At 46.0% G+C, this 193294-nt stretch carries 170 protein-coding genes, 2 tRNA genes and 1 pseudogene (1 of these 173 running past the window's edge); 116 read left to right on the forward strand and 57 right to left on the reverse strand.

Annotation, left to right across the window (positions count from 1 at the left end):
- The 4 genes from AC55NX_RS03625 to hldE all read left to right on the forward strand — a co-directional run.
- Nucleotides 1-536, forward strand: partial view of a CYTH and CHAD domain-containing protein gene (locus AC55NX_RS03625; RefSeq protein WP_496994496.1) — the 3' portion only. The gene continues 985 nt to the left of window position 1, outside the view; the window shows 536 of its 1521 coding nt (coding positions 986-1521); its start codon lies off the left edge, out of view; it ends in the stop codon at nucleotides 534-536.
- A gap of 340 nt (nucleotides 537-876) precedes the next feature.
- Nucleotides 877-2133, forward strand: a complete 1257-nt coding sequence (locus AC55NX_RS03630; RefSeq protein WP_496994497.1) for a methyl-accepting chemotaxis protein — start codon at nucleotides 877-879, stop codon at nucleotides 2131-2133.
- Between the two features lie 160 nt (nucleotides 2134-2293).
- Complete coding sequence (glnE, locus tag AC55NX_RS03635; protein WP_496994498.1) at nucleotides 2294-5140, forward strand: bifunctional [glutamate--ammonia ligase]-adenylyl-L-tyrosine phosphorylase/[glutamate--ammonia-ligase] adenylyltransferase; 2847 nt, start codon at nucleotides 2294-2296, stop codon at nucleotides 5138-5140.
- Between the two features lie 77 nt (nucleotides 5141-5217).
- Complete coding sequence (hldE, locus tag AC55NX_RS03640) at nucleotides 5218-6648, forward strand: bifunctional D-glycero-beta-D-manno-heptose-7-phosphate kinase/D-glycero-beta-D-manno-heptose 1-phosphate adenylyltransferase HldE (protein ID WP_496994499.1); 1431 nt, start codon at nucleotides 5218-5220, stop codon at nucleotides 6646-6648.
- Between the two features lie 82 nt (nucleotides 6649-6730).
- Here the strand turns inward: hldE and tolC are convergent, their stop codons facing one another.
- Complete coding sequence (gene tolC, locus AC55NX_RS03645; protein ID WP_496994500.1) at nucleotides 6731-8038, reverse strand: outer membrane channel protein TolC; 1308 nt, start codon at nucleotides 8036-8038, stop codon at nucleotides 6731-6733.
- A gap of 233 nt (nucleotides 8039-8271) precedes the next feature.
- On the opposite strand from tolC, the gene nudF reads away from it, so the two are divergent.
- The 6 genes from nudF to parC all read left to right on the forward strand — a co-directional run bounded on the left by nudF (nucleotide 8272) and on the right by parC (nucleotide 15230).
- Nucleotides 8272-8901 carry an ADP-ribose diphosphatase gene (gene nudF, locus AC55NX_RS03650; RefSeq protein WP_496994501.1) on the forward strand — a complete coding sequence of 210 codons (630 nt, stop codon included), beginning with the start codon at nucleotides 8272-8274 and terminating at the stop codon, nucleotides 8899-8901.
- Nucleotides 8889-9347 carry a DUF1249 family protein gene (locus tag AC55NX_RS03655; protein ID WP_059119891.1) on the forward strand — a complete coding sequence of 153 codons (459 nt, stop codon included), beginning with the start codon at nucleotides 8889-8891 and terminating at the stop codon, nucleotides 9345-9347. Before nudF ends, AC55NX_RS03655 begins: the two co-directional genes overlap by 13 nt.
- A 12-nt stretch (nucleotides 9348-9359) precedes the next feature.
- Nucleotides 9360-10181, forward strand: a complete 822-nt coding sequence (cpdA, locus tag AC55NX_RS03660; protein WP_496994502.1) for a 3',5'-cyclic-AMP phosphodiesterase — start codon at nucleotides 9360-9362, stop codon at nucleotides 10179-10181.
- A 41-nt stretch (nucleotides 10182-10222) separates the two neighbouring features.
- Nucleotides 10223-10807: an esterase YqiA gene (gene yqiA, locus AC55NX_RS03665; RefSeq protein WP_496994503.1), complete on the forward strand. Its 585-nt coding sequence runs from the start codon at nucleotides 10223-10225 to the stop codon at nucleotides 10805-10807.
- 245 nt (nucleotides 10808-11052) lie between these two features.
- A complete protein-coding gene (gene parE / locus AC55NX_RS03670; RefSeq protein WP_059119894.1) occupies nucleotides 11053-12933 on the forward strand; it encodes a DNA topoisomerase IV subunit B in 1881 nt (626 codons plus the stop codon).
- A 2-nt stretch (nucleotides 12934-12935) separates the two neighbouring features.
- Nucleotides 12936-15230 carry a DNA topoisomerase IV subunit A gene (gene parC, locus AC55NX_RS03675; RefSeq protein WP_496994504.1) on the forward strand — a complete coding sequence of 765 codons (2295 nt, stop codon included), beginning with the start codon at nucleotides 12936-12938 and terminating at the stop codon, nucleotides 15228-15230.
- Nucleotides 15231-15316: 86 nt separating this feature from the next.
- Here the strand turns inward: parC and AC55NX_RS03680 are convergent, their stop codons facing one another.
- The 15 genes from AC55NX_RS03680 to nadC form a co-directional block, all read right to left on the reverse strand.
- On the reverse strand, nucleotides 15317-15799 hold the full coding sequence (locus AC55NX_RS03680) for a DoxX family protein (protein ID WP_496994505.1): 483 nt from the start codon (nucleotides 15797-15799) through the stop codon (nucleotides 15317-15319).
- Nucleotides 15800-15809: 10 nt separating this feature from the next.
- A complete protein-coding gene (locus tag AC55NX_RS03685; protein WP_496994506.1) occupies nucleotides 15810-16559 on the reverse strand; it encodes an HvfC/BufC family peptide modification chaperone in 750 nt (249 codons plus the stop codon).
- Nucleotides 16543-17463 (reverse strand): MNIO family bufferin maturase, encoded by a 921-nt coding sequence (bufB, locus tag AC55NX_RS03690; protein WP_496994507.1) that lies wholly within the window; start codon nucleotides 17461-17463, stop codon nucleotides 16543-16545. The genes AC55NX_RS03685 and bufB overlap by 17 nt, the downstream gene beginning before the upstream one ends.
- Before the next feature lie 15 nt (nucleotides 17464-17478).
- Nucleotides 17479-17754, reverse strand: a complete 276-nt coding sequence (locus AC55NX_RS03695; RefSeq protein ID WP_496994508.1) for a BufA1 family periplasmic bufferin-type metallophore — start codon at nucleotides 17752-17754, stop codon at nucleotides 17479-17481.
- Between the two features lie 88 nt (nucleotides 17755-17842).
- The gene (locus tag AC55NX_RS03700; protein ID WP_496994509.1) at nucleotides 17843-18034 is read right to left on the reverse strand and encodes a zf-HC2 domain-containing protein; all 192 of its coding nucleotides are present in this window, start codon (nucleotides 18032-18034) and stop codon (nucleotides 17843-17845) included.
- Nucleotides 18031-18657 (reverse strand): RNA polymerase factor sigma-70, encoded by a 627-nt coding sequence (locus tag AC55NX_RS03705; RefSeq protein WP_496994510.1) that lies wholly within the window; start codon nucleotides 18655-18657, stop codon nucleotides 18031-18033. Before AC55NX_RS03705 ends, AC55NX_RS03700 begins: the two co-directional genes overlap by 4 nt.
- A 243-nt stretch (nucleotides 18658-18900) precedes the next feature.
- Nucleotides 18901-19104: a DNA gyrase inhibitor YacG gene (gene yacG, locus AC55NX_RS03710; protein ID WP_496994511.1), complete on the reverse strand. Its 204-nt coding sequence runs from the start codon at nucleotides 19102-19104 to the stop codon at nucleotides 18901-18903.
- Nucleotides 19105-19127: 23 nt separating this feature from the next.
- Nucleotides 19128-19868: a cell division protein ZapD gene (gene zapD, locus AC55NX_RS03715; RefSeq protein ID WP_496994512.1), complete on the reverse strand. Its 741-nt coding sequence runs from the start codon at nucleotides 19866-19868 to the stop codon at nucleotides 19128-19130.
- Nucleotides 19869-19900: 32 nt separating this feature from the next.
- Complete coding sequence (gene coaE, locus AC55NX_RS03720; protein ID WP_496994513.1) at nucleotides 19901-20509, reverse strand: dephospho-CoA kinase; 609 nt, start codon at nucleotides 20507-20509, stop codon at nucleotides 19901-19903.
- 1 nt (nucleotide 20510) lies between these two features.
- Nucleotides 20511-21401, reverse strand: a complete 891-nt coding sequence (locus AC55NX_RS03725) for a prepilin peptidase (protein ID WP_496994514.1) — start codon at nucleotides 21399-21401, stop codon at nucleotides 20511-20513.
- Nucleotides 21402-21505: 104 nt separating this feature from the next.
- A complete protein-coding gene (locus AC55NX_RS03730; RefSeq protein ID WP_496994515.1) occupies nucleotides 21506-22729 on the reverse strand; it encodes a type II secretion system F family protein in 1224 nt (407 codons plus the stop codon).
- A complete protein-coding gene (locus AC55NX_RS03735) occupies nucleotides 22710-24515 on the reverse strand; it encodes a GspE/PulE family protein (RefSeq protein WP_496994516.1) in 1806 nt (601 codons plus the stop codon). Before AC55NX_RS03735 ends, AC55NX_RS03730 begins: the two co-directional genes overlap by 20 nt.
- Before the next feature lie 53 nt (nucleotides 24516-24568).
- Nucleotides 24569-25009, reverse strand: coding sequence for a pilin (locus tag AC55NX_RS03740; RefSeq protein ID WP_496994517.1), 441 nt, complete (start codon nucleotides 25007-25009; stop codon nucleotides 24569-24571).
- A gap of 197 nt (nucleotides 25010-25206) precedes the next feature.
- Nucleotides 25207-25797: a hypothetical protein gene (locus tag AC55NX_RS03745; RefSeq protein ID WP_496994518.1), complete on the reverse strand. Its 591-nt coding sequence runs from the start codon at nucleotides 25795-25797 to the stop codon at nucleotides 25207-25209.
- A 168-nt stretch (nucleotides 25798-25965) separates the two neighbouring features.
- A complete protein-coding gene (nadC, locus tag AC55NX_RS03750) occupies nucleotides 25966-26856 on the reverse strand; it encodes a carboxylating nicotinate-nucleotide diphosphorylase (protein ID WP_496994519.1) in 891 nt (296 codons plus the stop codon).
- 146 nt (nucleotides 26857-27002) lie between these two features.
- Here nadC and ampD point away from each other — a divergent pair, with 146 nt between their 5' ends.
- Nucleotides 27003-27557: a 1,6-anhydro-N-acetylmuramyl-L-alanine amidase AmpD gene (gene ampD / locus AC55NX_RS03755; RefSeq protein ID WP_496994520.1), complete on the forward strand. Its 555-nt coding sequence runs from the start codon at nucleotides 27003-27005 to the stop codon at nucleotides 27555-27557.
- A 31-nt stretch (nucleotides 27558-27588) separates the two neighbouring features.
- On the opposite strand, the gene fldB is transcribed toward ampD, so the two are convergent.
- Complete coding sequence (gene fldB, locus AC55NX_RS03760; protein ID WP_496994521.1) at nucleotides 27589-28107, reverse strand: flavodoxin FldB; 519 nt, start codon at nucleotides 28105-28107, stop codon at nucleotides 27589-27591.
- 183 nt (nucleotides 28108-28290) lie between these two features.
- Between fldB and xerD the strand changes: the two genes are divergently transcribed.
- From xerD to lpdA, 7 genes are all read left to right on the forward strand, one after another.
- A complete protein-coding gene (xerD, locus tag AC55NX_RS03765; protein WP_496994522.1) occupies nucleotides 28291-29199 on the forward strand; it encodes a site-specific tyrosine recombinase XerD in 909 nt (302 codons plus the stop codon).
- Between the two features lie 14 nt (nucleotides 29200-29213).
- Entirely contained in the window at nucleotides 29214-29948 is a 735-nt protein-coding gene (dsbC, locus tag AC55NX_RS03770; protein ID WP_496994645.1) for a bifunctional protein-disulfide isomerase/oxidoreductase DsbC, read from the forward strand.
- A 208-nt stretch (nucleotides 29949-30156) separates the two neighbouring features.
- Nucleotides 30157-31896, forward strand: a complete 1740-nt coding sequence (gene recJ, locus AC55NX_RS03775) for a single-stranded-DNA-specific exonuclease RecJ (protein ID WP_496994523.1) — start codon at nucleotides 30157-30159, stop codon at nucleotides 31894-31896.
- Between the two features lie 329 nt (nucleotides 31897-32225).
- The gene (gene pdhR / locus AC55NX_RS03780; protein ID WP_496994524.1) at nucleotides 32226-32996 is read left to right on the forward strand and encodes a pyruvate dehydrogenase complex transcriptional repressor PdhR; all 771 of its coding nucleotides are present in this window, start codon (nucleotides 32226-32228) and stop codon (nucleotides 32994-32996) included.
- A 66-nt stretch (nucleotides 32997-33062) separates the two neighbouring features.
- A complete protein-coding gene (gene aceE / locus AC55NX_RS03785) occupies nucleotides 33063-35723 on the forward strand; it encodes a pyruvate dehydrogenase (acetyl-transferring), homodimeric type (RefSeq protein ID WP_496994525.1) in 2661 nt (886 codons plus the stop codon).
- Between the two features lie 16 nt (nucleotides 35724-35739).
- Nucleotides 35740-37614, forward strand: a complete 1875-nt coding sequence (gene aceF / locus AC55NX_RS03790; protein WP_496994526.1) for a pyruvate dehydrogenase complex dihydrolipoyllysine-residue acetyltransferase — start codon at nucleotides 35740-35742, stop codon at nucleotides 37612-37614.
- Nucleotides 37615-37858: 244 nt separating this feature from the next.
- On the forward strand, nucleotides 37859-39283 hold the full coding sequence (gene lpdA, locus AC55NX_RS03795) for a dihydrolipoyl dehydrogenase (protein ID WP_496994527.1): 1425 nt from the start codon (nucleotides 37859-37861) through the stop codon (nucleotides 39281-39283).
- A gap of 134 nt (nucleotides 39284-39417) precedes the next feature.
- Here lpdA and AC55NX_RS03800 read toward each other — a convergent pair whose 3' ends face one another.
- Nucleotides 39418-40038 carry a LuxR/HapR/OpaR family quorum-sensing transcriptional regulator gene (locus tag AC55NX_RS03800; RefSeq protein ID WP_496994528.1) on the reverse strand — a complete coding sequence of 207 codons (621 nt, stop codon included), beginning with the start codon at nucleotides 40036-40038 and terminating at the stop codon, nucleotides 39418-39420.
- A 421-nt stretch (nucleotides 40039-40459) separates the two neighbouring features.
- Here AC55NX_RS03800 and hpt point away from each other — a divergent pair, with 421 nt between their 5' ends.
- Nucleotides 40460-40993 carry a hypoxanthine phosphoribosyltransferase gene (gene hpt / locus AC55NX_RS03805; protein ID WP_496994529.1) on the forward strand — a complete coding sequence of 178 codons (534 nt, stop codon included), beginning with the start codon at nucleotides 40460-40462 and terminating at the stop codon, nucleotides 40991-40993.
- Between the two features lie 131 nt (nucleotides 40994-41124).
- Here the strand turns inward: hpt and can are convergent, their stop codons facing one another.
- A complete protein-coding gene (gene can, locus AC55NX_RS03810; RefSeq protein ID WP_496994646.1) occupies nucleotides 41125-41793 on the reverse strand; it encodes a carbonate dehydratase in 669 nt (222 codons plus the stop codon).
- A gap of 420 nt (nucleotides 41794-42213) precedes the next feature.
- On the opposite strand from can, the gene AC55NX_RS03815 reads away from it, so the two are divergent.
- From AC55NX_RS03815 to AC55NX_RS03895, 17 genes are all read left to right on the forward strand, one after another.
- A complete protein-coding gene (locus tag AC55NX_RS03815; RefSeq protein WP_496994530.1) occupies nucleotides 42214-43191 on the forward strand; it encodes an ABC transporter ATP-binding protein in 978 nt (325 codons plus the stop codon).
- A 13-nt stretch (nucleotides 43192-43204) separates the two neighbouring features.
- Nucleotides 43205-43975: an ABC transporter permease gene (locus AC55NX_RS03820; protein WP_059119921.1), complete on the forward strand. Its 771-nt coding sequence runs from the start codon at nucleotides 43205-43207 to the stop codon at nucleotides 43973-43975.
- Between the two features lie 541 nt (nucleotides 43976-44516).
- On the forward strand, nucleotides 44517-45518 hold the full coding sequence (gene yiaK, locus AC55NX_RS03825; RefSeq protein ID WP_496994531.1) for a 3-dehydro-L-gulonate 2-dehydrogenase: 1002 nt from the start codon (nucleotides 44517-44519) through the stop codon (nucleotides 45516-45518).
- 86 nt (nucleotides 45519-45604) lie between these two features.
- Nucleotides 45605-46123 (forward strand): TRAP transporter small permease, encoded by a 519-nt coding sequence (locus AC55NX_RS03830; protein WP_496994532.1) that lies wholly within the window; start codon nucleotides 45605-45607, stop codon nucleotides 46121-46123.
- Entirely contained in the window at nucleotides 46120-47400 is a 1281-nt protein-coding gene (locus AC55NX_RS03835) for a TRAP transporter large permease subunit (protein WP_496994533.1), read from the forward strand. Before AC55NX_RS03830 ends, AC55NX_RS03835 begins: the two co-directional genes overlap by 4 nt.
- Nucleotides 47401-47412: 12 nt before the next feature.
- On the forward strand, nucleotides 47413-48387 hold the full coding sequence (locus tag AC55NX_RS03840; RefSeq protein ID WP_496994534.1) for a TRAP transporter substrate-binding protein: 975 nt from the start codon (nucleotides 47413-47415) through the stop codon (nucleotides 48385-48387).
- 94 nt (nucleotides 48388-48481) lie between these two features.
- Nucleotides 48482-49180: an L-ribulose-5-phosphate 4-epimerase gene (locus AC55NX_RS03845; RefSeq protein WP_496994535.1), complete on the forward strand. Its 699-nt coding sequence runs from the start codon at nucleotides 48482-48484 to the stop codon at nucleotides 49178-49180.
- 46 nt (nucleotides 49181-49226) lie between these two features.
- Nucleotides 49227-50714 (forward strand): FGGY-family carbohydrate kinase, encoded by a 1488-nt coding sequence (locus AC55NX_RS03850; protein ID WP_496994647.1) that lies wholly within the window; start codon nucleotides 49227-49229, stop codon nucleotides 50712-50714.
- Nucleotides 50711-51361 carry a 3-keto-L-gulonate-6-phosphate decarboxylase UlaD gene (locus tag AC55NX_RS03855; protein ID WP_496994536.1) on the forward strand — a complete coding sequence of 217 codons (651 nt, stop codon included), beginning with the start codon at nucleotides 50711-50713 and terminating at the stop codon, nucleotides 51359-51361. Before AC55NX_RS03850 ends, AC55NX_RS03855 begins: the two co-directional genes overlap by 4 nt.
- A gap of 9 nt (nucleotides 51362-51370) precedes the next feature.
- Nucleotides 51371-52135, forward strand: coding sequence for an IclR family transcriptional regulator (locus AC55NX_RS03860; protein ID WP_496994537.1), 765 nt, complete (start codon nucleotides 51371-51373; stop codon nucleotides 52133-52135).
- Between the two features lie 18 nt (nucleotides 52136-52153).
- Nucleotides 52154-53023, forward strand: a complete 870-nt coding sequence (locus tag AC55NX_RS03865) for an L-ribulose-5-phosphate 3-epimerase (RefSeq protein WP_496994538.1) — start codon at nucleotides 52154-52156, stop codon at nucleotides 53021-53023.
- A 323-nt stretch (nucleotides 53024-53346) separates the two neighbouring features.
- Nucleotides 53347-54885, forward strand: a complete 1539-nt coding sequence (locus tag AC55NX_RS03870) for a sugar ABC transporter ATP-binding protein (RefSeq protein WP_496994539.1) — start codon at nucleotides 53347-53349, stop codon at nucleotides 54883-54885.
- Nucleotides 54872-55909: an ABC transporter permease gene (locus tag AC55NX_RS03875; RefSeq protein WP_059119931.1), complete on the forward strand. Its 1038-nt coding sequence runs from the start codon at nucleotides 54872-54874 to the stop codon at nucleotides 55907-55909. The genes AC55NX_RS03870 and AC55NX_RS03875 overlap by 14 nt, the downstream gene beginning before the upstream one ends.
- The gene (locus AC55NX_RS03880) at nucleotides 55909-57021 is read left to right on the forward strand and encodes a substrate-binding domain-containing protein (protein WP_059119932.1); all 1113 of its coding nucleotides are present in this window, start codon (nucleotides 55909-55911) and stop codon (nucleotides 57019-57021) included. Before AC55NX_RS03875 ends, AC55NX_RS03880 begins: the two co-directional genes overlap by 1 nt.
- Nucleotides 57022-57032: 11 nt before the next feature.
- Nucleotides 57033-57917 (forward strand): SMP-30/gluconolactonase/LRE family protein, encoded by an 885-nt coding sequence (locus AC55NX_RS03885; protein ID WP_496994540.1) that lies wholly within the window; start codon nucleotides 57033-57035, stop codon nucleotides 57915-57917.
- Between the two features lie 9 nt (nucleotides 57918-57926).
- A complete protein-coding gene (locus tag AC55NX_RS03890; protein WP_496994541.1) occupies nucleotides 57927-58415 on the forward strand; it encodes a NanQ anomerase/TabA/YiaL family protein in 489 nt (162 codons plus the stop codon).
- 137 nt (nucleotides 58416-58552) lie between these two features.
- Nucleotides 58553-59305 (forward strand): IclR family transcriptional regulator, encoded by a 753-nt coding sequence (locus AC55NX_RS03895; protein ID WP_496994542.1) that lies wholly within the window; start codon nucleotides 58553-58555, stop codon nucleotides 59303-59305.
- Between the two features lie 80 nt (nucleotides 59306-59385).
- Here AC55NX_RS03895 and panC read toward each other — a convergent pair whose 3' ends face one another.
- From panC to sfsA, 7 genes are all read right to left on the reverse strand, one after another.
- The gene (gene panC / locus AC55NX_RS03900) at nucleotides 59386-60297 is read right to left on the reverse strand and encodes a pantoate--beta-alanine ligase (protein ID WP_496994543.1); all 912 of its coding nucleotides are present in this window, start codon (nucleotides 60295-60297) and stop codon (nucleotides 59386-59388) included.
- Between the two features lie 56 nt (nucleotides 60298-60353).
- On the reverse strand, nucleotides 60354-61148 hold the full coding sequence (gene panB / locus AC55NX_RS03905; protein WP_496994544.1) for a 3-methyl-2-oxobutanoate hydroxymethyltransferase: 795 nt from the start codon (nucleotides 61146-61148) through the stop codon (nucleotides 60354-60356).
- A gap of 12 nt (nucleotides 61149-61160) precedes the next feature.
- Nucleotides 61161-61661: a 2-amino-4-hydroxy-6-hydroxymethyldihydropteridine diphosphokinase gene (gene folK / locus AC55NX_RS03910; protein ID WP_496994545.1), complete on the reverse strand. Its 501-nt coding sequence runs from the start codon at nucleotides 61659-61661 to the stop codon at nucleotides 61161-61163.
- Nucleotides 61658-63025, reverse strand: coding sequence for a polynucleotide adenylyltransferase PcnB (gene pcnB, locus AC55NX_RS03915; protein ID WP_496994648.1), 1368 nt, complete (start codon nucleotides 63023-63025; stop codon nucleotides 61658-61660). The genes folK and pcnB overlap by 4 nt, the downstream gene beginning before the upstream one ends.
- Nucleotides 63026-63124: 99 nt before the next feature.
- The gene (gluQRS, locus tag AC55NX_RS03920; RefSeq protein ID WP_496994546.1) at nucleotides 63125-63997 is read right to left on the reverse strand and encodes a tRNA glutamyl-Q(34) synthetase GluQRS; all 873 of its coding nucleotides are present in this window, start codon (nucleotides 63995-63997) and stop codon (nucleotides 63125-63127) included.
- 138 nt (nucleotides 63998-64135) lie between these two features.
- The gene (gene dksA, locus AC55NX_RS03925) at nucleotides 64136-64582 is read right to left on the reverse strand and encodes an RNA polymerase-binding protein DksA (protein ID WP_059119941.1); all 447 of its coding nucleotides are present in this window, start codon (nucleotides 64580-64582) and stop codon (nucleotides 64136-64138) included.
- Nucleotides 64583-64706: 124 nt separating this feature from the next.
- A complete protein-coding gene (gene sfsA, locus AC55NX_RS03930; RefSeq protein WP_496994547.1) occupies nucleotides 64707-65450 on the reverse strand; it encodes a DNA/RNA nuclease SfsA in 744 nt (247 codons plus the stop codon).
- A 55-nt stretch (nucleotides 65451-65505) separates the two neighbouring features.
- Between sfsA and hrpB the strand changes: the two genes are divergently transcribed.
- The 6 genes from hrpB (at nucleotide 65506) to AC55NX_RS03960 (ending at nucleotide 76058) form a co-directional block, all read left to right on the forward strand.
- Nucleotides 65506-67989 carry an ATP-dependent helicase HrpB gene (gene hrpB, locus AC55NX_RS03935; RefSeq protein ID WP_496994548.1) on the forward strand — a complete coding sequence of 828 codons (2484 nt, stop codon included), beginning with the start codon at nucleotides 65506-65508 and terminating at the stop codon, nucleotides 67987-67989.
- A 356-nt stretch (nucleotides 67990-68345) separates the two neighbouring features.
- Nucleotides 68346-70700: a penicillin-binding protein 1B gene (mrcB, locus tag AC55NX_RS03940; protein ID WP_496994549.1), complete on the forward strand. Its 2355-nt coding sequence runs from the start codon at nucleotides 68346-68348 to the stop codon at nucleotides 70698-70700.
- A 344-nt stretch (nucleotides 70701-71044) separates the two neighbouring features.
- The gene (gene acnB / locus AC55NX_RS03945; protein WP_496994550.1) at nucleotides 71045-73642 is read left to right on the forward strand and encodes a bifunctional aconitate hydratase 2/2-methylisocitrate dehydratase; all 2598 of its coding nucleotides are present in this window, start codon (nucleotides 71045-71047) and stop codon (nucleotides 73640-73642) included.
- Nucleotides 73643-73773: 131 nt separating this feature from the next.
- On the forward strand, nucleotides 73774-74220 hold the full coding sequence (locus AC55NX_RS03950) for a YacL family protein (RefSeq protein ID WP_496994551.1): 447 nt from the start codon (nucleotides 73774-73776) through the stop codon (nucleotides 74218-74220).
- Between the two features lie 242 nt (nucleotides 74221-74462).
- Complete coding sequence (gene glnK, locus AC55NX_RS03955; protein ID WP_038178152.1) at nucleotides 74463-74801, forward strand: P-II family nitrogen regulator; 339 nt, start codon at nucleotides 74463-74465, stop codon at nucleotides 74799-74801.
- A 27-nt stretch (nucleotides 74802-74828) separates the two neighbouring features.
- Complete coding sequence (locus AC55NX_RS03960; RefSeq protein ID WP_496994552.1) at nucleotides 74829-76058, forward strand: ammonium transporter; 1230 nt, start codon at nucleotides 74829-74831, stop codon at nucleotides 76056-76058.
- 114 nt (nucleotides 76059-76172) lie between these two features.
- On the opposite strand, the gene rsmC is transcribed toward AC55NX_RS03960, so the two are convergent.
- From rsmC to hemL, 3 genes are all read right to left on the reverse strand, one after another.
- Entirely contained in the window at nucleotides 76173-77213 is a 1041-nt protein-coding gene (gene rsmC, locus AC55NX_RS03965; protein ID WP_496994553.1) for a 16S rRNA (guanine(1207)-N(2))-methyltransferase RsmC, read from the reverse strand.
- Between the two features lie 72 nt (nucleotides 77214-77285).
- Nucleotides 77286-78359 (reverse strand): AI-2E family transporter, encoded by a 1074-nt coding sequence (locus AC55NX_RS03970; protein WP_496994554.1) that lies wholly within the window; start codon nucleotides 78357-78359, stop codon nucleotides 77286-77288.
- Between the two features lie 213 nt (nucleotides 78360-78572).
- Nucleotides 78573-79862, reverse strand: coding sequence for a glutamate-1-semialdehyde 2,1-aminomutase (hemL, locus tag AC55NX_RS03975; RefSeq protein WP_496994555.1), 1290 nt, complete (start codon nucleotides 79860-79862; stop codon nucleotides 78573-78575).
- A gap of 397 nt (nucleotides 79863-80259) precedes the next feature.
- On the opposite strand from hemL, the gene erpA reads away from it, so the two are divergent.
- A complete protein-coding gene (gene erpA / locus AC55NX_RS03980; RefSeq protein ID WP_038178274.1) occupies nucleotides 80260-80601 on the forward strand; it encodes an iron-sulfur cluster insertion protein ErpA in 342 nt (113 codons plus the stop codon).
- A 149-nt stretch (nucleotides 80602-80750) separates the two neighbouring features.
- Here the strand turns inward: erpA and shyC are convergent, their stop codons facing one another.
- Complete coding sequence (gene shyC / locus AC55NX_RS03985) at nucleotides 80751-82043, reverse strand: peptidoglycan DD-endopeptidase ShyC (protein WP_496994556.1); 1293 nt, start codon at nucleotides 82041-82043, stop codon at nucleotides 80751-80753.
- Between the two features lie 129 nt (nucleotides 82044-82172).
- Here shyC and tyrS point away from each other — a divergent pair, with 129 nt between their 5' ends.
- Nucleotides 82173-83360: a tyrosine--tRNA ligase gene (gene tyrS, locus AC55NX_RS03990; RefSeq protein WP_496994557.1), complete on the forward strand. Its 1188-nt coding sequence runs from the start codon at nucleotides 82173-82175 to the stop codon at nucleotides 83358-83360.
- A 38-nt stretch (nucleotides 83361-83398) separates the two neighbouring features.
- On the opposite strand, the gene dacB is transcribed toward tyrS, so the two are convergent.
- Together dacB and AC55NX_RS04000 are read right to left on the reverse strand one after the other, a co-directional pair.
- A complete protein-coding gene (gene dacB / locus AC55NX_RS03995; RefSeq protein ID WP_496994649.1) occupies nucleotides 83399-84832 on the reverse strand; it encodes a serine-type D-Ala-D-Ala carboxypeptidase in 1434 nt (477 codons plus the stop codon).
- 108 nt (nucleotides 84833-84940) lie between these two features.
- Nucleotides 84941-85957, reverse strand: a complete 1017-nt coding sequence (locus AC55NX_RS04000) for a porin (protein ID WP_496994558.1) — start codon at nucleotides 85955-85957, stop codon at nucleotides 84941-84943.
- A gap of 576 nt (nucleotides 85958-86533) precedes the next feature.
- On the opposite strand from AC55NX_RS04000, the gene greA reads away from it, so the two are divergent.
- On the forward strand, nucleotides 86534-87007 hold the full coding sequence (gene greA / locus AC55NX_RS04005) for a transcription elongation factor GreA (protein ID WP_496994559.1): 474 nt from the start codon (nucleotides 86534-86536) through the stop codon (nucleotides 87005-87007).
- Nucleotides 87008-87072: 65 nt separating this feature from the next.
- Here the strand turns inward: greA and yhbY are convergent, their stop codons facing one another.
- On the reverse strand, nucleotides 87073-87369 hold the full coding sequence (gene yhbY, locus AC55NX_RS04010; protein WP_021020609.1) for a ribosome assembly RNA-binding protein YhbY: 297 nt from the start codon (nucleotides 87367-87369) through the stop codon (nucleotides 87073-87075).
- A gap of 122 nt (nucleotides 87370-87491) precedes the next feature.
- Between yhbY and rlmE the strand changes: the two genes are divergently transcribed.
- From rlmE to AC55NX_RS04090, 16 genes are all read left to right on the forward strand, one after another.
- On the forward strand, nucleotides 87492-88121 hold the full coding sequence (gene rlmE / locus AC55NX_RS04015) for a 23S rRNA (uridine(2552)-2'-O)-methyltransferase RlmE (protein ID WP_496994560.1): 630 nt from the start codon (nucleotides 87492-87494) through the stop codon (nucleotides 88119-88121).
- Between the two features lie 98 nt (nucleotides 88122-88219).
- On the forward strand, nucleotides 88220-90181 hold the full coding sequence (gene ftsH, locus AC55NX_RS04020; RefSeq protein ID WP_496994561.1) for an ATP-dependent zinc metalloprotease FtsH: 1962 nt from the start codon (nucleotides 88220-88222) through the stop codon (nucleotides 90179-90181).
- Nucleotides 90182-90242: 61 nt separating this feature from the next.
- Nucleotides 90243-91079: a dihydropteroate synthase gene (folP, locus tag AC55NX_RS04025; protein ID WP_496994562.1), complete on the forward strand. Its 837-nt coding sequence runs from the start codon at nucleotides 90243-90245 to the stop codon at nucleotides 91077-91079.
- Nucleotides 91080-91095: 16 nt separating this feature from the next.
- Nucleotides 91096-92436, forward strand: coding sequence for a phosphoglucosamine mutase (glmM, locus tag AC55NX_RS04030; protein WP_496994563.1), 1341 nt, complete (start codon nucleotides 91096-91098; stop codon nucleotides 92434-92436).
- Nucleotides 92437-92693: 257 nt separating this feature from the next.
- Nucleotides 92694-93035, forward strand: a complete 342-nt coding sequence (gene secG / locus AC55NX_RS04035) for a preprotein translocase subunit SecG (RefSeq protein ID WP_496994564.1) — start codon at nucleotides 92694-92696, stop codon at nucleotides 93033-93035.
- A gap of 10 nt (nucleotides 93036-93045) precedes the next feature.
- Nucleotides 93046-93129 (forward strand) — tRNA-Leu (locus AC55NX_RS04040).
- Nucleotides 93130-93187: 58 nt separating this feature from the next.
- Nucleotides 93188-93264 (forward strand) — tRNA-Met (locus tag AC55NX_RS04045).
- Between the two features lie 238 nt (nucleotides 93265-93502).
- Nucleotides 93503-93958, forward strand: coding sequence for a ribosome maturation factor RimP (gene rimP / locus AC55NX_RS04050; RefSeq protein ID WP_496994565.1), 456 nt, complete (start codon nucleotides 93503-93505; stop codon nucleotides 93956-93958).
- Nucleotides 93959-93979: 21 nt separating this feature from the next.
- Nucleotides 93980-95467: a transcription termination factor NusA gene (nusA, locus tag AC55NX_RS04055; protein ID WP_496994566.1), complete on the forward strand. Its 1488-nt coding sequence runs from the start codon at nucleotides 93980-93982 to the stop codon at nucleotides 95465-95467.
- Between the two features lie 24 nt (nucleotides 95468-95491).
- On the forward strand, nucleotides 95492-98194 hold the full coding sequence (gene infB, locus AC55NX_RS04060; protein WP_496994567.1) for a translation initiation factor IF-2: 2703 nt from the start codon (nucleotides 95492-95494) through the stop codon (nucleotides 98192-98194).
- Between the two features lie 123 nt (nucleotides 98195-98317).
- Nucleotides 98318-98713 carry a 30S ribosome-binding factor RbfA gene (rbfA, locus tag AC55NX_RS04065; protein WP_059119962.1) on the forward strand — a complete coding sequence of 132 codons (396 nt, stop codon included), beginning with the start codon at nucleotides 98318-98320 and terminating at the stop codon, nucleotides 98711-98713.
- Entirely contained in the window at nucleotides 98713-99651 is a 939-nt protein-coding gene (gene truB / locus AC55NX_RS04070; RefSeq protein WP_496994568.1) for a tRNA pseudouridine(55) synthase TruB, read from the forward strand. The genes rbfA and truB overlap by 1 nt, the downstream gene beginning before the upstream one ends.
- 132 nt (nucleotides 99652-99783) lie before the next feature.
- Nucleotides 99784-100053: a 30S ribosomal protein S15 gene (gene rpsO, locus AC55NX_RS04075; RefSeq protein WP_038178125.1), complete on the forward strand. Its 270-nt coding sequence runs from the start codon at nucleotides 99784-99786 to the stop codon at nucleotides 100051-100053.
- 278 nt (nucleotides 100054-100331) lie between these two features.
- Entirely contained in the window at nucleotides 100332-102467 is a 2136-nt protein-coding gene (gene pnp, locus AC55NX_RS04080; RefSeq protein WP_496994569.1) for a polyribonucleotide nucleotidyltransferase, read from the forward strand.
- Between the two features lie 115 nt (nucleotides 102468-102582).
- The gene (gene nlpI, locus AC55NX_RS04085; protein ID WP_496994570.1) at nucleotides 102583-103491 is read left to right on the forward strand and encodes a lipoprotein NlpI; all 909 of its coding nucleotides are present in this window, start codon (nucleotides 102583-102585) and stop codon (nucleotides 103489-103491) included.
- A 117-nt stretch (nucleotides 103492-103608) separates the two neighbouring features.
- Nucleotides 103609-104934: an MATE family efflux transporter gene (locus AC55NX_RS04090; protein WP_496994571.1), complete on the forward strand. Its 1326-nt coding sequence runs from the start codon at nucleotides 103609-103611 to the stop codon at nucleotides 104932-104934.
- Between the two features lie 44 nt (nucleotides 104935-104978).
- On the opposite strand, the gene AC55NX_RS04095 is transcribed toward AC55NX_RS04090, so the two are convergent.
- The 3 genes from AC55NX_RS04095 to AC55NX_RS04105 form a co-directional block, all read right to left on the reverse strand.
- On the reverse strand, nucleotides 104979-105866 hold the full coding sequence (locus tag AC55NX_RS04095) for a U32 family peptidase (protein ID WP_496994572.1): 888 nt from the start codon (nucleotides 105864-105866) through the stop codon (nucleotides 104979-104981).
- Nucleotides 105867-105881: 15 nt separating this feature from the next.
- Nucleotides 105882-106895: a ubiquinone anaerobic biosynthesis protein UbiU gene (gene ubiU, locus AC55NX_RS04100; RefSeq protein WP_496994573.1), complete on the reverse strand. Its 1014-nt coding sequence runs from the start codon at nucleotides 106893-106895 to the stop codon at nucleotides 105882-105884.
- Between the two features lie 103 nt (nucleotides 106896-106998).
- Nucleotides 106999-109038, reverse strand: a complete 2040-nt coding sequence (locus tag AC55NX_RS04105) for a sensor domain-containing protein (RefSeq protein WP_496994574.1) — start codon at nucleotides 109036-109038, stop codon at nucleotides 106999-107001.
- Nucleotides 109039-109231: 193 nt separating this feature from the next.
- On the opposite strand from AC55NX_RS04105, the gene ubiT reads away from it, so the two are divergent.
- From ubiT to prfC, 29 genes are all read left to right on the forward strand, one after another.
- Complete coding sequence (ubiT, locus tag AC55NX_RS04110) at nucleotides 109232-109762, forward strand: ubiquinone anaerobic biosynthesis accessory factor UbiT (protein ID WP_496994575.1); 531 nt, start codon at nucleotides 109232-109234, stop codon at nucleotides 109760-109762.
- Nucleotides 109746-110246, forward strand: coding sequence for a GNAT family N-acetyltransferase (locus tag AC55NX_RS04115; RefSeq protein WP_496994576.1), 501 nt, complete (start codon nucleotides 109746-109748; stop codon nucleotides 110244-110246). The genes ubiT and AC55NX_RS04115 overlap by 17 nt, the downstream gene beginning before the upstream one ends.
- 80 nt (nucleotides 110247-110326) lie before the next feature.
- The gene (locus AC55NX_RS04120; protein ID WP_496994577.1) at nucleotides 110327-110731 is read left to right on the forward strand and encodes a DNA polymerase III subunit psi; all 405 of its coding nucleotides are present in this window, start codon (nucleotides 110327-110329) and stop codon (nucleotides 110729-110731) included.
- The gene (rimI, locus tag AC55NX_RS04125; protein ID WP_496994578.1) at nucleotides 110728-111171 is read left to right on the forward strand and encodes a ribosomal protein S18-alanine N-acetyltransferase; all 444 of its coding nucleotides are present in this window, start codon (nucleotides 110728-110730) and stop codon (nucleotides 111169-111171) included. The genes AC55NX_RS04120 and rimI overlap by 4 nt, the downstream gene beginning before the upstream one ends.
- 638 nt (nucleotides 111172-111809) lie before the next feature.
- Nucleotides 111810-113213, forward strand: coding sequence for an undecaprenyl-phosphate glucose phosphotransferase (locus AC55NX_RS04130; protein WP_496994579.1), 1404 nt, complete (start codon nucleotides 111810-111812; stop codon nucleotides 113211-113213).
- A gap of 78 nt (nucleotides 113214-113291) precedes the next feature.
- The gene (locus AC55NX_RS04135; protein WP_496994650.1) at nucleotides 113292-113831 is read left to right on the forward strand and encodes a polysaccharide biosynthesis/export family protein; all 540 of its coding nucleotides are present in this window, start codon (nucleotides 113292-113294) and stop codon (nucleotides 113829-113831) included.
- Nucleotides 113832-113868: 37 nt separating this feature from the next.
- Nucleotides 113869-116061: a GumC family protein gene (locus AC55NX_RS04140; protein ID WP_496994580.1), complete on the forward strand. Its 2193-nt coding sequence runs from the start codon at nucleotides 113869-113871 to the stop codon at nucleotides 116059-116061.
- Nucleotides 116042-116791: a hypothetical protein gene (locus AC55NX_RS04145; protein ID WP_496994581.1), complete on the forward strand. Its 750-nt coding sequence runs from the start codon at nucleotides 116042-116044 to the stop codon at nucleotides 116789-116791. The genes AC55NX_RS04140 and AC55NX_RS04145 overlap by 20 nt, the downstream gene beginning before the upstream one ends.
- Before the next feature lie 14 nt (nucleotides 116792-116805).
- Nucleotides 116806-117204: a VanZ family protein gene (locus tag AC55NX_RS04150; RefSeq protein WP_496994582.1), complete on the forward strand. Its 399-nt coding sequence runs from the start codon at nucleotides 116806-116808 to the stop codon at nucleotides 117202-117204.
- A gap of 233 nt (nucleotides 117205-117437) precedes the next feature.
- Nucleotides 117438-118487, forward strand: a complete 1050-nt coding sequence (locus tag AC55NX_RS04155; RefSeq protein WP_496994583.1) for an O-antigen ligase family protein — start codon at nucleotides 117438-117440, stop codon at nucleotides 118485-118487.
- Complete coding sequence (locus AC55NX_RS04160; protein ID WP_496994584.1) at nucleotides 118484-119815, forward strand: flippase; 1332 nt, start codon at nucleotides 118484-118486, stop codon at nucleotides 119813-119815. The genes AC55NX_RS04155 and AC55NX_RS04160 overlap by 4 nt, the downstream gene beginning before the upstream one ends.
- Nucleotides 119805-120794: a glycosyltransferase family 2 protein gene (locus AC55NX_RS04165; RefSeq protein WP_496994585.1), complete on the forward strand. Its 990-nt coding sequence runs from the start codon at nucleotides 119805-119807 to the stop codon at nucleotides 120792-120794. Before AC55NX_RS04160 ends, AC55NX_RS04165 begins: the two co-directional genes overlap by 11 nt.
- Nucleotides 120791-121948, forward strand: coding sequence for a glycosyltransferase (locus AC55NX_RS04170; protein WP_496994586.1), 1158 nt, complete (start codon nucleotides 120791-120793; stop codon nucleotides 121946-121948). The genes AC55NX_RS04165 and AC55NX_RS04170 overlap by 4 nt, the downstream gene beginning before the upstream one ends.
- Before the next feature lie 134 nt (nucleotides 121949-122082).
- Nucleotides 122083-122622 (forward strand): serine O-acetyltransferase, encoded by a 540-nt coding sequence (locus AC55NX_RS04175; protein WP_496994587.1) that lies wholly within the window; start codon nucleotides 122083-122085, stop codon nucleotides 122620-122622.
- Between the two features lie 2 nt (nucleotides 122623-122624).
- Nucleotides 122625-123650, forward strand: coding sequence for a glycosyltransferase family 4 protein (locus AC55NX_RS04180; protein WP_496994588.1), 1026 nt, complete (start codon nucleotides 122625-122627; stop codon nucleotides 123648-123650).
- Between the two features lie 33 nt (nucleotides 123651-123683).
- Nucleotides 123684-124436: a heparin lyase I family protein gene (locus AC55NX_RS04185; protein WP_496994589.1), complete on the forward strand. Its 753-nt coding sequence runs from the start codon at nucleotides 123684-123686 to the stop codon at nucleotides 124434-124436.
- Nucleotides 124426-124875, forward strand: coding sequence for a hypothetical protein (locus AC55NX_RS04190; RefSeq protein WP_496994590.1), 450 nt, complete (start codon nucleotides 124426-124428; stop codon nucleotides 124873-124875). The genes AC55NX_RS04185 and AC55NX_RS04190 overlap by 11 nt, the downstream gene beginning before the upstream one ends.
- On the forward strand, nucleotides 124872-125345 hold the full coding sequence (locus tag AC55NX_RS04195) for a glycosyltransferase (RefSeq protein ID WP_496994591.1): 474 nt from the start codon (nucleotides 124872-124874) through the stop codon (nucleotides 125343-125345). The genes AC55NX_RS04190 and AC55NX_RS04195 overlap by 4 nt, the downstream gene beginning before the upstream one ends.
- A 28-nt stretch (nucleotides 125346-125373) precedes the next feature.
- On the forward strand, nucleotides 125374-125817 hold the full coding sequence (locus AC55NX_RS04200; protein ID WP_496994592.1) for an acyltransferase: 444 nt from the start codon (nucleotides 125374-125376) through the stop codon (nucleotides 125815-125817).
- Between the two features lie 17 nt (nucleotides 125818-125834).
- Entirely contained in the window at nucleotides 125835-126650 is an 816-nt protein-coding gene (locus AC55NX_RS04205; protein ID WP_496994593.1) for a polysaccharide deacetylase family protein, read from the forward strand.
- Nucleotides 126651-126936: 286 nt separating this feature from the next.
- Nucleotides 126937-127431 (forward strand): hypothetical protein, encoded by a 495-nt coding sequence (locus AC55NX_RS04210; RefSeq protein ID WP_496994594.1) that lies wholly within the window; start codon nucleotides 126937-126939, stop codon nucleotides 127429-127431.
- Nucleotides 127432-127510: 79 nt separating this feature from the next.
- A complete protein-coding gene (locus AC55NX_RS04215; protein WP_496994595.1) occupies nucleotides 127511-128926 on the forward strand; it encodes an O-antigen ligase family protein in 1416 nt (471 codons plus the stop codon).
- Between the two features lie 264 nt (nucleotides 128927-129190).
- Entirely contained in the window at nucleotides 129191-130153 is a 963-nt protein-coding gene (locus AC55NX_RS04220; RefSeq protein WP_496994596.1) for a porin, read from the forward strand.
- Nucleotides 130154-130287: 134 nt separating this feature from the next.
- Nucleotides 130288-130965 carry a YccT family protein gene (locus AC55NX_RS04225; RefSeq protein WP_496994597.1) on the forward strand — a complete coding sequence of 226 codons (678 nt, stop codon included), beginning with the start codon at nucleotides 130288-130290 and terminating at the stop codon, nucleotides 130963-130965.
- A 19-nt stretch (nucleotides 130966-130984) separates the two neighbouring features.
- On the forward strand, nucleotides 130985-131431 hold the full coding sequence (locus tag AC55NX_RS04230) for a low molecular weight protein-tyrosine-phosphatase (RefSeq protein WP_496994598.1): 447 nt from the start codon (nucleotides 130985-130987) through the stop codon (nucleotides 131429-131431).
- Nucleotides 131432-131828: 397 nt separating this feature from the next.
- Nucleotides 131829-133340, forward strand: coding sequence for a polysaccharide deacetylase family protein (locus AC55NX_RS04235; protein ID WP_496994599.1), 1512 nt, complete (start codon nucleotides 131829-131831; stop codon nucleotides 133338-133340).
- Between the two features lie 231 nt (nucleotides 133341-133571).
- A complete protein-coding gene (locus AC55NX_RS04240) occupies nucleotides 133572-134294 on the forward strand; it encodes a response regulator (RefSeq protein ID WP_496994600.1) in 723 nt (240 codons plus the stop codon).
- A gap of 256 nt (nucleotides 134295-134550) precedes the next feature.
- A complete protein-coding gene (locus tag AC55NX_RS04245) occupies nucleotides 134551-135093 on the forward strand; it encodes a porin family protein (protein WP_496994601.1) in 543 nt (180 codons plus the stop codon).
- 292 nt (nucleotides 135094-135385) lie between these two features.
- Nucleotides 135386-136975 carry a peptide chain release factor 3 gene (prfC, locus tag AC55NX_RS04250; protein WP_496994602.1) on the forward strand — a complete coding sequence of 530 codons (1590 nt, stop codon included), beginning with the start codon at nucleotides 135386-135388 and terminating at the stop codon, nucleotides 136973-136975.
- 76 nt (nucleotides 136976-137051) lie between these two features.
- Here prfC and srmB read toward each other — a convergent pair whose 3' ends face one another.
- Both srmB and AC55NX_RS04260 read right to left on the reverse strand, forming a co-directional pair.
- Nucleotides 137052-138299, reverse strand: coding sequence for an ATP-dependent RNA helicase SrmB (gene srmB / locus AC55NX_RS04255; RefSeq protein ID WP_496994651.1), 1248 nt, complete (start codon nucleotides 138297-138299; stop codon nucleotides 137052-137054).
- Between the two features lie 152 nt (nucleotides 138300-138451).
- Nucleotides 138452-139174, reverse strand: a complete 723-nt coding sequence (locus AC55NX_RS04260) for a tRNA1(Val) (adenine(37)-N6)-methyltransferase (RefSeq protein ID WP_496994603.1) — start codon at nucleotides 139172-139174, stop codon at nucleotides 138452-138454.
- A 354-nt stretch (nucleotides 139175-139528) separates the two neighbouring features.
- Here AC55NX_RS04260 and brnQ point away from each other — a divergent pair, with 354 nt between their 5' ends.
- From brnQ to AC55NX_RS04285, 5 genes are all read left to right on the forward strand, one after another.
- A complete protein-coding gene (gene brnQ / locus AC55NX_RS04265; RefSeq protein ID WP_496994604.1) occupies nucleotides 139529-140845 on the forward strand; it encodes a branched-chain amino acid transport system II carrier protein in 1317 nt (438 codons plus the stop codon).
- A gap of 215 nt (nucleotides 140846-141060) precedes the next feature.
- A protein-coding gene (prfB, locus tag AC55NX_RS04270) for a peptide chain release factor 2 (RefSeq protein WP_496994605.1) occupies nucleotides 141061-142159 on the forward strand; the annotation gives its coding sequence in 2 pieces (ribosomal slippage) (nucleotides 141061-141135 and nucleotides 141137-142159; 1098 coding nt in all).
- Nucleotides 142160-142189: 30 nt separating this feature from the next.
- Nucleotides 142190-143722 carry a lysine--tRNA ligase gene (gene lysS, locus AC55NX_RS04275; protein WP_496994606.1) on the forward strand — a complete coding sequence of 511 codons (1533 nt, stop codon included), beginning with the start codon at nucleotides 142190-142192 and terminating at the stop codon, nucleotides 143720-143722.
- A 356-nt stretch (nucleotides 143723-144078) separates the two neighbouring features.
- Nucleotides 144079-145410, forward strand: a complete 1332-nt coding sequence (vpsR, locus tag AC55NX_RS04280; protein WP_496994607.1) for a cyclic-di-GMP-binding transcriptional regulator VpsR — start codon at nucleotides 144079-144081, stop codon at nucleotides 145408-145410.
- A gap of 569 nt (nucleotides 145411-145979) precedes the next feature.
- Nucleotides 145980-146231: a DUF1127 domain-containing protein gene (locus AC55NX_RS04285; RefSeq protein WP_496994608.1), complete on the forward strand. Its 252-nt coding sequence runs from the start codon at nucleotides 145980-145982 to the stop codon at nucleotides 146229-146231.
- A 101-nt stretch (nucleotides 146232-146332) separates the two neighbouring features.
- On the opposite strand, the gene AC55NX_RS04290 is transcribed toward AC55NX_RS04285, so the two are convergent.
- Together AC55NX_RS04290 and mutH are read right to left on the reverse strand one after the other, a co-directional pair.
- Complete coding sequence (locus tag AC55NX_RS04290; protein ID WP_496994609.1) at nucleotides 146333-147382, reverse strand: NADP(H)-dependent aldo-keto reductase; 1050 nt, start codon at nucleotides 147380-147382, stop codon at nucleotides 146333-146335.
- A 226-nt stretch (nucleotides 147383-147608) separates the two neighbouring features.
- Nucleotides 147609-148274 (reverse strand): DNA mismatch repair endonuclease MutH, encoded by a 666-nt coding sequence (gene mutH / locus AC55NX_RS04295; RefSeq protein WP_496994610.1) that lies wholly within the window; start codon nucleotides 148272-148274, stop codon nucleotides 147609-147611.
- Between the two features lie 628 nt (nucleotides 148275-148902).
- Between mutH and rppH the strand changes: the two genes are divergently transcribed.
- The 4 genes from rppH to lgt are packed head-to-tail and all read left to right on the forward strand — an operon-like array spanning nucleotide 148903 to nucleotide 153336.
- The gene (gene rppH, locus AC55NX_RS04300; RefSeq protein WP_496994611.1) at nucleotides 148903-149421 is read left to right on the forward strand and encodes an RNA pyrophosphohydrolase; all 519 of its coding nucleotides are present in this window, start codon (nucleotides 148903-148905) and stop codon (nucleotides 149419-149421) included.
- A gap of 2 nt (nucleotides 149422-149423) precedes the next feature.
- The gene (gene ptsP, locus AC55NX_RS04305) at nucleotides 149424-151670 is read left to right on the forward strand and encodes a phosphoenolpyruvate--protein phosphotransferase (protein WP_496994612.1); all 2247 of its coding nucleotides are present in this window, start codon (nucleotides 149424-149426) and stop codon (nucleotides 151668-151670) included.
- A gap of 19 nt (nucleotides 151671-151689) precedes the next feature.
- Nucleotides 151690-152484 (forward strand): sulfite exporter TauE/SafE family protein, encoded by a 795-nt coding sequence (locus AC55NX_RS04310; RefSeq protein ID WP_496994613.1) that lies wholly within the window; start codon nucleotides 151690-151692, stop codon nucleotides 152482-152484.
- Between the two features lie 48 nt (nucleotides 152485-152532).
- Nucleotides 152533-153336 carry a prolipoprotein diacylglyceryl transferase gene (gene lgt / locus AC55NX_RS04315; protein ID WP_496994614.1) on the forward strand — a complete coding sequence of 268 codons (804 nt, stop codon included), beginning with the start codon at nucleotides 152533-152535 and terminating at the stop codon, nucleotides 153334-153336.
- Between the two features lie 87 nt (nucleotides 153337-153423).
- Here the strand turns inward: lgt and AC55NX_RS04320 are convergent, their stop codons facing one another.
- The gene (locus AC55NX_RS04320) at nucleotides 153424-154257 is read right to left on the reverse strand and encodes a thymidylate synthase (protein ID WP_496994615.1); all 834 of its coding nucleotides are present in this window, start codon (nucleotides 154255-154257) and stop codon (nucleotides 153424-153426) included.
- Between the two features lie 189 nt (nucleotides 154258-154446).
- Between AC55NX_RS04320 and nhaR the strand changes: the two genes are divergently transcribed.
- Both nhaR and AC55NX_RS04330 read left to right on the forward strand, forming a co-directional pair.
- Nucleotides 154447-155337 carry a transcriptional activator NhaR gene (nhaR, locus tag AC55NX_RS04325; RefSeq protein ID WP_496994616.1) on the forward strand — a complete coding sequence of 297 codons (891 nt, stop codon included), beginning with the start codon at nucleotides 154447-154449 and terminating at the stop codon, nucleotides 155335-155337.
- 193 nt (nucleotides 155338-155530) lie between these two features.
- On the forward strand, nucleotides 155531-155824 hold the full coding sequence (locus tag AC55NX_RS04330) for an ArsR/SmtB family transcription factor (protein WP_496994617.1): 294 nt from the start codon (nucleotides 155531-155533) through the stop codon (nucleotides 155822-155824).
- 83 nt (nucleotides 155825-155907) lie between these two features.
- Here the strand turns inward: AC55NX_RS04330 and rpsT are convergent, their stop codons facing one another.
- The gene (gene rpsT, locus AC55NX_RS04335) at nucleotides 155908-156168 is read right to left on the reverse strand and encodes a 30S ribosomal protein S20 (RefSeq protein ID WP_077333182.1); all 261 of its coding nucleotides are present in this window, start codon (nucleotides 156166-156168) and stop codon (nucleotides 155908-155910) included.
- 493 nt (nucleotides 156169-156661) lie between these two features.
- Here rpsT and murJ point away from each other — a divergent pair, with 493 nt between their 5' ends.
- The 6 genes from murJ to ispH all read left to right on the forward strand — a co-directional run bounded on the left by murJ (nucleotide 156662) and on the right by ispH (nucleotide 164281).
- Complete coding sequence (gene murJ / locus AC55NX_RS04340; RefSeq protein ID WP_370737066.1) at nucleotides 156662-158179, forward strand: murein biosynthesis integral membrane protein MurJ; 1518 nt, start codon at nucleotides 156662-156664, stop codon at nucleotides 158177-158179.
- Nucleotides 158180-158358: 179 nt separating this feature from the next.
- The gene (ribF, locus tag AC55NX_RS04345) at nucleotides 158359-159294 is read left to right on the forward strand and encodes a bifunctional riboflavin kinase/FAD synthetase (protein ID WP_496994618.1); all 936 of its coding nucleotides are present in this window, start codon (nucleotides 158359-158361) and stop codon (nucleotides 159292-159294) included.
- A 61-nt stretch (nucleotides 159295-159355) separates the two neighbouring features.
- Nucleotides 159356-162217 (forward strand): isoleucine--tRNA ligase, encoded by a 2862-nt coding sequence (gene ileS, locus AC55NX_RS04350; protein ID WP_496994619.1) that lies wholly within the window; start codon nucleotides 159356-159358, stop codon nucleotides 162215-162217.
- A 22-nt stretch (nucleotides 162218-162239) separates the two neighbouring features.
- Nucleotides 162240-162740 carry a signal peptidase II gene (gene lspA, locus AC55NX_RS04355; protein WP_077333174.1) on the forward strand — a complete coding sequence of 167 codons (501 nt, stop codon included), beginning with the start codon at nucleotides 162240-162242 and terminating at the stop codon, nucleotides 162738-162740.
- A gap of 90 nt (nucleotides 162741-162830) precedes the next feature.
- Nucleotides 162831-163289 (forward strand): FKBP-type peptidyl-prolyl cis-trans isomerase, encoded by a 459-nt coding sequence (fkpB, locus tag AC55NX_RS04360; protein WP_496994620.1) that lies wholly within the window; start codon nucleotides 162831-162833, stop codon nucleotides 163287-163289.
- A gap of 29 nt (nucleotides 163290-163318) precedes the next feature.
- The gene (ispH, locus tag AC55NX_RS04365; RefSeq protein ID WP_496994621.1) at nucleotides 163319-164281 is read left to right on the forward strand and encodes a 4-hydroxy-3-methylbut-2-enyl diphosphate reductase; all 963 of its coding nucleotides are present in this window, start codon (nucleotides 163319-163321) and stop codon (nucleotides 164279-164281) included.
- An 84-nt stretch (nucleotides 164282-164365) separates the two neighbouring features.
- Here ispH and AC55NX_RS04370 read toward each other — a convergent pair whose 3' ends face one another.
- Nucleotides 164366-165853, reverse strand: a complete 1488-nt coding sequence (locus tag AC55NX_RS04370; RefSeq protein ID WP_496994622.1) for a carbon starvation CstA family protein — start codon at nucleotides 165851-165853, stop codon at nucleotides 164366-164368.
- Nucleotides 165854-166162: 309 nt separating this feature from the next.
- Between AC55NX_RS04370 and AC55NX_RS04375 the strand changes: the two genes are divergently transcribed.
- Complete coding sequence (locus AC55NX_RS04375) at nucleotides 166163-166489, forward strand: DUF2799 domain-containing protein (RefSeq protein WP_496994623.1); 327 nt, start codon at nucleotides 166163-166165, stop codon at nucleotides 166487-166489.
- Nucleotides 166490-166568: 79 nt separating this feature from the next.
- Here AC55NX_RS04375 and murQ read toward each other — a convergent pair whose 3' ends face one another.
- Both murQ and AC55NX_RS04385 read right to left on the reverse strand, forming a co-directional pair.
- A complete protein-coding gene (murQ, locus tag AC55NX_RS04380; protein WP_496994624.1) occupies nucleotides 166569-167489 on the reverse strand; it encodes an N-acetylmuramic acid 6-phosphate etherase in 921 nt (306 codons plus the stop codon).
- A gap of 20 nt (nucleotides 167490-167509) precedes the next feature.
- On the reverse strand, nucleotides 167510-168628 hold the full coding sequence (locus tag AC55NX_RS04385; RefSeq protein ID WP_496994625.1) for an anhydro-N-acetylmuramic acid kinase: 1119 nt from the start codon (nucleotides 168626-168628) through the stop codon (nucleotides 167510-167512).
- A gap of 216 nt (nucleotides 168629-168844) precedes the next feature.
- Between AC55NX_RS04385 and nagZ the strand changes: the two genes are divergently transcribed.
- On the forward strand, nucleotides 168845-169831 hold the full coding sequence (nagZ, locus tag AC55NX_RS04390; protein ID WP_496994652.1) for a beta-N-acetylhexosaminidase: 987 nt from the start codon (nucleotides 168845-168847) through the stop codon (nucleotides 169829-169831).
- A gap of 12 nt (nucleotides 169832-169843) precedes the next feature.
- On the opposite strand, the gene btsR is transcribed toward nagZ, so the two are convergent.
- Nucleotides 169844-170554 carry a two-component system response regulator BtsR gene (btsR, locus tag AC55NX_RS04395; RefSeq protein WP_059120026.1) on the reverse strand — a complete coding sequence of 237 codons (711 nt, stop codon included), beginning with the start codon at nucleotides 170552-170554 and terminating at the stop codon, nucleotides 169844-169846.
- A 23-nt stretch (nucleotides 170555-170577) separates the two neighbouring features.
- Nucleotides 170578-172248 (reverse strand): LytS/YhcK type 5TM receptor domain-containing protein, encoded by a 1671-nt coding sequence (locus tag AC55NX_RS04400; RefSeq protein WP_496994653.1) that lies wholly within the window; start codon nucleotides 172246-172248, stop codon nucleotides 170578-170580.
- 246 nt (nucleotides 172249-172494) lie between these two features.
- On the opposite strand from AC55NX_RS04400, the gene AC55NX_RS04405 reads away from it, so the two are divergent.
- Both AC55NX_RS04405 and tyrA read left to right on the forward strand, forming a co-directional pair.
- Nucleotides 172495-173562, forward strand: a complete 1068-nt coding sequence (locus tag AC55NX_RS04405) for a 3-deoxy-7-phosphoheptulonate synthase (RefSeq protein WP_496994626.1) — start codon at nucleotides 172495-172497, stop codon at nucleotides 173560-173562.
- Nucleotides 173563-173573: 11 nt separating this feature from the next.
- Nucleotides 173574-174701 carry a bifunctional chorismate mutase/prephenate dehydrogenase gene (gene tyrA / locus AC55NX_RS04410; protein WP_496994627.1) on the forward strand — a complete coding sequence of 376 codons (1128 nt, stop codon included), beginning with the start codon at nucleotides 173574-173576 and terminating at the stop codon, nucleotides 174699-174701.
- Between the two features lie 116 nt (nucleotides 174702-174817).
- Here tyrA and AC55NX_RS04415 read toward each other — a convergent pair whose 3' ends face one another.
- Nucleotides 174818-175195 (reverse strand): PilZ domain-containing protein, encoded by a 378-nt coding sequence (locus AC55NX_RS04415; protein WP_496994628.1) that lies wholly within the window; start codon nucleotides 175193-175195, stop codon nucleotides 174818-174820.
- Between the two features lie 117 nt (nucleotides 175196-175312).
- Nucleotides 175313-176980 carry an energy-dependent translational throttle protein EttA gene (ettA, locus tag AC55NX_RS04420; protein WP_496994629.1) on the reverse strand — a complete coding sequence of 556 codons (1668 nt, stop codon included), beginning with the start codon at nucleotides 176978-176980 and terminating at the stop codon, nucleotides 175313-175315.
- Nucleotides 176981-177228: 248 nt separating this feature from the next.
- Here ettA and AC55NX_RS04425 point away from each other — a divergent pair, with 248 nt between their 5' ends.
- Nucleotides 177229-179175 (forward strand): transglycosylase SLT domain-containing protein, encoded by a 1947-nt coding sequence (locus AC55NX_RS04425; protein WP_496994654.1) that lies wholly within the window; start codon nucleotides 177229-177231, stop codon nucleotides 179173-179175.
- Between the two features lie 59 nt (nucleotides 179176-179234).
- Nucleotides 179235-179534 (forward strand): trp operon repressor, encoded by a 300-nt coding sequence (gene trpR / locus AC55NX_RS04430; protein WP_496994630.1) that lies wholly within the window; start codon nucleotides 179235-179237, stop codon nucleotides 179532-179534.
- A gap of 100 nt (nucleotides 179535-179634) precedes the next feature.
- On the opposite strand, the gene AC55NX_RS04435 is transcribed toward trpR, so the two are convergent.
- The 8 genes and pseudogenes from AC55NX_RS04435 to bamD form a co-directional block, all read right to left on the reverse strand.
- Nucleotides 179635-181017 (reverse strand): class II fumarate hydratase, encoded by a 1383-nt coding sequence (locus AC55NX_RS04435; protein ID WP_496994631.1) that lies wholly within the window; start codon nucleotides 181015-181017, stop codon nucleotides 179635-179637.
- 20 nt (nucleotides 181018-181037) lie between these two features.
- Nucleotides 181038-181418 (reverse strand): hypothetical protein, encoded by a 381-nt coding sequence (locus tag AC55NX_RS04440; protein WP_496994632.1) that lies wholly within the window; start codon nucleotides 181416-181418, stop codon nucleotides 181038-181040.
- A 79-nt stretch (nucleotides 181419-181497) separates the two neighbouring features.
- Nucleotides 181498-182043 (reverse strand): inosine/xanthosine triphosphatase, encoded by a 546-nt coding sequence (yjjX, locus tag AC55NX_RS04445; RefSeq protein WP_496994655.1) that lies wholly within the window; start codon nucleotides 182041-182043, stop codon nucleotides 181498-181500.
- The gene (locus AC55NX_RS04450) at nucleotides 182043-184367 is read right to left on the reverse strand and encodes a putative bifunctional diguanylate cyclase/phosphodiesterase (RefSeq protein WP_496994633.1); all 2325 of its coding nucleotides are present in this window, start codon (nucleotides 184365-184367) and stop codon (nucleotides 182043-182045) included. The genes yjjX and AC55NX_RS04450 overlap by 1 nt, the downstream gene beginning before the upstream one ends.
- A pseudogene (locus AC55NX_RS04455) lies at nucleotides 184351-185396 on the reverse strand (polyamine ABC transporter substrate-binding protein). The gene AC55NX_RS04450 and the pseudogene AC55NX_RS04455 overlap by 17 nt, the downstream one beginning before the upstream one ends.
- A 191-nt stretch (nucleotides 185397-185587) precedes the next feature.
- On the reverse strand, nucleotides 185588-186763 hold the full coding sequence (gene pheA, locus AC55NX_RS04460) for a prephenate dehydratase (protein ID WP_496994634.1): 1176 nt from the start codon (nucleotides 186761-186763) through the stop codon (nucleotides 185588-185590).
- Nucleotides 186764-186988: 225 nt separating this feature from the next.
- Entirely contained in the window at nucleotides 186989-187318 is a 330-nt protein-coding gene (gene hpf, locus AC55NX_RS04465) for a ribosome hibernation-promoting factor, HPF/YfiA family (protein ID WP_496994635.1), read from the reverse strand.
- A 372-nt stretch (nucleotides 187319-187690) separates the two neighbouring features.
- The gene (gene bamD, locus AC55NX_RS04470; RefSeq protein ID WP_496994636.1) at nucleotides 187691-188419 is read right to left on the reverse strand and encodes an outer membrane protein assembly factor BamD; all 729 of its coding nucleotides are present in this window, start codon (nucleotides 188417-188419) and stop codon (nucleotides 187691-187693) included.
- 152 nt (nucleotides 188420-188571) lie between these two features.
- On the opposite strand from bamD, the gene rluD reads away from it, so the two are divergent.
- The 3 genes from rluD (at nucleotide 188572) to clpB (ending at nucleotide 192950) form a co-directional block, all read left to right on the forward strand.
- The gene (gene rluD / locus AC55NX_RS04475) at nucleotides 188572-189552 is read left to right on the forward strand and encodes a 23S rRNA pseudouridine(1911/1915/1917) synthase RluD (RefSeq protein ID WP_496994637.1); all 981 of its coding nucleotides are present in this window, start codon (nucleotides 188572-188574) and stop codon (nucleotides 189550-189552) included.
- Nucleotides 189549-190268 (forward strand): peptidoglycan editing factor PgeF, encoded by a 720-nt coding sequence (pgeF, locus tag AC55NX_RS04480; RefSeq protein WP_496994638.1) that lies wholly within the window; start codon nucleotides 189549-189551, stop codon nucleotides 190266-190268. Before rluD ends, pgeF begins: the two co-directional genes overlap by 4 nt.
- A 108-nt stretch (nucleotides 190269-190376) precedes the next feature.
- Nucleotides 190377-192950: an ATP-dependent chaperone ClpB gene (gene clpB, locus AC55NX_RS04485; protein ID WP_496994639.1), complete on the forward strand. Its 2574-nt coding sequence runs from the start codon at nucleotides 190377-190379 to the stop codon at nucleotides 192948-192950.
- Nucleotides 192951-193294: the final 344 nt, after the last annotated feature.

Below are 193294 nucleotides of genomic sequence, written 5' to 3' on the forward strand. Positions count from 1 at the left end.
TACAAGACGCTTTACCGTCAACGCAAGATGTGTTGAAGCTGTGTTATAGCTCCCGTTATGTCGGTTTGATTCTGGACTTGAGTCGTTGGATTTTGACCAAAGGCTGGCAGCCTTTTCTGAACGAGAAATCCCGAGTCATGATGGCGGAGTCGATTGAGCCGTTTTCAGCGGAGCAACTGGAGCGGACATGGAATGAGTTGTTAGCGGCTTTTCCTGCGGATAAGCAGTTTTCTAAACAGGATTATTTGATTCAACAGTATTGTCTGATGAGGAATTTATACACCGGGATTGGATTTGCCAGCCTCTATAATGAAAGTGAACGCCAGTCCTTTCGACTGCCATGGGCTGACTTGTTGCAAGGTATTGATGATCTTTTAACGCTTGAACCATTAGAGCAGCAGGTTGATAAGTTGGAAGGCGATCAGCAAGAGCAATTAAAACGGTGGTTGATTCGGCAGGAAAACTCGATCCTTCATGCCATGGAGCAAACCAGAAACATCAGTATGGCTGTGACGCCTTATTGGAAACATGTATAACTTGAAAAATTGAATCGCTGCGTCGGGATGATGTAGTCGATGTTCCCACTACTTGTCTTTTGTTGTCTTTTGTTGTCTTTTGCATCATTAGCATGAAGAAAAGACTACAGAACAACTCCGATGAGTCGATATACCTGTTGTAGTTTGAGCTCCAAATCCGTCTGTCAGTGTGGATAGTCTAAAAATATAGGGTATCTACGCTGTTCTTGATGACCTTCATAATGTTTGGATATGAATTTTGGTATGCTCCTTCTATTGTTATTGTAATCATAAAAATAAGACATAGTGATTTAGTGGGAATGATTGAATTAGGAAAATTAGGACTTAGTGGAGACGGATCATGACAAAACTGGCTTTTAAGCCTTGGGAACGGGTAATTACGGATATTCGCCTTGTTCCTAAGATGGTGATGCTGATGGTATTCAGTACGATATTGATAGTTGCAAAACAGCTCTGGGATGCCAGTGTGTTTTACTCAGCTCTTTTAGATGCCACAAATAATGTTCAGATTGCACAACATCACTATGAAGCCTATATCACACAAGTTGTTTGGCAGACATTATTGTTAATTATTGTATTCATTGTCCTGTTGCTGTTTGCAGCGAGGGTGATGTTAAGACAGACGCAGTATATAAGCGATGCAATTAAGACCATGGCAAACCGGGATTTATCTGAACCGGTTGAGATGGAATGTAAAGATGAATACGGTGATGTCGCCAGAGAGCTTGAGAAAACTCGCCGTCAATTGCAGGACATGATCAAACTTCAAATCACTAGTTCTCAGGAATTATCCGGTTTGACTGAAGTGATGACAATCAGTATGTCCGAGACAAAAGAATCGGCACAAGAAGAGTTCAATGAAATTGACCAGTTAGCGACCGCAATGAGTGAAATGTCCTCTACAGTCCATACGGTTGCCGACCATGCACAAAGTGCTTCCTCGCTGACTGAGCAGGCTTCTTCCCGAGCCAAAACTGGGCAGGAGTTTGTTCAGGGGACCGTCTTGAAAATGCGCGATCTCTCATCTGATATTTCTGAATCAGCACAAGCGGTCAATCAGGTTGAGGAGCGGGTTGTGGCCATTAGTAGCGTCGTCGGCACAATCCAAAGTATTTCTGAACAGACAAATTTATTGGCACTGAATGCCGCGATTGAAGCTGCCCGTGCCGGTGAAGCGGGTCGAGGGTTTGCTGTGGTTGCTGACGAAGTCCGTAATCTTGCTCAGAGAACCCAACAGGCAACGGTTGAGATTCAGGATATGATTTCTCAACTTCAAAGCAGTGCGAATTCAGCCGTAGGGCTGATGGAAAAGAGTGTTGTTGAAGCAGCAGACGGTGTGGAATTGGTCACGAATGCGGGCAGTGAACTGGATGGTATTGTTGAACAAATTCAGCAAATCAATGATATGAATTTCCAAATCGCCAGTGCTGCCGGCCAACAGAGTAGTGTTGCCGAGGAGATGAATCAGAACCTGACGAATGTCCGTGAGTTGGTCGAAGCTTCCGTCACTGTGGTCAGTGAGTTACTGGAAACATCAGAAATCATGCAGAGTAATGCTGAGGAACTGGATCATAAGATTACTTCATTCAAAGTATGATCCCGTTGTGAAATTGTAAGCGCTCACTTAGGGGCTTGTGAACTTTCGTGGTCTAATCACGTTGGCGCATTCCTTCAAGTGGGCGTTTTTTTTAATCATGTTTCTCAAGTTGCTATGACTCATCACCGTTTTGTGAGGCACCGATAATAAGAGGCTGTAAATGCAATTACCATCCGAACTCCAGACATTATCCGATTTAAATTATCAGCGGTTGACGGAAAAACATCCGATCATCTTATCTTGGTCTGCATCTTTAACTGAACAATTGAAATATGTTTTGGGGTTGAGTGATTTCCTTTATGAAGCGTTAATGCGTGATGCGCAGTTGTGCGAGATATTTCCGTCAATGATTGAGAGTCAATCCCGGGTTGATGATTATCGGCAGCAGTTACAAAAGCAATTGGTTACAGAGCCGGATGAAGCGACGGGAGAGCATATTCTGCGTACGGTGAGAAACCGGGAAATGTTTTATATTGCCTGGCGTGATTTTCTGGCGGACTGGCCACTTGAAGAAAGTTTGCATCATCTCTCAGAATTAGCGGAAGCATTGATTTTTGAAACATATCAATGGCAATACGCCCTTTGCTGCAAGCTGTGGGGAACACCGGTCAACCAAGCGGGTGAGACCCAGCCCATGTTAATTATCGGGATGGGAAAGCTGGGCGGCGGAGAACTGAATTTTTCATCCGATATCGATTTGATTTTTACCTATCCGGACAATGGTGAAACGCAAGGGGTGCGAAAAAGTATTGCGAATGCGCAATTCTTTACGCGACTGGGGCAGAGAATCATTAAGAGCCTTGATCAGCAGACAGCCGACGGTTTTTGCTATCGTGTCGATATGCGACTCAGACCTTTTGGCGATAGCGGCCCGCTGGTGATGAGTTTTGCGGCATTAGAAGACTATTATCAGGAACAGGGAAGAGACTGGGAACGTTATGCGATGGTTAAAGCACGCGTGATGGGGCGCGAAATGTATGCGTGCTATCAGGAGCTGAGACAGATGCTACGTCCTTTCGTGTTTCGTCGTTACATTGATTTCAGTGCGATTCAGTCGCTGCGCCGAATGAAGTCGATGATTCAAAGTGAAGTTCGTCGCCGAGGATTGGTGAATAATATTAAACTCGGTGCGGGCGGCATCCGGGAAATCGAGTTTATTGTCCAATCCTTTCAGCTGATTCGTGGAGGACGCGAACCGAGTTTAAGAAAACGCAGCTTATTAGAAACACTGGATGCGGTTCTGTCGCTAGGGTTGCTCGGTGAGAGTGATGTGACTTCGTTGCAACAGGCATATTTATTTTTAAGGCGTGTGGAAAACCTGCTTCAGGCCTTGGCGGATAAACAGACGCAGACCTTACCCGATGATTCATGTTCCCGACAGCGCCTCGTCACGGCTTTAGGGATGGATTGTTGGGAGACACTTCTTCAGGACATTCAGGCTCATATGGACCGAGTGCATCAAATCTTCAGAGATCTGATCGGCGATGAAGATGATAGCGAAGAGGCACCGATTGAGCCGGTATATCAAGAGCTTTGGGATATGGCGGATAAACCGGAAGTCGTCGCTGATATCCTGCAAAAAGATCTGGCTTTAGCTGCTGAAAGCAAAGTGGCGGATGTGTTGCTGCAATTTAAAACCGAACTGGCTAAAAAAACCTTGGGACCTCGCGGCCGGGAAGTGATAAATCATTTAATGCCGAAAGTGTTCCAGGCCGTTTTCCGTCATCCTGACGCTCAGTTCGGTTTCCCCCGGGTTTTGTATCTGTTGCAACGTATCTCCACCCGAACTACCTATCTGGAGCTGCTCGATGAGCATCCCGCAGCACTGATGCAATTAACCCGCTTATGTACTGCGAGTCCGATGATTTCTGAGCAGTTGGCTCGCTATCCCATTTTGCTCGACGAATTACTTGATCCACACCAGCTTTATCATCCGATTCCGCTTGATCAATACCGTGTGGAGTTGCGAGATTTTCTAGCTCGTATTCCTCAGGATGATATGGAACAGCAAATGGAAGGTTTGCGTCAGTTCAAACAGATCTGTTTGCTGCGTATTGCCGCAGCCGATATTGCCGAAGTGCTGCCGGTGATGAAAGTGAGTGACCACCTCACTTATTTGGCTGAGGCGATTGTGGAAGCTGTTGTTCATCAGGCATGGGAGCAGTTAAAAGAGAAGTATGGGGAGCCGACGCATCTCAATCAGCGTCATGGCAAAGGGTTCGCGGTTATCGGATACGGTAAAGTCGGCGGTTGGGAGCTGGGCTATAACTCCGATCTGGATTTAGTTTTTCTTCATGATTGCCCGGCCAATATTAATACCGACGGTCACAAAGAAATTGATGGCCGGCAATTTTATCTGCGTCTGGCACAACGCATCATTCATATTTTCTCGGTGCGAACGGCTTCCGGTATTTTATATGACGTTGATATGCGCCTCAGACCCTCGGGAGCCTCGGGCTTATTAGTGGCACCGGTCAGTGCTTTTGCCGAATACCAGCATCAGGAAGCGTGGACATGGGAACATCAGGCGCTTGTTCGTGCACGAATGATTTATGGGGATGAACTGCTGGCTGAGGCATTTGTGCAAACGCGTCATCAGGTGTTGAGCCTTGCCAGAGATGAAATCGTCCTGAAAAAAGATGTGGTTGAGATGCGAGAGAAAATGCGTCAGCACCTCTCGGAGAAAAAACCGGGTCGTTTTATGCTGAAACAGGATCGGGGCGGGATCACGGATATTGAATTTTTGGCGCAGTATCTGGTGCTTTGTTATAGCAGTCAGTACCCGGAACTGACGCGGTGGTCGGATAATGTCAGAATTTTCGAGTCATTGATGACGGCCGGTATGATGTCACAGGAACAGATGCAAGCACTGACTGAGGCTTATACCACCATGAGAGACCAAATCCATCATCGTAATTTGCTGAATCTGGATGCGGATGTGAGTCAGGATAAATTCTTGGCAGAACGTGAAGTGGTGACTCAGGCTTGGCAACAGTGGCTGGGATAATATCTCAGAGAGTGGTTATTCAGCCTGTGATTCGGCTGTGATAAACTCTGAACAAATCGAAAAACTGGAGATTTCTAATGAAGCCAATTCTACCTGACTATAATCAAGCAGGTGTTTTAATTGTTGGTGATGTCATGCTTGACCGTTACTGGTATGGGCCAACTGGGCGAATTTCACCGGAAGCCCCGGTTCCTGTTGTGAAAGTCGAACATAATGAGGAACGTCCGGGGGGGGCAGCAAACGTTGCTATGAATATTGCATCGCTTGGTGGGCAGGCACATATTGTCGGATTAACCGGACAAGACGAGCCCGCCGCAGTTTTGGAAGAAAAGCTGACTTCATTAAATGTTCATTGCTACTTTGTAGCCTTACCTTCTTATCCCACGATTACCAAGTTACGTGTCTTAAGTCGTGGACAACAGTTAATCCGTCTTGATTTTGAAGATAAATTCGAGAATACCGATCCCGAGCTGGTATTGTCTCGCATGGAAAGTGCGCTCCCTCATGTTCGCTCCGTCATTCTGTCTGATTATGCCAAAGGGGCACTCGAGCATGTGCAGCAGTTTATTCAGAAAGCCAAACAGTTCGGCGTGCCGGTCTTTATTGATCCGAAAGGGGCTGATTTCGAACGCTATCGTGGCGCGACGTTGTTAACACCGAATATGGCTGAGTTTGAAATGGTGGTCGGCAAGGTTCATTCAGAAGATGAGCTGGTTGCCAAAGGGTTTGCATTAATTGATAAATATGAACTCGATGCATTGCTCGTGACGCGAAGTGAACATGGAATGACCTTGTTGCGTCGTGGTCATGAACCTTTCCACTTACCGACGCTGGCCAAGGAAGTTTATGATGTGACAGGGGCGGGAGATACGGTGATTTCCGTTCTGGCAGCTTCGGTTGCCGCAGGAAAACCATTGGATGAAGCCTGTGCGTTGGCCAATGCGGCCGCTGGGATCGTCGTTGGCAAAGTCGGAACATCAACGGTCTCGACGATTGAACTGGCGGAAGCGATTCACGGCAGTCAGGACACCGACTTCGGGGTTGTGAGTGAGAAAGCATTAATCGAAGCTGTCAAAAAAGCGCAGGCCCGTGGCGATAAAGTGGTCATGACCAATGGTTGTTTCGATATCCTTCATGCCGGACATGTCTCTTATCTCAATCATGCGGCACAACTGGGTGATCGTCTGATTGTGGCTGTGAATACCGATGAGTCGGTGAAGCGCTTGAAAGGCCCCGGTCGTCCGGTCAATCCGACCGATCGTCGCATGGCGGTTCTGGCTGGGTTAGGCGCGGTCGATTGGGTTGTCCCGTTCAGCGAAGATACTCCGCAACGTCTGATTGCGACTGTATTACCAGATCTACTGGTCAAAGGTGGTGATTATCGTCCTGAAGAGATCGCGGGTGGTCAGGAAGTGATTGCTGCTGGTGGGGAAGTCCGGGTGCTTAACTTTGAAGATGGCTGCTCGACGTCTGAAATTATTGAAGCGATCAAAGGTGGTCGTGGCTAATTGCCCTGCCCGTATGAGCTGTCGCATTCAAACAAAAAAAGCCAGCATTGCTGGCTTTTGGGTCAATATGGTGGGTGTTTAATTATTTCAGGCCCGCATTGATAGCGAGAATATCTTGCTCGTTTAATGTCCCGACTGCCTGTTTTAACTGAAGCACATTCAGGATGTAGTCATAACGAGCATCCGACAGATTTCTGTTTGCATCATAGAGGCGACGGGTTGAATCCAATACATCCACGATGGTCCGGGTTCCGACATCAAAACCAGCTTCAGTGGCTTGTAGTGCCGATTTGGCTGATACGACCGCTTGTTGGTAAGCCCGGATCGCTTCTATAGAAGCATTGATGTTGTTATTGTATGCCCGAACATTTTTGATGACGCTACGATAACTTGCTTCAAGATCCTGACTGGCTTGTGTTAAACCATATTCAGCTTGCTTGGTCTCTGAGGTAATTTTACCACCGGTATAAAGTGGTATTGAGAGGTTAACTCCGACACTCACACTATTGATCGGATCGTAGGTGCTATAGTACGAATTTGACGGTTCATATTCATGTTTGATGCCATAACCCGCATCCAGACTTAGATTTGGTAGATGTCCTGAACTGGCTAAAGCAATTTTCTCACGAGCAATATCTTGCGAGATTCTGGCCGTCAAAAGCGATAAATTCTTCTTCTGGGCTTCATTTACCAGCTCATTCATCGTCTTATCCATTCTACTGGCAGAAAAACGATCGGTATCCAATGGGCTGAGATGATCATGTTCCTGACCGGTAATTTCCCGAATGGCTTCGTAGCTGTTGGTCAGGCTATTTTCAGCTAAAACTTCATCAGCAAGAACACTATCATATTGTGCCTGAGCATCGTGAACATCGGTAATCGCAGATAAACCGACTTCAAAACGTTGTTTGGTCTGTTCCAGTTGACGCGCAACAGCATTTTTTTCAGCACGTACAAAAGCAAGGTTGTCTTTGGCTCTAAGCACTTCAAAGTAAGCTTGGGCAACCCGTAAAATGAGATTTTGCTGTGTTTGTGCATATTGGGAATCAATTTGGCGAGCTGATTTTTCGGCGATGCCCAGATTCAGCCAACTGTTTCTGTCATAAAGCGTCTGAGATAACGTTACATCTGCTGACCATCGCTTGCTATCTGCAATATCTTTATTACTACTGATAATGTTGTAACCTGTTGACAGGTTAATCTGTGGTAATAATTCTCCCCGAGTTGACTTTATTGCTTCATAGGCTGAGTCTCGTTGTGCCGCAGCGCTAAGCAACTGGGGGTCATTTTGTTTGGCTTGGTCATAGATTTCCGTAAGGGTATCTGCCCAAACGATTGGGGACAGACTTCCCAGAGTGATACTGACGCATAGTGGGAGCAGTTTTTTCATTCTTCCTATTCCTGCAATATTGTCATGAGAGATTGCGCTCGTTAGTTTAACTTAAATTTCCTAAGAAGTGCTCGGGCAGTTTGTCATTTTTCTGGTTAATTATCCATCTGTATAGTAAACAAATTACTTAATTTAACTATTTTAGTAATTTTTATATAAAAAATTGAGCTGCATCCTTGGTACGTAAACTCTTACATGGTTAAATTTAAAGATTCAAATGGAGAATAGAAAGAATGCGATCATCACAAAAAGAGCCGACACAATTTTCTGCTCAAGATTTGCAGGTTGTCAAAAAAGAGACACTTTTTGACGGCTTCTTCAAAATGGTAAAGTATTATTTCAAATATAGGCAGTTTGAAGGCGGCTGGAGTCGGGTTGTTGAACGGGAAATGTTTGTACGGGGACCTGCTGCTGCAATACTTCCTTACGATCCAGTGCTTGATCAGGTGGTCTTAATTGAGCAAATACGTGTTGGTGCGCTTGAAAACCAGCATCCATGGCAGTTTGAAGTCGTTGCCGGGATTGTCGAAGAAGGGGAATCTTCGGAAGACGTGGTTCGTCGCGAAGCGGTCGAAGAAGCGGGACTCGATGTCGAACGGATTGTGCCGGTCACGTCATACTATCCTTCATCTGGCGGATGCAATGAAATGATTGACGTCTATGTCGGTGAAGTAGATGCCTCTATAGCGCATGGTGTTCATGGGTTGGATGGGGAAGATGAGGATATTCGTGTCCATGTGCTAAGTCGGGAAACGGCTTACGACTGGGTGAAGACGGGTAAGATTGAAAATGGTGCCTCCATTATCGCGCTACAATGGTTGGCGTTAAACTGGGAAGAACTGAAGATACAATGGCAGAAGTAGCAATGAAAAAACCGTATCATGTTGATTTACCGGAACTGATGCGGGTCTATGAAACAAACTATGCAAAACTAAATGCGTTGTTGCCAGCGATGCACAGTGCTGAGGATGTGCGTTGTTACCAAGCCTTGCGTATGAATTATCAACTCGAAGTCATGGAAGTAACCAAATATACGACCTTGGTTAAAATATGTCAGAGTGATGATGTGGCTGTATTTCCGCTACCGACCATGTCTGTCAGGTTATATCATGATGCACGTGTTGCTGAGGTGTGCAGCGCTGAGCAGATACACCGATTAAAGCCTCGTTACGACTACCCTAACGATAGCATGGTACAAAAAGATGAAAAGGCTCAGACCAACCGTTTTTTGGGGGATTGGCTGACCTTTTGTTTAAAGCATGGTATTACTCGTGCACCGATTAATATCCGAGATCGATCATCTTCATAAGGTTAAGTAGATTTGGACGTATCGTTTCACACCGAACATCTTGATAGTATAAAACTGCTTCAGATGACCGATACTCATTTGTTTGCTTCTGATGAGGGCAGCTTGCTCAGCGTCAATACGGCAAATAGTTTTAAAGCGGTCGTGCAAGAAGTCATCGCGAGAGAAGTCGATTATCAGCTTATTCTGGCAACCGGAGATATCTCTCAGGATCATTCTGAAGCTTCCTATCAGTTGTTTGTTGACGGTATTGCGCCTTTGCAGAAGCCTTGTTTATGTCTGCCGGGAAACCATGATGAGCAGATCGCGATGAAAACCATTCTGGCGAATTCTCAAGTCATCCAGCCGAGACATGTGACAGTGGGTGCTCACTGGCAGATGATTCTGCTTGACTCACAGGTCTCCGGAGTTCCCTATGGTTATATCAGCCCGGAGCAGCTGCAACTGATGGACGACATTTTACGTGAGACTCAGGCAAGGCATACGCTTATCTTGCTCCATCATCACCCGTTGTTAGTCGGCAGCCGTTGGTTGGATCAGCATACGTTGAAAAATAGCGATGCGTTCTGGGATATTCTGTTGCAATACCCTCACGTCAAAGGCGTGATATGTGGTCATGTTCATCAGGTAATGGAACGCGATTATCATGGGATTCAGGTGATGTCTACACCCTCGACTTGTGTTCAGTTTAAACCGCACTCCGATGACTTTGCACTGGATTTGGTCTCTCCCGGCTGGCGTGAGCTGGAACTTCATCCTGACGGACAACTGACGACACAAGTTGGTCGTTTGAAGCAAGGTCTTTTCTTACCCGATTTCTCAGCAAACGGATACTGATAACAGATAATCACCCGCGTAGACAGAAGATGAGGCAATCAATGCGTAAACCTTCTTTATTGATCTATATTCACGGTTTTAACAGTTCCCCTTTATCCCATAAAGCGATGATCATGCAGCAATACTGCCGTGATTATCGCCCTGACATGCGGGTGATTGTGCCACAACTTCCCTGCTTCCCCGAAGCTGCTGCCCGGATGCTTTGTGAGTTGATTCGAGAGAAACAGCAAGAATATCGTATTGGTCTGGTGGGTAGCTCGCTCGGTGGCTATTTGTCTATCTGGCTGAACTCACAGTTTCATCTCAGAGCGGTGGTCGTCAATCCAGCGGTTCGCCCTTACGAATTGTTACAAGACTATCTTGGCGAACAAGTGAATCCATACACCGACGAAAAATATACTCTGGCGGCTTGTCATATCGAGGAGCTTAAAGCGCTGGATATTGAGGTGCTGCCTGACCCGGCCCAGTTTTGGCTGTTACAACAAATGGGCGATGAAGTGCTGGATTATCGTCAGGCTGTTGACAAATTTCGCAATTCTCGACAAACCGTAGAACAGGGGGGCGATCATAGTTTTGTTGGCTTTGAACGCTACGCTGCTGCTATTCTTGAGTTTCTGGAACTTTGACATGCATTGAGAAAAGTGTCAGAAACTAAGGCCGAAGCCTGACAGATGCTTGACAGGAAGCCTTCTCTTCCAGACTATACCTCAAACATCAACGGGAAAGGGGAGGATTGAAGTCTCTATCGCTTCCCACGTATGATGTGTGCCATACAAATAAACTTTTTTCAGTGACAACTGTAAATAGTCTCGAAATGTTTACAGATTGAGCGCAGAGTTAGAATCATTGATTGATATAAGCATCCCGAAATATGACTGAACAATATAATGCTGGTGCCATTGAAGTATTGAATGGCTTAGAACCAGTACGTCGCAGACCTGGGATGTATACCGATACCGCACGTCCGAACCATTTAGGTCAGGAGGTCATTGATAATAGTGTTGATGAAGCGTTAGCCGGGTATGCATCGAAGGTCCAAGTTATTCTTCATTCTGACCAATCTCTGGAAGTGATCGACAACGGGCGAGGCATGCCTGTTGATATTCATCCGGAAGAGAAAGTCTCAGGCGTTGAGCTGATCATGTGTAAGCTTCATGCCGGAGGAAAATTTTCCAATAAAAATTATCAGTTCTCCGGTGGTTTGCACGGGGTGGGTATTTCGGTCGTCAATGCCTTGTCCAAACGTGTCGAAGTTACGGTTCGGCGTGATGGACAGGTCTATGAGATTGCATTTGAGCATGGCGATAAAGTCTCTGATCTGACAGTGACCGGTACCTGTGGTCGTAGAAATACAGGTACCAGCGTTCACTTCTGGCCGGATAGCAGCTACTTTGATTCAGGTAATTTTTCGGTTTCCCGACTGATCAATAACCTGCGTGCCAAAGCGGTGTTATGTCCCGGTCTCGAAATCACTTTCGAAGATAAAGTCAATGGTAATGATTACCGTTGGTTCTACGAAGACGGTCTGAAAGATTATCTGGCAGAAGGTGTGAAAGGGTATACGCTTTTGCCCGAGGAACCTTTTACCGGTGAGTTTAAAGCTGAAATTGAAGCTGCGACCTGGGCTGTCATTTGGCAACCCGAAGGTGGTGATATGATCACCGAAAGTTACGTCAACCTGATTCCGACCCCATTAGGCGGGACGCATGTCAACGGATTGCGTCAAGGGTTACTCGATGCCATGCGTGAGTTTTGTGAGTTCCGCAACTTGTTGCCGCGAGGCGTCAAGCTCACGGGTGAAGACGTTTTTGATCGTTGTTCCTATGTGCTGTCTGTCAAAATGCAGGATCCGCAGTTTGCCGGTCAAACTAAGGAGCGCCTGTCATCGCGTCAAACCGCAGCATTTGTTTCCGGCGTTGTCAAAGACGCATTCAGTCTATGGCTGAACGAAAAACCACAACTGGCGGAGCTATTGGCGGAAGTCTGTATTGCGAATGCCCATCGTCGGATGCGAGCCAGCAAAAAAGTCGTCCGCAAAAAAATTGCTTCAGGGCCAGCGCTGCCGGGGAAACTGACAGACTGTACCGTTCAAGATCTGAGCCGCACCGAATTGTTTTTGGTGGAAGGGGATTCCGCCGGAGGGAGCGCCAAGCAGGCCAGAGATCGTGAGTTTCAGGCTGTTATGCCACTGCGGGGGAAAATTCTGAACACATGGGAAGTGTCAGCCGATCAGGTGCTGGCTTCACAGGAAGTTCATGATATTTCGGTGGCTTTGGGGATCGACCCTGATAACGATGATCTGGATAATCTGCGTTACGGTAAAGTTTGTATTCTCGCGGATGCGGATTCGGATGGTCTGCATATTGCAACCCTATTATGTGCGCTATTTACGCGCCACTTTCCTGCATTGGTGCGCGCCGGACATGTCTATGTTGCGATGCCTCCTCTTTACCGAATCGACTGTGGTAAGGAGGTTTATTATGCATTGGATGATCAGGAAAAAGATGGCGTGTTAGAACGCCTGAGTCAGAAAAAAGCCAAAATCAACGTGCAGCGTTTTAAAGGACTGGGGGAGATGAATCCACTTCAGTTACGTGAAACAACTATGGATCCGAATACACGCCGTCTTGTTCAACTCACGATCGACGATATCGAAGCGACTGATGAGATGATGGATATGCTCCTCGGGAAGAAAAGAGCGGACGACAGAAGATCTTGGTTGCAACACAACGGTGACTTGGCAGAGGTATAAAGATGGCAACAGAAATCAGTTTTGATGGAGTAGAACAGCTGCCGTTACGTAAATTTACGGAAGACGCATACCTGAACTACTCGATGTACGTCATTATGGACCGTGCACTGCCTTACATCGGTGACGGTCTGAAACCGGTTCAGCGCCGTATTATTTATGCGATGTCGGAGCTTGGGCTATCTGCTTCGGCCAAATATAAAAAATCGGCACGGACCGTCGGGGACGTGCTGGGTAAATATCATCCCCATGGTGACTCAGCCTGTTATGAAGCAATGGTTCTGATGGCACAACCTTTCTCTTACCGTCATCCGCTGGTGGATGGTCAAGGGAACTGGGGGGCGCCGGATGATCCGAAATCTTTTGCAGCGATGCGTTATACCGAAGCCAAACTGTCTCGTTTTGCGGAAGTTCTATTGGGTGAACTCGGACAAGGGACGGTTGAATGGCAGCCGAACTTTGATGGCACCATGGATGAGCCACAAATGCTGCCGGCTCGTTTACCGCATATCCTGCTCAATGGTGTGACGGGGATTGCTGTGGGAATGGCAACCGACATTCCACCGCATAATGTCCGGGAAATCGCGAATGCTACCATTCATCTCATCGATAAACCTCAAGCTGGTTTAGAGGAGATCATGGGGTATGTTCAGGGACCGGATTATCCGACGGAAGCAGAAATCGTCTCTGCGCGTACCGATATTGAAAAAATATATCGAACCGGTCGTGGCAGTATCAAAATGCGTGCGGTTTGGCATAAAGAAGGTGGTGATATTGTTATCACCGCTCTGCCTCATCAGGTTTCCGGTGCCAAACTGTTAGAGCAGATCGCCAGCCAGATGCGAGCGAAGAAATTGCCGATGGTCGAAGATCTGCGCGATGAGTCTGACCACGAGAATCCGACGCGGATTGTCATCGTGCCGAGTAAGAAAAAAGTCGATTGTGACGTCCTGATGAATCATCTGTTTGTGTCGACTGATTTAGAAAAAAGCTTCCGCGTGAACCTGAATATGATTGGTCTGAACAATCGTCCTCAGGTGAAAGGGTTAGTGGAAATCTTGTCAGAATGGCTTGAATTCCGCCGTAATACGGTCAAGCGTCGCTTGCAGCACCGGTTGGATAAGGTTCTGGCAAGATTACACATTCTTGAAGGCTTGCTGGTTGCCTATCTGAATCTCGATGAAGTCATCGAGATTATCCGCAACGAAGATGAGCCGAAAGAAGTTCTCATGGCTCGTTTCGGAATTTCTGAAATTCAAGCGAATGCGATTTTGGATACGCGTTTGCGTCATTTAGCGAAACTGGAAGAATTCAAAATTCGTGCTGAGCAAGGAGAGCTGGAAAAAGAGCGGGATAAATTAGAGCAACTGCTTGGTTCGGAGCGTCGTTTGAATACGCTGCTGAAAAAAGAGTTGAAAGCCGATGCCGAAAAATATGGTGATGACCGTCGTTCTCCGTTAGTTGAAAGAGCGGAAGCCAAAGCTCTGACGGAAAGAGAATTGGTGCCGAGTGAGCCGATTACGGTGATCTTGTCGGATAAAGGCTGGATTCGCCATGCCAAAGGTCATGACATCGATTGTCAGGGGCTGAATTACAAATCGGGTGACCAGTATCTGGCTCATGCGTGTGGGAAAAGTAATCAGCAGGCGGTCTTCTTCGGCAGTGATGGCCGCAGTTATTCACTTGAAGCGCACACCTTGCCTTCAGCCCGTTCTCAGGGCGAGCCGATTACCGGGCGTCTGAATGTTGCGGAAGGCACGCAAATCCGTCAGGTGGTGATGGGCGATGAAGATCAACTATGGCTGGTGGGCTCGGATGCCGGATATGGTTTTGTCTGTAAAGGCAGTGATTTTCTGTCTAAGAACCGTAGTGGTAAAGCGTTGGTGAACTTACCGAATAACGCACTGATCATGACGCCGCAGCCGCTGAACAGTTTAGAATCCGATGAAATTATGGCGATCACCAATCAGGGCCGCATGTTGTTATTCCCGATTAAAGATCTGCCTCAACTGGGTAAAGGCAAAGGCAACAAGATCATTAATATTCCTTCGGCGAAGGCCAAAGAAAGAGAAGAGTTTGTCTCTCACCTGATGGTGCTGCCGCAAGGCGCTGCGATTACGATCTATGCAGGCAAACGTAAGCTCGGGCTGAAGCCGGATGATCTGGAAAACTTCCGGGGCGAACGAGGCCGCAGAGGTGCATTATTGCCGCGTGGTCTGCAACGGGTGACCCGGATTGATATCGAAGATTTGGCTGCTGAGGAAGGTGCGCAACATCAAGCTGGCAGTGATGATGCTTGACTGAACTGACATGCTTTACTGAAATGCAACAGACTAACTGGGCGATGAAGATCGCCCAGTTTTTTTATGCGTCGATTTTTGATTGATTAGCTTGCCGGGTGATGGCGGTGAAAACGCAGTAGATAATCCAATGAGATTGCCCCGGCGCCTTTGTACATGATCCAGGCACTCAGCGCCAGCCAAGTGGCATGTGTCGGATAAGCATCCGGGTAAACAAAAACCTGAATCACCAGTGTCATGCCAAAAATTCCCAGCGCAGCAAAGCGACTCATCAGACCGGTGAGCAATAAAATAGAAAGCAGATGTTCGGCAATGGTAGCAAGGTAAGCGGCCAACACATAAGAAATGATCGGTAGGTTGTATTCATATTCAAACAGCGCAAATGTGCTGTCCTTGACGGTCGGCCAGCCCAGATGAATTGGGCCGGAAATTATATTCAAAGCAAAGCCTTCGATTTTGGTTTGTCCGGAGAGCCAGAAAATTGCAGCGAGGCCAAAGCGACTCAGCAGTAAAATAATCGACTCAGTCCACGGAGAGGCCGAGACTTTCTTCAGCAGTGGCAGTGACATAAACAGGCTCCTATTGTGGCAAAATCGCTCGGATAATGGGTTTTTGCAATAGCGTTGAAAATAACGCCGGAAAATGGGAAGACGTGATGGACTGACTCGCTTGCGCTAGTGTGACACCTTGCCGTAATTGCTGAAGTAAGTGGTATTCATCCACAGACAGAGGGTAGAAAACCCCATAATGGTCTCTTTTAGTCAGTAGTAGGTACTCACTTTTATCCCAATGAATATCCTGAATTATGACCTCTGAATTTGGCTGGTGGGCCTGATAAATCAAGCCAACAGCATAAGAGGTCTGCCATAACAAACAGGGCTCAGCGAGTTGCCAGACTGATTGTGTTGGGTCGGCGCATTCTGCCAGATGTTGTTGAATGTCAGTCACGGAGAGTACCGGCATATCAGCTGCATGAGTCAATTGCAGTAACTGATATTCCAGTTGGGCTAATTCACTGAAGTAAGGCAGCGATGAAAGCTGTGGTATTGAGCGGGAAAACTCAGCAAATTGCGCCCCATACTCGCTCAATATTGGTGAAGTTGGCGGATAACGTTGAATAAAATGCCCCGCCAGCATGCGGAAAAAATCGTCACCGACAACCTGCTTGCAGACAGGGTAGATCTCTTCCAGTGCTTCGGTCAGTGAGTGATAGACATTGTTGCGGTAAACGGCAAAGCGAGCTTGTTTTTCTGCGGTTGATGTTGCGTCGATTTGTGGCAGTACTTCATCGTTTTGCATCAGGATCGACTGACTAAATTGCTGTTGCATGATCGGCCCCTGACTCTGATTGAAACGTGCGTTGAATACGAGTTCGTATCTGATCAGCCATTGTGGCCTGCTGTTGTAGTACGGCAAGTTCCGGGAGTTGCCCGTCCCATTCAATTAACGTGGGCTTATCTCCCCACTTCTGTAAGGTATATTGATAGAGCTGCCAGACGTCATCAGTGACTTCTCGGTCATGGCTGTCAATTCTTAGTGGTACTGTCTCATTTTGGTCAGTCGCATATCCGGCCAGATGAATTTGTCGTACAGACTGACCGGGAAATTGATCGATATATTGGTAGGGATCCTGCTGATGATTAAAACAGGAGACGGCAACATTATTGACGTCAAGTAGCAACTGGCATCCGGTCCGCTGGATGATCGTGCTGATAAATTCCAGCTCACTCATAGTTGTTGTTTTGAAGCGCAAATAGGTGGATGGATTTTCCAATAGCATGGGGCGCTTCAACTGTTCCTGAATCTGCTCAATGTTCGCACAAACTTGCCCGAGCGTTTTCTCCGTATAAGGGAGTGGGAGTAAGTCATTGAAAAAATGACTGAAATGGCTGGACCAAGCCAAATGCTCTGAAAAAACCAGCGGTTCGATCCATTCAACCAGTTGTGCGACTTTTTTCAGATGTTCCCGGTTCAATGGTGATTCGCCACCGATCGAGAGGCCAACTCCATGAACAGTGATCGGATAATGTGCTCGAATCTTTTCCAGATAGTAGCGGTTGGGGCCTCCGGCAGAAAGATAGTTTTCAGCATGGATTTCAAAAAAACCGACCGACGGTTTTTCTGTCAGAATAGTCTGATAGTAACAGGGTTTTAAGCTCACCCCGCTTCGGGGGGGAAAGCCCGAAGACGTTTGCACGTCTTCGGCGGATGGGGTTGGACGAGTCTCAATCATCGCGAGAAGCTCGGCTTAGAATGCTTTGAGCTGACCATGGCCTGTCGGCGAGGTTTCTGATTTCATCTCCATACAGGTTCCTTTAGGAACAAACTTCCATGCATCTCCCTGATAATCTGTTTTCGATGTACCGGCACAAGACGTTCCGGGGCCGGCTTTACAATCATTTTGCCCGGCAAGTGCGACCCCGTAGCATTTTTCTTTACTGGCTGCATGAGCCGGTAGTGTTGCTGCCGAGAGTGCAACTGCAGTTGTCAGAACGAAAGCCAGAGATGTTTTTGATGTGTTCATAGTGTTTTCCTCACAAGTGTATTGTCTGATTCCCTTATTCGACGGATGAACAAGGGGAGGTATTACACAAAAAATGGAAAAAAATTTATTATTCTTTATCTTTCAATTCTGCATGCATGTAACTTTTTGATAAAAAACGGATATCATCCATTTGCTTACCGAATCGGCGGCAACTGCTACACATACCTGTATGGAGGCGCAGGGCTAATTTCTCTTTGGTTGTGAGTGTTCGCTCCATTCGCTCGGAAAGAAGGCGTGTGGCTTGTTTACAGTTCATCATCGTTCCTCCGACAGATACCAGTTATTTTCTAAACACTCCCTGAGTCTGAGACGAGCACGGTAGAGCGTGACATTGAGATGACTGACCGAGATGTCTTCATTGTGACAAATCTCCGGGGTTGCCAGTTCAAGAAACTCGCGCATCATGAACAATCGACCATAGCGTTCGGGTAAGGCATTCAGGCAGGTATCGAATACGCGCCAAAAATGCTCATTTTCAATACAACTGTCAGGTTGTTGCCATTTCACCGGGCGCTCATGTTTATGCCAGTGACCATGTTGATCAAACAGCTTTTCCATCAAGGCATCGCCTTGAGTACAGTCTCCTTGTTCAAGCTGACTGGCAACAGTGGTGCGCTTTTCTTTTCTCAGTAAATCGATCAACTTGTTTTTGAGAATGGCAAAAATCCAAGTTTTCAGCGCGGCTTGCTGTTCGAACTTATCGATATGTTGATACGCGGCAATCATCGCTTCTTGGACTGCGTCCTCGGCCAGTTGCTCGTCTTGAACCTGCAACTGGGCAAATTTCAACATCTGTTGCCTTAACGGTTGAATAAACTGCTCATCATCAAAGAGATGTTGTGAAAAAGTATTGGGTTGAATATCTGAATCGGCTAATGTCATTCAATATCTCAATAAAAAGGAACTCTGTTAGTTTAGACGAATCTTGAATCAATTCCTTACAGTGCATTTTTATTTTTTATGGATCAGATGGCAGAGCCGCGTTCCGTCATCGCATGCTCTTTCGAATGACTGGATAGCAACTGATGAACGGCTGGATTTGACGTATATCTTATCGGAGAGGAATAGAAAGAGGAAAATTACCGGGGAATATAGACATCCGCCCGATTTGAGCGGATGTGCAGGTTAATCGAGATCGTCTTCTGACCAACCATCCGTATCGGAGATATCGGGAGCACTGGGGATGACATTTTCTTCATTAGCCCAACTGCCAAAGTCGATCATTTGGCATTTTTTACTACAAAATGGGCGGAAGGGACTTTGCTCTCCCCAGACAACAGCGGTGCCACATTGAGGACATTGAACGGTTGTGATTTTTGGATTTGTCATAATTCTCTACATAGTTCAGTTCGTTAGCAACAAACTGCCAGCTCAAACTGAATATCGCAAGCGCTGGCCTGATTGGTTTCAAATTCAATAAATTTTATCGCAAAACGGTTTTTGTGTCCTGAGATCATGGGATAAACCCCATATTCCAGAGGAATCAGCAGGCGGAGAATATTCGCATCTTCGGCATCACTCTGATAAAAGCCTGATTTTGCCGTATACGCACGGTACTGACCTGTTTCCCGGGCGAGTTTGAGCCATAGACTCAGCGCAGATGATAGTGGTTTCAGGGTTTGGAGCCAAGTCAAAGCATCCTGCTGTTTTTGTTCGGTCGATGTATGTAGCCAGTAATGCAGTGCCGGCAAATCAAAACAGCATGAACCTCCGGGAAGATTAAATCGCTGACGGACAGAGATCAGAAAGCGATCTTCTTTGAGTGAGACGCCAAACCGTTCTGCATTCATCAGATTTGAGTGGACTTCATCGACTTCTCTCAGTAACGCCAGTAAGGTATTTTGATCGACCCCGTCAACGTTCAACCAATTTCGGTACATGATGCGTTGCTTTTCGATATCTTTCGCCAGTTCACTGCGTAGTTGGATCTGTTCAAAGATATCAAGCAGGTCAAATAATGCCCGGAAAAAAAGCTGATATTGGTCACTATCATCAAATTGAGATGCACGATGAAGTTGGGCCAGCAGGGCTTCGACTCTCAGATAAATTCGAGTCTTTTCATTCAGAGGATGTTCGAATTGATGAATCGTCATTTCGCTAGCCTTTGTTTATATCCGTATTATTTTCACAAATTTCTGCCGCTCATGGCTAGGTACTTTTGGTGTAATTCTGTGATTTGAGGCAGAAGTTGATGGTTTTCTGCACTATTGTCAATCACATCATCGGCCACGGCAAGGCGTTCAGCTCTTGTCGCCTGAGCAGAAAGTATATTCTGAGCGTGCGAATCACTGATTCCGTCACGGAGCATTGTACGCTGAATCTGCACCGCTTCATCCACATCGACAACTAAAATTCGGTCAGCCATCGACTGGAGTTGATTTTCAACTAAGAGAGGGATGACTAACAATGCATAAGGAGAGGTGGTACGAGTGAGCGCACGCTGCATTTCTTGTCTGATCATCGGATGGAGGAGTTGATTCAGCCACAATTTTTCATTCACATCGGTAAAGATAATCTCTCTTAGACGCGGGCGATTTAATGTGCCGTCATCGTTGAGAATGTCTTGACCGAAATGTGCTGTAATAGCTGCCAGCCCTGTGGTGCCGATGGCGACCACCTCTCTGGCAATGACATCCGCATCAACGATATCAATAGCAAAGTGTTGATGAAAAAGCTCGGCTACCGTTGTTTTCCCGCTCGATATACCTCCGGTCAACCCGACAACGAATGTCATATTACGCTCCTAACACAATTGATGTATACCAGCTCATCATCGGATCGCCCCAGATGAGACTGATCCATCCGGCAATCGCCAGAGAGGGGCCGAATGGAAAGGACGGATTACTTTGCTTACTTGTCAAAACTTGCTTTCTTATCAAAAGTAGTGTGACACCTAAAATGATGCCAATCACGGAGGACAATAAAATCACCATCGGTAATGTTTGCCAGCCGATCCATGCGCCGATGGCGGCAAGATATTTAAAGTCGCCGTATCCCATGCCTTCTTTTTTAGTCAGCAGTTTAAAAATCCAGTAAATAGACCAGAGTGATAAATAGCCGGCAACTGCGCCGATTACCGCATCGGATAGCGGCAGTGGATTGATATGTGTCAGTGAGAGTAATAACCCAAGCCAGATTAGCGGGATGGTTAAATTGTCGGGAAGTAACATCTGGTTGAGATCGATACATGCAGCGGCAATGCTGATATAAGTAAACATGAGCAATGCCAGCGTGTAATAGGTCATGCCACCATGAATTGCGATGATGCCGCTTGCCAGTGCCGTAACAAGCTCTACCAGTGGATATTGTACTGATATCCGTTCTCCGCAGTCTGCACATTTACCACCGAGCAGTAACCAGCTAAACAGTGGGATATTATGCCAAATCCGGATTCGGTGGTGACAGTGCGGACAGAATGATGCCGGGAGACTGAGTGAAATCTGTTCTTTCTTGGTCGGTGCAGGAATATCGTATTCGGGGAAAGCTTCGGCAAATTCTTGTTTCCAGCTTGTGACCATCATCTGTGGTAAACGATAGATGACGACATTAAGAAAACTGCCGATGATGAGACCGAAGAGGCTCGCAAAAACAGGAAATAACCAAGGATAAATCAAAAATGCATCCATTCAACTATGCTCAATGTTATTCGATAATTCACCCCGTTCAACGAGGTCGTTTCAATTTAGATCGGTGACTCAGCGCATCTGAGAGTACAACAGCGGGCATTATACTATCCCATCACCTGCATTAAGTTAAAGACAGGTAAATACATTGCGATGACTAATCCTCCGATCAGGCCGCCAAGCAACACAATCAATAAAGGTTCAATCATTTCTCCGAGCTGTTCAATACACTGATCGATGTCTTGTTCATATTGTTGGACCACTTTGGTCAGCACTTGACCTAATGTGCCGGATTCTTCTCCGATGAAGACCATTTGTGTGACAAATTCAGGAAAATGGTGACTGTTTTGCATTGCCACATATAAGCTGTTTCCGGCAGAAACCTGTGCCAAAACTGTTTCCAGTGCGGTTCGATAGCGCAGCGACCCTGCAATATTTTGTGTGCTTTTCAGGCTATCCAGTAAAGGAATGCCGCAATCATAACAGGTTGCCAGAGTGCGACAACAACGAATCATGATCGCTTTTGTTCGCAGAGGGCCCAGTAGCGGTAGTTTGAGTTGGAGTGCCTCTATAATCATTTGGATAGTCGTGATGCGATGCCAGAGGCACTTCAACAGGCATATCACACCAATCATGAATGCGACGGTCCACTTCCCCCAGAATCTTAGTATGTCCGATACGGTCAGAACCTGGCGAGTCAACCAAGGTAACTCAGCGTGCATATGGGCAAACATCTGAGCGAATTCAGGGATGACTTTTATTAACATCAGTGCGGTGAGCAGTAGCGCGCTCACCAAAACGATGGATGGATACGTTGCCGCTTTGAGCATTTTGGCACGGAGCTGGGCGTGTTTTTCCCGGTAATCGGCAATTTGGGCCAGTGTTTCGGCGATTCTCCCGGTCATTTCTCCTGCATGGAGCATGTCACCATACAGACCCCGAAAAGCGGGGGAACTTTGTTGGAGTGCATCGGTTAACGATGCACCATTCATCAGCGCATTGTGTGCTTGTAATACAATGAGTTTGGAACCAAAACGAGAGCATTGTGTGGCAATCAGAAGGAGCGCTTGAACGATGGGAAGCCCGGCGTTCAGCATAATTGCCAGCTGTCGTACCAGGTCTGTAATATCCTTTACGCGAGCACGATTGAGCCATCGGGTGAGTAGATTGGGCGGATCCGGGCGAATGATGTGAATTGCAGTCAGGTTTTGTTGTAACTGGCGGAGTGCTTCTTCCTGAGAGAATGCCCAGAGATGTCCGGTTTTACGCTGTTGATCGAGATGGATTCCTTGCCAGTAATAGCGATGAAGTTCAGGCGTCGGAGCCGGCATGACGGTCTCCTCTGTCTGTCACAGGTTGAGATGAGCTTGGCTGGCTCTGTTTTGAATCAGATCGGGTTGACAGAGATCGTGCTGCTGAAAATATGTCGGCAGTTTCGACCGGTGGGGCTCCCAGAACTCGGATGACCTCTTCATAAGCGGTCACGCCCTGTCGGACTTTTTCTAGCCCTTCATGCCACAGGCCCGTTGTTGTGTCATTTTCCGGGAGTGACATGTGTTGTTCCCGAGGATGTGACACTTTATCTGAGAAGACTGAGAATTGGGTAGGATAGTACATATCATAAATGCTGAAGCGACCTTGATAGCCACCAATACAGGCGTGACAGCCTTGAGAGGATGGCTGATAGGCCCGTCCGTTATTTAATATCGGCCAGCGTCGGCACAGTTCAGGCGGCAGTTGTACTGCAACCTTGCAGCGTGGGCAAAGTTTGCGGAGTAGCCGCTGGGCAACCACCAGACGAATGGCCGGCAGGATATGATAGGTTTCCAGCCCCATGTAGATGAGTCTGGTCAAAGCTTCATATGCTGAGTTGGTATGCAGGGTTGAGAACACCAGATGCCCTGTCTGTGCTGCCCGAAAGGCAATTTCTGCGGTTTCCGGATCACGGATTTCACCAATCATCAGAATATCAGGATCCTGCCTGAGTAGAGCTCTGAGTATATGGCCGAATGACAGGCCGATTTTTTCGTTGACTTGAATCTGATTGACCCCGGAGAGTGCGATTTCTATCGGGTCTTCTACGGTGGATATATTGCGCGATTCATCGTTGAGCCAAGTGAGTGCGGAATAGAGCGTCACTGTTTTACCACTGCCTGTCGGGCCGGTAATCAGAATCATCCCCTGAGGATGCTGAATGGCCTGTAGAAACATCTCATGTTGCGTGGCTGAAAATCCCAGTTGATCGGGGTGTAGTTCCATTTGATGGCTATTGAGGAGTCGAATAACAATCTTTTCCCCCCACTGGGTTGGTAATGTTGAGATCCTGAGATCGACATCGATAGTCGATAAGGCACCGAGCTTGATTCGTCCGTCTTGCGGTAAACGACGTTCCGCAATGTTCAAATTGGCTAGCACCTTCAGCCGGGATGCGAGTCTGCGGCTGACTTTATTCGATGGTGTATGAGTCGTCACCAACAAGCCATTGATTCTCATGCGGATACGATAAGTGCGTTCATAAGGTTCGAAATGAATGTCTGATGCATGTCTTTGATGGGCTTCCTGAATGAGTTGGAGAATAAATTGCGTGACCGGGGCATCGTTGGGTCGGATATCCGCTGTCTGGTAATCATCATGATCTTCCTGAATCACGTATTCATCCAGTCGGTTCTGAGCGGGAATACTATGGCCAATGTTGTCACTGGATTCGTAGTGTGCGATCGCTTCCTGTAGTTGTTCAGCATCGGCAACAACCACATCAATATTGAGCCCGGTAGCAAACTGAAAATCTTCGCGAAGGTGAGGGATGGTTGGATCTCCGACCGCCAGGGTCAGCCATTCATGCTGGATTGATATTGGCAGTGCTAAGTAAAGCTGCATCAGATCACTGACATCGAGCTGTCGACAGGTTTCTACATAAGCGTAAGTGTGGATGTCGATCTGGCGCATCTTGAGATGTTGGGCAATGAAATCGGCTATCTGCCTTGCCGTCATCATTTGAGAGTCGAGCAGTACTCTCAGCGGCGCAGTTGCATGATGGCCGCACTGACCAGTCATCATGGTGAACTGTTCCTGCGTCAGGTGGTGTTCGGAGTGGAGCAGTCGAAGTAATATACTCATGGTAAGCCTCTGATCGTTCTGATAGTTGTGAGTGTGGTCTTGTCTGCCGGGACTTACATGATGGTGCCTTTCTGACAGCCTTTGATCTGTTCTGCTGCATCCTGAATGCATTGCCATCCCGTGGTTGCGCTTTTTCGCCACTGCACTTTTTTTCCGGGAACGGATGTTGTGGTATTAAATTCGAATGACAACACACCTTGTTCAGCGACCTCGGTGTCTGGGAGCAGTGATAAGGTTCCCAGAGCGCTCATGGTGGCACTTGTGCCAATATCACTCAGACCTGTTGCGGATGGAAATCTGCCGTTTTCCTGAATAAATAAATCGATATTGGTTGTCAGTGCACTGGTGGTACTGACACCGGCGGTGACTTCTGATTTCTGGATATAGTTCTGGTAAGCCGGGACGGCAATGGAAGATAAAATGCCGATAATGGTAACGACAATCATCAATTCAACCAGGGTAAACCCCAGTTGTCGGCTGGCAGTTGAGGACATAAACGATCTCCGTTGTTAGATGAACGGAGCACATCATAATTTGGTGTTGAGTCATTGAAACGGGTACTCTTTCTGAATGCGGGAGAGTTCCGGGAAGCTCATTTCTGACTGACATATGAATCTCAGAAGATTTCGACAGAGGGCGCATTTTTTATTGTGAACATCATGTCCGAACCCGCTGATCTTAGTTTGTGGTCTTAGTCTCTGGACCACTCATATTCACAGGCATCGAAGTGTTTTTTGGTGCAGAAATAGTGTTTGTTTTTTTGAATGAACTGATCTTTTTTCAGAAATGCCAATGCCCAGTGACTGGGCTGAAAGGTTACCGACTGCCGATCGAAAGTGATGGTTAAGGGGTGAGGTGTTGCCATGACCAGACGAAAAGAAAGTTCTCGGTTATTTTCATCGCAGAGGAGCGGCTGTTGTTTGGTCCCTTTGTCACTGTTGACGGTGACAGTATAAGCTTGATCCGGCGTGCATGAATGATTGAAGATCGTGAACAGATCGAAACGGTTGTCCAGCGTGAGCGATGTAAAAATAACGGCTTGCTGAAAAGGATAAACACGGCGAAACAGTAACTGGTGGGTATCCGTGGTTCGCGTGACCTGTACACCACCGATATCGTACCATTCCCAGTCCATGTCTTTATTCTGATAGGTCAGCAGATAATGGGACGCCAGCCAAAGACCGATGGCGATCACCAGCAGAAGCAGCAGGGAAATTTTCGTGCTCGTCGTGCGCAACAAGGATTGAACATTGATCATATCGGTTGTGATTTTATCCGGCATCTTATTTCACAAGGAACGTACAGTTTCGCAAGAAACATACAGACTAAATAGACACGCGCCGTGTGTCAGTGTTCAGAATTTTTTGCCCTTTCTTGAACTCTTGATGAGTGATGAGCCAAGAAAGGCCATACTTTGTGTATCCGAAGTGTGTTTGAGCTCCGTTACGTGCTATCCCTGAAAACGCATTGACAGATCAAGTGCCTGAATATGTTTGGTCAGTGCTCCGACAGAAATATAATCAACGCCGGTCATGGCATATTCACGAATCGTTTCCAGCGTCACATTGCCTGAGGTTTCCAGCGCGGCTCTGCCGGCATTGATGCGAACCGCTTCTCGCATCATGTCGCAATCGAAATTATCCAGCATAATGATATCGGCACCGGCTTCGATTGCTTGTTGCAGCTCTTCGAGTGATTCGGTTTCAACTTCGACGGGTTTGCCGGGGTTGAGCTGTTGCGCTGTTTGAATGGCAGCGGCAATTCCCCCACAGGCGATAATATGATTCTCTTTGATCAGATAGGCATCGAATACACCGATGCGATGGTTGAATCCGCCCCCGCAGGTGACGGCATATTTGAGTGCGTTACGCAGGCCGGGAACGGTTTTACGCGTATCGAGCAGACGGCATTCTGTCCCCTGAAGCATCGCGGCGTATTGCGCGGTTTTGGATGCACAACCGGATAATGTCTGAATAAAGTTCATGGCATTGCGTTCGCCGGTCAGCAAAATCCGGGATGGGCCGCGCAGGGTACACAAGGTTTGGTTTGGCTTGATGAGATCTCCATCTTGCACATGCCATTCGATCGTAACGCTGCCACCGAGTTGTTGAAAGACTTCATCCGCCCAGGCTTGACCACAAAATATACCCGCCTCTCTGGTGATAATTGTGGCTGTATTGTATTGATCTGCCGGAATCAGACTGGCAGTAATATCGGCACTTGGATCGACAGTTCCACCCAGATCTTCATAAAGGGTTTCTCTGACGACTCGAGTGATATCGAGAGGCAGCTGTTGTTTGAGGTAGCTGAGGCGTTCCTGACTATTATGGCTGTTTTTCATCGACGATCTTTCGCTGTTGGTTAGACATTTTAAGTGGTATAGGTGCGGCATAATACGATGACCGGATGTGAAATTCAGCCATTGCGTTCGAATTTTCCGGCGATTGGCGTAAAATTTCGAGACGAAGTAGTGAGAGGATGACAGTGATGATTGATCCGAATGGATGGTACGACAAGGCTCGACGGGTGATTTCTCCGTTTTATGATCAACGGGAAAGCCCTGAGGATATTTCTCTGTTGGTGATCCACAATATCAGTCTGCCGCCGGGGCAATTTGGCGGGCCTTATATCGAGCAGCTTTTTCAGGGTAAATTACAAGCGGCGCAGCATCCTTTTTTTCAAGTCGTTGCGGATTTCCGGGTTTCGGCACATTGTCTGATTCAGCGTGATGGTCATGTGATTCAGTTTGTTTCTTTTCTGGATCGGGCCTGGCACGCCGGGGCGTCGTCGTTTGCCGGACGGCCGCGATGCAACGATTATTCGATTGGTATTGAGTTGGAAGGTACCGAATTTACCGCTTATACCGATGCGCAGTACCAGTCTCTGGCAACTTTGACACAAGCGGTCTTAGCGCGTTATCCGCAGATCACCCATGAACGCATTACCGGGCATCAGTATATTGCACCGCTGCGTAAAGCGGATCCGGGATTAACCTTTGACTGGCGGCGTTATCGATACATGTTGAAAAAATCATGTGAATGATATGCCGAGGTAAGGAGCAATATCATGCGTTCTAAAGCGCATCATGATATTCAGCGAGAATTTGCTCACACCAGTTGGCGATGCGTTCGTCACTCAACTCGTACTGAGAGTCTTCATCCAGTGCGAGGCCGACAAAATAGCGGCCGTCTTCTGTCAGTGCTTTGGAGGCATCGAAGTTGTAGCCCTCGTTAGGCCAATATCCGATAAAATGGACACCACAATGTTTCAGTTCATCGTGCAGCAGCCCCATGGCATCGAGATACCATTCACCATAGCCTTCTTGATCTCCCAACCCGTAGAGCGCGACATATTTCCCGGCCAGATTCGGCTGTTGAATGTGATCCCAAATTGCTTGCCAGTCTTCCTGAATTTCGCCGAAATCCCAAGTGGAGATCCCGAGGATCAACAGGTCATAGTCTTGCATTCGTGTTAAAGGGATATCTTTCACGTTGTGTACATCGACAATATCTTCACCGATCATCACGCGAATTTTTTCAGCTGCCATTTCGGTGTAACAGGTGGTGGAACCGTAGAAAAGACCAATCTTCATAACCATTATTCCAGCAAATCAATGTGTGCCAACGTGCTCAAGGTTGTCGGATTCTAACGCTATCCCCCGACGAGCTCAAGATGCGTGATCCGCGATAAAATTGATCGGTTTTTGGTGATGTTTCTTCTGTCGGCAGCGGATTCTATGGTATTAAGGGCAGGTGAAATGAAAGTGAGGTCGATAGTGTCTGAGATTTTTGCCGCTGATCAACGCTGGGTTGAGCAGTTTTTGGATGCGATGTGGATGGAGCGTGGTTTATCGGAAAACACGTTGGCGTCTTATCGTCATGATTTGGAAAAACTGTTGCGCTGGATGCAGCGTCATGACTGTCGACTTGTGTCCATTCTGACTCCTGAACTACAGGCGTTTCAGGCTTGGCTGGTGGATGAGAATTATAAACAGACATCCCGGGCCAGAATGCTTTCTGCGATTCGTCGTTTATTTCAGTATCTGAATCGTGAAAAGATCAGAACGGATGATCCGAGTGCTTTGCTGGTGACACCAAAGTTACCGAAACGGTTGCCGAAGGATTTGAGTGAAGCTCAGGTTGAAGCCTTACTGGATGCACCAAATCCTGAAGACCCCGTCGAGTTACGTGATAAAGCCATGCTTGAGTTGTTATATGCAACTGGGTTGAGGGTGACGGAACTGGTCACGCTGACGATGGAAAATATCAGTCTGAGGCAGGGGGTGGTCAGAGTATTCGGCAAAGGTGGTAAAGAAAGACTGGTACCGATGGGCGAAAATGCCATTGAGTGGATTCAGACATTTTTGCAGCAAGGAAGAGGGATTTTGTTGGGTGAACATTCATCTGATGTTTTGTTTCCGAGCCGCAGATCGCGTCAGATGACACGTCAGACATTTTGGTACCGAATTAAATATTACGCAGTTCAGGCTGGCATCGACACGGAAATGTTATCGCCTCATGTGCTACGACATGCATTTGCAACTCATTTACTGAACTATGGTGCAGATCTCAGGGTCGTACAGATGTTGTTGGGGCATAGTGACTTGTCGACAACACAAATTTATACTCATGTGGCGACTGAAAGATTAAAACAGCTCCACAACGAACATCATCCAAGGGCTTAAGTAAGGTGACAATGATGCGCGCAATCCGCGAATTAGTTTTATTAGGTTTAGTATTTTTCTCTCTGGCAGCATCGGCTGCCGATTCATTTGATAAACAGGCATTAATGCAGCGATTCCAGTCGTTGGGCTTGAGCGTTAAGGATGTTGTTCCAGCTGATGTTGATGGTCTGGTCGAAATTCAGACCACCAATGGTGTGCTGTTTGCGTCTCCCAAGGGAGATTATTTCATTGCCGGCACCCTGTATAAAATGAAAGGCAACGGTCAGTATGAAGATGTGATTGCGAAACGTCAGGCACCGATCAATGCCAAGCGAATTGAACAACTGAAAGATCAGATGATCGTCTATAAAGCTGATCATGAAAAATATGTGGTAACGGTGTTTACGGATATTACTTGTGGTTATTGCATTCGTCTGCATAGTCAGTTGAAAGCGTACAATGATTTAGGCATTACAATCCGTTATCTGGCGTTCCCGCGTCAGGGGCCAACCGGACAGGTGGCCGAGCAGATGGCGGCGATTTGGTGTGCCGATGATCCGGCTAAAGCGCTCAATGATGCCAAAATTAATCGCGACATTCCCAAGCCTGAAGGCGATACATCGAAGTGTAAGCAGGAAGTGGCCAATCATTATCAGCTTGGCCGGGAACTGGGGATTAGCGGGACTCCGGCAATCTTCCTACCGAACGGTGAAATGATCGGTGGCTACTTACCGCCTGACAAATTGCTTGAGCGTTTAGAAGCGATTTGATCGATCAACACTCTTGCTGATTAGACTGATTTGGCCCGATATTGATCGGGCCATTTATTTCTCAACCTATTTATTTCTCAATTCATTGATATTTATTGAGATAACGATGGTCTGAACAGAGACTTTGTCAGCATGGTATGATGTCTCGGGGATTCATAGGAATCGAGTATCTGAATCATCTTGCAGTGAATAATAATTGAAGTAAAACATGATTGAAGTAAAAAGAAGACCTGTCGCTGATATTTCCTTGCTTCCGGATAGCATTCCTCCGATTTTGAGACGTTTGTACATCGGTCGTGGTGTCAGAGATGTCAGTCAGTTAGAAAAAAGTGCCAAATCACTCCATAGTTATCGGTTGCTTGATGGCATTGAGCATGCCGTTGCTATCCTTTTTGATGCGATTCAGCGTCAGCAGCGCATCATTGTTGTCGGCGATTTTGATGCTGACGGAGCGACCAGTTCTGCATTGTCTGTCTTGGCACTGCGGATGATGGGTAGTCAGCAGGTTGATTATTTGGTGCCGAATCGTTTTGATGATGGTTATGGTTTGAGCCCGGAAGTGGTCGATCAGGCGCTGGCGATGAATGCCGAAGTGATTATGACCGTGGATAATGGGGTTTCTTCGATTGAAGGTGTCCGTTATGCCAAACAGCAGGGATTAACGGTGATTGTCACGGATCATCACCTGCCGGGCAATGTATTACCTGAAGCGGATGCGATGGTGAATCCGAATTTACCCAGTTGTCAGTTCCCTTCGAAATCACTGGCGGGGGTTGGGGTCGCTTTTTATCTTATGATGGCACTTTGTGTGGCTATGCGTCAGCGTCATTGGTTTGCAGAGCATGGCATCGCGGAACCGAAATTAATGGAACTGCTGGATTTGGTTGCGCTGGGAACCGTCGCCGATGTGGTGCCGTTGGATGAGAATAACCGCGTGTTGGTTTATCAGGGGCTGCAGCGTATCCGGGCCGGGCATGTTCGCCCCGGCATTCAGGCATTGATCGAAGTAGCGAAACGGGATGCTCGCCAATTGGTTGCTGCCGATTTCGGCTTTGCTTTAGGGCCGAGAATTAATGCCGCAGGCCGGCTGGATGACATGTCCTTCGGTGTTGAACTGTTGTTATGTGACAACATTCATGCCGCGCGCAGAATGGCCAGTGAACTGGATGCGCTCAACCAGACTCGCAAAGAGATCGAATCAGGCATGAAGCAAGAAGCGATGGCATTCTGTGAGCGGCTGAAATTAGGCGCAGGAAGTGAGTTACCTTTTGGGATCTCTTTGTTTCAACCGGACTGGCATCAAGGGGTGATTGGGATTCTTGCCTCTCGGATTAAGGATTCTTATCATCGGCCGGTCATTGCTTTTGCGGATGCCGGTAATGGTCTACTCAAAGGGTCTTGTCGCTCAATCTCCGGCTTGCATATGCGCGATACGTTGGATTTGATTGACACCCATCATCCCGGTTTGATCCTGAAATTCGGCGGACATGCGATGGCAGCGGGGCTGTCGATCAGAGCCAGTGACTTTGAACATTTCTCTCGTCAGTTTGATCTGGTGGTCCGCGATAGTCTTGATGAAGCGGCACTCAAAGGTGTGCTTTTGTCTGACGGGGAACTGCTGCCTGAGGATTTTTCCATGTATACCGCGGAAACGATCAGGGCCGGAGGACCTTGGGGACAGGCATTTCCTGAGCCACTGTTTGATGGTGAATTTAAAGTGCTGGATCAGAAGCTGGTCGCAGAGAAGCATTTGAAATTAATGCTTGAGCCGATTTATCAGGGACATACCACCCATAAAATGATCGATGCGATTGCGTTTAATGTTGATGTGCGTCGCTGGCCGGATCGGTCAGTAAAAACCGTTCATATTGTTTATAAACTGGATATTAATGAATTTCGCGGCAATCAGTCACTCCAACTGATTGTCGATCATATCGAAGCGCGTTAACGGATTTATTTATTCTGCTGTGAGATGATTTCGGTTGCGGAATCATCTTCATCTCACTTTAATTATGAGCGGATTACCTCGTTGTGAACGGGGTCTGCTTGCCCTGCCAAATTGGTCAGACCTGCTAAATTTATTACCTAATATCACTATATTTATTAGCAGTTATGCATAGATATTGTTGCGAGTATGTTTAATTGTGATGAGTTCTATGATTTGGGTCAAATTTTATCTGGACAGGTAACTTTTGAATATGTTAATTTCTGCACCAGTTGGGAATTGGTATTACCAATTGACTAGATACCAAAATATAACATAGCAGAATAATAAGTATGGCCTATCAAAGGATTCGTCAGCCGAAACTTGCCGATGTGATAGAGCAAGAGTTGGAACGGTTGATTGTGGAAGGAATATTAGCGCCTGGGCAGCAGCTTCCTCCAGAGCGAGAACTAGCCCGACAGTTTGATGTATCCCGTCCATCCGTCCGAGAAGCCATTCAACGGCTTGAAGCGAAACGTTTGTTGACTCGCCGTCAGGGGGGAGGAACATTTGTGACTGCTAATATCGGGACGAGTTTCTCGGATCCTTTACTCGATTTACTCTCTAGCCATTCTGAAACTCAATTAGATTTACTTGAAGCCCGCCATGCTTTGGAAGGGATCTCTGCTTATTTTGCAGCCTTGCGTGGTACAGAAGAAGATTTCGTGCGAATTCAGGCCTGTCTGGAAAAGATTAGCGAAAAACAAGCAGAAAAAAATATCGCGGAAGAATCATCCAGTGTCGTCGAATTTTTAATTGCACTCACTGAAGCAGCACATAATGTGGTTTTGCTACATATCGTTCGTAGTCTGGCGCCGCTGCTTGAGCAAAACGTATTACAGAATTTCAAATTATTACACCGCCGCCCTGAAGTGGTGGAGAAAGTGAGTAAACATAGGGCAAGTATCGTAGATGCTATCGTTTCCGGAGAGCCTGAAAAAGCTCGTGAAATGTCGCATTCTCATCTCGCCTATATTGAAGAAACACTGCTGGACCTAACGCGTGAACAGACTCGACGAGAACGTTCGTTACGCCGGATTCAGCAGGGTAATAAGCCGGACTGATTGATTGAAATCGAATGTCCTTTATTACTGATTTGTTTTGATCAAACCAACAAAAGGAAAGATCGCATGTCTGACATGAAGCATGACGTAGATGCACTGGAAACTCAGGAGTGGTTAGAAGCACTTGAGTCAGTTGTCCGTGAAGAAGGCGTTGAACGTGCTCAGTATCTCCTGGAAGAAGTTCTGGAGAAAGCACGTCTCGATGGCGTTGATATGCCAACAGGCGTTACAACAAACTATATCAATACCATTCCTGCCGACCAGGAGCCTGCCTATCCGGGCGACACGACACTTGAGCGCCGTATCCGGTCAATTATTCGCTGGAACGCAATCATGATCGTTCTTCGTGCTTCGAAGAAAGACTTGGAGTTGGGTGGCCACATGGCTTCATTCCAATCTTCAGCTGCATTTTATGAAACATGCTTTAACCATTTCTTCCGTGCACCAAACGAGAAAGATGGTGGCGATCTGGTTTATTATCAAGGTCATATCTCTCCGGGAATCTACTCTCGTGCTTTTGTTGAAGGTCGTCTGACTGAAGAGCAACTCGATAATTTCCGTCAAGAAGTTGATGGCAAAGGGATTCCTTCTTATCCACACCCTAAATTGATGCCTGAATTCTGGCAATTCCCGACGGTATCGATGGGGCTTGGACCTATCTCTGCTATTTATCAGGCGCGTTTCCTGAAATATCTTGACGGCCGTGGCTTGAAAGATACCTCTGAACAGCGTGTTTATGCCTTCCTTGGTGATGGTGAAATGGACGAGCCGGAATCTCGTGGTGCTATCTCTTTTGCTGCGCGTGAAAAACTGGATAACCTTTGTTTCCTGATCAACTGTAACCTGCAACGTCTGGATGGACCGGTCATGGGTAACGGTAAAATCATTCAGGAACTGGAAGGTCTGTTCCGTGGCGCTGGCTGGAATGTAGTGAAAGTGCTGTGGGGCAACAACTGGGATTCATTGTTGGCAAAAGATACGTCTGGCAAACTGTTGCAGTTGATGAATGAAACCATTGACGGTGATTATCAGACATTCAAGTCAAAAGACGGTGCTTATGTTCGTGAGCATTTCTTCGGTAAATATCCTGAAACAGCAGCATTGGTTGCGGATATGACTGATGATGAAATCTTTGCTCTGAAACGTGGCGGCCACGATACATCGAAGCTATTTGCCGCATTCAAAAATGCTCAGGACACCAAAGATCGTCCAACTGTGATTCTTGCTAAGACCGTCAAAGGTTATGGCATGGGTGATGCTGCAGAAGGTAAAAACATTGCGCACCAAGTGAAGAAGATGGATATGACCCATGTTCTGAAAATGCGTGATCGTTTGGGTCTGCAAGACTTGATTTCAGATGAAGCAGTGAAATCTCTGCCTTATCTGAGACTTGAAGAAGGCTCAAAAGAGTATGAATACCTGCACGCTCGTCGTAAAGCGTTGCACGGTTATACACCACAACGTCTGCCGAAGTTTACACAAGAATTGGTGACGCCTGAATTGGATGAATTCAAGCCGCTGCTGGAAGAACAGAAACGTGATATTTCTTCAACGATGGCGTTTGTCCGTACGTTGAACATCCTCCTGAAAGATAAAAATATCGGTAAGCATATTGTGCCGATTATTGCTGATGAAGCGCGTACTTTCGGGATGGAAGGTCTGTTCCGTCAAATCGGTATCTATAACCCACACGGTCAGACTTATACACCGGAAGACCGCGGTGTCGTTTCTTACTATAAAGAAGATACTTCCGGTCAGGTATTACAAGAAGGGATCAACGAGCTGGGTGCGATGTCCTCTTGGGTTGCTGCTGCAACATCATACAGCACCAACGACTTACCAATGATTCCGTTCTATATCTATTACTCGATGTTCGGTTTCCAACGTATCGGTGACATGGCGTGGATGGCGGGTGACCAACAAGCCCGCGGTTTCTTGCTCGGTGGGACTGCCGGACGGACGACACTCAACGGTGAGGGTCTACAACACGAAGATGGTCACAGCCATATTCAGGCAAGTACTATTCCAAACTGTATTTCTTACGATCCGACATTTGCTTATGAAGTCGCAGTGATTATTCAAGATGGTATTCGTCGTATGTATGGTGAACAAGAGAATGTTTACTACTATCTCACGCTGATGAATGAAAACTATGCGATGCCTGCAATGCCTGAAGGTGCTGAAGAAGGTATTCGCAAAGGGATCTATAAGCTGGAAACTCATGCGGGTAACAAAGGCAAAGTTCAGTTGATGGGCTCTGGTACGATCATGAATGAAGTGCGTAAAGCAGCTGTAATTCTGAGTGAAGAATACAGCATTGCTTCTGATGTTTTCTCCGTGACTTCATTTAATGAGCTGACGCGTGATGGTCAGGCATGTGAACGTGACAACATGCTTCACCCTGAAGCGGAAGAAAAAGTGCCTTATATCAGTACTGTTATGGGATCTGAGCCTGCAATTGCAGCAACAGACTACATGAAAAACTATGCCGAACAGGTTCGTGCCTATATCCCTGCTGAATCTTATAAAGTTCTGGGAACGGATGGTTTTGGTCGTTCTGACAGCCGCGAAAACTTGCGTCGTCACTTTGAAGTGAATGCTGGTTATGTCGTGGTTGCTGCGCTGAATGAACTGGCAAAACGAGGTGATATCGAAAAATCCGTTGTGACTGCAGCGATTAAGAAATTCGATATCGATACAGAAAAAACAAACCCGCTATACGCTTAATTGAGGTAGAAAAGCAATGACAATCGAAATTAATGTACCTGATATTGGTGCGGATGAGGTTGAAGTCACTGAGATTCTGGTAAGCGTTGGTGACAAAGTTGAAGAAGAGCAATCCCTGATCACTGTTGAAGGTGACAAGGCTTCTATGGAAGTCCCTGCATCGCAGGGCGGGGTTGTCAAAGAGATCAAAATTGCCGTTGGCGATAAAGTGTCGACTAACTCTCTGATCATGATCTTTGAAGATCAAGGCGCAGCACCAGCTGCGGAAGCGAAGTCCGAAGATGCAGCACCAGCGGCATCAACAGCGAGCACTGAAGTCAAAGAAGTTCATGTTCCTGATATCGGTGGTGATGAAGTTGAAGTCACTGAAATCATGGTTGCTGTCGGTGATCAAGTTGAAGAAGAGCAATCTTTGCTAACCGTTGAAGGTGATAAAGCTTCCATGGAAGTCCCTGCACCATTTGCCGGTACAGTCAAAGAGATCAAAGTTGCGACGGGTGACAAAGTGTCAACCAATTCTTTGATTATGGTCTTTGAAGTGGCGGGTTCAGGTGCTGCACCTGCTGCGGCTTCTGATGAGCAGGCACCAGCTGCCGCTGCAACAGCCTCAGCGTCTAAAGACGTGCATGTTCCGGACATCGGTGGTGACGAAGTTGAAGTCACCGAAATCATGGTTGCTGTGGGTGACTCGATCACTGAAGAGCAGTCGCTGATTACCGTTGAAGGGGATAAAGCCTCCATGGAAGTTCCGGCACCATTTGCCGGTACGGTCAAAGAAATCAAAATCAAAGTCGGTGATAAAGTGTCAACAGACTCTTTGATCATGGTCTTTGAAGTCGCCGGTGCTGCACCTGCGGCTGCCCCAGCTGCAAAATCAGAGTCTGCGCCCGCACCAAAAGCAGATGCTGGAAAACCAGCCGCTGTTAGCACTGCACCAGCAACGGGTGATTTCCAAGAGAATAACGAATATGCGCATGCTTCTCCGGTTGTTCGCCGTCTGGCACGTGAATTCGGTGTTAATCTGGCAAAAGTAAAAGGTACGGGTCGTAAGAGCCGCATCCTCAAAGAAGATGTACAAAACTTTGTCAAAGAAGCATTGAAACGATTAGAGTCTGGCGCTGCTTCCGGCAAAGGTGACGGCAGTGCGTTAGGTCTGTTGCCATGGCCAAAAGTGGACTTCAGCAAATTTGGTGAAACTGAAGTTAAGCCGTTATCTCGCATTAAGAAGATCTCCGGTGCAAACCTTGCGCGTAACTGGGTGATGATTCCTCATGTGACCCAGTGGGATAATGCCGATATCACTGAGCTGGAAGCATTCCGTAAAGAACAGAATGCGATTGAAGCGAAGAAAGATACCGGTATGAAGATCACGCCACTGGTTTTCATTATGAAAGCTGCGGCCAAAGCACTGGAAGCCTTCCCGTCATTCAACGCTTCTCTGTCTGAAGACGGCGAAAGCTTGATTGTGAAGAAGTATGTCAATATCGGGATCGCAGTTGATACACCAAATGGCTTGGTTGTACCGGTATTCAAAGATGTGAATACCAAAGGTATCTACGAGCTTTCAGAAGAGCTGATGGTGATTTCGAAGAAAGCCCGTGCCGGTAAACTGACTGCTTCAGATATGCAAGGTGGCTGTTTCACGATTTCTAGTCTTGGCGGTATCGGTGGTACAGCCTTTACACCAATCGTGAATGCACCTGAAGTCGCAATTTTAGGTGTGTCTAAGTCAGAAATGAAACCTGTTTGGAATGGCAAGGACTTTGTTCCTCGTCTGCAACTTCCACTGTCTCTCTCTTACGATCACCGTGTGATCGATGGGGCTGAAGGGGCTCGTTTCATTAGTTACCTGAACGGTTGCCTGAGCGATATTCGTCGTCTGGTACTGTAATCTTGTGAAATGATAAGGCGGCTGAATAGCCGCCTTGATCGATAGAATCAAAGGGCAATTTGAACCGGAATGTTATTCTCGGGTTTTAATTGTTGACTGGCTCACAGGCTTTGGGGTTTATCTTTTCATATCATTAACATCTCTGTAAACTGGGTTGGTTTTAGGATTCACTCCTCACATGTTTTAGACGTATGTTTTTGAAGCCCCGTTAGCCTGTAAGGGATAATGACTACAAGAGGTCAAAATGAGCAAAGAAATCAAAACCCAGGTGGTTGTTCTGGGTGCAGGTCCTGCTGGTTACTCCGCTGCTTTCCGTTGTGCCGACTTAGGTCTGGAAACTGTAATTATTGAGCGTTACAACACCCTCGGTGGTGTATGTTTGAATGTCGGCTGTATTCCATCTAAAGCACTGTTGCACGTTGCGAAAGTAATTGAAGAAGCGAAAGCATTATCAGAACACGGCATCGTGTTTGGCGAACCGTCAACAGACATCGACAAGATTCGTCTGTGGAAAGAAAAAGTAATCAATCAGTTGACTGGCGGTCTGAGCGGAATGGCGAAGATGCGTAAGGTTAACGTTGTTAATGGCTTTGGTAAATTTACCGGCCCGAACAGCATCGAAGTTGAAGGTGAAGATGGCAAGACAGTCATTAACTTCGACAATGCAATTATTGCGGCGGGTTCTCGTCCGATTGAATTGCCATTTATTCCGCATGAAGATCCACGTATTTGGGATTCAACCGATGCGCTGGAATTGAAAGAAGTGCCGAAGAAAATGTTGATCATGGGTGGCGGGATTATCGGCCTTGAAATGGGAACGGTTTATCACGCACTCGGTTCACAAATTGATGTTGTTGAAATGTTCGATCAGGTGATTCCTGCGGCAGATAAAGATGTCGTAAAAGTTTTCACCAAACGGATCAAAGACAAGTTCAACCTGATGCTGGAAACCAAAGTTACTGCTGTTGAAGCGAAAGACGATGGTATCTATGTTTCGATGGAAGGCAAAAATGCCCCGGCAGAAGCAGAGCGTTATGATGCAGTACTGGTTGCTATCGGCCGGACGCCAAACGGTAAACTGCTCGATGCTGAGAAAGCGGGTGTGGAAGTTGATGATCGCGGCTTTATCAATGTTGATAAGCAGATGCGTACGAATATTCCTCATCTGTTTGCTATCGGTGATATTGTCGGTCAGCCAATGTTGGCGCACAAAGGTGTTCATGAAGGACACGTTGCTGCTGAGGTGATCGCCGGTAAGAAACATTACTTTGATCCAAAAGTGATCCCATCAATTGCGTATACTGAGCCTGAAGTTGCATGGGTTGGTAAGACCGAGAAAGAAGCCAAAGCTGAAGGCATCAACTATGAAGTTGCAACTTTCCCTTGGGCTGCTTCTGGCCGTGCTATCGCATCTGACTGCTCTGACGGTATGACGAAGATGATCTTCGATAAAGACACGCATCGTGTGATTGGTGGTGCGATTGTTGGTACCAACGGTGGTGAGCTACTGGGCGAAATTGGTCTGGCAATTGAAATGGGTTGTGATGCTGAAGATTTGGCGCTAACCATTCATGCGCACCCAACGCTGCATGAGTCTGTTGGTCTGGCTGCTGAAGTGTTTGAAGGCACCATTACGGATCTGCCGAACGCGAAAGCGAGAAAGAAATAATGGCTTGATAGCTTTCAATAAAAAACCGCTGTTGTGACAGCGGTTTTTTTATCTCTGAAATCCGGTGAAATCTCTCACTGGAAAGAACACGTTTTCCAGCCGAACACAAAGAGAATTGATTTCCGGATAATACGTTAAGCCCGACGGTTGTTATAAATGCACAACATGTCCAGATAGCTGTTCACCAGATCATCGATCTCTTTTTGATCTTGTAAACGATTCACTTGGACAAACAGGGAATAGAAAATCCCGAGGAACAGTGTGACTAAATGTTCAGGATCATAATGCTCGCTGACATCACCACGCTCGATCGCGTTGACAAACATATTTTTCACCAATAGGCGGTTTGTATGGTTAGTCGACACGAATAGCGGCCAGACTTCATCGCGAGTAGATGCACTCCATTCGAACCACACTTTCAGCCAATGACAATCTTCAAAGACCAGTTTTGTCATTTTATGTGTGAGGTGATAGAGGTTATCTTTGATATAACTATCTACATCAATATTGTCTGCGAGGAAGTTTGAGAATTGGTGAACGACATGAGTGAGCACATCATCAACTAAATCCTCTCGGGTTGGGAAATAGTTAAATACTGTTGCAACAGAAACCTGAGCAATTTCAGCGATATCTGCATGTCCACCACGTCCGATACCTCGTTTGGCGAAAACTTCAAGAGCAATTTCCATTAATTGAAGTTTGCGTTTCTGAGGAGATAATCTTGTACGAGGGCGTTTTTCTATTGAAGCGTCCATAGTTTTTTTCCTTGCCAATTACGTTGAATGAAAATGTGTTCTAATGATTATTTTATTATTTTGTGTTCGATATATGAGTGTAATGGTGCATATGTGTCAGGTCAATTCTTTATGTAAAGTTTTTGTGCAGTGTCTCAAGTATCATTAGTGATAGGATTGAATCATACTAGTGATAATTATCGTGAAATTATGTCTTTATTTTATAGATGAATTTTATTCATCCAGAAGTTGAACAGATCGATATGACATTTGTTTGTTGAGCATAGAATGAGTCTAGACCGTTCTGTCAGGTTTGTTTAACTCTGATCTCAGAGGTGGTACCATACGCCCCTTCATTGATAGGCTTATCATTCAAACAATGCCGAATTCAGTGAGATAAAATGCATTAATTTACAAGCCAAACCAAAGCAATGAGATTCTTATGAAGCATACTGTTGAAGTCATGATTTCTGAGCAGGACGTCCAGAAACGTGTACAAGCCCTAGGGAAGGAAATTACCGAATATTATCAGCATAGCGAGGAATTGGTTCTTGTCGGATTACTCCGCGGATCATTCGTTTTTATGGCTGATTTAGCCCGAGCGATTCAACTGACGCATCACGTCGATTTTATGACGGCTTCCAGCTACGGCAACGAAATGGAGAGTTCACGAGATGTGCGTATTCTGAAAGATCTCGATGATGATATTAAAGGAAAAGATGTCTTGCTGGTTGAAGATATTATCGATACGGGCAATACCTTGAATAAAGTGAAAGAGATCTTGTCGCTGCGCGAGCCACGTTCGATCCGTATCTGTACATTGTTGGATAAGCCTTCACGCAGAGAAGTACCGGTTGATGTCGCATGGATTGGTTTTGAAATTCCGGATGAATTTGTTGTGGGCGTCGGCATTGACTATGCGCAGAAATACCGTCACTTGCCTTATATTGGCCGGGTCACGCTACAAGAGTCATAAGATCTTATGGAAGATGGGCTGCATCATTGTTGTTTAAGCGCGCATCTGTGAATAAGATGGTATTTGTAAAAATAAGAGCCCAGAAAAGGGCTTTTATTTTTATCCGAGTAACTGAATCGCAAAAGCTGTGATCAGCGGCAGAGTAGCTTGTAGTCCGGATTGAGAATTTTTTCCATGGCTTGATGGTAGTTATCTTCAACGGTTTGTGGGGAACTGCAGCGAACTCCCAGATATTCTAGTTTCCCATCTTCGATGCCGTAGACCACACCGTGGAGTTCGATTTGTTGACCTCGCTCCCAGGCGCCTTGAAGGATGGTCGAGTTACCCAGATTATACACCTGTTCTGCGACATTGATTTCTGCCAGCTTATCAGCACGGTCTTGATCCGGCATCTTGTCAAGGTAACTCCGATGTTTACAGTAGACATCGTGGATATGAAGCAACCAGTTATTAATGAGTCCGAGTTTCGGTGTGTCGATTGCTGCATTCACGCCACCGCAGTGGTAGTGTCCACAAATAATGACATGCTTCACTTTGAGAACATCAACAGCGTACTGGACGACAGAGAGGCAATTCAGGTCGGTATGAATGACTAAGTTAGCCACATTACGATGAACAAATAATTCTCCGGCATAGAGCCCGGTCAGACGTTCTGCCGGCACGCGGCTATCGGAACAGCCAATCCACAGAAAATCTGGATTCTGACCTTCTGCCAGTTTACTGAAATATTCAGGATTCTCCGCTTTAATCGATTGGGTCCATTTCGCATTGTTTTCGAATAGTGTTTTAATCTGGGGCATCTTACTTTCCTTACCGGCAATGGGATTCATTGCCCATCGCCTAAAGATAATCAATCCGATTGTTCGGTAGGCTTAACTGAGAATCAATATACACAATATAGTGGCGAATATATTACTTTTTTTACTCATCTGATCAGATATGCCGGGATCAGGAAAACTGAGGTGATAAATTCCCCGTTTTTTAAAAGCTCAGACGGGTTATGAGGCGGGTGTGCAAAACTGTGTGTTTTCACTGTAAATGCCCTCATTTAAATCCGGTTTTTTTGAGTTTTAGCTGCAAGTTCGATATTTCATTTTTTTCTGATGTAAGCTTGAAACTGATTGGTTGCACCTCCATATGAAAATTATTCGTCTACTCGCATCTCTATCATCAGTTGCTGCTTCAGCAGACGATGTCAATGACACAGGATCTTATTCAATATGAATGCATTAGAACTAACCGATTTGCGTAAAACGTATGCCGGTGGATTTGAAGCACTGAAAGGCCTCAATCTGACGGTGAGAAAAGGAGATTTTTACGCCTTACTGGGGCCGAATGGTGCCGGTAAGTCAACCACCATCGGGATTATCTCCTCACTCGTCAATAAAACCTCGGGAAAGGTATCCGTCTTTGGTCATGATCTGGATAAAGAAATGGAGCTGGCTAAACTTTCTTTGGGGTTAGTGCCGCAGGAATTTAACTTCAACCAGTTTGAAACGGTTGAGCAAATCGTGATCCAACAGGCGGGATACTACGGTGTGCCACGTGCACAAGCCAAAGAACGGGCGAAGAAATACCTGACACAGCTCGACTTGTGGGGAAAGCGCAAAGAACGAGCCAGAAATCTCTCCGGCGGCATGAAGCGTCGTTTGATGATTGCCCGGGCTTTAATGCATGAACCTCAGTTATTGATCCTTGATGAACCGACCGCCGGTGTCGATATTGAATTGCGCCGTTCGATGTGGGACTTCCTTCAGCAGCTCAACCGCCAAGGGATTACGATTATTCTGACCACACATTATCTGGAAGAAGCGGAAATGTTATGTCGCAATATCGGGATTATTCACGGTGGCGAGTTAATTGAAAATACTTCGATGAAGGCGTTACTCGGTCAGCTTAAGGTGGAGACATTTATTCTGGATCTTGCACCGACGGTGACTGATATTCCGGAGTTGACCGGTGTGCTCAATCAGAAACATGCCGATGGCTCTCTGGAGATTGAAATCGAAAAAACACAGGGGTTGAACCATGTTTTTCGGCAGTTAAGTGAGCATAGCATTCCGGTTCTGTCGATGCGAAATAAGGCCAACCGACTGGAAGAATTGTTTGTCCGTATTGTCAATGAATCTACGACGGATAGGCACACCACCGTAAGCCATAACGCGGTCACAACAGATCATGAGACGTCAACGAATTAAAATGAGAGGAAGCATGTATAAGCTTTATTGGACCGCCTTTTGCAGTTTGCTGGGGAAAGAAGTGGTCCGTTTTTCCCGTATTTGGGTGCAAACCCTCGTACCGCCAGCGATTACCATGACACTCTATTTTATCATTTTCGGTAATTTAATTGGTTCTCGCATCGGGATGATGCATGGTGTCAGCTATATGGCCTACATCGTTCCCGGCCTGATTATGATGTCGGTGATTACTAACTCTTACTCGAATGTCGCCTCTTCTTTCTTTGGTGCCAAAATGCACAAAAACATTGAGGAGTTGTTAGTCGCACCGGTGCCGACTTACGTCATCATTGCTGGTTATGTCATGGGTGGGGTTACCCGGGGATTATGTGTCGGGGTGATGGTCACGTTGGTGTCGCTGTTTTTTGTCGATCTTCAGGTCGAACACTGGGGCATTATTGCCGTGACGGTTTTCCTCACGTCCGTGGTGTTCTCTCTCGGTGGATTTATCAATGCCATCTATGCAAAAAGTTTTGATGACATTTCGATTGTGCCGACGTTTATCCTGACCCCACTGACTTATCTTGGCGGCGTGTTTTACTCATTATCGCTGCTGCCTGAATTCTGGCAGTATGTGTCCAAGGTCAATCCCATTGTGTATATGGTCAATGCATTCCGTTATGGATTTCTGGGGATTTCCGATGTGAGTATTCTGGCATCGTTTTCGGTGTTAGGGATCTTCATCGTGGCGCTGTATACCATGTCCTATATCTTGGTGAAAAAGGGGATAGGGCTGAGAACATAATCACGGCTCGATGGGGGCGAGCTGAATCGAGTCGTTCGTTAATCCAATATGGTCATGCAACAGGGAGCATCGATTCAGGTGCTCCCTGTTTTTTTACATGAAAATTATCTTATCAAGATGAGCTTTACAGAAAAGGCCATGACGTTATCAAGACACTCAGAGTGAGTAGCAAACTCATTCTGACAAAGAACAGAACGGTTTTTATATCGGGCATTTCATTTTTCCTCAGAACATCAATATTGCCATTGTATTTATCTTTCTATTTTATCTGATCTATCCGTTTTGGTTGATTTTTTGTTGTAATTTTTTTTCATTTTATTGTTTTTTATCTGAATTTAATCATATTTAAAGTTTAATTTGCTGTTTTTACATTGATTTTGGTTATTTAGTTTCACTTTCATTCGTTTCGTATAGCGAAACAAAAAACGCCAATTGTTTTAAATTTAAATCATTGGCTCACAAAGTGAGCAATTTGAGATTTTAAAATCCGGAATAAAACGTAGCATCAATTACGTAATATGAAATGAATCGGAGATAAGCAATGCCTCTCGTATCCTTAAATGAACTGCAACATCAATTTGAAAGTGCCTTGCTCAAAAGGGGCATGGCAGCCGACTCAGCAACCAAACTTGCCCAAGGGTTTGTTGAAATGGCGAATGAAGGAACCTACTCGCATGGTATCAACCGATTTCCGGTTTTTATTTCTCAGGTCGATCAAGGGCATATTAAGCTCAATGCCGTGCCTGAGTGCGTCAACAGTCTGGGTGCTCTGGAGCAGTGGGACTGCCATTTCGGCCCCGGTGTTCTCAATGGATTAATTTGTACTGATCGTGCCATTGAACTGGCGAAGCAGTATGGCATCGGCATGGTGGCAATGCGCAATTCAAACCACTGGATGCGCGGCGGAACTTACGTGCTCAAAATGGCTCGTGCTGGCTTGGCAGGCATTGCGTCCACCAACTCAATCGCAGTGATGCCAGCCTGGGGAGGGAAAGATCATCGCGTTGGCAGTAATCCATTAATTATGGCGGTTGCCGGTGATCCGCCGGTATTGGTGGATTGCTCAATGAGTCAGTATTCCTATGGCCAACTGCAAAACTATGTGCTGGCAGATAAAGAACTGCCGGTCGTTGGTGGCTTTGATGATGACGGTCAGTTAACCACCGATCCGCATGTCCTGTGGGAAAACAAACGACTCCTGCCGATGGGATTCTGGAAAGGCTCTTCAATGGCTGTGGTACTGGACATGCTGCTGACGGCGGTAAGCGGTGGTTATTCCGTCCCTGCATTAACAGAAGATATGAAAGCTGAATTCGGGGTCTCACAGTTTTTGATTGCCATCGATACCAGTAAAACGATGGACGGAGAGCGTCTGATCGAAGAGATGAAGCGCATCCGGGAATATGTGCTCGCCTCAGAACCTGCCGAGAGTGGCAAGGTGATGATTGCGGGATCTGAAATTCAGTCTTATATCGACAAGCATCGGCAGCAAGGTGGTATCGAGATTCACGATGAGATTTGGCAACAGATTCTTGCCCTCTAGATTGACAGCATAAGTTGATCTGACAACAAGAGTCGATCTGATAAAAAGAATGATTCAGACAAGTAGGCATCGCCGGAGAGTTGTATATGCGTACGGTATTGAAACGAGTTTTGGACAGTATTGACATCATCATGGCAGCGATATTGGTCGCAATGTTGGTGCTGGTATTTACCAATGTAGTACTCAGGTATGGATTTTCTTCAGGGCTGAGAGCATCGGTTGAATTGTCGCGTCTGGGGTTAGTCTGGGTTGTCATGTTGGGGGCAGTGATTGTCCTCCAGCGTGATGAGCATCTGGCGGTCAAAGAGTTTACCGAGAAACTCATGCCACGCTGGGTCCCATTTCTCAGACGGCTCTGTTGGTTGATTATTTTGATCTCGGTCGGGATGCTGTTTTATGGCGCATTCGGTCAGATGATGGATAACTGGCATGATATTTCACCGTTGACTGGTCTGCCATCGGCACTATTTTATCTTGCCGGAGCGATTTCCGGCGGATTGATGGCCATTTTGGCTGCCGGGCGAATCTTTTTCCCGCAGTGGCTGATGGATACCTCCTCTCATGAGTCCGCTGTGACAGAACAGACTCAGGAGGATAAAGCATGACGCTATTTATCTTCTTAACGGTCTTGATTGTGTCGATCCTTTTAGGTTTGCCCGTCGCCTTTGCTTTATTACTGTCGTCAATTGCACTGATGGTCCACATGGATCTGTTCAGTTCTGACATTCTGGCCCAGTCGTTGGTCAACGGTGTCGATAGCTTTACCCTGCTGGCAATTCCGTTCTTCCTGATTGCCGGTGAGGTGATGTCTGCGGGTGGGTTATCGACGCGAATTGTCCGGCTGGCAACTTGCTATGTCGGTCACCGCAAAGGTGGGTTGGGATACGTTGCGATTATGACATCGGTGCTGCTTGCCGGGCTTTCCGGTTCTGCGGTTGCCGATGCTGCAGCGCTGGTCAGCATTCTTTATCCGATGATGAAAGCCGCCAAATATCCGCAGAGTCCGTCGATGGGGCTGCTGGCCGCCGGTGGCATCATCGCACCAGTCATTCCACCGTCTCTGCCGTTAATTTTGGTTGGGGTTGCCGGTGGTATTTCCATCAAGAACCTATTTCTCGGTGGGATCGTGCCCGGTATCTTGATGGGACTGACACTAATGTTTGTCTGGGCGTTCACGGTACGCAGCGAAGATCTGGACGTGCAGCCTAAAGCCTCAACCGCTGAAAAACGCGCCGCACTGAAAGATGGGGTCTGGGCGTTATTGTTGCCGGTGATCATTATTGGCGGGATTCGCTTTGGGGTGTTCACGCCGACAGAAGCTGCGGTTGTGGCAGCCGTGTATGCCATCTTTGTTGCCTCGGTCATTTACCGGGAAATTAATCTGCGCAGCTTTTATCACATTCTGCTCAATGCCGGACGTTCGACGGCTATGGTGATGTTTCTGGTCGGCTGTGCCATGGTCGCAGCCTGGCTGATTACCGTAGCTCAGTTGCCCCAACAACTGGCACAGATGCTGGCACCGTTGGTTGACAGTCCACGTCTGCTGATGGCGGTTATTATGCTGCTGGTTTTATGTGTCGGCATGGTGATGGATCTGAGCCCGACGATTCTGATTTTGGTACCGCTCCTGATGCCGGTTGTCAAACTGGCAGGGATCGACCCAACCTATTTTGGACTGATGTTCGTGATCAATTGTTCGATCGGTTTGATTACGCCACCGGTTGGCACTGTGCTTAATGTCGTATGTGGCGTAGCAAAAGTGCCCATGTCGGCAGCGGTCAAAGGCATCTTTCCATTTATTCTGGCGTACACCGTGTTACTCACGCTGTTCGTCATCTTCCCGAGCATTATAACAATACCAATGAAACTTATTATCGGATAACGGAGAAACAACATGAAATCAATTCTGAAAGTTGCAGGCTTGGTGACAGCACTGGCGATATTCACCACCCAGTCTTATGCCACCACGTTGAAACTTGCCCATGCTGCACCTGAATCAGATCTGCAGCAGGACATGTCACTATTCTTTAAAAAAGAAGTTGAAGCGCGTTCTCAAGGGAGTATCAAAGTCAATATTTTCCCTCAAGGACAATTGGGTAATGATAAACAGATGATTGATGGCACCCGGGCGGGAATCATTGATATCTCGATGGTCGGATTGAATAACTGGTCTGGCTTACTTCCTGAATCGGCTGCTTTCACCTTACCATTCATTTTCCCGACTCGGGAAGCCGCTTATCAGGCATTGGACGGTGATGTCGGTCAGGATGTACTCAAATCAATGGAAAAATATGGCATTAAAGGATTGGGATATCCGGAAAATGGCTATCGGAATATGACTAATAATCGCGGACCAATCCGTAAACCGTCAGATGTTGCCGGGCTGAGAATGCGGGTCAATAACTCCAAAGCACTCAACGATATGTTCAATGCATTGCATGCGAATCCCCAACAGATCCCTGTTTCTGAACTATATACAGCCTTAGAAACGGGCGTGGTCGATGCTCAGGATCACCCAATTGGTGTCACCCTGTCTTTTAAGTTCTATGAAGTACAGAAGTATTTGAGTATGACTCAGCATGCGTATTCACCACTCGTCTTAACCATGAATTTAAATAGCTTCAAAAAACTCAGTGCTGCTGAACAGAAAATCATCACCGATGTTGCGACAGAAGCCGTCAATATGCAGCGTCAAATGAGTATCAAGAAAGAAGATCAGATGATCGCTGAATTGGAATCTCATGGCATGAAAGTCAACCGGGATGTGGATGGTGCAGCATTTCAGGCGGTGGTAAAACCGGTTTGGAATGAATTTATCAAAGAAAACGGTGATGACATGATCAATCGTATTTTGGCAGTGCAAAAATAACAGTCAGCGATTGATGAAGCCTTCGGTGTGCAGTGGTGCTGTACACCGAAATGAAGAGGAGAGGTATCGACAAGCCTTGTCGATAGGAGCAGTTATGTATTCTGAAATCAAACAACGCGTCTTAGATGCGAATTTGAGTCTGCCGAAATATGGCCTGGTGACATTCACATGGGGTAATGTCTCTGAGATTGATCGGACATCTCGTATCATCGCGATCAAACCATCCGGTGTGGCATACGATGACATGACTATCGACGACATTGTCGTCGTTGATCTGGATGGCAACATTGTCGAAGGGACGCTGAATCCCTCCAGCGATACCAAAACCCATCTCGAACTCTATCGAGCGTTTCCATCCATCGGCGGTATTGTGCATACCCATTCACGCCATGCCACGATCTGGGCACAGGCCGGATCGGATATTCCTGCGCTCGGGACCACCCATGCCGATTATTTTTACGGCAACATTCCCTGCACACGTTCGCTGACACCAGCAGAGATTCAGGGAGACTATGAGCAAAATACCGGCTTGGTGATCATTGAAGAGTTCCAGCGGCGAGAGATAGATCCGGTGGCTGTACCCAGTGCGATCATTGCCGGTCATGCCCCGTTTAGTTGGGGAAAAAATGCCGATGAAGCCGTTCACAATGCCGTCGTTCTGGAAGAAGTCGCAACGATGGCACTCGGCACTCGTGCGCTCAATGCCGGCATTATGTTGCAGCAAGAGCTTTCAGATAAGCATTACTTCCGCAAGCATGGGCAAGGTGCCTACTACGGACAAAAAAGCAAATAAATCAGTCAATTTACTGGTGGCGGAACAGCGTATGGGGCAAAACACAATGAGTTACTTTCTTGGCATTGATTCCGGTGGCACGGTGCTGAAAGCGGGTCTGTTTGACCGCAACGGGCGTCAAATTGCGTTGTATCGTGAAAATACCCAAGTGATTCGCGAAAAACAGGGCTGGATCGAACGGGATTTGACCCTGTATTGGCAAGAAACCTGTCGCGCGATTCAAGGGGTGATCAAACAAAGTGGTATCCGTCCGGAGCAGATTCGTGGTCTGAGTATTTCTGCACAGGGGAAGGGACTCTATTTACTGGGTAAAGACGGCAAAGCACTGCGTCATGGTATTTTATCGTCCGATTCCCGTTCCATCGACATTGTCAGACAGTGGCAACAAGATGGCATTCCTGAGACCATCTACCCGCTGACCCGTCAGACCTTATGGACGGGACATCCTGTCTCCATCCTGCGCTGGGTGAAAGAGCATGAACCCCATCTCTATGATCAGATCGGTGCGGTCTTCATGTCACACGACTATTTGCGTTACCGCCTGACCGGTGATATCCGGGCGGAGGTAACCAATATGTCGGAAAGCAATCTCTATCATGCTGACAAGCAGCAGTACGATCCGGCACTTCTGACGATATTTGGTATTGAAGAAATTTGGAATGCCTTACCTGAGCTGGTTTATCCTGCAGAGTGTTCCGGTATGGTGACTGAAGAAGCTGCTCAGGCAACCGGATTAATGGTCGGTACTCCGGTTTATGGCGGGTTATTCGATGTGGTCTCGACTGCAATCTGTTCCGGAATCGATGCCGGACAACCGATGCTCAATGCCGTGATGGGCACTTGGTCGGTGACCTCCGGGATCACGACGGCTCTTGAAACACATGCCGATGAGCAGTTTGTTTACGGACATTATGCGATGCCCGGTGCTTATATCGTCCATGAAGCCAGTCCGACATCGGCAAGCAACTATGAATGGTTCGCGCCTTATCTGGGAGGCGAACAGATCGATCATCAAGAGAATGAGCGTTTAGTCAGTGCGCTGCATCCATTAGCGAGTGATGTGTTATTTGTTCCTTTTCTCTATGGCTCTAATGCGGGACTGGGGTTGAAAGGATCGTTATATGGATTGCAGGCCTATCACAGCAAGGCACATCTCATCCAAGCGATCTGGCTGGGCATTTTGTTTTGTCATAATGTCCACCTGCAAAAGATGTTACGTCGTTTCCCTGAAACCCGAGTGTTAAGGGTGACCGGGGGCACCACACAATCACCGACCTGGATGCAGATGCTGGCCGATTTAACCGGCCTGATACTCGAAATTCCCGCGGTTGAGGAAACCGGTGCGTTAGGGGCGGCGCTCGTTTCAATGGTTGGCAGCGGCACCTATCCCGATCTCGCCACTGCACTGGCTGCATCCGATATCCCGATAGAGACTGTTCGCCCCAATCCTGATTTATATGCCGGTTATCAAAGCCAGTTTAAACGTTATCTGCGTTATGTCGAAATGCTGAAAAATTTTGAGGAAATGGTATGAACCAGACACAACCTTATTTGCAAATTGCACTGGATTCGACGGACCTGAGCACCGCATTGAATGATGTTCGCCATGTGGCGGATATGGTGGATGTGATTGAAGTCGGGACGGTTCTGGCTTTCTCGGAAGGCATGCATGCGGTTAAGACCATGCGGCAACAGTATCCTCAGCATATTTTGGTGTGTGATATGAAGTTGCTTGATGCGGGAGAAACGTTAGCGAAGATGGCATTTGCCAACGGTGCAAACTGGGTGACTGTCGGCGCAGCTGCACATATTGAAACCATCCGCTCGGCACAGCGGGTTGCGCAGCAATTTGATGGTGAAATCCAGATTGAACTGTTCGGACACTGGACTATTGAGGACGCGAAACTCTGGGTAGAAAGTGGCGTGACACAGGCGATTTATCACCGCTCCCGGGATGCGCAGGCTGCCGGTGTGGGGTGGGGTGAGCATGATTTGCTGCAAATGGAACAATTATCCGAGGTCGGGCTTGAACTCTCGATTACCGGTGGTATTGTTCCGGAAGATATTCATTTGTTTAAGAATATCCGTGCAAAATCGTTCATCGCTGGACGCGCACTGGCAAATCACGATGGCAAAACCATAGCCCGTGAGTTTCGCAAACAGATCAACCATTACTGGTAAGGTTTCTTTATGAGTGAGCAGGTCAAATCACTGGTGAAGTCTATGGCTGTGCTGGAATTTCTTAGCCACCACCCCGATGGGGTCGCGTTGCATGAAATTGCACAGCAGACGGGCATCAATAAAACCTCGGCTTATCGTATGCTCGGTACCTTTGAGGCGTTGGGTTATGTCGCCCAGCATTCAGCTTCAAAGAACTATCGGTTAACCCTGAAGCTACTGCATATCGGTCATTCGGCTCTGAGTTCTGACGTCTTGGCGACGACCCGGCCGAAGTTAAATGAACTGGTGAAAGACCTGAATGAAACGATCAATTTTATTTCCCGTGAGGGGGATAAGATCGTGTTTCGCGACAAGCTGGAACCTCAGCATTCGCCTTTCAGGACCCGTACGTTTGTCGGCATGTATTCCGAAATGTATTGCACCGCTGCGGGAAAAGTTTTTCTGGCGTTTTCAACCCAGGAAGATCAGGAGAATTATTGGCGGCGCAATGTCGGACTGATTCAGAAGCTGACCGACAATACCATTATCGACAAAACCCATTTTCTCAATGAGCTGAAGAAGATCAGAGAACAAGGATATGCAATTGATAATGAAGAAAATGAAGCCGGGATTTCTTGTACCGCCGTGCCGATTTTTGATCGTTCAGGGTCACCGGCTTATGCCGTCAGCCTCTCAACTCTTACACCCCGGTTAAGAAATATCGGACCGGATAACCTCGCGAAGAAGATCAAACAAACGACAGAAAAGATAGAACAAGAACTGTTTAAGCAGTGATTGAAAAGGATACCAGCGATGAACAACCATACTCTCAAATCTCGCATCGGCTTATATGAAAAGGCGATGCCGGCAACGCTGTCCTGGGAAGAGCGTCTCAGAGAAGCGAAATCACTTGGCTTCGATTTTGTCGAAATTTCTGTCGATGAAACCGACGCACGGCAACAACGATTGGACTGGGGAGATGATGATATTGATCAGCTTCGTCAGCTCTGTTTTCAGTACGACATACCATTACAGAGTATGTGTCTGAGTGCGCACCGCAAGTTCCCGTTCGGATCAGAACATCCGCAGGTGCGTGAAAAAGCCCGTGAAATTATGGAAAAAGCCATCAAACTGGCTTATCGATTGGGGATCCGGACGATCCAATTGGCCGGATATGATGTCTATTATGAATCTCAATCGGTAGAGACCCATCAGCGTTTTATTGACGGAATGCGTTGGGCGGCGAAGCTGGCAGAGCAGGCTGGCGTGATGTTGGCGGTCGAAATCATGGATACGCCCTATCTCAATTCGTTGTCCAAGTTTGAAGTCTTGAAGCGGGAAGTCCCGTCCCCTTATTTTATGGCTTATCCCGATGTCGGTAATATTACCGGCTGGAATCACGATGTATGTACCGAACTGAAACTGGCCCGGGATCATCTGGTGCAGATCCATCTCAAAGATACGCTGAAAGTGAAACACGGTTTCCCCGGCAAATTCCGAGACTTGGTGATTGGTGAAGGTGAAGTTGACTTCCCGGCCATTTTTACGGCACTCAAAGAGATTCATTACGGTGCCCCGTTCGTGATCGAAATGTGGGCTCACGATGAGCACTGGCGAGACAATATTATCACCGCTAAACAGCGTTTAACGGAGATGGCGCAAAGCGTCGGGTTTGCGCTATAGGCGGTTTTCTATTCGTCACTCTTCCCGATTGAATCACTGATAGGGCGCGTGTCAACGCGCCCTATTTTCACTCCGCTCAATGATGACATTCGACGGTGACACCCGGCAGCAACCGGATTGATCTCGAATGTGATCTAATTCACTGAAATATCAAAAACAAACGGCATCCCTATCAAATACCGATCTTGCTCACTTTTTAAGCATCGAAAACGCTATATCGTAATTTGGAATTTAAAATAATATAGTTCCACAATATGGAATATTTGGCGTGATTGATCGTGAGCTGATATCCCGCGAAACAGTCATATCATCATGAGGTATCTATGGAAGTGCTCAACAATCCACAAGGAAGCCTGCTCTCGATTGATCGGTTAACCAAGCGATTCTTTAATTTTGTTGCCTTGGAGTCTGCTTCTTTCCATGTTCACCCCGGGCGTTGTGTGGCGCTCCTTGGAGAAAACGGTGCCGGAAAGTCGACTTTGATTAAAACACTGGCCGGTATTCATAAAAAAACCTCCGGTGAGATTCGCTTTAAAGGGGAATTGATTGAAGATGCAGCCCATTTGGCGTCAGCCGATAAAGTACCGATTGCTTTTATTCATCAAGATCTTGGTTTGATCGAATGGATGACGGTTGCAGAGAACATCGGTTTAACACTGGGGTTCCCGAAACGCTGGGGCATGATCAACTGGAAAGCCGCAGAGGAAAAAGCGCAGCAAGTGCTGGATTTAGTCGGGTTAGATGTGAAATCGTCTGAGCGTATTTTTAACTTAAGTGCGGCAGAAAAATCATTACTGGCCATCGCAAGAGCCTTGGTCGCTGATGCGGAGGTTTTGATCTTAGATGAACCGACGGCTTCTCTCGTTGCCAGTGATGTCGGCCGGATGTTTCAGGTTTTGAAACGTCTGAAAGCGCAGGGGGTCGGGATGATCTATGTCTCTCACCGGCTGGATGAAATACATGATATTTGCGATGACGTTGTCGTTTTACGGGATGGCCGCTTAGTGGGCTCCGGACTGGTCAGTGACTACACCATTGATGATCTGGTCACGTTGATCGTCGGTTCGCAAAAAGAGATGAATTATCGTACTCCGCTCCGACCGGAGCAGGATGATATTTTGCAAGTGCGACATCTGCAACTCGGCGATTTGGAACCGTTCAATATGACTTTACGTCATGGGGAGCTGGTTGCTTTGGTTGGTCTGCGCAATGCCGGGCAGGAAGCGATTGGGCAGGCGTTGTTTGGCTGTCTCAATATCAAATCCGGTGAGGTGTGGATTCGGGGGAAAAAGGCCGATATCAGCTCTCCGGCTAAAAGTATTCGTAGTGGATTTGCCATGGTGGCCGCTGATCGAGTCAAAGAGAGTATTTGCGGCACCATGAGTGCACTGGAAAACCTCAACTTAAATCCGACCATTCGCGGTGCGGGTTATCTGACATTCCTGTCAAAGCAGCAAGAGTACCGCAACACGCTTGAAGCAATGAAACAATATGACGTTCGCCCGATGGATCCTGATATTGCGATCAGTTCGATGAGTGGCGGCAATCAGCAAAAAGTGATTCTGGCGCGTTGGTTCAATCTGAATAAACCGATTGTCATTTTGGATAATCCCACGGCTGGCGTTGATATTGGTGCTCGCTCTGAAATCTATCGGATCATGCGCGAGTCCATTCGTCAGGGGTTGTCTGTGATTGTTATTTCCAGTGATTTTGAAGAGGTGGTGAATATTTCGAATCGTGCCTTGGTGTTTAACCGGGGAAAAGTGGTGAAAGAGCTGACGGAGCAGCAAGTGACGGTGGCTAATTTATTGAAGTATGCATCAGGTTCAAAAGTAGGAGAGGGCGAACATGGCGACGTCTAATATTAAATCGACCGCATTAGAGACGGATGTGACCCTCTCTTTGGGGATTGGGAATTTCATCACTCAGATCGCAATGCGTTATGGATTATTGCTATTGACGATATTTTTAATCCTTTTGTTTAGTCTGACGACCGACACCTTCTTTTCCATGCTGACGTTACAGGCGATTTTGAGTGAAAAGAGCGTTGTTGCCATTCTGGCTTTAGCGGCGATGGTGACCATGATCACCGGCAAAATGAACCTGAACGTCGGGTTCGGCGTAACATTCTGGCATGTCTTTGTGATTACGTTACAGCAACGGTATGGATTTTCCTGGGAAGCTGCGGCATTGATTGTCGTGCTGTGTGGATGTCTCTATGGTGCATTTAACGGCATGTTGGTGGCATTGGCCGATATTGATTCTTTTGTAGCAACGTTAGGTACCGGGACCGTGATCTATGCCGTATCACTATGGCACACCGGTGGCCGTCAGATTGTGGGGGTATTGCCGGAGAGTTTCTATCAGTTCAGCGGTTATGAAATGGCAGGTATTCCGATCATCGTTTTTTACCTACTCGCGATTACGCTGTTGCTTTGGCTAGTGACTGAATATACCGCTTTGGGACGCAAACTTTATGCAGTTGGTGCGAATCCGAATACTGCAACCTTAAATGGCATCAATACCACTTCTTGTTACATCGGGGCTTATGTAGTCTCGGATGGGTTGATCGCTTTTGCCAGTGTTTTATTGGCCTCTCATATCGGGATCGGCTCTTCTTCCGTAGGGCAAGACTACATGTTACCGGCTTTGGTCGGGGCATTTCTAGGCTCAACCACCTTTCGTGCCGGGCGGGTTAACGTCTGGGGCACCCTGATCGGTGTTTCTCTGGTCAGTGTCGGGATCTCCGGTCTCCAGCAATGGGGCACTCCATTCTTTGTCGAGCCGCTCTTCAATGGCGCGATTCTGTTAATTTCCATCACTTTGGCTGGCTTTAGCCAAAAACGTAAACAAACCGCAACCAAAAATAATGTGAAGGTGAAATAATGAAAAGACGATTCAAACTACTAGCCATAGTGATCGGTACTGCATTAACTCTACCAGTGCTTGCTGATGAGGCATCTGATTATGTTGAGATGGCAAAACAGGTTGTCCAACAGGCATCAACCGACAGTGCTTCTGCTTTTTCACTGCCGAAAGGACCGGCGGCAGTCAAAGATAAGACCGTTATTTTTATCGCTTCAGATCTGAAAAACAGCGGTGTTTTAGGCGTAATGAAAGGCTATCAGGAAGCAGCTAAAGTTATAGGCTGGCAGGTGCGAGTGCTGGATGGGGCCGGCAGTGTGCCATCACAGTCTTCCGCCTTGAAGCAAGCGATTGCATTGCAGCCGGATGGTATTGTTATTGGCGGATTCACCCCTAATACGATGATTCCGACCTTGCGTCAGGCACACAAGCTGGGGATTCGGATTGTCAGTTGGCATGCGACACCTGAGCCCGGACCGATTCAGCAACTTTATATTGAAGATAACATCACCAGTTCGGCTGATGATGTGGCTAAAGTATCCGCCATGTACGCGATTGCCAAATCCGATGGTCATGCGAATGTCGTGATTCTGACCGATGGTTTGTACAGTATCGCGGTCCGCAAAGCCGATGTGATGAAATCTTATATTGAAAAATGTACCGGATGCTCGGTGCTGAGTTATGAAGATACGCCACTGGCGAATACATCCGCCCGGATTCCGCCACTCACGTTCTCATTAGTTCAGAAATATGGTGATAAATACAACTATACCCTTGCAATCAATGACCTCTATTTTGACTACATGGCTCCGGCGCTTCGTTCGCTGTCCGGTAAGAAAAAAGGTGAAGGCCCGTATAATATCTCTGCCGGAGATGGCAGTGAGTCCGCATTTGAGCGCATTCGTAATGGTGATTTTCAGGTCGCAACGGTCGCCGAACCGTTAAATCTGCATGGATGGCAGTTAATCGATGAACTGAACCGACTGTTCCATGATCAGCCCATCAGCGGTTATGTGACTCCCGCGCACTTAGTCACGGCAGAGAATATTCATCAAGCTGGCGGGGATCGCAATTTATATGATCCGGAAAATGGTTATCGGGATTATTACAAAGCGTCTTGGCAAATCAACTGAGCGAGGTGAATATGTCGTTTGAACAGGCCTTGTTGTCGCCACTGCGTCAAGTCAGTGGCGGGCATATTTGGTGTGAGGGGGCTGCATGGTTGCAGCACTCCGATCAGCTGCTGTTTTCGGATGTAAAGAAGAATGCGCTCTATCTTTATCATCCCGACTCTCACGAGACGGAACTCGTCACGGATTACTCGCATTTTGCCAATGGCAACTACTCACTGGCCAACGGAGATGTAGTGACATGCGAACACGGGCGACGCTGTCTGTCGATCCGACCTAAAGATAATCTGGCACTCGCCAAAATTCTGGTTGATAAGTATGATGGCAAACGGCTCAACTCACCGAATGATGTGGTTGAGCGTCGTTCGGATGGGACGATTTGGTTTACGGACCCGCCATACGGCATCATCAGTGATGTTGAGGGATATAAATCGGAAAGTCAGATGATTGGATGTTATATCTACTGTTATGACCCGGATGATCAGTCATTGACGATTGCATCGACTGATATCCAGCGGCCAAATGGTCTGGTTTTTTCTCCCGATGAGAAAACCTTGTACGTGGCGGACATGTCGATTGTTGATTTTCCGACGCAGGGATTAAAACACTTGAAAGCCTTTGATGTACATGGAAAATTGTTATCTCAAGGACGTTTGGTTTATCAAGTGGAACATGGCATCCCCGATGGGATGACCATGGACCGTTTCGGGACGCTCTATTGCAGTTCGTCTGAAGGGGTTTTAGTGCTGAATCGTGAGATGGTGCTGGTGGGATGTATTCCTGTACCGGAGACGGTTTCCAACTGTACGCTGAATCATGATGAAAGTACGCTCTATATCACGGCATCGACTTCGGTTTATGCTATCGATCTCAACTGTCAGGAATTGGCAGAATTATAAGGAATTACTATGCTCGCTTGTCATTTTCATGCCTCGGATTATCGGGCTTTGTTACCTGCGCTATTTGTTCGGGCGATTGATTATGTTGTTTCACAAGATTTGAATGCGCTTGAATCCGGTCGGCATACTATTCCCGGGATCGAGCAGGACGATGCTTTCTTTATGATCCTCGATTATCAAACGACGGCAGAGAGCCCGGTTGGCCCTGAATTTCATCACAAATATTGTGATGTTCAGTTTATTATTCAGGGAGAAGAGCAGTTTGGCTGGGCTGAGTTGACTGATACCCAACACCAGCAGTTATCGCAGGAGTATCATTATGATTCGCAACGCGATATCTGTTTTTTTGATCCGCAACTCGTAACTCTCTCTTATCAGACCATGTCGCATGATCAATTTTATCTGTTTCCACCGAGAACAGCCCATATGCCGAATCTCTCGGTCACCACGACATCACAGGTTCGTAAAGTGGTGATTAAGCTGAAGTATCCGGCTTGATTCAGAGCTTCGGGTCACCATTTTTATATCGAACGCATGGTTTTGAGAAAATACACTATCTATTGATACGCAACACGGTATTTTATCGTCATTGGAAATTGAAGTGTGGCGGAAGCTGCAAACACTATTGAGTCACTATGCAATCAGTACATAAAACCTTTGAAGTTCTGGAAACTGTTGCTGCCGCCTCGGATGGAATGAGCCTTGATGCTTTGTGCAAGGTGATACAGTATCCGAAAACAACGGTACACAGAATCTGTAAATGCCTGTGTCAGTGTGGTTATCTCCGTCAGGCAGACAGTGGCAAATACTGTCTGACGACCAAGATGATCACCTTAGGTTATTCAGTGATCCATCATGATGCGTTTGTTGCGGAAGCCGCACCCTATATGGCGGAGCTTGCTGAACGTACCGGGTTTACGGTCAATTTACAGCGGCGTGATTTTGATAAAGTTATTCTGTTGAAAAAAGAAGAGCCGAAAAATTCGCTTTTTCACACCAATGCTCATGCCGGATTGGCATCATCACTGTTGCATTCCGCTTGCGGTAAAGTGGTTTTATCCTATTTTCCCCAAGATGAACAGCAGAAATATTGGCAGAGTCACAGTCATGATCTGGCGAGTTTTCGCCATTTCGGTCAGGCTGAAATCCATACGGAGAATGATTTTTACCGGGAACTGGTACAGATCAAACAGCAAGGATTTGCGGTTGACGGGGAAGGGAATGAATCAGGGATTACCTGTATTGCCGTGCCGCTGGAAACCGATCAGGTTGCCAATTATGCGATCAGTGTCTCGGGACTGACGCCTGAAATCCATCGATTTGGTCAGGCGCAATTACTGGAGCGGCTGCGAGAAGTGGTTGAGGCTCTGGGAGGGAAAATACGTTAATCTGCAGCATATCAAGCAAAGTAGTGATACCGAAGACAGCCGTTTGAGCTTGCTGTCTTCGGTCGGGATGACGCGCGAGATTAGTTATCGCTCTCGTTGTTCTCTGTTTCGCTGATATTTTTGCTTGCTTCTTTGCCTTCCCGGGTCAGATCGACAACCTGATTATCAATCAGGCGAACTTTGCCCATAAAGGCTGACATGAGGATAACGGCCTGTTTGCTGGTTTCTGTCACCGGCAGAAGGGTACGGGCATCGCGAATAAAGATTTCGTCCGGCTCCAGATCTGCGGCTCTGAGCTGATCAATGGCATCTTCAACAATGGAATCGAAATCAGTCCGTCCCCCTCGAATGGCACTACTAATCCAGCGCATGGTTCTGGCTAACACCGGCGCACGCTGACGTTCATCCAGCGTCAGCAGATTATTGCGTGAACTCATCGCCAAACCGTCGGCTTCCCGGATCGTCGGGACACCGACTATCTCAATATCAAAGCAGAGATCAATCACCATCTGACGGATCAGTGCCAGTTGTTGGTAATCTTTTTCACCAAAACAGGCAATATCAGGTTGTACGATATGGAATAGTTTGGTCACGATGGTTGAGACACCACGAAAATGACCGGGGCGCGAATGACCTTCCAATATATGAGAAAGCCCGGGCACTTCGACAAATGTCTGCTTATCCAATCCTTCCGGATACATGATATCGGCCGAAGGTGTGAAGACTAGCGCGACACCCTCTTGAGTCAACTTGGCCAAGTCTTCATCCAACGTCCGCGGGTAGTTGGTGAGGTCTTCCGCTTTATCAAATTGCATTGGATTGACGAAAATACTGACAATGACAACATCGGCCAGTGCTTTGGCTTTACGTACCAGCGTTAAATGACCTTCATGCAGATTCCCCATGGTCGGGACAAAACCAATGGTATGGCCATCACGCTTGTACTGTTTAACCTGCGCTTTGAGCGCTGAGATATCAGTGTAAGTCTGCATGAATTGCTCCTTCCGACAAGGGTGCTTTAGGCAATATTTGGCCTAGTAATACTGTATTAGGCAATGGTGTGTTCTTCATCAGGAAAAATACCATGTTCCACATCTTCCATGTATTTGGCGACCGCTTGATGGATATCGCCAGTCTCCGCTAAAAAGTTTTTTGAGAACTTAGGCATGTAGTTGGCCGAAATTCCAAGCATATCGTGCATGACCAGTACCTGACCATCGGTATCAGCACCGGCACCGATACCGATCACCGGAATATCGAGCGCTTGGGTAATCCGGGCTGCCAGCTTGCTGGGGACGCACTCCAGTAACACGATTTGTGCACCGGCATCTTGCAATGCCTGTGCATCATGTAACATCTGTTCGGCTTGCTGTTCTTCTCGTCCTTGTATTTTATAGCCACCGAAAATGTTCACCGATTGTGGTGTCAGGCCTAAATGTGCACAAACTGGGACTGCTCGTTCAGTCAGCATCTTCACCGTTTCCACCAGCCAGTGACCACCTTCAATTTTGACCATGTTTGCACCGGCCTGCATGAGCTTGGCAGCATTTTCACATGCTTGGAGTGGGGTGGCATAGCTCATAAATGGCATATCAGCCATTAAGAGTGAATTAGGGCTGCCGGCTCTGACGCACCGCGTGTGGTAGGCCATTTCTTCAATTGTTACGGGCAGAGTATCTGTCCGGCCTTGCAGAACCATTCCCAGAGAGTCACCGACCAGTAACACTGGCATATTCTGGCTCTCGAAAAGTTGTGCGAAACTGGCATCGTAGGCGGTTACGGACGCAAATTTACGGCCTTCCTGTTTCCAGCGCATCAAATTATTAATCGTAATTTTTTTCATCGGTCATCATCCTTACGAGACGTCGGCAGGCGGGTGCCAAATCGTGAGTCCATTTTGATCAACTTGTTGAAGCAATCGATTCAGCTCAGTTCCATCCGGGAGAATTAACTGAGGTGCGATTTCAGCCAGCGGGTATAGCACGAATTCTCGTTCTTTCATGCCATAGTGAGGAATCACCAGTCGCTCAGAATTGATCACCATATGACCATATAAGAGAATATCGAGATCCAACGTTCTCGGGCCCCAACGTTGCTCTTTTCGCACCCGTCCCTGACTCAGTTCGATCGCTTGTGTATGATCTAATAATTCAAGTGGTTTTAAATGCGTTTTGATCTCAATGACAGCATTGATATAGTCCGGTTGATCCGTCGGCCCCATGGGTGTACTGCTGTATAATTGAGAAGCTTGAATAAATTCCGATTCAGGCAGATGTTGTAATGCCTGAATCGCTTGCCGAGCCTGTTGGTCCGGCTGTGCCATATTACTTCCGATCGCAATATAAACTGTGATCATGACACATCCTGTTTGCTTTTTTTCTGTCCCGTTTGACGTTGGCGCGCTTTCGCTTTTTTGGAATTGACTCGGCCGATGTCATTGACCATCGCTTGACGCATATTCTTTCCGGCATTCTGGAATGTTTCCCACCACAGGGCGAGTTCTTGCGTTTCACCCTCTTCGACGATACCTCTCATCGTTAAGAAGTCGAAACCGGCACGGAATTTATTGATGTCCAGTAAACGGAAAGCCCGTTTGCCATGACGGCGCGGGAAACGCAGCTGTAGCTGCCAGATATCACGGATGGTGGCGGTATGGCGTCTTGGAATGGCGACTGTTTTGACCAATTGATCCAATATTTTGTTACCTGCCTCCATCACGGCATCGTAATAACAGAGGTTTTTGGATTCCATAAATGTTTCGGCCAAATGAATCATCGGATACCAGAGAATCGCAGCAAACATAAATGCCGGATTGATTCTTTTCCCTTCCTCGATTCTCTGGTCGGTCGAATCGAGTGCCAGATCAAGCATCTTTTCCGTCGGGGAGCTGTGATCTTCGGTAAAATAGGCTGAGATCATCGGGAACAGTTGCTGGAACAAGTTGTACTGCCGCATCTGATGGTATGTTTCCAGACCATATCCGGTTTGCAGCATTTTCAGCGACTCTTCATAGAGTCGTGCAGACGGAATGTCCTGTAACAACGGTGCCAGTTCTTCGATAGGCGCAGCCGTCTCTTCTTCGATATCGAAATCAAGTTTGACTGCAAAGCGAACCGCTCTCAACATCCGTACCGGATCTTCACGGTAACGGGTTTGCGGATCGCCAATCAGACGGATCAGCCGATCTTCAATATCTTCAATGCCACCGGCATAATCATGGATCGTGTAATCCGCGATATTGTAGTACATGGCATTGACGGTGAAATCACGCCGTTCGGCATCTTCGTCGATGGTGCCGTAGACGTTGTCTCGGAGCAGCATTCCTGCTTCAGACTGACTCGATTTCTGATGGTCGTTTTCCTGATGATGGCCACGGAATGTGGCGACCTCGACAATTTCACGCCCGAACATTACATGGGCGAGGCGGAAACGTCGGCCGATCAAACGGCAGTTGCGAAAAAGCTTACGAACCTGTTCAGGAGTCGCATTGGTTGTAATGTCGAAATCTTTCGGGGATTCCCCCAGCAAAAGATCACGGACACCGCCACCGACAAGATAGGCGTCATAGCCTGAACTTTGCAGTCGGTACAGCACTTTAAGTGCACTCTCGCTGATTTGTTTGCGAGAAATTTTGTGCTCTTGTCGCGTGAGGATGTTTAGCGTCAAATCCGGATAAACGCGATGAGCTTGTTCTGTAATATCGTTTTTATTCATGAGCATCAGACAAGGATAAGAATCTCTCCTTGTTGTCTTTGTTGACAGAATGTCTTTGTGGGTCAGTTTGCGGCTAATCATAGCCTATTGGACTCAATTTGAGAATCATCGTGTGATTTCAAGCGCCTCTGGGAGTTGATGAATATGCCAGTTTTGGCAGCCCCAAGCAACAATTTCTGACAGTTCTGCAGTCTCAATATCGACTGGTAGCTGAAAGCCGAGAAATTTCATGGCTTGAATCAGGGTTGGCCGCGGGTTTTTCCGATCAATTGCTGGTGCATGATTCTGTTTCGAGAGCTTATGCCCGGCTTGATCAACAGCGAGCGGTAAATGAAGATAACTGACCGGTGGGTGGCCCAGTTGTTGATACAGGCTGATCTGGCGTCCGGTCGGCTCAATCAAATCTGCACCGCGGACAACCTGTGTGATGCCTTGGTCAATATCATCGAGTACTACCGCCAGATTGTACGCAAACAGGCCATCCCGGCGTTTAATTGTGAAATCTTCTTGCGCCAACGCCAGCTGGATCTCAATTTTGCCATGTTTTTCATCGTAAAACTGAGTGATTGGCGTATCCACTCGTAAGCGGACGGCATAGCCGGGCTGTGGGGCAAGGTGTCGATGACGGCAGGCACCGTTGTAGTATCCTCCAGATGCTTTAATTTGTTTACGGGTACAACGACAATAGTACGCCTGACCCTGAGTGAGCCACTGCTCAATTTGCGCTTGATAAGCTTGATGACGACGACTCTGATACCAGACGGTTCGATCCCAGTGAAGACCGTAGGCTTCGAGGGTTTGCAGAATTAGGTCCGCTGCACCGGGCATTTCTCGTGGTGGATCGAGGTCTTCAATTCTGACCAACCATTCTCCATTCATAGCACGTGCCTGAAAATAGCTGCCTAATGCTGCAATCAGGGATCCAAAATGCAACGGACCGGAAGGAGATGGGGCAAAACGCCCGATATAATTACTCATGTTCATCGATTGTATTGAAATGATACAGTGATTGACGCTTACCAAGTTTTGATATGGCCGTATTTTGAACCGGACGGCAATAACAAACAAGGGAGCAGTTGCTCCCTTGTTTGTATTTCATCGGATAATTGAACTTGCTTAACCTTGCATCTGTCTTTCTTTGATTTCTGCCAGCGTCTTACAGTCAATACATAAATCAGCAGTCGGACGAGCTTCAAGACGACGAATACCAATCTCAACACCACAAGATTCACAGAAACCGAAGTCTTCTTCTTCAATCTTGTTCAGTGTTTTTTCGATTTTCTTGATTAAACGACGCTCTCTATCCCTATTACGAAGCTCTAGGCTGAACTCTTCTTCCTGAGATGCGCGATCGACAGGATCCGGGAAATTCGCTGCTTCGTCCTGCATATGATGGACAGTCCGCTCAACTTCTTCTCGGAGTTGGTTACGCCAAGCTTGTAAAATCTTTGTAAAATGAGCGATCTGGCCCGGTGACATATATTCTTCACCTGGTTGTTCCTGATATGGCTCAACACCTGCGATGGCTAGGATGCCTAGCGATTTTTTTTTGGATTCTGTCATACAGCATCTCCTACTAACACCTAGTCAACTGCGAGAGCAGTCTACTTAAGGCGGGTATCTATACCAGAAAGAAAAGGGGGTGGCAAACACTCGTTGTAAACTTGTTATCAATGTGCAGACAATATCAATATTTTATCGATTCATTGATCCATTCTATCTTTGATACAAGTTTCATTTCATATTTGGAGAGTTCTGCTTTGTAACACAGGACTTCCACGCCTTCCTTTTGTGCTTCTTCCAACAAACGTGAATATGTTGCGTCTATATGGAGGGCGGCCGATACTTTTTCAATCCCTGAGTGTAATACAGCAAATAAAAGTATGGCTCGTTTTCCATTTCGAGCAACTTCAATCAGCTCTCGTAGATGTTTTTGTCCCCGAGTCGTGACTGCATCCGGAAAGTATCCCTGACCGGATGGTTTGGCATCTAGGGGAGAATACTCAAGTAAAGTGACACTTTTTACTTCGATATAGCAGTCCGGCCGGGAGGCGGCGCTGAGGAGAATATCGATCCGGCTGTTCTCCTGACCGTATTTCACTTCGGTACGTAAGGTGTCATATCCCTGAAGTTCTTCGATGACTCCGGATTGTATCGCTTCACAGGCCAGCGTATTGGCTCGAATCGTATTGACACAAATCCGGTGTCCGTGTGTTGTTTCCGTCAGTTCCCAGCTGCAAGGATACTTGCGTTTGGGGTTATTCGAGTGCGAAAACCAGACGGTGTCCCCGGGCGTTGCACAGCCGGTCATCGCACCGGTATTGGCACAGTGAATGGTGGTGATCGTGCCGTCGGGCAATTGAATATCGGCCAGAAAACGTTTGTAACGTTTCAGCAGGACCGCGGGACTTAACAGAGGAGCAAACTGCATTTATTCACGTTTTTTCGGTACAATAATTTCTTCATTTAATCATAAGGATGATGTTTTGTCACAGTCGTCAGCGTTATCTCAGTTACCGATCGAAGCCGTTCTGGCTGAATTACTGGCAGCGATTGCCGATTGTCCACAAGTGATTTTGAAAGCACCGCCCGGTGCCGGAAAATCCACCGGTTTGCCGCTTGCTTTGCTTCAGCAGGGAATGATTGCCAGCAAAATCATCATGTTGGAGCCACGCAGACTTGCTGCGCGGAATATTGCCAATTATCTGGCTTCGCAACTGGGAGAGTCGGTCGGAGAAACCATTGGTCTTCGGGTTCGGGGGACAACACAAGTGAGCCGTCAAACACGACTTGAGATCGTGACCGAAGGCGTGATGACCCGGATGCTGCAACACGATCCGGAACTGAAAGGGATTGATTTACTGATATTTGATGAGTTTCATGAGCGAAACTTAGATGCAGACATCTCACTGGCTCTGGCATTAGAAGTTCAAGAGGCATTGCGAGATGATCTTAAACTATTGATCATGTCGGCCACACTGGATGGAGATGCGTTACGGAGCATTTTACCAGCGGCCGGTTATATTGAATCCACAGGGCGCAGCTATCCGGTTGAATTGCATTATAACAATCCAGCGACCGGAGGCCGGCTGATTGAGGTCGCAGCGAAAGAAATCTCGTCTTTGCTTTCGCGTGAGCCCGGCTCCATGCTGGTCTTTTTGCCCGGGGTGGGTGAGATTCAACGCCTTGCCCAACAGCTTGACGGGCAATTGGGTGAGAATGTGTTGGTTTGTCCGCTGTATGGTCAACTATCTATTCAGCAGCAACAGCAGGCAATTGCGCCGACACCGGCGGGAAAACGAAAAGTTGTGCTGGCGACCAATATTGCGGAAACCAGTCTGACGATCGAAGGGATTCGCATGGTGGTCGATTGCGGGCTTGAACGGCTTGCCCAATGGGATCCGAAAACGGGAATTAGCCGACTTGAGTCTGTGCGCATTTCGCGCGCCTCGGCTGAGCAGCGCGCCGGACGAGCCGGTCGACTGGAAGCCGGTATCTGCCTGCGTCTTTATAGCGAGGAAATGCTGTCCCGACAGCCCGCAGCACAACAGCCGGAGATCTTACGGGCTGATCTTACGTCACTTGCGATGGAGCTTGCACAGTGGGGATGTCGCTCACCTGCGGATTTACACTGGTTAGACCGCCCGCCGGAGTCGGCTCTGCAGCAAGCGAATGCGTTATTAACCCGGCTTGGCGCGATGGATGAACAGGGACGACTGACGGAAATGGGAAGTGCGATTGCGCTGCTTGGTGTTGCGCCACGTCACGGGGCAATGCTATGGCGTGGCAAACAACATCGTGCACCGGTTGCAGCTACGTCAGCAATGTTAGTCGCGTTGCTCGAAGAACCACCAAGAGGATACGATAACCCTGATTTGCATTTTCAGCTGAACTTAGTCGAAAGTGCAACCTGGCCACGTCGTCAGGCTTACTTGAAACGAGCGAAACAGCTGTTAGCAAAACTCGATTGTGCTTCTCAACCGCTCGAGGTCTCTCATGAATGGGTTGCACCGTTATTGGCGGCGGGATTTCCCGATCGCATTGCTCTGTCGCGTGGTCAGGCAAGCCGTTACCGATTAGCCAATGGTCAGGGGGCGATGATGCTGCCAGATGAACCATTGGCGGATGAAGCTTTATTAGTGGTGGCTGACATTGTCAAAACGCAGCAGGGCGATAGTCGGATTTTTTCGGCGGTCCGTGCTGACCAAACCATGTTGCAACAGGTTCTGCCGCATTTATTCGAGTGGCGAGAGTGGCTCGATTGGGACGATCACAAAGGACGGTTGACCGCAGAAAAGCGCCTGTACTGCGGGCAACTCATTCTGGCGCGCCAATCGCTGGGGGAACCCGACCCTGCGAGAGCCGCTGAAGCGTTACTCAATGCCGTGGTCCGCCAAGGGTTGTCGATTTTGCCATGGCATTCAAACGCTCAATCGTTGCTGACCCGGGCGCGGTGTGCGAGAGAGTGGTTACCCGAGTTAGGTGTGCCTGCAATGGATGATGAAACTCTGCTTGCTGAAGCGGAGCAATGGTTACTGCCTTATATGGCAGGGATGAAAACATTGAAGGCGTTAGCGCAACTTGATTTAGTGGCAGCGCTTGAGGCGCGTATCGGTTGGGAGGTGAAGCAGCGCCTCGATCATGTGTTGCCCACGCATTATATTGTGCCGACGGGCTCTCGTTATCCAATCCGTTATCAACAGGGACAAGCGCCTGTGCTGGCGGTGAAATTACAGGAAATGTTCGGGGAACAGTCTTCTCCCCGGATTGCTCAGGGGCAAATTGCGTTGGTGCTTGAATTGCTTTCACCGGCACAGAGGCCACTGCAAATTACCCGTGATTTGGCTGCTTTCTGGCAAGGTGCCTACCGTGAAGTGCAGAAAGAGATGAAAGGGCGATATCCGAAGCATCCGTGGCCGGATGATCCTGCCAATCATCAACCCACCAGAAAAGTAAAAAAACATCTGTAGCAGTTTCTTTGTGGGGATTGAGTTGTGGCGATTGAGTGGTTCAGAGAGCTCTGTTGGCTGATATGTTTAAGGTGCCTTCAATTGATGCCCATCGATGTCTGCCGTGCCTCTGGTGCATCGCTTCAATTGCGTGGTCAGTGTCAATGATGTCAGTAAACATGTCGTGGCTGTTAATATTGTGTCAAACCAAGTGGTTCAAATTGACATTAAACCATAGGCTTAGTACACAAGATGAACGATCTCCGGCCATGTTCATGCACCAAGACATCAGGTAACATAGCTGCGAACCGGTGACATCGCAGCGAAAGTTGCCAATCATTCAGAGCAGAGATAGAAACGAAGCGATAATTAATTCAATGAGTAGTCAAAAAAACCAGCAGAAGAGACGACGTTCTGATCGTCGCGCATCCGAGACAAAACAAGCGCAGAACGCGAGTAACAAAACGGCCGCTAAACGCACCGGGTGGTTTAGTAAGTTGTGGCGCATCGGGTGGAAAGTCGGATTAACGCTTGCCATTGTGATTGCGTTCTACGGGGTTTATCTGAATAACCTTGTCAGTCAGAAATTTGAGGGCCAACTTTTTGATCTCCCTACCGTTGTCTATGCCCGAATTTTATCGATGTCTCCCGGTGATGATATCAGCTTGGATGCGTTGCGGCATGAGCTGGATATATTGAATTATCGCAAAGTTGCCCGGCCGCGTTATGCCGGGGAGTATTCGGCATCTTCAACCAAGATTGAATTGATCCGCCGTCCGTTCGAGTTTGCCGATGGCCCGGAACCGGATCGACATGTGATGCTTTATTTTGATGATGATGGTTTGACCCGGATTCAGTCATTAGACAAACATCAGGATATCGGTTTCTTGCGTCTGGAGCCGAAGATGTTGGGGATGCTGGAGAAAAATATTACAGAGCAGCGTTTATTTTTACGTCGGGAGCAATTTCCGGAAGTGATGATTGACGCATTGCTGGCGACGGAAGACCGGAATTTTTATCAGCATGAAGGGGTTTCGCCTTTTGCCATCCTCAGGGCTTTGGTGGCTAACGTGCGTGCAGGACGGACGGTTCAGGGAGGCAGTACGCTGACTCAACAGTTGGCGAAGAATATCTTTCTCTCCAGCCAGAGAACCTTAGTGAGAAAGCTGCAAGAAGCTTATATGGCACTGATCATTGACTACCGTTTCAGTAAAGATCGGATTCTTGAAGCCTATCTGAATGAGGTGTATCTGGGGCAGAATGGTGCCGAAGAAGTACACGGTTTTGGGCTCGCATCCCGTTTGTATTTCGGTCAGCCATTGCAAGAATTGAGAATTGATCAACTGGCTTTATTGGTTGGTATGGTGAAAGGGCCATCTTATTATAATCCGGTTCGTTATCCCGAGCGTGCTACAGAACGGCGTGACCTCGTCCTGAAACTGATGCTGCAACAAGATATTCTGACTGCAAGGCAGTATGCTCAGGCCGTGGAACGTCCGTTAGATATTCAAAAAAATCCACATATTGCCAGACGTCAGCCTGCTTATTTTCAGCAACTGGCGATTGAATTGAAAGATAAGGTAGGCGATCGGTTTAAATCTGACAAAGGATTGAGAGTTTTTACCACGCTGGATCCGGTCTCTCAGTCTGAGCTTGAAGATGCGGTGCAAAAGAAAGTGCCACAGTTAGGTAAAGGCTTGGAGGCTGCTGCAATTGCGGTGGATCGCCAGAGTGGTGAAATCCGGGCCATGGTCGGTGGGGTTCGGATCGGATTCGATGGCTTCAATCGTGTCCTCAATGGCCGGCGACAAATCGGGTCGCTGGTGAAACCAGCGATTTATCTGACGGCATTGAACGAGCCGGGTAAATATAATCTGGCGACGACACTGGATGATCAGCCGATGAGTTTGAAATCGGATCGGGGAGATATCTGGACCCCCCAGAATTATGATCATCAGTTCCGCGGTGAAGTCCCTCTGTATCTTGCTTTGGCAAAATCTATCAATATTCCAACGATTCAGTTGGGGATGTCTCTGGGGATTCCAAAGGTGAGCGATACGCTGGTTCATCTCGGTGTGGATGGACAAGAAATTCGTCCGGTACCTTCGATGTTTTTAGGATCGTTTTCACTCACCCCGATTGAGGTGGCACAAATGTATCAGACTCTCACCAACTCCGGCAGACGCTCCAAGTTATCTGCGTTACGTTCGGTGATCGATCTGGACGGCAATGTTCTGTACCAGTCAATCCCTAAAAGTACGCAGGCCGTCTCACAGCAGGCTGCCTGGTTAACGACTTACGCGATGAAACGGGGTGTGATTGAAGGCACCGGACGGTATCTGCACAATCGTTTTTCCTGGGCAATGCTTGCCGGTAAAACCGGGACTACCAATGATTATCGGGACAGTTGGTTTGTCGGTGTCGATGGCCGCGAAGTAACCACAATCTGGGTTGGCCGGGATGATAATACATCAACCGGGTTAACCGGGGCGAGCGGGGCCTTACATGTGTATGCCAATTATCTGCAAAAACGTGTGCCGAAGGTGTTGCATTTACCGTGGCCGCAGGGCATTACCATGATTGGCTTTGATAAAGACCATCGTGGTGCGCTCAGCCTCGACTGTGATGATAAATTCAAACTTCCGGTATGGGATGCGGACCATACATGGAAACAGCGCTGTGAAGAAAATGATAAGCCTTTACGTTGGCTGAGAAAGATGTTCGAGTGGTAGCGTTTCCATAAGCGGAAAAGTGAAATAGATACAATCATTTCATTTACTGCCCGGCAACGGCTGAAAAGACCATCAATCATCGGTCTTTTCAGCCGTGCTTTTTGAGTGGCGAGGTGTTTTTGAGACTGGCTTGAAACCACGGTGAAAAGTTTCGTCGGAAGTTGCAGTGTGGGTCAAAGAGTATACATTTCCATTTATGAGTAAGTTTGCTATTCTGCATCAACCGTTTGGCCTCCTCGGCTAAGATAATTTGAGTTTGTCTCTGCACGGAGTGCCAAGTTTCCAAGGACGTTCGTTCCTATAGCTATAATAAAGTGAATGAACCGCAATGAGAGGAAAAAGTCGTGCTTGAAGCCTATCGTAAACACGTCGAAGAGCGTGCCGCAGAAGGAGTTGTTCCTAAACCTCTGGATGCTGAACAAGTTTCTGGTCTGGTTGAGTTATTAAAGTCTCCTCCGCAAGGAGAAGAAGCATTCATTCTTGATCTGCTTGAAAATCGTATTCCCCCTGGTGTTGATGAAGCCGCTTATGTCAAAGCTGGTTTTCTTGCTGCTGTTGCAAAAGGAGAAGTGACCTCTCCATTGATTGATCGAGTCAAAGCGGCGGAGCTGCTGGGCACGATGCAAGGCGGATACAACATTGAACCTCTGGTTTCTTTTCTTGATGATGAAGCGCTGGCCCCTACAGCAGCAAAAGCTTTATCTCATACACTGTTGATGTTCGATGCCTTCTATGATGTCGAAGAAAAAGCCAAAGCAGGAAATACCTATGCGCAACAGGTACTTCAATCTTGGGCTGATGCTGATTGGTTCTTGTCTAAATCAAGTATGCCTGACAAGGTAACCCTGACTGTATTTAAAGTGAGCGGAGAAACCAATACCGATGATTTATCACCGGCTCCGGATGCTTGGTCTCGCCCTGATATTCCTGTTCATGCTTTAGCCATGCTCAAAAATGAGCGTGAAGGGATTGAACCGGACGAGATTGGTAAAGTCGGCCCCGTCAAACAAATCGAAGCATTGAAAGAAAAAGGTTACCCGCTGGCTTATGTCGGTGATGTCGTCGGGACTGGTTCCTCACGTAAATCGGCAACCAATTCCGTGTTATGGTTCATGGGTGAAGATATTCCTTATGTGCCGAACAAACGTGCCGGTGGTTATGTTCTCGGTGGTAAAATTGCACCGATTTTCTTTAATACCATGGAAGATGCGGGCGCACTGCCGATCGAGGTAGATGTCTCCAAACTCAATATGGGTGATGTGATTGATATCTATCCTTATGAAGGCAAAGTTTGTGAACATGGTTCCGATAAAGTATTGGCTGAGTTCAAACTGAAAACAGGCGTACTGATCGATGAAGTGCGTGCCGGCGGGCGGATTCCGCTGATTATCGGCCGTGGTTTAACCGATAAAGCGCGTGAATCTCTAGGCCTTGAGCCATCTGATGTTTTCCGTCGCCCAGCGCCGGTAAAAGACAGCGGCAAAGGCTTTACTCTGGCGCAGAAGATGGTTGGTAAAGCCTGCGGTGTTGAGGGCATCCGTCCCGGCACTTACTGTGAGCCCAAAATGGCGACCGTGGGATCGCAAGATACTACCGGCCCGATGACGCGTGATGAACTGAAAGATTTGGCGTGTCTCGGTTTCTCTGCTGACCTGGTGATGCAGTCATTCTGTCATACTTCCGCTTATCCTAAGCCGGTTGATGTGAGCACACACCACACGCTCCCTGATTTTATTATGAATCGCGGCGGTGTTTCTCTTCGTCCGGGTGACGGGATCATCCACTCATGGCTTAACCGCATGTTGTTGCCGGATACAGTCGGAACCGGTGGCGATTCACATACCCGTTTCCCTCTGGGCATCTCTTTCCCTGCAGGGTCCGGTCTGGTGGCATTTGCTGCTGCAACCGGTGTGATGCCATTGGATATGCCTGAATCGGTCTTGGTTCGTTTTAAAGGTAAGATGAAACCGGGAATTACCCTGCGTGATTTGGTGCATGCGATTCCTTACTTTGCGATTCAGGATGGTCTGCTCACGGTTGCAAAATCAGGTAAGGTCAATGAATTCTCAGGCCGGATCCTCGAAATTGAAGGATTGGAGCATTTAACCGTTGAGCAAGCGTTTGAGCTGTCTGATGCTTCGGCTGAACGGAGTGCTGCGGGTTGTACGGTCAAACTGTCTCAAGAATCGATTGAAGGATATCTGCAGTCGAACATTGTGATGCTCAAATGGATGGTCTCCGAAGGTTATGGGGATGTCCGGACAATCGAGCGTCGTGTGCGTGCCATGCAAGAATGGCTGGATAAGCCGGAGCTGATGCGTGCTGATGACAATGCCGATTATGCGCATGTACTGGAAATCGATTTAGATGATATCAATGAGCCGATCTTGTGTGCGCCAAACGATCCGGATGACGCTCGTTTACTGTCGGAAGTACAAGGTACGCCGATTGATGAAGTCTTTATCGGTTCTTGTATGACCAACATCGGTCATTTCCGTGCAGCAGGTAAGCTGCTGGATAATTACATCGGTCAGTTAGAAACACGCTTATGGGTGGCACCGCCAACTAAAATGGATAAAGACCAATTGGTTGAAGAAGGCTATTACGGTATCTTTGGCCGTGTCGGGGTGCGGATTGAAACACCGGGATGTTCTCTGTGTATGGGTAACCAAGCCCGGGTGGCAGATAAATCAACGGTGATGTCTACCTCAACTCGTAACTTCCCGAATCGTCTGGGGGCCGGTGCGAATGTTTTCCTTGCTTCTGCAGAGCTGTCAGCCGTTGGTGCTATTTTGGGACGCATTCCGACCACGCAAGAGTACTTCGAGTATGCAGCGAAAATTGATGCGACTGCCGCGGATACGTATCGTTATCTGAACTTCCATAAGATGAATCAGTATACCGAAAAAGCAGACACCGTGATTTTCCAAGAACCTGCATAGGTTTTGGTTCCGGTTGAATTGAGATAAATCCCTCCGCATGGAGGGATTTTTTATTAGAAATGTACTCCTTTGTGTCGCATTCCGTTGTCAGTTTACGCGAATCGTCTTTAAAGAATCATCCGGATGAAGCGATGCAGATACCTGTATCTGATGTGACTTCCGTATATACTAAGCGTCGGTTTGAATGTGTCTCGATGAATCTTGGTATTATGGAATTTGAATTTAGAAAAAATCTTTTATTAGGTGAGTATTATGCTGCGTTTAATATGGAGCACGCAGTTATTTCCCGTTTTCTTGAAGATGAAATAGGCTCAGATCGCACAATGATTGAGCAGGTTTTACAGTTGCTGCAATCCGCATATCAAGATGATTTCACTGAGCAAGCTTGGTTTGGCAGAGAAATATCACTGAAGATTCTGGAAGGCGAAGTGACGATTTTTGAAAATACCCTGACCCACTCGAATCATCATGATTTTGAAGACGAATTTGAGTTATATGAGAGTGAAAGTATTGCGACTTGCGGTCTCGATGATTTTGAATCGATGTTCATGCAGTGGCAGCAATTCACGCAAAATTAATCTTCTTCAGCCAAACCCAATGGTTTTCTTCTCTCAAAACAAATGATTTTGCCTTGCACAACCGTGGTGAGGTTTTTCAAATGCGCCTTATTTTTGTGAAACAGTTGCACCTTGTTGGTGCGTTTGTGGTTCGCTTTCTCCCCTAATGTTAATTTTATTGATTATAATCAATCAGTTAAAAAGTTGGCACGTACCTTGGATTTAAGAATGGGTAACCGGAGTACAGCTCGAGAGAGGACGCCATGAAATTAATTAATGCAATTATAAAACCTTTTAAATTAGACGATGTCCGTGAGGCCTTATCTGATGTGGGGATCGAAGGAATGACCGTCTCAGAAGTGAAGGGATTTGGTCGTCAGAAAGGCCATACCGAGCTTTATCGTGGCGCCGAGTATCAAGTTGATTTTCTACCGAAAGTTAAACTTGAAATCGCAACACAGGGAGACAATGTAGACCGTGTTGTTGAAGCCATCATTAAAGCAGCACACACAGGAAAAATCGGTGATGGTAAGATTTTTGTCTATGATCTGAGCCAAGCGGTGCGAATTCGTACCGGTGAAACAGATTCAGAAGCACTTTAAAAGATTCTAAGGATTGGAGAGACTATTATGGAATTATCAGTAACTGTAACGGAGTTACGTTACGCGCTGGATACCTTTTACTTCCTCATTTCGGGCGCATTGGTTATGTGGATGGCCGCTGGATTTGCAATGCTGGAATCTGGTCTGGTTCGTTCAAAGAATACCACTGAGATTCTGACGAAAAACTTTGTACTGTACACGATTGCTTGTACGTTATATCTCATCGTTGGCTATCACATCATGTATGTTGATAACACAGAAGGGGGCTGGTTGCCTTCAATTGGTGGATTGATCGGTTCTCAAGCTGCGGATGCAGACCACTCTTTAGAATCAGATTTCTTCTTCCAGGTTGTATTTGTTGCAACAGCGATGTCAGTTGTTTCTGGCGCTGTCGCTGAGCGAATGAAACTGTGGGCATTCTTGATTTTCTCTGTGGTACTGACTGGCTTTATCTATCCTGTTGAAGGTTACTGGACATGGGGTGGTGGTTTCCTTTCTGCTGCTGGTTTCAGTGATTTTGCCGGTTCGGGTATTGTTCATATGGCTGGCGCAGCGGCTGCTTTAGCAGGTGTTTTGTTACTGGGTGCCCGCAAAGGCAAATATGGTAAAAATGGTGAAGTTCATCCGATTCCGGGTTCAAATATGCCGTTGGCAACACTGGGAACCTTCATTTTGTGGTTCGGCTGGTTTGGTTTCAACGGTGGTTCACAGTTGATGATTTCCGATGCTGCCAATGCGTCAGCGGTCGGTAAGATCTTCTTGAATACGAATGCTGCAGCGTCAGCGGGTGCATTAGCAGCGTTATTAGTCTGTAAAACCACTTGGGGTAAAGCGGATTTAACCATGGTACTGAACGGTGCACTGGCTGGCTTAGTTGCGATTACAGCTGATCCTCTTTCTCCGTCACCGATGTACTCGGTTGCGATTGGTGCTGTTGCCGGTGTGATTGTTGTCTTCGCAATTGTAGCGTTGGATAAAGTGAAAATCGATGATCCAGTGGGTGCGATATCTGTTCACGGTGTTTGTGGTCTGTTTGGCTTGATGGTTGTGCCAATCAGCAATGCAGACGCATCATTTAGCTCTCAATTACTGGGTGCGGTTGTTATCTTTGGTTGGGTATTTGGTGCCAGCCTGATTGTTTGGGGCATCCTCAAAGCAACAATGGGAATTCGTGTCACAGAAGAAGAAGAGATGGAAGGAATGGACATGCACGATTGTGGTGTCGGTGCCTATCCTGAATTTGTGACTGCGAAATAAGCCATCCAATAATTAAGTTATCGTATCGATATGATCAAAACCTGCCCTGATTCGGGCAGGTTTTTTTATGGCGCAAATCTGCATGTGAATATTTTGAACCAAGCATTCATCAAATTAATGTGTTGCTTGATAAACGGCAAACTTACTGGTTTTGGCTAGCGTGTCACAACTCCCCAATGCTTGTTCAATCAGTGGGGGATATTTGAGGAAACTGTTGGCGACAATGGTGAGCCGTCCTCGCGGTTTTAAATAATGAGGAGACTGAGCCAGGAATGTTTCACTGGCATGATAATTTGTCCCCAGCCCGGAATGAAACGGTGGGTTACTGATGAGATGATCATAACGTTCGGTCACCTCTGAATAGATATCTGACGGGAAAACATGGCCACTCAGCCCGTTTGCAGCCAGCGTTGCTTTACTGGATTCAATCGCTAATGCACTGACATCACACATCGATATGGTGACTGACGGATATTGTGCTGCAATGACTGTACCGATGACACCTGCACCACATCCGAAGTCCAGAACGTCTCCCTGCATCCCGGAGAGGTTATCTAACAATAACTGACTGCCGAGATCTAATTCGCCATGGCTGAACACACCGGGCAAACTTTTCACGATGATATCTTTTTGCTGATAATTGACGGTGTAAGTTTTAAACCAGTCCTGCATATTGAACTGTTCTGGCGTCTGGCTGCATTCTCCCCAGTAGAAAGAACAGCGGCGTGCAGCATCATATTTGCGGATGATGCCGTAGGGTTCGAATAATTTTTCAATGCTTTTAATGCCAGAGCGGTTTTCACCAACCACTACAATTTCAGTTCCCGGACCGAGTTTGGTCATGAGCATAGCAAGCAGGTACTCTGCTTCCTGTTTTGCTTTGGGCCAGTAGAGCAAGACCATATCAGCGTGGCAGTCATCACTTAATGTTGCGCCAAAATAGCCTGTAACGTCTGGAGCGTCTGCAATTTGCCGATAATAGCCATAGTGTGTGGTAAAGATGGCGACAGACTGACAGGTCTGTCGCAGTTGCAGGGGAAACTGGTCTTCGATTTCACCGGCAACCAGCAGATGTTTTCCCTGAAAATGGGCAAGTTGACGTTCAGCAATTTGGCTTGGTGCTGAATTCTGGGCTGAAAAATATTCGCTCGACATGATTGTGCTCTACATTCGGTATCACAAAAAGAGACGCGATTTTCTCATAATCTGTAGAGAGCTTGAAGTTATTTAACTTTTATCTTGTCGGTTGAGAAATGACTGAAACTCTTCTTCATAAATATTGAACAGCACAATCGTGATCGCAAAGATCAGGGGGCCGTATATCAATCCCATCAGACCGAACAGATGAATACCGCCCAATAATGAGAAAAAGATCATCAGTGTATTCATGCCTGAACTGCCCTGCATCAGGAAAGGGCGCAGTAAGTTATCAATTGAGCCGACAACTACAACACTCCAGACTGCGAGGAAAATCCCCCAAGAAATATCGTTGGTCAGCAATAGATAAGTACTGGCTGGTATCCATATTAATGCTGTACCGACAATCGGAATAAAGGAAGCAAAGCCGATCATCGTACCCCAGAATAGCCCCGGGAAGCCCGCAAGCCACATGCCTATACCACCGGCAACACCCTGTGCCAGTGCTGTCAGAAAGGATCCCATCACCGCTGATTTAGATACTTTTTCGATCTCTTCCAGCAACCGATCCTCCTGACTGCGAGACAGGGGAATCACATGGCGTAAAGTTGTGATGATTTTTTCGTAATCGCGTAGCAGGAAAAACAGCACGAACAGCATCAGGAAAAAGTCCATGATAAATGCTGTGGCATCACCAACGAGTTTGGCACTGACACCGACGAGTTGTGTCCCGGCTTGGCTGGAGATTTTGGCGACTCTTTCAGCAATCTCGGAAGGTTCGATGGTGCTAAAGGGCAGGTAGGTATTTGCAAAGTCCATCGCTTTGACAATCCAAGGATGATTGAAGATTTCCTGAACACCACCATGAGTCACCCACTGATAGAGCGTCTGCGAGAATCGGGCACCTTGTTGGGCGATCGCGCCAAACACCAATAATAATGGCAGCACAATAATAAAAGTGAGAATGACACAGGATAGAAATGAAGCAAAATTTCTGTAGGAACCGAGCTTCTGTTCCAGACGCTGGTGGAGCGGATAAACCAGTAAGGAAATAATAAAAGCCAGTATAATTGAATTGATGTAAGGCTCGATGAGCAAGTAACATGCGATGGCTGCAACGAGTAATGCAGTGACAATCACTCGGTGGCTGGAGATGGTATTCACGTTGTTTCTACCTTCGGTGGCTCATATTCAGATATAGACTCGTATCATGACGGCTATTCAGATCGTGATCAATCATCACGATGTTATAAATGGTAAACCTCAGCCGGAAATTGTACCTGTTCGGAGATTTTACTCATTCTCTGATACAGAGAAGGTGATACAGAAAAGGCGCTCTGGTGAGAGCGCCTTGAACTTCGCCATCGTGCAATAAATTTAGTCGTTTGCCATCATGGCAAAACTGCGTTCCACTGCTTCTAATGTGGCTTCAATTTCCTGAGAGGAGTGTGCCAGCGAAGTAAACCCGGCTTCAAAAGCTGATGGAGCCATATAAACACCGTGATCAAGCATCAGATGGAAGAAGCGTTTAAATTTATCAACGTCACAACGGGCGACATCTTCATAGCAGGTAACTTGCTGTTGATCGGTAAAGAAAAAGCCGAACATCCCACCGACCTGATGAACCAGCAGTGGAATACCATGTTTGTCAGCGAAAAATTTAAAACCATCCGCAAGCTGTTTGGTTTTTGATGCGAGACGTTTTTCGTTACCTTCTTCTTTTAACAGGCTGAGACAGGCATAACCGGCAGCCATCGCGACTGGATTTCCTGAGAGTGTTCCTGCCTGATAAACGGGGCCGGTTGGGGCGATATGTTGCATAATTTCTTTCCGGCCACCAAAAGCACCGACTGGCATTCCACCTCCAATGATCTTGCCTAATGTCGTTAAGTCAGGCTTGATATTATAGTGTGCCTGAGCACCACCTAAGGCAACTCGAAAACCGGTCATCACTTCATCAAAAATCAACAAAGCACCTGCCTCATCACAGAGGGTTCTGAGCCCTTCCAGAAAGCCTTCAACCGGCGGAATACAGTTCATGTTACCGGCAACCGGCTCGACAATAATACAAGCGATTTCGTCTTGATTGGCATCGAACAACGCTTTAACTGAATCGAGATCATTAAAACGAGCCGTCAATGTGTATTTGGCAAAGTCAGCCGGTACACCGGGGGAGCTGGGCTGACCCAGCGTGAGTGCACCAGAGCCGGCTTTGACCAAAAGGCTATCTGCATGACCGTGGTAACATCCTTCGAATTTGATAATTTTATCGCGGCCGGTATATCCGCGGGCCAGACGGATGGCACTCATCGTTGCTTCTGTGCCTGAGTTGACCATGCGTAACTGTTCCATCGATGGCACTAATTGTGAAACCAGTTCAGCAATAGCTATCTCTTGTTCAGTCGGTGCGCCGAAACTCAACCCTTTCTGTACCGCACCAATCACTGACTCCCGAATCACGGCATGATTATGGCCGAGAACCATTGGACCCCATGAACCGACGTAGTCGATATAAGCTCTACCATCAACGTCAAAAACAAACGGACCGTCAGCTCTGTCGATAAAAATCGGCGTGCCACCGACACCATTAAAGGCGCGTACTGGCGAATTTACACCACCGGGAATGGTGTTCTGTGCCTGTTGATATAGATCAGATGATTTGGTCATGGGAAGTATCCTCTTTTGAGTGGTTGGACCAACTTGGCAAGCATTGTACTATTCATTATTTGAAGAGAAATATTTTTTTCGATTTTTTCCTGAAATGCCAATAGATGAACACGGTTTGTTATTGATTGGTGCCTGTTCAGCCGATTTGACTTCCTTACACTGAATGATTCCGATATTTTGAGTGGCATAGACTATCATGTTATGGGGTCGGTTGGGTTGGTCATTGTCGTTTGAGAAAGAAAGTTCTTCTGATGTACGGGGGAATACTTGAACGGCTCAGTCAGGTATTAGATAATCAATACAAATAATGAAGCATATCTCATGCAACAACGTTGACTGAGGTTCTGTTGACTGAAACTATGTTAGCAAGAGATATCGAAGCATGAGAGAGGTCGTTGTGAGTGATTTAAGTATACCGCTGACATTTTCTGATGCGGCAGCGAAGCGCGTCAAAGCGTTAATTGCCGAAGAAGAAAATCAGGAATTAAAACTGCGGGTTTATATTACCGGAGGTGGTTGTAGCGGTTTTCAGTATGGATTTACGTTTGATGAAAATGTAAATGACGGGGATATGACAATCGAAAATTGTGGGGTCACATTAGTGGTTGATCCAATGAGTCTACAATATCTGATTGGTGGCGAGGTTGATTATACCGAAGGACTTGAGGGTTCTCGCTTTTTCGTCAATAACCCCAATGCGACAACCACTTGTGGTTGTGGTGCCTCATTTAGTGTTTGATCTCCTATCCTGATGAACCATGTCGGATCGTCGTATCAGAGCCGACATGGCTGCTATATATTCAAGTTTTGATAATCAGTTTTACAGTGCCATCGCACAGCTTCAGCAATTGTTGTATAACACCTTTGGTTGTTCAACACCTTTGTGCCTTAACGTTTTGCATACATCAGATGACTGAAGCGTTCTAGCTGTTGCAGTCTGATTTTTGCGTTGGCAATAAATGTTTGTTTCGCTTGCCCTTTGAGTGATGCTGATTGAGGGAGTGACACTGTCCTTGGATTTTTGTGTACCCCGTGAACTAAAAATTCGTAGTGCAGGTGTGGCCCCGTGACTCGACCTGTCCCCCCCAAAGCTCCGATTTTTTGCCCTTGTTTCACCCGTTGCCCGGTTTTTACAAAGCGACGTTTCAGGTGAAGGTATTTGGTCATATATGTATTACTGTGTTTGATAAAAACATAATTACCGTTGAAGCGGTTATAACTCGATTTGACGACAACACCATCTCCGGCAGCCCAAATCGGTGTTCCGACCGGTGCAACATAATCGGTGCCGCGATGCGGTTTGACTCTTCCGGTCACCGGATGAAGTCTGCGTGGATTGAAGTTCGATGAGACACGACGAAAATCAAGCGGAGAACGCAAGAATGCTTTCTTCATGGCTCGTCCGGTTTCATCATAATAATCGCCATTGTCATCGTTGATAATGGCTTTAAATGTCGTGCCCTGATTGGTAAACGTTGCAGCAATGATATTACCCTTGCCGACGATTTCTCCTTCGACGACTTCTTCCAGATAGAGCAGGCTGAATGTATCTCCCTTGCGAATATCCAATGCAAAATCGATATCCCAACCAAAAATACCAGCCAGTGCCATAATTTGATTCGGCGTTAAACCGGCATTGATCGCAGCATTCCAGAAGTTCGATGTAATTTGGGCTTCAGCATAATTATATTGATAATGTACTTCCTTTTTATCTAACCTCGCGGTAAAGCCATGCTCTGACTTGGTAATCATAAACGCTTCATAGGTTGAGAGGCTTCGTCGTAGTTGCACGAGCTGATCATTTTCGTCAAAGCCGAAACTGAGTTCGTCCCCGGGACGGAGCCGGGTGAGTTGTTGTTTGATCTCCGGATCACTGGCGGTTAATTCATACAAGAGACGTGACGAAAGCCCGATACGCTGAAATAAAACGGCGGCACTTTCTCCGGACTTTACCTGATATTGTTCCCACCGAAGTGTTGCCGTCGGCGGAATTGTTACACCGGGAGAAAGCGCTTCAGCATTAATGGAGAGTGGATAATGACGACCGATTTCGAACTGTTTTTCTTTTCCTTGGAGTTCTTTGGGATTGGGCAGGAAAAAAATAGCGATCACGATTAAAGCGGAGAAACACCCAATCAGTGTTTGATGTAATCGTGGCAGACGAGCAAAAATAGACAACATATAGACAGCGTTTTACCGATGGTTGATAAAATCCTTAGAACAATAGTTTAACTGGTTTCAAAATGCATCGCTATTCAAGTAATATATCTAACTAATAAATTTCTGCCAAATTTGTGGGAGCGAACGAGAATGGCAACAATTGAAACCGCATTAGCTGAAATAAAGCGCGGTGTTGAAGAGCTGATTCCTGAAGAGGAACTGATAGCAAAGCTGAAAGAAGGCCGTCCGTTAAGAATTAAGTTGGGTGCTGATCCAACCGCACCGGATATTCATTTAGGTCATACTGTCATCCTGAATAAGTTGCGTGCTTTTCAGGAGTTAGGACATGAGGTGACTTTCCTCATTGGTGATTTTACCGGTATGGTCGGTGACCCGACTGGAAAAAACACTACACGTCCGCCATTGACCCGAGAAGATGTGATTCGTAATGCTGAGACTTACAAAGAGCAGGTTTTTAAAATTCTCGATCCTGAAAAAACAAAAATTCAGTTTAATTCCGAGTGGCTTTCTGAATTAGGTGCCGAGGGAATGCTTCGTTTGGCGGCCAATCAGACCGTTGCCCGTATGCTGGAGCGGGATGATTTTAAAAAGCGTTATCATAGTGGTCAGCCGATTGCGATTCATGAATTTATGTATCCGCTACTGCAAGGCTATGATTCCGTGGCGATGGAAACCGACGTTGAGCTTGGTGGCACCGACCAAAAGTTTAATTTGTTGATGGGGCGTGAATTGCAAAAAGCACACGGTCAAAAACAGCAGGTTGTACTGATGATGCCGCTACTCGTCGGTCTGGATGGCGAGAAAAAAATGTCGAAATCAGCGCATAACTATATCGGCATTAACGAAGCACCTGAAGAAATGTTTGGCAAAATCATGTCGATTTCAGATGAGCTGATGTGGAGTTATTACGATTTGCTGTCGTTCCGACCACTTTCTGAAGTTCAGCAGTTCAAGTCAGATGTTGCAGCCGGTAAGAATCCCCGGGATATTAAAATATTACTGGCGAAGGAAATTATTGCGCGTTTTCACGATGAAGCGGCAGCTGATTGTGCTGAACAAGAATTCATTGCGCGTTTCCAAAAAGGAGCCATTCCTGATGAGATGCCTGAATTCACATTTTCATCCGGCATCGCTATCGGTAATATCTTGAAGGATGCCGGTCTGGTGGGATCGACATCGGATGCCATGCGGATGATTCGTCAAGGCGCAGCCAAAGCGGCAGGTGAGAAAATCCAAGATACCAAATGGGTCCCTGACAATGGCACTTATGTGCTCCAGGTTGGCAAGCGGAAGTTTGCCCGCGTGACAATCCAGTAAAATATCGGTGAATAAAGCCTGAGGTTGTGATTCAGGCTTTATTTTATACTGGATAAGTAAGATTGTTTCTGTTGACTCATCTGAATGATATCCCGATATAGTTTATCTTCAAACCGCTCAAGTTGTGACGGAGCCTGAACGGTTTCTTCCTTATCATCCGGAAAGTAGTCCGTGATAAACTGGACAAAGAGAACCTGAGGCTGACCTTTTTTATCCAGCCCGTATCCCGCCATATTATAACTGCCATATAGAGAGCCGCTTTTGGCACTTAAATTACCTTTAACCACCGAAGAGCGCATGCTTTTGCGGTATTTCAGTGTGCCGCTCTGACCTGCAACGGGTAACAATTCGATAAGATTCAATGATGCATCATTCTGCCAGATATAACGTAACACAGCGGCCATCTGATTCGCCGTCATTCGGTTATTACGTGACAATCCGGAACCATCAACCAGTTGGGCGCTTTTGAGATCAATACCGGCTTTAGCATATAAGATCTGTTTGATCGCTTCAGTCCCATTGGCAAAACTGCCAGCCTGAACAAAGAATTGATGGCCCAGTGTTTTGGTTACATTATTGGCGATTAGGTTATCAGACTCTTTCAGCATAGTATCAAGCAACTCAACCAGTGGTTTGGATTCGTGATGAGCCAAGACTTGTTGTAATGGTTTTGGAGGGCGTCCGACGATGACTTCTCCTGTGAGCGTAATTCCCAGTTGATTGAGAGTTCGGTAAACGATACGTGTCGCGTAAAGGCTGGGATTCTGGAGCGCAAATTTTAAAGGGAGCGGCGAACTGCGCTGGACCAGACACCCGGATAAACGATAGTTGTTTTCGACATTGCTACGTAACTCAAGATCACAAAGCTGCTGCTTTTGCTCTTGTAATGAAACGGTTTTCGCCTGAGTCGACACATGGATGGGATATTGCTCCGGAATATAAACACGGGTGTTACCATCCGTTTGCGTATAAATCGAACCGGGAACACAGTTTTCGTCTAATACAATTACACTTGACGGGGCGCTGTAGCATACCCCCAGAATATCCCACGGCCAGCCTACGGCTCTTTCGTATCCGCTGAACAGTGTATTATCGAGCCACAAATCTCCGTCAATTTTCTTGATACCTTGTTGTTTCAGTGCCACAAACATCTGTTTCAAATCATTGGTCGTGAGCTGAGGATCCCCACTAAATTGGAGAATCAAATTATTATCTGCACGACCTAATAAAGTCTTGAAGCGGAATTGATCACCCAGTTCTAATTTAGCAGCCAGCGCGGTAATCAGTTTCATGGTGCTGGCGGGGGGATAGAATGACGGACTGCCGGTATCGATTTCTCGTAGGTGGGTATCCAGTTGCTCAACGATCAGTGCAGTCCGGCTGGTTGATGGTAGCAGATGGGTATAAGGCGTCGCCTGAGCTGCGCATAACTCTGCGGTCAGAATAAAACAGGCGATAGTAAACAGAAGCATCCGAAGCACAAAGCAATCCAATATATAATCATGTCATGTGACTAGTATAACCAGATAAAAAAACGCCCGCTAGCGCGGGCGTTTTAAGGATCTTGAATCTGGTTCAGATTAGAAGTCGTAACGTAGACCTACAACCATTTCATCTTGTTCGTCAGCATCGCTGACAGTATCTACGCTACCAGAAGCGTTTTTATATGTATCACCTTTATCAAGCATGTTAAGGTTATAAGATACATAGCTGCGGAAGTTTGGCTGGAAGTAGTAAGCAACTTCTAACGCAAGACTATTGACGTTAGTATCACTTGTTTCACCATAGTTATATGTGGCAATCAGCTTAGTTTTGTCAATCGTGTATGAAGCTGCAAGTTCATAACCATCATAGTTATCAGCACCAGCTGCACCGTAATCGATGTGGCTGTACAATGCTGACAAGTATAGATCATTCAGTGTATAAGCAACTGTAGCAACGATTTGATTGTCGTCGTCTTGCGCACCGTAACCTAAACCTAGATCAACACCGATATCTGCCAGAGCGTAAGTTACAGAAAGACCATAGCCATCTTGTTCGTTGTCGTCGTAGGTTGTATTTACGCCAGAACCTGTCTCAATACGATCAGCAAAACGGTATTCAGCAAAGACATTCAGATTGTCAAATGAACCAGCATATTTTAAGAGGTTATCAGTACGGTCAAGTGCAGTCAGTTTGTTAACTGCATTGTCACCGTGGTATGACATGATATCAGTAAAATCAGACAGCGGAGTCAATATACCGTCTTGTTTACCGTAAGTGACTAAGCCGTAGGTACCACCCAGACCTGCATAAGTATAACGATCTTTAAAAGTACCATTGTCATTGTCTACGCTATCCGTTGTGCCATCAGCAGATGTAAATTGGCCTTCAAAATAGCCTAAGCCATACAGGTTATCATTGATTTCTTGTTTGCCTAAAAATCCTAGACGAGCACGAGATTCATCTGATGCATCACCATCTTTCAGAGAAAGAATGCCTTCGACACGTCCTTTCATCGTTAGGGATGTGCCGTCTTGGTTGTATAGTTCACCAGCGTTCACGCCAGTTGCCACTGCAGCACCTGCCACTGCAAGAGCGATCAGAGTTTTTTTCATCTTGTTAATCCTAAAATTTACTGTCCATAAACGTTGAAGAACATAATCGATCTGACCTGTTAAGCGAGGTATCGGAGCGACTATCGTCCATCATCTGTGATGCGAATGCGTACGATGCAACATAAATAAAAATCACGAAGCATTGAACTTTTCGCCTTTTTCGTAATCTAGTTGTACATGCAAAGATGAGACGAAGTTAGTAAAATGATATAAATCAACGTGATGAACGATGTTTTATTGAATGTAAATAAATATCAAATCTATGTTTTTAAACGATTTTTTTCTGTTTTTGTAAAGTTCCATTACTTAAAAAATTTGATCTATATTTATTTTTTTTTACGACTTTTTCTTCATATTTAGAATAATGTTCTGTGGCATGGATCAATTTTTCGTCTGTGCGAGTCAGTATTCTAATTTGGCGGTGTCAAAGATTTCTAAATTGGGATCTTGAATTTAGATGATTTCGCTACCAACTTTGTTTACACTGAGACAATCAATTTGAATGAAAAACTACCTAATCCTTGGGATTGGGTAGTTTTGTTTTGTCCAAAGATAACTTTGGTTTCGAGGTATAAAATGGAAAAAGTCCCAATGACGGTTCGTGGTGAGCAACTCCTTCGTGAAGAGCTTGACCGACTCCTGAAATTACGGCCAAAGATTTCACAGGCGATTGCTGAAGCTCGTGAACTGGGAGATCTGAAGGAAAATGCAGAATATCATGCTGCCCGGGAAGAACAGGGAATCTGTGAAGCCCAAATTCGTGACATAGAGTATAAACTGTCTATTGCTCAAGTCATTGATGTCACGAAGCTTGATAATTCCGGTAAAATTATTTTTGGTTCTACGGTGACTCTGGTCGATGTGGAAACCGATGAAGAAAAAAGTTACCAAATTGTTGGTGATGATGAAGCTGATATTAAAGCGGGACGTATTTCAGTAAGTTCTCCGATTGCCCGGGGACTGATTGGCAAGATCGAAGGAGATGAAGTCACCATCGTAACCCCGGGTGGTGAAAAAACTTTCGATATCGATAAAGTTGAGTATAAATAAAAATGGCTATTTATCGATGTTCTTGTTGATATGTAATAATAAAAAAGCCGCTGAAGCGGCTTTTTTTACTTTCTGGGAATTTCAATTCTTCGTTGTTCTGAAGGACGGTATAATACCAGCACCTTGCCGATGGTTTGGATTTTTTCAGCACCGGTTTCTCGAATAATTGCATCAATAATCAGCTGCTTGGTTTCCCGATCTTCCGATACAACTTTGACTTTGATTAATTCGTGATGATCAAGTGCAATTTCGATCTCTGCAAGCACGGCTTCTGTCAGGCCATTTGCGCCCATGAGAACGACGGGTTTCAAATGGTGGGCTAAGCCCTTTAAATGCTGTTTTTGTTTTGTGCTTAGGTTCATGATGCAGCCAATTTAATTTACTATATGAGGGTTGAAAACAGCTATTTTAGCGCCATCTATGGAAGATGACCACATCTTCCGTCCCTTGTTTATCAGGTGAAGTAATTTGTATTGGAACAGAAATGAGTAAAAATAAGCATTCTGCGAGCTCAGGCCGATGGCTGAAAGAGCATTTTGATGATAAATATGTAAATGATGCGAAGAAGAAAGGTTATCGTTCTCGTGCTATCTTCAAACTAGAAGAGATCCAAGGAAAAGATAAGCTACTCAAACCGGGAATGACAGTGGTTGATTTGGGTGCTGCTCCTGGTGGATGGTCTCAGTATGCTGCGAATGTTGTCGGTGATTCGGGTCAGGTTATCGCCTGTGATATTTTGCCGATGGATTCGATTGCCGGTGTTGCTTTTCTCCAAGGTGATTTTCGGGAAGAGTCTATTTTAAATGCGTTACTCGATAGAATTTCTCCGAACCTTGTCGATGTTGTGATGTCTGATATGGCACCCAACATGGCCGGAAATTTATCTGTTGATCAGCCCAGAGCAATGTATTTGGTAGAATTGGCCTTAGACATGTGTCGACAAGTACTTGCTGAGAATGGTAGCTTTATTGTCAAAGTTTTTCAGGGAGAAGGCTTTGAGCAATACGTGAAGGATGTCCGGTCACTGTTTAAAGTGGTTAAAATAAGAAAACCAGACTCATCGAGGGCGCGCTCTCGGGAAGTCTATATTGTAGCAACTGGTTACAAAGGGTAACCATTTACGGGGCTCAGGCGCTGTCGATACGGTAGCGACATACTATAATCTGTAGTACCCTACCTTTAATTACAACTAGTTATCGCGAGGCTTACACCTTGAGTGACATGGCAAAAAATTTAATATTATGGCTGGTTATCGCCGTTGTCTTAATGTCCGTATTTCAGAGCTTTGGCCCTGGAGATAATAGTGGCAGGGCGGTTGACTATACCACTTTTGTGAAAGAAGTGGGGCAGGGTCAAATTCAGGAAGCCCAATTCAAAGATAGTGAGATTACGTTTACCCGCCGAGGCAGTAGTACTCGTTATGTAACGTACATGCCAGTGTACGATCAGAAGCTACTTGATGATCTGATTAATCAGAATGTAAAAGTTCAGGGAACGCCTCCTGAAGAACAAAGCTTACTGGGGACGATTTTCATCTCTTGGTTCCCGATGATTCTCTTGATCGGTGTCTGGATCTTCTTTATGCGACAGATGCAGGGCGGTGGCGGTAAAGGTGCCATGTCGTTCGGTAAGAGCAAAGCCCGCATGATGACAGAAGAGCAGATTAAAACGACGTTCGGTGATGTTGCTGGTTGTGATGAAGCGAAGGAAGATGTTAAAGAGCTGGTTGATTATCTGCGTGACCCGAGCCGTTTTCAGAAGCTTGGCGGAAAAATTCCAACAGGTGTTTTAATGGTTGGTCCTCCGGGGACCGGGAAAACGTTGTTAGCGAAAGCAATTGCCGGTGAGGCGAAAGTCCCGTTTTTTACCATTTCAGGTTCTGATTTTGTTGAAATGTTCGTTGGGGTCGGTGCTTCTCGGGTCAGAGACATGTTTGAGCAGGCCAAAAAGGCTTCTCCTTGTATAATATTCATCGATGAAATTGATGCTGTCGGGCGTCAGCGTGGTGCCGGTGTCGGCGGCGGGCACGATGAACGTGAGCAGACATTGAACCAAATGTTGGTTGAAATGGACGGTTTTGAAGGACATGAAGGCATCATTGTTATCGCTGCGACCAACCGTCCGGATGTTTTAGACCCTGCGTTGTTACGTCCCGGTCGTTTTGACCGTCAGGTTGTGGTTGGACTGCCAGATATCCGTGGTCGTGAACAGATCCTGAAAGTTCACATGCGTAAGGTTCCGACTTCTAACGATGTGGATGCTTCACTGATTGCTCGTGGTACACCAGGTTTTTCTGGTGCAGATTTGGCGAACTTGGTCAATGAAGCTGCACTGTTTGCGGCTCGTGGGAATAAACGTAATGTTTCGATGGTTGAGTTTGAACTGGCGAAAGACAAAATTATGATGGGTGCTGAGCGGCGCTCCATGGTGATGTCAGAAGAAACCAAAGCGTCAACAGCATATCATGAGGCCGGGCACGCGATCGTCGGACGTTTAGTGCCTGAGCATGACCCTGTTTATAAAGTGTCGATTATTCCGCGTGGGCGCGCTTTAGGTGTCACCATGTACTTGCCTGAGCAAGATCGCATCAGTATGTCTCGGCAACATTTGGAGTCAATGATTTCCAGTCTTTATGGTGGACGTCTTGCTGAAGAATTGATTTATGGTGCAGATAAAGTATCAACCGGGGCTTCAAACGATATTGAGCGCGCAACCGATATTGCACGTAAAATGGTGACCCAGTGGGGATTCTCCGAAAAATTAGGTCCATTGCTGTATACCGAAGAAGAAGGTGAAGTTTTTCTGGGAAGAAGCGTCACGAAAACGAAGCACATGTCTGACGATACAGCAAAATTGATCGATGATGAAATTCGTAAAATTATTGATCGAAATTACGAAAGAGCGAGAAAGATCCTGTTGGATAATATGGATATCATGCATTCGATGAAAGATGCATTGATGAAATATGAAACCATCGATGCGGGTCAGATTGATGACTTGATGGATCGGAAGCCTGAGATTAGGGAACCTGCAGGTTGGGTTGAACAGGAGCTCGCGGCTCAAGAAAAAATGAAGTCGACTGAGCAGACTGGTGATTCGACGCCTGATAAGACTCAAAATGAGGAACCGCAGGACAAATCAGATAGTGATGATCAAAATGGACGAACTGAGTAAATCGTCTTGTCTGTGAAAAAAGCCCCGGTATAGTCGGGGCTTTTGCTATTATGGGAGTGTTATGGAGATTCGGACATCCAATAAAACCTTAAGTTTGAGTTGTCCTCAGGTGATGGGGATTTTGAATACCACGCCTGATTCTTTTTCTGATGGCGGACGGTTTACCTCTCCGGAAAAAGCATTAGCTCATGCTGATTCAATGATTCGCGCCGGGGCAACAATCGTTGATGTCGGTGGAGAGTCAACTCGCCCGGGAGCGGCTGAAGTCACTGTAGAAGAAGAATTGAAACGGGTGGTTCCTGTGGTTAGCGCCATTCGACAAAAATATCCGGACATATGGATTTCTGTTGATACAAGTAAAGCTGAAGTGATGCAACAGAGTATTGATGCCGGCGCGGATCTGATTAATGACATTCGTTCACTTCAGGAGCCGGGCGCATTAGAGGTTGTTGAGAAGGCGGATATTCCCGTCTGTTTAATGCACATGCAAGGGCAGCCCGAAACCATGCAGGATCGCCCTGAATATCGTGATGTTCTTCAGGAAGTCTACACGTTTTTAAGTGACAGAATTACCGTATGTGAAAAGGCTGGTATTAGACGAGAAAACATTATCCTTGATCCTGGCTTTGGTTTTGGCAAAACGCTTGAGCATAATTACCATTTATTAGCGAATCTGAAAATTTTTCATCAGTTTGGCTTACCATTGCTAATTGGGTTGTCCAGAAAAACAATGCTGCATAAATTTCTTGGTAAACAACCCGTTGATTGTATGGTTGCGAGTGTCGTCTGCGCTGCGGTTGCTGCCATGCAAGGCGCACAGATCTTCCGAGTTCATGATGTCGATGAAACCGTTGAAGCGATGAAAATAATCAGTATGATTCAAGCGAATCAATCATAAGAAAATAGGAATGTCGATGTCGAATCATAGACGCTATTTTGGTACCGACGGAGTTCGGGGAAAGGTCGGACAGTTCCCTATCACCCCTGACTTCGTGATGAAACTCGGATGGGCTGCCGGTCGAGTTTTATCGAAACAGGGAACCCGTAAAGTGATTATCGGTAAGGATACTCGTATCTCCGGCTATATGTTGGAATCAGCGCTGGAAGCCGGTTTGGCTGCTGCCGGTCTCGAAGCCACGTTAACTGGACCGATGCCGACACCTGCTGTTGCTTACCTGACACAAACTTTTCGCGCTGAAGCAGGGATCGTGATTTCTGCATCTCATAATCCATATGATGATAATGGTATCAAGTTTTTTTCTTCTGAAGGGACAAAATTACCGGATGAGGTGGAGCTCGAAATTGAGCAAGAACTGGATAAAGTGATTGAGTGTGTTCCTTCCGCCGAACTAGGCAAAGCCTCTCGCTTAACCGATGCTGCCGGCCGTTATATCGAGTTTTGCAAAAGCACTTTCCCATCCAGATTAAGTTTGTCTGGGTTAAGAATTGTCGTAGATTGCGCACATGGGGCAACATACCATATCGCACCAAGTGTTTTCAGAGAGCTGGGCGCCGATGTGATTGCTATTGGTGTGAATCCAAACGGTTTAAACATTAACGAACAGGTCGGTGCGACTGATATCAGAGCACTCCAGCAGAAAGTGCTGGAAGAAAAGGCAGATATAGGTTTGGCGTTTGATGGTGACGGAGATCGTATCATCATGGTAGACGCACTGGGACGCAAAGTCGATGGTGATCAAATTGCCTATATTATTGCTCGATATTTGCTACGCAAAGGAGAGCTGAAAGGTGGTGTTGTCGGTACATTGATGACCAACCTTGGCATGGAGGTCGCGTTGAAGCAACTGGGTATACCGTTTGCCCGGGCAGCTGTCGGGGACCGATATGTCATGGAAAAGCTGCTGGAAAAAAACTGGAAAATCGGTGCCGAGAATTCAGGGCATGTGATCTTACTGGATAAGATGACAACCGGCGATGCGATTGTTGCCGCTCTACAGGTTTTGACGGTCGTCGTTGATAGCGAAATGTCATTGAGTGAATTATCCAACGGCATGAAACTTTTCCCACAGGTACTGGAAAATGTTCGTTTCAGCGGGGATTCTAATCCACTCGATGCCGAGGCAGTAAAACAGTGTGTTGAGGCAGTTGAAGCTGAATTAGGGGACAAAGGGCGAGTCCTGTTGAGAAAATCAGGTACTGAACCCTTACTTCGAGTTATGGTTGAAGGTGAAGATGAAACACTAGTTCGGGAATCCGCCTTAAAAATCGCTGATGTCATCAAGGCAAATTGTTGAATCTGAAAAAGGAACCCTCAATACGATGAGGGTTCCTTTGCTTAGATTCATGCTGTTTGAATGATGAAAAGACTGAGGTTGTCCCTTTTTTAACCGCTTAACCATGAATTTGAAAAAAAAGTAATTTATCCTCTTGCCAGTTTTAAATCCTTTCGTTAGTATTGCCCCCACTTCCGAGACGGAGGTCGCTAGCCTAGTTCAAGTCGATAGATAAGAACGGCGCTGGCTCAACAATTTGGAACATAGGTGGATATGTTATGTTTACAGTTCTACTTGTGATTTACCTGTTGGCAGCGGTTGCTATCATCGGATTGGTGTTGATTCAACAAGGTAAAGGCGCAGATATGGGAGCCTCATTCGGGGCTGGTGCTTCAAATACAGTATTTGGTGCCGGTGGCTCTGGAAACTTTTTAACCCGAATGACTGCAATTTTTGCAATAGTATTCCTAATTGTTAGTTTGGTATTGGGGAACTTATCAACACATAAAGCGAAATCGCAATGGGTTGATCCTGCTCAGAACCAAGCGGTTCAAGAGCAAACTCAGACTGATGATGGTGTTCCTGCTGATAACTCAAACGGCAGTGAAATACCACAGTAAAGAGAATTTAGCCGAGATGGTGAAATTGGTAGACACACTAGCATGAGGTGCTAGCGCCTATGGTGTGAGGGTTCGAGTCCCTCTCTCGGCACCATTATTCTTTACAAACTTGTAAATGAAGATTGAGAGCGTATAATGCTCGACAAGTCGGACGCGGGGTGGAGCAGTTTGGTAGCTCGTCGGGCTCATAACCCGAAGGTCGTCGGTTCAAATCCGGCCCCCGCAACCAATTTTTTGTTGAATTGGTTGTTGCAGGTTTGATAGTGAGAATAGTATCTCACTATGTGTTAAGACGCTGTCTTAACATTCAGGGTCCAGCATAGATAAAAACCCCGACTATCGGGGTTTTTTGTTATCTGATTCTTGTGTATGAGTAGTGCTGACTGCTCATATATTAAAGATTTGGTCTGTTTGCTTGGAATTGAAATTGGGCTCATAGCCCTTTTTTTGTTTCTGGAGTCGTTTAAATGACAGGGTTAGAAAAACAACTTTCTGAATTACTTGAGGCACCCGTTGTTGCTGCAGGTTATGAATTAGTCGGATTAGAGTTTGTTCGTGCCGGAGCACACTCGACGCTACGAATTTATATTGATCACGACAACGGTATTACTGTGGATGACTGTGCTGAGGTTAGTCGTCAGGTCAGTGCTGTGCTTGATGTGGAAGATCCTATTTCTGTGGCTTATAACCTTGAAGTTTCTTCACCTGGCGTAGACAGACCTTTATTTAAATCTGAACACTATGAGCAATTTATTGGTCACGAGGTCAATATTGTTTTGAAAATGGCTGTTGGAAACCGCCGCAAATGGAAAGGTATCATCCAATCGGTTGATGGTGAAACTATTGTGGTTACTGTTGATGGGCAAGAAGAACAATTCGCGCTCAGCAATATTTCAAAAGCTAATCTGATCCCTAAATTTTAAGTCTTAAAGAGGCTGGAAATAATGAGTAAAGAAATTTTAGCGGTAGTTGAGGCGGTTTCAAACGAGAAGGCTGTTCCTCGTGAACGTATTTTTGAAGCGCTTGAAACTGCGTTGGCAACTTCGACTAAGAAAAAATACGACATTGACATTGATGTTCGTGTTGCTATTGATAGAAAGACTGGTGAGTTTGAAACATTCCGTCGCTGGTTGGTTGTAGAAGAAGTTCTGAATCCGACCAAAGAAATTTCAGTCGAAGCGGCTCAATTTGATGATGATTCCATCGAATTGGGCGACTTTATTGAAGATCAAATTGAATCGGTTAAGTTTGACCGAATCACCACCCAGACTGCGAAACAAGTGATTGTCCAGAAAGTTCGTGAAGCTGAACGGGCACAAATTGTTGAGCAGTTTATTGATAATGAAGGTGAGCTGGTTACCGGCGCTGTGAAAAAAGTTAGCCGAGATAGTATTATCCTTGATCTCGGGAATAATGCAGAAGCTGTTATTTTACGGGAAGATCAACTTCCCCGAGAAAACTTCCGTCCTGGTGACCGCGTTCGCGGTTTGCTTTATGCAGTCAGACCTGAAGCGCGTGGGTTCCAGCTCTTCATTACTCGCTCTAAGCCTGAAATGCTGGCTGAATTATTCCGTGTTGAAGTACCTGAAATTGGTGAAGAATTAATTGAGCTGAAAGGCGCATCTCGCGATCCGGGTTCGAGAGCTAAAATCGCGGTGAAAACCAACGATAAGCGCATTGATCCGGTTGGTGCATGTGTTGGGATGCGTGGTGCCCGGGTTCAAGCGGTTTCCGGCGAATTGGGTGGTGAGCGTATTGATATTGTGCTGTGGGACGATAACCCAGCTCAATTTGTAATTAATGCAATGGCACCAGCTGATGTCGCTTCTATCATCGTTGATGAAGATGCTCATTCGATGGACATTGCTGTTGAAGCCGACAATCTAGCTCAGGCAATTGGTCGTAGTGGGCAGAATGTTCGTTTGGCCTCTCAGTTAACTGGCTGGGAACTCAATGTGATGACAGTTGAAGATCTTCAGAAGAAACATCAAGAAGAATCAACAGAATCGATTGAGTTGTTCATGAAGCATCTGGCTATTGAGCAGGACTTTGCTGAATTGTTGGTTGAAGAGGGCTTCTCCACATTAGAAGAAGTTGCTTATGTACCGGTGAATGAGTTGCTTGAGGTTGACGGGTTGGATGAAGACCTTGTTGAAGAATTGCGTACTCGTGCAAAAGATGCACTGACAACTCTGGCTTTGGCTAGAGAAGAATCACTGGATGGAGGTGAGCCTGCTGAGGACCTGCTGAATCTATCTGGTCTTGAGCGTGAAATGGCTTACAAACTGGCAGCTAAAGGGGTTATCACTCTCGAAGATTTGGCTGATCAGGGAATTGATGATCTTGAAGGTATAGAAGGACTGACAGAAGAACGCGCCGGAGAATTAATTATGGCTGCGCGTAATATTTGTTGGTTTGGCGAAGACGCGTAATTTTCAGCAAGGGGAGAAAGCGGCATGACAGAACTTACAGTTAAAGCACTGAGTGAAGAGATTGGTACACCAGTTGACCGCTTATTAGAGCAACTTGCTGACGCAGGAATGACAAAAACGGGATCGGATAGTGTTTCTGAAGATGAAAAACAGAAACTGTTAACTTTCCTTCGTAAAGAGCATGGTGGCAGCTCTTCAAAGGACGAACCGACTCGTTTGACATTACAGCGAAAAACTCGCAGCACACTGAGTGTGAATGCGGGGGGTGGTAAAAGTAAGAATGTTCAGGTTGAAGTGCGCAAAAAACGTACGTATGTTAAGCGTAGTACAATCGAAGATGAAGCGAAGCGTCAGGCAGAAGAAGCAGCCCAACGTGAAGCTGAAGAGAAAGCAAAGTTAGAAGCTGAAAAAGCAAGATTGGAAGCTCAAGCGAAACGTGAAGCTGAAGAAAAAGCGAAACGTGAAACTGAAGAGCAGATGAAGCGTGAAGCTGAAGAAAAGGCGAAGCGTGAAGATAAAAGCAGTCAGAAAGTTGAACTTTCTGATGAAGAGAAATCCAAGCAAGAGGCAGCGCGACAAGAAGCCGAAGCACTGATGCGTCGTCAGGAAGAAGAATTGAGACGTAAAGCTGAAGAGGAAAGTCAGCGTCAGCTCGAAAAAGCGCGTGAATTGGCTGAAAAGAATCAAGAGCGTTGGTCTGCTGCAGAAGAGAATAAAGGTGCTATGGAAGACGAATATACAGATTACCATCTAACTACTTCTCGTTATGCCCAAGAGGCAGAAGACGAAGCAGACCGTCGAGATGAAGGTAGTCGTCGCGCAAAAGCGAAGAAAAGAGCTTCTGCTCGCGATGAACAACGCCAAGAACGCGATATGCGTCCTCGTGGTGGAAAAGGTGGCCGTAACTCGAATCGAGGTCGGGGAAAACCTTCTTCAATGCAGCAAGGTTTTGATAAAAATGCGACTGTTGCAAAATCTGATGTTGTTATCGGTGAAACAATTATTGTTTCCGAACTGGCTCAGAAAATGTCAGTGAAAGGCACCGAAGTCATCAAAGTCATGATGAAAATGGGTGCGATGGCAACGATCAACCAAGTGATTGATCAGGAAACTGCACAGCTTGTTGCCGAAGAAATGGGTCATAAAGTCATTCTCCGTAAAGAGAATGAACTGGAAGAAGCAGTTCTTTCTGACCGTGATAGCACTTCTGAAGCTGTTCCTCGTGCGCCGGTTGTTACCATTATGGGACACGTCGACCACGGGAAAACTTCAACACTGGATTATATTCGTCGTACGCACGTTGCATCCGGTGAAGCAGGTGGTATTACCCAGCATATCGGTGCTTATCATGTTGAAACTGATAACGGTATGATTACTTTCCTCGATACTCCGGGACACGCGGCATTTACAGCAATGCGTGCTCGTGGTGCCCAGGCAACGGATATCGTGGTGTTGGTTGTTGCAGCCGATGATGGTGTTATGCCTCAAACGATTGAAGCGATTCAGCACTCAAAAGCAGCGAAAGTACCGCTAATTGTTGCAGTGAACAAGATCGATAAAGAAGAAGCCAATCCGGACAACGTGAAGAATGAGCTGGCACAGTATGACATCATTCCTGAAGAATGGGGTGGTGAGAATATGTTCGTTCATATCTCTGCCAAACAGGGAACCAATGTGGATGCCTTGTTGGAAGCGATTCTTCTGCAAGCTGAGGTTCTGGAACTGACCGCTGTTGCTGACGGCATGGGTTCTGGTGTCGTTGTCGAGTCCCGTCTGGATAAAGGCCGCGGCCCTGTCGCAACGATCTTGGTTCAGTCAGGTACGCTGCGCAAAGGTGATATTCTGCTTTGTGGTCAGGAGTATGGCCGGGTCAGAGCAATGCGTGACGAAGTCGGTGATGAAGTGCTGGAAGCTGGTCCATCGATTCCTGTCGAAGTACTTGGTCTTTCCGGTGTTCCTGCTGCGGGTGATGAAGCGACAGTTGTGCGTGATGAGCGTAAAGCCCGTGAAGTTGCGAACTACCGTCAGGGTAAATTCCGCGAAGTGAAACTGGCTCGTCAGCAGAAAGCTAAACTGGAGAATATGTTCTCTAATATGACTGCCGGTGAAGTTGCTGAACTGAATATTGTGCTTAAAGCTGATGTTCAAGGCTCGGTTGAAGCAATTACCGATGCATTGGTTAAACTTTCAACTGATGAAGTGAAAGTAAACATTGTTGGCTCCGGTGTGGGTGGTATTACCGAAACTGACGCAACATTGGCTGCTGCATCGAATGCAATCGTACTGGGCTTTAACGTCCGTGCCGATGCGTCTGCCCGCCGAACCATCGAAGCAGAGAACCTAGATCTGCGCTACTACTCCATCATCTATCAATTGATTGATGAAGTGAAACAGGCGATGAGCGGTATGTTAGCGCCTGAATTTAAACAGGAGATTATCGGTCTGGCTGAAGTCCGTGATGTCTTCCGTTCACCGAAACTCGGTGCTATCGCTGGCTGTATGGTCACTGAAGGACTGATTAAACGGAATAATCCGATTCGCGTGCTGCGTGATAACGTGGTTATTTATGAAGGTGAATTGGAGTCACTCCGTCGCTTTAAAGATGATGTTGCAGAAGTGAAGAGTGGTTATGAATGTGGTGTCGGTGTGAAAAACTATAACGACGTCCGTGTTGGTGACCAGATCGAAGTCTTTGAAACAATTGAAATTAAACGCTCAATCGACTAACTGAGATAGATGGTTAAGTTGATATACCACACTATCGGTTGTTGAATGTATCGTTGGTTGTTGAATACACCATGGGGGGTTGGCTAGACCATCCCCCCATTCTTTCTATGAGAAAGTTTAAATATGGCAAAAGATTTTAGTCGTACGCAGCGCGTTTCTCAGCAGCTGCAAAAAGAGCTGGCAATGATATTGCAGCGTGAAGTCAGAGATTCTCGCCTTGGTATGGTGACGATTTCTGAGGTAAAAGTTTCCCGGGATTTGGCTTATGCCAAAGTGTATGTTTCCTTCTTATGTGTTGGGGAACAGACGCCGGAAACTTGCCTGAAAGCGTTGAAAGAGCATGAATCTCATATTCGAATGATGTTAGGCAAGCGGATTCGTCTGCGTCTGACACCTGAAGTCCGTTTTGTTTATGATGATACTTTGGTTGAGGGGATACGCATGTCGAATCTGGTCAACCAAGCCGTTGATGAAGACAAACGCAAAAGAGATGAATCAGGTTCGGATGAGGAGGCGTAATGGCTCGTCGTCGGAAAGGTCGTCCGGTGGATGGCATTATTTTATTGGATAAACCTACGGGAATTTCATCCAATGATGCGCTTCAGAAAGTGAAACGAATTTTCTTTGCGGAAAAAGCCGGACATACAGGGGCATTAGATCCTCTGGCAACTGGGATGCTACCGATTTGTCTGGGGGAAGCGACCAAATTTTCCCAATTTCTGCTCGATTCTGATAAGAAGTATCGGGTGATTGCAAAGCTCGGTGTTCGCACCAATACGTCGGATTCAGATGGCGAGATTGTTGAAACTCGGCCAGTTCAAATCTCCGAATCGTTGCTGATGCAATCGATCGAGAAATTTAAAGGCGAAACCGCTCAGATTCCTTCAATGTTTTCAGCATTAAAGTATCAAGGTCGTCCTTTATACGAGTACGCACGGGAAGGTATCGAAGTTCCCAGAGAGTCACGGCAGATCACGGTCTATTCTATCGAGCTGCTCCGCTATGAAGCGGATGAGGTCGAGATGGAGATCCATTGTTCCAAAGGAACTTATATCCGTACCATCGTTGATGATCTGGGTGAAATGTTAGGCTGTGGTGCTCATGTGACGTATTTACGCCGTACGGCTGTCGCACAATATCCGGCAGAGCGGATGGTGACTCTTGATGAGCTTGAAAATATCCTCGAAGCAGCACGTGAACAGGATGTCGCACCAAGAGTTTTACTCGATCCGCTCCTGTTACCGATGGATTCCGCGGTTCAGTCATTACCAGAAATAAATCTGATTCCTGATTTGGCAGAAATGGTCCAGAAAGGTCAGGCTGTTCAGGTTTTCGGCATACCGACAAGCGGTACAGTGCGTTTGACTGCCGGTGAAGAACAACTCTTTATCGGTGTCGGTGAAATCGATGATGACGGCAAAATAGCGCCAAAACGATTAGTCGTTTTTCGTCAATGAAATATGGCCTATTTTCCGGATGATTTGCTATTGCGGGACTAGGGAATATTCTCTATAATCCCCGCTCCTCGTGTCGGCTGAATCAGAGATTGGCTGACACAAACTAAAACTCAAACTCTTAGGAGAGAAATTATGTCTCTGAATGCAGAAACTAAAGCAGCAATCGTTGCTGATTACGCGCGTGGCGAAGGCGACACTGGTTCACCAGAAGTTCAAGTCGCTCTACTGACAGCTTCAATCAACCACCTTCAAGGTCACTTCAAAGAACACAAAGGCGATCACCATAGTCGTCGTGGTCTTTTACGCATGGTTTCTCGTCGTCGTAAGCTTCTGGATTACCTGAAAGGTAAAGATCTGGATCGTTACCACGACCTTATCCAACGTCTTGGCCTACGTCGCTAAGATTGGATTTGTACAAAAAAGGGGCGAAAGCCCCTTTTTAATGGCTAAATTTAGCCAAATGGCGCTTGAGTAGTTTATACTAGCGACCGTTGAAGTCAGTCAATTGATTTCAATACACAGACTCAAAGCATGACAGTCACCGAAGTCGGCCAAAAGGTCGCGACTATTCAAAGGAGATTGGAATGAATTTTGTTCAGTATCCTTTTACTAGTCGCGATTTGTGATGCCTTGAGTATTGATAACCCATTTCTAGGATAACCTAGGCAAAGGAATAATGAATGTTTGAAAAACCAGTTGTGAAAACGTTTCAATACGGCAATCACACCGTCACGATCGAAACTGGCGTGATTGCACGTCAGGCAACATCAGCAGTTATGGTCACCATGGACGATACATCTGTATTCGTTTCTGTGGTTGGCAAAAAAGAAGCGGTTGAAGGTCAAGACTTCTTCCCGCTAACGGTCAATTATCAGGAACGGACTTATGCAGCCGGTAAAATTCCTGGTGGATTCTTTAAACGTGAAGGTCGTCCTTCTGAAGGTGAAACGCTGACTGCTCGCCTGATCGACCGTCCGATCCGTCCACTGTTCCCTGATGGTTTTACCAATGAAGTTCAGATTATTGCTACTGTAATGGCAGTGAATCCTGATGTTCAGCCAGATATCCCAAGCATGATCGGTACTTCTGCCGCGCTGGCAATTTCCGGAATTCCGTTTAATGGTCCGATTGGTGCAGCTCGCGTCGGTCACATTGATGGTCAGCTTGTTTTGAACCCAAGTGCGAAAGAGCTGGCACAATCTCGTCTGGATCTCGTTGTTGCTGGTACTGAGAATGCGGTACTGATGGTTGAATCTGAAGCGGATATTCTCTCTGAAGAAGAGATGCTCTCAGCAGTAGTATTTGGTCATGAACAACAACAGGCTGTGATTCAAGCTATCAATGAGTTTGCTGCTGAAGTTGCGACTCCTGCATGGTCATGGAGCGCACCTGAAGTCAATGCCAGCCTGAAAGCATTAGTTGCTGAACATGCGGAAACTCGCCTTGCTGAAGCATATCAGATTACTGAAAAACTGGCGCGTTACGAGCGAGTTGGCCAGATCAAATCAGAAGTCATTGCGACGTTACTCGCGCAAGATGACTCGCTGGATGACAATGAACTCCGTAACATGCTGAGTTCACTGGAAAAACAAGTCGTTCGTGGCCGGATTCTGTCTGGTGCACCGCGTATCGACGGCCGTGAAAAAGATATGGTTCGGGCACTGGATGTTCGTACGGGTGTTCTGCCTCGCGTCCATGGTTCATCACTATTTACCCGTGGCGAAACACAAGCCATCGTGACCGCTACGCTGGGAACTCAGCGTGATGCGCAAATTATTGATGAATTAACCGGTGAGAGAAAAGATCACTTCCTGTTCCACTATAACTTCCCTCCTTACTGTGTCGGTGAAACAGGTTTTGTTGGTTCACCGAAGCGTCGTGAAATTGGTCATGGTCGTTTGGCGAAGCGTGGTATTCAGGCCGTGATGCCATCGATTGATGAATTCCCTTATACGGTTCGTGTCGTCTCTGAAATTACGGAATCCAATGGTTCTTCTTCAATGGCTTCAGTATGTGGTTCATCGCTGGCATTGATGGATGCCGGTGTACCGATTAAAGCCTCCGTTGCTGGGATTGCGATGGGTCTGGTCAAAGAAAATGATGATTTTGTGGTTCTGTCTGACATCCTGGGTGATGAAGATCATCTTGGTGATATGGACTTTAAAGTGGCCGGTACGTCAAATGGTGTGACCGCACTGCAAATGGATATCAAAATTGAAGGAATCACCAAAGAGATCATGCAGATCGCTTTGAATCAGGCAAAAGGTGCCCGTTTGCACATTCTGTCTGTGATGGATAAAGCGATTGGTAGTGCGCGTGATGATATTTCTCAGTTTGCCCCGCGTATCCATACGATGAAAATCAGTGCTGATAAGATTAAAGATGTTATCGGTAAAGGTGGTGCTGTCATCCGCGCATTGACTGAAGAAACCGGAACTACGATTGAAATCGAAGACGATGGTACGATCAAGATCGCTGCGACAGAAGGCGAAGCGGCTAAACATGCGATTCGTCGTATCGAAGAGTTGACGGCTGAAGTTGAAGTTGGTCGGATCTACACTGGTAAAGTAACTCGTATTGTTGATTTTGGTGCTTTTGTGGCTGTTCTTGGCGCTAAAGAAGGTTTGGTTCATATCTCTCAAATCGCAGATCAGCGTGTCGAGAAAGTGACAGACTACCTGAAAGAAGGTCAAGAGGTTCAGGTGAAAGTGTTGGAGATTGATCGTCAGAACCGTATTCGTCTGAGTATGAAAGAAGCGGTTGCAAAACCAGCGGTCGAAGACGCACCACAACAAGAGCAATCTGACGCAGAATAGAAACGCGCCTCAGGATTAGATATATCCATTGGGTTGCTTTTTTATTTGCAAGCATGATGTTATAAAGGGAGCTGTTTTGCTCCCTTTTTTTATGAGAGCGTTGAGGAGAATAATTTTGGCGAAGTGGTTTCTCACGGTATTGACAGGACTCGGCTTGCTTTTTATCACCGGGTGCTCATCGATTCGGCATCAGCAGGAGTCAGAGTGGCTTTATGCCCCGATGGCCCGGCCATTACAACCGACCATTCAACAAGAAGTAAAAATCTTGCGTTTGAGCCAACTGCTACAGCAAAAAGAACTCACAGATGAGATTCGGGCCAAAGTTTTTTATGAACGTGGTAATAGTTACGATATGTTGGGTTTAAAAAATCTGGCTCGCCTGGACTTCGAACAATCTTTACGCTTTTATCCATCTCAGCCAGAAGTATTCAACATGCTTGGCGTCTATTACACAGAAATCAACGAGTTCGATTCAGCGTATGAGTCATTTGATTCAGCGCTGGAGCTGGAGCCGGAGAGTATATACGCAGGCAGAAATTTAGCGATTGCGTTATATTACGGTGGTCGTCACCGTTTGGCCCGGGACGAAATCGAACAGGTGATACAACAAGATCCAGCCGATCCTTTCAGTGCCTTATGGCGATATCTGATCGTGAGTGAGATGGATGCTGAAACGGCCCGCAAAGAATTGATGCAAAGTTATCACGCACATCAGTCTGAGCAAAATGATGCTTGGGGATGGTCTCTGATTGCAATGATGTTGGGCGAAGCCGATGATTCGGTGGTTTTCAAACAGCTTTTGCAAGAGACAAGTGATAATACGGTGCTCGCCCGTCGCTTAACGGAAGCCTATTTTTATCTCGGAAAGCGTTATCAGATGCAAGCACATTATGCTGAGGCGATCGCATTATATAAACTCGCAATCTCAATGAATGTTTACGAGTATATTGAACATCGCTATGCTTTTTTAGAACTGGAACGGATATACCATACGATTAAGGACGATCATTCCTCGTCACATTGATATTTTCTTGATTGAAATCACCACCTCAGGATCTGAATTCAACGTCTGGAGGTTTGGTTTATGGTGAACAGCCTGCATTAATTCTTGCAGGCTGTTTGTATTTCAGGTTTGGATTGAATGCAGATGTCTATTTATTCACAGTATTTTCGCTATACCGTTCCAACCGTTGCAGCAATGTTAGTCAATGGCTTATATCAGCTCATAGATGGCATTTTCATCGGCCAGTATCTCGGGGTCGATGGATTAGCCGGGATTAATATCTCTTGGTCCATGATTGCTGTACTGGTTGGCATCGGCTTGATGGTCGGGGTCGGGACCGGTGCAATTACCTCGATTTATAAAGGGCAAAAGAATTTATCCGCTGCCCGCCAGACGATCAGTACCGGACTGATCTTATTGATCCTGTTATCGCTTTTGCTTTCTTTGGGACTGTGGTCCTTTATGGCGGATATTCTGATGTGGCAAACGCAGGATCCCGACGTCTTTAATTTAGCGATGCAGTACATGCAAGTGGTGGTGTTTACCTCTAGCTTTACTCTTTCTGCGACAGCATTACCATTTCTGATGAGAAACGATGATAGCCCGGCACTTGCGACGTATCTGATGATCATCGGCGGGTGTCTGAATATTGTTTTTGATTATCTGTTCATCGTGGTCTGGGATATGGGGTTGCAGGGAGCAGCGATTGCTACCGCGATATCACAAGGGGTGGTAACCATTGTCGGGCTCAGTTACTTCTTTTCTCCGGCAGCATCTTTACGTTTAAGACGGACTGATCTGCTGTTTTTCCGCTGGCAGGATATTCGTCAGATTGTTTTGGTTGGTCTTTCAAGCTTTTTCATGTACCTCTACTGGAGTGTCATGGTGGCCCTGCATAACAGTCAGTTTGCAATCTATGGTGGGACGACCGCGCTGGGAGCATATACCATTCTCGGTTATGTGGTGACGTTCTATTATTTAACGGTAGAAGGGTTTGCTAACGGGATGCAACCGTTAGTGAGTTTTAACTACGGTGCGAATCAGTTAGGCAATATCAAGAAACTGTTGGTACTGGCGATGGGATTATCTGTGGTATTTGGACTGATTGTAACCACAGTTATGAATCTTTATCCGCACGATATTATTGCTATTTTTAATCGTGATAACTCGGAATTGAGTGATTTCGCCACCACGGGGATACGCTTACATTTGATTGCACTGTGTTTAGACGGCTTCATTGTGGTTGCGTCTTCATTTTACCAATCGATACATCGGGGTAAAACAGCGGTGAGTATCTCTCTGGGTAACATTCTTATTCAGCCACCATTTTTGTTTCTGCTGCCGTTAGGATGGGGACTAACCGGTGTATGGCTGGCATTTCCGATCTCAAATATTGTCTTGTCGTGCGTGGTATTAGTGATCTTGTATAGAGATATCAGGCGGTTATTTCATTCCTCCGCCTGATCTGGTTGGGCTGTGATTCAGCCATGGTTGTGACGTGGTGCCGTTTACCGGGACTCAGAGGTCACGACCTCTAATCCTGCGACACGGTGCCAATAACCATTACATTGGTGGCTGTCTAATGGGTAGGGCTGCGCTGCACTCTCATTATCACGGAATGCTTGAATGGTTGTCAGGGTTTCTGCGCCAGTGGGGCTGAGACGAACGACATCGACGCTATCAGTCATACTGGATAACTCGTTAATCAAGTTATAGCAGTAGCCTGACTGTGTCTGAATCCCGTTCAGGTTGAAGACTTCTTGTCCTTCCTGACTTTGGACGCGGATGCCATTGGGATAATGGATACAACATGTTTTACATTCATCTTTCGGACGATTTTCAGCCCGGGCAGTGAAACAGCGGGCAGAATAGGCAAGCGGGAGATAACCGTAGCCGAATATTTCAACTTCAAATGCATTGCGAATCCCCAACGTTTCACACTGGTGTAGCACTTGTTGCAGCCACGAGTGGGAAAGCTCCACCGGCATGCACCACCGGATCATCCCTTGGCGGAGAAAATATTGCAGAGTATGTGCGTTATAACAGTTGATCGCAGGTCCGACAACAAACGGTACCCGCTGTTCGCTGGCGAGATGAATGGCTGAAACATCGTTGGCTTCAATAATAAAATCACCGTTATCAATGTATTTTTTCATCACGGTCAGTTCACTACGCGACTCAAGCAGCGCCATTGTTGACAGGACAATCTGTTTACCTGTCCGGGCGATTTCCTGTGCGATTGACAGCCAGTCGTGTGTTTTTAACTCTCGGCGCTTAGAACACACGGTTTCTCCCAGATAAATTATATCAGCGCCGGATGTCTGCGCCTGCTGATAGAATTGTTCAACTTCTGTTTTTGGCCAGAAATAGAGTAATGGGCCTAATGCATATTTCATCTGTGAACTCCCTGGTTATTGCCACTTTCTATGATAGGCACCGAGTGTTGTCTGAGTGCCTTCGGAAACATTGGCAAGGGTTCGGTTCCATGTTTCATCGACCTGATAACTTTGTGGGGCAGACAAATAATGGTCAATCGCTGCCCGCCACGTCTTGGTCACTTGCTCGACATAGGCAGGACTACGCTGGCGACCCTCAATTTTGACTGAGGCGACATTCGCTGCGAAGAGCTCCGGTAAGAGTGATAGTGTATTGAGACTCGTCGGCTCTTCGAGAGTGTGATAACACTGCTGCTGGCCGTTCAACGCTGTCATAAAGCGGCCTTTACATAATGTCGGATAGCCTGCATTCTCCCCGGGTTTGTATTGATCAATGAGAATATTATTCAGCCGGGTTTCCATACCATGTGGGGTTTCCTGCCAGCGGACAAACTTGGCGGGTGAACACGCGCCGATGGTATTCGGCGATTCTCCCGTCATATATGAAGACAGATAACAGCGACCTTCCGACATGATGCAGAGACTCCCAAAAGCAAACACTTCCAGATCAATCCCATCAGCAATTGACTGAGAGAGTTGTTTGACTTGATGAATCGATAGTACTCGGGGGAGAACAACCCGTTTGATGCCAAAGTTTTGGTGATAGAACTCAATGGCTGCGCTATTGGTCGCGGAAGCCTGAACGGAAAGATGAATTTCCTGATGCGGATAGCGGTCAGAGATGTATTCCAGTAGCGCAATATCGGCAACAATCAACGCATCGACGCCCAGATCAACCGCTTTATCAGCAGCCTCTGTCCAGTGATTAAACCGATCCGGATGGGCAAATGTGTTGAGAGCGACATGAATTTTTTTGTGATGTTCATGAACGAAACGAACAGCACTTTCCAGTTTTTTTCCTGAGAAGTTTAAGCCGGCAAAATGGCGGGCATTGGTGTCGTCTTTAAAACCGATATACACCGCATCAGCACCATTGGTGATTGCCGTCTTCAGGGCGGGAAGGTTTCCCGCAGGACAAAGCAGTTCCATAGTAACTTAATTTCATTGGTGGCTTTTGAAGTGGCTGTATTGTATGGAAAAGTGCCACAGAATGAATTGATGTGAGGCAGGTTTGACCTTGATTTATCGTGATTTATGAGGCGGAGTGACGACGGGTTTGGGCGAATAATGCTTCGATTTCCTGCTTGGGCTGCGGACGATGGAAGTGGAATCCTTGGATGGAATGACAGTGAAGATTGGCAAGTAAAATGGCTTGTTGCTGTGTTTCTACGCCTTCCGCCACGACTTTTAACCGTAAAGATTGACCGAGATTGATGATGTTTTCGATGACAGTCAACTGTTTGGGTAATTGATCGATCTCCGTAATAAATGCGCGATCGATTTTGAGTTCATCAATCGGAAAGCGGGCGAGATAAGAGAGAGACGAGTAACCCGTGCCGAAATCATCAATCGATAAGGTAAAGCCGAGTTTTTTAATAGCATTCAACATTTGCACGGTGTGTTCACTGTCACTCATGACCGCACTTTCGGTCAGTTCGAACGTAATACAGCTCGGATCAAGCTGTGTCGAGCGCAGGAGTTTTTCCATAAAATCGATCAGCTTCGGGTTACCGAATTGTTCCGGCGACAGGTTAATCGCGACAGGGCCGGGGAGGATCCCTTGTTGTTTCCAACGTTTGACCGTGGTAAAGACATCCCGCATGACGACTCGGCCCAGATGTTCGATTAGCCCTGCCTTTTCCGCAACGGGAATAAATGAACCGGGGCTGATATATCCTTCGACCGGATGTTTCCATCGTACCAATGCCTCTGCTCCGTTGATGCTAAAATCTCTCGCACTGACTTTGGGTTGATACCAGACTTCAAGACCACTATTTTGCAGGGCTTTTTGCAGTTCGATCTCCAGCCACAATCGGGTTCTTGCTTCTTTATTCATCTGCGAACTGAAGCGAATCATCCGGTTACGTCCCCGCGCTTTGGCCTCATACATCGCGGTGTCTGCATTTTGCAGTAAGATTCGGGCATCGCTGCCGTCACCGGGGTAAGTCACACTGCCAATCGAGCAGGCAAGCCTTTTACTAAAATAGTTCAAATCGAAAGGTTGATTGACTAACGCGATAATCCGTTCGGAAAGCATTTCTGCCGAACGGGGTTTCTCCGGCTCAGGCAGGAGTAAACCAAATTCATCAGCGCCCAAATGACCCAAAATGGCATTCTGAGGGAGAAGTCGTTTGAGCCGAGCCGCAACCTCCCGGATCACTTTATCACCGATATGATGTCCCAGAGAGTCATTGATGTTTTTAAAGTTATCAATATCGAGGTAGAGCATCACCAGCGGAGTGTTATCAGCAATGAACATATCGAGTCGTTTGGTAAAACCGGTTCGGTTATACAAGCCGGTCAACGGGTCGATATGAGCATCAAATGAAGGGTGATGTAATGGCTTAAGCGTCTTTTTTTCTTGTGGTTGAATGAGGACAAAGAATGCCTGACAACCAAAAATCTTGGTGGTTTCAATTCGAAGTGTCACCTGCAGTTCTTTACCATAGGCTTGAGTCGTATGACAGACAACCGGGTGTTGAACGGCCGGGGAGGGATCGAGAACAAAAGGTTTTCGGGTCGATGTCTGAATAAAAATCTCCGAAAGCTGTTCTCCGTATAGTTCATCAGCGCTATGAAGCCCCAGCGAATGAGCCGCCGCAGGATTGCAGGAAATGATGGTATTCTCTTCCACAATCAGCACCGATTCTTTCAACATATAAACTAATGTTGAGAATTTTTTTTCTGACTCATCAATGGTATCGAGTAACATCTGCTTTTCTGATATATCGACAGCCTGAAAGATGATTCTCGGGGGCTGACCATCGAATTGTAATCGCGAGAGTGCTATCAGTAATGTCGTTGTGAGCAGCGTGTCGTTGAGCGTCAGCTCGGTTTCAATGATTTCACCGTCAAATGCGCGATGATAGTAGGGGCGAATTGCCTGATAGAATGATTCACCAAAGACGGCCTGGTCATTTGAGCCAATGAGTTGATCACGCGTGAGACCTGATATGTCACAATAGCGTTCATTTACCATCGTATAATTGTGCTGGGCATCGAGAATGGCAAAAAAGAAAGGGCTGTGTGACGTTAGCTGTTTAAACCAGCGTTGAAAATCTTGTGAAATCATGCCAACTATTCATTGCTCCGAAACCAGACAGGTACTCAGCATTTATAAATCGATACGGAGTACGCCACTATAACCGTCTTTCTAACATTAGTGAAGCGCATGGCGGTCTTGGATTTTTTGATTCACAACAGCAATTCAGGTTCAATCTTTCAGTATGATAGCGCCATTAATATCAACTTAGTGGATAACGAGTGTGTTTAACAAGATTCAGAACTACATGGTACAAAATGCAGCTTCATTTTTGAGAACACCTGCACGCTTTTTGCCTGACTTTGTGCAAAACAAAATACTATTAGAGGCTTTGAATACCATTTTTAAAGAAGCATTGACAGAAGGGGAGTTTGAATTCCTTGAAAGTAAGTGTTTGAAAGTTGAAGTGAAAGATTTAGGACTTTCTTGGCATATTACCTGTCGTAAAGCTCAGTTGGTCATCGCTGAACCAGCGGTTGAACCCGATGCCTGTTTTAGTGGTTCACTGAATGATTTCGTGTTGATTGCCGGGCGAAAAGAAGATCCGGATACCCTCTTTTTTCAGCGACGACTCTCGATTGAAGGTGATACCGAGATGGGGCTTGAAGTTAAGAATATGATGGATAGCGTGGATCTGGAGACATTTCCCGTGCCAATCAAATATTCTTTGAATCAGCTTTCTGATTTTGTGTATAAAGGTGTACAGTCAGGACACTCAAATCATAAAGGAACGGTGAATGCTTATTCGCACTGAAGCACCCGCAGATATTTTACCCATTGATCAGTTACTCCGTTCATCGCTGAACATCGAGGAAAGCGCTGATCTGGTGATGGCTTACCGGGAAAGTAGTCGTATCACATTGTCTTTGGTGGCCTGCGATGATGAAGGACAGATTCTGGGATATATTCTGTTTACGCCAATCGCTCATGATGGCGTCTTTCATCACTGGCAGTATCTGCGTTTGTTAGTTGCTGACCCACAAGCTCAGGACGATATCAAACAACAGTTAGTTACTGAAGGGCTGAATTCACTTTATGAGTTCGGTTATCCAGTGTGTGCGGTGTTTGGCGTCTATGATGACTATCAGTCACTTGGCTTTCAGCCGGGGCAGGATTTTGGCTTAAGCACTGTGCATTCGTTGTCATCTCCCAATCAATTACTCATTTGTGAGATGGTTCAGGGGGCGGTGGATGATATGGGTGAGTATCAGATTGAATTTGACCCCTCACTCCTTTGAGTCTTTCCCGGCTTCTGATCCCAAGAGAAATTTGTTAGTATTCCGACTCTCTCTTTTATTGGTTCATTGGGCTGACATTCATGCAAGAGCGTCAACAGTATTATCTACAGGAAATGGGGATTCAGAACTGGCAGCTCATTCATCCTGAGCAAATGCAGGGTGTGGTTCACACACAGTATGCGTTGCCATCATCCTGTAAATTGTTATTTGTCAGTCCGGTTTTGCCTGAAGGTTCTCAGGCTGTCATGTTTGAAAAAGTGCTCAAGAGTTTTCATGTCTCTCTTGCCGAAGCACGTCATATCTATCCTCATTCGCTTGATTTGGTCTCTCTGGCCGAGATTGAATGGATCTGGTTTGCCGGTTGTTCTGCACCGGAAGGAATGACGGCAAAACAGCTAACATCACCTTTATTGAGTCAGATTGACGGTCATCCCCAGCATCGTCGCGACCTCTGGCGTCAAATTTGTTCTTATCAGGCTTCATGAATATTTCGATTATCCCGATGTCCTCTGATCATTTGGATCAGATCTATCAAATTGAGTGTCGGGCTCACTCGTTTCCTTGGAAAGAGTCGATCATCCGTGCACTGGATAGTCGTGGCGCTTGCCATCATACTTTGTTGATTGATGGGCGTGTCGGGGGCTATTTTTATGCTCAGAATATTGTCGGAGAAGTCTCATTGCTCAACATTGCCGTTGATCCGGCTCATCAGGGTAAAGGACTTGGCCGGCAACTGCTCGCGTATTTTCTCGCTTTTTGTGAACAACATGCTGCAGAAAGCGTATGGCTGGAGGTGAGAGCGAGTAATCTGCCAGCGTATCAGCTCTATATTCATGCTGGTTTCAATGAAGTGGATCGCCGCTTTGGCTATTATCCGACTGAAAATGGACGTGAAGATGCGATTATCATGAGCTATTTTCTATAATCATGCCCTGATTGCATCTTGTCTGATGCATCGTCCTCGATCCGCATTTCATCCCCTTGGTATCACCGGTCAGTCAAGATCGTTTTTCAGACATGACGGATTCGATTGTTATTATCAATGAAATTAAAATAATTGAAGCATTTATCGCTTTAAATAAATAATTTTGAGCAGAGTGTCTCATTATTGATGTTCTGACAGCAAAATAACATTTCTATGTATCTGCCATGATGTTGATTCGTTTTTGTATCGATATAACTTGACTGTATAGTCAATAAAAATAATGCCATAAGTGGTATTTTTTTAACGTATTTTATCATTATTAATCATTGTATGAATCTTGTGTCTCATTTTTAAGAATGACGGGAATATAAGCGTGATTTGCTTTTATTAAGATTGAAACAATAGTGACTGATGTCGCATACTTTCGTTATGGTCAACTTCACATTTTGACAAATAAAGTGAAGCGGCTCTTTTGATTTTGGTAAGTGGATGCTGATTCGTTTCTTTAAAAATCACATATAAACAATGGGTTGGCTTGATTTTAACCTTTATGCCATAGCGTCATTTACTCAGTTTGTGGGGTGCTTCACCCAAGGGCGGTAGCATACTAAATTTATATTGGTTAGGTGGAATGTCAGATGGGATATGGTAGTCGAATTAAATATTATGGAGAAGAGTCATCAGTCGGATTTAAGATTGTTGATATCTTTGTTATTTCAATAATTTTATTCTTAGTATCAGAGTCATACTTAGATGATTTCACAAATATCTATCAATTAATATTGAGTTTATTTGCTATTGTTTATTTTGTTGTATCTGATATCGCGGGTGTGTATCGGCCATACAAATACCTTTCATTTAAACAGAATTTCTTTGCGATACTGATGACTTGGAGTATTTGTGTCGCGTTATCTCTCATCGTTGGCTTTTTCCTTAAAATTAGTGAGGATTATTCTCGTCTGGTGATCGGTTTATGGTTCGGTCTGACCCCGTTTTGTCTGGTGGGATGGCGCTGGTTGGTTCACGGAATGTTCCGAGTGATCTTCCCCGGAGATAAACATCGCAGCAAAGCCATTATTATCGGTGCGACAGGGACCGGCCTCCAGTTGGCTCAGGAGCTCAAACAGCACCGCTCCAGTCGGGAAGTGCTGGTCGGTTTCTATGATGACCGTAGTCTGGATCGAATTGGCTTACATCGCCTCTCTTGTCCCCTACGCGGGAAAATCGATGATGCACTGATGCTGGCGAAAAGCCGCAGTGTGCAGAAAGTTTATATTGCGCTGCCGATGGAAGCAGCCAAACGAATTAAACAAATCTTAAATGCATTCGCTGACTCCAATGCTCACGTCTATGTTGTTCCTGATTTCTTCACCTTTGATCTGATGCAATCGCGGCTGAAAAACATCGGTAAAGTTGTCACATTAAGTGTGTATGACACGCCTTTTTACGGTTTTACTTCGCTGATTAAACGTATCGAAGACATTATCCTCGCCTCAATGATCATCACGCTGATTAGTCCCGTTCTGTTATTTGTTGCCATTGGCGTGAAACTGTCATCTCCGGGCCCGATTATTTTCAAACAGGAGCGCTATGGTCTCGACGGCAAGCCGATCAAAGTCTGGAAATTCAGATCAATGCGGGTCATGGATAATGGTTCGGTGGTGAAACAGGCAACCAAAAATGATCCTCGCGTGACCCGATTCGGGGCTTTCATTCGCCGTACTTCTTTGGATGAGTTGCCACAGTTTATCAATGTGATTACCGGACAGATGTCGATTGTCGGCCCGCGCCCGCACGCTGTTGCTCACAATGAGGAATATCGAGGGCTGATCGATAAGTATATGCTCCGTCATCATGTCAAACCCGGCATTACCGGCTGGGCTCAAATTAATGGCTACCGAGGAGAAACCGATACACTCGATAAGATGGAAAAACGGGTTGAGTTTGATTTGAGTTATATCCAGACATGGTCTCTGTGGCTCGATTTAAAAATTATATTCTTGACTGTATTTAAAGGATTTGTCGGAAAAACAGCGTATTAATTCACCGTTTTCCGAGTTTCCGAGAATGGATTTTAGAGTTCTGATAGGTAAGTGATGTTGAAAATAATATTAAAAAGCATGGTCTTATGCTGCATATTCTTTTCTGTTTTTTCTAGTGCAGCCGAATATAGATTAGGTGCCGGAGATACAATCAGAATTTCTGTATATGGGGAGCCCGACTTATCGTATGAACAGTATCTCATCGATAGTGGGGGAACAATGGATTACCCTTATTTAGGTAATCTGGAACTAAAACATAAAACACTTAGTGAACTTAGAAATATGATTGTCAGCGGTTTGAAAGGTGAGTACTTGGTCGATCCGAAAGTGACAATCAATATTGTGAAATACCGAAATATCTATGTGAATGGTGTGGTTAATTCTCCGGGCGGATACGAGTATCAACCGGGCCTGACTGTTCAGAAAGCGATTGCTCTGGCTGGCGGATTTCTCGCGAAATACCGCAAAACGCGTGGTATCTATTTAACCAAAGATGAAGAAATCGAAGGATTATCCCAAGATCAGATTGAGGAATTACTGAAAGGTAAACACGAAGTCGAACTGAATGAAACCGTACATCCCGGTGATACGATTTATGTCGTGAGTTCTTTTTGGTAAGTCCGAAAATATAAAATAGATTAAGGCAAGGTAAAAAATGCAAGAGCACTTTGAAGATAATGCCAATCAACAGAATGACATGATTGATCTGACACATTATCTGAATTTAATCAAGAGAAACTGGATCTCAATATTTATATTCTCAGTATTGGTGACCGGGCTGTCAGTATTCATTGCTCTGTCTTTAAAGTCGAAATATACCGCAACGGCTACCTTACTGATTGAATCAAAAGAAAGACAGGCGATTTCAATTGAAGATGTTGTCGGTATCGAACCGAATCAAAAAGAATACTATCAAACACAGTTTGAAATATTGAGATCCAATCAGATTGCTGAAAAAGTGATTCATAAATTGGCTTTGGATCAGAAGGAAGAATTTAATCCGCTGCTGAGTCAGGAGACAGGTATTGTCGAGACGATAAAGTCCTATCCTGTCATCGCGGCATTGCTTGGTTCGACGAATGAAGAGGAAGGGCCGGATCCTGAGTATGTTCGTCAGAAGGTGTTGGATGCATTTAAGAAAAACCTTGAGATTACACCGATTTTAAAGACTCAGTTGGTCAATATCAGTTTTACGTCGGAGGATCCTCAACTGGCTGCCAAAATCGCTAATGAAGTGGGGTATGCTTATATTGAAAATAATCTCGAATCGAAAATCTCTGTGACTCAATATGCGTCAAGCTGGATAACATCACGTTTATCTGAATTAAGAGAACAGTTGGCGGACTCTGAAAAAGCTCTCTCTGATTTTTTGATCAAAGAGAAATTGATCGACGACAGTGGTATTGAATCTCTTGCCAGTAAACAATTGGCAAGTTTGACTGAGCGGTTGGCACAGGTTCGCGATGAACGGATTGAAATTGAATCGGCCTACAGAGCATTAACTTCGGGAAGTGTTAAAGATATCGCTTCTTTGTCTGCGATCCCTTCGATCTCTCAGCATCCTCAGGTAATTGATATTCGGAATGCGGAGCTGGAAGCCCAGAATGAAGTCAATGAATTGAGTAAACGCTATGGGCCGAAGCATGACAAAATGATCGCCGCCCAAGCTAAATTAAAATCGATTGAAGATCAGGCGCAACGTGTCACTCATAAATTGATTCGGGGTATCGGCAAAGAGCTTCAGGCAACGAAAGAGCAAGAAGCACTGTTGGTTCAGGAAGTCACGCGAGAGAAGAATGATTTTCAGGACTTGACGGTCAAGAAAAGCAAATATGATTCATTACAGCGTGAAGTTGAAACCAACCGGGAGATCCTCAATCTCTTCCTGACGCGGCAAAAAGAAACTACCGCGACCAGTGATTTCGACTCAACCAGTGCTCGGTTTACGGATCAGGCTTTGATTCCGCAGCTGCCCAGCGCGCCGAAACGCAAACTGATAGTAATTGCTGCATTTATTCTCAGTATCGGGATGGCGATTGGCTTTATCATCATGCTTGATCTGCTGAAAAACACCATTGAATCCGCTGGCGATTTTGAAGATAAGTTCGGCTTAATTCCTATTGGTGGTATTCCGGTGGTGAAATCCAAACGATTCCGTAAGAAACCCATCGATAGCAGTATCTTTACGGATGAAAATGAAGTGGGCTTTAGTGAGTCGATTCGGTCGATCAGAACCTCTCTGCTGGTCAATCATATCGACAGGCAGCACCGAAAAATTGCCGTGACGTCATCGTTACCTGAAGAGGGTAAGACCACGGTTTCTCTGAATTTGGCGATTTCATTTGCCAAAGTTGAGCAAGTGTTATTTATCGATCTCGATTTACGTAAACCGGCCGTTGCCGAACGGTTTGGTTACAAAAAATATCAGCAAGGGCTCACTAACCATTTGTTGATGAATACACCATTAAGTGAATGCATCTTTAAAGATGAAGCGTCAGGTTTATCTGTTTTACCGGCCGGAATGCTAGCGGCGAATCCTCAGGAGTTGCTGAGTTCTCGCCAGTTGAAAGCGTTACTGACAGAGCTGGAAGACAGTTATGAACGGATCATTATTGATACACCGCCAACGTTACCGGTCAGCGATTCTTTAATCATCGGACAGTGTGTCGATTCTGTTGTGCTGGTGGTAAAAGCGAATGCGACGAAGCAGACATTGGTGAAAAAAGCGATGACGAAACTCATCAGTCATCAAGTCACGCTTGCCGGTGTGGTCGTCAATCAGGTCACTCAGAAATCGGGTGCGGCTGAGTATGAGTATGGTCAGTATTATGGCTATGCGGAAAACTGAAATCTGGCAATGTAACTCAGGGATGACGGGAATGAATTGCTCGAAAATTTCACAATATGCGCTGATTGGGATCTCCGTATGGATGATCATCTTTTCGGTCCAGGCATTGATAGGAAGTTTGTACAGCAACGTCGTCCATCTGGGAATTGAGCGCATCGACCAATCGGAGCATCAGATGACCGATGCGCTTGTGCAGTTGAATCAATTCAAAGATGGAATGTTGTCATGGGATGACGACAATCCGGAGAATCTGTCAATGGCTGCCTACACCGCGTTACTCAATAGTTTTTCTGCAAAGGGATTTGAAAGAGAGCAGTATTTACAACAAAGCGATCATTATAACTGGCAATCGATCCGACGCAGACCTCTGTTTCCCGACGGCTATGCACAGGAAACGGAACTGCTTGCCTTATGGGAAAAACCATTTGATGAAGTGAGCGGGGTTTTGAATATGGCTGAGACGTTCGGACCTTATGAAAAATATACCGCAGAAACAGCGATGAATGTGTTGTTTAAGTATTGGGCACAGCTATCTCAGCAACAGCGTTTGAATGCGGTTCATTATATGACAGCGCATGAAAAATATGGTCTGAAACGGTGGCGGTTGAATGAAATATTCAAAGTCTCCCCTTACAAACAACAGTTTTGCAGTCTGGCTGTTTTTATTCGTTTGCCATTGTGGACGTGTGGCAATTTATCGGATGCTGCACTCAATCATCCTCATGAGTAGAGGGGGGCGTTTGAATGAAGCGATACTGGATCCTGATTTTGGCTGTCGCTGTGGTTGGAATACTTTCACTGAGTAAGAGTGTTGGTGTCGGGTCGCAACATGTGATTGCTCTGGAACAGATTTTAGGCGGAGATAAACACCTCCATTTTTTGTGTGCTTTTGTGTTGACTTGTCTGTCGGTTTGGGTGACCCGAACCAGTGCGGACAAGAATACGACAGTCCGCTTGATTGGCTGGCCGACCTTGGTTGTTGTTGTACTCATGATGCTGGATGAATCCTCTCAGTTTTGGCTGAAGAGGCGTGAATTCTCAGTCGAGGACATGATGACGAATCTGCTTGGTGTCGCGATTGCATTGTGCATTGCAACGGGTGTGAATTACATACTGTCAACTAAAGCGCGTTTTGATGACTAAATCCTGATTACTCAGGAAGATAGCAATCGAACACAAAAGTGAGTTCAATGAGATTCCACAAAAACACGTTATATAGTCTTTTAATTTCGTCTAATTTGCTATTTTTGACTTTGTCTAATGGTTTGTTCAAACGCCCGATTCTGACTCTATATCTGCTTATTTTTTTGTTGTTGTCATTGCGGCCGTCGATCATCAAACAGATGTTTTCATTATGTCGGCGTTGCTATCCATTGATGATCGTTTTTGCATGGTGTGCGGTGACGGCCCAATGGTCGCCATGGCCGAAAGTGACTTACTATGAATTATTTTGGCAATTGATCTTATTCGGTTATGTGACGCTGTTTGTACTCCATTTCTATGCGATCAATACCCAGCGAGTGGTGTATTACACTTTCTGTATCTGGCTACTTTTAACTTATCTTTTAGTGATAAAAAATGATTTATTGGCCGGGCGGTTACTGGAAATTTCAGGGGCATTTGCCAATAAAAATAATTTAGGGCCGATTATCAGTGTCTTTTTATTCTTTTATATCTATTCGGTTCAGCGTTGGAATTTATTGAGAGTGGGGATGTTGCTGGCCACATTTTTACTGCTGCTGGCGACTTTATCCAAGACATCTATTGCGCTGTTTGTGCTAGTAATGGTGCTTGCCTGGTTTATTTTCTCTTGGGACAAATTACTGGTTCATCGTTTTCGCCGGCTTTATTACGGCAGCGGCCGTATTGTCGGGCTTGGTGTGTCAGCCACCTTAGTACTGATGCTGGTGCTCTATTACCGGGATATGGTGGACTGGCTGTTAATGAATGTTCGGGAAGAGTGGTTGACCGGCCGCGGACAGCTTTGGTTGGTGATGTTGAATCAATCCTACGAAAAGCTTTTTTTTGGCGTGGGTTACTCCGCGGTTTGGGGATTGGGGGACAACAACCTGATCCAAGAAACGGAACTCGCAAAATATGCGCCGGAATGGGTTGAAAAGCTGGCCGCATCCGATGGTGGCTATGTTGATATGCTTATCTCTATCGGTGCTATCGGGACAGCGCTTTTTGTCTACACCATTTGTGATTTTTTTATGGCCTTTTATACATCACTGCGAACTCAGAAAAACGTCGCAATGACAAAATTATGTTTTTGTGTCGGAACGTTTGTTGTTTTGAATAATGTCACTGAGACGAAGTTTTTATTGGGTTCTGGCTTTAGCTGGTTTTGTTTTCTCTTCTGTTACGTGTTGTTGAAATACATCACAGGCAAAGAGAGTGTTTTAAAAAATAAAGTGTCGTCATGAGTAATATTCGAAAGTTAATTTGGTTCAGTCTGGACAACCTCGGTGGCGTGTTATTTGGATTGTTCAGCATCGTCTTTATCGCCAGAATTTATGGGCCGACGAATATGGGATATCTCTCTTATATTCAAGCGTTGGCGAGTATTCTTTCTTGTGTGTTTATTCTGGGAATGGATAACGTCGTGATGAAAGAATATGTACAGCATCACGAGAAAAAGCGTGTGTTTTATGCAGTTTCTCTGGTGCGATTGGTCGGTGGCATTATATTCTTCGTCGCGGTTTTCTGCTGGGCATATTTTTTCAGCAAAACACCGGATGAACTAGTGTTGGCGCTGTCACTCACCGCTTGCGTCACCACTTATTTCGGTAAGTCCTCGGCGTTTAGGCTCTATTTCCAAGCCACTGAACAACCAAGAATTTTGTCAATTTCCACGGTGGCATCTCGTGTGGCGGCCATCGCCTATATTTTGGGGGTGATTTACTTCCAGCTGAGTTTTGTCTGGGCCATTTTCTATCTGGTTGTGTACTCGGTCGTTGCTCAGGTGATTTTGCTGTGTGAATTTTATCGCGAGACCAAAGACGAGTTATTCCCGGCGATTGCCGATAGTCTTCGATACGCCAAACAGCTTCTGAGTGAATCGAAATTTGTCTTTTTCTCTTCAATTCTGTTTCCGATCTTTATGTACTTTGATGTGGTGATCATCGAAAAATTCCTGTCTCCTGAAGCGGTTGGGTTATACGGCGTCGCAACGAAGCTGGTCATGCAGTTACTGTTCGTCGGTCATATTTTTGTCTTCGCATTTTTTACCCGTCTCAATCAAGAGCTCAATGAACAGAAGCTGGATGGTCATATTTTCAGAAATATTGTCCGGTTGATGATTTATTGTTCTGTCGGCGGCGGTATTTTTGTCAGTTTGACCGGGGACTATATCGTTCATCTGCTTTACGGAGAGCAATATCAAGGCGCGGGGATTATTCTCAAGATCCTGATCTGGAAACTGGTGTTTTCTTACTTCGGGGCGCTGTTTTCCCGGGTGCTGATTATCAGACAGTGGACCAGTATTGAACTGACTAAAACGATTGTTGCATCAACGGTTTCTCTCTGTGCGTCGATCGTGGCCGTGCAGATTTGGGGCGCGACTGGTGTGGCAACGGTGTCAGTGGTTTCTTATGCGATTGCTGATTTATTCGCTTATCTGCTGTTTCCCCGGACTCGTATTTTTTTCGTGGTTGTTGTTCAAGAACTGGGACGTATTTTTATCCAGCCAGTCGAGGCGTTCAGACAGAGTATTGCGTTTCTGGTAGAGGGGCGTCAGCGTTATGGAAATTAGTATTATTATCCCTGCATACAATGCAGCAGAAACATTGTCCGATACGCTCCGGTCTATTTTTGCCAGCTGCCCTGAAGATGATTGCCGTTTTGAAGTGATCGTCATTGATGATGGTTCAAGTGATGCGACACAAGCCCAATTAGAGTCGCGGTTTGCACCGCAATTGCATACCGGCAGATTGCGCTATCACTACCAGCGCAATGCCGGGGTTAGCGTGGCCAGAAATACCGGACTGAATCTGGCTCAGGGGCGTTATATCACATTTGTCGATGCAGATGATGCTGTTCAGCATGACTATCTTATCCGTCTTTATGAGCTGATTCACCAGCACCCGGATGTCGATATCTTCGAGTTCGGCTATCAAACTTTTCGTAATCAGGTTGAGAACGTACTGGGGACCGGGCATGTGACGCGCTGTCGAGGCTTGAATGCCAGGCAACAAGCATTCGAAGGTGCCGTTTCATCATTTGTCTGGCTAGTGATGTGTCGTTTGATCAAAGCCGATGTGGCAAAGTGTGCTGCTTTTCCGGCCGGGGTGAAATATTGTGAAGATTTGATGTATTTGTGCGCAGTCTATGCTCAGGCGCGGTCATGTTATGCCAGCGAGCTGGCGTTATATCGTTATCGGATTGGTGAAACCAGTGCGATTTCCCGGGTCACGATGGCACAGTGTCAGCAGGTTCGTGATTTTCTCCATGAGCATGTGTTTCATGATCATCAGGTCAATCACTTTGAACCATCAAACAGAACTACAGATACCGCGCATCTCAAAACGATTGTGGACGCGAACTTGTACTACATGAGTCATTCGGCAGGCAAACGGACGATGCCATTCTTTGACTTTTGTCGTCAGGTTAAACGTTTGCCGGTTCTGACGATTTGCAGACTCTATACCCAAGGTCTGTTATCCCGTCGTAAAACGATGATCTGTCTCTTTCCCTCGATTTATTTTTTCGGCCATAGGATGAAACGGCGATGAGAATTATTTTTCGAATTTCTTATATGGGATTCGGCGGGGCAGAACAGGTGTTTCTGTCCGTCGCCAGAACACTCATGCAGGAGCATGAGGTGCTATTCGTCACAGATCGCGCCGAGGGGGCGAGTTACGCCACACTGTTGAACGAAAATATTCCGGTGCGCAGTTTGGATGTGAAGCGAACGTTCATGAGTCTGTTACGTTTTAAGCGGGTGATCGATGACTTTAAACCTGACGTGATACTTTCTGCTTATCCGGATACCAATGCGGCCTGTCTTTTGTCCGCATCCATGGCACGCCATCAGGCCAAAGTTGTGGTCAGTGAACACGCCTCGATCGTTGAACATTTTCAGCATAAATCTGCATTGACTCGGTTGAAGGTTCGTCTGATTGTGCAGTGTCTCTATCGGATGGCCGATCAGGTCGTTGCCGTATCTGAAGGGGTGATGAACGATATTGTGCCGTTGGTTAAGCGGGCCGATAAATGCTGTTTTATTCATAACCCGGTACGTTTCAATCAGGCGGCTCCGGCATTCGATTCGCAGCAAGCGCAGCAGCCTGATGATAGTTTGCAACGCCAAACTGGCGAGGATGTTTTAGCGGCAAAAAGAGGTGTTCCCAAAACCATTTTGGCTGTCGGGCGGGTTACACCACAAAAAGATTACATGACTTTACTTCGGGCTGTCCGTTACCTGATAGAGACACAACATCAACATGATATACAAGTCATGATTGTCGGCGGTACACATGATAAGGCCGAGATGGCCCGATTAACTGAGTATATCGACCAGCATCAATTGCAGTCTTACATTACGTTTGTCGGGTTTTCGGACCAGGTCGAGCGCTATTACGCTCAAGCCGATTTGTTTGTTCTGTCTTCCGCGTGGGAAGGTTTTGGTAACGTGATTGTTGAGGCGCTCGCGTTTGGTGTGCCGGTTGTGTCAACCGATTGTCGCAGTGGACCGGCTGAAATTTTACAAAATGGTCAGTTCGGGCGCTTGGTCTCCGTTGGCGATAGTAGTGCGCTGGCGATGTCGATCATTCATGAGCTAGACACACCATCCTGTTCTCGTGAAGCGCGTTTACAACGCGCCGCACAGTTTTCTGAGCATGAGATCAGTGAACGTTATAAAACGCTGTTTGAAGCATTGGTTTAAAGCTCTGGTTTAAAGCATTGTGACCCACGAATCGGTTGAACGATGAGATGTTTCAAACGTGGTTTTAAAATTCAGTGGGCTTTTTAAAATAGTGGGTTGTTTAAAATAATGAGTGAGCTTAAAGGTTTTCGTAGATGTTGAATCATGTCAGGGCGGATGTATTTCGCTGGTATGGAAAATACAGCAGGCTGCTGTTGGTTAAGGCATTGCTTAGCCAGAAGGGATTTCGTTTTGTTTTGCTAATGCGATTGGCGAAACATAGCCGGCGTATTCCGGGACTCAATTTATTGAGTATCTTCCTCTATAAGGTAGCCAAGATCGTTTATACCAGTGATGTTAATTATCGAGCCTCAATCGGACCGGGACTGAGGATGCACCATGTGTTCGGTACGACTTGGGGAGAACATGTCACGATCGGTCGGAATGCGACGATTGTACATAATGTCACCATTGCCGGTAAAAACGGTGCGTGGCCGGTGATTGGTGACAATGTCTATCTCGGTTCGGGCTGCTGTATTCTCGGCGGCATTCGTATTGGCAATAATGTGGTGGTCGGTGCCAATGCGGTGGTGACCAAGGATGTTCCTGACAATGCCATTGTGGCCGGTATTCCTGCCAAAGTGGTGTCAGAAAAAGGGTCTGCGGAATTGATTGTTCACCCATGGAGTGACTGAGTATGGATATTATCGTATTAGGCACCGGTCAGAATGGCGGGATTGATGCTGTGATTAACAATCTGAAGCTCAATTTGAATCAGCAGTTTCGCTATCGGCGGTTTATCAGCCATAAAGGGGAAAATAAATTATTCGACCTGATGCTCGCATTGTGGGGATTATGGGTCGTTTTCTGGTTATCCCTGCTTCCCGGGGAGCGTATCTTCCACCTGCACATGTCTTATCGCGGGAGTTTCTGGCGAAAGAGAATGTATCTGAAAGTGGCGCAGTTCTTCGGTCGTAAAGTCCTGATTCATTTACACGGCTCTGAATTTAAAAAATTCTATCAGGCCAGTGATGCCAACGTGCAGCAGAAGATTCGGGAACTCATCTATAACGCGGATGCTTTTATCGTCCTTTCGCAGTCATGGCGGGAGTATATTGAGTCGATCCTGGAGTCGCCACAACAAGCCAATCTGGTGGTCTTACCCAATTTTGCCGTTGTCGCACCGTCTCCCGGCGCTCTAGGGCAGCAAAATCATGTGTTGTTTCTGGGGGCACTGATTGATCGAAAAGGTATTTTTGACCTGTTACGAGCCTTACGCGATCTGCCGGATGTGGTTTTGCATGTCGGTGGCGGTGGTGATGTGGCGCGTTTTCAGCAGGCGGTCGCTGAGTTGAGGGTTGAAAAACAGTTGGTATTTCATGGCTGGATTGATCATGAGAAGAAAGCACAGTTGATGGCCGAAACGCAGCTCTTGATTCTGCCATCTTATAACGAAGGATTGCCGGTCGTGATTCTTGAAGCCATGGCTGCGGGGCTCCCCGTATTGTCAACTCCGGTTGGCGGTATTCCTGAGGTGATCGTTCCCGGACAAACCGGTTATCTGGTGGAACCGGGTAATATTGAACAGTTAACCGCAGTGATCCGTCAGGCGCTCCATGACGACGCTCGGCTCAGCATGGCCGATAATGCGAGAGCGCTTTATCAACAAAATTACGATGTGTCGGTTGTGATGCCGCGCTTAGAAAAACTATATGTCAGTTAAGGACTATATGTCAGTTAAGGTTAGGTTATGATCATGAGGAAAATTCTATATCTATGTCTCTTTGGGGTTCTAGGGAGCTATTCAGCGATGGCAATGGCAACAGCCTGTTGCAGCGATGAGCAGAAAGCTGAGAAGCTGAAACAAGTGATTGAGTATAATCAACCCGCCGAACAATTCTTTTTTGAAGCCGATCCAAAGGCCATTGCGATGAAAGATGATGGGGTGCAGTTTATTCTGACGGGGAATAACTCCTATATCTTTAACGGTGAACGTTCGGAAGTGAGTGTTCAGAGCCCGTATGAGGTTGGTGATACGGTTCGTTATCAGTTCTCTTTCAAGTTGCTGGACTCTCCGGTCTTTTCCGAAGGATGGGACGGGATTTGGGTGATTGTCGCTCAGTGGCATGATCAACCCGATCCGAGAAAAGGGGAGACTTGGTCGAATTATAAGAGTAGCTCTCCGCCGCTCTCCTACCAGCTCGAATATGATGATCAACTGTATCTGGTGCTGCATACGGCTAATCACGATGAAAGAATCCCGGTTCGACCCCAACAGCAGATTACCTGTCGCACTCAGGTGCACTGGCTCTATGAAATCGATGGACAGGTTTCAGGCTGGTGTGATGTTGATGGGGAGCGTCATCCCTTTGATTTCACCGATAAGATCATGATTAACGATTACTACCACTATTTTAAATTTGGTTTATATCGTGACAAAAATATCGATGGGTTGATGGGCATCGAATATAACGCACTGACGATCAATGAGGTAAATGATGAAAAATAAGATACTGTTGGTTGCTTCTCCGGGCGGGCACTTTGTTCAATTGAGCCTACTCTCCGAAAAGCTCGATTGTTGTGAAAGGATCGTCGCGGGCACGTATGATAAGCAGCCCGGCTTTATGGCGGGAGAGCGCTATTATCAAATTTCTGATTTCAGCCGGGATACGGCTTATCTGGCAATTAAAGTGGTATTCCAGTGCTTGAAGATCCTCCGCAAAGAGCGCCCGTCTCTGGTGGTGACCACCGGGGCGGCTCCCGGGTTGGTGATGGCGCTGCTGAGTAAAATGAGTGGGATAAATACAGTCTGGGTTGACAGTATCGCTAATTCGAAAAAATTGTCGTTGTCAGGGCGGTTAGCTGCCAAGTGTCGTATTCATGTGGTCTCGCAATGGCGGGAGGTCGCTGAATCCCATCAGGTGACCTATCAAGGAAGAGTGATATGATTTTTTTAACTGTAGGGACACAGCTGCCGTTTGATCGTTTGGTTCGGACGGTAGATCAGTTAGCTGAAAAGTATCAGCTGGATGTGAGCAGCCAGATCGGTGAGTCTGACTATCAGGCCAAGTCCATTCAGAGTGCGAAATTTTTTGCGCCCGATGAACTTGATGAGCAGTTTCGCCAGTCTGAATTGATCATCTCTCACGCAGGGATGGGGACGATTATCAATTGTTTGCGGATCCGCAAGCCGTTAATTATTTTCCCCCGGTTGGCTCAGTATCAGGAACATCGCAATGATCATCAGTTGGATACCCTGAATTCATTTTCAAATGTGAAAGGGATCTATACCGCCCGGGATGAACAAGCGCTTGAAGCATTGCTGAGTGATTATCAGACATTACAAGCGCCCGACGGACTGGATACGCCGGAACGTGATCAATTGGCGCAATATATTCTGTCACTGGCAAGTGCGTGATAAGCAGATGTTAGAGTAGATATTCACAATGATGAAAAAAATAAAAGACTTTATCCAAATCCAGGTTCGACAACGTCTGTTATCTTTGAATGTATGGTATCTCAACCGATTTTTCGGGACACACATCGATGCAACGGCCAGAATTTCTTTAAAAGCTAAAATCGATAAACGCAATGGTGATGGGATCTACATTGGTGAAGGGACATACGTTGCTTTTGGAGTGGCGATTTTGGCCCATGACATGTGCCGTCATCTCAAAGCGGACGTACGTATCGGTAAAAATTGTCATATCGGTTGTAATTCGCTGATCTTACCCGGCGTTACGATTGGGGATTCATGTATTGTGGCTGCGGGGGCCGTCGTCACCAAAGATGTCCCGTCTAACACGCTAGTGGCTGGGAATCCGGCTATCGTAAAAAAAGAAGGTATTCAATTGAATCGACTCGGTATTTTTCCAAAAAATTCAGATTGATAATCAAAGGGTAATGAATGATAAGTACAAGCAATCTACGTAAACATTGGCTAAAGTTAAAATTCGGCTATTTTTACATCGGAATGATGATGACTTTCGTTACACCTTTCCAAGTAAATGCTGACACAATCACATTTCCCAATGGGGCGCATGTTGCGGTGCATCTTTCATATGATGATGCGCTATCGTCTCAGTTGGACAATGCCGTTCCGGTTTTAGATAAATACAATATCAAGGGCTCTTTTTATCTGCTGCCCGGTTCAGAGACACTCAATAATCAGCCGCAAGTTGATGCCTGGAAGAAAGCCGCACAAAACGGACACGAGCTGGGAAACCATACCGTGTTCCACCCATGTTCTTCAAAAGGCCCGGACCGGAACTGGGTAAAATCTTATGCTTCTCTGGAGCAGCGGACACCGGAATGGATGGCTGCTGAAGTGAAGATGGCGAATACATTCCTGTTTTTACTCGATGGGCAAAAAAGCCGCACATTAACGCTACCATGTTTTGAGTCCATGACAGGGAGCGGCGATTATCTGTCGGCTGTCCGCCCTCTGGTCGCCGGAGTCTATGGACAAACATTACCCAAACCGAAAGAGGTTTACTGGTCTGCTCATAATGTCTCTGGTAAACAACTGATTAACTACATCAAGCATTCAGCTGCAAATCCGCAGACCAAAATTATCGGGATTAAATTTCATGGGGTTGGTGGCGATTATTTATCCGTCAGTAATAAAGCACATCAAGAATTGGTACAATATCTGGCCAAGCATCATGATAAATATTGGGTAACGACATATAAAAATATTGTTAATTACATTAATCAGCAGTAATCCTTTCCTGCGATAAATTATTTCTCATCAGTTATCGGAGACTTATTGATCTGGTTGTTACACGATTGATGAGTCTCACTTATGTATATTCCAGATTACATTTGTCTCATTATTGATATTCCAATTAGTTCCTAATTCAGTGGCCTTGTTTTACCCTGCCTTCTCACCCTATAGTTTGAATCATCTAGTGAATGTAATAGTCAGCAGAAATTGAGTTGTTACATTTATTATCGGATGGGATAGCCATGATTGAATTGGCATAACGACGGGTAGACGGGTAATTGTGATGAAACTCAAAGGATTTGTAGTACATATTTTATGGGGGGCCGGGCTGGCATTCTCCGTCATGGCGGCACCGGAGAACGGGCGTCAAACTGACACTGTTGTTTCAGCAGCAGTCTCCAATGGTGAGCAAATGCGGGTCGAACAACGGGTTGAACAGCTGTTTGCTGTAAATTCTCCACTCGACGTGGTTCGTATCATGGCTGGGGAAAACCCACTTGATGCCCCGCTGGTGCTGCAAGCGGTGTATCGCAAAGCTCCGAATGTTTCTCTTGAGGATCTCGTGTTAGCAGCCTTTAACGCAGCTCCTGAAGAAGCGCTGGCGATAGCATCAATGGCTCTCGATTTAGGTTTGGATGCGACACTGTTACCGGAACTTGCGATTGCCGCTAATATTGACCCGACGACTGTTGCGCAAGCAACCGCGGCAGGGCCTGCCGCAACACAACAAACAATCATCCGCCGTCACGCCCGGGGCAGTGGTATTTCTCCGAGTTAATGCCGGGTCAAATGTACAACCGGAACTTCCTTCCGTCAGAATTCAGAATTAAAGATGTGAACCTTGAGAGAGGAAGACCGTGACTCATAGCGAACGTTGGTGCTGGTATTCTTTATTGCTCATGCTGATCTGGCTGCCGATTCCGCTCGGTAGCCACAGAATGTGGTCATGGTCGATATTTGAAATTTGGATATCCTGTCAGACATTGTTGCTCAGTGCATCTTTATGGCACCAGTTTCCCTGGCAGAAAATCCGGAAATTTGTCTGGTTGCTGGCACCGTTGGGCCTCTTTCAACTTTGGGTCGCAATTCAGGCGATACCATTGCCTATTGATATGCTTGGTGTCATTGCACCGGATGTTGCTGAGGTTTATCGTCAGGCCGGAGCAGATGTCGGCAGTCTTTCCTATGACCGCTATGCAACATTGACCGGGTTGATGAAGGGGATCGCCTATACACTGTTTGCTCTGAATGCGGTGATTTTGATCCATTCAGTCAAACGTGTGAAAGCCGTGCTTTATGCGTTGGTTATCAGCGGGACTTTTCAATCATTTTATGGGGTCTTGACGGTATTATTAGATACTCATCAAAGCTGGTTATTTCGTTTGCCGCAAGGCAATCGGGCCACGGGGACTTTTATTTATTTCAATCATTTTGCCAATTATCTGGTGATGTGTTTGTGTCTGGGGATCGGGCTGATTGTCTCGCAATTGCATCAGACTGAGTCCGGGTCTTGGCATGTTCGTATCCGGCGTTGGTTCAGTGCGTTGCTGTCCGCCAAAATGATGATCCGTTTATGTTTGATTGTGATGGTTATTGCTTTGATTATGACGCGTTCCCGAATGGGCAATGCGGTTTTCTTCTCAGTAATCGCATGTGGTGGTGTCATTGCTCTGTGCTTTTATAAGAGAAGACCGAGAGCGTTGACGGCATTAATCATATCTATGATGCTCATTGATACATTACTGGTGGGTACATTGTTTGGGGTTGATAAGGTCCAGCAGCGTATCGCATCCACTTCTGTTGAAACCGAGACGCGCGATCAGGCGGTGCAGTGGAGTCTGGATATCATTCGGGACTACCCGTTGACCGGCACGGGGTTAGGCAGCTTTTATTCAACTTTTCCACACTACACACACTACAACATTGGCTATTACAACTATGCCCATAATGACTATGTTCAATTCACTGCTGAGACGGGAATTCCAGCGGTTGTGCTGTTAAGTATACCGATACTGGCCGCACTGTGGTTTTGTTTCAATGTGCTCAGAACCAGACATAGCAAAACGTTGAAAGGAACAGCATTAGGATGCCTGATGGGGATTTTGGCCATGATGGCGCAGATTAGTGTTGATTTTCATCTACAGGCGCCCGCGAATGCTGTGACATTTATTCTGATGCTCGTGTTGTCTGGCTGTGTGAGACAGATTCAAGTCCGTTCGGGAAATCAGACGGTTTCCGTTGAAAAACTGTCCGTTGAAAAACTGACTGTTTGAATGGCGCCATTTAATTTGATGACGTGAAATTAGACGAGAACTTGTTTTATTCATAAGAATGATACGAGAAATTCTTTTATTTATTTTGCGCTGAACAAGAACTTTCATGAAATTGACGTCTGCGCTCCCAATCTATGGATTAATTCTGCAAGTCGTTCAGAACACGATAAATATTACGCCTGATCTATGTCGTGAATCGTTTTTACTGAGATTACTTGTAGATATGAATAGGGCGTCAGTACGATTAAAATATCGGGGAATAAAATGAAAAAGACATTAATTGCTTTAGCAGTGGCAAGCAGCGCTTCGGTGGCTCATGCTGCGGAAATATATTCACTGGATGGTGTAACCGTTGATTTATCCGGGGAAGTCGATGTTCAGTATTATAAATCTCAGGATAAAAGTCAGCATTCTGAATGGAATGTCAACGAAGCCAAGTTTGGCTTTGATATGACTTATGAGATGACCGAGGATCTGGTGGTTGGCTCACATATGGATGTTGATGCCAATGATGAAGAGGACAATGGTTCGGTCAGACGTGGTGATGTATATGGCAAGATCATTTATCTTCAGTCGCATACCATTAGTTTTGGTGCACAACCGACCATACTGGATGACTCCGGTATCGGGGATGACTATGAATTCGGTTTTACCTCCTTCGTTGAAAGTGCGAAGAACGAAGGGGATCAGGTGATTAAATATAAATATGACGGCGGCGAAATGTTTTATGGCGGGCTGGCATATTTGGAGAATAAGAATGATACCAGTAGCTCGGGCAGTGACGATGATTATCAGCTCGATGGAAATATAGGCGCAAGAGTAGAAGATTTTGACTTTACCATTTTCCTTGCGCGAGCCCAGAAAAATAATATTGATATCAGTACCTATGATCTGGAAATCCGCTATCTGTATGGTGACTGGCAGTTTGCCACAACATATGGTACATCTTCGACGGAGCAGGAAAATGCATCGGATCGGGATAAATCAACTTATGGTCTGACCGTGAGTTATAACGACGGTGGCCGGTTGGAATATGCTGCCGGATGGGCGGTGGTTGAGACGGATCATAGTATCAGCAGCACTGTGCCAAACGGTGATGTCAATGATTTCTACATCAATGTAACTTATGCACTGTCAAATGATGTCGCGCTCTATGCCGAAATCGGTCTGACCGATGAAAATGATCAAGAAACGGGTTATGTCATTGGCATGGACACGACGTTCTGACATTGTGGGGCACCATGGCTCGATCGATTGATCTGCTCTTGCCATTGCTGCGTTGATCGCAGACGCTTGATTGTAGAGGTTTAATTGATCGAGCCGGCACCGATTGATGTAAAACACCATTTTAGGGAGTCATTTTGAAACGTATTCTATATATTTGGGGGGTGTTCGTCGGGAGCTGCTCTTGTACAACACTTGCAGCGGAATTGACCTTGCCGGGGAGCGTTGAGTTATTGGCTCTCGATGGTCAGAAAGTTAATCATACCGGCGAGCTTAAGCTACCGGAAGGAAAACATCAGTTGGTGTTTCGGTATGAAGAATCACTGCGTTTCGGCTCTCGTAACAAGAAATATCAGTCGACGCCTTTGATTGTTTCAATCCCATTTTCTGAATCGGCGCAGGTAGTGCTGCGTCATTCTCGTTTTCGTGACTATTCCGCCGCGGAATCTGCATTCGAGAATGGAACGGTGGCATGGCAATTAGCAGATCCGCAGGGTAAGTTAACCGATCTTCAGCCCGTTGAACTGCCCGGTAATCCCGGTTTTCTGCCTTATCAGAATATTGAAGCTGCAATTGAACGCTATAATCGACAACATGGCATTGCGACGTCATCGCTTGGCAAGGCGGCACCAGCCGTTCAGGTACCAGCCACTTTTACACAACAAAAGCCGATGAATAGCCGTCAAACCGTTATTCCTGAGTCATCAGATTCTGGATATTCTGGTGATTTTGTGCCCCGGATTCAGGCTTGGTACTTACAGGCGACAGATGCCGAACGTAAAGCTTTGCTCAAGTGGATGATTGAGCAGCAATAACGTTTCGAAGAGATATCTCATGTTTGAAAGAATTCTTGTGATTTGTGCCGGGAATATCTGCCGTTCTCCTTATGCAGCCGAGCGACTTCAGCGCCTCATGCCTGCTCATACGGTGCACTCTGCCGGTTTACTCACCGAAAAAAGCGGGCTCATCGGTGCTTCGGCAGCCTCGGAAGCACAAGAAGTTGCCGGTACATTAGGGATCGACCTGAGCACTCACCGGGCACAGCAGGTTACCACTGCTATGGTCGATTCCAGTGATTTAATTTTAGTAATGAACCCAAATCAGATTGACATACTGAGCCGAATGTTTCCGAAAGCACGCCATAAAGCGATGCTCTTCGGGCATTGGGTTGGAGTCAGTCAGATTGACGATCCTTATCATAAACCCTCCGTAGTTTTTCAACAGGTTTATGCTGTTCTTGATCGGGCTGCCAAAGCTTGGGCCGATAAGATCAGCAAGTAAGCCACATCTTCACAGGCGGATTATTTTTTAACCTATTTGGTTAGTCTGTGCCATATTTATATATATGTACCATAATAAAATTCCCCTATCTTTTGTCATGCTTCCCAAAATAAGAAGGCTAAACATATACATACAGCAACCTTACTTTTCTCTGTTATTTCAAATTATTTTGCCATGCATGATTGTGCCTAATGAATGAAATTGATTATTTGAATTGAATGGATTCGCATTGGTGTTTTTATTCAGCAATTCTCGCTGAAACTGCACCTGAGGTAACTCGGGGATTTCCCCTGGTTCATGATGAATAAAATAGTCTGTTTAATGATGAGGGAGAGAAAATATGAAGTTAGCTAGGTGGCTTTTATCTTCACATTGCCGATTATTCGGTTGCTTGTTAATGATGTGTTTATCTGTGGTCACGGCCACAGTTCAGGCCAGTGAGACCGACTCAACGAGTCTGCCCACGCCGAAACTACTGGAGAGTTTCGATTCTATGGCGGGATGGTCCGTCAATAGTGGGGGCGTTTTCCAGCAGGTCTGTTCGGTGACGGAAGGTCAGGGAGCAATGGCAGTACTGGGTAAGGGCGAAGAATTGTCCAATGCCATTGCCCAGAAGGTATTATCGGAGCCGATCAATTCGAATGATATGGGTGTGATTGCTTTTGCTGTACGCAAAGAACTACCTCGCGTGACGAGCAATCTGAATGTCAGACTAGGAACGGCCGGCGGCTCGTACACCAGCGTGAATTACAATCTCAATGTCGCCAACCTGAATTCGAATGCACCGTTGAAAACGTATTGGATTGCGTTTCACCAGTCAGAAGATCCACTGTTGTCACAATCGGTTGATATTACAAAAGTCCGGGTCAGTTCACCGTCTCGCAATCCCCCCTATTTGATCAACAATACCATTGATTCACTGTATGAGAATGCGAAAGGTCAACCCACGGTAGTCATTGGTTTTGATGATGGGGAAGATACGATAGCAAGCATTGCCTATCCTTATATGGCGCAGTATGGTTTGGTCGGCACGCTCTATGTTCCGACTCAGCAGGTTGGCTGGGCAGATCGACTGACTTGGGAGCAAATTTCAATGTTGTCGGACGCAGGCTGGGCAATTAGCGTGGATGGTTCTCCAGACGATACACCGATGACTGACGCTGCCGATGTTGCTACTGCGGTAGCCAATGCAACTTCTGCGTGGGATGAGTTGAAACAGCATGGTCTGGATTCCGATGCGATGTATCACCTGTGCTACCCAGGCGGAAAATTTTTCGATACTTCTGTCCGACCGGTTCAGGTAACCGCCATGACTTCGGATGGTTCAAATGTGGTGACCCTTGATGACAGCTATCCGATCCACGTCGGGATGCGAGTCTACGGTTCGAATATTCCCAAGAATACCTATGTGATTAACGGGGGCGGAGAATCCGTTTCTTCGGTCACTTTGTCACAAAAGATTCCGCCACAGAATTTACCTGCAATGTTTAATGATGAATCAGGGGAGTTTTATTTGGATAAACTGCCGGCAGCATTACATAAAAAAGGATTTAAATCAGGACGTATCACCGTCGGCGGCGATATGTATACCCGTTTTGGTTTTGGTGGCAGAGAGATGACGACCATTGGCCAGGGGGCCTCTTACATGACGTTTAACCAATTTTTACCGTTGTTAGAGCGGGTGGTTTTGCGCGGTACTACGATAGAAACTTATTTCCATCGGATTGTGCCGGATCCTGAGGAAGGCTGGACGCCTGATACACCGAATCCGGGGATCAATATTTATGAGTCATTTTTCAAAGCCTATATTGATGCGGTTGCTGAAAAGGTTCAGGCCGGAGATCTGGTCGTACTGACCAAACCACAGTGGTATGAGCGAGATATTGATAAGACGGTTCCTGAATCATAGTTGAGGAGATGTCCATCACTTCTCAATATATGATTTTCGAAAATCAAAGCGATGTCGAACAGCATTCCCTTACCGGCTCACCAAGTGATATCAAAGCCGCCACGGGGGAGTGCTGGTTTCTGTTCGTTCAGTGCAGAATGTGTTGATTTGATACAAAGTGCTACATTCTTTCTGGCAGAATTTCGCTACACTGGATTTGAGAGTCGTTTTATTTTGAGGAGCCAGACATAAATGACCCCCTTGCCGAATTACAATAAACGTATTTTGTTGGTTGAAGATGATCTTGAACTTGCCAGTCTCATTAATGACTTTCTGTCTCGCTATGGGTTTGAGGTGATGACAGTCAACAACGGTATTGATGCCGTTAAGCAAGTGGCTGAACTTCATCCGGATCTGGTGATTCTGGATGTGATGCTGCCGGGGATGAACGGCATGGAAGTTTGTAAAACGATACGCACTTTCTATTCCGGCTATATCTTGATGCAAACGGCTTTAGACGATGATACCGATCAGATGAAGGGATTGGAAATTGGTGCCGATGATTATGTGATTAAGCAGGTGCAACCCCATTTATTACTTTCCCGGATTTATGCTTTATTACGACGTTCAGAAAGACAATTACCGCATTCCGATACGATGACGGAACCGAATACACTGGTGTGTGGGCCGTTGGTGATTGATTTAAGTAATCGGACCGTTGTGTTGAATCAGGAGCCTGTTGAGACGACTACCGCAGAGTTTGAACTATTGGTCTTACTGGCCGATACGGTTGGAAAAGTGGTTAGCCGGGATGAGATTTTGCAGAAAATCCGCGGTTTTGAGTACGATGGTTTGGATCGCTCGATTGATCGCAGAATATCCCGGTTGCGGCAAAAATTGGTGCTGGAGGATGGCAAAGCACTGATCAAAACGGTCAGAGGGGTTGGTTACCAACTCTGTGTTTATACCGATTGAACTTGAACCTAACGGAATGACGTGGGCATCTCGCTTGCTTCGCCTGTCGGCCCCGTTTCCCCGATAGGCTATTTATTTTCACCAGCGCTGCATATTGAGCCGGGATCCGGCCTATCGTGCGGTACTGAGCTTTCTTTTCGCTGTTACAGACTGTCACATAGCGTCACCATAAGTATCTCAAATCTCAGCCTCTGTTCAATGATAATGACAGCATGATTCATGTTGTCCATTTTCATTGTTGTCAGAGGAAAAAGTAATGAAAAAATTCATCAGTATTTTAGGTTCCGCCAGTGTATTGCTCGCATCAACGGGCGAGGCTGCGACTTGGGTTGGCATTGAGGCGGGGATTGGTTCTTCTGATTATGAGTCAGCATCGGATAGTATCGATGTTTCATGGACAGGGGCGATTCAGGCGGGTGTTGATTTGAATCAGAACTGGAGCGTCTTGGCCGGGATACACATGGGGTCGGGGACTAGTGTGCCACGCAAAGAAATCGGTGTGATCACCGAATCAGAAGAGGAACTGGACTACCGTGCCGTATCCCTGAGCCTGAACCGCAACTTTTATCTTACGGATCGCCAGTTTCTTTATGCGTCTGTGGGGCTGAATTATAACCAGACCGAGGTTGAGTTGCGTTCGGTCAAAACGATTGACGAAGATGGGATTGGTTATAATTTACGAGCGGGATGGTTATTACGGCTAGATCAACGGTTTTCGATCAATGTCGGTCTGCAACGTTTAGGGATGAGTGATGTGGATGTTAACTCAGCGAATGTCGGATTGATGTATCGGTTTTAATCAAAGTCAGCCCGATATCAAAGACGGTGGTCTATTTTCACCCGGTGAGGGGTGCCGTCTTGAGTTATCCATCGCTTGCCCTCAGAAAGTCGTAATGAGAGCAGATTTGTCGACCAGTAAATCTTGGCTGTTTAAGCAACCATGATTGTTGAACAACCAGATTGTTTAAACAGCCAAGATCAGCGAGAATAGCAGCCTATTACGATTCACATGACGGATTTGATCTGCAGCGCGCCCGAAAGGCAGCTTGAAACATGTGTACAAATCCGTGTACAGATAAAAGATTTTATTCATGGCTGACCAGAATTTTCTTAACGAAGTTAATAAGCGAAGAACCTTTGCTATCATTTCCCACCCTGATGCGGGTAAAACCACCATTACTGAAAAAGTGTTACTGTTCGGACGTGCGATTCAACAGGCCGGGACCGTCAAAGGACGGGGCTCGAATCAACATGCGAAGTCGGACTGGATGGATATGGAAAAAGAGCGGGGCATTTCGATTACCACGTCAGTTATGCAGTTTCCTTACAATGATTGTCTGGTCAATCTGCTTGATACTCCCGGACACGAAGACTTTTCTGAAGATACCTATCGGACGCTGACGGCTGTCGATTCTTGCCTGATGGTGATCGATGCAGCAAAAGGGGTTGAGGATCGGACTCGTAAGCTGATGGAAGTCACCCGTCTGCGGGATACGCCGATTGTAACCTTCATGAATAAATTGGACCGGGATATCCGGGATCCGATGGAGCTGTTGGATGAAGTTGAGAATGAGCTGAATATTCTCTGTGCACCGGTGACTTGGCCGATTGGCTGCGGTAAATACTTCAAAGGCGTCTATCATTTGCACCGTGATGAGACCATTTTATATTCAACCGGTCAGGGGCATACCATTCAAGAGTTGCGGATCGTCAAAGGGCTCGATAATCCGGAACTTGATCTGGCGGTCGGTGATGATCTGGCAGCGCAACTGAGAGAAGAGCTGGAACTGGTTGTCGGTGCTTCAAATGAATTTGATCAGGAACTGTTCCTGCAAGGAGAACTGACACCGGTATTCTTCGGCACGGCTTTGGGCAACTTCGGTGTTGATCATATGCTTGACGGTCTGACGGAATGGGCACCTGCACCATTACCGCGTCAAACGGCTGAACGTGTGGTGGATGCAACTGAAGAGAAGTTCTCTGGGTTTGTGTTTAAAATTCAGGCCAACATGGATCCGAAACACCGTGACCGGATCGCTTTTATGCGGATTGTGTCCGGCTCTTACCAGCAGGGAATGAAGATCAATCACGTGCGGATCGGCAAACAGGTCAGTATTTCTGATGCAGTTACATTTATGGCTGGTGACCGGACGCGGGCTGAAGAGGCATTTGCCGGTGATATTATCGGTTTGCACAACCATGGTACGATTCAGATTGGTGATACTTTTACCCAGGGAGAAACGATGAAATTTTCCGGGATCCCCAATTTTGCCCCGGAACTGTTTCGCCGGATTCGTCTCAAAGATCCATTGAAGCAGAAGCAGTTGCTGAAAGGATTGGTGCAGTTATCAGAAGAAGGTGCAGTACAGGTCTTCCGTCCGATGCAAAATAACGATCTGATTGTCGGTGCGGTCGGAGTGTTGCAGTTCGATGTGGTCGTGGCACGTCTGAAATCTGAGTACAACGTTGAAGCGATCTATGAGAGTGTTAACGTTGCAACAGCACGCTGGGTCGAGTGTGATAATGAGAAGAAGTTAGATGAATTCCAGCGTAAGAATCAAGCCAATCTGGCTTTAGACGGTGGAGATAATTTGGCTTATATTGCCCCGACGATGGTCAACCTCAATCTGGCCAAAGAGCGCTTCCCGGACGTTGATTTTCGCGCGACTCGCGAGCATTAATCGCGTCATTTGACGTTTCGACAAAGACAAAAAAGCTCCCTTTGGGAGCTTTTTTAATCACTGCGTTTAACCGATGTTATTTCTTCTTCTTTTTGGCGGTTTTCTTTTTCACGACTTGTTTATCTTTGGTCGCTGCTTTTTTCTTCGCCGGAGACTTTTTCTTTTTAAAGACCGGTTTTTTATGTTTGGGGCGCAATCCGTCAATGAACCGTTCTTTAATCTCTTCGCTCATATAACGCTGAATCCGCTCGATCATCGGTTGATCGTGCGCTTCTACCAGAGAAATCGCAATTCCTTTTTTACCGGCCCTTGCCGTCCGACCGATTCGGTGTAGGAACACATCTGCGGTTCGGGGCAGATCATAGTTGATCACATGGCTGATATCAGAAATGTCTAAGCCACGGGCGGCAACATCGGTGGCTAACAAAATGTTGATTTCACCCTCTCGAAATCGGGTGATCGCATTGTTACGCCGTTCTTGCGGCATTTCTCCCTGAATCCACGCACAAGGAATCTGACTGCGTTCTAATTCTGAGCGTAAATCTGCCAGCCGGTCACGAGTTTTCACGAAGACGATGGCACGCTGAGACTGGTTGGTCAGGATCTCTTTGAGCAGATCATTCTTATGAGTCAGGCTATCCGCACGGTGATACCACTGGGTGATTTTCTTTCTTTCTCGCCGAGGCGGTTCGGCGCGGATTTCTGCCGGTTCGTTCAACAGATCCGCTGCAAATCCATCCACCCCTTTCCCTTCCAGTGTGGCAGAGAACAGCAAGGTCTGTTTACGCCAGCGGCATTCAGCGGAAAGGCGATTTACGGTGGGTGCAAAACCCATATCCAGCATTCGGTCCGCTTCATCCAAGATCAGCCATTCGATAGCCCGACAGTCAAAGCGTTCGGCTTCAATGTATTCCATTAATCGGCCGGGAGTCGCGACCACAATATCCTGCGTCGCACCAAGTAGATCGGCATGTTGTTGATATTGAACGCCACCGGTAATCGTCACGATTTTCAGATGGGTCAGTTGAGCCAGCGTCTGGATCTGTTCTGAGACCTGAGCCGCCAATTCACGGGTTGGAGTGAGGATCAGAATCCGGGCCGGCCCCGGTTTTTTGCGCGGAAAGTCGATTAAATACTGAATCGCGGGCAGGCCAAACGCTGCTGTTTTTCCTGTCCCTGTCGGGGCGGATGCCATGACATCCCGGCCGTCTAAAGCGTAGGGGATGGACTCGGCCTGAACTTGTGTCGGGCGATTAAATCCTGCTTTTTCAATGGCTTCAAGAAGACAGGGATCTAATTCTAAGTCTGAAAAATTTTTAATCACGGCTATTTCTCTGCTTGTCGAACGCTCTGCATCAAAACGCTCATTCATCAAACTATCTGTTAAGCTATCTGTTCTCAGTAATCTGGACAACAGGGATGGCAAAACCAAAGCTCGGCATTATAGAGACTTCTATCACGATCTTACATCCTTTTTTACATCTTCAGATAAAACGCTTTGGTGAGTTCGGTAAATGCAGGGGTATAGCTATTTTGGGTGCGAATGGTGAGCTGAGTGAATTCACAAGCCTGTGGTTCTGTTCTGCTGAGTGAGAACAGAACTCGGGACGGGGGTTTTGTCTCTGTGGGTGAAACCAGACAATAGCGCGTTAAAAACCATCCCAGTTGTTTAGCCGAGTCAATCAGTGAATTCCCTTCCTGACAAGGCAAAATCATACTGAGCTGTCCTGAAAGTGAAAGCAAATGCTGACAGTGATGCAAAAGCTGTTGGTGAGAAAAACCGGAAACATGGCGGGCAAGAGCTCGGGCCGGAGCTATTGAAACCTGTCCGGAGGTAAAATAAGGCGGATTACAAATGATCGCATCATAATCCGAGTGGGGCGCAAAGGTTAAGATATCTTGATGTTCTACCTCGATCCGTGCAGCCCATGGGGAATTATCCCGGTTACTGATGGTGGTCTGAATCGCCTGTTCATCAATATCGAGAGCCGTGATCTGTGCCGCCGGGAAGCGTTGGGCACAAAATAAAGCTAATAGGCCGGTGCCTGTGCCGATATCGAGAATCGAACGGAGATTCTCACCATTCATCCAAGCACCCAGTAACACACCATCTGTACTCACGGGCATACCACATTCACCACCGGATACTGAAAATTGTTTGAAATGGAACGTTTTGGGGTGCTGTGATTTTTTCTTCATGGATATTGTTTCACCAATAGCGGACTTCATCTCACTGAAGCCGCTTTTAAACGCTTTTCAGGCCATGAGACGTACATTTTAGCGAGATGTTGGCAGGAATAGCATGACCTTTCAAGTCCACTCTGTTGTTGCTGTGTTTGTGAATGATTTGTACGAAATAATTTTTATTTTTGTATCAATTTTTTGCTTTTTTATTGGTTTATTGTTCTAGTCAATGTGAATTTACATGGATCAATTGACTAATTCTTGTTGTGTTATTGATTATTTCATTCTGTTTGTTCATTATCGCGCAAAAAATGAAAGACAGTCTACTGTCACAATGACAAACACAACATAAACATAAGAAGGTGCTCTGTGAAACAGACATTGAAATTAACCGATATTATGGCGGTCGGCTTTATGCTGTTCGCTTTTTTTCTTGGCGCAGGCAATATAATTTTCCCTCCGCTTGCCGGGCAAATGGCTGGTGAACATCTTTCATCTGCGATGAGTGGTTTTTTACTGACAGCCGTCGGGCTTCCTCTGATTGCGATTATTGCGGTTGCCGTCGCCGGTGGCAGTTGGCAGCACTTAACTAAAGATTTGCCACTTAAGGTATCGACAATCATGGCGGTGCTGATTTTTATCATTATCGGTCCCGCTTTTGCTGCACCTCGCACAGGGCTCGTTGCTTTTGAGATGGCGTTTAAGCCATTAGTCGGTGAAGGTAGCTTCTCTAATCTTACTTTTTTCTCTGTTATATTTTTTGTAGTTGCTGCTTTCTTCTCTTGGTCTCAGGGTAAACTGATTGATTTGATTGGTAAGGTTTTAACTCCAACGTTGTTTATCGGACTGATTATTGTGGCTGTCGGGGTGTTTATTCATCCACAGGGAACCGTTGCTGCGGCGCAAGGCGCATATCTGGAAAAGCCTTTAACCACCGGTTTTCTGGAAGGTTATAACACCATGGATACCTTCGCTTCGTTAATGTTTGGTATGTTGATGGTTGATGTCTTGCGAGGCAAAGGGATTACCGAGGCCCGAGCGACCACCAAGTATTTGATTGCTGCTGCCTTTATCGCAGCTTTCGGACTCGCATTTGTCTATATCTCGTTGTTCTATCTGGGAGCGACCAGTTCAGCCATTGCGACCGGGGCTGATAACGGTGGCGTGATACTCAGCCTTTATGTACAGGCGATGTTTGGTGACTTTGGTCAGCTTGTCTTATCGATCATTGTATTGTTGGCTTGTTTGACGACGGCAATCGGTCTTGTTTCTGCGTGTTCTGATTACTTTAGTTCGCTGACGCGATTCAGTTACCACCAGTGGGTGATTGTGAACAGCGTGGTTTGTGCCGTGATCGCGAATGTGGGTCTGAGTCAGTTAATTTCACTGTCTATTCCGGTTTTATTTGCGTTGTATCCGGTGGCTATTACGCTGGTTGCGCTGACATTTGTCCGAAATAAGCTCCCGAATCCTAAAGTGGCTTACCGAGTGGCTTTACTGGTGTCTTTTCTGTTTGCGCTGATCGATGCTTTCAAGTTTGTGGGAGTGGATGTTTCCTCTTTTAGTTTCTTGCCACTGTTTGATATTGGCATGGGTTGGGTATTGCCGACTGCGATTATATTTGTTGCGATGTTTTGCATGTCCCGTTCAGAGCAATCTCTGGAAATCAACGAAGCGACCCACTGATAGGTCGTGAATGAGAATTCGCTGACTATCAATCCAAGCGATTCTTGTCCCCAAATCGCCGAACGCTGCATGATATCCTGATAATATGGGCGTTCGGTTCGATTTCATCGTGTGCTGGAAAGTCATGTGGAACCAGCAATTTTTCCTGTATCTTCATCACATTTTTCAGTAGAATTCTTCGGTTAAATTCTACTCTAATAAACGATTGAGCAATCATGTTTGAAATCAACCCGATAAAAAACCGCCTGCAGGACGTGTCTGAACGCACAAATGTCCTGAGGGGGTATCTTTGACTATGATGTAAAAAAAGAACGTCTCGAAGAAGTCAACGCAGAACTTGAACAACCCGAAGTATGGAATGAACCCGAACGGGCTCAGGCGCTGGGAAAAGAGCGAGCCACGTTGGAGGCTATCGTTGAAACCATCGATCTCTTGGATCGTGGTGTTGATGATGTCGAAGGTTTGCTTGAACTGGCGGTTGAAGCTGAAGATCAGGAAACGTTCGATGAGATCGGCCCTGAGCTGGATGAGCTGGAAGCAAGTCTGGAGAAACTGGAGTTTCGCCGCATGTTCTCGGGAGAGCACGATCCTTCGGACTGCTACATTGACCTTCAGGCGGGTTCCGGTGGAACCGAAGCACAAGACTGGACTTCAATGTTGCTGCGGATGTATCTGCGCTGGGCTGAAGCGAAAGGCTTCAAGACAGAAGTGATTGAAGTCTCCGGGGGCGAAGTCGCCGGTCTGAAATCGGTAACGGTGCGGATCGTTGGCGAATATGCTTATGGATGGCTGCGGACCGAAACCGGTGTTCACCGTCTGGTGCGTAAATCTCCGTTTGATTCCGGCGGTCGTCGTCATACTTCTTTTGCATCAGCGTTCGTCTATCCGGAAGTTGATGAAAACATTGATATCGATATTAATCCGGCTGATCTGCGCATCGATGTTTACCGGGCATCGGGTGCCGGTGGTCAGCACGTCAATACAACTGAATCTGCGGTACGGATTACGCATTTACCGACCAATACAGTTGTTCAGTGTCAGACAGACCGCTCCCAGCACAAAAACAAAGATCAAGCGATGAAGCAACTTCGGGCGAAGCTGTTTGAACTTGAACTTCATAAACAGAATGCCGAGAAGCAAGCGAATGAAGATGCTAAATCTGATATCGGATGGGGCAGCCAGATTCGTTCTTACGTGCTTGATGACTCGCGGATCAAAGATCTGAGAACGGGGATCGAAAACCGCAATACTCAGGCGGTTCTGGATGGCGACTTAGATAAATTCATTGAAGCAAGCCTGAAATCAGGTCTTTAAGCTTTTCACCGATATGACAGGTACATCGAAATGACTGATGCGATTCAAAACGAAACGACTCAAGAAAGTAACAGACAAGAAGAAAATAAACTCATCGCAGAACGACGCGGTAAGTTAGATTATATCCGTCAGGATTGTAAGGCAAACGGTCACCCGAATGATTTTCGCCGTGATAGTCTGGCCAGTGATTTGCAGCAAACGTTCGGTGAAAAGACAAAAGAAGAATTAGAAGCCTTGAATCATGTTGTGGCGATTGCCGGACGAATTATGGCAAAACGCGGGCCTTTTTTGGTCATTCAAGAAACTTCCGGTCGGATCCAGGCGTATGCAAGTAAAGATGTGCAGAAAGATCTGAAAGCCAAATATCAAGGGTTGGATATTGGTGACATCATTGGTGTGAAAGGTGCGCTGCATAAATCCGGGAAAGGGGATTTATATGTCAATATGGAATCTTACCAACTATTGACGAAAGCGCTGCGCCCGCTACCTGAGAAGTTCCATGGTCTGACCGATCAGGAAATGCGTTATCGCCAACGTTACGTGGATCTGATCATGAACGAAGATTCGCGTCAGGCGTTCATCATCCGCTCTAAGCTGGTCAGCGCGATTCGTCATTTTATGATCGGCAAAGGATACATTGAAGTTGAAACTCCAATGATGCAGAGCATTCCCGGTGGTGCAACAGCACGTCCGTTTATTACCCACCATAATGCGTTAGATATGGAAATGTATCTGCGGATTGCACCGGAACTGTATTTGAAGCGTCTGGTTGTTGGTGGCTTTGACCGTGTATTTGAAATCAACCGTAACTTCAGAAACGAAGGGTTGTCTCCTCGGCATAATCCTGAATTTACCATGATGGAATTCTATCAGGCTTATTCAGACTATAACGATTTGATGGATTTGACCGAAGAGATGCTGAGTTCGGTTGCTCAGGAAGTTTTGGGCGCGACCTCAATGCCTTACGGGGATGAAACGGTTGAGTTTGGCGGCCGCTATACGCGCATGAGCATGTTAGAAGCAGTGAAGCATTACAACCCTGACCATGCGGAGATTCAGGGTCTTGATAATGATAAGATTCAGGATCGTGACCTGATGGTCTCGATTGCTAAATCGCTGCATATCGAAGTTGAACCATTCTGGACATGCGGTCAGTTGCTAGAGGAAATCTTTGGTGAAACGGCTGAGCCAAAACTGATTCAACCGACTTTCATTACGGGTTATCCGGCTGATATTTCTCCATTGGCTCGCCGTAGTGATGACAATCCATTTATTACGGATCGCTTTGAGTTCTTTATCGGAGGCCGGGAAGTCGCCAATGGTTTCTCTGAGTTGAATGACGCTGAAGATCAGGATGCTCGCTTTAAAGCGCAAGTTGATGCGAAAGATGCCGGTGATGATGAAGCGATGTTCTATGATGCAGATTATATCACTGCGCTAGAACATGGTTTACCACCGACTGCCGGACAGGGAATTGGTATTGATCGCTTGGCGATGTTATTCACAAACTCGCATACGATTCGAGATGTAATTTTATTCCCAGCGATGCGTCCTCAGGGATAATTGACTAAATTTATCACTGGTGATGGATTAAAGTGCTAAAAAATACGCAAAGCCTTTCCTTCGGGAAAGGCTTTGTTTTATCAGAAAGAGAAGGTAGGATGATTAGACCAGTGATGATTTCATATATTAGAGGAGTTGCAAGGGGGGAAATATATTTAAGTAGTTGTCATCGGATAAGGAAAACGGGTCGTAGTATTTTATCGCTTCTGTTCTTTTTATGTAATTTCTTATGTTAGTCTCATAATTAAGAATATGCGTTTTTTAATTCGTGCCTACGGTAGCGTAATTATTAATAATTAATACTATATAAGCCCCCAAATAACATAACAATATGAATAAATGATAAGGAATAGTTCATGGGTAATCAGTTCCGTATGGACTCTGTGCCAGGTTCTCTTATCGTGGTTGGTGGCACGTATGAACCATGGCTTTCGGTATTAGAACAAGTTGGTTGGCGATGTTCTCAAGTCGGCGATTTAAGAAAGGCAGATGTCTTGTTTGATGAAGTCGGTCCCTGTATCGGTATTGTCGATTTAAGTCACGATGAGTTCAGTTTAAATGGGGTTGCGAACTTAGTCAGTAGTCATAGACAAGTTCGATGGCTGGCATTCATTCGCGAGTCACAATTAAGCTCAGATACAATATGTCAATTTATTGTAAACTTTTGTATTGATTTCTTTACTGCGCCAATACCTGATGCGCAGTTGCTGAGTACGATCGGGCATCAGCTTGGCATGTTGAAACTTGAAAAAAAAGTATGGCCTCACTATGGGTTAAACGATAATTTTGGCTTGATTGGAGAGTCGGTTTCAATGAAACGACTACGCGATCAGATCAAACGAATTGGACCGACCGATGTGAGTATTTTGATTCATGGTGAAAGTGGTTCAGGGAAAGAGATGGTTGCCAAGGCAGTTCATCATTCCTCTTCCCGTTCCAAAAAGCCATTTATCTCGGTCAATTGTCGGGCGATGTCCGAAAAACGTTTTGCGATGGAATTGTTCGGTATTGGTGCTGATGATGATTTTGTTTCAATTCTGGAAAAAGCAGATGGTGGCACGGTTCTTCTGAATGATATTTTATCGATTACGAAAGATCAGCAACTGAATTTACTCCGCTTCTTCCAAGAAGGCACGATAGAGACATCGAGAGGTTTCCAGACGGTTGATATCCGAATACTTGCGGCAAATGCAACGGATATAGAGAAGGCTTTAATTGATGGTAATTTCAATGATGAGCTGTATCACTATATTAATGTCCTGCGAATCAATGTGCCTAGCTTAAAAGAACGTGTTTCCGATATTCCTTTAATTGCTCGTCATTATCTTCAGCAATTTTCAAAAGAGTACAATGCTCAGGCCCGTGGTTTTACAGAAGATGCTCTCAAAATGCTTTCCCGCTACCATTGGCCAGGGAATATTCGTGAGTTAATCAATCAGGTAAAACGAATGGTCCTGATGTCTGATACCGTGATGCTCAGTGAGAGTAATCTGGACTTGCCAAAATTTGGGGATGGGAAATTAAGTCTGAAAAGTATCCGTGAACGTTCTGAAAAAGAAGCGTTGATGTTGGTGCTTGAGTCTAATTCAGGGCAAATTACTCAGGCGGCAAAAGAGTTAGGCATATCAAGAGCGACAATGTACCGTTTGTTGAATAAGCATAATCTAATTTCGGAAGATATGAACTAATTATATTGAGACTGCCTTATTTTGGCAAAGTCGTATGATACTGTTTGAAAAGCCTTATGATGTTAGTAAGGCTTTTTTATTTTATACCGATATTCACATGGCTAAAAATAGTGTTAGTGAATTGTTTCAATAAAATAATTCATTCTAGTTGAATGTCATCATGATTACATGAGTGATTGTTAATTATTGAACTAATCTATTTTTTTGAAGAATATTGATGATTCATTGATTGATTTATTGAACCATTCCCATTAAATTATCGTCGTGGCTTCGGTCATAATTATCAATTGGATTGTAATGACTAAAAGGAGATACGCTATGAAATCTATGCTTTGTATTATTTCTGTTTGTGTCTCTTCATCTCATTCTGCTTTTCATTTTCAGGCAAGCGCCATTACTGGCATGTCACGACAAATGAAACGAGATATTTTTAGTTAATCAATCCGTAACCTTTTTATTAGGCTGCGGGAATGTAGCAGCTTAATAAGTCAAAGAATTCAATTCTCTTTTCTGTATTCTGTTAAGTGTAGCTAGGTTTCCTTCAGCCGATCTCTCAAGGAGATACTGCTATGCGTCATTCATTTTATTTATCACTTGCAGCATGGCTCGTTCGAGCCGATTTACGTCGTGAAGAACGGGTATGGAGAGCAAAAGTACGTCGGAGTGCTTACGATATTCCGTGGGATAATCCTTATCTATTGCGTGATATCGGTCTGGAAGCAGATGGTCGCCTGATTGGTCGTTCAATCAATGAAGAGCAGCGTGTGACTCGTCGTATGCATCTGCTCAGGCAGTTTATATCATTGCGAATACCGACATAACTAAAACAGGCCAAAAGGGCGTTTCAATCCTTTTGGCCTGCGACTCACTTAGCCCTGGAATAGCTTTCGATGAAGCTTAGGGCTGTCAAGATCAGTAAACATTACGGACAAGGGTTGGAGTAGGTCGTGGCAATATCATTGATTTTGCCAATGAGCTCATCCGACAATGTGATATCAATACTATCAATGTTACTTTTTAATTGGGCTAACGTCGTCGCACCGATGATGTTAGAACCGACAAAAGAGCGCTGGTTCACGAAAGCCAGCGCCATTTGCGCCGGATCGAGTTGATAATCCCGGGCCAGTTGAACATAAGCTTCGGTTGCTTTGATTCCCTGAGGTGTGAAGTAGCGTTTAAAACGTTCGAAACGTGTACAGCGTGCTCCTTCCGGTTTGGCACCATCGAGATATTTCCCGCTGAGAATGCCAAATGCAAGTGGGGAGTAAGCCAGTAGTTTCACCCCTTCAAAATGACTGATTTCTGAAAGGCCGATCTCAAAGCTACGATTCAGCAGATTATATGGATTCTGAATCGTGACAATACGAGGTAAATCATGTTTTTCGGCTAATCGGAGATAGGTCATCACGCCCCAAGGTGTTTCGTTGGAAACACCGATATAGCGAATCTTTCCAGCCCGAACGAGATCGGTCATGGCTTCAAGTGTTTCAATCAGTGTCACTTCTTCTTTTTCAGGCAGTTCGGGATAGTTGAGTGTGCCGAAACAGTTGGTCTGGCGCTGTGGCCAATGGAGTTGGTACAAATCGATATAATCGGTTTTTAACCGCGCGAGACTATCGTCAATGGCTTGATGAATATTACGGTGATCCAGTGCCATATTTTCCCGGATCTGAAGTGGGTTTCTTGGTCCCGCGTTTACAGGACCGGCAACTTTGGTTGCCAGTACGATCTTTTCTCTTTTGCCTGATTTTTCAAGCCAGTGGCCGATAAATTCTTCTGTTTTTCCCTGCGTTTCCGGAGAAGGAGGGATCGGATAGACTTCTGCCGTATCGATAAAATTCACGCCTCGTTCGAGGGCGTAGTCAAGTTGGCTGCAAGCATCATCACATGTATTTTGTTGACCGAAGGTCATGGTACCAAGGCAGATTTTACTGACTTCTAATGTTGAGTGAGGCAGCTTTGTATAATGCATATGACTTCCTTTCTTGTTAGAGAACCAATTATCCAGCGGATCCGACTGCATATCTTCATTAGGTTTGAGCGTGGGTATATATGCTTCCCCTTTCACTATAAGCGAAGTACCTACTGAAAAGGAAATAGAAATTGATGGTGAAGGAGCGATGACAAATGATTGCTCCGCACTGAATGTATCAAGCTAGAACGGTGTTGGTACGGGGGCGTTATGAGTGATGCCGTGTTTATATAAAGTGATGCGCGAGGATCTGCGCGGTAAATTGAGTCCGCAGATAAAAACCCCGAGGACGTGTACGGATTATTTTCCCGTGATAACCATAAGCTTCTGTTTGAACTCGACCATTGGCTGCTTTGGGACGCAATTGCAAGATCTCACCGTGTCTGGCGGTTACTTGCTCGATCTGACCTAACACAATGAACTCCATGAGCTCTTCCCAGTCATTTTTGAGTTGTGCCTCTTGCTCCGGTGAAGGGCTCCATAACAGAGGTGTCCCGACTTTTCTGTCCGAAACGGGGATATCTCTTTCTCCTTCAACGGGGATCCAGAGGACTCGCGACAGTTTGTTTCTGACATGACTGTTTTCCCACGTCAAACCATGAACGCCCGTTAATGGCGCCACGGAGACAAATGTGGTTTCGAGTGGCTTGCCCGCATAGCTGATAGGAATACTTTTCAGCTCAATTCCCAGTTTTTCAAAATCCTGTTGCGGTTTGCTTCCGGCGGTTGCACCCAAGTGCCATTCGAGAAGTTGTCCGACCCAGCCTTTATCTTTTTTCAGATCCAAAGGGACTTTCATCCGGGCAATCTCCGCAAGTTCAGTAAAACTGAATCCGGCTATTTCCCAAGCTCTTTCAAGTAATTCACTTTCTGTTTTTGGTTCTGGTCTCATAAGATCTTTCGGATATTAGTGGTAGAAGAGCAACAGTTTAGGATGTAATGAGCACTAGTTTAACAGATGAAATGAGAGGCCGTCATGGTTTGTCTGAAAGAGCGGAACCTTGATGATTTCCTCAGCTTATCCACAGGATAGTTGTATCTGACGATGCATCGCGTCATGATATGGATGGATATACAGGCTTTATTCTGTGGTTTGTGTTACTTTTTCAGCGAAATCGCGGTTGTTGTGTGGATAAAAATGGTGATGGTTGATCTTTGTTCAATGTGACAATGAGATTGATCCTTGTGAATCAAATTGGGATCGTAAGCGTTATAATTGTTTATTTAATCTATTGATAAATAACAATTAGTTGAACTGGTTTACTTGCTGCTGAAAGGTTTGTTGCGAGAAGAGAATCAAAAAATTGTGAGTAATCTATCACTTTTTCACATAGTTACTCACAGAAAAGGTGAATAAGATCAGCTAAATTTGTCATCTTGTGTTAATAAGTTACTTGTCTGAGGTGGTATACCCAATTTTGTCCATTGAGTATTTTTGTTTTTATTGTCAATGGATATTTGCTACATCTGGGGATCTATGAAAAAATCAGGAGAAGTTAAATTTTATTAGAGGTTTGCCAGTGATAGATGGCGATGGTTATCGGCTGAATGTCGGTATTGTAATCTGCAACAACCATGGTCAGGTATTCTGGGCGAAACGATACGGACAACACTCTTGGCAGTTCCCTCAGGGCGGCATTGATCATGGTGAAACGCCAGAGCAAGCAATGTTCAGAGAGTTATACGAAGAGGTTGGTTTAACAAAAACGGATGTGAAGGTCATTAGTTCCAGTCGTCATTGGTTGAAGTATAAACTTCCCAAACGATTGGTGCGCTGGGATTCTCAACCGGTCTGTATTGGACAAAAACAGAAATGGTTTCTTCTGCGTTTAGAGTGTCATGAGTCTAAAATCAACATGCAGCGTGGAGTAACCCCTGAATTTGATGGTTGGCGTTGGGTGAGTTATTGGTATCCGGTAAGGCAGGTTGTTTCATTTAAACGCGATGTTTATCGGCGAGCAATGAAAGAGTTTGCCTCGATCGCGATGCCATTTAAAGCACGGAAAGTAAAAAGCAAACGGAAAGGAAAAAGAGGATAAACATGCTCTCTCAGCTTCGGGACATCATGGAACAGGTTTCAAAAGTTGAAGATGTTCATCAGGCCTTTGATATTCTGGTGAAAAAAACCTGTGAGGCCATGAATACCGAATGCTGCACAATTTATCTCGCCAATGAAGAAAAACTACGCCTTGAACTGATTGCGACTCAAGGATTGAAATTTAAAGGCAATAAAATTCATATCGGTTTTGATGAGGGCTTGGTTGGGTTAGTCAAACGTTCAGCTGAACCGATCAATCTGGCCGAAGCCTCCAAACACCCAAATTTCAAATATTTCAAACAACTCGGTGAAGAAGTGTACCAAAGCTTTCTAGGTGCACCGATTATTTACCGTAAACAAGTGCTGGGTGTGTTGGTTATCCAGCAACGTTCTCCCCGTCTGTTTAGTGAAATCGAAGAATCGTTTATTGTGACACTCTCGGCCCAGTTGGCCGTTCTGGTTGCACATGCGCAGTCTCAGGGGTTATGGTCACTTGCAAAGCAACAGTCGGTTGTGCGCGGTATTGGGGTATCTCCGGGGGTTGCGATTGGTGAGTTCTGGTGGGATAACTCTCAGCCGGAGCTAGAAAATGTTTTGCCGGCATCGACGCTTGACGTTAAGAAAGAACAGGAATGGTTATCCAGAGCAGTTGAAAAGGCACTGAGTGATTTTCGGCGAATGCGTAAGAAGCTGGATGGCGACATTCACAAAGAAACGCTGGCTATTTTCGATTTATTTACCCACTTACTCAATGATCCAATGTTACGTAAGGATCTGAAAGAACAGATCCTGAAAGGTGATCGAGCGGATTGGGCCTTGCGTCAGGTGGTTGAAGCATATGTCGAACGCTTTTCCCAAATGTCGGATGTTTACCTGCGAGAAAGAGCCCAGGACATCAGAGAGCTCGGGCAGCGAATGCTGTACTTTTTGTACAACAGTGAACTGGAAGAATTGGTTCTGGAAAAGCCGATCATTCTTGTCGTCAGAGAGTTAACCGCTTCAATTCTGGCCAGTATTCCCAAAGATAAACTTTTGGCTGTTGTCTCGTTCGAAGGCGCTGCCAACTCCCATGCCGCAATTCTATCCCGAGCCTTGGGGATCCCTGCCATCATGGGGGTTTCGTTAAATTTCAAAGAAATTAATAGTCAATTAGCTATTGTCGATGGTTACAGTGGCTTCATTCATATTTCACCGGATTCCGAAGTTCTGGCCGAATACCAAGAGCTGATGGAAGAAGAAGGTGAACTATCGGAAATGGTTAATCAAAGCCTTGCCGAGAAAGCGATCACGCGCGATGGGTATCCGGTCAATATCTTGCTGAATGCAGGCCTGAATACCGAGAACAATACTGCAGTCAATCAAGGGGTGGATGGTGTCGGTTTGTACCGGACTGAAATCTCGTTCTTATTACAGAACCGTTTTCCTTCTGAAGAAGAGCAAATCCAACTTTATCGTCAAATACTATGTGCGCATCCCGATAAAATGGTTGTGATGAGAACATTAGATATCGGTGGTGATAAGCCTTTACCTTATCTACCAATAGAAGAAGATAATCCATTTCTCGGCTGGCGAGGTATCCGTTTCACGCTTGATCATCCGGATATTTTTCTGATTCAGCTCCGGGCAATGCTCAAAGCCAGTATCGAGACGGGGAATTTGGGCATTCTGTTACCGATGATTTCCGGAATGAGAGAACTTGATGATGCGCTTACTTTTATTGATCAAGCATTTACTGAAGTCTCGGCTGTGGATAAACGGGTGAAAAAGCCTTCAATCGGGATTATGCTCGAAGTGCCATCCATGATTTACCTTTTACCCCGAATGGCCGACCGGGTTGACTTTATCTCGGTTGGAACAAACGATCTGACGCAATATTTATTAGCAGTTGATCGGAACAATGCCCGAGTTGCCGATGTCTATGAATCCATGCATCCGTCAGTTTTGATGGCGTTAAAACATATTTCTGATGTCTGTTGTCAGCATCAGATTCATGTCTGTGTGTGTGGCGAACTTGCCGGAGACCCGATAGGGGCGTTGCTTCTGATTGGGATGGGATATCAGACATTGAGTATGAATACGGCGAATGTCGCGAAAGTGAAATACCTCATCCGTCATTCAGAAATAAAAACGCTGAAAAAACTTGCCTCGCAAGCGCTGATGCAAACTTATGGTCATGATATTTATAGTATGATGCGAACTTATTTTGAAGAGTTCGGTTTTGCCGGTTTTATCCGAGCCGGTAAACATTAAGTTAACCTGAGGAATGAGCGTGACCATCACTTTTGTCTTGCTGTTAATCGTGTTAGGTGCTTTTGTCGGCGTTATGGCCGGGTTGTTAGGCATTGGCGGTGGCTTAATTATTGTTCCGGCCCTGTTACTTTTATTTCCCCATATTGGCGTTACACCTGATATCGCGATGCAAGTGGCTTTGGCAACCTCTCTCGCCTGTATCATTCTGACTTCAGGCTCTTCGGCATTGAATCATTTACGCTATGGCAATATTGATTTATTAGCTGTGAAGTGGCTGACACCCGGAATTATTGCCGGTGGGTTGATGGGGGCGACTCTTGCTGACTGGATGCCGAGCGAATATCTGCCCAAAGTGTTTGGGGTGATTGTTTTTTTCCTGGCAATACAGATGTTTCTCTCAATTCGCCAGCAGACGGCGAAGCCGATGCCGGGGCTGGGGGCAATGATCCTGAGTGGGAGTTTAATTGGCATGATTGCCAGCTTAGCTGGTATTGGTGGAGGGGCACTATCGGTGCCTTATCTCAACAAACATGGCATAGAAATGCGTAAGGCTGTTGGCACATCGTCACTTTGCGGCTGTGTGATTGCATTATCTGGCATGATGGGATTTATTTGGCACGGTTTTTCGCTCCAAAGCCTGCCTGAGTTTAGTCTGGGATACGTTTATTTACCCGCTTTGCTGTTTATTTCCTGTTCGTCGATGTTTACGACAAAAGTGGGAGCCAAGTTAGCGACCGAACTACCGACATCGGTGTTGAAAAAGGTGTTTGCTGTGTTTCTGATGTTTGTATCCGTTCATATGTTGCTGCGCTGAGCGCGGTATGTCATAAACCGTTGTATATTGAATAAAGAGTAAAGATTTATGTCTCAGGAATTCTTGCAGTTTCCGAATATTGATCCTGTCTTAGTCTCCATCGGGCCGCTTTCCATTCGTTGGTATGGTGTGATGTATCTGCTTGGGTTTCTTTTTGCAACTTGGCTTGCGAACCGAAGAGCTGATAAGGAAGGAAGCGGATGGACGAGAGAACAGGTTTCTGACCTTTTGTTTGCCGGATTTGTCGGTGTGGTGATTGGCGGACGTGTGGGATATGTCCTGTTTTATGGGTTCGAATATTTTCTGGCCGACCCGCTATATCTGTTTAAAGTCTGGACTGGCGGAATGTCCTTTCATGGCGGTTTACTCGGTGTGATCACGGCTATGTTCTGGTATGCCAAACGCAATCATCGCCAGTTTTTTGCAGTGGCCGACTTCGTTGCACCACTGGTTCCCTTTGGACTTGCGTTGGGACGTTTAGGGAATTTTATGAACGGCGAATTATGGGGACGAGTGACCCATGTACCTTGGGCCATGGTATTTCCGGGAGCAGGGCCGTTGCCGCGTCATCCTTCTCAGCTGTATGAATTCTTTTTGGAAGGGGTACTTCTATTTATCATTCTCAACCTCTTTATTCGTCAGCCTCGTCCTGCCGGTTCAGTTGCCGGACTCTTTCTTATCGGTTATGGCGCCTGTCGTATCTTTGTTGAGTATTTCAGAGAGCCGGATGCACAGCTAGGATTGTTTGCCGGATTCATTTCAATGGGGCAGATTCTTTCTTTACCGATGATTTTGGCTGGTGTTCTGCTGATGTTTTGGGCTTATCGTCGTCGTTCCGATTCACCAGAGTAATCGAGTTAGCTTGCGGATAAGGAAGGATTCTGCACGTGGTGTCTAAAGCTCCCCCGACCAATTACCGTTGAGCGGGGGAATCGAGAGTTATATTGCGACCGGCGCTTTAATTGATGGATGTGGATCATAGCCAACGATTTCGAAGTCCTCAAAACGGTAGTCATAAATCGATTCGGGGTGGCGCACAATCCGTAATTCCGGCAATTGCCGTGGTTCCCGGGTCAGCTGGGTTTTAATTTGTTCCATATGATTTGAGTATGCGTGTAAATCCCCAAAGCTGACCACAATTTCATGCGGTGTCAGTTGGCATTGTTGTGCAAGCATATGGGTGAGCAACGCCAGTGAGGCAATGTTATAAGGTAACCCGAGGAAGCTATCTGAACTACGAATGTATAATTGTGCAGAGAGCTTACCGTTTGAAACATAAAACTGATATAGCAAATGGCAGGGAGGAAGTGCCATTTTTCCGTTCCGGGCATTCTCTTGAGGTGCCATTGACTCGTCAGGTAAATACTCAACATTCCAGCCGTGGAATAGAATACGGCGACTGTTGGGATTATTTTTTAAAGCATCCACGACATAATCGATCTGATTGATACTTTCACCTGATTGCGTTGGCCATGCGGTCCACTGCTGACCATAAATCGGTCCTAAGTCACCATTTTCCGTCGCCCATTCATCCCAGATCGAGACACCATTCTCTTTGAGCCAAGAGGTATTGGTGTCCCCACTCAGGAACCAAATCAGTTCGTTCGCGATACTTTTGAAATGGAGTTTCTTGGTTGTAATGAGAGGAAAACCTTCTTGGAGGTTGTGACGAATTTGACGGCCAAACACAGAAAGTGTACCCGTGCCGGTGCGATCGCCTTTGACATCACCGTTTTCCAGAATATCTTCCAATAATGCAATGTACTGCTTCATAACTTGCCTATTCATGAATTTTTTATCAGTTTAATGAATTTCCCAGAGACTTGTAAGGGGCAGTATTGAAGATATTTTTATATTCGGATATATCGATTCTATATATTGAAAACTTCGGTTATTTCGATCATGCTGATGATAGAATACGCTGTACGGGTATGAATTGAATCTGACAGATGGTCTGGGTATATGTCTCATTTGAATTACAATCACTTATATTATTTCTGGATGGTTTGTAAACAAGGTTCGGTCACCAAGGCCGCTCAAGCCTTATTTCTGACACCGCAAACGGTGACCGGGCAAATTAAAGCGCTGGAAGCTCGTATGGACGGCCAGTTGATGAAACGCGCAGGGCGGCGTGTCGAGCCTACAGAGTTAGGACAATTGGTTTATAAATACGCTGATCGTATGTATGGCTTGAGTTATGAGATGCTCGACATTGTCAACTATAGTCAGCGGGCAAACTTACTACTAGATGTGGGGGTCGCCGATGCTATTTCCAAACAGATCGTCAGTAAGATTTTGTCGTGTGCCGTTCCCGAAGATGAACATATTCATTTACGTTGTTTTGAATCGACACATGAGTTGCTCTTTGAGCAACTTTCGCAGCATAAACTGGATATGATTCTGTCTGATTGTCCGGTTGATTCGGCCCGTAGCCCCGGTTTGTTTAGTAAAAAGCTGGGCGAAAATCAGATGTGCTTTTTCTCCTATACCGAACCTCAAGCGAGTTCACTCATCGAATGCTTGTCAGATGGAAAAATACTGATTCCGGGGAGTCGCACTGCTATGGGAAGAAGTGCGATGCAATGGTTTGATAGTCAGGGGATTCAACCTAATATCATGGGCGAGTTTGATGATGTTGCGCTGATGAAAGCCTTTGCCAGAGAACATCGAGAGGCTATTTTTTTAGCGCCGTCTCTCTATACGGAAGCCGGGAATGGCGATTTGCCGATGCATCTGATCGATCGAATCGATGACTTAAAGGAAGAGTATTACGTTATCTTTGCCGAGCGGATGATCCAGCACCCGGCCGTGAAACGTATATGCAGTGAAGATTTCAGTTATTTATCAGTATAATCGGTTCTTTTTCATGGGTAATTGCTTTAATATCTAGCACTTACTTATTATCAGGTAAAAGTTTTGTGATGCCGTCGAGAAAATAATAATGATGAATCGCGGTGGATGAACAGCAAGTAAAATGATTTTGTAAGGCTGCAAGGTTGTAGTCGCTATATGTATGAAATGAACCTGTCCATAAAGGGAGCCTTTCGTGAATCTTCAGGAAATGGAACAAAAATCAGCCAAAGCCGTTGTATTACTCAAAGCCATGGCAAATGAGAGACGTCTTCAGATATTGTGTTTACTGTTAGCGCAAGAATTTTCAGTAGGTGAGTTGTGTGCGAAACTTGAGTTGAGTCAGTCTGCATTATCGCAACATCTGGCGTTATTACGTCGGGAGAAATTGGTTGCGACGCGGAAAGAGGCGCAAACGGTTTACTATTCGATCAGCAGTCATGAGGTAAAAGAAATGATTGAATTGCTATATCGTCTCTATTGTTCATAAAACTAGCCGCTGATTGGTATCAAGGAAAATAAAAAAACCGACATTATGTCGGTTTTTTATTTTTGTATGAAGCAATTAATGCATTACAGCGCTTTGATTGCAGCAACAAAACGAGCTTTATGACGAGCTGCTTTATTCTTGTGGATCAGGCCTTTTGTTGCCATACGGTCAAGAATAGGTGTTGCTTCAGCTAGTGCAGCAGTTGCAGCTTCTTTGTCGCCTGCTTTGATAGCAGCGACAGTTTTCTTCATATAAGTGCGCATCATTGAGCGGCGGCTCGCGTTGTGTTGACGATTTTTTTCCGCCTGAATAGCGCGCTTCTTAGCAGATTTACTATTTGCCAAGGGTCTACTCCCAAAAACTTTAGTTCAGTGACATTTTAAGGGCGGGAACTATCCCTTATTTGCCTAAAAATGTCAATTCATTTGTGCAAAAACACAACGAACCAAAACATTTTTGGTATCGTTGGACATTCGCGGTTAAGATGGCGGGGATTCTAACAGCATTCTTTTTTGAATGCTAATACTTAATCTGCACTTTCAACGGTATCTTTTTTGTGTTTATCCGTCTTTCAACGAGCATGATGCCGGATGGTCCAGTTCGAATAGCCAGACCAATTATTGACACAACTATGATTTGAAAAGCAACGCATTCTACGTTAAAAAACTGCACACAGGCAGAAAGTATTCTCAGCACGCCGATACAGTCCGCGCGATGCTTATGATCCTGCTATATCAATCAATAAAGTCGCCGGGATTCTCTCGGATGTGATTTGACATATTAATAGAGGTTACGGTGAGTCAACGTCTTCTCAGGTCTGGTCTGATTGTCAGTACCATGACACTGCTATCGCGCGTTTTAGGATTATTCCGGGATATTGTGGTTGCGAATCTTATGGGAGCCGGTGCGAGTGCCGATGTGTTTTTCTTTGCCAATAAGATCCCTAACTTTTTACGTCGTTTATTTGCGGAGGGCGCTTTTTCTCAGGCTTTTGTTCCGGTTCTGACCGAATACCACGCTCAGGGCGATATGGACAAAACACGGCTGCTCATTGCCCGGGCTTCGGGGACGCTCGGTGTGCTTGTTTCGATCGTCACATTGTTTGGGATTTTGGGCTCCAGTGTCGTGACGGCAGTTTTCGGTGCCGGGTGGTTCCTTGATTGGTTGCATGGCGGGCCGTCGGCCGCAAAGTTTGAGTTGGCCAGCTTACTGCTTAAAATCACGTTCCCTTATTTATGGTTTATTACTTTTGTTGCGTTGTCTGGCGCAATTTTAAATACACTGGGTAAATTTGCGGTTTCTTCATTTACTCCGGTATTTCTGAACGTGATGATTATCGGTTCCGCACTACTGATTGCACCTCGTCTGACGCAGCCAGAGATTGGTTTAGCTTTTGGTGTATTTCTCGGCGGATTGGTTCAGTTTCTGTTTCAGTTACCTTTCTTGATTAAGGCCGGTGTATTTGTCTGGCCGAAATGGGGATGGAATGATCCCGGGGTTAAAAAAATCAGGACGTTGATGATTCCGGCTCTGTTCGGTGTTTCTGTCAGTCAAATCAACTTACTGTTCGATACATTTATTGCCAGCTTTTTGCAAACCGGGTCGATTAGTTGGCTGTATTATTCGGATCGTCTGTTAGAGTTTCCTCTCGGGTTATTCGGTATCGCAATCGCCACCGTGATTTTGCCGGCTCTATCAAGAAAACATGTTGATGCTGAACCGATCGGGTTTGCTAATACGATGGATTGGGGGGTGCGGATGGTGTGCCTGCTGGGAATCCCTGCCACGCTCGGCTTAATCGTATTGGCTCAACCGATGATTATGGTCTTATTTATGCGCGGTGAATTTACTTTAGCCGACGTGCAGCAAGCGGCTCTTTCGTTACAGGCTTATGCTTCCGGTCTGCTCTGTTTTATGCTGATCAAAGTATTAGCGCCGGGGTATTACTCTCGCCAAGATACTAAAACACCTGTCAAATATGGGATTGTGGCGATGGTCACTAATATGTTTTTTAATGCGGTGTTTGCTTGGTTTTTCGGTTATGTTGGTCTGGCAATGGCGACGGCATTGTCGGCATTTATTAATATGGCTTTGTTATACCGGGGGCTGCATTTAGCCTCTGTGTATCAGATGCAGCGTTCGACCATGATATTTATTGGCCGTATTTTTATCGCTAGTTTCATCATGAGCCTATGTCTTGCTTTTGGGTCAGATCACCTTGCGGCTTGGGCTGAGTGGGGAACACTAAAACGATCCCTCATGTTGGTAGGGTTGATCGTGTCCGGTGCCTGTGTTTATGGGGGAGCCAGCTTAATCAGTGGGATTCGGTTGAAAGATATCCGAGTGATCCAATAGGCTGTAGCGTCCCGTTTTTATATTGAGGAAAGTCGCTCTTCTAACAGGGCTATCACATCACTAAAGCAGGATGTGGAACGTATTTGTTGGCTTGATTGACTTTCTTCTCCTGAGCTGAGGTTATATAATCCGTCGGTTTCATCACCAGAGAATTGAATCATAGGTTTTAAACGTCCGATATGGAATTAATCCGGGGTATTCATAATATACGCACTCAACATCATGGTTGTGCACTGACGATCGGGAATTTTGATGGTGTCCACCTCGGGCATCAGCAAGTGCTGCGGTTAGTGTCGGAGCGGGCCCGAGTGTTGGGGGTTCCATCAATGGTGATGACGTTTGAACCACAGCCGCTGGAGCTGTTTAACCCGAATCATGCACCAGCTCGGCTGACACGCCTTCGGGATAAATTTGTTCAGTTGAGCCGACTCGACATTGAGCGTCTGCTTTGTGTTAATTTTGACCATCAATTTGCCCAGTTAGATGCAGAAACCTTTATTCATGACTTGTTGGTCAAGCACTTGGGTGTTAAGTTTCTTGTCATTGGTGATGATTTCTGTTTCGGTCGGCAACGTCGTGGCAATTTTACGATGTTACAACAAGCCGGTAAGACCTTCGGGTTTGATGTGGTCAGCACGCAAAGTTTTTGTGTCGATCGCCAGCGGGTTAGCAGCACTGCAATCCGTGAAGCACTCGCGCGAGATGATCTGGTTGCTGCGAAAGAGATGCTTGGGCGTCATTACAGTATCAGTGGCCGGGTATCTCATGGCAGAAAGTTAGGGCGAACCATTGGTTTCCCAACCGCAAACATTCCGCTGAAACGGTGTGTTTCCCCGGTTTCCGGGGTGTATGCAGTCCGGGTTTCTGGCCTGGGTAATTCGCCAATCGACGGTGTCGCAAATATTGGCAACCGGCCGACGGTCAATGGCGTTCGTCAGCAACTGGAAGTTCATTTATTTGACTTTCAGGGCAATATTTACGGTAAACAGCTAGAAGTCGCACTTTTACATAAACTTCGTGGGGAGCATAAATTTGAATCCTTCGAAGCGTTGAAACAACAAATAGAATTGGATGCTGAAGCGGCAAGGGTGTGGTTGCTTCAGTATGAGGGTTAGCCGGGACAGACTCGGCTGACATAATGTCTAACTTCGCCCAGTATAACGGAATTAAGAATCGATGAGTGAATATAAAGATACCCTGAATTTACCTGAAACAGGGTTTCCAATGCGTGGCAATCTGGCGCAACGCGAGCCGGATATGCTGAAACGTTGGTATCAAGAGGACCTTTACGGCGCGATCCGTAAAGCTAAAAAAGGCAAAAAATCTTTCGTATTACATGATGGCCCTCCTTACGCCAACGGTGATATTCATATTGGTCACGCTCTGAATAAGATTCTTAAAGACATTATTGTTAAATCCAAAACACTTTCAGGTTTTGACTCACCTTACATTCCGGGGTGGGACTGTCACGGATTGCCGATTGAGTTGATGGTTGAAAAGAAATTCGGTAAACCGGGACAGAAATTAACGGCTGCTGAGTTTCGTGAAAAATGTCGTGAGTATGCTGCCGGTCAAGTTGAAGGACAGAAAGAAAGCTTTAAACGTCTGGGCATTCTTGGTGAATGGGATAAACCTTATCTCACAATGGATTTTGCCACTGAAGCGAACATTATCCGGGCGTTGGGGAAAATTGCTGATAATGGTCACCTGCTTAAAGGCTTTAAGCCGGTTCACTGGTGTACCGATTGTGGCAGTGCCCTTGCTGAAGCAGAAGTTGAATATAAAGACAAAGTCTCACCGTCGATTGATGTTCGCTTCAAAGCGGCTGATGTCCCTGCGTTATTATCTAAATTTACGTTAAATCAAGGTCATGAAGGCCACGGTGATGTCTCTATCGTGATCTGGACGACCACCCCATGGACCTTGCCGGCAAACCGAGCGGTCTGTTTACGTGATGATCTGGAATATGTGTTAATTCAGCTTGAAGCTGATGAAGCAACAGGGCGTCAGGCGGAGCGGATTATTGTTGCTTCCGAGCTGGCAAAAGACGTGATGGATCGCGCGGGGATTGAGCATTTCCATAATCTTGGATTTGCCACCGGTGCTGATTTAGAGCTAACCCGTTATCATCATCCTTTCTATGATTTCACTATCCCGGCTGTGCTGGGGGATCACGTCACAACTGATTCAGGAACCGGGGTTGTCCATACCGCTCCGGGGCATGGTCAGGAAGACTTTGTAGTCGGTCAGAAATATCAACTGGAAGTTGCCAATCCGGTCGGTTCAAACGGTGTTTATCTGCCGGATACAGAATTGTTTGCCGGTCAGCATGTCTTTAAAGCCAACGATTCAGTGATTGAAGTGCTGAAAGAGAAGGGCGCTTTATTACATCATCATGCTTATGAACATAGCTATCCGCATTGCTGGCGTCATAAGACCCCGATTATTTTCCGTGCAACACCGCAGTGGTTTGTGTCGATGGATCAGGCGGGTCTGCGTCACAAGGCGCTGGAAGCAATCAAAGGTATCAAGTGGATGCCGGATTGGGGCGAAGGTCGTATTCAAAGCATGGTTGAAGGTCGTCCGGAATGGTGTATTTCCCGCCAGAGAACCTGGGGCGTACCGATTGCACTGTTTGTGCATAAAGAGACCTCTGAATTACATCCGAATTCTGCTGCGTTGATTGAGCAGGTTGCCCAACGGGTTGAGCAGAAAGGGATTCAGGCATGGTGGGATCTCGATATCGCCGAACTGCTGGGTGATGAAGCCGAGCAGTACGAAAAAGTATTGGATACGCTGGATGTCTGGTTTGATTCCGGTGTGACTCACTATTCAGTGGTCGATTCCCGTGAAGAGTTCCACGGTGCAGAAGCTGATATGTACTTGGAAGGCTCTGATCAACACCGTGGCTGGTTCCAGTCTTCTCTGATTTCATCGATTGCGATGAAAGATAAAGCGCCATACCGAGAAGTGCTGACACATGGTTTCACGGTGGATGGACAAGGTCGTAAGATGTCCAAATCGATCGGCAATACCATCGCTCCGAAAGATGTCGTCAATAAATTGGGTGCGGATATTTTACGCTTGTGGGTTGCTTCCACGGACTATACCGGTGAAGTGGCTGTTTCTGATGAGATTCTGAAGCGCTCTGCAGATGCGTATCGTCGGATTCGTAATACTTCCCGTTTCTTCTTGGCCAACCTGAACGGTTTTAATCCGGCAACAGATATTGTGCCGATGGAAGAGATGGTCGCATTGGATCGTTGGGCTGTCGCTCGCGCGCTCGCGACCCAAAAAGAAATTATCAAGGCTTATGACGGTTATAACACACATGCGGTTGTCCAGCGTTTGATGCATTTCTGCTCGATTGAAATGGGGTCGTTCTATCTCGATGTGATTAAAGACCGCCAGTACACTGCGAAATGTGGCGGACATGCGCAAAGAAGTTGTCAAACGGCACTGTTCTATATTGTGGAAGCCTTGGTTCGCTGGATGGCTCCGATTATGTCATTCACCGCTGATGAAATCTGGCGTGAAATGCCAGCACTGCAAGCGAACGGCGCAGCGCGTAATCCTTTTGTCTTTGCTGAAGAGTGGTATGAAGGGTTGTTCGATTTACAAGATGGCGAGCCTTTAGACAATGCATTCTGGGACAGTATTCAAGAAGTGCGTGGTGTTGTGAATAAGCTGTTGGAAACCGCCCGTAGTGAGAAAATCATCGGTGGTTCGCTGCAAGCTGAGGTGACACTGTATGTTGATGGTGAATTGGCAGATAAACTGAATCGGCTTGGAGATGAACTTCGTTTTGTGCTGTTGACTTCGAAAGCGGTTGTTCAACCGACTTCGCAGAAGACCGAACAAGCGCAGAGTACCGAGATTGATGGCCTGTTTGTTAGGGTTGTAGCGACTGATGCTGAGAAGTGTGAACGTTGCTGGCACCACACCGATGATGTCGGTACGATTGCCGGACATGAACATATTTGTGGTCGCTGTGTCTCGAATGTCGAAGGTGCCGGCGAAATCCGCAAATTTGCATAATCAGTAGGCTGACGGAATCAATATGACAGAATTGACACTTAAGCGTTCAGGAATCCGCTGGTTATGGCTGGCGGTTGTGGTTTTCGCACTTGATATTGTTATCAAGCTGGTTGTCATGAATCATATGGATTATGGATGGCAACACCGCATTGAGGTGCTGCCGTTTTTTAATCTGTTGTACGTTCATAATTATGGTGCTGCATTTAGTTTTCTCAGCGATCAAACCGGGTGGCAGCGTTGGTTATTCACCGGTATTGCATTGCTTGTGGTACTGTTACTGATGTACTGGATGCGTCGCCAACCTGCATCCGAACGATGGACAAACAGTGCTTATGCAATGATTATTGGCGGCGCTGTTGGTAATGTCTTTGATCGTATCGCGCACGGATTCGTGGTCGATTACCTCGATTTTTACTGGGGAGGACATCACTGGCCAGCTTTCAATCTGGCTGACAGTGCCATCTGTATTGGGGCGGTGATGCTGATTTTGGATGGTTTCCGTCGTAAAGATGAGCCAAAATAGTTGATCCGGATTCATTGAATGAATCTCCCTAAGCGCTGTCTGCTCAACCGGATAGCGCTTTTTGCATCAAGGCTGGAGAAAGTAAGTCACATGACAAATACAAGCGAAAAACAATTGATCCAAGCAGGGACTGCCGTCACTTTCCATTTTACCATTCAACTGAAAGACGGCTCTGTTGCTGATAGTACGCATCAGGTGGGAAAACCCGCGAAGCTGATCATCGGAGATGGCAGTTTAAGTGACAATTTTGAGCAATGTCTGCTCGGGCTACAGGCTGGTGATCAACGTACGATTGAGCTCAAAGCAGCAGATGCATTCGGTTTACCTAATCCGGATAACATTCACCATATGGATCGAACCAAGTTTGCCGGAGAAACTGAGCTTGAGGTCGGTGTGATTATGGCATTTAGTGGCCCGGACGGGATGGAGATTCCCGGCATCGTGACTGCAATTGAAGGGGAATCGGTGACAGTTGATTTTAATCACCCGTTGGCCGGTCAGGATGTGACTTTTGATGTTGAAATTTTAGCCGTTGAATCGGGTGAATAACGACGGATGTCGTGAATTGAGTAAAAACCATGAGCAATGACATGAAAATATTACTAGCAAATCCACGTGGCTTTTGTGCCGGTGTTGATCGAGCCATCAGTATTGTCGAGCGGGCTTTGGAAATGTATCAGCCTCCGATCTATGTTCGTCATGAAGTCGTCCATAATCGATTTGTGGTTGAAGACTTGAAACAGCGTGGCGCTATTTTCGTTGAAGAGTTGAACGAAGTTCCGGACAATCATATTGTGATATTTTCTGCGCATGGTGTCTCTCAGGCCGTCAGAAATGAAGCTAAATCCAGATCATTGACGGTGTTTGACGCGACTTGCCCGTTGGTGACGAAAGTTCATATGGAAGTTGCCAGAGCCAGCAGAAAACATATGGAAGTCGTGTTAATTGGTCATGCCGGACACCCGGAAGTTGAAGGGACGATGGGGCAATATGCCAGCCAGAGCGGTGGTATGTATTTGGTTGAAAAACCGGAAGATGTGGTCAAGCTGAAAGCTCTCGTCAAACATCCGGAGCATCTTCATTATGTCAGTCAGACGACGCTTTCAGTGGATGAAACGGCGGATGTGATTGATGAACTCCGGCGCGTTTTTCCTGAAATTCAAGGGCCTCGCAAAGATGACATCTGCTATGCCACGCAGAATCGGCAGGATGCGGTGCGGATCCTTGCTCAACAAGTGGATGTGATGATTGTAGTCGGTTCTAAAAATTCGTCGAATTCAACCCGGCTGAAAGAGTTAGCCGAAAAACTGGGCACGGCTGCATTTCTTACCGATACGCCGGAAGATATTAATCCACAGTGGTTATCCGATGTCCGCCTTGTCGGGGTGACGGCCGGGGCTTCGGCACCGGAAGCGCTGGTGAATCAGATTCTTGAGCGAATTAAAGCATTAGGCGCGGTCTCAGTAGAAGAAGTATTGGGACGAGAAGAAAATATGTTTTTCGAAGTTCCGAAAGAGTTGCAAATTAAGATGGTAGACTGACCATTATTCTTTTTCCGATGATCGTATCAGGGCTCCCTAAGGGAGCCCTTTTTACATCAAGCACTGTTCATCAACAATGTGAGGTTAAGCGGTTTTGGTCTGCTCATCCGATACTTTTTTCGCATTTGAAAGTGCTGCATTATCATGGCCTTTTGTCACCTTGAGCACGTAGGCAAGCATCGCGATAGAAACGAGGAAGCCGAGAATTGTTGAAATTTGCATCGGTAAGCCAAACCCAAGGGTACTGCTATTGAGAATAAAGCTGACACAAACCGTCGTCATAAACAGTGCCGGGACGGTGGTGATCCAGTGGAATTTTTGGTGGCGCAGAAGGTAAGCAGAAGCGGTCCAAAGCATCACAACTGCGGTGGTTTGGTTCGCAAAACCAAAGTAACGCCAGATAATACCGAAATCAACCTGAGTCAGAATTCCACCGACAACAAAGAGTGGCATCGCCATGAGTAATCGGCTGCGCAGGGTTTTCTGCTCAATATTAAAATACTCCGCTAGGATTAGACGACTGGAGCGGAAAGCTGTATCACCGGAAGTGATTGGCAGAATGACGACACCAAGGAAAGCCAGAATGCCACCGAATACGCCCAGTAGCCCGAATGAAGCGCTGTAGACCACATTACCCGGACCACCTTGAGCGATGGCTCCAGAAAGACCGTCCAGTGAACCGAAGTAAGACAAGGCAATCGTACACCAGATTAAAGCAATCACCCCTTCGCCAATCATGGCACCAAAGAATACGAAACGACCATTTCTTTCATTTTCCATACAGCGCGCCATCAAAGGGGATTGCGTGGCATGAAACCCTGAGATTGCGCCACAAGCAATAGTGATGAAGAGTGCCGGCCACAGCGGCATGTCGTTTGGATTGAGGTTACTGAACAGATCCTGAATGGCAAAGCCACCCATGATGGTATGTTTGTCGGAGAGTATGAGTGCGGTGATCAGACCGACAGACATGAAAATGAGCAGTGCTCCGAATAATGGATATAGACGTCCGATAATTTTATCGACTGGAACGATCGTGGCCAAAATGTAGTAAGCAAAAATGACGATGACCATCAGACCTGTTCCCATATGCAGTGAAAGCTGTTCATTCACCAAGTTGGTAATCATACCTGCAGGTGCAGAAACAAACACAACCCCAACGAGCAGTAAGAGAATAATCGCAAAGGCATTCATGAAATGTTTCGCGCCGTTGCCAAGGTATTTGCCGCTGATGTTCGGTACTGAGGAGCCCCCATTTCTGACGGAGAGCATCCCGGAGAAATAATCATGTACGGCACCGGCAAAAATACAGCCAACGACAATCCATAATAGTGCCGCCGGGCCGTATAGCGCCCCCATAATTGGCCCGAAGATAGGGCCGACACCGGCAATGTTCAGTAACTGAACAAGGTAGACTTTTGGTGTTGATATCGGGACATAATCAACCCCATCCCTCTGACTGTAGGCCGGAGTCTGGCGTTTCTCATTAATACCAAATATTTTTTCAACAATGGTACCGTAAATAAAGTAACCGCCGATTAAAGCGATCAGGGAGACGAAGAACCACAACATATTATTTTCCTTCTGTTTGCGGACAGAGATGTTCTATCAATAGACTAGTCTGACCAGCGGCGTTATGCATGAGAAAGTCAGCTAAGTGGTTCTATGAAGAATTAAGTGGTCTTCTGTCTGCAGGAAGTGGTTTTCATTTTAATTATCGATAGGATGGTCAATGAATATATTTCTGTTTAATAATGATGTGCTGTGAGGAAAAAACATCGCTGTTTGGTGTTTTGTGTCGAAAGCGTATATGGTTGAAGTTACATAAGTTTAAAACAAGGTGTTGATGTCGTGATAAATTTTCCTAATTGGCTCGCTGGAATGGTAATTTCTTTGCTGTTGTTAGGGTGTTCTGCGTCGGAGCAATCACTTGCCACACAAGGGGATTGGTATCAAATCGGTTATCGTGATGGGATTGCAGGACATCAACAGCGTTCCTATCAAGCGCTTAATAAGCTGGGGGCTGTCCAACTGGCTGATTATGATGAGGGATATGATGATGGCGTTACCCAGTATTGTAATCCAGATTTTGCTTATCAAATCGGCTTGTCCGGTCAATACTATGATGGGGTTTGTGCCGGAACGCCAGCGGGAAATCAGTTCCGTATGGAGTGGCAACGAGGTTGGGATCAATATACCAGTCACTGAGCGATGAGCTGTAGTGTCTGTCTCTCAGCGACATGGTATTGCAACAACAACAGGCCAAACGAGTAAACATGCTGGTTCTTTAAGAGGATGGCTGGATTGCCTTGCGTAAAAAACCTTCCGATTGTGAGAGTTTATCGAGTGCCTCTTGATAACTCATATCGGTCAGCGCCATCAGAATCGCGACTTTGGCATTATTCTGGCTCTGCGCCAGTAACTGTTCCGCCCGTGTTTTTTCACAGTCCGTAGCTTGCATCACGATCCTAACGGCCCGGGCTTCCAGCTTTTTATTGGTCGCCTGCACATCAACCATCAGGTTCTGATAGCTTTTGCCTAAGCGGATCATGCTCGCGGTTGTCAGCATATTCAGTATCAGCTTTTGTGCCGTACCGGATTTCAGTCGGGTTGAACCGGTTAATGCTTCCGGACCCACCAGCGGTGAGATGGCAATCTGTGCAATGGCTGCGATTTTGGAGTCCGGATTACAGGAGACGGCTACGGTCGTGGCACCGATTTGGTTGGCATATTCCAGCCCGCCAATCACATAGGGGGTTCGGCCACTGGCTGCAATACCGACTACAACATCCTGCCGATCCAGCTTAATGTTTTGGAGATCATCGCTTGCCGCGCTCGGTGAGTCCTCACTACCTTCCTGTGCTTTAAACATCGCTTCTTTTCCCCCGGCGATCAAACCGATCACCATCTGATCTGACACACTGAAAGTGGGGGGACATTCTGAGGCGTCCAGCACCCCCAGACGGCCACTGGTACCGGCACCGATATAAATCAACCGCCCTTTATTTTTAAATGCCGTGGTAATGGCATCGACCGCAGTTGCGATTTGAGGAATGACTTTTTCTACCGCAAAAGGCACGGTCTTATCCTGTTGGTTGAGCCGTTCAAGAATGGCTTCTGTGGACAACAAATCGATATCCATAGTTTCCGGATTCCGTCCTTCAGAAACCAACTGAGACAGTGCAGATAATAAAGCATCATTCGTCATAAGCTTTTACTCTTCTGATTTTATCGGGTTGTGTAAATGACGCCCAGTGACACGGCTTTCGTCGCGCCGGTGACTTCAGGAACGTTGCTCGGGAGTTCGTGTATGCGCTGATGGGCCAGCCAGGCAAATGCCATCGCTTCCATATAATCGTTGTCAACGCCTTGCTCCGATGTGCTACTGACCTGCCAGCCTTTCAACAGGGTTTGCAACTCCTGCATCAATAATGGATTGTTGGCGCCACCACCACAAACAAACAGTCGGGGCTGAAGGCCGCTGGCATATAAACAGCTTTGATCGGCAATGGTTTCTGCGGTCAGCCGACACAGGGTTCTTTGCACATTTTCGGGAGCGATGTGACGGTTCAGTAATCTGATTTTCGACTGAACCCAATCGAGATTGAAGTATTCTCTGCCAGTACTTTTGGGGGCGTGTGCTGAAAAATAGTTATCCCGCTTCATCAGTTCCAGCAACGGTGCATCAATGTGCCCGCTGCAGGCCATCTGTGCATCCTGATCGTATTTTTCTTGTGTATGATATTGGCACCAGGCATCCATCAGGATATTTCCCGGGCCGGTATCATATCCCAAAAGCGGCTGTTCCGGTCTGATCACTGAAATATTGGCAATGCCACCAATATTAAGTACGACCAGAGTCGCATCATCATGCGGAAATACTTCCCGGTGAAAAGCAGGCACGAGTGGGGCACCTTGCCCCCCCAACGCCATGTCTTTACGACGAAAGTCCGCCACGGTATCAATACCCGTTTTCGTTGCGATAATATGAGCATCGCCGAGTTGCATTGTAAAGGGCGTGTCCCCTGCCGGATGGTGATAGACCGTCTGTCCATGACATCCGATTGCTCGGATATTCTCCGCCCGGTAGCCGCTTTGTGCCAACAGTGCATTGACGGCATCAGCAAACAAATGCCCAAGACGATGATCGAGCCTGCCAATTGCCGGAAGATGCGTCGGCTGACCGGTACAGATATCCAGAATGTTCTGTTTTATTGATTCAGGCATGGGGTACATCGCGGATGAGAGCAACTGAATATTGTGGTCATCGATCTCAATCAGAGCAACATCAACACCGTCCAGACTCGTGCCGGACATCACGCCAATATACAATTCTTTCTGAGCCATTATCGCTCCCTGCTGGTGGACATCTCTGCATTGTAATTGATTTTTGTCGCAGCACCACTGTGCTGGCAAATCTTTGCTTATTGTTCTTTTTTATCCGCTCCTCAGCGAGTTAACCACTTGCAGAGCAGAGATATCTGTCTTACGAATAGAACTGCATCGGGGCGTTGTTGTGTATATAATCGGCTGAAATCAATCATGAGAATTCGGGAGACAGATATGGGGCCGCTGTGGCTAGATGTTGAAGGATGTGAGCTGAGTGCGGAAGAAAAAGAGATGTTGGCGCATCCGACAGTCGGTGGCGTAATTTTATTCGCCAGAAACTATTTCGATTCAAGGCAATTACGGGCTTTAACTCAGTCAATTCGGCAATATGCGAGACAACCAATTCTGATAGGTGTCGATCAGGAAGGTGGTCGTGTTCAACGGTTTCAGGACGGGTTCACCCGGTTGCCGGCTGCCGCAAGCTATATCCGTTTCCCTGAGAGTGAACGCTTAGCACAACTGGGTGGTTGGTTAATGGCCAGTGAACTGATTGCGCATGATATTGATTTAAGTTTTGCCCCGGTTCTCGATACGGGATTTTCCTGTCGTGCTATCGGTAACCGTGCTTTTGGCGAAGAGTGTGAGACAGTCATCTCGATGAGTCGGGCCTATATACAGGGGATGAAATCTGCCGGGATGGCGACAACGGGAAAACACTTTCCGGGACACGGGGGAGTGGTAGAAGATTCACATAAAGAAACACCGTACGATCATCGTGAAGATATTTTCGACACGGATATGCAGGTGTTCCGGCAGCATATTCAGGCTGATTTACTGGATGCGATTATGCCGGCTCATGTGATTTATTCTCATTATGATCAACAGCCTGCGAGCGGTTCGGCATTCTGGCTGAAGCAGGTTTTACGGCACAAACTCGGTTTTAATGGCATTATTTTTTCAGATGATTTGGCGATGGAAGGTGCCTCGATCATGGGTGATGCGGTTGCCCGCTCCCATCAGGCCTTGGCGGCAGGATGCGATATGTTATTACTGTGTAATGATCGGGATGCATCAGTCCGAGTGTTGGATCATTTACCGATCATGGCTGTATCCGGTGCTGAATCTCTGCAAAAACAGCGCGCGTTTAATCCGGCAGAACTGAAAGCAACCCCTCAGTGGAAACAGGCTGTGGCAGCGCTCAGACCACTGACGGAGGAGTAACCCGTATGTTGTCTAACTGATTCCGAGAGTTTCTTTTAAGTTTTTCAGATAGCGCCGACTGACCGGCACGGTATATCCCGAAATGGTCAGTACCTCAGCCAGACCATGCTCGAGTAGTTTGATCTCCTGAATGTTTTTCGGATGAATCAAATACTGACGGTGACAGCGTAGCAGCGGGGTTTTTTCTTCCAGATGTTTCAATGTGAGTTGGCTGGTGGCTTTTTTGTCACTGGTTTGGACATGAACGCCAGCCAGATCACTACTGACAAATTCAACGGCCTGTATTGGGATAATCACAATCCGGTTGAGTCCGGTGCAAGGGATCTGTTCCAGTGACTTGGGAATAATGGGGGTCATATCCTGGCGTTGTATGTCTCGCTTTAACCGTTGCAGGGTTTTGTGTAACCGCTTGTCATCAATAGGTTTGAGCAGATAATCAAACGCGTTATCTTCGAAGGCTTGAATTGCGTATTGATCATAGGCTGTGACAAAAACAATTCTCGGCATGGTTTCTTGATCTAACATCGCCAGTAGATCGATACCAGTGAGTTGCGGCATTTGAATATCAAGAAAAACGACATCCGGTTTGAGCTGATTAATTTGTTTCAAGCCGTCAATAGCATTGCCTGCCTGACCGACGATCTTCAACGTCTCATCTTCTCCAAGCAGTTGGATCAGTTCTTCTCTGGCATGTATTTCATCATCAATAATCAGTACTTGCATTCAGATATTCTCTCAAAGATATGTCAGGTTAGGTTTGGGAGTAAAAACTGCATTTTGGTTGAGACATCCGGTTGGATGTCGGTTTGCAGTTGCGATGAATGACCAAAGTAATTGATCAGACGTTTTTCGACGATTTGCATGCCAAGCCCGTGCGTTTGATTGGGTGAAGAACGGTAAAGCCCGGCATTATCTTCAACAACAATCAGGTGTCCATGCGCTGTTGGCTGGTTATAAATACGAATTTTACCCTGGCCGAGTAAATTGGAGGTGCCGTGCTTGATAGCATTTTCCACTAAAGGCTGGAGAGTAAATGTAGGCAAGCGTCGCTCCATCAGAGAGGGATCGATCTGAATTTCAATATCGAGGCGATCACAAAAGCGGGCTCGTTCAATCATCAAGTAGGCATTCACATGGGCAAGTTCCTCTGCAAGGGTAATTGTTTCGATATTCTGTTTTAAATTACTGCGAAAAAAATGGGCCAGATGTTGGATCAGTTCACGAGCCTGGCGGGGATCAGTGCGAATGATTGCACTGATCGTATTTAAAGCATTAAAGAGAAAATGCGGATTCACTTGCGCATGAAGGAGTTTGATCTCTGCCTGAGACAATAATGTTTTCTTCTGTTGATATTCACCGTGAAGGATTTGACTCGATAATAGCTGCGCAATGCCGCCAGCCATTGACATATTAATTGACGAGAACAATTTGCGCTTCTGTTCATACAGTTTGATAGTCCCGATGACGCGATCATCGACACGTAGCGGAATGATCAGCGCGGAGCCTAATTTACAGTCCGGTGACAGAGAGCATTGATAAGGGCGCTCGTATCCGTCGAGATAGATAATTTCATTTTTTTCAATCGACTCCAGTGTTTTGGGCGATGATATGGGGGTATTGGGATGATGATGATTATCACCGACACCAATGAAAGCGAGGATTTTTTCCCGATCGGTAATGGATACGGCACCGACATTGGTTTCCTCATAGACGATACGGGCGACCGGTCCTGCGGTTTTTGCCGTAAATTCATCGGATAGTAACCCGACGGAACGTTCTGCGATACGTAACGCTTTGCGGGAAAAGGTTGCAGAGTATTCCTCATAAATCGATTTTTTATCTTTGAGAATGCTCATAAACAGCGCTGCTCCGACGGAGTTGGCAATAATCATCGGGGCGGCAATGGTACTGACCAGTGAAAAAGCTTGGTCATACGGTTTGGCAACCGATAAGATAATCAACATTTGAATCACTTCAGCAAACAGCGTGATCCCGAAGACCACCCCCGGTTGAAACAAACGTTCCCGTTGGTATCTTCTCATCAGATAAGTATGCAGTAATCCTCCGATAAGGCCTTCGGTGGTGGTTGAAATCGCACAGGCTAAATCGGTAAACCCACCGAGTGTGTAACGATGAAGCCCACCGGTTAGACCAACCGCAAAACCGACAATCGGCCCTCCGAATAGTCCACCCATAACGGCACCAATCGCTCGGGTATTTGCGATAGCATCATCGATCTGTAAGCCAAAATAAGTGCCCAGAATGCAAAACAGCGAGAAAAGCACATAAATTGATAATCTGTGCTCTAAACGGGAAGAAATGTTCAGGAGTGGCAGGAACAGAGGCGTTTTACTGAGCATATAAGCAAGGACAAGGTAAACGCACATTTGTTGCAGCAGGGAAAGAATCACATCCATGGTCATACAAAACATCTTGTAAACTGTTTGCTTATTCTAGGGGAAGGCAGTGCAATAAAATACTAACCTATCAGTGAATTGTGATGGAATGATGATGAAATAGATGTGTAAAATAAAGTTTACAATAAATGTTTCTATTATTTTACATTCACGTAAGCTGTTTTTGCTGGTAATTTAAGCCGCATGTGTGATTTAATTCTCGTTAATAGAGAATGAAGTGTAAAATTTTTTGTACAGGTGGCAACAATGAATGAACTCAATGATATTAATATAATTGACCAACAGGTTTTGATTACGCCGGAAGCACTGAAAGCGAAGCTGCCTCTGAGTGAGAATGCACAGCAATTCATTCATCAGTCTCGTCAGACGATTGCTGACATTATTCATAAACGGGATCACCGTTTACTGGTTGTCTGTGGTCCTTGTTCGATTCATGATTTAGATGCGGCTAAAGAGTATGCTAAACGTTTTAAAGCGTTAGCTGAAGCTGTGAGTGATCAGCTGTATTTAGTGATGCGGGTATATTTTGAAAAGCCGCGGACAACCGTCGGTTGGAAAGGGTTGATCAATGACCCGCATCTGGATGGTACATTTGATATTGAGCATGGGTTGCATGTCGGCCGACAATTATTGGTTGAACTGGCAGAAATGGAAATCCCGCTTGCGACAGAAGCGCTTGACCCGATTAGCCCTCAATATCTCTCTGATACATTTAGTTGGGCTGCTATCGGTGCCAGAACGACTGAATCGCAGACTCACCGGGAAATGGCCAGTGGTCTTTCGATGCCGATTGGGTTTAAAAATGGTACAGATGGCAGTTTATCTACGGCAATTAACGCCATGCAAGCGGCGTCATCGAGTCACCGTTTCATGGGGATTAACGCTGAAGGTCAGGTCGCGTTGCTAACCACACAAGGGAACTCAAATGGACATGTGATTCTGCGTGGCGGTAAACAAACCAATTATGATTCAGTTTCTGTTGCTGAATGTGAAGCAGAAATGCACAATGCGAAACTTGACCCGGCACTGATGGTCGACTGTAGTCATGCGAACTCTCGTAAAGACTTCAGACGTCAACCACTGGTTGCTGAAGATGTGATCCATCAAATTCGTGAGGGCAATCGCTCGATTATCGGATTGATGATCGAAAGTCATATTCATGAAGGAAACCAGTCCGCTGATCTGCCTCGTGAGGAAATGCAGTACGGTGTCTCTATTACCGATGCATGTATTAGTTGGGAAGCGACTGAAACCTTGTTGCGTCGTGCGCATCAGGATCTGGTTCCATTCTTAGAGAAACGTTTGCAAGATTAAAGAGGTTGTTCATGTCAGTTGAGCTCAACACGTTACGAGAGCAGATAGATGGAGTCGATCAGCAGATGATTCAATTGCTTGCTCGTCGTCTGGCGTTGGTTGAAAAAGTTGGTGAAGTGAAAAGTCAGCACGGTTTACCGATTTATGCCCCGGAACGTGAAGCAGCTATGTTGGCGGCACGTCGTGAAGAAGCTGAAAAACAGGGCGTTCCTGCTCAACTGATTGAAGATATTCTGCGCCGGACGATGCGTGAGTCTTATGCCAGTGAGAAAGATGCCGGCTTTAAGTGTTTGAACCCGGAACTACGTCCTATTGTGATTGTCGGTGGGAAGGGGCAGTTAGGCAGCTTGTTTGCACGGATGTTCCGTTTGTCCGGTTATACGGTAAAAGTACTTGGTAGTCAGGACTGGGATCATGCCGATGAATTGTTGCATGACGCGGGAATGGTTGTCGTGACTGTGCCGATTCATCTGACACTGGATGTTATATCGAAGCTTAAACATCTGCCTGAAGATTGTATTTTGTGCGATCTGACCTCGATAAAGTCTAAGCCATTACAAGCCATGCTAGAGGTTCATTCAGGGCCGGTTGTCGGCTTACACCCGATGTTTGGTCCGGATGTTCCCAGCCTTGCGAAGCAGGTGGTTGTTTATTGTGATGGACGCGATGCCGACAGTTATCAGTGGTTGCTTCAACAGCTATCGATTTGGGGAGCCAGTTTGTGCAAGATTCGAGCAGAAGATCATGACCATGGGATGACATTAATTCAGGCGCTGAGACACTTTACCTCTTATGTGTATGGCTTGCATTTATCGAAAGAAAATCCTGATTTGGAAAAGCTACTTCAGCTTAGTTCTCCGATTTACCGTCTGGAACTCGTGATGGTCGGGCGCTTATTCGGCCAAGACCCGAACCTGTATGGTGATATCATCTTCTCCTCGGAAGAAAATACCGCTATGATTCGTCGTTTTTATCAGTGCTTTACCGAAGCGATGACGATCATCGATGAACAAGATAAAGAACGATTTATCGAGAGCTTTGCTAAAACCAGTCAATGGTTTGGTGACTACTCGCAAAAATTTATGTCAGAGAGTCAGAGTTTACTCAAACATGCCAATGATGCGATTCATCGCGGGTAAATGTACAGTATCAACGGAAAGAACGGAAAAGAGCGGATCACCCGCTCTTTTTTACATTGTCAGCTCTAATAAATCACCGCTTTGGGCGTTGAACCCGATTTATATTGGACCAAGCGTCACTTTTCACCTTCATCACCTAAATCAGTCAGGTGTTCTAGTTCTCGATGTAAGAGTGCGTCATCGCCAACATTCAGCTCAATCAGCCGTTTCAGGTGAGAAATACTTTCGACATCGATATAAGCAATACTTGCGTGCAATGTACTGTTTTCCAAACTGACAATATTGGCTGTCATTTGAATCGAGATATCACTTTCAGGGAGCGGGAATTCAATGTAAACCGGTTGTTGCGGATCGAGCCTTGTTTCACCAATGATGGAAAGCAGTATCCCATGCAGTGATAGATCCTGAACCGTCGTTGCAATGTGGACTGACCCTTGGGTCAGTAAAGCCGGAGCCCGGTAGATAATCCGTGAAAATCGACGTTTTTCTGCCATATCTCTGCCTCTGTCGGTGGGATAGGGGCGCTCAGTTGCGGAGAATGCATCGTCATCAGTCTTTTCCGGTGATAAAAAAGGCCGCAATGGCGGCCTTTTTTACACCAACAGAAAACACTATTTCGCAATACGTTTGTATTTAATGCGATGCGGTTCTGCCGCTTGAGCACCCAGTGTCTGTTTTAGCCATTCTGAGTATTCAGTATAGTTACCTTCGTAGAAGTTGACTTGCCCTTCGTCACGGTAATCAAGAATATGTGTCGCAATTCTGTCAAGGAACCAACGGTCATGCGAAATAACCATGGCGCATCCCGGAAACTCTAATAACGCTTCTTCCAGCGCCCGGAGTGTTTCCACATCGAGATCGTTGGTCGGCTCATCAAGCAGTAAGACGTTGCCGCCAGCTTTGAGTAGTTTTGCCAGATGAACACGGTTGCGTTCTCCTCCGGAGAGCTCACCGATAACTTTTTGCTGATCCACGCCTTTAAAATTAAAGCGAGAGCAGTAAGCCCGGGCGGGGATCTCAAAGTTATTGATCCGGATAATATCGGCACCTTCAGAAATCTCCTGAAAGACCGTATTCTTATCGTTCATACTGTCACGGAACTGATCAACCGAAGCGAGCTTCACGGTATCACCGATGTCGATCGTGCCGGAGTCTGGCTGTTCTACCCCGCTGAGCATCTTGAACAGGGTGGATTTACCTGCACCATTTGGACCGATGATGCCCACAATTGCACCTTTCGGCATGGTGAATGACAGATCATCAATTAACACTCTGCCATCGAATGACTTCGTGAGGTTTTTCACTTCAATGACTTTTTCGCCTAAACGGTCACCCGGTGGGATAAACAGTTCATTGGTTTCATTGCGTTTCTGATGATCGCTACTCTGCAATTCTTCAAAGCGAGCCATCCGGGCTTTCGATTTTGCCTGACGACCTTTTGGATTCTGACGAACCCATTCAAGTTCTTTCTCGATGGTTTTCTGACGGGCTTTTTCCTGAGCGGCTTCTTGCTTCAGACGTGCGTCTTTCTGTTCCAGCCAAGAGGTATAATTCCCTTGCCATGGAATCCCTTCACCACGGTCAAGTTCCAGTATCCAGCCCGCAGCGTTATCTAAGAAGTAACGGTCGTGGGTAATGGCTACCACGGTACCGCTGTAATCGACCAGAAAATGCTCCAGCCATGCAACGGATTCTGCATCCAAGTGGTTGGTTGGTTCGTCTAATAGCAGCATGTCTGGTTTTTCCAGTAGCAGACGGCAAATCGCCACCCGACGTCGCTCACCACCAGAAAGGTGACTGATTTTCGCATCCCATTCAGGCAGACGAAGGGCATCTGCGGCACGTTCCAGTATATTCTCCAGATTGTGGCCATCTTTGGCCTGAATTAAGGCTTCCAGATCTCCTTGCTCTTTCGCCAGCGCATCAAAATCTGCATCCGGTTCAGCGTAAGCTGCATAAACTGCATCAAGGCGCTCAAGGGCATTTGTTACATCAGAAACAGCTTCTTCAACAATTTCGCGGACGGTTTTACTCTCGTCCAGTACGGGTTCCTGTGGCAGATAACCGACATTCAGTCCGGGTTGGGGACGCGCTTCACCATCAATGTCGGTATCAATACCAGCCATGATACGGAGCAGCGTTGATTTACCTGCACCATTGAGACCCAGTACACCGATCTTGGCGCCAGGGAAAAAGCTTAGAGAGATATCTTTCAGGATTTGTCTTTTCGGGGGCACAATTTTGCTCACCCGAGACATTGTATACACGTATTCAGCCATTGCCGATCGTTCCTAACTGTTACTCATAGACCAAAACGGCCATTTTATACTAATCAGATGATATTTGTTACTCGCAGACATTTTTTTCATCCAGACTTTGGGGGAGTCAGATGATTTGTGAAAAAATATGCAAATTGATGTTGTTTGAGATTTTTTGTTAATTTAGCCTCTCTCATGTAATAAATGAGGAAATTATGACTAAAATGTTAAGAAATCGTTTTGGGGGAGTTGGGCCGATTGTATCATTTATGAACGGGTCTTGGGGAAGAAGCATTCTGCCCATTATACTTTGTATTGTTATCGGCAGTTGCTACGCACAGCGTAGTGTGGCACAAAGCGACTTGACACTGGAACAACAGCGTCAGCTTTATGAGCGTGCTCAGCTCTGGCTGGATCAACAAGATGTCAAAAAATACCACCGTATTCGCGACCAGCTGCTTGATTATCCTTTAACGCCTTATCTCGATTATCGCTCCATTTTAGTCAACATCGGTGATAAGCCACCACTGGTCATCAAAAATTTCATCGATAGTCATCGTAATTTCCCATTTGCCGGACGAATTAGTGCGCCTTACTTAGATGCGTTGGCTCAGAAGAAAAAGTGGTCGGTGTTACTGACCTATCAAAAATCCATTCCCAATCAAGAAAAATATCGTTGTTATTACTATACGGCGATGTGGCATACCGGCAGAAAGAATGAAGCATATCACGGGGCCGAATCGCTGTGGCTGAGTGGTGACAGTGTCTCTGATGCTTGTGATTTTCTGTTTTCTCAGTGGCGTAAGACGCGGTTTTTTACTGATCGACAGATTATTGATCGTATGTTTCTCGCATTTGAGCAGCGAAGTTCCTCTCTGATGCAGTATCTGAGTCGCCAGTTGAAGACGGATCAAGCGCATGCACAGGCGCAGCGATTGCTTAATATTTATCGTGATCCGAAGCGGGTATTGACGCTGATGAATACCAACGTATTCAGTGACGATGATTCTAAAACGGTTGTTCTTGGTTTGAAAAAATGGGCCGCTGCGAAGCCGATTGCCGTGTATTCGCTCATCGCACAACACCAACTGACGTTGCTGAGCGCTGAAGAACTGAATCATCTGTCTCTCTATGTTGCCAGCCAATTGCTGGATGAGGAACCGGCATCGGACATCACTGAATGGCGAGATCAGGTGATTGCAGAAAGTGGCGATGTCCGGTTAATTGAACAGCGCATTCGTCAGGAAATCAGGCGAGGTGATTGGCATCATATTCATCGTTGGATTGGTTATTTGCCTGAATCGTTGCAGCAGTTGCCCGGATGGCAATTCTGGCTTGGCCGAAGCGAGATCGAGTTGGGCAATGAAGCCGAAGGGATCAACAAATTGGCGGCGCTCACCGAATTGCGAAGTTTTTATGGGGTGGCTGCGTCTGAGATTCTGCAACAGCCATTTGTCTATCGGACCAGTACCCTGAGCTACAATCCCGATTTGATTGAACCTTATCGGAAGGCTTTGGTTCGGATTGAGGAGTTGATTGAGCGAGGGAAAATTGCGGCTTCTAAAAGCGAGTGGCGTTGGTTACTGGAGCGCGTTTCGGTGGAAGAACGTGCGATGTTAGCGCGTTATGCAGCGACAGCCCATTGGTATCATTTGGCTGTGGTTGCTTCAATTCAGGCCAAGCTGTGGGCCAACTTGGATCTACGCTTTCCCAGAGCTTACCTGAAATGGTTTGAATTTTTTGGTAATAAAAACAATGTTGATCCGATCTCATTGATGTCTTTAGCAAGACAGGAAAGTGCGATGGATATTGAAGCGCACTCTCCGGTGGGAGCCAAGGGGTTGATGCAAATTATGCCATCTACCGCCCGACATGTTGCCAAAAAATATCGACTGCAGTACCACAGTGCCAGTGATTTGTTTAATGTGGAAAAAAACATTGAGCTGGGCAGTCAGTATCTCCATGAACTGTTGACCCGGTATGACGGCAACCGGATTCTGGCTTTTGCGGCATACAATGCCGGGCCATACCGGGTTGATCAGTGGTTGAAAGATTCGGATGGTGAGTTGGATGTGTATCGGTTCATCGAATCGATCCCTTTCCACGAGACCAGAGGCTATGTGCAAAATGTCCTGATGTTCGAAAACTATTACCGCTATTTGATGGGGGTGGAAGGCGATTTTTTACAGCATATTGAAGTGGAGACAAAATATTGATTCCATTGGGCGATAAAACTACTACAATGGATGAAGTGTATCAATCAACGAGTACAGTCATGTTACAGCAACCAAAATTTACTGACTGGCAGTCTTTATTGGAGCTGCTGAGAGAAGCATCGGAACAAGATCGTCTGGCAATGGTGTTGACGATGATGATGACTCCAGATGAGCGGGAAGCGTTGGTTTCCAGAATCAATATATTTTATGAGTTACTCAAAGGTGATTTGTCTCAGCGGCAGATCAGTCAAATGCTGGGGGTGGGGGTTGCAACGATAACCCGAGGTTCGAACGAACTGAAAGCGTGTTCTGAAGATAATAAAGCAGCTTTGATTAAGCTGCTGCTTGGAAAGAGTTAGCCCTCGATTGGGAATCAGGCCGATTGATGTTGGCAGTCAGAGACTGTCAGTCCTCAAGCAGCTTGATTCTTTTGCTTCTCGAACCCGAATCCCTGTATTGTTAACCGATCCCGCCCTGAGTCAGCTTTTGTGGGGCGAGTAGTTTTTCCAATTCTTCTCTACTCAGATCGGTTTCTTCAACTGCGACATCAATAATTGCCCGCTGTTGTTGATAAGCTTGTTTGGCGATTTTGGCCGCCTTTGAATATCCGATAACGGGATTGAGCGCAGTGACTAAAATCGGATTCTTTGCTAAGGCAATATCCAGATTATCCTGACGCACAGTAAATGTAGCAATGGCTTTATCGGCTAACGCTGTAGCACTGTTGGTCAGCAGTTCGATGCTTTCCAAAATATTATGAGTAATAACAGGTAACATCACGTTGAGCTGGAAGTTGCCTGACTGCCCGGCAATGGTAATAGTTGCATCATTACCGATAACCTGAGCCGCAGCCATTGCCGTCGCTTCCGGGATGACCGGATTGACCTTACCGGGCATGATCGAAGAGCCGGGTTGTAGCCCTTGTAGTTCAATTTCTCCTAAGCCAGCGAGCGGACCTGAATTCATCCAGCGCAGATCATTTGAAATTTTCATCAGCGCGACCGCTGTTGTTTTTAACTGTCCGGATAAGGCAACAATTGCATCTTGACTACTGAGGTTGAAAAAGAAGTTTTCACTGCTGGCGAACTGAATCCCGGTTTTTTGAGATAAGTGCTCGACAAAGGCTGTCGCAAACCGAGGGTCTGCATTGATGCCCGTCCCGACGGCTGTCCCGCCTTGCCCTAAAGCTTTCACTGAGGTCAGACTGTGCTGAATTCCCTGAATTGCATGTTGAATCTGATGAGCCCAGCCGCTGAGTTCTTGAGTAAATGTAATGGGCATCGCATCCATCAGGTGGGTTCGCCCTGTTTTGACAAAATGCCCCACTTCGGTACTTTTATGATTGAGGGTTTCAATCAGGTGATTCAACGCAGGGAGCAGTTGTTGCTCGATAGATAGGGTACTACTGACTTGGATGGCTGTCGGGACAACATCGTTACTGCTTTGCCCCATATTGACATGATCATTCGGATGAATCCGGGTACCGAGAATCTGGGAAGCAAGTGTCGCAATGACCTCATTGGCATTCATATTTGAACTGGTCCCGGAGCCGGTTTGGAAAATATCGATCGGAAACTGTTCTAGGTGCTGGCCATCAATAATTTGTTGAGATGCGAGAGCAATCGCATTGGCAATGTCATCTTCTAACAAGCCTAATTGAACATTTGTTTGTGCTGCAGCTTGTTTGATATAAGCCAAGGCTTGAATAAATCCACGGGGCATCGGTCGTTTACTGATAGAAAAATTATTCACAGCGCGCTGTGTTTGTGCCTGATAAAGGGCATCCGCAGGAACCAGCACTTCTCCCATACTGTCGGTTTCAGTTCTGAATGTTTGCTTCATGAGTGCGCTCCTATATTTCATTAATCGAGTATGGTCTGAATACTTCTTAACTGTTGCTGTAACGACATAAGTTTGACATCGCCACCATTGAACTGACGATAAAAGCGTTTGAGCGTGAGTAGTGGGATATGGATCGAATCGAGACAGATTCGGCGAAAAATTCGACTGTAGGTAGGATCTTGAATCGCGTCCAGAAGATGAAAGAATACCCGACGGAGAAACAACTCATGGAGTAGCCCGTTTTCATGATGTGTCTCGGGACGGTAAAGCGACGCGAGTAACAGACCACTCTGAATATATTCCTGAATAACTTCAGGCTCAAAACCCAGAGGCTGGTTGTGTTGAATGAACCGATCCTGAGCTTTGAAAAAAGCGTTATATAAGATCTCTTCCCGACGCATAGTCACCTCACTCTACATTATAATGATAATTATTATCATTATAATGTACTAAATGCAAGTTGCCCCTGATCGTCAGTCTCTATTTGGTTGGTACAAGGAGCAGGTTATCAGGATAAAGTGTTGGATTGACGAAAGGAACAAGCGCCAGAATCAAAGCCTGATGATAAACAGAGCCGCGAGTGAGGCGGTGGTTGGTGAGTAAACCGATAGCACCGCCCTGCTGTTTGATATTGGTTGTTTGAAACAGGTCGTCCATAATGCTACCGAGTTCGGTTTCGGTACTTAATTGCGTGATCACTTCAGGGGGAAGCGGCAGACTTGAAGAGCGTGATTCTCCTCTTTTTTGTCCTGATTCGACAACCATCCATGCGTAAGTAAATTGTCCTTCTACGCCAGCCTCCAGACCGACATAGAAATCAGCGTCCGGAACTTGCTTTCGGGCGTTGGCAACGCGGTTTAATGCACCCAAACGCGTTTCAGAATCACTCATGGGCTGATCGGCGACGTGACTGGAAGCTGAGATACCGAGCACTTCTGCCTGAATAGTCGGAAATACTTCCTGAAAGGCATTCTCTACAGCCTTGATTTTAACTGGATTGAGTGATGCGACAATAATTCGGGTCATCATTGTGTTCCTTTTGATTGTTCTGCAAGTGCTGTCAGTTCAATGATTGATAGGGGCTTACCGAAATAATATCCCTGTAAATAATCACACTGGTATTCCTGTAGCCATTGAGACATGCATTCTGTTTCGATCCCCTCAGCTGTGACTTCCATATTTTGAGAATGGCACAGGTCAATCAATGGCTTCACCACCTGATGTTTTTGAGTGACAATTAAAGTATCAAGAAACTGGCGATCTAATTTTATTTTTTGTACTGGATATTGAACCAGCTGAGAAATCGACGTGTATCCGGAGCCAAAATCATCGATCGTCAAACCAAATCCGAGTTTCGATAATTCATGTAATAGTGGAAAGCTCTGAGATTCAGCCGCGAATGTTTCCGTAATTTCAAACTCTACCAAATGGACTGGAATCTGATAAGTGGTCGCAAGTGCTTCGATATATTCTGCCAGTTGCAAGGAGTTCAGCTCTGCGGATGACAGGTTGATTGCGATTTTTTTCGGTTCATCCTGAATGTCTTGAAGCGTCGCAAACTCTTCAAAGGCCTTATGGATCACCCAACGGTCGATGTCACCAAATAATCCGGTTTGCTCTGCAATAGGAATGAATTCGTCAGGAGAAATCTCGCCCAACTGAACGGATTCCCAGCGCAGTAATACTTCAAATCCGGTGATAGTTTTTTCGGAGCAGGTGAAATAGGGTTGATAAACCAAACTAAACTCATAATCGAAAGAACCGTTTCTGAGTGCTCGCTCGATGTTTGCCCGGCGCTGGACAATTTTATCGAGTGCTTTTGAGTAGTGTGCTATCTGGTTTTTGCCGGCATTTTTTGCCTGATACATTGCGGTATCGGCATTGGAAAGGAGTTTTTCAATATGTTGACCATCTTCCGGGAAAGTCGCAATCCCGATACTGGCAGTAATCGGAAAATGTCCTATTGGTGAATGAGTCCGGTTTTGTATCGGTTCTAATAGTTGTTGCGCAAACTTATCTGCGATATCCGGCTGTTGAGTAGAGGATTGAAGAAGAATGGCAAATTCATCACCGGAAAGCCGAGAGGCCAGACAATGTACGTGATAGGTCTGATTAAAGTGCTGACACAGTGTTTCGATATGATTTGCAAAATTAATCAGCAGTGAGTCCCCGATTTGATGCCCATACTTGTCATTGACGTACTTAAAGTTGTCTAAATCAATATAGAGTGCCCAGACATATGAGCGAGCATGAGAAAGAATGGTTTTGGCGTGACGTTGAAAATGATGCCGGTTCGCCAGATTGGTGAGGTGGTCGTTTTCTGCCAATAACTTCGTTTGCTGATAGGTTTTTTCCAGTTCGGTATACATCACATAAAAGCGTGATGATAAGCGTCCGATTTCATCATTGCTCGACAGAACTTCAATATTTTTCCGCTGATTGTTTTCAACTTCCTGTAATTGATTATCCAACCGGGTAATTGGGTTAATGACATGTCGGTACAGCAGGAGCAATAACAGGACAACCGTAAAGAATGCTGAGACATTAAACGCTAAGATTAACTCTTTCTGGATGGCATTGAGCTGTTGATTCAGAATCAATGGTGCCGGATCCAGCGTCGCAAACCAGCCGGGCTGAAGTTCAACGGTTTGGATCAGGTCTTCTTTTGGGAAGGTTTTATTTTCCGCAGGCTGATGAGTGAAAAATATGGCGGTTTGATTATCGTACTCTAGGCTTTTTTTCAGATGATTGAAACGATCAAGGGTTGCGTAGACCAGTACGAAAAAGATTTCATTCTGATTATAACTCAGCGGTGTTTGCAGTGTTTTTGTATCTAAAACATCATAACGAATTAAAACGCCTTCTCCCGATGAATTTTCAGTGTAGCCAACATAAGTCGGTTTTCTAGTCTGTTGGTAAACTTGCTCGGTATATTTTAGAAGTTTCGGATCCATCTGTGCAAAAGGATCATGACTTCTGTCCGCATAGTAAAGAACCTTGTGCTGACTGTCCAAAATCGATAATGCGATAAACTGTTGTTGCTTGGGTTGAAGGGCATAAATTGTGTCATTCAGATTATCAACCAGTTCAAGTTCCCGAAACGGATTCTGTTCATGATGTATATAGTGGCGAATAATATCGCTTTTAGCCAATGTGTAGGCATAGCTACTAACCAGCGTATTCGTTTGACGATAATAGCCTGCTAATTTCTCCATGTTGAGCTGTAGATAACTATCGGTTCGTTTTATGAGTGCATCTCTTTGCGTAACATAAATAATGTAACTTGATGCAGCTGCACTCAATAAAATAACGGGCGCGATGAGTAATAATATTCTATGGGTGAGCTTCATGCTGATTAATTAAACTATTGATGATTTTGGATCGGATATTTAGATTAAAGGGCGAAAGTTCCGCATCAATGATGATGTTGTTCATGTCTCCGATTGATGGAAAGACACTCTCATCATGAATAAAGCTTGCTGGCAGTTGTTTGAGTGCTGCCATATTGGGTGTCGCTGCACCGATATCCAGAGCATTTCGAGCTGCGACATCCGGTCGCATCAGATAATTCAGAAAATCTTTGGCCGCTGTTTTATTTTCTGAATTACTATTGATTGCCATACAGTCGACCCAAATAAATATGGGGCCGGCAGGTGTGATAAACTTCCAGTTGTTATTATGAAAATAGCGATTGAGAGAATATTGATCGCCACTATATCCTAATGCCATGTAAAGATTATCATTATCTTTATTGCTTCTCACGTAGCTGAGTGCATATTCATAAGTGATAATATTGGCGTTGAAACGTTCCATTGTATGATAAGCGGCTTTCAACTCAGATAAAGAATCCGTTAGCGGAGATAAGTGCTGTGAATATAGGAAAGGTAATAATGTTTCGACACTATCTTGTATCATGCCGATGTGTCCTTTGACCGCAGGTGGTGGATTCATGAACTCAGACCATGTTCGCGGTGGTGAAGGTACTTTATTTTCTCTATAGACAATACCAACACTCCCCAAAAATAAGGGATGGCGTGTGTCCCGCAAACTTGATTCCAACGAGGATCGATATATTGACGGTTTTCTAGTGATGACAGATCCTCAAAAGCATCCTGACGGGCAAAAATTTGGGCAGAAACATTATCCAAGACAATGATATCAAAAGGAAGCTGAAAACTTTTCAGCATGAGCAGACTACGTTCATCATCATTGTCAAAATGGAATAAATGTAAAGGGATATTAAAATATTTACGCCATTCTGATATGACATGTTTTGATAGCGTATCTTCCCACAGATAAATATTAAGTTCTGAAGCGGTAGCTGTTAAGGGAAAAGCAGCAAGGGTAATAATCAGTATTCTAACTAGTTTTTTAACCATCATTTATGCGTTCGAACCTGACGTATGCCGATCCTAAAGATGAGGTAGGCGCTATTTGCTACTTTATCCTGTATTTAAGATAACAATACGACAAAAGACTATGTTTGGGTGAGAGCGTTCATTTGTACAAATTCATTCTATGTTGTCGATGTCGTATTGTCAGCTATATCAAAGTGGAAATCACCAATTTCTCAATATTGTTCCACTTGCGTCGGTTTTACATTTTCAATCGGATAGCACCCCAGCACTTTGAGGAACTTCGTTAATCGGGTCAATTCTTCCAAGGCTTTTTGCATTTCGGTAGACGCTAAATGAGCAGCTAAGTCAACATAGAACATTTCTTCCCAGGGATTGCCCATCACCGGTCTTGACTCAAGTTTAGTCATATTAATTCCCAGCTTTTGCAACACTTGAAGTGTTGAAACCAGAGCGCCGGCTTCTTGAGATGTTGCCATAATGAGCGTTGTTTTGGCGGGGATCTGTAAGGAAACTTCGACCGGCTTGCGAGCCACAATAATGAAGCGGGTATAGTTCTCGGTTTGATTGGCAATATTAGATTTGATTGGTTGTAATCCGTACAGCTTTCCGCTGGAAGCATTACCGATCGCGACAACATCATGGCGGTTCATCTCTTTGACTTTCTGCATTGCATCTGCGGTACTGATGCAAGATTCGAGTGTGACATGATCCATATAACCTAAAAACTCACTGCACTGTTGCAGTGGCTGTGGATGAGAGTAAAGCACCCGAATATCTTCCAGAGAAATATCTTGTGTTGCCAGCAGGCAATGTTCTATTGGTAAGGTTAACTCACCGACGATGTGTAATGTTGTGCGCTGAAGCAGGTCGTACACTTCGTTGATTGAGCCTGAACTGGTATTTTCGATCGGTAATACACCGTAATCTGCATGTCCTGATTCAACTGCTTTGGTCACATCTTTGAACTGCTCGCTATTCATCTCAATCAGTTCGACATTTTTCCGACTAAAATATTCACGAGTTGCCAAATGTGAATAGGAGCCTTTTGCCCCCAGAAATGCGACGCGGGAGGTCGGTTTTCTGTGCACTGGGTTGGCTAAATTCTGTAAATAGTTTTGTTGTAGTAAGACAGAATCTTCAATGATGGTATAAAACACTTTAGTAATATAGGGGGCATCTAACTGGTATTTTTCTTTGCCATTATTAATCAGTTTAACCAGTAATTGTTGCTCTCTGTCGGCATCGCGCACGGGTTTGGCGGTTTCCACCTTGCTTTTGGCAACTTCAATACTCAATTTGCGGCGTTCTGAGAGTAATTGAAGTAACTGATCGTCTAACTCGTTCAGTCTTAAGCGAATATTCTGCAAAGAGTACTTCTGAGACGTCATATTATATCCTCATAAGAAAAGACCTCCGTACAGAGAGGAGGTCTCCAGTTGTTATTTTATATGCGCAATGATTGTCATTTTGATTCGGAGTTTCAGCGCTGATTCACTGGATGAATCTAAAATTGAAAATGGTCGTTAGTCACACAATAAGCAAGGTGTCACAAGGCGTCAAGCAAAAAAACAGCGCTGAATCAGCGCTGTTTACAATGATGGATGATTTGATTTTTACAAGATTTCAGATGGGTCAATTTTGTCTTTATCTGTCCGTCTTGCTTCTGGTTTATGTCTCAGTTTATTGAGCTGACGTTCTAGTTTCTGTTCGACTTCATTTACAGCGACATAGAGATCTTCGTGTACGGCCGAGGCAACCAGTTGTCCTTTGGGAATAGAAATAACAGCTTCGAACTTTTTCTTTTTATCCGGCTCTTCTTGAAACGTGGTTTGACAGCCAATGATATCAACTTGCCATTTTTCCAGTTTTTTGATTTTCCCTTCGATATGCTCGCGGATTGCAGAGGTGACTTCAATATTTTTACCGATAATGTTTACATTCATAGGTGATTCCTCTGTAGCTATCCCATCTGGATTACTTTCAGATTACCTGTTTGATATGGAAAAAATGTGATGTTCATCACTTAAATGAGCGGTGGATTCTGACGTCGAACCAAACGTGATCTGTCGCAAAGAGTCATCGCGAGAAAGTGAAAAAAGAGTTGAGAATATTTTACGTCACGTTAGATTAGAGAAAGGTTGAACTGAAAAATATTTGTTTTTTAGCGGTTTTTCTCAGCTTGTTAAAAAGCCATCAATAATTAAAAAGTCATCAAACCTGCTGCTCAGCCAACTCGTTTACCCCTTTTCAAAAAACAGATTGCTCTTCCAAAAATGAGGAAAAGCAATCCGTCAGTCTGTTCAATTTACTCGTGATTATTCGATAGGGTTTAATTTGATTAATGTTTGCGTTCGCTTCACTGCGTCAGTTAACCCTAACTGTTGGTAAGCTTTCAATTGTATTTGTAATGACTTTCTCGCGGCTTCAGTATTCGGGAAGGTTTTCTGTAATTCCTGACAACGTTTGATCGCTGCAATCCATGCTTCTCTTCTCAAATAAAAATCTGCCGTCGCCAAATCGTAATTAGCCAGTCTGTTTTTTAAAGCCAAAAGGCGTTGATGTGCATCTTTGGCATAAGGACTGTTTGGGTAGCGTTCAAGTAATTTTTTAAAATCGGCAAAAGCTTCTTTCGCAGGTCCAGGATCGCGATCCGAACGATCAATATTAAATAGCTCCTGCATAAAGTTAGTGTCTTGGGCCATGTTGGTTAAGCCCCGCATATACAGTACCCAATCGATTTTATCGTGAGTCGGGTTTAAACGCATAAAGCGATCAATCGTTGCCAGACTCATCGCGAGCTGATCACTTTTATAATAAGCGTAAATCAGATCAAGCAGAACCTGCTTTGAATAAGCACCGAACGGATAACGTGAGTCCATGGCTTCCAATTTTTCAATTGCACTGGTCCAGTTACCGCTTTGCAAAGAGATTTTGGCTTCTGAATAGAGTTGTGAAGGGGGGATATCGGGAACAATATGTTTACTGCTCGAGCATCCCGCGAGAAGTATCAGCGCAAGTAGACCTGATAAAGCTTGGTATTTCATGTCAGAAGTGGCTTCCTTTAATTCAAAATAGTTCAGTGAAAGTTCTCTTTGTAAAAAGGTTACGTTACTTTCTCTGTGGTAACAGATACAATAAGGCATCATTTTATCCATACTAGGGACTATTAGTCTCCTTGTTTTTTAAAAAGTTCGATATGGCTCAGCAGATTGAATTAAAGAGTACCGTAAGAGATAGCCAGTTAGGACAACGCCTTGATCAGGCGATTGCTGAACTGTTTTCTGATTTTTCCCGTTCTCGTCTTAAAGAATGGCTACTTGCCGGCAAAGTGGTAGTCGATGGAGAGGTTGTAATTAAACCGCGTCAGAAAGTCATGGGAGGGGAAGAAATTATCCTTCACGCTGAACTGGAAGACGAAGAGCGCTGGCTGCCTCAGGATATTGCTTTGGATATTGTCTATGAAGATGATGATATTCTGGTGATCAACAAACCTCGTGATTTTGTGGTTCATCCCGGTGCCGGGACGCCTGATGGCACGGTATTGAACGCATTACTGCATTACTATCCACAAATTGCGGAAGTGCCGAGAGCGGGGATTGTCCACCGTTTGGACAAAGATACCACCGGTTTGATGGTGGTAGCGAAGACCGTCCCGGCTCAGACTCGTTTGGTCAGAGCGCTTCAGAAGCGCAAAATCACCCGGGAATATGAAGCGATTGCAATTGGCACGATGACCGCTGGTGGTCTGGTTGAACAACCGATTGGACGGCATCCGACCAAGCGAACATTGATGGCTGTGTCACCGATGGGAAAACCCGCTGTGACGCATTACCGGGTAGCCGAACATTTCCGTGAACATACGCGGATTAGACTGCGGTTGGAAACCGGACGAACTCACCAGATTCGTGTGCATATGGCATCGATTCAGCATCCGTTACTGGGCGACATTGCTTATGGCGGGCGCGTCAGAATTCCCAAAGGCGCGGATGACGATGTGGTGGCGTTGATCAGAAACTTTGATCGTCAGGCGCTACATGCGGTGATGCTGCGGTTTGAACATCCGATCACAGGAGAAGAACTGGAATTTCATGCCCCGGTTCCTGAAGATATGGTGATTTTGACCGAAGCATTACGTGACGATACCAACAAATATGGAAAAGATGAGTATTCATCATGATCATCCCTGACTGGCAGCTTCCTCAACATGTTCGGGCGGTGTCTTCGACACGCCAATGCGGTGTTTCTGCTGGGAAATATCAAAGTTTGAACTTGGGGATGCATGTCGGTGATTCACCGGAACATGTTGCGGAAAACCGCCAGCGAGTCATTGCGTATGCGGAAATGCCTTCAGCACCGGTGTGGATGAATCAAACCCATTCAACACAAGTCCTTGTTATTGATCATCCTATGACCGATATCGTAGAGGCAGATGGGATTTTTACCCGGACGCCGGGTGTGGTTTGTGCAGTGATGACCGCAGATTGTCTTCCTATTTTGATGACCAATACATCAGGGACTGAAGTTGCTGCGGTTCATGCCGGTTGGCGAGGATTGGCTGGCGGCATTCTTGAACAAGCCGTCTCCTGCTTTTCTGGAGACGTCATGGTATGGTTGGGGCCGGCGATCGGTAAAACTGCTTTTGAAGTCGGTGATGATGTGGTTGCTGCGTTCATCCAAGTCGATCCAATGGCAGAACAAGCGTTTGAACCCCGCCAGCAAGAGGGTAAGTGGTCCGCAGATCTGGTGCAATTAGCGCGACAACGCCTGCACCGCGTCGGTGTTAAACAGGTTTCCGTCAGTGGCTTATGTACATACAGTGATGCACACAACTTTTTTTCTTTCCGACGTGATGGTGTGACGGGAAGACAAGCTTCATTCATTTGGATCAAATAACCATCTTTTTGTGGTGGTAATTTGAACACTCCCCCTTGAAAAAACGATCTGGCGTATCCATTTTTCTAACAGTGAATTTTATTGCTCCGTAGAAAACAGGAGATAGATATGCGTCTTGATCGATTTACCAGCAAATTTCAAATTGCTATTTCCGATGCCCAGTCACTCGCACTCGGGCGTGATCATCAATATATAGAACCCGTCCATTTGATGGTGGCCTTGCTCGACCAAAATGGCAGCCCGATTCGACCACTATTGACCATGCTGGATGTCGATGTCATGCATTTACGCTCCAAACTTGGAGAAATGCTCGACCGGCTGCCTAAAGTGAGTGGTATTGGTGGTGAAGTTCAACTATCCAACACAATGGGCACACTCTTAAACATGTGTGACAAGATTGCCCAGAAACGACAAGACGCTTATATCTCTTCCGAAATTTTTCTTCTCGCTGCGTTAGAAGACAAAGGCCCGCTCGGACAATTACTGAAAGAGATCGGTTTGACTGATAAAAAAGTATCAGAGGCGATCGAAAAAATTCGCGGTGGACAGAAAATTAATGACCCGAATGCAGAAGAGCTACGTCAGGCACTTGAGAAATATACAATAGATCTGACTGAGCGTGCAGAGCAGGGCAAACTGGATCCTGTTATTGGTCGTGATGATGAGATCAGACGGACGATTCAGGTTCTGCAGCGCCGGACCAAGAATAATCCGGTGATTATCGGTGAACCCGGTGTGGGTAAAACTGCCATTGTGGAAGGATTAGCGCAGCGGATTATCAATAGTGAAGTGCCTGAAGGGCTGCGCGGACGTCGCGTGCTTTCTCTGGATATGGGGGCCTTGGTGGCCGGTGCGAAATATCGGGGTGAATTTGAAGAACGTTTGAAGTCTGTCCTGAATGAGCTCGCTAAAGAAGAAGGGAACGTCATTCTGTTCATTGATGAACTGCATACTATGGTCGGTGCCGGTAAGGGTGAAGGCTCTATGGATGCTGGTAACATGTTGAAACCGGCATTAGCCAGAGGAGAACTTCACTGTGTCGGTGCCACAACCTTGGATGAATATCGCCAATATATTGAAAAGGATGCCGCGCTTGAACGCCGTTTCCAGAAAGTGTTGGTCTCTGAACCGAGTGTTGAAGACACGGTGGCGATTTTACGTGGTTTGAAAGAACGTTACGAGCTCCATCATCACGTTGAAATTACTGACCCGGCGATCGTATCGGCAGCAAGTCTCTCTCACCGATACATCTCGGATCGGCAACTTCCCGATAAAGCGATTGATTTAATTGATGAAGCAGCTTCAAGTATCCGCCTGCAAATCGATTCAAAACCAGAAGCATTGGATAAGCTGGAACGCAAAATTGTACAGTTAAAAATCGAGCAGCAGGCACTCAGTAATGAGCATGATGATGCCAGTGAAAAACGACTGAATATCATCAACGATGAACTGCAAGAGAAAGAACGCGAGTATGCGGAGTTAGAGGAGATCTGGAATGCTGAAAAAGCAGCTCTTTCAGGGACTCAACATATTAAAGCTGAACTTGAACAGGCTCGTTTAGATCTGGAAGTTGCTCGAAGAGCGACTGACCTGAATCGTATGTCGGAACTCCAGTATGGCCGGATTCCCGAATTAGAGAAACAACTGGATCTCGCAGCTCAGGCTGAAATGCAGGAAATGACGCTGCTGAAGAATAAAGTCACGGATGCTGAAATTGCAGAAGTTCTGTCCAGACAGACCGGAATCCCTGTTTCCAAAATGCTTGAAGCTGAAAAAGAAAAACTGCTACGCATGGAAGATGCGCTGCATAAACGGGTTATTGGACAAGCTGAAGCCGTTGAGGTTGTATCCAATGCAATACGTCGCAGTCGAGCCGGTTTATCTGATCCCCATCGACCAATAGGTTCATTCCTATTCTTGGGACCAACAGGGGTTGGTAAAACAGAACTGTGTAAAACACTCGCCAACTTTATGTTTGACAGTGATGATGCCATGGTTCGGATCGATATGTCTGAATTTATGGAGAAACATTCCGTTGCACGTTTGGTAGGAGCACCTCCTGGTTATGTCGGATACGAAGAAGGTGGGTATTTGACTGAAGCGGTCCGCAGAAAACCTTACTCTGTCATTTTGTTGGATGAAGTCGAAAAAGCACACGCCGACGTCTTCAATATTTTACTTCAGGTTTTAGATGATGGACGCTTAACTGACGGCCAAGGTCGAACCGTCGATTTTCGCAATACCGTGGTGATCATGACTTCTAATTTAGGCTCATCACAGATTCAGGAACATTTTAAAGAACTGAATTATGACAGTATGAAAGAGCAGGTGATGGATGTGGTCAGTAAACATTTTCGTCCCGAATTTCTAAACCGGATTGATGAATGCGTTGTATTTCATCCACTGGGTAAAGGGCAGATTAAGTCTATTGCATCGATTCAAATTGAGCACTTACGTCAGCGAATGCAGGAAAAAGACTACGATCTTGAAGTTGAAGACGCTGCATTAGAACTGATTGCCCAAGTTGGGTATGACCCGGTTTATGGTGCGAGACCACTAAAACGAGCCATACAGCAATCAGTCGAGAACCCACTGGCAAAATCAATTCTTAGTGGAGCATTGCTACCTGGGATACCCATTCGTCTGTCAGTTGAAGATAGTCAGATTGTGATGTCGCAGTAGATTGGTTGGATTGAAATCATAAAGAAGGGGTGTCTGATGGCGCCTCTTTTCGTTGGTGGGAACTAAAAAAGTAATAACTCGAATAAAATCGCTAAAAAATTAATCGCTTCGATTGATATTTAATCTGTTGGACGAAAAAAGAAAGAATTTATAGTTTTTGCTATTGCCAAGTTAAATTAACGCCATATAATGCGCCTCGTTGTCTCGGGACTGAGTCTCGATTCAACGACGGATTTTGAGTTTTAAAGGCTCAACAAAAGAGAAGAAAAAAGTGTTTGACACCAAGATTTATCTCGCTAAAATGTCCGTCCGCTTCAAGTGCTAAACAAATGCTTTGAGGCTCA

The organism is Vibrio rubrogenes (assembly GCF_059641415.1).

Coding starts and splice junctions, on each gene's coding strand:
- AC55NX_RS03630 (WP_496994497.1), top strand. CDS start 877: ATGACAAAACTGGCTTTTAAGCCTTGGGAACGGGTAATTACGGATATT.
- glnE (WP_496994498.1), top strand. CDS start 2,294: ATGCAATTACCATCCGAACTCCAGACATTATCCGATTTAAATTATCAG.
- hldE (WP_496994499.1), top strand. CDS start 5,218: ATGAAGCCAATTCTACCTGACTATAATCAAGCAGGTGTTTTAATTGTT.
- tolC (WP_496994500.1), bottom strand. CDS start 8,038: ATGAAAAAACTGCTCCCACTATGCGTCAGTATCACTCTGGGAAGTCTG.
- nudF (WP_496994501.1), top strand. CDS start 8,272: ATGCGATCATCACAAAAAGAGCCGACACAATTTTCTGCTCAAGATTTG.
- AC55NX_RS03655 (WP_059119891.1), top strand. CDS start 8,889: ATGGCAGAAGTAGCAATGAAAAAACCGTATCATGTTGATTTACCGGAA.
- yqiA (WP_496994503.1), top strand. CDS start 10,223: ATGCGTAAACCTTCTTTATTGATCTATATTCACGGTTTTAACAGTTCC.
- parE (WP_059119894.1), top strand. CDS start 11,053: ATGACTGAACAATATAATGCTGGTGCCATTGAAGTATTGAATGGCTTA.
- parC (WP_496994504.1), top strand. CDS start 12,936: ATGGCAACAGAAATCAGTTTTGATGGAGTAGAACAGCTGCCGTTACGT.
- AC55NX_RS03680 (WP_496994505.1), bottom strand. CDS start 15,799: ATGTCACTGCCACTGCTGAAGAAAGTCTCGGCCTCTCCGTGGACTGAG.
- AC55NX_RS03685 (WP_496994506.1), bottom strand. CDS start 16,559: ATGCAACAGCAATTTAGTCAGTCGATCCTGATGCAAAACGATGAAGTA.
- bufB (WP_496994507.1), bottom strand. CDS start 17,463: ATGATTGAGACTCGTCCAACCCCATCCGCCGAAGACGTGCAAACGTCT.
- AC55NX_RS03695 (WP_496994508.1), bottom strand. CDS start 17,754: ATGAACACATCAAAAACATCTCTGGCTTTCGTTCTGACAACTGCAGTT.
- AC55NX_RS03700 (WP_496994509.1), bottom strand. CDS start 18,034: ATGATGAACTGTAAACAAGCCACACGCCTTCTTTCCGAGCGAATGGAG.
- AC55NX_RS03705 (WP_496994510.1), bottom strand. CDS start 18,657: ATGACATTAGCCGATTCAGATATTCAACCCAATACTTTTTCACAACAT.
- yacG (WP_496994511.1), bottom strand. CDS start 19,104: ATGACAAATCCAAAAATCACAACCGTTCAATGTCCTCAATGTGGCACC.
- zapD (WP_496994512.1), bottom strand. CDS start 19,868: ATGACGATTCATCAATTCGAACATCCTCTGAATGAAAAGACTCGAATT.
- coaE (WP_496994513.1), bottom strand. CDS start 20,509: ATGACATTCGTTGTCGGGTTGACCGGAGGTATATCGAGCGGGAAAACA.
- AC55NX_RS03725 (WP_496994514.1), bottom strand. CDS start 21,401: ATGGATGCATTTTTGATTTATCCTTGGTTATTTCCTGTTTTTGCGAGC.
- AC55NX_RS03730 (WP_496994515.1), bottom strand. CDS start 22,729: ATGCCGGCTCCGACGCCTGAACTTCATCGCTATTACTGGCAAGGAATC.
- AC55NX_RS03735 (WP_496994516.1), bottom strand. CDS start 24,515: ATGAGTATATTACTTCGACTGCTCCACTCCGAACACCACCTGACGCAG.
- AC55NX_RS03740 (WP_496994517.1), bottom strand. CDS start 25,009: ATGTCCTCAACTGCCAGCCGACAACTGGGGTTTACCCTGGTTGAATTG.
- AC55NX_RS03745 (WP_496994518.1), bottom strand. CDS start 25,797: ATGCCGGATAAAATCACAACCGATATGATCAATGTTCAATCCTTGTTG.
- nadC (WP_496994519.1), bottom strand. CDS start 26,856: ATGAAAAACAGCCATAATAGTCAGGAACGCCTCAGCTACCTCAAACAA.
- ampD (WP_496994520.1), top strand. CDS start 27,003: ATGATTGATCCGAATGGATGGTACGACAAGGCTCGACGGGTGATTTCT.
- fldB (WP_496994521.1), bottom strand. CDS start 28,107: ATGAAGATTGGTCTTTTCTACGGTTCCACCACCTGTTACACCGAAATG.
- dsbC (WP_496994645.1), top strand. CDS start 29,214: ATGCGCGCAATCCGCGAATTAGTTTTATTAGGTTTAGTATTTTTCTCT.
- recJ (WP_496994523.1), top strand. CDS start 30,157: ATGATTGAAGTAAAAAGAAGACCTGTCGCTGATATTTCCTTGCTTCCG.
- pdhR (WP_496994524.1), top strand. CDS start 32,226: ATGGCCTATCAAAGGATTCGTCAGCCGAAACTTGCCGATGTGATAGAG.
- aceE (WP_496994525.1), top strand. CDS start 33,063: ATGTCTGACATGAAGCATGACGTAGATGCACTGGAAACTCAGGAGTGG.
- aceF (WP_496994526.1), top strand. CDS start 35,740: ATGACAATCGAAATTAATGTACCTGATATTGGTGCGGATGAGGTTGAA.
- lpdA (WP_496994527.1), top strand. CDS start 37,859: ATGAGCAAAGAAATCAAAACCCAGGTGGTTGTTCTGGGTGCAGGTCCT.
- AC55NX_RS03800 (WP_496994528.1), bottom strand. CDS start 40,038: ATGGACGCTTCAATAGAAAAACGCCCTCGTACAAGATTATCTCCTCAG.
- hpt (WP_496994529.1), top strand. CDS start 40,460: ATGAAGCATACTGTTGAAGTCATGATTTCTGAGCAGGACGTCCAGAAA.
- can (WP_496994646.1), bottom strand. CDS start 41,793: ATGCCCCAGATTAAAACACTATTCGAAAACAATGCGAAATGGACCCAA.
- AC55NX_RS03815 (WP_496994530.1), top strand. CDS start 42,214: ATGAATGCATTAGAACTAACCGATTTGCGTAAAACGTATGCCGGTGGA.
- AC55NX_RS03820 (WP_059119921.1), top strand. CDS start 43,205: ATGTATAAGCTTTATTGGACCGCCTTTTGCAGTTTGCTGGGGAAAGAA.
- yiaK (WP_496994531.1), top strand. CDS start 44,517: ATGCCTCTCGTATCCTTAAATGAACTGCAACATCAATTTGAAAGTGCC.
- AC55NX_RS03830 (WP_496994532.1), top strand. CDS start 45,605: ATGCGTACGGTATTGAAACGAGTTTTGGACAGTATTGACATCATCATG.
- AC55NX_RS03835 (WP_496994533.1), top strand. CDS start 46,120: ATGACGCTATTTATCTTCTTAACGGTCTTGATTGTGTCGATCCTTTTA.
- AC55NX_RS03840 (WP_496994534.1), top strand. CDS start 47,413: ATGAAATCAATTCTGAAAGTTGCAGGCTTGGTGACAGCACTGGCGATA.
- AC55NX_RS03845 (WP_496994535.1), top strand. CDS start 48,482: ATGTATTCTGAAATCAAACAACGCGTCTTAGATGCGAATTTGAGTCTG.
- AC55NX_RS03850 (WP_496994647.1), top strand. CDS start 49,227: ATGAGTTACTTTCTTGGCATTGATTCCGGTGGCACGGTGCTGAAAGCG.
- AC55NX_RS03855 (WP_496994536.1), top strand. CDS start 50,711: ATGAACCAGACACAACCTTATTTGCAAATTGCACTGGATTCGACGGAC.
- AC55NX_RS03860 (WP_496994537.1), top strand. CDS start 51,371: ATGAGTGAGCAGGTCAAATCACTGGTGAAGTCTATGGCTGTGCTGGAA.
- AC55NX_RS03865 (WP_496994538.1), top strand. CDS start 52,154: ATGAACAACCATACTCTCAAATCTCGCATCGGCTTATATGAAAAGGCG.
- AC55NX_RS03870 (WP_496994539.1), top strand. CDS start 53,347: ATGGAAGTGCTCAACAATCCACAAGGAAGCCTGCTCTCGATTGATCGG.
- AC55NX_RS03875 (WP_059119931.1), top strand. CDS start 54,872: ATGGCGACGTCTAATATTAAATCGACCGCATTAGAGACGGATGTGACC.
- AC55NX_RS03880 (WP_059119932.1), top strand. CDS start 55,909: ATGAAAAGACGATTCAAACTACTAGCCATAGTGATCGGTACTGCATTA.
- AC55NX_RS03885 (WP_496994540.1), top strand. CDS start 57,033: ATGTCGTTTGAACAGGCCTTGTTGTCGCCACTGCGTCAAGTCAGTGGC.
- AC55NX_RS03890 (WP_496994541.1), top strand. CDS start 57,927: ATGCTCGCTTGTCATTTTCATGCCTCGGATTATCGGGCTTTGTTACCT.
- AC55NX_RS03895 (WP_496994542.1), top strand. CDS start 58,553: ATGCAATCAGTACATAAAACCTTTGAAGTTCTGGAAACTGTTGCTGCC.
- panC (WP_496994543.1), bottom strand. CDS start 60,297: ATGCAGACTTACACTGATATCTCAGCGCTCAAAGCGCAGGTTAAACAG.
- panB (WP_496994544.1), bottom strand. CDS start 61,148: ATGAAAAAAATTACGATTAATAATTTGATGCGCTGGAAACAGGAAGGC.
- folK (WP_496994545.1), bottom strand. CDS start 61,661: ATGATCACAGTTTATATTGCGATCGGAAGTAATATGGCACAGCCGGAC.
- pcnB (WP_496994648.1), bottom strand. CDS start 63,025: ATGCTCATGAATAAAAACGATATTACAGAACAAGCTCATCGCGTTTAT.
- gluQRS (WP_496994546.1), bottom strand. CDS start 63,997: ATGAGTAATTATATCGGGCGTTTTGCCCCATCTCCTTCCGGTCCGTTG.
- dksA (WP_059119941.1), bottom strand. CDS start 64,582: ATGACAGAATCCAAAAAAAAATCGCTAGGCATCCTAGCCATCGCAGGT.
- sfsA (WP_496994547.1), bottom strand. CDS start 65,450: ATGCAGTTTGCTCCTCTGTTAAGTCCCGCGGTCCTGCTGAAACGTTAC.
- mrcB (WP_496994549.1), top strand. CDS start 68,346: ATGAGTAGTCAAAAAAACCAGCAGAAGAGACGACGTTCTGATCGTCGC.
- AC55NX_RS03950 (WP_496994551.1), top strand. CDS start 73,774: ATGCAGATACCTGTATCTGATGTGACTTCCGTATATACTAAGCGTCGG.
- glnK (WP_038178152.1), top strand. CDS start 74,463: ATGAAATTAATTAATGCAATTATAAAACCTTTTAAATTAGACGATGTC.
- AC55NX_RS03960 (WP_496994552.1), top strand. CDS start 74,829: ATGGAATTATCAGTAACTGTAACGGAGTTACGTTACGCGCTGGATACC.
- rsmC (WP_496994553.1), bottom strand. CDS start 77,213: ATGTCGAGCGAATATTTTTCAGCCCAGAATTCAGCACCAAGCCAAATT.
- hemL (WP_496994555.1), bottom strand. CDS start 79,862: ATGACCAAATCATCTGATCTATATCAACAGGCACAGAACACCATTCCC.
- shyC (WP_496994556.1), bottom strand. CDS start 82,043: ATGTTGTCTATTTTTGCTCGTCTGCCACGATTACATCAAACACTGATT.
- tyrS (WP_496994557.1), top strand. CDS start 82,173: ATGGCAACAATTGAAACCGCATTAGCTGAAATAAAGCGCGGTGTTGAA.
- dacB (WP_496994649.1), bottom strand. CDS start 84,832: ATGCTTCTGTTTACTATCGCCTGTTTTATTCTGACCGCAGAGTTATGC.
- AC55NX_RS04000 (WP_496994558.1), bottom strand. CDS start 85,957: ATGAAAAAAACTCTGATCGCTCTTGCAGTGGCAGGTGCTGCAGTGGCA.
- greA (WP_496994559.1), top strand. CDS start 86,534: ATGGAAAAAGTCCCAATGACGGTTCGTGGTGAGCAACTCCTTCGTGAA.
- yhbY (WP_021020609.1), bottom strand. CDS start 87,369: ATGAACCTAAGCACAAAACAAAAACAGCATTTAAAGGGCTTAGCCCAC.
- rlmE (WP_496994560.1), top strand. CDS start 87,492: ATGAGTAAAAATAAGCATTCTGCGAGCTCAGGCCGATGGCTGAAAGAG.
- folP (WP_496994562.1), top strand. CDS start 90,243: ATGGAGATTCGGACATCCAATAAAACCTTAAGTTTGAGTTGTCCTCAG.
- glmM (WP_496994563.1), top strand. CDS start 91,096: ATGTCGAATCATAGACGCTATTTTGGTACCGACGGAGTTCGGGGAAAG.
- secG (WP_496994564.1), top strand. CDS start 92,694: ATGTTTACAGTTCTACTTGTGATTTACCTGTTGGCAGCGGTTGCTATC.
- rimP (WP_496994565.1), top strand. CDS start 93,503: ATGACAGGGTTAGAAAAACAACTTTCTGAATTACTTGAGGCACCCGTT.
- nusA (WP_496994566.1), top strand. CDS start 93,980: ATGAGTAAAGAAATTTTAGCGGTAGTTGAGGCGGTTTCAAACGAGAAG.
- infB (WP_496994567.1), top strand. CDS start 95,492: ATGACAGAACTTACAGTTAAAGCACTGAGTGAAGAGATTGGTACACCA.
- rbfA (WP_059119962.1), top strand. CDS start 98,318: ATGGCAAAAGATTTTAGTCGTACGCAGCGCGTTTCTCAGCAGCTGCAA.
- truB (WP_496994568.1), top strand. CDS start 98,713: ATGGCTCGTCGTCGGAAAGGTCGTCCGGTGGATGGCATTATTTTATTG.
- rpsO (WP_038178125.1), top strand. CDS start 99,784: ATGTCTCTGAATGCAGAAACTAAAGCAGCAATCGTTGCTGATTACGCG.
- pnp (WP_496994569.1), top strand. CDS start 100,332: ATGTTTGAAAAACCAGTTGTGAAAACGTTTCAATACGGCAATCACACC.
- AC55NX_RS04090 (WP_496994571.1), top strand. CDS start 103,609: ATGCAGATGTCTATTTATTCACAGTATTTTCGCTATACCGTTCCAACC.
- AC55NX_RS04095 (WP_496994572.1), bottom strand. CDS start 105,866: ATGAAATATGCATTAGGCCCATTACTCTATTTCTGGCCAAAAACAGAA.
- ubiU (WP_496994573.1), bottom strand. CDS start 106,895: ATGGAACTGCTTTGTCCTGCGGGAAACCTTCCCGCCCTGAAGACGGCA.
- AC55NX_RS04105 (WP_496994574.1), bottom strand. CDS start 109,038: ATGATTTCACAAGATTTTCAACGCTGGTTTAAACAGCTAACGTCACAC.
- AC55NX_RS04115 (WP_496994576.1), top strand. CDS start 109,746: ATGCTTATTCGCACTGAAGCACCCGCAGATATTTTACCCATTGATCAG.
- AC55NX_RS04120 (WP_496994577.1), top strand. CDS start 110,327: ATGCAAGAGCGTCAACAGTATTATCTACAGGAAATGGGGATTCAGAAC.
- rimI (WP_496994578.1), top strand. CDS start 110,728: ATGAATATTTCGATTATCCCGATGTCCTCTGATCATTTGGATCAGATC.
- AC55NX_RS04130 (WP_496994579.1), top strand. CDS start 111,810: ATGGGATATGGTAGTCGAATTAAATATTATGGAGAAGAGTCATCAGTC.
- AC55NX_RS04135 (WP_496994650.1), top strand. CDS start 113,292: ATGGTCTTATGCTGCATATTCTTTTCTGTTTTTTCTAGTGCAGCCGAA.
- AC55NX_RS04140 (WP_496994580.1), top strand. CDS start 113,869: ATGCAAGAGCACTTTGAAGATAATGCCAATCAACAGAATGACATGATT.
- AC55NX_RS04145 (WP_496994581.1), top strand. CDS start 116,042: ATGGCTATGCGGAAAACTGAAATCTGGCAATGTAACTCAGGGATGACG.
- AC55NX_RS04150 (WP_496994582.1), top strand. CDS start 116,806: ATGAAGCGATACTGGATCCTGATTTTGGCTGTCGCTGTGGTTGGAATA.
- AC55NX_RS04155 (WP_496994583.1), top strand. CDS start 117,438: ATGATCGTTTTTGCATGGTGTGCGGTGACGGCCCAATGGTCGCCATGG.
- AC55NX_RS04160 (WP_496994584.1), top strand. CDS start 118,484: ATGAGTAATATTCGAAAGTTAATTTGGTTCAGTCTGGACAACCTCGGT.
- AC55NX_RS04165 (WP_496994585.1), top strand. CDS start 119,805: ATGGAAATTAGTATTATTATCCCTGCATACAATGCAGCAGAAACATTG.
- AC55NX_RS04170 (WP_496994586.1), top strand. CDS start 120,791: ATGAGAATTATTTTTCGAATTTCTTATATGGGATTCGGCGGGGCAGAA.
- AC55NX_RS04175 (WP_496994587.1), top strand. CDS start 122,083: ATGTTGAATCATGTCAGGGCGGATGTATTTCGCTGGTATGGAAAATAC.
- AC55NX_RS04180 (WP_496994588.1), top strand. CDS start 122,625: ATGGATATTATCGTATTAGGCACCGGTCAGAATGGCGGGATTGATGCT.
- AC55NX_RS04185 (WP_496994589.1), top strand. CDS start 123,684: ATGAGGAAAATTCTATATCTATGTCTCTTTGGGGTTCTAGGGAGCTAT.
- AC55NX_RS04190 (WP_496994590.1), top strand. CDS start 124,426: ATGAAAAATAAGATACTGTTGGTTGCTTCTCCGGGCGGGCACTTTGTT.
- AC55NX_RS04195 (WP_496994591.1), top strand. CDS start 124,872: ATGATTTTTTTAACTGTAGGGACACAGCTGCCGTTTGATCGTTTGGTT.
- AC55NX_RS04200 (WP_496994592.1), top strand. CDS start 125,374: ATGATGAAAAAAATAAAAGACTTTATCCAAATCCAGGTTCGACAACGT.
- AC55NX_RS04205 (WP_496994593.1), top strand. CDS start 125,835: ATGATAAGTACAAGCAATCTACGTAAACATTGGCTAAAGTTAAAATTC.
- AC55NX_RS04210 (WP_496994594.1), top strand. CDS start 126,937: ATGAAACTCAAAGGATTTGTAGTACATATTTTATGGGGGGCCGGGCTG.
- AC55NX_RS04220 (WP_496994596.1), top strand. CDS start 129,191: ATGAAAAAGACATTAATTGCTTTAGCAGTGGCAAGCAGCGCTTCGGTG.
- AC55NX_RS04230 (WP_496994598.1), top strand. CDS start 130,985: ATGTTTGAAAGAATTCTTGTGATTTGTGCCGGGAATATCTGCCGTTCT.
- AC55NX_RS04235 (WP_496994599.1), top strand. CDS start 131,829: ATGATGTGTTTATCTGTGGTCACGGCCACAGTTCAGGCCAGTGAGACC.
- AC55NX_RS04240 (WP_496994600.1), top strand. CDS start 133,572: ATGACCCCCTTGCCGAATTACAATAAACGTATTTTGTTGGTTGAAGAT.
- AC55NX_RS04245 (WP_496994601.1), top strand. CDS start 134,551: ATGAAAAAATTCATCAGTATTTTAGGTTCCGCCAGTGTATTGCTCGCA.
- prfC (WP_496994602.1), top strand. CDS start 135,386: ATGGCTGACCAGAATTTTCTTAACGAAGTTAATAAGCGAAGAACCTTT.
- AC55NX_RS04260 (WP_496994603.1), bottom strand. CDS start 139,174: ATGAAGAAAAAATCACAGCACCCCAAAACGTTCCATTTCAAACAATTT.
- lysS (WP_496994606.1), top strand. CDS start 142,190: ATGACTGATGCGATTCAAAACGAAACGACTCAAGAAAGTAACAGACAA.
- vpsR (WP_496994607.1), top strand. CDS start 144,079: ATGGGTAATCAGTTCCGTATGGACTCTGTGCCAGGTTCTCTTATCGTG.
- AC55NX_RS04285 (WP_496994608.1), top strand. CDS start 145,980: ATGCGTCATTCATTTTATTTATCACTTGCAGCATGGCTCGTTCGAGCC.
- AC55NX_RS04290 (WP_496994609.1), bottom strand. CDS start 147,382: ATGCATTATACAAAGCTGCCTCACTCAACATTAGAAGTCAGTAAAATC.
- mutH (WP_496994610.1), bottom strand. CDS start 148,274: ATGAGACCAGAACCAAAAACAGAAAGTGAATTACTTGAAAGAGCTTGG.
- ptsP (WP_496994612.1), top strand. CDS start 149,424: ATGCTCTCTCAGCTTCGGGACATCATGGAACAGGTTTCAAAAGTTGAA.
- lgt (WP_496994614.1), top strand. CDS start 152,533: ATGTCTCAGGAATTCTTGCAGTTTCCGAATATTGATCCTGTCTTAGTC.
- AC55NX_RS04320 (WP_496994615.1), bottom strand. CDS start 154,257: ATGAAGCAGTACATTGCATTATTGGAAGATATTCTGGAAAACGGTGAT.
- nhaR (WP_496994616.1), top strand. CDS start 154,447: ATGTCTCATTTGAATTACAATCACTTATATTATTTCTGGATGGTTTGT.
- murJ (WP_370737066.1), top strand. CDS start 156,662: ATGACACTGCTATCGCGCGTTTTAGGATTATTCCGGGATATTGTGGTT.
- ribF (WP_496994618.1), top strand. CDS start 158,359: ATGGAATTAATCCGGGGTATTCATAATATACGCACTCAACATCATGGT.
- ileS (WP_496994619.1), top strand. CDS start 159,356: ATGAGTGAATATAAAGATACCCTGAATTTACCTGAAACAGGGTTTCCA.
- lspA (WP_077333174.1), top strand. CDS start 162,240: ATGACAGAATTGACACTTAAGCGTTCAGGAATCCGCTGGTTATGGCTG.
- fkpB (WP_496994620.1), top strand. CDS start 162,831: ATGACAAATACAAGCGAAAAACAATTGATCCAAGCAGGGACTGCCGTC.
- ispH (WP_496994621.1), top strand. CDS start 163,319: ATGAGCAATGACATGAAAATATTACTAGCAAATCCACGTGGCTTTTGT.
- AC55NX_RS04370 (WP_496994622.1), bottom strand. CDS start 165,853: ATGTTGTGGTTCTTCGTCTCCCTGATCGCTTTAATCGGCGGTTACTTT.
- AC55NX_RS04375 (WP_496994623.1), top strand. CDS start 166,163: ATGGTAATTTCTTTGCTGTTGTTAGGGTGTTCTGCGTCGGAGCAATCA.
- murQ (WP_496994624.1), bottom strand. CDS start 167,489: ATGACGAATGATGCTTTATTATCTGCACTGTCTCAGTTGGTTTCTGAA.
- AC55NX_RS04385 (WP_496994625.1), bottom strand. CDS start 168,628: ATGGCTCAGAAAGAATTGTATATTGGCGTGATGTCCGGCACGAGTCTG.
- nagZ (WP_496994652.1), top strand. CDS start 168,845: ATGGGGCCGCTGTGGCTAGATGTTGAAGGATGTGAGCTGAGTGCGGAA.
- btsR (WP_059120026.1), bottom strand. CDS start 170,554: ATGCAAGTACTGATTATTGATGATGAAATACATGCCAGAGAAGAACTG.
- AC55NX_RS04400 (WP_496994653.1), bottom strand. CDS start 172,248: ATGGATGTGATTCTTTCCCTGCTGCAACAAATGTGCGTTTACCTTGTC.
- AC55NX_RS04405 (WP_496994626.1), top strand. CDS start 172,495: ATGAATGAACTCAATGATATTAATATAATTGACCAACAGGTTTTGATT.
- tyrA (WP_496994627.1), top strand. CDS start 173,574: ATGTCAGTTGAGCTCAACACGTTACGAGAGCAGATAGATGGAGTCGAT.
- AC55NX_RS04415 (WP_496994628.1), bottom strand. CDS start 175,195: ATGGCAGAAAAACGTCGATTTTCACGGATTATCTACCGGGCTCCGGCT.
- ettA (WP_496994629.1), bottom strand. CDS start 176,980: ATGGCTGAATACGTGTATACAATGTCTCGGGTGAGCAAAATTGTGCCC.
- AC55NX_RS04425 (WP_496994654.1), top strand. CDS start 177,229: ATGAACGGGTCTTGGGGAAGAAGCATTCTGCCCATTATACTTTGTATT.
- trpR (WP_496994630.1), top strand. CDS start 179,235: ATGTTACAGCAACCAAAATTTACTGACTGGCAGTCTTTATTGGAGCTG.
- AC55NX_RS04435 (WP_496994631.1), bottom strand. CDS start 181,017: ATGAAGCAAACATTCAGAACTGAAACCGACAGTATGGGAGAAGTGCTG.
- AC55NX_RS04440 (WP_496994632.1), bottom strand. CDS start 181,418: ATGCGTCGGGAAGAGATCTTATATAACGCTTTTTTCAAAGCTCAGGAT.
- yjjX (WP_496994655.1), bottom strand. CDS start 182,043: ATGACCCGAATTATTGTCGCATCACTCAATCCAGTTAAAATCAAGGCT.
- AC55NX_RS04450 (WP_496994633.1), bottom strand. CDS start 184,367: ATGAAGCTCACCCATAGAATATTATTACTCATCGCGCCCGTTATTTTA.
- pheA (WP_496994634.1), bottom strand. CDS start 186,763: ATGACGTCTCAGAAGTACTCTTTGCAGAATATTCGCTTAAGACTGAAC.
- hpf (WP_496994635.1), bottom strand. CDS start 187,318: ATGAATGTAAACATTATCGGTAAAAATATTGAAGTCACCTCTGCAATC.
- bamD (WP_496994636.1), bottom strand. CDS start 188,419: ATGAAATACCAAGCTTTATCAGGTCTACTTGCGCTGATACTTCTCGCG.
- rluD (WP_496994637.1), top strand. CDS start 188,572: ATGGCTCAGCAGATTGAATTAAAGAGTACCGTAAGAGATAGCCAGTTA.
- pgeF (WP_496994638.1), top strand. CDS start 189,549: ATGATCATCCCTGACTGGCAGCTTCCTCAACATGTTCGGGCGGTGTCT.
- clpB (WP_496994639.1), top strand. CDS start 190,377: ATGCGTCTTGATCGATTTACCAGCAAATTTCAAATTGCTATTTCCGAT.